This window comes from Kitasatospora sp. NPDC058046 (genome assembly GCF_042885595.1).
Taxonomy (GTDB): domain Bacteria; phylum Actinomycetota; class Actinomycetes; order Streptomycetales; family Streptomycetaceae; genus Kitasatospora.
In genome coordinates this window covers 56,950-268,899 of sequence record NZ_JBHVRS010000012.1, presented here as the reverse complement: position 1 = coordinate 268,899, position 211,950 = coordinate 56,950, and the positions used below count along the sequence as shown (strand labels likewise).

The 211,950-nt window shown below is 73.7% G+C and carries 167 protein-coding genes, 2 pseudogenes and 2 CRISPR repeat arrays (1 of these 171 only partly in view); of the genes and pseudogenes, 77 read left to right on the top strand and 92 right to left on the bottom strand.

What is annotated here, in order from left to right:
* The 4 genes and pseudogenes from ACFVU7_RS24670 to ACFVU7_RS24655 form a co-directional block, all read left to right on the top strand.
* Nucleotides 1-3,177 (top strand): annotated as a pseudogene (locus tag ACFVU7_RS24670) (hypothetical protein); the annotation flags it as partial.
* A 163-nt stretch (nucleotides 3,178-3,340) separates the two neighbouring features.
* A complete protein-coding gene (locus ACFVU7_RS24665) occupies nucleotides 3,341-3,892 on the top strand; it encodes a YciI family protein (protein ID WP_388047218.1) in 552 nt (183 codons plus the stop codon).
* A 120-nt stretch (nucleotides 3,893-4,012) separates the two neighbouring features.
* Entirely contained in the window at nucleotides 4,013-4,993 is a 981-nt protein-coding gene (locus ACFVU7_RS24660) for a GlxA family transcriptional regulator (protein WP_388047215.1), read from the top strand.
* A gap of 145 nt (nucleotides 4,994-5,138) precedes the next feature.
* Nucleotides 5,139-6,542, top strand: a complete 1,404-nt coding sequence (locus tag ACFVU7_RS24655; RefSeq protein ID WP_388047212.1) for a DJ-1/PfpI family protein — start codon at nucleotides 5,139-5,141, stop codon at nucleotides 6,540-6,542.
* Nucleotides 6,543-6,594: 52 nt separating this feature from the next.
* Here ACFVU7_RS24655 and ACFVU7_RS24650 read toward each other — a convergent pair whose 3' ends face one another.
* Entirely contained in the window at nucleotides 6,595-7,026 is a 432-nt protein-coding gene (locus tag ACFVU7_RS24650) for a hypothetical protein (protein WP_049656746.1), read from the bottom strand.
* A 297-nt stretch (nucleotides 7,027-7,323) separates the two neighbouring features.
* Here ACFVU7_RS24650 and ACFVU7_RS24645 point away from each other — a divergent pair, with 297 nt between their 5' ends.
* The 3 genes from ACFVU7_RS24645 to ACFVU7_RS24635 are packed head-to-tail and all read left to right on the top strand — an operon-like array spanning nucleotide 7,324 to nucleotide 10,334.
* Entirely contained in the window at nucleotides 7,324-7,998 is a 675-nt protein-coding gene (locus ACFVU7_RS24645; RefSeq protein WP_388047209.1) for a HEAT repeat domain-containing protein, read from the top strand.
* Between the two features lie 3 nt (nucleotides 7,999-8,001).
* Nucleotides 8,002-9,042, top strand: a complete 1,041-nt coding sequence (locus ACFVU7_RS24640) for a HEAT repeat domain-containing protein (protein WP_388047206.1) — start codon at nucleotides 8,002-8,004, stop codon at nucleotides 9,040-9,042.
* A 50-nt stretch (nucleotides 9,043-9,092) separates the two neighbouring features.
* Nucleotides 9,093-10,334 (top strand): MFS transporter, encoded by a 1,242-nt coding sequence (locus ACFVU7_RS24635; RefSeq protein ID WP_388047204.1) that lies wholly within the window; start codon nucleotides 9,093-9,095, stop codon nucleotides 10,332-10,334.
* 64 nt (nucleotides 10,335-10,398) lie between these two features.
* Here the strand turns inward: ACFVU7_RS24635 and ACFVU7_RS24630 are convergent, their stop codons facing one another.
* Together ACFVU7_RS24630 and ACFVU7_RS24625 are read right to left on the bottom strand one after the other, a co-directional pair.
* Nucleotides 10,399-11,241, bottom strand: coding sequence for a hypothetical protein (locus tag ACFVU7_RS24630; RefSeq protein ID WP_388047201.1), 843 nt, complete (start codon nucleotides 11,239-11,241; stop codon nucleotides 10,399-10,401).
* Between the two features lie 146 nt (nucleotides 11,242-11,387).
* On the bottom strand, nucleotides 11,388-11,930 hold the full coding sequence (locus ACFVU7_RS24625; protein WP_387972449.1) for a hypothetical protein: 543 nt from the start codon (nucleotides 11,928-11,930) through the stop codon (nucleotides 11,388-11,390).
* A gap of 178 nt (nucleotides 11,931-12,108) precedes the next feature.
* Here ACFVU7_RS24625 and ACFVU7_RS24620 point away from each other — a divergent pair, with 178 nt between their 5' ends.
* Nucleotides 12,109-14,157 (top strand): BTAD domain-containing putative transcriptional regulator, encoded by a 2,049-nt coding sequence (locus ACFVU7_RS24620; RefSeq protein ID WP_388047198.1) that lies wholly within the window; start codon nucleotides 12,109-12,111, stop codon nucleotides 14,155-14,157.
* Nucleotides 14,158-14,176: 19 nt separating this feature from the next.
* Here the strand turns inward: ACFVU7_RS24620 and ACFVU7_RS24615 are convergent.
* Together ACFVU7_RS24615 and ACFVU7_RS24610 are read right to left on the bottom strand one after the other, a co-directional pair.
* A pseudogene (locus ACFVU7_RS24615) lies at nucleotides 14,177-15,156 on the bottom strand (IS5 family transposase).
* Between the two features lie 74 nt (nucleotides 15,157-15,230).
* Entirely contained in the window at nucleotides 15,231-16,217 is a 987-nt protein-coding gene (locus tag ACFVU7_RS24610) for a LuxR C-terminal-related transcriptional regulator (RefSeq protein WP_375875451.1), read from the bottom strand.
* Nucleotides 16,218-16,505: 288 nt separating this feature from the next.
* On the opposite strand from ACFVU7_RS24610, the gene ACFVU7_RS24605 reads away from it, so the two are divergent.
* The 5 genes from ACFVU7_RS24605 to ACFVU7_RS24585 all read left to right on the top strand — a co-directional run bounded on the left by ACFVU7_RS24605 (nucleotide 16,506) and on the right by ACFVU7_RS24585 (nucleotide 27,731).
* The gene (locus tag ACFVU7_RS24605) at nucleotides 16,506-16,709 is read left to right on the top strand and encodes a hypothetical protein (RefSeq protein ID WP_388047195.1); all 204 of its coding nucleotides are present in this window, start codon (nucleotides 16,506-16,508) and stop codon (nucleotides 16,707-16,709) included.
* 6 nt (nucleotides 16,710-16,715) lie between these two features.
* Nucleotides 16,716-16,985 (top strand): hypothetical protein, encoded by a 270-nt coding sequence (locus ACFVU7_RS24600; RefSeq protein WP_388047193.1) that lies wholly within the window; start codon nucleotides 16,716-16,718, stop codon nucleotides 16,983-16,985.
* Nucleotides 16,986-17,244: 259 nt separating this feature from the next.
* On the top strand, nucleotides 17,245-23,448 hold the full coding sequence (locus tag ACFVU7_RS24595) for a DNRLRE domain-containing protein (RefSeq protein WP_388047190.1): 6,204 nt from the start codon (nucleotides 17,245-17,247) through the stop codon (nucleotides 23,446-23,448).
* 181 nt (nucleotides 23,449-23,629) lie between these two features.
* Complete coding sequence (locus tag ACFVU7_RS24590) at nucleotides 23,630-24,232, top strand: hypothetical protein (RefSeq protein ID WP_388047187.1); 603 nt, start codon at nucleotides 23,630-23,632, stop codon at nucleotides 24,230-24,232.
* 235 nt (nucleotides 24,233-24,467) lie between these two features.
* Nucleotides 24,468-27,731: an SdrD B-like domain-containing protein gene (locus tag ACFVU7_RS24585; RefSeq protein WP_388047185.1), complete on the top strand. Its 3,264-nt coding sequence runs from the start codon at nucleotides 24,468-24,470 to the stop codon at nucleotides 27,729-27,731.
* Between the two features lie 92 nt (nucleotides 27,732-27,823).
* On the opposite strand, the gene ACFVU7_RS24580 is transcribed toward ACFVU7_RS24585, so the two are convergent.
* The gene (locus ACFVU7_RS24580) at nucleotides 27,824-28,300 is read right to left on the bottom strand and encodes a hypothetical protein (RefSeq protein WP_117491456.1); all 477 of its coding nucleotides are present in this window, start codon (nucleotides 28,298-28,300) and stop codon (nucleotides 27,824-27,826) included.
* Nucleotides 28,301-28,628: 328 nt separating this feature from the next.
* Nucleotides 28,629-29,285, bottom strand: coding sequence for a choice-of-anchor P family protein (locus tag ACFVU7_RS24575; RefSeq protein ID WP_388047182.1), 657 nt, complete (start codon nucleotides 29,283-29,285; stop codon nucleotides 28,629-28,631).
* Between ACFVU7_RS24575 and ACFVU7_RS24570 the strand changes: the two genes are divergently transcribed.
* The 4 genes from ACFVU7_RS24570 (at nucleotide 29,235) to ACFVU7_RS24555 (ending at nucleotide 32,986) form a co-directional block, all read left to right on the top strand.
* Nucleotides 29,235-29,792 carry a UDP-N-acetylglucosamine 2-epimerase gene (locus tag ACFVU7_RS24570; RefSeq protein ID WP_388047179.1) on the top strand — a complete coding sequence of 186 codons (558 nt, stop codon included), beginning with the start codon at nucleotides 29,235-29,237 and terminating at the stop codon, nucleotides 29,790-29,792. The two genes, ACFVU7_RS24575 and ACFVU7_RS24570, sit on opposite strands and share 51 nt — an antisense overlap.
* 235 nt (nucleotides 29,793-30,027) lie before the next feature.
* The gene (gene lanKC / locus ACFVU7_RS24565; RefSeq protein WP_388047176.1) at nucleotides 30,028-32,655 is read left to right on the top strand and encodes a class III lanthionine synthetase LanKC; all 2,628 of its coding nucleotides are present in this window, start codon (nucleotides 30,028-30,030) and stop codon (nucleotides 32,653-32,655) included.
* 77 nt (nucleotides 32,656-32,732) lie between these two features.
* Nucleotides 32,733-32,864: a hypothetical protein gene (locus tag ACFVU7_RS24560; RefSeq protein ID WP_259316466.1), complete on the top strand. Its 132-nt coding sequence runs from the start codon at nucleotides 32,733-32,735 to the stop codon at nucleotides 32,862-32,864.
* Nucleotides 32,864-32,986, top strand: coding sequence for a hypothetical protein (locus ACFVU7_RS24555; RefSeq protein WP_255357467.1), 123 nt, complete (start codon nucleotides 32,864-32,866; stop codon nucleotides 32,984-32,986). The genes ACFVU7_RS24560 and ACFVU7_RS24555 overlap by 1 nt, the downstream gene beginning before the upstream one ends.
* 123 nt (nucleotides 32,987-33,109) lie before the next feature.
* Here the strand turns inward: ACFVU7_RS24555 and ACFVU7_RS24550 are convergent, their stop codons facing one another.
* Nucleotides 33,110-34,177, bottom strand: a complete 1,068-nt coding sequence (locus tag ACFVU7_RS24550) for a LuxR C-terminal-related transcriptional regulator (RefSeq protein ID WP_388047173.1) — start codon at nucleotides 34,175-34,177, stop codon at nucleotides 33,110-33,112.
* Nucleotides 34,178-34,333: 156 nt separating this feature from the next.
* Between ACFVU7_RS24550 and ACFVU7_RS24545 the strand changes: the two genes are divergently transcribed.
* Both ACFVU7_RS24545 and ACFVU7_RS24540 read left to right on the top strand, forming a co-directional pair.
* Nucleotides 34,334-35,263, top strand: a complete 930-nt coding sequence (locus ACFVU7_RS24545; RefSeq protein WP_388047170.1) for a response regulator transcription factor — start codon at nucleotides 34,334-34,336, stop codon at nucleotides 35,261-35,263.
* 111 nt (nucleotides 35,264-35,374) lie between these two features.
* Nucleotides 35,375-36,088: an alpha/beta fold hydrolase gene (locus tag ACFVU7_RS24540; protein WP_388047167.1), complete on the top strand. Its 714-nt coding sequence runs from the start codon at nucleotides 35,375-35,377 to the stop codon at nucleotides 36,086-36,088.
* A gap of 93 nt (nucleotides 36,089-36,181) precedes the next feature.
* Here ACFVU7_RS24540 and ACFVU7_RS24535 read toward each other — a convergent pair whose 3' ends face one another.
* Both ACFVU7_RS24535 and ACFVU7_RS24530 read right to left on the bottom strand, forming a co-directional pair.
* On the bottom strand, nucleotides 36,182-36,595 hold the full coding sequence (locus tag ACFVU7_RS24535) for a cupin (RefSeq protein WP_380775654.1): 414 nt from the start codon (nucleotides 36,593-36,595) through the stop codon (nucleotides 36,182-36,184).
* Nucleotides 36,592-38,088, bottom strand: a complete 1,497-nt coding sequence (locus ACFVU7_RS24530) for an MFS transporter (RefSeq protein WP_388047164.1) — start codon at nucleotides 38,086-38,088, stop codon at nucleotides 36,592-36,594. The genes ACFVU7_RS24535 and ACFVU7_RS24530 overlap by 4 nt, the downstream gene beginning before the upstream one ends.
* Before the next feature lie 57 nt (nucleotides 38,089-38,145).
* Here ACFVU7_RS24530 and ACFVU7_RS24525 point away from each other — a divergent pair, with 57 nt between their 5' ends.
* Complete coding sequence (locus ACFVU7_RS24525) at nucleotides 38,146-38,874, top strand: TetR/AcrR family transcriptional regulator (RefSeq protein ID WP_388047161.1); 729 nt, start codon at nucleotides 38,146-38,148, stop codon at nucleotides 38,872-38,874.
* Nucleotides 38,875-38,924: 50 nt separating this feature from the next.
* Here the strand turns inward: ACFVU7_RS24525 and ACFVU7_RS24520 are convergent, their stop codons facing one another.
* The 4 genes from ACFVU7_RS24520 to ACFVU7_RS24505 form a co-directional block, all read right to left on the bottom strand.
* Nucleotides 38,925-39,698 (bottom strand): SDR family NAD(P)-dependent oxidoreductase, encoded by a 774-nt coding sequence (locus tag ACFVU7_RS24520; RefSeq protein WP_388047158.1) that lies wholly within the window; start codon nucleotides 39,696-39,698, stop codon nucleotides 38,925-38,927.
* 137 nt (nucleotides 39,699-39,835) lie between these two features.
* Nucleotides 39,836-40,636 carry a metal-dependent hydrolase gene (locus ACFVU7_RS24515; RefSeq protein ID WP_049650939.1) on the bottom strand — a complete coding sequence of 267 codons (801 nt, stop codon included), beginning with the start codon at nucleotides 40,634-40,636 and terminating at the stop codon, nucleotides 39,836-39,838.
* A 140-nt stretch (nucleotides 40,637-40,776) separates the two neighbouring features.
* Nucleotides 40,777-41,598, bottom strand: a complete 822-nt coding sequence (locus ACFVU7_RS24510; protein ID WP_380741030.1) for a lipase family protein — start codon at nucleotides 41,596-41,598, stop codon at nucleotides 40,777-40,779.
* 206 nt (nucleotides 41,599-41,804) lie between these two features.
* Nucleotides 41,805-43,022 carry an alpha/beta hydrolase family protein gene (locus tag ACFVU7_RS24505; RefSeq protein ID WP_388047155.1) on the bottom strand — a complete coding sequence of 406 codons (1,218 nt, stop codon included), beginning with the start codon at nucleotides 43,020-43,022 and terminating at the stop codon, nucleotides 41,805-41,807.
* A 106-nt stretch (nucleotides 43,023-43,128) separates the two neighbouring features.
* On the opposite strand from ACFVU7_RS24505, the gene ACFVU7_RS24500 reads away from it, so the two are divergent.
* Complete coding sequence (locus ACFVU7_RS24500) at nucleotides 43,129-43,779, top strand: TetR-like C-terminal domain-containing protein (RefSeq protein ID WP_388047152.1); 651 nt, start codon at nucleotides 43,129-43,131, stop codon at nucleotides 43,777-43,779.
* 112 nt (nucleotides 43,780-43,891) lie between these two features.
* Here ACFVU7_RS24500 and ACFVU7_RS24495 read toward each other — a convergent pair whose 3' ends face one another.
* The 8 genes from ACFVU7_RS24495 to ACFVU7_RS24460 all read right to left on the bottom strand — a co-directional run bounded on the left by ACFVU7_RS24495 (nucleotide 43,892) and on the right by ACFVU7_RS24460 (nucleotide 51,923).
* Nucleotides 43,892-46,303 carry an ATP-binding protein gene (locus tag ACFVU7_RS24495; protein WP_388047149.1) on the bottom strand — a complete coding sequence of 804 codons (2,412 nt, stop codon included), beginning with the start codon at nucleotides 46,301-46,303 and terminating at the stop codon, nucleotides 43,892-43,894.
* Between the two features lie 13 nt (nucleotides 46,304-46,316).
* Nucleotides 46,317-46,934, bottom strand: a complete 618-nt coding sequence (locus ACFVU7_RS24490) for a DUF6879 family protein (protein WP_388047146.1) — start codon at nucleotides 46,932-46,934, stop codon at nucleotides 46,317-46,319.
* Nucleotides 46,927-47,196 carry a hypothetical protein gene (locus ACFVU7_RS24485; RefSeq protein ID WP_388047143.1) on the bottom strand — a complete coding sequence of 90 codons (270 nt, stop codon included), beginning with the start codon at nucleotides 47,194-47,196 and terminating at the stop codon, nucleotides 46,927-46,929. Before ACFVU7_RS24485 ends, ACFVU7_RS24490 begins: the two co-directional genes overlap by 8 nt.
* A 177-nt stretch (nucleotides 47,197-47,373) precedes the next feature.
* Nucleotides 47,374-48,030 carry a LuxR C-terminal-related transcriptional regulator gene (locus ACFVU7_RS24480; RefSeq protein ID WP_387972519.1) on the bottom strand — a complete coding sequence of 219 codons (657 nt, stop codon included), beginning with the start codon at nucleotides 48,028-48,030 and terminating at the stop codon, nucleotides 47,374-47,376.
* Nucleotides 47,994-49,340: a sensor histidine kinase gene (locus tag ACFVU7_RS24475; protein WP_388047140.1), complete on the bottom strand. Its 1,347-nt coding sequence runs from the start codon at nucleotides 49,338-49,340 to the stop codon at nucleotides 47,994-47,996. Before ACFVU7_RS24475 ends, ACFVU7_RS24480 begins: the two co-directional genes overlap by 37 nt.
* Nucleotides 49,341-49,902: 562 nt before the next feature.
* Entirely contained in the window at nucleotides 49,903-50,568 is a 666-nt protein-coding gene (locus ACFVU7_RS24470; protein ID WP_388047137.1) for a hypothetical protein, read from the bottom strand.
* Between the two features lie 92 nt (nucleotides 50,569-50,660).
* Nucleotides 50,661-51,200, bottom strand: coding sequence for a hypothetical protein (locus ACFVU7_RS24465; protein WP_117486830.1), 540 nt, complete (start codon nucleotides 51,198-51,200; stop codon nucleotides 50,661-50,663).
* A gap of 135 nt (nucleotides 51,201-51,335) precedes the next feature.
* Entirely contained in the window at nucleotides 51,336-51,923 is a 588-nt protein-coding gene (locus tag ACFVU7_RS24460; RefSeq protein ID WP_380741023.1) for a restriction endonuclease, read from the bottom strand.
* Between the two features lie 412 nt (nucleotides 51,924-52,335).
* On the opposite strand from ACFVU7_RS24460, the gene ACFVU7_RS24455 reads away from it, so the two are divergent.
* Nucleotides 52,336-52,776, top strand: coding sequence for a hypothetical protein (locus ACFVU7_RS24455; RefSeq protein WP_388047133.1), 441 nt, complete (start codon nucleotides 52,336-52,338; stop codon nucleotides 52,774-52,776).
* A 48-nt stretch (nucleotides 52,777-52,824) separates the two neighbouring features.
* Here ACFVU7_RS24455 and ACFVU7_RS24450 read toward each other — a convergent pair whose 3' ends face one another.
* The 8 genes from ACFVU7_RS24450 to ACFVU7_RS24415 form a co-directional block, all read right to left on the bottom strand.
* Nucleotides 52,825-53,265: an SRPBCC family protein gene (locus ACFVU7_RS24450; RefSeq protein ID WP_049650946.1), complete on the bottom strand. Its 441-nt coding sequence runs from the start codon at nucleotides 53,263-53,265 to the stop codon at nucleotides 52,825-52,827.
* Nucleotides 53,266-53,451: 186 nt separating this feature from the next.
* Nucleotides 53,452-54,381, bottom strand: coding sequence for a DUF5133 domain-containing protein (locus ACFVU7_RS24445; protein ID WP_241853195.1), 930 nt, complete (start codon nucleotides 54,379-54,381; stop codon nucleotides 53,452-53,454).
* 100 nt (nucleotides 54,382-54,481) lie between these two features.
* Nucleotides 54,482-55,453: a SigB/SigF/SigG family RNA polymerase sigma factor gene (locus ACFVU7_RS24440; RefSeq protein ID WP_387830237.1), complete on the bottom strand. Its 972-nt coding sequence runs from the start codon at nucleotides 55,451-55,453 to the stop codon at nucleotides 54,482-54,484.
* A gap of 264 nt (nucleotides 55,454-55,717) precedes the next feature.
* Nucleotides 55,718-57,460 carry a multicopper oxidase family protein gene (locus ACFVU7_RS24435; protein ID WP_388047131.1) on the bottom strand — a complete coding sequence of 581 codons (1,743 nt, stop codon included), beginning with the start codon at nucleotides 57,458-57,460 and terminating at the stop codon, nucleotides 55,718-55,720.
* 83 nt (nucleotides 57,461-57,543) lie between these two features.
* Nucleotides 57,544-58,770: an ABC transporter ATP-binding protein gene (locus ACFVU7_RS24430; protein ID WP_074005944.1), complete on the bottom strand. Its 1,227-nt coding sequence runs from the start codon at nucleotides 58,768-58,770 to the stop codon at nucleotides 57,544-57,546.
* Between the two features lie 75 nt (nucleotides 58,771-58,845).
* Nucleotides 58,846-59,679 (bottom strand): carbohydrate ABC transporter permease, encoded by an 834-nt coding sequence (locus tag ACFVU7_RS24425; protein ID WP_117486835.1) that lies wholly within the window; start codon nucleotides 59,677-59,679, stop codon nucleotides 58,846-58,848.
* A complete protein-coding gene (locus ACFVU7_RS24420) occupies nucleotides 59,676-60,527 on the bottom strand; it encodes a carbohydrate ABC transporter permease (RefSeq protein WP_380741040.1) in 852 nt (283 codons plus the stop codon). The genes ACFVU7_RS24425 and ACFVU7_RS24420 overlap by 4 nt, the downstream gene beginning before the upstream one ends.
* A gap of 137 nt (nucleotides 60,528-60,664) precedes the next feature.
* Nucleotides 60,665-61,942: an ABC transporter substrate-binding protein gene (locus tag ACFVU7_RS24415; RefSeq protein ID WP_074005947.1), complete on the bottom strand. Its 1,278-nt coding sequence runs from the start codon at nucleotides 61,940-61,942 to the stop codon at nucleotides 60,665-60,667.
* A gap of 274 nt (nucleotides 61,943-62,216) precedes the next feature.
* On the opposite strand from ACFVU7_RS24415, the gene ACFVU7_RS24410 reads away from it, so the two are divergent.
* Both ACFVU7_RS24410 and ACFVU7_RS24405 read left to right on the top strand, forming a co-directional pair.
* Nucleotides 62,217-63,065 (top strand): universal stress protein, encoded by an 849-nt coding sequence (locus ACFVU7_RS24410; protein ID WP_388047126.1) that lies wholly within the window; start codon nucleotides 62,217-62,219, stop codon nucleotides 63,063-63,065.
* Nucleotides 63,066-63,139: 74 nt separating this feature from the next.
* Nucleotides 63,140-63,703, top strand: coding sequence for a YbaK/EbsC family protein (locus ACFVU7_RS24405; RefSeq protein WP_388047123.1), 564 nt, complete (start codon nucleotides 63,140-63,142; stop codon nucleotides 63,701-63,703).
* Between the two features lie 22 nt (nucleotides 63,704-63,725).
* Here the strand turns inward: ACFVU7_RS24405 and ACFVU7_RS24400 are convergent, their stop codons facing one another.
* Genes ACFVU7_RS24400 through ACFVU7_RS24390 form a run of 3 tightly spaced genes read right to left on the bottom strand, consistent with a single transcriptional unit; the run spans nucleotide 63,726 to nucleotide 66,711 of the window.
* The gene (locus ACFVU7_RS24400) at nucleotides 63,726-64,577 is read right to left on the bottom strand and encodes an ABC transporter ATP-binding protein (RefSeq protein ID WP_388047120.1); all 852 of its coding nucleotides are present in this window, start codon (nucleotides 64,575-64,577) and stop codon (nucleotides 63,726-63,728) included.
* Nucleotides 64,574-65,692 (bottom strand): FecCD family ABC transporter permease, encoded by a 1,119-nt coding sequence (locus ACFVU7_RS24395; RefSeq protein ID WP_388047117.1) that lies wholly within the window; start codon nucleotides 65,690-65,692, stop codon nucleotides 64,574-64,576. Before ACFVU7_RS24395 ends, ACFVU7_RS24400 begins: the two co-directional genes overlap by 4 nt.
* A gap of 20 nt (nucleotides 65,693-65,712) precedes the next feature.
* Nucleotides 65,713-66,711 (bottom strand): iron ABC transporter permease, encoded by a 999-nt coding sequence (locus ACFVU7_RS24390; protein WP_079272857.1) that lies wholly within the window; start codon nucleotides 66,709-66,711, stop codon nucleotides 65,713-65,715.
* A 90-nt stretch (nucleotides 66,712-66,801) separates the two neighbouring features.
* Here ACFVU7_RS24390 and ACFVU7_RS24385 point away from each other — a divergent pair, with 90 nt between their 5' ends.
* Complete coding sequence (locus tag ACFVU7_RS24385) at nucleotides 66,802-67,764, top strand: ABC transporter substrate-binding protein (protein ID WP_053112312.1); 963 nt, start codon at nucleotides 66,802-66,804, stop codon at nucleotides 67,762-67,764.
* A 117-nt stretch (nucleotides 67,765-67,881) separates the two neighbouring features.
* Here ACFVU7_RS24385 and ACFVU7_RS24380 read toward each other — a convergent pair whose 3' ends face one another.
* The 4 genes from ACFVU7_RS24380 to ACFVU7_RS24365 form a co-directional block, all read right to left on the bottom strand.
* A complete protein-coding gene (locus ACFVU7_RS24380; protein ID WP_117486839.1) occupies nucleotides 67,882-68,334 on the bottom strand; it encodes a MarR family winged helix-turn-helix transcriptional regulator in 453 nt (150 codons plus the stop codon).
* The gene (locus tag ACFVU7_RS24375; RefSeq protein WP_158077791.1) at nucleotides 68,334-68,486 is read right to left on the bottom strand and encodes a hypothetical protein; all 153 of its coding nucleotides are present in this window, start codon (nucleotides 68,484-68,486) and stop codon (nucleotides 68,334-68,336) included. The genes ACFVU7_RS24380 and ACFVU7_RS24375 overlap by 1 nt, the downstream gene beginning before the upstream one ends.
* A gap of 153 nt (nucleotides 68,487-68,639) precedes the next feature.
* Nucleotides 68,640-68,996, bottom strand: a complete 357-nt coding sequence (locus ACFVU7_RS24370) for a zinc ribbon domain-containing protein YjdM (protein ID WP_117486841.1) — start codon at nucleotides 68,994-68,996, stop codon at nucleotides 68,640-68,642.
* A gap of 121 nt (nucleotides 68,997-69,117) precedes the next feature.
* On the bottom strand, nucleotides 69,118-69,780 hold the full coding sequence (locus ACFVU7_RS24365; RefSeq protein WP_074005950.1) for a TetR/AcrR family transcriptional regulator: 663 nt from the start codon (nucleotides 69,778-69,780) through the stop codon (nucleotides 69,118-69,120).
* Between the two features lie 99 nt (nucleotides 69,781-69,879).
* Between ACFVU7_RS24365 and ACFVU7_RS24360 the strand changes: the two genes are divergently transcribed.
* Nucleotides 69,880-70,893, top strand: coding sequence for a zinc-binding dehydrogenase (locus ACFVU7_RS24360; RefSeq protein WP_074005951.1), 1,014 nt, complete (start codon nucleotides 69,880-69,882; stop codon nucleotides 70,891-70,893).
* Between the two features lie 193 nt (nucleotides 70,894-71,086).
* Nucleotides 71,087-73,903 (top strand): penicillin acylase family protein, encoded by a 2,817-nt coding sequence (locus ACFVU7_RS24355; protein WP_388047113.1) that lies wholly within the window; start codon nucleotides 71,087-71,089, stop codon nucleotides 73,901-73,903.
* A 42-nt stretch (nucleotides 73,904-73,945) separates the two neighbouring features.
* Here ACFVU7_RS24355 and ACFVU7_RS24350 read toward each other — a convergent pair whose 3' ends face one another.
* On the bottom strand, nucleotides 73,946-74,248 hold the full coding sequence (locus tag ACFVU7_RS24350) for a hypothetical protein (protein ID WP_375875488.1): 303 nt from the start codon (nucleotides 74,246-74,248) through the stop codon (nucleotides 73,946-73,948).
* Nucleotides 74,249-74,423: 175 nt separating this feature from the next.
* Between ACFVU7_RS24350 and ACFVU7_RS24345 the strand changes: the two genes are divergently transcribed.
* The 3 genes from ACFVU7_RS24345 (at nucleotide 74,424) to ACFVU7_RS24335 (ending at nucleotide 77,855) form a co-directional block, all read left to right on the top strand.
* Nucleotides 74,424-74,978, top strand: a complete 555-nt coding sequence (locus tag ACFVU7_RS24345; RefSeq protein WP_074005987.1) for a YceI family protein — start codon at nucleotides 74,424-74,426, stop codon at nucleotides 74,976-74,978.
* A gap of 131 nt (nucleotides 74,979-75,109) precedes the next feature.
* Nucleotides 75,110-76,327 carry a pyridoxal-phosphate dependent enzyme gene (locus ACFVU7_RS24340; RefSeq protein ID WP_074005953.1) on the top strand — a complete coding sequence of 406 codons (1,218 nt, stop codon included), beginning with the start codon at nucleotides 75,110-75,112 and terminating at the stop codon, nucleotides 76,325-76,327.
* A gap of 142 nt (nucleotides 76,328-76,469) precedes the next feature.
* Nucleotides 76,470-77,855, top strand: a complete 1,386-nt coding sequence (locus tag ACFVU7_RS24335; RefSeq protein WP_388047110.1) for a hypothetical protein — start codon at nucleotides 76,470-76,472, stop codon at nucleotides 77,853-77,855.
* 58 nt (nucleotides 77,856-77,913) lie between these two features.
* On the opposite strand, the gene ACFVU7_RS24330 is transcribed toward ACFVU7_RS24335, so the two are convergent.
* The 6 genes from ACFVU7_RS24330 to ACFVU7_RS24305 all read right to left on the bottom strand — a co-directional run bounded on the left by ACFVU7_RS24330 (nucleotide 77,914) and on the right by ACFVU7_RS24305 (nucleotide 94,288).
* Nucleotides 77,914-78,969 carry an MDR family NADP-dependent oxidoreductase gene (locus ACFVU7_RS24330; protein WP_380742453.1) on the bottom strand — a complete coding sequence of 352 codons (1,056 nt, stop codon included), beginning with the start codon at nucleotides 78,967-78,969 and terminating at the stop codon, nucleotides 77,914-77,916.
* A complete protein-coding gene (locus ACFVU7_RS24325) occupies nucleotides 78,966-80,630 on the bottom strand; it encodes an NAD(P)/FAD-dependent oxidoreductase (RefSeq protein ID WP_074005989.1) in 1,665 nt (554 codons plus the stop codon). The genes ACFVU7_RS24330 and ACFVU7_RS24325 overlap by 4 nt, the downstream gene beginning before the upstream one ends.
* A gap of 29 nt (nucleotides 80,631-80,659) precedes the next feature.
* Nucleotides 80,660-82,384: a phytoene desaturase family protein gene (locus tag ACFVU7_RS24320; RefSeq protein WP_388047108.1), complete on the bottom strand. Its 1,725-nt coding sequence runs from the start codon at nucleotides 82,382-82,384 to the stop codon at nucleotides 80,660-80,662.
* Complete coding sequence (locus ACFVU7_RS24315) at nucleotides 82,371-91,616, bottom strand: amino acid adenylation domain-containing protein (protein ID WP_388047106.1); 9,246 nt, start codon at nucleotides 91,614-91,616, stop codon at nucleotides 82,371-82,373. The genes ACFVU7_RS24320 and ACFVU7_RS24315 overlap by 14 nt, the downstream gene beginning before the upstream one ends.
* Nucleotides 91,617-91,688: 72 nt before the next feature.
* Nucleotides 91,689-92,546 carry a sterol desaturase family protein gene (locus tag ACFVU7_RS24310; protein ID WP_234348325.1) on the bottom strand — a complete coding sequence of 286 codons (858 nt, stop codon included), beginning with the start codon at nucleotides 92,544-92,546 and terminating at the stop codon, nucleotides 91,689-91,691.
* 308 nt (nucleotides 92,547-92,854) lie between these two features.
* Nucleotides 92,855-94,288 carry a helix-turn-helix domain-containing protein gene (locus tag ACFVU7_RS24305; RefSeq protein WP_375875494.1) on the bottom strand — a complete coding sequence of 478 codons (1,434 nt, stop codon included), beginning with the start codon at nucleotides 94,286-94,288 and terminating at the stop codon, nucleotides 92,855-92,857.
* Between the two features lie 357 nt (nucleotides 94,289-94,645).
* On the opposite strand from ACFVU7_RS24305, the gene ACFVU7_RS24300 reads away from it, so the two are divergent.
* On the top strand, nucleotides 94,646-97,858 hold the full coding sequence (locus tag ACFVU7_RS24300) for a M28 family peptidase (RefSeq protein WP_388047104.1): 3,213 nt from the start codon (nucleotides 94,646-94,648) through the stop codon (nucleotides 97,856-97,858).
* A gap of 110 nt (nucleotides 97,859-97,968) precedes the next feature.
* Here the strand turns inward: ACFVU7_RS24300 and ACFVU7_RS24295 are convergent, their stop codons facing one another.
* The gene (locus ACFVU7_RS24295; RefSeq protein ID WP_388047102.1) at nucleotides 97,969-98,745 is read right to left on the bottom strand and encodes a hypothetical protein; all 777 of its coding nucleotides are present in this window, start codon (nucleotides 98,743-98,745) and stop codon (nucleotides 97,969-97,971) included.
* A gap of 113 nt (nucleotides 98,746-98,858) precedes the next feature.
* Entirely contained in the window at nucleotides 98,859-99,464 is a 606-nt protein-coding gene (locus ACFVU7_RS24290) for a hypothetical protein (protein ID WP_388047101.1), read from the bottom strand.
* A gap of 196 nt (nucleotides 99,465-99,660) precedes the next feature.
* Here ACFVU7_RS24290 and ACFVU7_RS24285 point away from each other — a divergent pair, with 196 nt between their 5' ends.
* On the top strand, nucleotides 99,661-100,917 hold the full coding sequence (locus tag ACFVU7_RS24285) for a cytochrome P450 (protein WP_388047099.1): 1,257 nt from the start codon (nucleotides 99,661-99,663) through the stop codon (nucleotides 100,915-100,917).
* On the opposite strand, the gene ACFVU7_RS24280 is transcribed toward ACFVU7_RS24285, so the two are convergent.
* Nucleotides 100,856-101,395, bottom strand: coding sequence for a MerR family transcriptional regulator (locus tag ACFVU7_RS24280; RefSeq protein ID WP_388047098.1), 540 nt, complete (start codon nucleotides 101,393-101,395; stop codon nucleotides 100,856-100,858). The two genes, ACFVU7_RS24285 and ACFVU7_RS24280, sit on opposite strands and share 62 nt — an antisense overlap.
* Before the next feature lie 141 nt (nucleotides 101,396-101,536).
* Between ACFVU7_RS24280 and ACFVU7_RS24275 the strand changes: the two genes are divergently transcribed.
* The 3 genes from ACFVU7_RS24275 (at nucleotide 101,537) to ACFVU7_RS24265 (ending at nucleotide 105,349) form a co-directional block, all read left to right on the top strand.
* Nucleotides 101,537-102,778: an MFS transporter gene (locus ACFVU7_RS24275; protein WP_380743467.1), complete on the top strand. Its 1,242-nt coding sequence runs from the start codon at nucleotides 101,537-101,539 to the stop codon at nucleotides 102,776-102,778.
* An 83-nt stretch (nucleotides 102,779-102,861) separates the two neighbouring features.
* Nucleotides 102,862-103,368: a carboxymuconolactone decarboxylase family protein gene (locus ACFVU7_RS24270; protein ID WP_117486856.1), complete on the top strand. Its 507-nt coding sequence runs from the start codon at nucleotides 102,862-102,864 to the stop codon at nucleotides 103,366-103,368.
* 181 nt (nucleotides 103,369-103,549) lie between these two features.
* Nucleotides 103,550-105,349, top strand: coding sequence for a penicillin-binding transpeptidase domain-containing protein (locus tag ACFVU7_RS24265; protein ID WP_388047096.1), 1,800 nt, complete (start codon nucleotides 103,550-103,552; stop codon nucleotides 105,347-105,349).
* 158 nt (nucleotides 105,350-105,507) lie between these two features.
* Here the strand turns inward: ACFVU7_RS24265 and ACFVU7_RS24260 are convergent, their stop codons facing one another.
* Together ACFVU7_RS24260 and ACFVU7_RS24255 are read right to left on the bottom strand one after the other, a co-directional pair.
* The gene (locus ACFVU7_RS24260) at nucleotides 105,508-105,855 is read right to left on the bottom strand and encodes a hypothetical protein (protein WP_074005964.1); all 348 of its coding nucleotides are present in this window, start codon (nucleotides 105,853-105,855) and stop codon (nucleotides 105,508-105,510) included.
* A 127-nt stretch (nucleotides 105,856-105,982) separates the two neighbouring features.
* The gene (locus tag ACFVU7_RS24255) at nucleotides 105,983-106,468 is read right to left on the bottom strand and encodes a nitroreductase family deazaflavin-dependent oxidoreductase (protein WP_380779624.1); all 486 of its coding nucleotides are present in this window, start codon (nucleotides 106,466-106,468) and stop codon (nucleotides 105,983-105,985) included.
* A gap of 146 nt (nucleotides 106,469-106,614) precedes the next feature.
* Here ACFVU7_RS24255 and ACFVU7_RS24250 point away from each other — a divergent pair, with 146 nt between their 5' ends.
* Nucleotides 106,615-107,298 carry a TetR/AcrR family transcriptional regulator gene (locus ACFVU7_RS24250; protein WP_074005965.1) on the top strand — a complete coding sequence of 228 codons (684 nt, stop codon included), beginning with the start codon at nucleotides 106,615-106,617 and terminating at the stop codon, nucleotides 107,296-107,298.
* Nucleotides 107,299-107,405: 107 nt separating this feature from the next.
* On the opposite strand, the gene ACFVU7_RS24245 is transcribed toward ACFVU7_RS24250, so the two are convergent.
* Together ACFVU7_RS24245 and ACFVU7_RS24240 are read right to left on the bottom strand one after the other, a co-directional pair.
* Nucleotides 107,406-108,638 carry an RNA polymerase sigma factor gene (locus tag ACFVU7_RS24245; protein WP_049651408.1) on the bottom strand — a complete coding sequence of 411 codons (1,233 nt, stop codon included), beginning with the start codon at nucleotides 108,636-108,638 and terminating at the stop codon, nucleotides 107,406-107,408.
* Nucleotides 108,635-109,006 carry a YciI family protein gene (locus ACFVU7_RS24240; RefSeq protein WP_049651409.1) on the bottom strand — a complete coding sequence of 124 codons (372 nt, stop codon included), beginning with the start codon at nucleotides 109,004-109,006 and terminating at the stop codon, nucleotides 108,635-108,637. The genes ACFVU7_RS24245 and ACFVU7_RS24240 overlap by 4 nt, the downstream gene beginning before the upstream one ends.
* A gap of 295 nt (nucleotides 109,007-109,301) precedes the next feature.
* On the opposite strand from ACFVU7_RS24240, the gene ACFVU7_RS24235 reads away from it, so the two are divergent.
* Nucleotides 109,302-110,204: a UTP--glucose-1-phosphate uridylyltransferase gene (locus tag ACFVU7_RS24235; protein ID WP_049651410.1), complete on the top strand. Its 903-nt coding sequence runs from the start codon at nucleotides 109,302-109,304 to the stop codon at nucleotides 110,202-110,204.
* 92 nt (nucleotides 110,205-110,296) lie between these two features.
* On the opposite strand, the gene ACFVU7_RS24230 is transcribed toward ACFVU7_RS24235, so the two are convergent.
* Nucleotides 110,297-111,526 (bottom strand): FAD-dependent monooxygenase, encoded by a 1,230-nt coding sequence (locus ACFVU7_RS24230; RefSeq protein ID WP_388047094.1) that lies wholly within the window; start codon nucleotides 111,524-111,526, stop codon nucleotides 110,297-110,299.
* 168 nt (nucleotides 111,527-111,694) lie between these two features.
* Between ACFVU7_RS24230 and ACFVU7_RS24225 the strand changes: the two genes are divergently transcribed.
* From ACFVU7_RS24225 to ACFVU7_RS24195, 7 genes are all read left to right on the top strand, one after another.
* Nucleotides 111,695-112,720 (top strand): hypothetical protein, encoded by a 1,026-nt coding sequence (locus ACFVU7_RS24225; protein WP_388047092.1) that lies wholly within the window; start codon nucleotides 111,695-111,697, stop codon nucleotides 112,718-112,720.
* Nucleotides 112,721-112,946: 226 nt separating this feature from the next.
* Nucleotides 112,947-113,282, top strand: coding sequence for a hypothetical protein (locus tag ACFVU7_RS24220; RefSeq protein ID WP_049651413.1), 336 nt, complete (start codon nucleotides 112,947-112,949; stop codon nucleotides 113,280-113,282).
* A 168-nt stretch (nucleotides 113,283-113,450) separates the two neighbouring features.
* Complete coding sequence (locus ACFVU7_RS24215; protein ID WP_049651414.1) at nucleotides 113,451-115,028, top strand: peptidoglycan-binding protein; 1,578 nt, start codon at nucleotides 113,451-113,453, stop codon at nucleotides 115,026-115,028.
* A gap of 5 nt (nucleotides 115,029-115,033) precedes the next feature.
* Nucleotides 115,034-115,513 (top strand): protease inhibitor I42 family protein, encoded by a 480-nt coding sequence (locus ACFVU7_RS24210; protein WP_387830312.1) that lies wholly within the window; start codon nucleotides 115,034-115,036, stop codon nucleotides 115,511-115,513.
* On the top strand, nucleotides 115,510-115,905 hold the full coding sequence (locus ACFVU7_RS24205; protein WP_074005972.1) for a hypothetical protein: 396 nt from the start codon (nucleotides 115,510-115,512) through the stop codon (nucleotides 115,903-115,905). The genes ACFVU7_RS24210 and ACFVU7_RS24205 overlap by 4 nt, the downstream gene beginning before the upstream one ends.
* A 176-nt stretch (nucleotides 115,906-116,081) precedes the next feature.
* Entirely contained in the window at nucleotides 116,082-116,924 is an 843-nt protein-coding gene (locus ACFVU7_RS24200) for a glycerophosphodiester phosphodiesterase (RefSeq protein WP_074005973.1), read from the top strand.
* A 98-nt stretch (nucleotides 116,925-117,022) separates the two neighbouring features.
* Nucleotides 117,023-118,366, top strand: coding sequence for an MFS transporter (locus ACFVU7_RS24195; RefSeq protein WP_387830330.1), 1,344 nt, complete (start codon nucleotides 117,023-117,025; stop codon nucleotides 118,364-118,366).
* A gap of 101 nt (nucleotides 118,367-118,467) precedes the next feature.
* Here ACFVU7_RS24195 and ACFVU7_RS24190 read toward each other — a convergent pair whose 3' ends face one another.
* From ACFVU7_RS24190 to ACFVU7_RS24165, 6 genes are all read right to left on the bottom strand, one after another.
* Entirely contained in the window at nucleotides 118,468-120,309 is a 1,842-nt protein-coding gene (locus ACFVU7_RS24190; protein ID WP_388047090.1) for a trypsin-like serine protease, read from the bottom strand.
* Nucleotides 120,310-120,427: 118 nt separating this feature from the next.
* Complete coding sequence (locus ACFVU7_RS24185; RefSeq protein ID WP_388047088.1) at nucleotides 120,428-122,170, bottom strand: trypsin-like serine protease; 1,743 nt, start codon at nucleotides 122,168-122,170, stop codon at nucleotides 120,428-120,430.
* Nucleotides 122,171-122,262: 92 nt separating this feature from the next.
* A complete protein-coding gene (locus ACFVU7_RS24180; RefSeq protein WP_074005976.1) occupies nucleotides 122,263-123,834 on the bottom strand; it encodes a trypsin-like serine protease in 1,572 nt (523 codons plus the stop codon).
* A gap of 101 nt (nucleotides 123,835-123,935) precedes the next feature.
* Nucleotides 123,936-125,546 carry a trypsin-like serine protease gene (locus ACFVU7_RS24175; protein WP_074005977.1) on the bottom strand — a complete coding sequence of 537 codons (1,611 nt, stop codon included), beginning with the start codon at nucleotides 125,544-125,546 and terminating at the stop codon, nucleotides 123,936-123,938.
* Between the two features lie 43 nt (nucleotides 125,547-125,589).
* Nucleotides 125,590-126,108, bottom strand: a complete 519-nt coding sequence (locus tag ACFVU7_RS24170) for a hypothetical protein (RefSeq protein WP_380717241.1) — start codon at nucleotides 126,106-126,108, stop codon at nucleotides 125,590-125,592.
* Between the two features lie 61 nt (nucleotides 126,109-126,169).
* Nucleotides 126,170-126,661: a hypothetical protein gene (locus ACFVU7_RS24165; RefSeq protein WP_147409055.1), complete on the bottom strand. Its 492-nt coding sequence runs from the start codon at nucleotides 126,659-126,661 to the stop codon at nucleotides 126,170-126,172.
* Nucleotides 126,662-127,096: 435 nt separating this feature from the next.
* On the opposite strand from ACFVU7_RS24165, the gene ACFVU7_RS24160 reads away from it, so the two are divergent.
* Both ACFVU7_RS24160 and ACFVU7_RS24155 read left to right on the top strand, forming a co-directional pair.
* Nucleotides 127,097-131,245: a polymorphic toxin-type HINT domain-containing protein gene (locus ACFVU7_RS24160; RefSeq protein WP_387829207.1), complete on the top strand. Its 4,149-nt coding sequence runs from the start codon at nucleotides 127,097-127,099 to the stop codon at nucleotides 131,243-131,245.
* Nucleotides 131,246-131,446: 201 nt separating this feature from the next.
* Nucleotides 131,447-131,800 carry a hypothetical protein gene (locus ACFVU7_RS24155; protein ID WP_143204687.1) on the top strand — a complete coding sequence of 118 codons (354 nt, stop codon included), beginning with the start codon at nucleotides 131,447-131,449 and terminating at the stop codon, nucleotides 131,798-131,800.
* 391 nt (nucleotides 131,801-132,191) lie between these two features.
* Here the strand turns inward: ACFVU7_RS24155 and ACFVU7_RS24150 are convergent, their stop codons facing one another.
* The 3 genes from ACFVU7_RS24150 to ACFVU7_RS24140 form a co-directional block, all read right to left on the bottom strand.
* Nucleotides 132,192-132,557: a hypothetical protein gene (locus tag ACFVU7_RS24150; protein ID WP_074005273.1), complete on the bottom strand. Its 366-nt coding sequence runs from the start codon at nucleotides 132,555-132,557 to the stop codon at nucleotides 132,192-132,194.
* A 377-nt stretch (nucleotides 132,558-132,934) separates the two neighbouring features.
* On the bottom strand, nucleotides 132,935-133,144 hold the full coding sequence (locus ACFVU7_RS24145) for a hypothetical protein (protein ID WP_388047084.1): 210 nt from the start codon (nucleotides 133,142-133,144) through the stop codon (nucleotides 132,935-132,937).
* A gap of 85 nt (nucleotides 133,145-133,229) precedes the next feature.
* Entirely contained in the window at nucleotides 133,230-133,814 is a 585-nt protein-coding gene (locus tag ACFVU7_RS24140; protein ID WP_388047082.1) for a CGNR zinc finger domain-containing protein, read from the bottom strand.
* Nucleotides 133,815-133,903: 89 nt separating this feature from the next.
* Between ACFVU7_RS24140 and ACFVU7_RS24135 the strand changes: the two genes are divergently transcribed.
* Entirely contained in the window at nucleotides 133,904-135,523 is a 1,620-nt protein-coding gene (locus tag ACFVU7_RS24135) for an FAD-dependent monooxygenase (protein ID WP_388047080.1), read from the top strand.
* Here the strand turns inward: ACFVU7_RS24135 and ACFVU7_RS24130 are convergent.
* Nucleotides 135,471-136,007 (bottom strand): DUF1707 domain-containing protein, encoded by a 537-nt coding sequence (locus ACFVU7_RS24130; protein ID WP_074005269.1) that lies wholly within the window; start codon nucleotides 136,005-136,007, stop codon nucleotides 135,471-135,473. The genes ACFVU7_RS24135 and ACFVU7_RS24130 overlap by 53 nt on opposite strands.
* Nucleotides 136,008-136,203: 196 nt before the next feature.
* Here ACFVU7_RS24130 and ACFVU7_RS24125 point away from each other — a divergent pair, with 196 nt between their 5' ends.
* The gene (locus ACFVU7_RS24125; RefSeq protein ID WP_388047078.1) at nucleotides 136,204-137,442 is read left to right on the top strand and encodes a serine hydrolase domain-containing protein; all 1,239 of its coding nucleotides are present in this window, start codon (nucleotides 136,204-136,206) and stop codon (nucleotides 137,440-137,442) included.
* A gap of 51 nt (nucleotides 137,443-137,493) precedes the next feature.
* Here the strand turns inward: ACFVU7_RS24125 and ACFVU7_RS24120 are convergent, their stop codons facing one another.
* Nucleotides 137,494-138,495, bottom strand: coding sequence for a S41 family peptidase (locus tag ACFVU7_RS24120; protein WP_388047076.1), 1,002 nt, complete (start codon nucleotides 138,493-138,495; stop codon nucleotides 137,494-137,496).
* Between the two features lie 90 nt (nucleotides 138,496-138,585).
* On the opposite strand from ACFVU7_RS24120, the gene ACFVU7_RS24115 reads away from it, so the two are divergent.
* Nucleotides 138,586-139,173 carry an ArsR/SmtB family transcription factor gene (locus ACFVU7_RS24115; protein ID WP_388047074.1) on the top strand — a complete coding sequence of 196 codons (588 nt, stop codon included), beginning with the start codon at nucleotides 138,586-138,588 and terminating at the stop codon, nucleotides 139,171-139,173.
* 36 nt (nucleotides 139,174-139,209) lie between these two features.
* Here the strand turns inward: ACFVU7_RS24115 and ACFVU7_RS24110 are convergent, their stop codons facing one another.
* Nucleotides 139,210-142,713 (bottom strand): hypothetical protein, encoded by a 3,504-nt coding sequence (locus tag ACFVU7_RS24110; RefSeq protein ID WP_388047072.1) that lies wholly within the window; start codon nucleotides 142,711-142,713, stop codon nucleotides 139,210-139,212.
* Between the two features lie 239 nt (nucleotides 142,714-142,952).
* Between ACFVU7_RS24110 and ACFVU7_RS24105 the strand changes: the two genes are divergently transcribed.
* Nucleotides 142,953-144,425 carry a purine-cytosine permease family protein gene (locus ACFVU7_RS24105; protein WP_375877774.1) on the top strand — a complete coding sequence of 491 codons (1,473 nt, stop codon included), beginning with the start codon at nucleotides 142,953-142,955 and terminating at the stop codon, nucleotides 144,423-144,425.
* Nucleotides 144,426-144,461: 36 nt separating this feature from the next.
* Here the strand turns inward: ACFVU7_RS24105 and ACFVU7_RS24100 are convergent, their stop codons facing one another.
* Nucleotides 144,462-144,635, bottom strand: coding sequence for a winged helix-turn-helix transcriptional regulator (locus ACFVU7_RS24100; protein ID WP_388047070.1), 174 nt, complete (start codon nucleotides 144,633-144,635; stop codon nucleotides 144,462-144,464).
* Nucleotides 144,636-144,745: 110 nt separating this feature from the next.
* Nucleotides 144,746-145,240, bottom strand: a complete 495-nt coding sequence (locus ACFVU7_RS24095) for an ATP-binding protein (protein WP_388047069.1) — start codon at nucleotides 145,238-145,240, stop codon at nucleotides 144,746-144,748.
* Nucleotides 145,241-145,467: 227 nt separating this feature from the next.
* Between ACFVU7_RS24095 and ACFVU7_RS24090 the strand changes: the two genes are divergently transcribed.
* The 3 genes from ACFVU7_RS24090 (at nucleotide 145,468) to ACFVU7_RS24080 (ending at nucleotide 147,644) form a co-directional block, all read left to right on the top strand.
* Entirely contained in the window at nucleotides 145,468-145,794 is a 327-nt protein-coding gene (locus ACFVU7_RS24090; protein WP_388047067.1) for a putative quinol monooxygenase, read from the top strand.
* The gene (locus ACFVU7_RS24085) at nucleotides 145,791-147,032 is read left to right on the top strand and encodes a helix-turn-helix domain-containing protein (protein ID WP_388047065.1); all 1,242 of its coding nucleotides are present in this window, start codon (nucleotides 145,791-145,793) and stop codon (nucleotides 147,030-147,032) included. Before ACFVU7_RS24090 ends, ACFVU7_RS24085 begins: the two co-directional genes overlap by 4 nt.
* Before the next feature lie 99 nt (nucleotides 147,033-147,131).
* On the top strand, nucleotides 147,132-147,644 hold the full coding sequence (locus ACFVU7_RS24080; RefSeq protein ID WP_388047064.1) for a GNAT family N-acetyltransferase: 513 nt from the start codon (nucleotides 147,132-147,134) through the stop codon (nucleotides 147,642-147,644).
* Nucleotides 147,645-147,709: 65 nt separating this feature from the next.
* Here the strand turns inward: ACFVU7_RS24080 and ACFVU7_RS24075 are convergent, their stop codons facing one another.
* The 4 genes from ACFVU7_RS24075 to ACFVU7_RS24060 all read right to left on the bottom strand — a co-directional run bounded on the left by ACFVU7_RS24075 (nucleotide 147,710) and on the right by ACFVU7_RS24060 (nucleotide 156,478).
* A complete protein-coding gene (locus ACFVU7_RS24075; protein WP_388047062.1) occupies nucleotides 147,710-148,405 on the bottom strand; it encodes a hypothetical protein in 696 nt (231 codons plus the stop codon).
* Nucleotides 148,402-152,607 carry an NEW3 domain-containing protein gene (locus ACFVU7_RS24070; RefSeq protein WP_388047060.1) on the bottom strand — a complete coding sequence of 1,402 codons (4,206 nt, stop codon included), beginning with the start codon at nucleotides 152,605-152,607 and terminating at the stop codon, nucleotides 148,402-148,404. Before ACFVU7_RS24070 ends, ACFVU7_RS24075 begins: the two co-directional genes overlap by 4 nt.
* 67 nt (nucleotides 152,608-152,674) lie before the next feature.
* A complete protein-coding gene (locus ACFVU7_RS24065; protein WP_388047058.1) occupies nucleotides 152,675-155,143 on the bottom strand; it encodes a discoidin domain-containing protein in 2,469 nt (822 codons plus the stop codon).
* A gap of 252 nt (nucleotides 155,144-155,395) precedes the next feature.
* Entirely contained in the window at nucleotides 155,396-156,478 is a 1,083-nt protein-coding gene (locus tag ACFVU7_RS24060; protein WP_388047056.1) for a LacI family DNA-binding transcriptional regulator, read from the bottom strand.
* A 150-nt stretch (nucleotides 156,479-156,628) separates the two neighbouring features.
* Between ACFVU7_RS24060 and ACFVU7_RS24055 the strand changes: the two genes are divergently transcribed.
* The 7 genes from ACFVU7_RS24055 to manA all read left to right on the top strand — a co-directional run bounded on the left by ACFVU7_RS24055 (nucleotide 156,629) and on the right by manA (nucleotide 166,607).
* The gene (locus tag ACFVU7_RS24055) at nucleotides 156,629-157,918 is read left to right on the top strand and encodes an ABC transporter substrate-binding protein (RefSeq protein ID WP_375877255.1); all 1,290 of its coding nucleotides are present in this window, start codon (nucleotides 156,629-156,631) and stop codon (nucleotides 157,916-157,918) included.
* Nucleotides 157,919-158,121: 203 nt separating this feature from the next.
* The gene (locus tag ACFVU7_RS24050) at nucleotides 158,122-158,994 is read left to right on the top strand and encodes a carbohydrate ABC transporter permease (protein ID WP_074005259.1); all 873 of its coding nucleotides are present in this window, start codon (nucleotides 158,122-158,124) and stop codon (nucleotides 158,992-158,994) included.
* Nucleotides 158,995-159,000: 6 nt separating this feature from the next.
* Nucleotides 159,001-159,942 (top strand): carbohydrate ABC transporter permease, encoded by a 942-nt coding sequence (locus ACFVU7_RS24045; protein WP_388047054.1) that lies wholly within the window; start codon nucleotides 159,001-159,003, stop codon nucleotides 159,940-159,942.
* Between the two features lie 83 nt (nucleotides 159,943-160,025).
* On the top strand, nucleotides 160,026-161,282 hold the full coding sequence (locus tag ACFVU7_RS24040) for a glycosyl hydrolase (RefSeq protein WP_388047052.1): 1,257 nt from the start codon (nucleotides 160,026-160,028) through the stop codon (nucleotides 161,280-161,282).
* Nucleotides 161,283-161,323: 41 nt separating this feature from the next.
* Nucleotides 161,324-164,371 carry an alpha-mannosidase gene (locus ACFVU7_RS24035; RefSeq protein WP_388047050.1) on the top strand — a complete coding sequence of 1,016 codons (3,048 nt, stop codon included), beginning with the start codon at nucleotides 161,324-161,326 and terminating at the stop codon, nucleotides 164,369-164,371.
* 65 nt (nucleotides 164,372-164,436) lie between these two features.
* Nucleotides 164,437-165,369, top strand: a complete 933-nt coding sequence (locus ACFVU7_RS24030) for an ROK family protein (RefSeq protein WP_388047048.1) — start codon at nucleotides 164,437-164,439, stop codon at nucleotides 165,367-165,369.
* 20 nt (nucleotides 165,370-165,389) lie between these two features.
* Nucleotides 165,390-166,607, top strand: coding sequence for a mannose-6-phosphate isomerase, class I (gene manA / locus ACFVU7_RS24025; RefSeq protein WP_388047047.1), 1,218 nt, complete (start codon nucleotides 165,390-165,392; stop codon nucleotides 166,605-166,607).
* Between the two features lie 86 nt (nucleotides 166,608-166,693).
* On the opposite strand, the gene ACFVU7_RS24020 is transcribed toward manA, so the two are convergent.
* From ACFVU7_RS24020 to ACFVU7_RS23995, 6 genes are all read right to left on the bottom strand, one after another.
* Nucleotides 166,694-167,089 (bottom strand): DUF2267 domain-containing protein, encoded by a 396-nt coding sequence (locus ACFVU7_RS24020; RefSeq protein WP_049660531.1) that lies wholly within the window; start codon nucleotides 167,087-167,089, stop codon nucleotides 166,694-166,696.
* A 241-nt stretch (nucleotides 167,090-167,330) separates the two neighbouring features.
* Nucleotides 167,331-167,909, bottom strand: a complete 579-nt coding sequence (locus tag ACFVU7_RS24015) for a thioesterase family protein (protein WP_181970498.1) — start codon at nucleotides 167,907-167,909, stop codon at nucleotides 167,331-167,333.
* Entirely contained in the window at nucleotides 167,906-168,103 is a 198-nt protein-coding gene (locus ACFVU7_RS24010; protein ID WP_049657510.1) for a hypothetical protein, read from the bottom strand. The genes ACFVU7_RS24015 and ACFVU7_RS24010 overlap by 4 nt, the downstream gene beginning before the upstream one ends.
* Nucleotides 168,104-168,474: 371 nt before the next feature.
* Complete coding sequence (locus tag ACFVU7_RS24005; protein WP_388047045.1) at nucleotides 168,475-168,996, bottom strand: hypothetical protein; 522 nt, start codon at nucleotides 168,994-168,996, stop codon at nucleotides 168,475-168,477.
* Between the two features lie 266 nt (nucleotides 168,997-169,262).
* Nucleotides 169,263-170,651, bottom strand: a complete 1,389-nt coding sequence (locus ACFVU7_RS24000) for an NAD(P)/FAD-dependent oxidoreductase (RefSeq protein WP_388047043.1) — start codon at nucleotides 170,649-170,651, stop codon at nucleotides 169,263-169,265.
* Nucleotides 170,652-170,758: 107 nt separating this feature from the next.
* Entirely contained in the window at nucleotides 170,759-171,256 is a 498-nt protein-coding gene (locus ACFVU7_RS23995) for a flavoprotein (protein ID WP_181970499.1), read from the bottom strand.
* Between the two features lie 501 nt (nucleotides 171,257-171,757).
* Between ACFVU7_RS23995 and ACFVU7_RS23990 the strand changes: the two genes are divergently transcribed.
* A complete protein-coding gene (locus tag ACFVU7_RS23990) occupies nucleotides 171,758-174,445 on the top strand; it encodes a LuxR C-terminal-related transcriptional regulator (protein WP_388047041.1) in 2,688 nt (895 codons plus the stop codon).
* A gap of 115 nt (nucleotides 174,446-174,560) precedes the next feature.
* Here the strand turns inward: ACFVU7_RS23990 and ACFVU7_RS23985 are convergent, their stop codons facing one another.
* From ACFVU7_RS23985 to ACFVU7_RS23975, 3 genes are all read right to left on the bottom strand, one after another.
* Entirely contained in the window at nucleotides 174,561-175,490 is a 930-nt protein-coding gene (locus ACFVU7_RS23985) for an aegerolysin family protein (protein ID WP_388047039.1), read from the bottom strand.
* A gap of 121 nt (nucleotides 175,491-175,611) precedes the next feature.
* The gene (locus ACFVU7_RS23980) at nucleotides 175,612-175,932 is read right to left on the bottom strand and encodes a hypothetical protein (RefSeq protein WP_117486900.1); all 321 of its coding nucleotides are present in this window, start codon (nucleotides 175,930-175,932) and stop codon (nucleotides 175,612-175,614) included.
* Nucleotides 175,933-176,159: 227 nt separating this feature from the next.
* Entirely contained in the window at nucleotides 176,160-177,158 is a 999-nt protein-coding gene (locus ACFVU7_RS23975) for an FAD-dependent oxidoreductase (protein WP_380743274.1), read from the bottom strand.
* A gap of 126 nt (nucleotides 177,159-177,284) precedes the next feature.
* On the opposite strand from ACFVU7_RS23975, the gene ACFVU7_RS23970 reads away from it, so the two are divergent.
* Nucleotides 177,285-178,193, top strand: coding sequence for a LysR family transcriptional regulator (locus ACFVU7_RS23970; RefSeq protein WP_380743272.1), 909 nt, complete (start codon nucleotides 177,285-177,287; stop codon nucleotides 178,191-178,193).
* 116 nt (nucleotides 178,194-178,309) lie between these two features.
* On the opposite strand, the gene ACFVU7_RS23965 is transcribed toward ACFVU7_RS23970, so the two are convergent.
* Nucleotides 178,310-178,795: a cysteine/serine endopeptidase inhibitor gene (locus tag ACFVU7_RS23965; protein WP_049656984.1), complete on the bottom strand. Its 486-nt coding sequence runs from the start codon at nucleotides 178,793-178,795 to the stop codon at nucleotides 178,310-178,312.
* A gap of 260 nt (nucleotides 178,796-179,055) precedes the next feature.
* Here ACFVU7_RS23965 and ACFVU7_RS23960 point away from each other — a divergent pair, with 260 nt between their 5' ends.
* From ACFVU7_RS23960 to ACFVU7_RS23915, 10 genes are all read left to right on the top strand, one after another.
* Nucleotides 179,056-179,247, top strand: coding sequence for a hypothetical protein (locus ACFVU7_RS23960; protein ID WP_049656983.1), 192 nt, complete (start codon nucleotides 179,056-179,058; stop codon nucleotides 179,245-179,247).
* Nucleotides 179,248-179,801: 554 nt separating this feature from the next.
* The gene (locus ACFVU7_RS23955) at nucleotides 179,802-180,794 is read left to right on the top strand and encodes a TauD/TfdA dioxygenase family protein (protein WP_388047037.1); all 993 of its coding nucleotides are present in this window, start codon (nucleotides 179,802-179,804) and stop codon (nucleotides 180,792-180,794) included.
* A 38-nt stretch (nucleotides 180,795-180,832) separates the two neighbouring features.
* Nucleotides 180,833-182,071, top strand: a complete 1,239-nt coding sequence (locus ACFVU7_RS23950; protein WP_388047035.1) for an ROK family protein — start codon at nucleotides 180,833-180,835, stop codon at nucleotides 182,069-182,071.
* Nucleotides 182,072-182,149: 78 nt separating this feature from the next.
* The gene (locus tag ACFVU7_RS23945) at nucleotides 182,150-183,736 is read left to right on the top strand and encodes an ABC transporter substrate-binding protein (RefSeq protein WP_388047033.1); all 1,587 of its coding nucleotides are present in this window, start codon (nucleotides 182,150-182,152) and stop codon (nucleotides 183,734-183,736) included.
* Between the two features lie 20 nt (nucleotides 183,737-183,756).
* Nucleotides 183,757-184,701, top strand: coding sequence for an ABC transporter permease (locus ACFVU7_RS23940; protein ID WP_049655646.1), 945 nt, complete (start codon nucleotides 183,757-183,759; stop codon nucleotides 184,699-184,701).
* Between the two features lie 4 nt (nucleotides 184,702-184,705).
* Nucleotides 184,706-185,554, top strand: coding sequence for an ABC transporter permease (locus ACFVU7_RS23935; RefSeq protein ID WP_388047031.1), 849 nt, complete (start codon nucleotides 184,706-184,708; stop codon nucleotides 185,552-185,554).
* Nucleotides 185,551-187,161, top strand: coding sequence for a dipeptide ABC transporter ATP-binding protein (locus ACFVU7_RS23930; RefSeq protein WP_388047030.1), 1,611 nt, complete (start codon nucleotides 185,551-185,553; stop codon nucleotides 187,159-187,161). The genes ACFVU7_RS23935 and ACFVU7_RS23930 overlap by 4 nt, the downstream gene beginning before the upstream one ends.
* Before the next feature lie 50 nt (nucleotides 187,162-187,211).
* The gene (locus tag ACFVU7_RS23925; protein WP_388047029.1) at nucleotides 187,212-189,614 is read left to right on the top strand and encodes an arylsulfatase; all 2,403 of its coding nucleotides are present in this window, start codon (nucleotides 187,212-187,214) and stop codon (nucleotides 189,612-189,614) included.
* A 184-nt stretch (nucleotides 189,615-189,798) separates the two neighbouring features.
* The gene (locus ACFVU7_RS23920) at nucleotides 189,799-190,452 is read left to right on the top strand and encodes a 4'-phosphopantetheinyl transferase (RefSeq protein ID WP_388047027.1); all 654 of its coding nucleotides are present in this window, start codon (nucleotides 189,799-189,801) and stop codon (nucleotides 190,450-190,452) included.
* Between the two features lie 86 nt (nucleotides 190,453-190,538).
* Nucleotides 190,539-190,922: a barstar family protein gene (locus tag ACFVU7_RS23915; RefSeq protein ID WP_380777709.1), complete on the top strand. Its 384-nt coding sequence runs from the start codon at nucleotides 190,539-190,541 to the stop codon at nucleotides 190,920-190,922.
* A gap of 54 nt (nucleotides 190,923-190,976) precedes the next feature.
* Here ACFVU7_RS23915 and ACFVU7_RS23910 read toward each other — a convergent pair whose 3' ends face one another.
* A complete protein-coding gene (locus ACFVU7_RS23910) occupies nucleotides 190,977-191,921 on the bottom strand; it encodes a polysaccharide deacetylase family protein (protein ID WP_388047025.1) in 945 nt (314 codons plus the stop codon).
* Between the two features lie 235 nt (nucleotides 191,922-192,156).
* Between ACFVU7_RS23910 and ACFVU7_RS23905 the strand changes: the two genes are divergently transcribed.
* Both ACFVU7_RS23905 and ACFVU7_RS23900 read left to right on the top strand, forming a co-directional pair.
* On the top strand, nucleotides 192,157-193,806 hold the full coding sequence (locus ACFVU7_RS23905; protein ID WP_388047022.1) for a CehA/McbA family metallohydrolase: 1,650 nt from the start codon (nucleotides 192,157-192,159) through the stop codon (nucleotides 193,804-193,806).
* Between the two features lie 220 nt (nucleotides 193,807-194,026).
* Nucleotides 194,027-194,530: a hypothetical protein gene (locus ACFVU7_RS23900; RefSeq protein WP_049652015.1), complete on the top strand. Its 504-nt coding sequence runs from the start codon at nucleotides 194,027-194,029 to the stop codon at nucleotides 194,528-194,530.
* 21 nt (nucleotides 194,531-194,551) lie between these two features.
* Here ACFVU7_RS23900 and ACFVU7_RS23895 read toward each other — a convergent pair whose 3' ends face one another.
* Nucleotides 194,552-195,010, bottom strand: coding sequence for a DinB family protein (locus ACFVU7_RS23895; RefSeq protein WP_375877064.1), 459 nt, complete (start codon nucleotides 195,008-195,010; stop codon nucleotides 194,552-194,554).
* Between the two features lie 257 nt (nucleotides 195,011-195,267).
* On the opposite strand from ACFVU7_RS23895, the gene ACFVU7_RS23890 reads away from it, so the two are divergent.
* The 3 genes from ACFVU7_RS23890 (at nucleotide 195,268) to ACFVU7_RS23880 (ending at nucleotide 197,717) form a co-directional block, all read left to right on the top strand.
* Nucleotides 195,268-195,867, top strand: a complete 600-nt coding sequence (locus ACFVU7_RS23890; protein WP_388047020.1) for a carboxymuconolactone decarboxylase family protein — start codon at nucleotides 195,268-195,270, stop codon at nucleotides 195,865-195,867.
* A complete protein-coding gene (locus tag ACFVU7_RS23885; protein ID WP_388047019.1) occupies nucleotides 195,864-196,730 on the top strand; it encodes an RNA polymerase sigma-70 factor in 867 nt (288 codons plus the stop codon). Before ACFVU7_RS23890 ends, ACFVU7_RS23885 begins: the two co-directional genes overlap by 4 nt.
* Nucleotides 196,731-196,841: 111 nt before the next feature.
* Nucleotides 196,842-197,717 (top strand): class I SAM-dependent methyltransferase, encoded by an 876-nt coding sequence (locus tag ACFVU7_RS23880; RefSeq protein ID WP_388047017.1) that lies wholly within the window; start codon nucleotides 196,842-196,844, stop codon nucleotides 197,715-197,717.
* A 150-nt stretch (nucleotides 197,718-197,867) separates the two neighbouring features.
* Nucleotides 197,868-198,350: direct repeats of the CRISPR family, unit length 29 nt; unit sequence GTTGCAAGCCCTCCAGGGCTAATCACGAC.
* A gap of 89 nt (nucleotides 198,351-198,439) precedes the next feature.
* On the opposite strand, the gene cas2 is transcribed toward ACFVU7_RS23880, so the two are convergent.
* The 10 genes from cas2 to ACFVU7_RS23830 all read right to left on the bottom strand — a co-directional run.
* Complete coding sequence (gene cas2 / locus ACFVU7_RS23875) at nucleotides 198,440-198,703, bottom strand: CRISPR-associated endonuclease Cas2 (protein WP_049652019.1); 264 nt, start codon at nucleotides 198,701-198,703, stop codon at nucleotides 198,440-198,442.
* Between the two features lie 6 nt (nucleotides 198,704-198,709).
* The gene (gene cas1b, locus ACFVU7_RS23870) at nucleotides 198,710-199,690 is read right to left on the bottom strand and encodes a type I-B CRISPR-associated endonuclease Cas1b (protein WP_388047015.1); all 981 of its coding nucleotides are present in this window, start codon (nucleotides 199,688-199,690) and stop codon (nucleotides 198,710-198,712) included.
* Nucleotides 199,690-200,211, bottom strand: a complete 522-nt coding sequence (locus ACFVU7_RS23865) for a CRISPR-associated protein Cas4 (protein ID WP_388047013.1) — start codon at nucleotides 200,209-200,211, stop codon at nucleotides 199,690-199,692. The genes cas1b and ACFVU7_RS23865 overlap by 1 nt, the downstream gene beginning before the upstream one ends.
* The gene (cas3, locus tag ACFVU7_RS23860; RefSeq protein ID WP_388047012.1) at nucleotides 200,208-202,628 is read right to left on the bottom strand and encodes a CRISPR-associated helicase Cas3'; all 2,421 of its coding nucleotides are present in this window, start codon (nucleotides 202,626-202,628) and stop codon (nucleotides 200,208-200,210) included. Before cas3 ends, ACFVU7_RS23865 begins: the two co-directional genes overlap by 4 nt.
* On the bottom strand, nucleotides 202,610-203,317 hold the full coding sequence (gene cas5, locus ACFVU7_RS23855; protein ID WP_388047009.1) for a CRISPR-associated protein Cas5: 708 nt from the start codon (nucleotides 203,315-203,317) through the stop codon (nucleotides 202,610-202,612). The genes cas3 and cas5 overlap by 19 nt, the downstream gene beginning before the upstream one ends.
* Nucleotides 203,314-204,375: a type I-B CRISPR-associated protein Cas7/Cst2/DevR gene (cas7i, locus tag ACFVU7_RS23850; protein ID WP_388047007.1), complete on the bottom strand. Its 1,062-nt coding sequence runs from the start codon at nucleotides 204,373-204,375 to the stop codon at nucleotides 203,314-203,316. Before cas7i ends, cas5 begins: the two co-directional genes overlap by 4 nt.
* Nucleotides 204,376-205,734: a hypothetical protein gene (locus tag ACFVU7_RS23845; RefSeq protein ID WP_388047006.1), complete on the bottom strand. Its 1,359-nt coding sequence runs from the start codon at nucleotides 205,732-205,734 to the stop codon at nucleotides 204,376-204,378.
* Nucleotides 205,735-205,784: 50 nt separating this feature from the next.
* Nucleotides 205,785-206,549: a CRISPR-associated endoribonuclease Cas6 gene (gene cas6 / locus ACFVU7_RS23840; protein WP_388047005.1), complete on the bottom strand. Its 765-nt coding sequence runs from the start codon at nucleotides 206,547-206,549 to the stop codon at nucleotides 205,785-205,787.
* A 208-nt stretch (nucleotides 206,550-206,757) separates the two neighbouring features.
* Nucleotides 206,758-207,043: direct repeats of the CRISPR family, unit length 23 nt; unit sequence GTCGTAATCAGCCCTGGAGGGCT.
* A gap of 2,775 nt (nucleotides 207,044-209,818) precedes the next feature.
* Nucleotides 209,819-211,282: a protein kinase gene (locus ACFVU7_RS23835; protein ID WP_388047003.1), complete on the bottom strand. Its 1,464-nt coding sequence runs from the start codon at nucleotides 211,280-211,282 to the stop codon at nucleotides 209,819-209,821.
* A gap of 12 nt (nucleotides 211,283-211,294) precedes the next feature.
* A protein-coding gene (locus ACFVU7_RS23830) for a serine/threonine protein kinase (RefSeq protein ID WP_375877050.1) crosses the window boundary here: on the bottom strand, nucleotides 211,295-211,950 show its 3' portion. 106 nt of this gene lie beyond the right edge of the window; only the last 656 of its 762 coding nucleotides appear in the window; the start codon falls outside the window, past its right edge — the gene reads right to left on this strand; its stop codon occupies nucleotides 211,295-211,297.

Below are 211,950 nucleotides of genomic sequence, written 5' to 3'. Positions count from 1 at the left end.
ACCGTCGCCCCGAACGGCACCGCCTACTGGCGCATCACCGTCACCAACAACGGCACGGTCAACCTGACCGGCATCACCCTCACCGACACGGTCACACCCTCGTGCGTCACAGCCGCCGGCATGTTCGACCTGGCGGCGGGCGCGTCCCATCAGGTGTTCTGCAACCTGCCGGACGTCACGCAGTCAACGACGAACACGGTGACGGCGTCCTTCCCAGGGCCCGGTGGCACCCCGATCACCACACCGCCCTCCGAGGCGAGCGTCGACGTCCCCTCGTTGACGATCAACAAGGAGGTCTGCACCAGCACCAACCCGGCCGACTGCGGTGACGGCGGCGCCGGCCCCTGGGCGAAGACCACCACCGTCGCGCCAAACGGCACCGCCTACTGGCGCATCACCGTCACCAACAACGGCACGGTCAACCTGACCGGCATCACCCTCACCGACACGGTCACGCCCTCGTGCGTGACGGCCGCCGGGTCGTTCGACTTGGCGGCAGGCGCCTCACAGCAGATCTTCTGCAACCTGACAGACATCACCAAGCTGACGACCAACACCGTCACCGCCTCCTTCCCCGGCCCCGGCGGAACACCCATCACCACACCGCCCTCCGAAGCCAGTGCCGACGTCCCGTCGCTGACGATCAACAAGGAGGTCTGCACCAGCACCAACCCGGCCGACTGCGGTGACGGCGGACCCGGCCCCTGGGCGAAGACCACCACCCTGGCGCCGAATGGGACGGCGTACTGGCGGATCACCGTCACCAACAACGGCACGGTCAACCTGACCGGCATCACCCTCACCGACGCCGTCACACCCTCGTGCGTCACGGCCGCCGGCACCTTCGACCTCGCCGCAGGCGCGTCGAAGCAGGTCTTTTGCAACCTGACAGACATCACCAAGCTGACGACCAACACCGTCACCGCCTCCTTCCCCGGCCCCGGCGGAACACCCATCACCACACCACCCTCCGAAGCCAGTGCCGACGTTCCGTCCCTGGTCATCAACAAGGAGGTCTGCACCTCGACCAACCCGGCCGACTGCGGTGACGGCGGTGCAGGCCCGTGGGCGAAGACCACCACCCTGGCGCCGAATGGGACGGCGTACTGGCGGATCACGGTGACCAACAACGGCACGGTCAACCTGACCGGCATCACCCTCACCGACGCCGTCACACCGTCGTGCGTGACGGCCGCCGGCTCCTTTGACCTCGCCGCAGGCGCGTCCCATCAGGTGTTCTGCAACCTGCCAGACATCACCAAGCTGACGACGAACACGGTGACGGCCTCCTTCCCAGGGCCCGGTGGCACCCCGATCACCACACCGCCCTCCGAGGCGAGCGTTGACGTTCCGTCGCTGACGATCAACAAGGAGGTCTGCACCTCCGCGAACGCCGCTGACTGCGGTGAGGGCGGCGCGGGACCGTGGGCCAAGACCACCACCGTCGCGCCGAACGGCACCGCCTACTGGCGCATCACCGTCACCAACAACGGCACGGTCAACCTGACCGGCATCACCCTCACCGACACGGTCACGCCGTCGTGTGTCACAGCTGCTGGCACCTTCGACCTGGCGGCAGGCGCCTCCCATCAGGTGTTCTGCAACCTGACGAGCGTCACCCAGTCGACGACGAACACGGTGACGGCGTCCTTCCCCGGCCCCGGCGGCACACCAATCACTACACCGCCCTCCGAGGCGAGCGTCGACGTCCCGTCGCTGACGATCAACAAGGAGGTCTGCACCAGCACCAACCCGGCCGACTGCGGTGACGGCGGCGCCGGCCCCTGGGCCAAGACCACCACCCTCACCCCGAACGGCACCGCCTACTGGCGCATCACGGTGACCAACAACGGCCCCGTCAACATCACCGGCATCACCCTCGCCGACTCCGTGACGCCGGCTTGTGTCACGGCTGCCGGATCGTTCGACCTCGCGGCAGGTGCCTCCAAGCAGGTCTTCTGCAACCTGACAGACGTCACCAAGCTGACGACAAACACGGTGACGGCCTCCTTCCCGGGCCCCGGCGGCACCCCGATCACCACGCCCCCGTCCGAGGCCAGTGCCGACGTCCCGTCCCTGGCCATCAACAAGGAGGTCTGCACCTCCGCCAACGCCGCCGACTGCGGTGACGGCGGACCCGGCCCCTGGGCCAAAAGCACCACCATCGCCCCGAACAGCACCGCCTACTGGCGGATCACCGTCACCAACAACGGCACGGTGAACCTGACCGGCATCACGCTGAACGACTCCGTCACACCGGCCTGCGTGACAACTGCGGGGACATTCGACCTCGCGGCAGGTGCCTCCAAGCAGGTCTTCTGCAACCTGCCGGGCGTCATCCAGCCGACGACGAACACGGTGACGGCGTCCTTCCCCGGCCCCGGTGGCACCCCGATCACCACACCGCCGTCCGAGGCGCGCGTGGATGTGAGCGGCACCAACGTTCCGTCGCTGAGCGTCGACAAGGAGGTCTGCCAGTCGGACAAGTCCGGCGACTGCGGTGAGGGCGGCGCCGGGCCGTGGGGCAAGGAGGTGACGCTGCACAAGGGTGGGGCGTCCGAGGAGCCGTGTGCGCCGGACAAGTGCCAGGCGTTCTGGCAGATCACGGTGACCAACACCGGCACGGTGGACCTGACCGGGATCACGCTGAACGACCGCCAGGAGGTGTCCTGCACGGTGGCGGCCGGGACGTTCGATCTGGCCGCGGGGCAGATGAAGAAGTTCTACTGCTCCAGCCTGATCAGTGAGGACACCGTCAACACGGTCACCGCCTCCTACGTGCCGCCGAACTCGCCGCCCGGGACCGAGCCGGTGACCACTCCGCCGTCCTCCGCGCTCGCCCGGTGCACGCCGCCGTGCGAGAAGGAGGAGTGCCACGAGCACAAGCCCGGCCATGAGAACGGCAACGGGAACGGCAGTGGCCACGGCAACGGGAACGGGAACGGCAACGGCCAGGGGCCGGAGCACGGCAGCACCGGCCCCGGCCCCGGCGAGCACCCGCAGGGTGGACACCAGCAGGGCGGGCACCAGCAGCACCACGAGGGCGGGCCGCTGCCGGACACCGGCTCGTCGGTCCGGCCCTACGCCGCGACCGGTGCGGCGCTGGCCGGTCTCGGTTCGGTGCTGGCCCTCCTGGTCCGGGCGCGCAGGCGCCGGGCGGGCGGGGTGAGCGAGTGAGCCCGACAAGGCCGGACCGGTCCTGACGGGCCGAGGGCGGTGGCCCGGGAGGAAGTCCTCCCGGGCCACCGCCCTTGTGCGGCCGTCACGGAGGCATGCGGTCGGAATCCGCCGTCGACGCGGGCCCTGGACCTGGCCGCCTCCTTCAGGGGACCCTACGGGCATGGAGTTCTTCTGCTACCACCGCGACCGGCCCGGCTCCGGGACGTTGCGCCGCGAACTGCTGGAACAGCACTGGTCCTACATGGACGGGTACGCGGAGGAGTTGATCGCCCGGGGCCCGACCCTCACCGAGGACCGCGACGCCCCCACCGGCAGCGTGCACATCATCGACCTGCCCGATGCCGCCGCTGCCCGGACGTTCGCCTTCGCCGAGCCGGGTTACCAGGCGGGCGTCTACCGGGACGTGCTGCTGCGGCGGTGGAGCAACACGCTGGGGCGCACCATGTGGGACTTCCCCGGCGGCCGGACCGGCGGCAACCGGTACCTGGTGCTCGGCCTCGGCTCGGGGCCGGCCGTCGACCTCGCCGTGCCGGCCGACCGGGACGGGCTGATCGCCTACGGTCCGCTGCTGTCCGACGACGGCACCGCCTGGCTGGGCACGGCCGCGTTGCTCCGGGCGCCGGACCGGGATGCGGCGGGCGCCGTCCTGACCCGGGAGCGGTACGCCGACATCGAGGTGCACGACTGGCAGTTCGGCGGGCGGCCGTCCTGACCGGCCGGTGCTGAGGCCGGTGCGCCGGGCCGGCGTCCGCTGCGCCCAGTGCCAGATCCGTCCGCCGTCCGCCCCTGGGAGACCTCGTGCGGGCGGTTCCTCGCGGCCTACCGTGGCGGGGTGAGCGAGGAGACGGACGGGTGTACCGGGCGGGTGCTGGTCCTGGTGCTGCCCGAGGTGAATCTGCTGGACCTCGGCGGTCCTGTGCAGGTGTTCGACGCCGCGGCGCAGCTCGGCGGCGGTTACCGGCTGGAGTACGTCGCCGAGGCGGACACTCTGCGGTCCGCCCAGGGCCTGCGGCTGGCGGGGCTGGCGCCGCTGGCCACGAGCCGGGCGGCAGCCGGTGACCTGGTGCTCGTGCCGGGCCCCCGGCTGACCGGATCCGACCGGCTGGTGGCGCCCGCCGTCGTGCGCTGGGTGCGTGAGGCGTACGACGCGGGTGCCCGGGTGGCGTCCGTGTGCAGCGGTGCGGTCGTCCTGGGGGAGGCGGGGCTGCTGGACGGCAGGGCGTGCACGACCCACTGGTCGCTCACCTCGGCGATGCGCGACCGGTACCCGCGGGCCCGGGTGCGTGAGGCCGCGCTCTACGTGCACGACGGGCGGATCAGCACCAGTGCGGGCATCTCGTCGGGGATCGATCTCGCGTTGTCCCTGGTCGAGCGGGAGCGCGGCCCGGAGCTGGCCGGGCGGGTCGCGCGTGAGCTGGTGCTGTACCTGCGACGGGACGGGGACGCGGCACAGATCAGTCCGTTCCTGCGGCACCGCGACCACGTCCAGCCCGCGGTGCACCGGGTGCAGGACCATCTGGCGCAGCATCTGGACGCCGCCTTCACCCTGCGTGAACTCGCCGGCTTCGCCGGGCTGTCCCCTCGCGGTCTGACGCGGGCCTTCACCGCGGCCGCCGGCCTCACCCCGTTCGCCTACCAGCGGCAACTGCGGCTGGAGCGGGCCCGCGCCCTGCTGTCCGGTACCGACCTGACGGTGGAGGCGGTCGCGCTCCGGTGCGGGTTCCGTGACGCCCGGCAGCTGCGCCGGGTGGTCGCCGACGCCTTCGGGGCCCCGCCCTCGCTGCTGCGGGCGCCACTGCGGCCGACCGCCTGACGGGCCCGGCCTCCTCGGCGCAGAGTCGCTTCTTCGACCGGTTCACCCCGATCTCCTCCGATTTCCCCCTTTCCCGTTTCCACGAGGGCCGACGGCACCGTGCTGCCGGAACGTGCCCGGATTGTCGAGGTATGTCTTGTTCGCGATGAGTTCCGGGCCCCGCAGGGGGCACCGGGCGCTGCGCCGTACCGGCCGGGTGCTGCTGGGCACGGGTCTGGCGGCCGCGTCCTTCGCGGGGATCGCCTTCGCGGGGGTGAGCGCGTCGATGGCGGACAGCTTCGCCGCCGCGCCGCACGGATCCGATGCCCGGGGGTGGCCGACCGCCCGGCCGGTGCCGGAGGGCAGGATCACCGTGGCGGTCGCGGTCAGCAACGAGGGGTCCGTGGCCACCGACGTCCTCGCGCCCTACCAGGTGTTCGCCGAGTCACCGACGATGTTCGTCTACACGGTGGCCGCCGAACGCCGTGTCTCCCCGCTGTCCGGCGGCGCCCATCTACTGCCCGACCACACGCTGGCCGAGGTGGCGGACGGCACTCTGCCGGAACCCGACGTGGTGGTCGTGCCCGCCGTGACCGACCCCGCCGGCGCCGGCGAGGAGCGCCTGCGCCAGTGGATCGTCGAACGCCACCGCAAGGGCGCCCGGATCCTCGGGGTGTGCGCGGGCTCCGAGCTGCTGGCCGCCTCCGGTCTGCTCGACGGCCGCGAGGCCACGTCGTTCTGGTCCAACATCGGCTCCCTGGAGCGCGGTTACCCGAAGGTCGACTGGCAGCGCGGGCGGCGCTACGTCGAGGACGGGCGGGTGACCACCACCGCGGGCGTCACCTCCGGCACCGTGGGCGCGCTGCGGCTGGTCGGGGAGCTGGCCGGCGAGGCGGAGTCGGCCCGTATCGGCACCGGCCTGGCCTACCCCGGCTGGACTCCGGACGGGCCGACCGCGATACCGGCCAACCACCTCGCCCTCGGCGACCTCCCGTACGCCCTCAACGCCGCGTTCCCGTGGCTGCGCCCCACCACGGCCATCGGCCTGGTCGACGGCGTCGAGGAGATCGACGCGGCCGCCGCCTTCGAGGGGTACGGCGGAGTCTCCTTCGCCACCCGGACGCTGGTGATCGGCGCCGGCGACACCGTCACCACCCGCCACGGCCTGGTCCTCGTCACCCGGCCCGCGACGGGAGGCGCCCACGGGGCGGACCGCTTCGTGGTGCCCGGCGTCAGGGACGCCTCCGGCCTCGACGGTGCGCTGGGCGACTGGGCCCTGCGCAACGGGCTCGCCGCCGAACTGCCCGGCGGAGGACGGCGGTCCGGGGAGTTCGGCTTCGATCCGGTCCTGCGGGACCTCGCCGAGCACGGCGACCGCCGGACGGCACTGACCACCGCGAAGTTCTCCGAGTACCCCTCGGCCCATCTGGAGCTGACCGGCGCGTCCTGGCCCTGGCGGTCCACTCTGCTGGCCGCGGCGGCGGTCGCCGTGAGCGTGGGGGTGGGGCTGGCACCGACGGCGGTCCGGCACACGGTTCGACGGCGGCGCCGCGCCGCACCGGGCCACTGAGGGGGACCCGCAGGGGCCGGGGCAGCCCGTGGAGCGGCGGCCGTGCCGTCCGTCAGATCGGGTCCGTCTTGATCGTTCCGACGCACAGGGCCCAGATGACGAGGGCGTCGATCGCGATAAGGACGATGGCCCACAGGGGGTAGTAGGGCAGCCAGAGGAAGTTGGCGATCATCCCCAGCCCTGCCACGACCAGACCGACGATGCGGGCCCAGGCGGCGCCGCTGAAGACCGCGACACCCGCCACGACGACGAAGACGCCGAGGATGAGGTGGATCCATCCCCAGCCCTCGGTGTTCATCGCGTACACGTAGCTGCGGGTGACCACGAGCAGGCTGTCGTGGGTGATGGCGGCGCTGCCCTGGAAGATCGCCATGAGGCCGGCGGTGATCAGCATGACCCCGGCGAAGATGGTCCACCCTGACGCGTAGGGGTACTGCTCGCGGCCCCGGGCGGTGGGGCCGACTCCGGACGTACTGCTGGCCATGACACGGTCTCCTTCGATCGCGGTCGCCTCGCGGACGGGGGACGGGGACGGGGACGGAGGGACGAGCAGCCGGGTGGAGGGGCTCCGGACGACCCGGAGCGGGGCACCCGCACCGGCAGAGCCCCACATTCACCGTAAGACCGGACCCTCCATCCCGCCGTCGGACGACCGGCCCGCCCGGCCGCTGCCCCGGCCGCCGCCCCGCCCTCGCCCGGGCCGTCGCGGGCACCGCGCACGGAATCCGCTTGACCTTGACACCGTGACAAGCCCTTCACTGAGGCCCAGGAGGTGGTCCTGATGACCAGGCCGGAAGAGGACAGGGACACGATGCGGGCGGCGCTCCGCGGGCTGGAGCACGACGACCCGTCGGTGCGCCTGCGGGCGGCGCTGGCCGTCGGCACGAACCCGGACCGGGGGTTCGTCCGCCCGCTCGTCGGGCGGTGCGCGGTCGAGCCCGAGTTCTCCGTCCGCGAGATGCTCACCTGGGCGCTCACCCGCCACGAGGCGGCGGTGACCGTGCCGCTGCTGCTCGGCGAGGTCCGCGCGGAGCGGGCGCAGGCCCGGAGCCAGGCCCTGCACACGCTGTCCAAGATCGGGGACCGGCGGGCGTGGCCGGCGATCACGCCGGCGCTGCTGGCCGACGCCGACGAGGAGGTGGCCCGCAGCGCCTGGCGGGCCGCGGTCGTGCTCGTACCCGAGGACGGGGCGCCCGCGCTGGCCGTAGTGTTGGCGGCTCAGCTCGGGCGCGGCGGACGTGAGACGCGGCTGAGCCTCAGCCGGGCGCTGGTCGCGCTCGGGGAGGCGGTGCTGCCGACGCTGGGCGCCGCGACGACGGACCCCGACCCCGGGGTGCGCGCGCACGCGCTCGCCACCGAACGGCTGTGGCACGACCCGGACGCCGGGTTCGAGCTCGCCGTCGAGGAGGCGAAGCGCACGGCGGTCTTCGGCAAGGGCCGCCAGGAGGGACGGTAGGCAGTGTTGATCGGCGACGTGGCCCGGCGGTCGGGGGTCAGCGCCCGCATGCTCAGGCACTACGAGTCGCTCGGGCTGGTGCGTCCGACAGGGCGCACCAGCTCCGGTTACCGCCGGTACGCGGACGAGGACATCCGGCGGATCTTCCACATCGAGAGCCTGCGGTCGCTGGGCCTGTCGCTGCGCGACGTCGGTCGGGCCCTGGACGATCCCGGCTTCGCGCCCGCGGAGCTCGTCGAGGACCTCATCCTCCGGACCCGTGAGCGCATCGCGGCGGAGACGGAGCTGCTCACCCGGCTGCGGCGGATCGACGCCGCGGAGCCCGCCGGGTGGGAGGAGGTCCTCCGGGTCGTCGCGCTGCTCCAGGCCCTGGAGTCGAAGAGCCCGGGGGCGCGGCAGCGCGCCGCCCTGTCCGCGGGCGAGGACGCGGCGGTGCCGGTGGAGGCGCTGGTCGAGGCCGTGCTGGGCGAGTCGGACCCGATCGTCGCCGGGGCGCTCCGGTGGGCGCTGGCACAGTCGGGCGGGGACGGGACGGCCCTGCTCGCGGAGGGGCTGGACTCGCCCGCGGCCGAGGTGCGCGAACGGGCCGTCCGGTGCCTCGCCGAGTTGCCGGACGGGTCGGCGACCGCGCTGCTGCGGGACGCCCTCGGGCACCCGGACGCCGTGGTCCGCAGGTGCGCGGCCCTGGCGCTCGGGGCCCGCGGCGTGGCCGACGCGGTCCCGACGCTCATCGACATGATCGTCGGGGCGACGAACGACGCCGACGCGGCGGACGCGCTGGGCGCGCTGGCGAACGGCTCCGCCCCGGTGGGCAGTCCGGCACCGGTGAACGGGCCCGCGCTGGCGGACCGGATCGCCGCCGGGCTGGTCGACCGCCTCGCCCGGGAGGACATCGGCCCGGACGCGCGCCGGCGGCTGACCCAGGCGCTCGCGGACGTCCCGGGCGGTACGGCGTCCCGCGCCCTCGCAGCGCTCGCGCGGGACGAGGACCGTGCGGTCGCGCTGACCGCGACGTACATTCTCAAGCTGCGCGACACGCGGTAGCCGCGCGGCGGTCGGGGGACGGTCGGGGGCGGGTTCGAGGTGGGGGTGGCATGACAGGGGCCGGGCGGTTCCGTCGGCAGCGGCGGCTGTTCCTCTCGGTGGCGATCGACACGTTCGGCTCCGGCGTCTTCCTGCCGCTGTCGCTGCTGTTCTTCGTCACCGTCCGGCACTTCCCGGCGGCCGCCGCGGGCACCGCCGTGACGGTCGGGTCGCTCGCGTCCTTCGCCGTCGTGCCGCTCTGCGGACGGGCCGTCCAGGCGGTGGGGCCCAAGTCCTGCCTGGTCGTCAGCAACGTCCTGACCGCGCTCGGGTACGGGCTGTTCTTCGCGGCCGGGAACCTATTCACGGTCGCGGCCGCCACCTTCGTGGTGACGGCCTCCGACCGCCTCTACGGCGCCGCCTGGCCCACCCTGGTCGCGCGGTTCGCGAAGCCGGAGGAGCTCACCGAGTGGTTCTCCGCGGTCACCGTGCTCAAGACGACCTCCCTGGGCGTCGGCACCCTGGGGGCGACCGCCCTGATGGCGCTCGCCGGCGGGCACGGCCTGGAGGTCGCGCTCGCCCTGAACAGCGCGAGCTCCCTCCTCGCGGCCGCCCTCCTGCTGGGGGTGACCGTGCCGGCCGCCGATCGGCCCGGGCTCCGGGCGGCGAGGTCGAACACCCGGGCGGCGCTCGGCGACCGGCCGTTCCTGTCCCTGGTCGCGTCCCAGACGCTGCTCTCGGCGGCCTGGCTGATCCCGACCGTCGCCTTCCCCCTCTACCTGGTGGAGGGCCTCCACCAGGCCGCCTACTGGCCGACCGTCGTGGTCGCCGTGCGCTACGCCACCGCCACCACCCTGCAGATGCGGATCAGCCGGCTGCTGTCCGGCTGGAGCCGCTCGCGGGTCCTGGGCCTGTCGATCGGCGCGGCGGCCGGCGCCATCGCCCTCACCGCGACGGTCTCCACCGCCCCGCACGCCCTCCAGGGCCCGCTCGCCGTCCTCGTGGCGGTGGTGCTGGCGCTGGCCGAACTGGCGTCGAAGCCCACCGCGGCCGCGACGGCGGTCGCCATGGCGCCCAAGGGCGACGAGGGACCGTACATGTCCCTGTTCCAGCTGACCTGGACGGTGTCCTACGCGGTCGGACCGGCGGTCATCGGCCTGGGCCTGCAGAACCCCCCGCTGCTCTGGAGCGCGCTGGCCCTCTGCGTGGCGGCCAGCGCCCTGGCCCACCGCCTCCGCACGCCCTGGCGACCGCGGCCGCAACCGCATGGGCCCTCAGTCCGTGGGCTGCGGGAGGAGGCCGAGGCCCCGTAGCCGACGCCCCGGACGCCCCGGACGCCCCGGACGCCCCGGACGCCCCGGACGCGCGGGCCGGGCGTCAGTGGCGCACGGGCGGCTGCTCGGCGGCGCCGTAGGCGCGCAGCTGGTACGGGAGCGCGGACGGGCGGCACCACTGGAGGTCGAGGCCGCAGGCGCCGAGGACGGCGCCGAAGGCGTGCCGCATCGCGTCCTGGACGGCGGTGCGGGCCCGTGCGGCCCGCTCGGCGGCGGGGGTGTCGCCGTCGGCGGCCGCGGACAGGCGGCGGGAGGGGTTCCAGCGGAGGTCGGCGACGCCGGTGGTGTCGTCGCCGTCGTCGACGGGCCGGCACGGGGCGAGGGTGATGCCGGGCGCGTGCAGGTGGTCGGCGACCGGCAGTCCGGCCAGTGCGGCGGTGCGGCGCACCGCGTCGACGACGTGCGCGCCGATGCCGAGGTCCTGCGGGCGGGACCCGGCCGGAGCGGCGGCGTCCCGGCCGGCGTCCTGTCCGGTGGCCGGGGCGGGGCCGCTGGTACGGCCGACCCTGGTCTCCCCGTCGAGCCGACCGGCCTCGACCTCGATGCCGAAGGCCGGCAGGAACTCCGCCAGGGCGTTCTGCATGCTGCTGGTGACGACGCGACCGGCGGCGGAGGCCGGCTGCTGGAACTCCTCCATGGCCGCCGCGGCGGCCAGCCGGGGGCCGGGCTCCCAGTGCAGGGCGATCAGGCCGGCGCAGTCGTCGGAGTCGTCGAACGGCCGGGCCTGGCGCAGCTGGACGCCGGGGCCGTGTCCGCCGTACCCGACGGGCAGGCCGGCCAGGAGGAGCGCCTCGGTGACGCGGTCGGCGAGCAGCGGGTCGATCCGGGGCCCGCCCGGGAAGGTGCGTTCCGCAGCCGTGTCCTGCCGTGCGGCAGCCGTGTTCACGCCGTCCTCCTCCGGGTCCCTGGCGGCGGCCGACCGCCTGCGCCCCGAGCGTACGGCGTACCCGGACGGACCGTCGGCGAATCCCGGAACCCGGCCACCGCGGCGCGCCCGCCGGGAGGGCGGGCGCACCGGCGGTGTGCGTCCGGTCAGTTCCAGGGGTTGGCCGGCTGGTCGTTGATGGCCGTCCAGAAGCGGGTGTTGTTGGGGATGTTGCCGTAGGCCCAGAAGGTCCAGCCGCCGGTCTGCGACAGGTCGGTGCCGTAGTGGCCGTCGTGGAACTCGGCCTCGCGCCAGCCGGCGCCGAAACCGGCCTGGCAGACGCTGTCGGCCGCGGCCCGGCTGTTCAGGCGGGAGCCCTTGACCGGCTGGCTGAGGGCGACGGTGCCCTGCGCCCAGCCGTTGTGGAAGGCGATGGTGAGCCCGTCCGGGGCCGGGCTGCCGTCGACGTTGAGGCAGAGCACGGGCAGCGAGACGGACGGCGCGGTGTCGCCGTTGTAGGCGTTGCTCGGGCTGCCGCCGGGGCCGCCGACCTGGACGGTGCCGTCGGGGCCGTAGGAGACGACGGACCAGGTCATCCCGAGGTGGGTGGCCGGCCCGGTGGCGGCGGAGGCCGGGGCGGCGGTGAGCGGGATCAGGGCGGCGGCGGCGACGGCGGTCGCGGTGGCGACGGCCTTCTTCAGACGGTTCATCGACTGCTCCTGAGTTCGGGGTTCTCACTGGGCGACCGGCTCGTTTCGGCCGGTGCACAAGAAACTTCTCAACCGAACGCACACAACTGGCATGATCTGATCATCAGTTCGTCACGACTCGCGCCCGTCCTCCACGGCGGCCGGTCCGGTCCGGCCCCGCGGGCCCCAGGGAGGGACGTTGGAGTTCAGGATCCTCGGCTCGCTGGAGGTGTGGACCGGCGACGGCCGGCGCATCCCCTCCGAAGGCTCCCGGCAGGAGCGGCTGCTCGCCGCCCTGCTGCTCAACGCGGACTCCTCCGTACCGGTCGCCCGCCTGGTGGACACCGTCTGGGACGAACGGCCGCCGGCCACCGCCACCCGCCAGGTCCGCAACCTCGCCGGGGTGCTGCGGCGCCGCTTCGCCGAGGCCGACCCGGACGCGCCGCCCGCCCTGCTCACCGACGGCCGCGGCTACCGCATCACGCTCACCGGCCACCGCCTGGACGCCCGCGACTTCACCGACCGGCTCGCCCTCGCCCGCGCCGAGGCCGCCGCCGGACGGACCCCGGAGGCCGTCGACGGGCTCCGCTCCGCACTCGCCCTGTGGCGCGGACCGGCCCTCGACGGACTCGCCGTGGACGCGGACGCCCCGGGCGCCGTCGCCCTGGACGAACTGCGGCTGACCGCCTGGGAGGAGTGCCTCGACCTGGAACTCGCACTCGGCCGGCACCGAACGGCCGTCCCCGAACTCACCGCGCTGGTCGCCGACCACCCGCTGCGGGAACGGTTCACCGGACAGCTGATGCGCGCCCTGCACGGCTCCGGACGCACCCCCGAGGGGCTCGCCGCCTACCGCCGGTTCGCGGAACGGCTGGCCGACGAGCTCGGGCTCGACCCCGGGCCCGAGCTGCGGGCGCTGCACCTGGAGCTGCTGGCCACCGAACCGGTGCCCGCCGCCACGGCCCGGGCCGAGGAACCACCCGCGCCGGCGCCACCCGCGCAGGCGCAGGTGCAGGCGTCGCCCGCCCAACTCCCGCCCGCCCTGGCCACCTTCGTCGGACGCGACACCGAACTGCGGGCCCTGGACGCGCTGCTCACCGACCCGGCGGACCAGCAGGCCGGGCCGGCCGCCGCCGCGTGCGCGGTCTGCGCCGTCTCCGGACCGGCCGGGGTCGGCAAGACCACCCTCGCCGTCGACTGGGCCCACCGGGTCCGCGACCGCTTCCCGGACGGCCAGCTCTACGCCGACCTGCACGGCTACTCCGTCGACGCGCCGCTCGCCCCGCGCTCCGTCCTGGCCCGCTTCCTGCGCGCCCTCGGCGTGCCCGGCGACCGGATCCCCGCGGCGGCGGACGAGGCGGCCGCGCTCTACCGCTCCCGACTGGCCGACCGGCGGCTGCTCGTGATCCTCGACAACGCCCGCGACGCCGAGCAGGTCCGCCCGCTGCTGCCCGGCGCCCCGGGCTGCCGCACGGTGGTCACCAGCCGCACCCGGCTCGACGGACTGACCGTCCGCAACGGCGCCCGGCCGCTGGTGCTCGACGTCCTGCCCGCCCACCAGGCCCTCGAACTGCTGGCCCGCATGGTCGGCGAGCACCGCACCCGCGCCGAGCCGCGCGCCGCCGCCGAACTCGCCGACGCCTGCGGCCGACTGCCCCTCGCCCTGGCCGTCACCGCCAGCCGCCTGGCCGCCAGCCCGGACCGCAGCCTCACCGACCACGCCGCCGAACTCCTCGACACGGAGCACCGGTTGAGCGCCCTCCAGATCGAGGGCGACGACACCTCGGCGGTCCGCGCCGCCTTCGACCTCTCCTACCGCTCACTGCCCGGCGAGGCCCGCGACCTGCTCCGGCTGCTCGCCCTCGTCCCGGCCGTCGGCATCGGCGCCGACGCGGCCGCCGCCCTGGCCGGCGCCCCGCCCGCCGCCGTCCGACCCGTCCTCGACCGGCTGGCCGCCGCCCACCTGCTCACCCCCGAGGACCGCGACCACTACCGGCTCAACGACCTCCTGCGCCTCTACGCCGCCGAACGCTGCTCCGTGGAGACCAGCGCCGCCGAACGCCGCGCCGCCCTGGTCCGCCTCGGCTCCTGGTACCTCCACCGCGGCCACTCCCCCGCCTTCCTCCCCACCCACCCCGCCACGGACCACCCGGCCCGCCTGTACGGCCTCCACCTCGACGAGTGGGTCGAGGTGGACCGCCTGGCCGCCGCTGCCGCCGCAGTAGCCGACCCCCCGCCGGGCGGCTAGGGCCTGTGTGAGGTTGCGATCAGTCGGCGTCTCGCAGGAGGTCGTCGACCCAGATCATCGAGGCGCGGAGGTGGAGGCCGGCGAGGTAGCTTTCGGGCTTCTTGTCGCAGCGGGTGGCGATGCCTCGCCAGGCCTTCAGCCTGTTGATCAGGCGCTCGACGGTGTTGCGCTCCTTGTAGAGATCCGCGTCGTGGCCGACCGGCCGGCCACCCCTGCTGCCCTTCCTCTTCCTGCTGGCGGCCTGGTCTCTCTTCTCCGGGATGACCGCCTTGATCCGGCGTTTACGCAGGTAGGCGCGGTTGCCGCGGGACGAGTACGCCCTGTCCGCGGCGACCGCGCCGGGCCGGGTGCGGGGGCGGCCGACGGGCCCACGGACGCGGACCTTCTCCAGCACGGGGACGAACTGCGGGCTGTCACCGGCCTGCCCCGCGGTCAGCACGAGTGCCAGGGGACGGCACCTGCGGTCGGCGGCCAGATGGACCTTGCTGGTCAGCCCGCCCCGGGACCGTCCGAGGTGGGCTTCCTTCAGGCGGAGCCCACGACGGAGCCGGGCGCGTCGCCGCTCGTCCTGTCCGTTCTGTTCCTGCGGCTCGCCCCTTTTTGTCGGGTCTCCTCCTGCTCCCGCGCGGCCTCCTCCAGGGCCTCCATGATCTCCTCGTCGACGAGCATCCCGGCGGCGTCGTGGTGAGCCCGGACGGACGTGGAATCCACGCTGACCAGCGACAGGTCCGCTGTCCCCTCGCGAGCGGCCTGGGCGATCAGGCCTTCCAGCAGGGCGGTGAAGACGCCCGCGTCCCGCCAGACACGGAATCGGCCGTAGACCGTCGGCCAGGGACCGAACTCGGAAGGCATCTCCCGCCACTGGGCGCTGCAGCGGAACCGCCAGATCACGCCCTCGAACTGCTCCCGAAGCCGCTCGGGGTACGGTCCGAACCTCCCGATCGGCAGATAGGGCTCGATCAACTTCCACTGCTCGTCCGTCAGTTGCCTGCGCGTCACGACCAACCGTTCTACCGGGTTCTGCCCTCAGGTGAGGGCAGAACCCGAAGACTGATCGCAACCTCACACAGGCCCTAGAGCCAGCCGCGGCGGGCGGTCTTGAGGCCGGCTTCGAAGCGGCTGGCCGCGTCGAGGCGTTCCATCAGGACGGCCATCTGGCGGCGGACGGTGCGTACCGAGACGCCGAGGCGTTTGGCCGCCGCGTCGTCCGTGAGGCCGGTGGACAGCAGGCGCAGGAGTTCGCGCTCGCCGGTGGTCAGGGTCAGCGGCGGCGCGCCGTCGGGGTCGTCGGTGATCGGGACGGCGGTCTCCCAGGTCTGTTCGAACAGGGCGACCAGGGAGGCGACGATGCCCGGCTCCCGGGTGCACAGGGCGCCGGCCCGGGTGTTCTCCGGGTCGATCGGCAGCACGGCGGTGCTGCGGTCGAAGACCAGCATCCGCGGCGGCAGCACCGGTGCGGTGCGCACCTCGCCGCCGAGGCCGGACATCCAACGGGCGTAGTCGAGGGTCTCCGGGGCGTCGTGGATGCTCTCCTGGTAGACGGTGCGCAAGCTGACGCCGCGTCGCAGGGCGTCCTCGTCGAGCGGCCGGGAGGCGGCCAGGCTGGCCGCGGACTGGGCGCCGCCGGGCATCACCGCCAGGACCTCGGTGGTCAGCCGGGCGGTCAGCACCTCCAGCTTGTCCTGGATGGCGTCGAGGCCGAGCAGCCGTTCGTGGTCGCCCACCGGGGTGTCGGTCCGCACCTTGGCGTACTCCCCCAGGGCGCGCGCGACGGCGGCCTTGGAGGCGGCCAACTCCTGCTGTCGACGGGCGAGTTCCTCCTCCTGGCGGCGCAGCAGGATCTCCAGTCCGCGCTCCGGGCTGACCGGCCGCAGGGTGCCGGGCCGCTCGCGGGAGGTCCGCAGCAGGGTGAGGTCGGCGAGCCGGTCGAGGGCCGCGCGCACGGCGGCCTCGGGGAGGCCGAGCCGGTCGCAGAGTTCCGCGACCCCGCCTTCCGGGTCGGCGAGCATTCCTCGGTAGACGGCTTCCGCGGTGGCGTCCAACCCCAGCAGTTCCAGCACTTCTCGACCCCTGATCCCCGTGGACGATTCCGTATGCCCGGTCGGCCCGGGCCGATCTTTCCCCCGGCCGGAACCCCTCGCAAGGGCATGATCCGGTCAACGGCCCCCGCCGCCGCCGCCCTTCGCGGTTTTGCAGCATGCTGCCTGTCCTGTTCCTGCCCGACGAATTCCCTTCCCGTGGCGGCCCGCGGACCGGGAGGATTCGCCGTGCGCGCATTCCCCGAATTCCCGGACACCCAGAACTGCGTTATCCCCCAACGAAGTTCCCGCACAGAACAGGAATCCGCCGTGGCCGTCCGTCCACTCGCCGCCGTCCTCCTGACCCTCGCCCTCGCCGGCTCCGCCGCGCCGGCCTTCGCCGCCGGTACGACCGCCACCGACGCCCCGTCCGCCGCCCAGGGCCCGGGTGGCGGGATCGGCTGGGACAACCCCTCCGCCCGGTCGATCGGCTGGGACGCCCCGCCCGCCGACGACGCCGTCACGCAGGCCTGACCTGCGGTGTTCGCAGTCCAGCTGACCCTGCCGGCCGGCGCCGGCGCCGCCGCCCCCTCGGGAGAGGCGGCGGCCGCGGAGGCCCAGGCCGCGCTGTGGGCGTGCGCCGCCCCGGACGACGGCCTGGAGCACGTGCGCGCCCGCGCCGTGCCCGAGGGTGTCGGCCTGGTGCTCTACGTCCGCGCCGCCGACGAGGCGGCGGCCCGGTCGAGGGCGCGGAACCTGCTGGCCAGGGCCCTGCCGGCGGCCGTCCGGCTCCCGTCGGGACGCCGCTGAAGAACGCGCCGGGACGCGCTGGAACGCACCGGGCCCCGCTGCGGCCCGCGCCACACCCGAGGGCGTCGGCCACCCGCCGTCGCGCCCCGGGGGCTTTCCGGCCTTCCAGACGGCTTTCGACCGGTTCCTCCCGCCCGGGAGATTGGCCGGTTCTTTGCTGTCGCTTTACCCCGCCATGGCTGACGCACCATCAGCACGTCGGCCGTCCCCCCGTTTTCCGACCACCTTTCCTTCCCGTACGGACCAGTCGAGGAGTTCCATGTCACGCCCCACGGGCGGATCACCGCGGCAGCGGGCCGAAGCCGGCTCGCCGCCCCCCTCCGCACCGCGCCGCGGCAACGGCGTACTGCGCCACACCGCCGTCGCCCTGGCGGTGGTGCTCTCGGTCGAGGCCGCCGCCGTCATCATGACGACCGGTCAGGCCGTCGCCGTCACCACGGAGCAGTCCCCGAAGCCCGCCAAGGCCCTGGGCCCGGCGGAGGCCAAGGACATCGCGACCGCCCACCTCAAGGCCCGGTTGGAGAACCGCCGGATCGAGGTGGTGGACGAGCGCACCGAGTCGACCACCAGCTGGATCAACCCGGACGGCACCACCACGCTGGACCTCGCCTCCGGCCCGGTCCGCTACAAGGACAAGGCCGGCAGGCTCCAGCCGATCGACGTCGACCTGGCGCGGCAGTCGGACGGCAGCGTCAAGGCCAAGGGGCACCCGCTCAACCTCTCGCTGGCCGGCGCCACCCCGCCCGCCGCCGCGTCGGCGTTCAAGGCCGCCGGTGCCCCGGCCGGCGCCCAGCAGGCCCCGGCCACGCCGCTGGTCTCGCTGGACAACGGCAACGGCACCGCGATGTCGCTCTCCTGGCGCGGCGCCCTGCCCGCTCCCACCGTGGACGGCGCCAGGGCCCGGTACGCGGACGCGCTCACCGCCACCGACCTGGTCATCGAGTCCACCCGGACCGGCTTCGAGCAGTTCCTGGAGCTCAAGGACCGCTCGGCGGTGGCCGCCAACGGCAGCGTGACGCTCACCCTGGACGCGGCCGGCCTCCAGGCCCGGCAGAACCCGGACGACTCGGTCTCCTTCCTCGACCCGAAGACCGGCGAGGAGAAGGGCCAGCTGCCCGCCCCGGTGATGTGGGACGCGCAGGTCGACGAGCGCAGCGGCGACCACACCCGCACCGCTCCGGTCGCGCTGAAGGTCGTCCAGAACGGGAACGCGATCGACCTGACGCTGACCCCGGACGCCGCGTTCCTGAACGACCCGAAGACGAAGTACCCGGTGACCGTCGACCCGGCGGTCAACATCGGCGTCGGCTTCGACACCTTCGTCCAGCAGGGCTACGCCACCGACGTCTCCTCGCAGACCGAGCTGAAGCTGGGCAACAACGGCTCCGGCCAGGTGGCGCGTTCGTTCCTGCAGTTCCCGATGGCGAAGATCAGCGGGAAGCAGATCACCGGCGGCAAGCTCAACCTGTGGAACTTCCACAGCTGGTCCTGCACCGCGAAGAGCTGGGAGGTCTGGGACACCGGCACGGCCACCACGGCCACCCGCTGGACGGCCCAGCCCGGCTGGAACAAGAAGTGGGCGACGTCCACCGCGACCAAGGGCTACTCCAGCTCCTGCAACGACGGCTGGGTGAACCAGGACATCACCGCGCTGGTCAAGGCCTGGGCCGCCAACGGCAACACCAACAACACCCTGGGCATCCGGGCCACCGACGAGTCCGACCCGTACGGCTGGAAGAAGTTCAACTCCGGCAACGCGACGTCCAACACGCCGTACCTGTCGGTCACGTACAACACCCCGCCGGGCGTCTCCACGCTGGTCTCCCCGGCCGACGCCGCGCTGACCAACGACGCCACGCCGACGCTGTCCGCCAAGGCGACCGACCCCGACGGCGGCAACATCGCCCTGGACTTCGAGGTCTGGGCGTCCAACGGCACGGCCGCGCTGCAGTCCGGGCGCACCGCCATGGCGGCCTCCGGCTCGACGTTCACCTGGGCCCCGGGCACCAAGCTGGCGCCGGGCGCCTACAAGTGGCGCTCGCGCTCCTGGGACGGCACCGCCAACAGCGCCTGGTCGGGCTTCCGCACGTTCACCGTGGACACCACCGCGCCGGGCGCGACCACCGTCTCCTCCGGGGACTTCCCGGCCGGCCAGTGGGCGGGCACCCCGGACGCCAACGGCAGCTACAGCGGCACCTTCACCTTCACCCCGCCGACCAGCGACGTGAAGGACATCCAGTACCGGCTGGACGGCGGGGCCTGGGTCACCGCGGCCACCACCGGCACCCCGGTCAGCGCCAAGCTCACCTTCAAGGCGGGCTCCCACACCGTCACCGCGCACACCCGGGACGCCGCGGGCAACGTCTCCGCCGACAGGACGTACGCCTTCTACGCCGGCAAGGGCTCCGCCCTGGTCGCGCCGGGCGCGGGCGAGCGCCCGGCCCGCCGCACCTCGCTGCAGGCCGAGGGCAACAGCACCTACACCGGGGTGCGCTACCAGTACCGGCGCGGTGAGACGGACGCCTGGAAGGACGTCCCGGTCGCCAACGTCGCCACCACCGACGGCAAGCCGGTGACGGCCTGGCCGTTCACCGCCCCCGGCGGCAAGCCGGCCGCGCTGACCTGGAACATCACCGACACCCTGGCCGAGAACGGCCCGGTCGACGTCCGCGCGGTGTTCACCGACGGCACCGCCACCGACGCCACCGAGCCGAACACCCTCACGGTGGACCGCAACGCGGGCACCGCGCCGGAGACCAAGGTCGGCCCGGGCGAGGTGAACACCCTCACCGGTGACCTCACCCTCTCCGAGAGCGACGCCGAGGCCTTCGGCCTGCACGCCGAGCGCTCCTTCTCCTCCCGCCGGCCCGCCAACGGCTCGGCCCAGGAGGGCCAGGCGGCGATCTTCGGCCCGCAGTGGAGCTCCGGCACCACCGCCGAACTCACCGACGCCGCCTACTCCTACGTCCGCCAGACCTCGGCGACCTCCCTCTCGGTGGTCTCCGCGGACGGCTCCGAGACCGGCTTCACCGCCACCGGCGCCGGCGGCTGGAAGCCCGAGCCCGGCGCCGAGAACCTCACCCTGACCGGTGCGCTCACCGGCTCCTTCACCCTGAAGGACACCGACGGCACCACCGTCACCTTCGCCAAGGTCGACCCGGCCGCCACCACCTGGCAGGCCTCCGGCTCCTCGCTGCCCAGCGACAACTCCACCACCTCGGTGGTCTCGGAGAAGGTCGTCTCCGGCGGCAAGACCCTGGCCCGCCCGAAGTACGTGGTCGCGCCGTCCTCGGCGACCGCCTCCGCCGACTGCGCCGCCGTGCCGTCCACGGCCGGCTGCCGGGTGCTGGAGTACGTCTACGCCGACACCACCACCGCCACCGCGTCCGCCCTGGGCGACACGGCCGGCCAGGTGAAGCAGATCCGCCTGTGGTCCACCGACCCCGGCGCCGCCACCGCCACCCCCGTCGCCGTCTCGCAGTACGCGTACGACGCCCAGGGCCGGCTGCGCGAGGTATGGGACCCGCGGATCAGCCCCGCGCTGAAGACCGCGTACGGCTACGACGCGGCCGGCCGGGTCACCACCGTGACCGAGCCCGGCGAGCTGCCGTGGACCCTGGAGTACGGCAAGGCCGGCAACGCCGCCACCGCCGGCGACGGCATGCTGCTCGCCGCCTCCCGGCCCACCCTCAAGCAGGGCAGCAAGGACGTCACCGACGGCACCGCGACCACCTCGGTCGTCTACGACGTCCCGCTGAGCGGCGCCAACGCGCCGTACCCGCTGGCACCGTCCGACGTCGCGGCCTGGGGCCAGAGCGACGCCCCGACCGACGCCACCGCCGTCCTGCCGCCCGACGCCGTCCCGGCCACCCACGACGGCAAGGCGCTCGGCACCGCCGGCTACAACCGCGCCTCGGTGACGTACACCAACGCCTCCGGCCGCGAGGTCAACACCGCCACCCCCGGCGGCGGCATCACCACCACCGAGTACAACGCCTACGGCAGCCCGGTGCGGACCCTCTCCGCGGAGAACCGCGTCCTCGCCCTGGCCACCACCGGCAACGACCTGAACAAGCTGCGCGCCCTCGGCATCGCCGGCCGCTCGACGGCCGACCGCGCCCAGGTGCTCTCCTCGACCTCGGTCCACTCGGCCGACGGCAAGCGCCTGCTGGAACAGTACGACCCGCTGCAGCTGGTCACCCTGGAGCACGGCGTGGCCGCCTCCGGCAGCTCCCCGGCGCTCGCCGCCGGCGACGAGGTCCCGGCCCGCGCCCACACCGTCAACGGCTACGACGAGGGCCGCCCGGCGAACGCCGCGGTCAGCGACATGACCACCTCGGTGACGGTCGGCGCCCGGATCGACGGCTACGCCGCCGACGCCGACACGCGGACCACCGCCACCGGCTACGACTGGGCCCAGGGCCTGCCCACCTCGGCCGTCCAGGACCCGGCCGGCCTGAAGATCACCACCAGCACCGGCTACGACGCCAGCGGCCGGGTGACCTCGCAGAGCCGCCCGAACTCCACCGGCTCCGACGCGGCCACCACCGTCACCACCTACTACACCGGCACCGGGACCGGCGCCTGCGCCGGCCACCCCGAGTGGGCCGACCTGGTCTGCTCGATCGCCCCGGCCGCGCAGATCGCCGGCGGCGGCGCCAACCCGCCGCAGCTGCCGACGAAGACCTTCCAGTACGACCGCTGGGGCAACGTCACGGTCCAGACCGAGACCGCCAACGGCGTCACCCGCACCACCACCCGCGGCTACGACACGGCCGGGCGCGCCGTGAAGACCTCGATCAGCGGCGGCACCGGCACCGCGGTCGCCGACACGGTGTTCGGCTACGACCCCGCCAACGGCGAGCTGGCCACCACCACCAACGGCAAGGCCACCGTCACCCAGGGCTACGACCGGCTCGGCCGCCAGGTCTCCTACGACGACGGCGCCGGCAACGTCACCACCACCGAGTACGACAAGCTCGACCGCCCGGTGAAGAAGTCCGACTCGGTGCCGTCCACCGTGACCTACGGCTACGACACCGCCAAGGACCCGCGCGGCCTGCCCACCTCCCTGACCGACTCGGTGGCCGGCACCTTCACCGCCTCCTACGACGTCGAGGGCCGGCTGGTCTCCCAGACCATGCCCGGCGGCAACACCCTGACCAGCAGCTACGACAGCCAGGGCGTCCAGACCGGCAAGACCTACACCAACCAGGCGGGCACCGTCCTGCTGGCCGACACCGCCGACTTCACCGTCCACGGACAGCAGGCCGGCCGCACCCAGAGCGACGGCAACAGCACCACCAGCGGCTACACCTACGACGCCACCGGCCGCCTCACCAAGGCCGCCGACAGCACCGGCCTGGCCTGCTCCACCCGGACCTACACGTTCGACAGGAGCAGCAACCGGACCAACCGCACCAGCGTCACCGACGACTGCGACCCGGCCACGGCGGACACCGTCACCCAGGCCGAGACCCACGGCTACGACACCGCCGACCGCCTCACCGACGCCGGCTACGTGTACGACGCCTTCGGCCGCACCACCGCCCTGCCCAAGGGCACCCAGGTCGGCTACCACACCAACGACCTGGTCCGCACCGAGACCCTCGGCGACACCCGCAAGACCTGGGACCTGGACGCCGCCGGCCGCCTGGCGCTCTCCACCACGGAGACCAAGGGCACCGACGGCACCTGGACCGTCACCGCGCAGGACACCAGGCACTTCGACGGCGGCACCGACAGCCCGACCTGGTCCAAGGACGCGGCCGGCAAGCTGACCCGCAACGTCCTGGACCTGACCGGCCGGCTCACGGCCGCCACCGGCACCGACGGCGGCGCGGTCCTGCTGCTGACCAACCTGCACGGCGACGTGTCCGTCCAGATGTCCCCCGACGGCACCGAGGACCTCGCGGTCTACCACTACGACGAGTACGGCAACGTCGTCGACGCCACCGGCTCGGCCGCGTACGGCTGGCTCGGCGGGGCGCAGCGCGAGGCCGACAGCGTCTCCGGCCTCACCCTGATGGGCGTGCGCCTGTACGACCCGACCACCGGCCGCTTCCTGCAGACCGACCCGGTCCTGGAGGGCTCGCCGAACGCCTACGGCTACCCGGTCGACCCGATCACCATGGACGACCTGACGGGCATGTCCTGGAAGAAGAAGTGGGTCGCCAACTTCAGCCGGGCCGAGGGCAACACCATCGGCGGTCTGCTGGTCGTCTCCAGCAAGATCTCCAAGGGCATCTCCGGGATCCTGAAGAAGCTCCCGCACATCGCCGCCCGGGCCGCCGGCTGGGTCCTGTGGGCGCTGTCCTACCTGATGAAGAGCATCGGCAAGAAGTTCCTCAAGGCCGCCAACAAGCGGGGCAGCCACGGGGTCCGGTTCACCTTCGGCATCTGGCACTCCAGCCACTGGTACGTGCCGGACTACCCGACCTACCGGGTGGACCCGCGCTACTGAGAGGGGGACGGCACCCGAGAGGGGGGACGGCACCACGCTGACGCTCCACTGACGCACGGCAGGATGCACGACAGGTGAGGCCGGGCCCGGGGGTGCTCCCCCGGGCCCGGCCGCTTGCGCGCGCCGATGATCATCCCGGCGTAGGCTCTCGGCTGATCACAGGGGCACAGGAGAGGGAGACATGGGCCAGAAGATCATCCGGTTCTCGGACCTGACCGGCAAGCACGCGGAGAGCGACGCGGACCTGGTGCGGGTGGTGGTGCTCCGGCACCCCGACCTGACGGACGGTCCGGTCGAGATCGACGCGCTGGCCGGGGAGTTGGGCGGCGTGCGGGAGCTGGCGCTCGACCTGGTCACCGTCGAGCTGCACCACCCGGACCGGGCGGAGCCGCAGACGGTGGTGATGGAGGCGGCGACCTTCGACCGGCTGGCCTCGGCCGCGCCGATGGCCGAGGTGCTGCGCGGCGCCCGCCCGGCCGCCCGGACGGCCGCGCGCGAGACGGCGCCCACCACCGTGCGGGAGGCCGCGCCCACCACCGTGCGCGGGGCGGCGCCCGCCGCCGGCCGGGAGCGGGTCGACCACGCCGGCCTGGAGCACGCCGGACGGCCGCACCAGGGCCGCACCACCGAGGCGGAGAAGCAGGTCGTCCGGGAGCACCTGGAGGAGATCAACGAGCGGCTCGCCGCCGAGGGCGTGCGCACGATCGACCCGGCGAACGTCGAGCACGTCACCCAGTACCGGCTGGACACCCTGGCCCGGGAGACCGGTGTGATGTTCGGCTGAGCCACCCGGGTCGCGCCGCCCGGCGCTCCGGTTGCGCCGCCCGCCGGGGGGAGCTCGGCTGGGGCGGCCCGGCCCGTAGGCCACAAAGCCCTCCGGAACGCCGGACCGTCCCGGAACGCCGTACCTCCCCGGGCCGCGCTGCCGCCGGGCGGGTGACCGCCGAGCAGGTGAACCGCCGCGACCGGCCCTCGTGTCGCCGACCGGTGCGCCGGGGCGATCGGCTGGACTGCCCGCTATGCGACTTCCATTCCGGACCGGGCGGATCGCCTCGGTCCTGGCGCTGGTGGCCGGCTCGCTGCTGAGCAGCAGCGTGCTGGCCCCACCGGCCCAGGCCGCGATCTCCTTCACCAAGAGCGTCGACAAGGCGACCGTCTCCCCGGGGGAGAACGTCACCTACACGCTGCGCTACACCTGCTCCATCACCGAGTGCACGGGCGGGAACATCCTCGACACCCTGCCGTCGAACATGCAGTTCCTCGGCTGGACGCCGGACCCGTCCTCGGTCGACGTGGCCGCCTCCACGGTGCCCGCCGCGGGCGCGACGGGCGGCACGATGGACATCAGGCTGAAGGACCTCAGTCCGGGCACCACCGCCACCATCACGGTGACGATGAAGTACCCGAACTTCACCACCCCGAACGGCGCCGCCTCGACCAACTCGGCCACCATGTCGGCCACCGGCGAGACCTCGCAGACCGCCACCGCGAACACCACGGCCCAGGTGCAGCCGCAGTACACGGTGACCAAGGGCATCCAGACCTCCAGCAGCGACAACCGCACCGTCACCTACCAGTTCACCCCCTGCGCCACCGACAACGTGCCCAACGTCGACCTGGACAGCAGCCGGCTGCTGGACACCCTGCCGCCCGGCGCGGTGGTGGACACCGGCCGCTCGCCGGGCTGGACGCAGGTGCCGCCCGGCCCGAACACCTGGGGCTACGACATCGGCCCGTTCGTCTCCGGCAACGGGCGCGGCGGCTGCCGCAACCCGGGCGTCCTGGTGGTCAACTACCCGGCGGCCTCCTTCCCGGACGGGACCACCTCCGAGAACACCGTCGACCTGCTCGGCGCGCCGCTCACCGAGGCCGAACGGCAACTGGACACCTCGTCCGTCACCACCAACACGTTCCAACCCCCGGTGACCGGCGTGGTGGTGACCGCCAGCAAGACCTGGCGCGACACCACCACCAACGGCGACCTCAACTCCTTCAGCCTGTCCGCCACCAACACCGCGGGCCCGGCCACCAGCCTCACCATCACCGACCCCGGGGCCGGCAGCACCGACGGCGTCTACAACTGGATCTTCCCGCAGTCCCTCCAGCTGGAGCCGTGGAACCCCACCAGCATCCAACTGACCCTGCAGTACCGCCTCAACGGCGACCCCACCTGGCACACCTTCACCCCGGGCACGCCGTTCAACGGCTCCACCGCACGGCGGCTCACCTTCGCCCAGGGCGCGGGCGACCCGGCCAACGACGTGCTCGGCATCCCCGCCGGGCAGTGGCTGGACGGGCTCAAGCTCACCTGGAACGGCCCGATCCCCACCGGCTGGAGCCCCGGCAACGCGGTGCAGCTGGTCACCCAGGTCGCCACCCCCGGCCACGACGGGCGCCCCGCCCCCGAGCCGCTGACCAACTGCGTGGACACCAGCGCCACCGACGGCACCACCACCGCCAACGCCAACGCCTGCGCCCGGACCACCATCACCCAGGCCACCAACCTCGGCGCCGCCAAGACCACCGTGGCCGGCGAGCTGTCCGCCCCCGGCGGCAAGGCCACCTTCCAGGTCATCCCGTACAACCGCAGCGCCCACGACCTGGACCGCCCGCTCGTCCTGTACGACCTGCTGCCCGCCGGCGTGGTCTACATCGACGGCTCGGCCCGACCCGACCCCGACTACCCCGACGCCAAGGCCCCCTCGTCGATCACCGTGACCCCGGGCCCGGACGGGCGCCAGCTCGTCAAGATGGAATGGCCGGCCGGCGCCCCCGACTCGACGTACCTGCACGACGCCATGGCCTACCGGATGCTCTTCGACGTCCAGGTCGCCGACAGCATCCGCTCCGGCACGCTGACCAACGACGTCTACGTCACCGTCGACCAGCCCACCCACCCGGTCGCCTGCATGTACTCCGGCTCCGACAGCGGCAGCACCCCCGACGTGCTCGACCTCAACGGCAACGGCGACACCACCGAGCTGATGTGCCACGCCTCCTCGCAGATCCAGGTCGACGTGCCGGCGGTGCTGCGCTCCTACAAGGAGGTCAAGGGGGACCTCGACGCCGACTACATGACCATCGGCACCGCCACCCCCGGCGGCCAGACGTCCTGGCGGATGACCGTCCGCAACGACTCCCCGGACCCGGTCACCGACTTCCTCGCCTACGACAAGCTCCCCACCCCCGGCGACAACTACGTGCTCACCCAGGACGCCCCGCGCGGCAGCGCCTGGACCCCGTCGCTCAGCCAGCCGATCACCAGCAACGACCCGACCGTGGTGATCGAGTACGCCACCGACCCCAACCCCTGCGTGAACCCGCTGCTGGTCGACCGCACCGGCTGCAACAGCGCCGCGGTCTGGAGCACCACCTTCCCCGGGCCGGGGACGGCCACCTGGTTCCGCCTCAGCCGCCCCGGCGCCCTGGCCTCCGGCGAGTCCTTCACCCTGACCTGGCCGATGGTCGCCTCCTACGACGCGCCGGAGGGCGAGTACGCCTGGAACAGCTTCGCGTACACCGCCACCGACGCCTCCGGCCGCCAGCTGCTGCCGGCCGAGCCCGCCAAGGTCGGCGTCGCGGTCAAGCGCGTCGCCCCCTCCAACAACGCGCTGGGCGACTTCGTCTGGCACGACCGGGACGGCTCCGGGATCCAGAAGCCCGGTGACGAGGGCATCCCCGGGGTCACCGTGCACCTGCTGGACGGCAACGGGCAGCCCGTACGGGACAAGGACGGCAAGCCGGTCACCACGGTGACCGACGCCACCGGGCACTACCTGTTCGACAACCTGCCGGACGGCAGCTACGCGGTGCAGTTCGACCTGACCACCCTGCCCAAGGGCGCCACCGTCACCAAGCAGCACGCCGGCACCGACCCGAGCAAGGACTCGGACGGCGACCCGACCACCGGCATCACCCAGACCGTCACCCTCAGCGGCGGGCAGCGCGACCTCGACCTCGACCTGGGCGTGATCCTCCAGACCAGCTCCCCGTCGCCCTCGCCCTCGCCGAGCCCGTCGCCGTCCCCCTCCCCGTCGCCGAGCCCGTCGCCGTCCCCGTCCAACTCCCCGTCCCCGTCGCCGTCACCGACGTCCTCGCCGAGCACGACGGCCACCGCGACCCCCACCCACCCCCACACCCCGAGCGCGTCGGAGAGCGGCGAGCTGCCGCACACCGGCGGCTCCTCCTCCGACACCCTGGTCGCGGCGCTCGGAGCCATCGCCCTCCTCGGCGGCGGCGTCCTCTGCTTCGTCGCCTACCGCCGCCCGGGCCGCCACAGCTGACGCCCGCTCGGACCCCCGCCTGACACCAGCAGGACGCCAGTGGCGCCGCCCCACCCGGGGCGGCGCCACTGGCGCGTTCGGAGCCGGTACTCCTAGTCCAACTGGGACAGCACGTCGGTGATCAGCCTGGTGGCGAAGTCCTCGCCGTTGCCCGAGATCCGGTTGATGTACTCCGCGAGCAGGACCACCATGGCCTCCAACGGGTTCATCTCCTCCTTCGTCCACGGTCCGTACTGGGCGCGCCAGAGGTTGGGGCTCAGGCCCGTACCTGCGGCGATGAGCAGGCCGGCCATGATGGGGATGACCTCGGGGCTGAAGGTCCTCGGCATCATCCGCATGGTGGCCACCAGGCTGGGGACCGCGTGCTCGATCACGTCCTCCTCCTGCTTCTCGAAGGCCGTGCGCAGCCAGTTCATGTACATGTAGACGAGCGTGCAGGCGCCTTCCACCAGCGCCTCGGCCTCGCCGGGGCCGAAGGACGCGGTGAGCTGGTCGACCAGCCGCTGGTGCTCGGGGTCCGTCCCGGACTTGCCGTCGTAGATGGACTTGAGCCGGGAGTCGATCACCATGAGCGCCGCGCTCACATCGCCGACGGGAGCGTACTTGGGGTCGCAGGACGACACGGGACTCCTCCTAGAGCGGCCACGGCCGGTACGGCCGGTCGGTTCGTAGGGTAGGCGAGCGATCGGACCGGGTCCGACGGCTCCGGCCGCGGGCACCCCGCGGTGCCGGGTACGGAAGGGCCGGGGCGGACCGGCCGGGGCGGTCCGGTGGTGGTGGGACGGGCCTCCCCGTCACCCGGCGGCGGCGCCTCACACGTCAGGGCGAGGTACCGGAAGCCGGGTTGACCGCGGCGGGCGGCCGGCCCCTGCTCCGGGCCGGCCGCCCTGCCTCCCGTCAGACGGCCGACGCGGCGGACCGGGCGTTGCGGCGGCGGACGTAGACGGTGGCCAGGACGCCGGCGAGCACCGCCCCGCCGCTCATCGCCGCGACGGACGGGTTGATCATCGGCACGGCGGCGGCGGGCTCGGCGCCGCCGCACCGGGCGTGCCCGATGACCAGGTTGGCGCCGTTCAGCGACGGCAGCAGGGTGAGGTGGACGGCGTTGACGGTGAGGACGCCGTTGGCATCGGTGGTCTGCTCGTTGAGGACGATCGAACCGACCAGCGGGATGCTGACCCTGGTGTTGGCGGGGGCGTTGGCCTGGAGGTTGGTCGGGATGCCGGCGACGCTGATCGCCCCGCCCGCGATCAGGCCGCTGCCGGTGGCCCCGGTGGGGGTGGCGGTGCAGTTCGAGTCGACGCCGGTCAGGGAGACCGAGGCGACACCGAGGTCGAGCCCGAGCTTGTCGACCGTCGCGGAGGCCGAGGCGGTGCCGTCGACCGGGTTCCCGGCGGTGTTCGCGGTGAGCACGGAGGTGGTGGCGACCGGCCCGACGGTGAGGCCGACCAGGGTCCGGGTGCCGCCGGACGGGTACGTCGACTCCGGCGACGGCGCGACGGCGTGGCCCGCCTCCTCGGCCCGCGGGCCCGCATCGTCTGGAGCGGCCAGCACTGGGACCCGGCCCTCACCACCACGTTCTTCGCCCAGTACGGCCTCCCCCGCCCGCACCACCTGCTGAAGGGCGTCGGCGGCGAGCCGCGCGGACGCCAAATAGGCCGGATGGTCAGCGCGTTGAGCGACCACCTCGCGGCCCGCCCACCGGCCGCCGTCCTCGTCCAGGGCGACACCAACACCGCCGCCGCCGGCGCCCTCGCGGCGCACTGCGCGGGCATACCCGTCGTCCACGTCGAGGCCGGCCTGCGCTCCTTCGACCCCGGCATGCCCGAGGAGGCCAACCGCCGCCTGATCGCCCCGCTCGCCGACGAGGCCGTCGGCGAACGGCTGGCACAGCTCCCCTCGCCCTACGGCGACGGACGGGCGAGCGCCGAGATCGTCGCCGCCGTCCGCAGCCGCTACCTCGCCCCCGAGCCGCGCACCGAACAGCACACCGAACAGCGCCCGGAGCCCGACCGCACACCGGTCGCGGCCGCCGCCACCGGCGTCGGCGGACACCGCTGAGCGAGGGCGGACAGCCGCCGCCTCCAGGACCCGCCCGCAAACTGCCAGGCACGAAGGTGGCGGGTCGGACCCGTCGACCCCGCCCACCCCGGCTGGCAGGGTCGGAAGCAGCCCGCAACCGGCGGGATCGACCGCACCCGGGGGGCTCCCATGACGACGACATCCGACGGCCGGCCGGCCACCGGAGCGGGCGCGTCCGGGTGCCGGCCGCGGACCGCGGGCTGAGGCGGGCACCATGGACGACCGCTACGAGCGCCACTGCTTCGCCGACCCGCTGTTCTACGACGACCCCGCCCGCGCCGAGCACGCCGACGACCGCTTCGCCGCCGCCACCGCCCCGCTGCCGCCGGGCTGGGAGCGCCACGAGCACGGCCCCTGGATCAGCCTGCGGCCGCCGCACGCCCGACTCCCCGAGCAGGGCTGGAAGGTGCACGTCTCGGCCACCCCGGACGAGGCGGAACAGGTCGTCGAGCAGGTCCTGGCGTACTGCCTGGAGCAGGGGCTGACCTGGAAGTTCCTGCGCGGCCGGGCCACCGTGCTCGCCCTGAACAGCAAGTACGCCGACCGCCGCGCCAGCGGCAAGCTGATCACGCTCTACCCGGAGGACGACACCCGGCTGGCCCGGGTGCTGGACGACCTGTCCACCCTGCTGAAGGGCGTCCCCGGCCCCTACGTCCTGAGCGACCTGCGCTACCGGGAGGGCCCGCTCTACCTGCGCTACGGCTCCTTCGTCGAACGCCACTGCACCGACGAGCGGGGCCGGCGCGTCCCGGCGATGCGCGGCCCGGACGGCGCACTGGTGCCCGACACCCGGGGCACCGTCTTCACCGTGCCGGACTGGGCACCGGTGCCGGAGCTCGTCTCCGCCCAGCTCGCCGCCGACGCCGCGCGTGAGGCCGAGGCCCCGGCCGACTTCCCGTTCGAGGTCGTCAAGGCGCTGCACTTCTCCAACGGCGGCGGGATCTACCAGGCCACCGACCGGCGCGACGGCCGACAGGTGGTGCTGCGCGAGGCCCGCCCGCACGCCGGGCTCGACTACGCCGGCCGGGACGCGGTGCAGCGGCTGCTGAGCGAGCGCCGGGTGCTGGAGGCGCTGGCCGGGGTGGACTTCGTGCCCGCCCTGTACGAGTACCGGCAGGTCTGGGAGCACCACTACCTGGTCGAGGAGTACATCGAGGGCGAGCGGCTGGAGGACGTCTTCACCCGCACCTGCCCGCTCACCCACCCCGACCCGGACGAGGCCGAGCTGGCCGCGTACACCGACTGGGCGCTCGACGTGCTCGACCAGGTCGGCGGCATGCTGGCGGCGCTGCACGAGCGCGGGCTGGTCTTCGGCGACCTGCACCCCAACAACGTGATGGTCCGGCCGGACGGGCGCTGCGCGCTGGTCGACTTCGAGATCGCCTTCCCCGCCGACGACCCCGCCGCTCCCCCGCTGGGCGCGCCCGGCTTCGTCTCGCCGAAGGCCCGGCGCGGAACCGCCGTGGACGCGTACGCGCTGGCCGCGCTGCGGCTCTACCTCTTCCTCCCGCTGAACATCCAGCTCGGGCTGGACTCGGGCAAGGCCGAGCTGGCCGGCCGGGAGATCTCCCGCCGCTACCCCGTGCCCACCGGGTTCGGGGCCGAGGTGGCCGAGGCGCTGCACCGGGCGGCCGGCGGGAAGCTGCCGGCGGGCGCCACCGAACGCGCTCCGGTGTCCGCCGACGGCGCCGCGGGGCCGGCTCGTCCGGCCTGGCCCCAGGAGCCCTCGGCGGACACCGCGGCCTGGCGCCCGGTGCTGGACTCGCTGGCCGCGGGCATCCTGGCGATGGCCACCCCGGACCGGACGGACCGCCTCTTCCCCGGCGACGTCGAACAGTTCGGCCCGGGCCACGGCGGCCTGGGACTGTCCTACGGCGCGGCCGGCGTCCTGTACGCGCTCCGGGCCTGCGGCCGCCCCGCCCCGCCCGAGCACACCGACTGGCTGGTGGCCCGCGCGAACGCCGCGGCCGACCTGCCGCCCGGCCTGTACGACGGGCTGACCGGCATCGCCTGGACGCTGGCCCGGCTCGGGGCGACCCGGGAGGCCGACGCGCTGGTCGAGCGGCTGCTCGCCACCGAGGCCCCGGCCGATCCGGGGCTCGGCTCCGGACGGGCCGGCATCGCGCTCGGCCTGCTCGACCTGGCCGACGTGCTCGGCCGCGAGCGGCTCGCCGACCGGGCCCTCGCCCTCGGCCACGAGCTGGCCCGGGACGAACCCGCACCCCGGCTGCGCGGCCTGCTGGACGGCTGGAGCGGGCAGGCCGCACTGTTCCTGCGGCTGTACGGGCACACCGGCGAGCGGAGCTGGCTGACGGCGGCCGAGGCGGCGCTCGGCCGCGAACTGGACGAGGCGGACGTCACCGACGGGATGCTCTTCCTGGTCGAGGACCGCCACCGCCGCAAGCTCCCGTACCTGGCCGCGGGCGGCGTCGGCACCGCCCGGCTGATCTCCGAGCTGGCGCGGCACAGCGGGGCGGACCGACCCGACGGCGCGGGCCGGCTGCCCGGCCGGTTCGCCCAGGCGACCGCCGCCGCCGACCGCGCCTGCCTCCCCGACCTGATCGCGGCGGCCGGCCTGTTCGAGGGCCGGGCCGGCCTGGTACTGCACCTGCTGCGCGGCGGACGCGGGGCCGAGGCCGACCGCCACCTGCGGCTGCTGGAGTGGCACGTGATGAACCATCGCGGCCACCTCGCCTTCCCGGGGCGGCGCTCAATGCGCCTGTCGGCGGACCTGGCCACCGGCGCCGCCGGAGTCCTGGTCGCGCTGCACGAGGCCGTCCTCGGCCCGGTGCCGCTGCCCGGCATCACCGACTTCCCCGGCCCTGAGGCTTCGCGGCCCTGAGGCTTCGAGGCCCCGCGACCGGGGGGACCACCACGGCCACCATCCGGTGGCCGGCACCACCACGGAAAGGAACGACCATGACCCAGATCCTGGCCCTCCAGGGCCTCCAGAGCGAGACCGGCACCGGTGCCGTCGAGCCCAACAGCCACTGGAGCAGCTTCGCCCACTACCGCGCCGAGGCGCCCGTCGCCGAGGAGGCCGGTCTCTGATGTCGACGATCCTCTCCCTCCAGGCGCTCGAGGCCGCCCAGGACGACGCGGCCGTCCCGTTCAGCCACTGGAGCACCGACCTGCACCTGCCGTTCGGCGCCCCGGTCGAGGCTGCGGAGTAATCCTCCGACCGACGACGCGCAGGCCCGCCGGGACCACCCGGCGGGCCTCCGTCCGTCGTACCGGGGCCCTTGTCCGCCGAGCCCGGGCCGCCGTCCGCCGAGCCCGCCGGGTTGGGGCCGGCCTCAGCAGGGCCCGGTGGCGTCCGCCGGGACGGTGAGCCCGGCCCGCTCGGCCAACGCCCCGGCCTGGAACCGGCTCTGCGCGCCCAGACGCGCCAGCAGCTCGGCGATGTGGCGCCGACAGGTGCGGGTCGACATGCCCAGCCGCCGGGCGATCGTGTCGTCCTTCTCCCCGGCGGCGAGCAGCACCGCGATCACGTCCTCGACCTCGCGGGACACCGTACGGGCGGCCCTCGGCGCGGTGTCGTACGGGACCGCCTGGCTCCACTCGTGCTCGAAGAGCCCGACGAAGTACGCCACCAGGGACGGCTCCCGGACCAGCAGCGCCGCTCCGGTGGCGAGCCGGGCCGGCACGAAGGCCGTGGTCCGGTCCACCACGACCAGCCGGGCCGGCACCTCGGCGCGGGTCCGGACCTCCGCCCCCGCGGCGATGACCAGCTCCGCGTAGGAACGGGTGGGCGGGTCGAACCGGGCCGGGTGCTGGTACAGGCTCCGCAGCCGGACGCCCCGCCCCAGCGCGGCCAGGTCCCGGGGCAGCGCCTCCGTCAGGTCCGCCTGCGGGTGCCCGCCGCCCGGCTGGACGGTCAGCACCTCCTCCTTGGCGGCGCCCACCACGGAGCCGAGCGCCGAACCGGCCGCGTGGGCGTCCTCCAGCAGGCGGACCGAGCCGTCCACGCCGCCGCCCTGCGCCCGGTACACCGGCTCCAGCGAGGCCACCTCGGCGCGCAGCCCGGCCAGCGCGGCCTGACGGCGGCCCAGCTCGGCCTCCGCGATGCGCAGCCGCGCCTCCTCCCGTCCGGTCAGCCGCGCGGCGGCCGCCTCCGGGCCGACCGCCGCGAAGCAGCCCGGCCCGGCTCCCGGCCGCCGCACCAGCAGGCACAGCGCCGCCAGCCGGTCGACGGCCGCCCGGCAGCGCGCCTCGCCGAGCCCGAGGTCGGCGGAGATCCGCGCCAGGTCGGCGGGCTCGACCCGCCGGTGCCGCACCGCCCACTCGTAGACCAGCCGCGTCTCGCGATCGAGCAGGGCCTCCCGCCCCGACGACCGGACCGCGTCCGTTTTCACCGGATTCATCCACCCCTCCTCAGTCGGCCAACAACTTCCTGGCCCCCTCGCCCCCTGGCGGCCGCCGCGAACGTTGACGACGATCGAACAACCGCTTCCGGGGCCGACCGACCGCCGGACGCGACCGTCGACCGTCGGCCGCCACCAGCTGTCAAGAGGGCTGTCATGAGAGAACGTGGAACCGTCCACATCGCGTTCACCCCACACGCACCAGGAGCCCCACCGGGCTCCGTCCCGGCCCCCACCACCCCCGCCGCCGGGCCGGGCGACGGCACCGTCGCCTTCTACGCCTGGGCCGTCCGCCGGGACCGGCCCGCACCGGTCCGGCCCGTGACCGGGCAGTCGTGGCGGGCCGAGCAGTCGTGGACGGCCGCGCAGGCGGTCCACGGGCGGCCGGAGACCGGCGCACCCGCCGTACGGCCGGAGGAGGTGCCGCCGGACCACGGCGCCGTGCACGCGATCGTCGGCGACCGGCTGCTGCGGGCCCGCCGGGAGGTCGTCCTCTGCTGCCCCGGCGGCGACCCGACCGCGGCGGCGCTGGCCGACCTGGTCGTGGCCGAACTGCCGCGCACCGACCCCGCGCTGCGGGTCCGGATCGTCCACCAGCACCCCGCGCGCTTCCACCTGCCCACCCAGCGCCAGGCCCGGGCCGCGGAACGGGCCGGCGCCGAGGTGCGGACCACCGGGGAGAGCTGCGGCCCGCTGCTGGTCGTCGACCGGGAGAGCGCCTTCCTGCCGGAGCGGGGACGGACCGACGGGCTCGTCCTGGTGGACCAGCCGTCGGTGGTGGCCCACCTGGCCGACTCCTTCGAGACGCTCTGGCACCAGGGCGAGGCCTTCCGCAGCGGCCCGGCCGCCGCCCGCGCCGTCTCGGACGAGCTCCGGACGACGATCCTGCGGCTGCTCGCCGACGGCCTGAAGGACGAGGTCATCGCCCGCCGGCTCGGGCTCTCGCTGCGCAACTGCCGGCGGCACATCGCCGGCCTCTACAGCTCCCTGGGCGCGGACAGCCGCTTCCAGGCGGGTGTGCTGGCGGAGCGTCACGGTCTCACCGGGACGGCGGCGGCCGCCGCCGTCGCCACCGGAGGCCGCTGACGGCCGGCCCGGGTGCGCCAGCGACACGCCCGGCGTCACACCGCCGTCACGTTCACCACGGATACTCGGACGGGCCCACCGCCCGCGCCCCGTACGACGGAGGACCCGCCTGTGACCGCCGCCCCCGACCGCCCCACGTTCCTGCTGGTCCACGGCGCCTGGCACGGCGCCTGGTGCTGGGACCCCCTGCGCGCCGCCCTCGCCGCCGACGGCTGGCGCTCCCACGCCGTGGACCTGCCCAGCTCCGCCGCCCACCCCGACGGCACCCGGTCGGCGGGCCTGCTGGAGGACGCCGCCGTGATCCGCGACCACCTGCGGCGGATCGACGGCCCGGTGGTGACGGTCGCCCACTCCTACGGCGGCGCCCCCGCCACCGAGGCCGTCGCGGGCGCCGCCAACGTGGTGCGGGCGGTGTACGTCTCCGCCTTCCAACTGGACGTGGGCGAGAGCACGTTCTCCTTCCTGGGGATTCCCTCACCGGAGGACGACACGGGCCACACCCCGCCGGACGTCGCCCACGCCCGCCAGGAGTACTACGCCGATGTGCCCGCCGACGTCGCCGACCGCGCGGTGGCCCGGCTGAGCCCGCAGAGCGTCCGGTCCTTCACCGAGCCGGTGACCACGGCGGGCTGGCGCACGGTGCCCTCCAGCTACGTCGTCTGCGACCAGGACCAGGCCCTCGACCTGTCCCAGCAGCACCGGCTCGCGGCCCGCGCCGACACCGTCCACCGGCTGCCCAGCAGCCACTCCCCGTTCCTGTCCATGCCCGGGGAGCTCGCCGCCCTGCTGGCGCGGATCGCCGGCTCCGCCGCACCCTCGGCCTGACGTCAACTTCCTTGGCTGCAAGGGGTGTTGGCGGACATGCCAGGGTGGTCCGGCGCGTGCCGGACCACCCTGCCACGGCCCTCGCCGCGCCGGTCAGCCCGCCTCGGTGCGCGGCTCCAGCCGGGTACCCGTCCGAAGGGTGATCGACATCAGGTCGCTGGGGGCGTCGAGTTCCAACCGGTGCCAGCGGCCCCGGGGCACGATCGCGGCGGTGCCCGCCGTCAGCCGTACCACCGACTCGGCCTCGCCGGGCTCACCGGGCTCGACCGGGCGGAGGAAGAGCCGGACGCCGCCGGCCAGGCAGCAGACCGCCTCCTCGGCCTCGGGGTGCATCTCCCAGTGGTCGGCGTGGACCTCGGCGTCGCTCTCCACGTGGAAGGTCGCGATCTGCCAGGCCCCGGCGTCGCCGCCGGTCATCCGCCGCCCGGTGGCCCGGACGTCGCCGTCGGGGTGGATGTGCAGGGCCGAGGAGAACAGGTCCACGGCCTCGATCGGCGTGGTCGTCATGAGCGGGTTCCTTCCAGTCGGTTCTCCGCGCGGTTCCGCGCGGAGCTTTCTGCCGGGCCCTCCGCTACGGGGGTGAGCGGGTCGGGGAGGCCCGGCGCCCCCGGCCGCCGCCGGGGCAGCACGGCGACCGCCACCAGCGCGGCGAGGACGAAGAGCCCGGCGGTGACGGCCAGTCCGGTGGCGTAGCCGTCGTTGAGGGCGACGGGGTCGGTGGCGCCGCCGGTGCGGTGCGCGGCGACGGTGGCCAGGGCGGCCAGGCCGACGCAGCCGCCGAGCTGGCGCGAGCTGTTGAGCAGGCCGGAGGCCGTCCCGGCCTCGCGGGCGGCCACACCGGTGGTCCCGGCGGCGGCGACCGGGGCCAGGACCAGTCCGGTGCCGACGCTGGTGACCAGCGACGGGCCGAGGACGTCGGTGAGGAAGCCGCCGTCCGGGCTGATCAGCGCGAACCAGGCCAGGCCCGCGGCGGCCAGCACGGCCCCGGGCACCAGGGCGGCCCGCGGAGTGCGGCGCGCGACGACGCGGGTGGCGAGCACGGTGCCCGCGACCAGTCCGGCCGAGAAGGGCAGGAAGGCGAGGCCGGTGGCGGCGGCGCCCAGGCCCAGGACCTGCTGGAGGTAGAGCGAGACGAAGTAGAAGGCGGTGAACTGCCCGGCGGCGGCCAGGAACACCAGCACGTTGGCACCGGCCACCCAGCGGCTGCGCAGCAGGCCGAGGCGGAGCAGCGGCGCGGCGGTCCTGGCCTCGGTGACGGCGAAGGCGGCCAGCAGGGCGCCGGCGGCGGCGAGCGTCCCCAGGGTGGCCGGGGAGCCCCACCCCCGGACGTCGGTGCGGACCACGCCGAACACCAGCAGCCCGATCCCGGCGGTCGCGAGGACGGCGCCGGGCACGTCCGGCCGCTCCCGCCGTACGGACTTCACGGGCTGTCCGGGCCGCGCCTCGGCGGGCAGCAGGGCGAGCGCCGTCGCCACGACGGGCAGGTTGACCAGCATGACCCAGCGCCAGCTCGCGTACTCGGTCAGCAGCCCGCCCGCCAGCACCCCCAGGGCGCCGCCGGCGGCGTTCGTCGCGCTCCACACGCCGAGCGCGCGCACCCGCCCGGGCCCTTCGGTGAACGTGGTGGTGAGCATCGCGAGCGCGGCCGGGGCGGCCGCCGCGGCGCCCACGCCCTGCCCGGCGCGGGCGGCGACCAGCTGCCAGGGCTCCTGGGCCAGCCCGCCACCGAGCGAGCAGAGGCCGAAGACGGCCAGGCCGAACAGGAGCAGCCGGCGCCGTCCGTACAGGTCGCTCGCGCGGCCGCCGAGCAGCAGGAGCCCGCCGAAGGTGAGTGCGTAGACGTGCACGACCCAGGAGAGGTCGAGCGGGGCGAATCCCAGGTCGGTCCGGATCGCGGGCAGGGCGACGTTGACCACCGACATGTCCAGGGCGAAGACGAACTGGGCGACGGCCACCGCCGCCAGCACCCGGCCGGGGCGCCCCCGTGAATTTTTGTACATGTATAGAAAGTAACCCCGGGCGATCCCCACTGTCGAGTCCCGGGTGATGATGGGGTCATGCAGCAGCCCTCCACCCCGCCGTCCGCCACCCCCCAGCCGGCCGGAGCGCGGCCCGCCGCGGCGCAGCCCGCCGCGCGGCGCAAGGCCACCGGTCGGCCTCCCCGCATCTCCCGGGAGGAGGTCGTCACGGCGGCCCGCCGGATCGTGGACGAGGAGGGCGTCGAGCGGCTGACCATGCGCCGCCTGGCCGCCGAGGTCGGCAGCACGCCGATGGCGCTCTACCACCACGTCCGCGACAAGGAGGAGCTGCTCGTCCTGCTGCTGGACGACTACGCCGCGCGAACGCTGCGACCGACGGCGCTCCCGGCCGAGCCGCGCGCACGGGTCGTCGCCGCGGCGGCCGCCATCCACGAGGCGCTCGCCGCCTGTCCGTGGATCGTGGAGGTGCTGACCGGGGACAGCCTGATGTCCGCCCACTCGCTCTGGTTCGTCGAGCAGATCGTCGACGGCCTGGTGGCCTGCGGCCTGTCCCCGGAACGGGCCGTCCAGGGCTACCGCGCCATCTGGTACTACACGGCCGGCGAGATCATGGTCCGCACGTCGACGGCCCGCCGACGGCCAGCCGACGACCGCCCGACCCACCGCCAGCAGGTCTTCGCCGACCTCGACCCGGAGCAACTCCCCCGCCTGGCCGGGCTCGCGGACCGCTGGGCGCCGCTCACCGCCCAGGACACCTACCGGGACGGCCTCGACGCCCTGGTGGACGGCCTGCTCGCGGCCCGCTGAGCGGCCGCGCCGGCGGCCGCACCCCGGTTACCCCCCGACCAGCGCCCCGGCTACTTCCCGACCACCAGGCGGCCGATCGTCCGGCCGAGGAGGCGGGGCGCCAGGCGCCGGGCGGTCCACATCGCGCGGGTGCCGCGCCCGGGGAAGGCCCACAGCCGACCGCGCGCCAGGGCGCGGTCCATCGAGTCCAGGACCGCTTCGGTGCTCAACCCGCGGACCCGGCCCATCAGTTCGGGGGAGTCGTCGCGCATCCGGTCCAGCATCGGGGTCTCCACCGCGGGCGGGCAGACGCACACGACCTGGATCCGGTCCTTCCGGTGCTCGGCCGCGACGGTCTCGGCCAGGAAGTGGACCGCCGCCTTCGCCGCCCCGTACGCCCCGCCCATCGGCACCGGAACCCAGCCCGCGATCGAACCGAGGATGACCACCTGGCCCCCGCCCCGGGCGGCCATGGCGGGGACGACGGCGTGCACCAGGCGGAGCGTGCCGCCGTACACGGTGTCCATCACCCGCAGGGTGTCGGCCGCGTCCCGGTCGAGCAGCCGGCCCATCACGCCGACGCCCGCGCAGTGCACCAGCCGCCGGGGCGGGCCCAGTTCGCGGCCGACGTCCCGGACCACGGCGGCGACCGCCGTACGGTCCGTGACGTCGCAGACGAACGGGCGCGCCCCGGGAGCCTCCCGCGCCAGCCCCGCCAGGCCGGCCGCGTCGACGTCGACCGCCGCGACCGCCCAGCCCGCCCGGGCCAGCCGCAGCGCCGCCGCCCGGCCGATCCCGCTGGCGGCACCGGTGACGATCGCCACCTCTCCCGGTACGGACGCCATCTGTCACGCTCCCAAGGCCGCGAGGAGTACCGGACACGCTCCCGGCGCCGGAGGCCGGCCTCCCCCATCTCCCGCGCCGACCGGTGCCTACCCGGTCGACGCCCCGCCAACTCCCCTCCCCCGAAGGAACATTGACCTCAGCCGTTGCCGAAGAAGCCGAGCGCCCCCGCCCCGCACACCCCGCCGACCCCCATGAACACCGGGGTCAGCACCTTGATCTCCACCCAGCTTCCGGCCCGGAACCGCATGCCCTTCGGCGGCCCGATCGGGTACCAGCGCCGGCGTCCGATCGGGATCGGCCACAGCACCGGGCAGCCCGAGACGGTCAGCGCGTCGCCCAGGCAGTGCACCAGCGCGCCGAGCGCGATCGGCAGGCCGATCCAGAGGTACTGCTGCCCGGGCTCCTCGAACAGCCACTGCGAGCCGTTGCCGGGCTTGTCGAGGACCTCCGCGAGCATCCACGCGCTGGTCGCCCCCAGCAGCCACACCAGGACGTCGCTGGAGACCCGGGCGTGCCGCCACAGCAGTCCCTCGATCGCCAGCACCATGTGCACGAACAGCACCACCAGCACGCCCCAGCGGCCGCCGTACACGGCCACCGCCGCCGCGCCCGCCCCGCACAGCACCGCCCAGAGCCAGGTGTGCGTCAGCGTCCGGTGGCCGCCCGAGCGCCGCGGGTCGCCCTTGCCGCGGGTGGCCTTGTACACCGCGTACGAGAGGTTGTCGATCACCTCGCAGAGCGCCCGGGACACCGGCCCGAACGCCCTGGATATCGTCGCCGCCTTGTGGTCCAGGTCGGGCGCCAGGGCCGCGCCCGCACAGATCAGCGCCCCCGCGAGCAGGACCGGCCAGGGCATCGGCTCCCCCATCCCGGCCGCCGCCGCGCCCACCCCCAGCCAAGCGGCCGCACCCGACAGCGAATGCGCCGGTCCCATCATGTCCGTACACCACCGATCCTCATCAGTTCCGTCCTCACCGCGAGGACCTGAGTTCACGGCAGCCTATCCGTCCAAGATCACCGGGCCCGCGCCCGTCCCGTTCGCCCCCGCCCCGGCGCGAGCCCTCCAGTCCGCGCCGGTCAGGCCAGGGCCTTCTCCAGCGCGGCGAGGTAACTGCGCATCAGGTGGTCGCGGATGCCCTCGCCGTCCGGGGAGAACGCCGCGGCGCCCAGGCCCTTGGCCCGGTCGGTCAGCGCGGAGACCAGCGGGACCTTCTCCTGGACGCGGCCCGCGGAGTCGATGTGGCGCAGCGCCTCGACGTGGGTGAAGGCGGGCTCCGGGGGCAGCTCGGGGACGATGTCGTTGCCGTGCACGAAGCGGTAGGTGCGCCCGCGCAGGCCCTTGTCGTACGCGGCGGCGAGCAGCCGGTCGCAGGTCCGGGGCTGGCCGTAGGTGTAGACGCCGTCGGCCGCCAGGCTCGGCTCCTCCAGGTCGAGCCGGGCGGCGGCGAGCATGGCGAGGGCGCCGCCGAGGCTGTGGCCGGTGAACCACACGGTCTGGTCGCCGGTCCGCAGGTCGGAGAGGGCCTTGGCGACGTCCGGGTAGACGGATTCGAGGGCCTCGGCGAAGCCGTAGTGGACGTAGCCCGTCCGGGCGGGGCCCGGCCAGGGCGGGGTGGTGGAGTCGGTGAGCCAGTCGCGGATCTGCGCGGGCTCGGTGCCGCGGAACGCGGTGACGATCATGTTGTCGCCGGCCATGGTGTAGGCCTGGGTGTCCTGCAGCGGGAACGGCGGGGTGAAGCGCGTCTGGTGGTGGCGCACGGTGTCGAAGCCCCAGGCGCGGGCCTGCTCCTCGATCGCGGCCTCGTCCTGGTAGGCGAGTTCGGCGGCCTTGGCCAGCCAGTACGCGTGCGGGAGGCTGTAGCCGGTGGCGTGCTGGTCGAAGTCGGTGGGGACGGCCATGGGGGCGACTCCTGTCGGGTCGACGGAAGGGACGGCGGGCCTGCCCCAGGGCCCGGCCTGCGCCCTCCACCGGGCGCGCACCGTAACGCCCTGGCGACCAAGGGTGACGCTACCGCCCGCGCGGTTCGTGGGCGACCGGGCACACCGCCGGCCGCCTTCCCTCCCCGGGCGCCCACCAGCGGTGACGCCCTCCCGTCCGACCCCCGTCAGCTCGCGGGCCGGGCGGCCCCGGCCAGGGTGGTGTCCAGCCAGTCGAAGGCCACCTGGTGGAAGCGGAACATGGCGCCCATGTGGCAGTGCTCGCCCGCGCCCTCGGCCTCGGGCAGGGTGACGAGCGTGTGCGGGCAGGTCAGCGCGGCCCGGACCTGCTGGGGCTGGCCGCGGAAGAACTGGTCGTTCTCGGCGTCCAGGACGAGGGTGGGGCAGTCGATGAGCCGGGCGACGCCGTCGAGGGTGTAGTCGGCGGTACGGCGGATGTAGTCCGCCACCGACGCGGCGCCGAACGTCCACACCCCGTTGCGCAGCGCCCAGCGCACCTGGGTGCTCACCTGCATGAACAGGCCCATGACGGGCTCCACGAGGTCGTCCCGGCCGGCCTCGATCCACTCGCGGAGGAACGGCGGCAGGAACCGGTCGTGGGTCTCCCGGTAGTTGTAGAGGCCGTCGTCCAACACCAGGGCGGCCAGGCGGTGTTCGTGGGCGGCGGCGCGGGCGGCCAGGTAGCCGCCGAGGCTGTACCCGAACAGGACCAGCCCGTCGGCGGCGATCTCGGGGCGGGTCAGCGCGTAGTCGACCACCGGGGTCACCACGGCCTCCCAGTCCGGCCGGAAGACCAGCTGCTGCTCGCGCAGCACCGCGCCCTGGCCCGGCCCGTCGTAGGCGAGGACGTTGTAGCCGCGGCGCAGCGCGGCCGCGGCTACGGCGAAGTACGCCTCCTCCAGCGTCGAGTCGAAGCCGCTGGTGAACAGGACGGTGGGGCGCCGGGCGCCGGAGTCGTCGACGAGGAACAGGTAGCCGGGCAGGTGCGTGCCCTCGTAGGGAATGGCCACGGCCTCGACGGGGGTGTCCATCAGGGCCGCCGCCGCGGCGAAGGTCTCCCGGGAGAGGGCGGACAGGCCCTTGGCCTCGGGGTCGTTCGCGGGGTCGTCGCGGCGGTAGAACTCGGCGGTGCGGTAGTAGTTCGACGCGCGCAGCAGGGCCTCGCGGGCGCTGACCCGGTGCCCGGCCGCCAGGGCGCGGCTGCCGATGCCGTGGACGCGCTCCGCGGTGGCCTTCCACTCGCGCAGCCAGGCCTCCTCGTCGCCCTCGCCGATGTTCCGGGCGGTGGCCACGACCTCGCCCAGGTCGGCGCCGCCGTAGTCGGCGAATCCGGCCGCCCGAAGCGTCTCGAAGGAGAAGGACTCGTCCTCGAAGAGGAATCGCATGGTGCACTCCCGGGGTCTTGGCGAGACGGAACCGTTCCGTCTCGCCTATGACGCTAGCCCTCACCCAGTCGAGACGCAAGCGTTCCGCCTGATGTAGGTTCGGGGCATGCCCAGCACCCCCGCGCCCCGGCCGGCCTCCGACACCTCCGCCGCCCCCGACGCCGCCACGCCCCCCGCACGCCGGACGCCCGGCGGGCCGGTGCTCCAGGACTCCGTGACCGAGGCGATCGCGGCCGCCTTCTTCGAGGAACTGGCGGCCGTCGGCTACGCCCGGCTCTCCCTGGAGACGGTCGCCAAGCGGGCCGGGGCGGGCAAGGCCGCCATCTACCGCCGCTGGCCGTCCAAGCTCGACATGACCGTCGCCCTGATCCGCGCCGTGGCCGTGGACGCCTCCGAGACCAAGGACACCGGCACCCTGCGCGGCGACGTCCTCGCCTTCCTCACCGCGACCGCGGACGCGCTGCGCCACCCGCTCCCGGCGAAGATCATCCCCGACCTGCTCGCCGAAGCCGTCCGCACCCCCGAACTCGCACAGGTGCTGCTGACCGCCGTCCGCGACCCCCGCCGCAGCAAGGCCACCGACCTGCTGGAACGAGCGGTCGACCGCGGCGAACTCCCCACCGACCTCGACCGCGAACTCGCCCTCGACCTCCTCGCCGGCCCGCTGTACTGGCGCCTCGCCGTCGTCCACACGGCGACCGCCCCCGACTACCTCGACCGCCTCACCGACAAGCTCCTCGCCGCCTTCGCCGCCTGACCGCCGAGCCACCACCGAGGCGCTCGCACACCAGGCCCGCACCGGCCTCCACCGACCCCCGAACCACCAGCGGCCGTGGCCTCGCCGCACCCGCGACGCGCCACGGCCGCCGTCAGCCCGCCTCCACCCGCCGCGCGATCCGTTCCCGCGCCGCGACCGCCCGCGCGTCCTCGTACCCGTCCAGCAGTGCGAGCGCCTCCGTCCGGTGCCGCCGGGCGGCCTCCGGCTCCTCCGCGGACACCGTCGCCGCCAGGGCGTCGAGGGCGAGTGCCTCGTGCCAGCGGTCGCCGAGTTCGTGGTGGGCGGTGGCGGCCCGGCGGAGGAAGGCGGCGGCCTCGGCGTGACGGTCGAGGTCGCGGTAGGTCTCGCCCGCGCCGTACCAGGCGAGGGCCTCGCGACTGCGGTCGCCGAGGCGGCGGTGGAGGACGGCGGCGCGCTGGTAGGAGTCGAGGGCGTCGGCGGGTTGGCCGTCGGCCCGCTGGGCGTCGCCGAGGGTGAGGAGCCAGAAGCCTTCCAGCCGGTGGTCGCGGAGGTTCAGGGCGATGTCGAGTGCCGCGTGCGCCGAGGCGAGTGCGCCGGCCTGGTCGCCGTCCTCGCGTCGGATGTCGCTCAGCAGGCGCAGGGCGTTTCCCTCCCCCCGCTGGTTCTTCAGTGCGCGGTGAGCGGCCAGCGCCTGACCGACGGCGGTCGCGGCCTCGGGGAGGCGTCCGGCGCGGTAGTGGGTGCTGGCGAGGTTGGCGAGCGTGGTGGCCTCCCACTGGGCCTCGCCCAACGGCCGGAAGGCGGCGAGAGCCTGCTCGAAGTACTGTGCGGCGTCGTCCAGTTGTCGGCGGTGCAGGTGGACGAGTCCCAGCAGGTTGAGCGAGTGCGCCTCGTCGAGCACGTCGCCGCGCTCGCGCCAGAGCGCCAGGGCTCTGCGGTGGCACTCCAGGCTGTCGCCGAGGGAGTTGACCCGGGTGTGCCCCATGCCGAGGTCGGTGAGCAGCAGGGCGCGGGCCGCGGTGTCGTCCAGGCGTTCGGCGGCCGCCAGTCCGAGCCGACCTGCCGGGAGCCAGTCCGCGCCGGGGGCGGAGGGTGCCTGGGCGTTCCAGAGGACGGCGGCCAGCTGCCAGGTCCGCCGGTCCTCGCCCGCGGCGGAGGCGGCGTGGACGGCCTGAAGGAGGTTGACGCGTTCGCGTTCGGCCCAGTCCACGGCGGCGTTGTAGTCGGCGAAGGCCGCCGGCCGGACTCCGTCGGACACCGGGTCGAGCGGTAGCCGGGCCTCGGCCGGCCGCAACCACTGCTGGGCGGCGTCGGCGGTGTGCAGGTACCAGTCGAGCACCCGGCGCAGGGCCGACTGACGCTGTGCGGGGGCCTCCTCGTGCTGGGCCTGGTCGGTGGCGTAGGCGCGCAGGAGGTCGTGGAACTGGTAGCGGTCGGGCGCGCTCTGCTCGACGAGGTGGGCGCCGACGAGGGAGTCGAGGAGTTGCCGGGTCCGGCTGGGGGTGAGGTGGGCGAGGGCGGCCGCGGCGTGGAGCCCGAAGTCGGGGCCGGGGTGGAGGCCGAGGAGCCGGAACAGGCGGGCGACCGGGTCGGGCAGGGCCCGGTAGGACCAGGCGAAGACCGTACGGACGGCGTCGGCGTCCTCGTCGTCGCCCACGCTGAGGGCGTCCCAGAGCGCGGACTCGTCACGGAGGTCGTTGATCAGGTCGTCCAGTCCCATGTGGGGCAGGCTGGCGGCGCGTTCGGCCGCGATGCGCAGGGCCAGCGGCAGTTGGGCGCAGAGGCGGGCCAGTTCGGTGAGCTTCGCCGGGTCGTCCTCGGACCGGTGCCCGGCCGTGACGGCCCGCAGCAGGGCGACGGCCTCGGCCTCGGGCAGGGTCCGCAGAGTGAGCCGGCGGGCGCCGTCGCGTACGGCGAGGCCGGACAGCCGGCTGCGGCTGGTGACCAGGACGAGGCTTCCGGCGCTGCCGGGCAGGAGCGGCCGGACCTGCTGCGCGCTGGCGGCGTTGTCGAGGACCACCAGGACGCGGCGCTCGGCGAGGACCGAGCGGTAGAGGGCGGCCGCCGCGTCGGGATCGGGCGGGACGGCCTGAACGGCGACGCCGAGGGAGGTCAGGAAGCGGTGGAGGGCCTCCTGGGCGGTGACGGGCCGGCCCGGATCGTAGCCGCGGAGGTTGACGTACAACTGGCCGTCGGGGAAGCGGTGCCGGGCCTGGTGGGCCCAGTGCAGGGCGAGCGAGGTCTTCCCCGCGCCGGCGGTTCCGGCGATGACGACGACGGCAGCGGCGGCGTCGGGGTTCGGGTGATCGCCCGCCAAGGCGTCGTTCAGCTGCTGGAGTTCGACCGTACGGTTGACGAAGCCGCGTACGTCGGCGGGCAGTTGGCGCGGAGTCGGGGTGCTGTTCGGCCGGTCGGGTCCGCCGTGGAAGTGGATGCCTCCGCTGACGTCCCTGGCCTGGACCACGTCCTGGGCGGAGGACCCGGACACGGTGGAGCGCGTGCTTCCGGGGTCGCCGGTGGACCCGACGTGCTCGTCTGCCACTGCGCTCCTTTTCCTACGCGGGTGGGAGGAGGTGTGCGGCTTCACGTTCGAAGTACGCCAGAACGTCCTCGCCCACCCGGTGGAGATCCGCGAGATATCCCTCCCACCGGAGGACGAGACCGGGATCGGTGTACCTGATCCCACCGGCCGGAACTCCCGCCTCCGAATACCGCACCTGATAGAGCGTACGGCCGCCGAGAACGACGATTTCCGGCAGCTGTCCGAATTCCTCGGAATCGGCCAGTTCCACGGCGTCGACCATACGGACGCGCTCCCCGCATTCGGCTCGGATCCGCAGCGAGTGCAGCTGCCAGCGCAGGTAGTCCGTCCACGGCCGCTCGACCACTCGCACCCGGTGGAAGAAGGACCGCCGCGCCGCGTCCTCCCGCCCGATCGCGAGCAGCGCCGGGCGCCGGTCCTCCAGAAGTCGCAGCGCCTCGCCCCAGTCGCCCCGCCGGGCGGCCTCCCAGCTCGGGCTGCCCTGCTCCTCGAAGTACTGGCGACGCTCCAACTTCCACGAGTCCCGGCCGCGGATCAGCGCGTCCCGCTCGCGGAAGTCACGCTTGTAGTCGTCCCGGGCGAGGAGCTCGCCCCACTCGGGCCGCAGCTCGGGGGCGTTCCGATCAGGCATCCGGGATGTCCGCCTTCGCCGTGCTCACCATGAGGCCGGGGATGACGACGAGCCGCCCACCCGGGCCCAGGACGACGCCTTCGGGAAGCCGCCCGCGGTAGTCCTCCGTGAGATCGCGACCGATGACGGCGACATCGCCGTTCGAGAGCTGCCAGATGTCCGGGCATTCGTCCTTTCCGTCGGACGATCCCAGTTCCTTGGCGGATTTCCCGAGGCGTTTCTGCAACGAAGCGGAAGGATCGGCTTCCCATCGGCGAGCCATGCCTGCCCCCATTGGTATTGCTCTCGGCGCGGAACCATGGTTGCCGCATCTTACACCTGATGGGGAGTCAGGAGAATGTTCAGTACATTCGCCATGTACTCCTAAATGATCACCATCGCGGGCACATCGGTCCCCTGTGCGACAGAAACTCCGGACACGTGGGCGTCGCACGCCGCCTCAGGGCGTGCGCGTCCCGTCGAGGTAGGCGAGGACGGCGAGGACGCGGCGGTTGTCGTCGTCGGAGGCGCCGAGGTTGAGCTTGGCGAAGATGTTGGAGGTGTGCTTGCTGACGGCGCCCTCGCTGAAGTGCAGCCGTTGGGCGATGGCGGCGTTGGAGCGGCCTTCGGCCATCATGGCGAGGACGTCGCGTTCGCGCGGGGTGAGGAGGGCGAGGGGCTGGTCGTCGGCGTTGCGGGCGAGGAGGCGGGAGATGACCTGGGGGTCCATCACGGTGCCGCCGGCGGCGACGGTGTGGACGGCGTCGACGAACTGGTCGGCCTTGGAGACGCGGTCCTTGAGGAGGTAGCCGACGCCGCCGGTGCCGTCGGCGATCAGCTCCCGGGCGTAGAGCTGTTCGACGTGCTGGGAGAGGACGAGGACCGGCAGGCCGGGCCGTACGCGGCGGGCGGCGAGCGCGACCTGGAGTCCCTCATCGGTGTACGTGGGGGGCAGGCGGACGTCGACCACCGCGATGTCGGGGCGGTGTTCGGCGATGGCGGCGGCCAGTTCGGGGCCGCTCTCCACCGCTGCGACGATCTCGTGCCCGTGGGCACTGAGCAGCAGGGAGAGGCCGTCCCTCAGCAGGACGAGGTCCTCAGCGAGGACAACACGCACGGTAGCTCCATGATCAGCCTGGTCGGACCCCCCGGGGGGCTGGTCAGCGTGAGCGTACCGTCGAACGCGGCGAGTCTGCGCCGGATGCCCCGCAGGCCGCTGCCCCCGTCGGGGTCGGCGCCGCCGCGGCCGTCGTCGGTGACTTCGGCGCGGAGCAGTCCGGCGGCATGGGTGAGGTGCACGGTGGCGTGCCGGGCCTCGCCGTGCTTGACGGCGTTGGTGAGCGCCTCGCTGACGGCGAAGTAGACCGCCGACTCCACCGGCGCCTCGGCCCGTCCGGGCAGTTCGGCCCGGACCTCGACCTTCAGCGGGACGTCCAGCGCCAGCGCCCGTACGCCTTCGACGAGGCCGCGTTCGGCGAGCACCGGCGGGTGGATGCCGCGGACCAGGTCGCGCAGTTCCTGGAGCGCCTGGGTGACGTTCTCCTGGGCGTCCGTCGCCACCTGCTTCGCCTGGCCCGGGTCGCGGTCGACCAGTGCCGCGACCGCGCCGAGGCGCAGGCTCACCGCGACCAGTCGGGCCTGCGCGCCGTCGTGCAGGTCCCGTTCGATCCGGCGCAGTTCGGCGGCCTGGGCCTCGGTGGCGTCCAGCCGGATCTCGGTGAGCTGCTCGACCCGCCGGGCGAGCCGGGAGCGTTCGGTGGGGCCGAGCAGGGCGCGGGTCCACCGGCCGTGCAGGCGCAGCGCGGGCCGGGCGAGGGCGAGTCCGGCAGCGATCGGCACCGGGCCGAGGAGGCCGAGGAGCAGCGCGACCGGGCCGCCGAACGGCAGGTCGTACGGCAACGGCGCCTGGACCACCCCGTACAGGCCGGCGCCGACCAGCAGCACGGGCGCGGCCGCGATGCCGCCGCCGACCAGCGGGTCGGCGAGCACCCAGAGGACGTCGCGCCAGGTCGCCGGGTCGGTCCAGAGCCAGCGGACGTCGAGGGACATGCCGGCGAACCAGCGGTTCCGGTGGTAGTCGTGGCCGGTCCAGTACCAGCCGTGGAGGGTGCGTTCCAGGGTCGGGCGCGGCCGGTACGGCGGCGGTACGGGCACCTGCGACCAGTGGCCGGCCGCCCACCGGGCGGCTCCGGCGGCGGAGCGGACCATCCGGGTGGCGGTCGGGAAGAACGGGAAGATCCCGAGGCAGCCCCAGATCACGAACGACAGCAGGAAAGCCGTCGTCAGCCCCACCCCGACCGGTATCAGCAGCGTGAAGGCGGCGAGCCGCCCGAGCGCCCGTACGGCGGCGCGCAGCTCACGGGCGGCGCCGCGGCCCGGTTCGGCGGTGTCCGGCTCACGGGCGGCTGGGGTCTGCGGGCTGCTCACGGGGCCTCCGGTCGGATTCGGTCGTACGGGCCGTTCATGATCGCAGCCGTCCGCTCGCACGTCCCCCCGGGCACCACCCCCCGCTGACCGCGAGTCAGCCGACGCGCCCCCAGCACGAACCCGACCGCCGACGGCAGGTACCGGGCCAGGAACCAGCCCCGATTGGCCGGCGCGAAGACCGACCTCCCAACGCCACCGCGCCCCGAACCGCTTGCGCAACCCCGACAGCCGCAACACCGGACCCCCCGCCCCGCGCGCACCGTTCCGTACACCTCGCCCTCCCCGCATCACCACGCCCGCCCGCAACCTCGGACGGCACGCGATCAACGCTAGGGACGGCGGCGCGACGGCAGAATCCACCTGCACCCCGGCCAGGGGTGGGGCTGGCCCCACCCCGCCCCAGCCCGCCGCCGACGCTGAGGACCACTCAACGGGGGAACTCGCTTGGCGTGATCGAGGACAGCGATGCCTTAGCCTCCGGCCACCCCAGATCGTCAAGGCTTCTCCCCACACGCGCGGGGCAGTCGGCAGCCGCAGCTCTGACGAGAGCCATGCACCACCCTCAGCCGTCCGCCACGGCCCAGCCCACCGCATGGGCCCGCGCCGCGACGGCGTCGAAGCTCGCGGTAGCCGACAGCGCGGCGACCATACGGCGGTCGAGCGGAGCACCCTTCAGCACGGCCTCCACCGCCCCCCGGTCGACGGGCCGTTCGTAATACTCCTCCGCGAAGTCGATGAACGCCTGCGCGGGATCGGAACCGGTGAGGATGTCGAACAGCCAATCAGCGCCGTCCGTCTCCCCCTCGGCGAGTTCGACCGGACCGCACCGCCATCCGCCGGACCCGGCCTCGTACCAGGCACACACGGTCGCGTCGAAGAACCCGTCGAACTGGAACTCGGGCGCCTGCGCGAACTCCGCGAGCGATTCCGGCAGGCCGTCCAGCAGACCGGGCCAGTGCGCGCGTTCGTCCTCCCGCCACGGGGAGGCGTCGCTTTCATGGTCGAAGCCGTAGAGGAACACCCCGTCCGGACCGAAGACGATGTCGTACTGGTCACCGGACCCGTTGTCCATCCCGGCCAGGTCGACGCCCGGACGCCAGTCGGCCACGAACGTGTGGCTGGGGCCGCCGGGCGCAGAAACGATCGTGTTCAGCAACGCCACCGCGCGGCAGCGGGCTCGCAGTTCCTGGGGTTCGGGAAGGACGGCCATGAGTTCGTGAACGGACATGGCGCACACTCAACAGCATCCCTCTGACATTCCGCCGGATCAGCCGGACCCGCCGGCAGCTCTGAGCCCGGAACACCGCGTGATCCTCCTCGTCACGCGGCCTCGACCTTGACCATCGCGTCGCCGGCAGCGGCCGCCTGGGCGAAGTAGTCCTTCAGCGCGCGCAGGTCGGCGCTCAAATCACCGGCCCACGCCTCGGACCACGGGGTCGCGAACCCGAGCGACGCGACCTCGTCCGCCAGCACGGCGTCCACGGTCCCCACCAACTCGTCGACGCCCACCGCGTCCAGGAAAGCCGACGCCGTCCGCACCTCATCGGGTCGAAGCACCCAGACCGCCATCTCACCGAACTCTGCGTCGCAGTCGGGATCTCCCTCGACGGCCGTCCGTTCCTCACCACCGAACACCGGCAGTTGGGCCGCTCTCAAGTCCGGGCCCGCACCGCCGACCGCCTTCATCAAGGCGACGTGCATCAGGTATCCGTTGCGCTCCACGGCCAGCACCGCACCGGCCGCGTACAGAGGGCCGAAGTCGTCATCGGACCAGCCGGGCACCAGGGCGCGGAGCTCCGTCGGCGACAGTTCGTCCAGCACCGTTCCGTCCACCCGCCGCCAGAAGAAGTCCACACTCATGCCCCGCACCCGTCCTGCTCTTCGCCACCTGGACGGCCTCCGATATCCGTCTCGCCGTCAGGTTAGGCGGACCCTCCGACAGCCACCGCCTTGGGAGAGCGGGCGGCATGGACGGACTACCCGAGTCCCGGTGACTCAGACCCAGGGTGCCCCGCCCCGCCCGTCCGCCCACAGGGCGAGCGCCCGCTGGTCGACGGCGCGGATGCCGACCTGGGCGCAGAACGCGGCGGCGGCCTTGGTGAAGGAGCTGGTCGTCACCACGGCGGCCAGGTCGCAGTGGTGCACGTCGCGGTAGGTGCCGTTGACCTTCTGGACGTCCTGGGAGCCGACGAACGTCCTCGGCCCGTACCGCTTGGCCTGGATGAGGATCCGCTGCCCTGCGGGGGTGGTGGCCAGGACGTCCGCCGCGAGGTCGCCGGCCCCGCCGACCACCTTCACCTTCGTGCAGCCGTCCCGGCGGCACAGGTCGGCCAGCGCGTGCTCGAAGGCCTTCGGGGTCATCGCCAGGAACGGCCCGATGTGCCGCAGTCGGGCGGTCCGCGCGTCCAGTTCCCGCTGCCGGGCCCGCACCCGCGAGCGCAGCACGGCGGCGCCCGCTCCCGCGCCGACGATGAGGAACGCGGCGACCAGCAGCAGGTGTTGGGCCAGCCACTGGACCACCAGCGTGCCCAGCACGACCGCGACCAGCGCGGCCGCCCCCAGCAGCGGTGTGTTCTGCTTCAACCGGCGGGCGACGGTCGACCGACGTCGCCGAACAGGCCTACGGGCCACGGCACTCCCCCTCACGCCACGGTGTCCGGACGAGCCTAGGAGCAGCCGTCCCCGTACGCCCGCGATCCGGACGAACTCCTGCGCCTGGGCGGCCGAGTTGACCGGATTTCGGCATCGGCGGCCGAACCGTCCCCTTCAGTGGCCGCCCCCGTGCCTGCGGGGAGGACGCCCTCCGACCTGCACCGCACTACAGCCTTTGCCATTTCTTGACTATGCTGCGGTGCCGAGGCAGCCGGGTCGGGCGGCGTCATGGGACGTGCCCGTCGCGCGGTCGTGCCATGCCTCCAGTGGCGATGGACCGCTGCGGTTCGGGCTCCCCGGGCGTCGCAGTACAGAACACCGAACTCCCGGAAGGCTCCCCACCATGACCGCTCTCTCCTGGCTGTCGCGGGCTGCGACGACCGTGCTGCTGATCCTGGAGACGGTGGCGGTGGTGATGTTCTTCTGCATCGCGGTCCCGTTGTTCTACAACGGGATCGGGTTCGAGGACGAGGTGGCGCCGAAGCCGCAGTGGGTGCCGTACGTGATGGGGGCCGCCGGGTTCGCGATGGCCGGGGTCAACGCGTTGGCGGTGCGCGGGGTCTGGCGCCCGCGGCCCGGCTGGAAGCTCCTGGCGGCGACGGCCGGGGTGCAGGTGCTGCTGCTGGCGTTCACCGCGCTGTCGGGCGAGTACCTGTTCGGGATCTTCGCGGCGGCGGCGCTGCCCGCGCTGGGCTCGGTGGCCGCGTTCGCGCACTGGAGCGGCCTCCGCCGAGCCGACGCGCGGGCCGACGCGAGGGCCGACGCGATGGCCGATGCCGGCTGACGGGGCCGCCGCGGGCCGACGGAAGCCGCACGGGCCGCCGGAGCCGGCTCACCCCGCCCCTCCCCTCCCCCGCGCGCGTTCCTCGACGTACTCCTTGAACCGCCTCAGGTCCCCCTTCACCCGCCGGTCGACCTCGCCCCGGACGTCGGCGGCCTTCTCCCCCGGGCCCGCGGGCCGGAGGTCGACGGCGAGGGTGACCCGGGTGTGGCCCGGGTCGAGCCGCCGGAAGGTCACCACCTCCTTCCGCTCGGCCTCGCCGTCCATGCCCCGCCAGGCGATCAGCTCCTCCGGTTCCTGGTCGACGATCTCGGTGTCGAACTCGCGGGTGACGCCGTCGATGCTGGTCTGCCAGTGGTTGTGGCGGCTGTCGAGCCGGCTCACCGAGTCGACGCCCTCCATGAAGCGCGGGAACTCCTCGGCGAGCGTCCACTGGTTGTAGGCGGCGTGCAGGGGGACGGCCACGTCCACGGATTCCTTCACCATGCTCATGACGACCTCCTCGTACGGCGCGGCCGGGGCCTTCCCGCCCGTCTGCGCGCGCCCGTCTGCGCGCGCCCGTCTGCGCGCGCCCGTCTGCGCGCGCCCGTCTGCACGCCTTCCGCCCCCTTCCTGTACGCCTGCCCGTCCGGCACCGGCGCAACCGTCCGGCACCGGCGCAACCGTCCCGCGCCCGCGCTACGAGCCGCCCCGCTCGCCGGGCGCGGTACGCGGCCGGTCGCCGTCGGCGAGGTGCCGGGCCACCGTGGCGAGGTCGGTGCCCAGTCGCTGGGCGGCTCCGACCAGCAGGCTCAGCGCGGCGTGCGGGGTGACGTCGAACCGCTCGGCGGTGAGGCCGATGGCCAGGCCGGTGGCATGCCGGCGGTCGAGCAGGTCGGCCACGGCCCGGGACAGCGCGAAGCGGTCGAGGGCGGCCGACGCCTGGAGCGCGAGCACCTCCACCAGCCCGAGGGCCGGTGTGCCGGGGTCGACCGGGGTGCGCAGGTAGGCGCTGAACACGGTGCAGCCGTGCGGGTGGGTGCGCAGGTGCGCGCCGGCCACGGCCCGTACGCCGCAGCGCCGGGCGCGGTCGGCGAACCGGTCGGGCCGGCCGGGGTCGAGCCGGACGACGATCTGGCCCTCGCCCTGGCGGCGGAGCCGGGGCAGCGGGCCGGCGTCCGCCCCGCTCTGGGCGCGTTCGAGGGCGAGCAGGTAGGACGGGGTCGCCGCGAAGGTCTCGACCGAGCCGTCGTCGTGCCAGGTGCTCACGGCGGCGCCCACGCAGTCCGGGACGGTGACCCTGGTCAGCTGCACCACGTCGTGCAGGCTGGGCAGGGGCGCGGCCCGTACCCGCTCGCGGGCCGCGAGGTCGCCGAGTTCGGCGAGGAGCGCCGCCCGGGCCCGGTCGGTCGCCGGGGCTCCGGCCGCCGCGCCGCCGCCGTCGGCCGGGCCCTGACGGGCCAGCAGCATGCGGGCCCGGGCGACCGCGCGGACGGCGTCGGCCTCGCCCGTGTAGATGCCGATCGTGTAGCAGACGTCGCGCAACCGCTGCCGGGCCTCCGGCGAGCTCGACGGGGACAGGGCCTCGTACTCCGCGACCAGTCGGCCGAGGGCAGCGACATCCACCATGGGCATGAGCACCTCCGTGTGTTTACGGAAAGTATGCGCCGATCACGCAGCGAAACCGCACCCCGGGTCCCCGCCCCGCACGTCGGCCCGCCCCACCGCCTCAGCCGGTGCCCTCGCGCCCGCCGCCGGAACCGCTCCCGGGCCCGCCGTCAAGCCCGCCCCCGGAAGCGACGGCCTCGGGCTCCCCGCCGCCCCACCCGGGCGCGTCCCGGTCCTCCAGTTCCTCGCGCAGCCAGGCCAGGGTGGCGCTGAGCAACCGGGAGACGTGCATCTGGGAGACGCCGATCCGGTCCGCTATCCGGGACTGGGTGCACCCGTCCCAGAACCGCAGCTTGAGGACGGTCTGCTCACGCTCGGGCAACCGGGCCAGCAGCGGGCGGACGGCGGTGCGGAAGTCGGCGAGTTCGATGCCGGGGTCGCAGCCGCCGAGCCGGTCGAGCAGAGCGCTGCCGGTCTCGTCGGTGTCCTGGTCGCGCAGCGCGTCCAGGGAGTTGGGGCGGTAGACCCGGCCCGCCAGCAGCCCCTCGGTGGCCTGTTCGACGGTGAGGTGCAGGTCCTCGGCGATCTCCTCGGGCCGTGGCAGCCGGCCGAGCTCCTGCTCCAGGCGGTCGGAGTCGCGGGCGACGGACAGGTACAGCTCCTGCATGCCGCGCGGGACGCGCACCGGCCAGGAGGTGTCGCGGAAGAACCGCTTGATCTCGCCGGTGATGGTGGGGATCGCGTAGGTGACGAACTCGACGCCGCGCCGCGGGTCGTAGCCGTCGACGGCCTTGATCAGGCCGATCGTGCCGACCTGGAGGATGTCCTCCATGTCCTCGGCCCGGTGGCGGAAGCGGGCGGCGATGAAGCGCACCAGCGGCATGTTGAGCTCGATGATCGTGCCGCGGACGTAGCTGTAGGCGCGGGTCTCCCGGACCAGCCCGGCCAGCCGCTCGAACAGCGCGTCGCTCAGCTCCCGCGCCTCGGACTTCCCCATGCGGCGGAGTTCGGCCGCCGTGGGCCGTCGCGGGAGGTCGGGCGGCAGGCCCGAGGGGGCCGCTTCCCAGCCGGCTGTTTCCAGGTGGACGGACACGTGATCGCTCCTGGGCGCCGGGGTGAGCGCCCGGCGCCACGTACGGCCCGCACCTCGTGCGGCGTGTCACGGACTTCTCCCCCGGGACCCGTGCCCGGCCACTGCGGGCGCGGCCCCGGTGGCACCGGCCCCGGCGGCACCGCCCGAAGTGCTGGAGCAGCCGGAATCGCGCGGCCGCTGTACGACTGGTCTACCCCGGGATCCGGTTCCGAACGCACGTTCCAGGAGCTTTCCTGCACCGCCGCCGCCGGCGCCCGGCAGCGCTCAGTGATCGAGCGGACGAGGCCGGCCAGGCCATCCCGGCCACCCGGGCTGCTGGGGCCACCCCGGCCATCCGGCCGGCTCCGGCCGTCGCGGCCGGACGTACTCGACCAGCTGCATCATCCCGAGGTCCTCGTGCTGCAGCTGGTGGCAGTGCAGGACGGTGCGGCCGGTGAAGTCCTCGTACTTGACCAGGAGGGTGACGGTGTCGCCCGGCTTGCCGCCGGTCAGGTCGACGGTGTCCTGCCACACCGGCGGGTCGAGCCGTTCGCCGTTGCGGTGGGTGACGAGGACGTGGTTGGTGTGCAGGTGGAAGGGGTGGTGGAAGATCGGCATGGTCTCGTCGGTGTGGATGGTCCACCGTTCGACGGTGCCGAGTTCCAGGGTGTGGTTGACGTACTCGGGGTCGAACAGGCCGTAGGCGGGGTCGCGGGTGAGGTCGCCACCGGGGTCGGCCGCGGGGGTCGGGTGGCTGCCGAGGACGCGGTAGGCGTTGGGGAACGGCTGGGCGAAGACCTTCGGGTCGACGTGGAAGACCACCCTGCGGTCGCCGCCGGGGTTGGCGATGTCCTTCTCGTCGAGGAACGGCATGCCCTGCGGCAGCGAGGTCGGCAGCTCCATGGGCGGCTGGACGGCCTCTCCCGCCACCTCGATCGTCATCAGCGGGACGGGCACGCCCTTGGCCCGCAGTTCGTACGTCCCGGCCTCGCCGCCCCGGACCAGCACGTCGACGCGGTTGCCCACGCCCAGCGGGACCGTCTCGGCGGCGACCGGCGCGGGGAAGGTCACGCCGTCCATGGCGATCTGGTGCAGCGTCAATTTCCGCTCCCCGTCGGCGACCTGGAGCGAGAGGGCGGTGAAAGCGGTCGCCGCGACCAGGCGCCAGCGCTGGACCTCACCAGGGCGCAGCACGAGGACGGGGTTGACCTCGCCGTTGACGGTGAAGGTGGGCGGGACGGCGGCCAGGGCGTCGCCGGAGGTGAAGTCGGGGACCCTGCCGCCCTTGAGCCGGAGTTCGTTGATGCAGACGACCAGGTCGGCGGCGGCCTTGATCTGCGGCACCTCGTCGACGTCGCCCTCGATGACGATGACCCCGGCCATCCCTCCGGCGATCTGTTCGGCGGTGGCCCCGTGCGCGTGCGGGTGGTACCAGTACGTCCCGGCCGGATGGCCGGCCGGGATCTGGACGGTGGTCAGGTACCGCGGCTCCGGGGCGCCGGCCGCGGCCTCGTCGGCGGTGCGCGGCGGGAACTCCCGCAGGATGTTGTCGGCACGCCCGGACGGCGAGACGTGCAGGCCGTGGGTGTGCAGGTTGAAGGTGTTCACGCGGTGCGGCCGGTTGTGGCCGCCGTGGTGCGCCGGGCCTGACATCCCGGGCATCCCAGACATCCCAGCCGGGCCGGCCGGCTCGACCGGGTTCGGCGGCAGGCCGTTGACCTGGGTCAGCCACAGCACGTCCCCGGCGCGCGCCCGCAGGGTCGGCCCGGGGATGGTCCCGTTGTAGGTGCGCGTGGTGACCGTCCCGTAGCCCGGGACGGAGAGCGTCGTGAACCGTACGTCGAGCGTCTGCTCGAGCACCGCCGCCGGCCCGCCGTGGGCCGACCGGGCGCGCCGGACGACGGGCTGCGGGAAGGCGGCGGCCGCCGCCGCGGGCCGGGCGAGGATCCCGCCGGAGCCGGCCGCGAGGACGGCTACGGGGACGGCCTTGAGCACCGATCGGCGACTGATTCCGACATTTTCTCCCATAACCGGGCAATGTAAGTCGGGTCCGCTACGGCAACGGTCAGGCACACCGCGGGCCGGCCGGGGGTTGGGCCTTCCGTACCACGCTACGAACGTTCCGGGTGGGTCAGATTGGCCCCGGTGCGGGGGTCGAAGACGTGGATGCGCGCCGTGTCCACCCGCAGGTCCAGCGGGCCGCCCTCGGCGGCCCGGGTGGCGGGGTTCAGCCGGGCGACCACCCGGTGCTCCCGCATGCCGGTGTCGGCCCGGCCCGAGTCGGCGGCGAGTTCGGCCAGCTCGGCCAGTTCGGCGAGTTCCGCCAGTCCGGCGAGGCCGCCGGGGCCCCGGGCCGCCGCCGGGCCGCCCTCCTCCGCGAAGTGGACATAGACGTCCGAGCCGACCGACTCCCGGACCTCGACGGTCACGGTGACGGTGACCCCGCCGGCGTGCCCCTCGACCAGGGCGGCGTCCTCGAAGTCCTCGGGGCGGATGCCGACCACCAGTTCGCGCGGCGCGTCCGCGCGCTCCAGGGCGCGCCGGGTGCGGTCGTCCAGCGGCAGGTCGCCCAGCGAGGTGCGCAGGGCGCCGTGCTCCAGCGCGGCGCCGAGGAAGTTCATGCCGGGCGAGCCGATGAACCCGGCGACGAAGAGGTTCACCGGCTCGTCGTACAGCTGCTGCGGCGAGCCGACCTGCTGGACGACGCCGGAGCGCATCACCACCACCCGGTCGCCGAGCGTCATCGCCTCGACCTGGTCGTGGGTGACGTAGACGGTGGTGGTGCCCAGGCGGCGCTGGAGGGCGGCGATCTGGGTGCGCATCTGCACCCGGAGCTTGGCGTCCAGGTTGGACAGCGGCTCGTCCATCAGGAAGACCTTGGGGTCGCGGACGATCGCCCGGCCCATCGCGACCCGCTGGCGCTGCCCGCCGGAGAGGTGGGCGGGCTTGCGGTCGAGGTGCCGGGTGAGGTCCAGGACGCGGGCGGCCTCCTCAACCTTGGCGGCGATGGTCGCCTTGTCGACCTTGGCCAGGCGCAGCGCGAAGCCCATGTTGTCGCGCACGCTCATGTGCGGGTAGAGGGCGTAGCTCTGGAAGACCATCGCGATGTCGCGGTCCTTGGGGGCGCGGTCGTTGACCACCTCCCCGGCGATCCGCAGGGTGCCCTCGGTGATGTCCTCCAGCCCGGCGATCATGTTGAGCGTGGTGGACTTGCCGCAGCCGGAGGGGCCGACCAGGATCACGAACTCGCCGTCGGCGATGGTGAGGTCGACGTGGCGCACGGCGAGGGCGCCGTCGGGGTAGCGCTTGGTGATGCCGTCGAGGACGATCTCGGCCACGGTCCGCCTTCCTGGCCCGCCGGGTGGGGCGGGCTCTTCCTGGGAAACCCATCCTGGGAAAACTCGATGTCGGGCTCAGCCCTTGACGGCGCCGGCGGTGAGCCCGGCGACGATGCGGCGCTGGAACAGCAGCACGAAGACCACGATCGGGATCGTGATGATCACCGCGGCCGCCGCGATCGAGCCGGTCGGCTGCTCGAACTGGGAGCTCCCGGTGAAGAAGGCGATCGCGGCCGGTACCGTCCGGGCCGAGGTGGTGGAGGTCAGCGAGATGGCGAACAGGAAGTCGTTCCAGCAGAAGATGAAGACCAGGATGCCGGTGGTGAACACCCCCGGCGCCGCCAGCGGCGCGATGACCAGCCGGAACGCCTGCCACGGCGTGGCGCCGTCCACCTTGGCCGCCTTCTCCAGGTCCCAGGGGATCTCCCGGAAGAACGCCGAGAGCGTGTAGATCGCCAGCGGCAGCGAGAAGGTCATGTACGGGATGATCAGCCCGGGCCAGGTGTCGAACAGGCCGAGCGCCCGCTCGATGCCGAACAGCGGCGAGACGAGCGAGATCGGCGGGAACATCGCGATCAGCAGGGACACCCCGATCAGCAGCCGCTTGCCGGGGAAGCGCAGCCGGGCCACCGCGTACGCGGCCATGGTGCCGAGCGCGACGGCGACGGTGGTGGCGATCAGCGCGATGCCGATCGAGTTGACCAGGGCGCGGGTGAACTCCGAGGTCTGGAAGATGCCGCGGTAGTTGGCCAGGGTCCACCGGCGGGGCACGAAGGCGCCGTCGGAGAGGGTGCCCGGGTCCTTGAAGGACAGCGCCACGATCCACCACACCGGGAAGAGCGCGTAGAGCACGACCACCAGGTTGGCGATGCCCCAGCCGGTCAGGGCCCGGGCGGGCCGGCCGCTCATCGCCGCTCCGGTTCCGCGCCGGGCGTGGCCGCGCCGAACAGCTTGACGAAGACCAGCGCGATGAGCGCCACGCAGACGAAGATCAGCACCGAGATCGCCGAGCCGATGCCCAGGTTGAGCGCGGTGAAGAGGTTGTCGTAGCCGAGGATCGACACCGAGCCGGTGCCGTTGGAGCCGCTGGTCAGCACGTAGATGTTGTCGAAGATCCGGAAGGCGTCCAGGGTCCGGAAGAGCAGCGCGACCAGGATCGCGGGCTTCATCAGCGGCAGGATCACCAGCCGCAGCCGCTGCCCGGAGCTCGCGCCGTCCACCATCGCCGCCCGGACCGTCTCGTCCGGGACGAGGGCCAGGCCGGCGAGCAGCAGCAGCGCCATGAACGGGGTGGTCTTCCACACCTCCGCGAGGATGATCAGACCGACGGCCGGCCACTGCTCCGTCAGCGGGGCGCTGCCCTCCGGCAGCAGGGCGGCCAGGTAGCCGGTGCCCGGGGTCCACGCGTACTGCCAGGAGTAGGCCGCGACGACGGTGACGATCCCGTACGGCACCAGCACCGCGGTGCGCACCGTCCCGCGCCCGAAGACCGTACGGTGCATCACCAGGGCGAGCGCCAGGCCGAGCACCAGCTCGACGGCCACCGACACCGCGGTGATCAGCACCGTGACACCGAGCGCTTGCCACCAGAACGGCGAGGTCAGCACCGCGCCGTAGTTGGCGAGCCCGACCCAGTGCGCCTGGGCCGGGAAGCGCAGGTCGTAGCGCTGCAGGGACAGGTAGACGGCGTAGCCGATCGGGTAGGCGGTGACGGCGAGCATCACGATCACGGCGGGGGCGCACAGCAGCAGGCCCAGCCGGCTCTCCTGGCGGGCGCCGCGCGAGGGCCCGGCCGGTCCCGGCCCGGCGGCGGCCCCGGCCGCGGCCTCGGCGGGCGGTGGCCCGGGAACGGACGGTGACCCGGGAGCGGGCGGTGGCCCGGGAACGGGCGGTGTCACGGAATCAGCCCCTTCGAACCGAGGGCGTCCCGGATCTGCCCGCGGAGGTCGGCCACGTCCTTCTCCGGGTGGATGCCGGCGGGCGGGGAGAGGGTGTGCGAGATCGCGATGGAGACGTTCTGGTAGGCCGGGGTCTGCGGCCGCACGCTGGCGGAGTCGAGGGCGGCCAGCACGTCGGCGGCGAACGGGTAGCTGGCGGTCAGCTCGGCCGTCTCGTACAGGCTCCGCAGCGAGGGCGGGAGGCCGCCCTTCAGCGCGTTGGTGAGCTGGTTGTCCCGGTCGCGCAGGCAGAGGGTGGCCTCGGCGGCGAGGTCGGGGTGCCGGCTGTAGGCGCCCACCGCGAGGTCGATCCCGCCGATGGTGACGCTGGCGGGGCGGTCGGCGCTCACCGCGGGGTACGGCGCCCAGCGGAAGTGCGGGAACAGCTCCGGCCGGTTGGCCTTCATCGAGGGGTAGACGAAGGGGTAGTTGAGTTCGAAGGCGGCCGTGCCGGACTCCATCGCGAGCCGGTTCTGGTCCTCCATCTGGTTCGACAGCGAGGGGTCGGCGGCCACCGAGGCCGCCAGGTCGCGCATCACCCCGGCGGCCGTGACGGCGGGCGCCCCGAGCGCGGGCCCCTGGGCGTCGGGGGTGAGGATCGACCCGCCCGCACTGGTGACCAGCGTGTTGAACCAGACCGTCAGCCCCTCGTACTGGGCGCCCTGGATCTCCACGAGGTGCGGCTTGCCCTCGCGGTCCAGCTCCCGGGCCTGGGAGAGCATCTCCGCCCAGGTGGCGGGCGGGGTCGGCACCAGGTCGTCGCGGTACCAGAGCAGCTGGGTGTTGGAGTTGTACGGCACGGCGTACAGCCGGTCCCGCCAGGTCGCGGTCCGCACCGCCGCGTCGAGGGTGTCGGCGGTGGCCCGCTCGCGCATCGCCCCGGTCCACTCGCGGATCCAGCCGGCCTCGGCGAACTCGGCGGGCCAGGTGACGTCCAGGCCGAGGACGTCCACGCCGGTGTCGTGCGCCGCCATCCGGCGCACCAGCTGCTGGCGCTGGCCGTCGGCGCCGCGCGGCAGCTTGTTGTAGCGGATCGTGTAGCGGCCGCCGGACTGCTGCCCGCAGCGGTCGGCGGCCTGCTGGAGGGCGCCCGAGTCGTCCGGGAAGTTGTACCAGTTCAGGGTGACCGGGCCGCCGCTCCCACCGTCCCCGCAGCCCACCAGGGCGGCGGCGAGCACGGCCAGTCCGGCGGCGGCGCCCGCCCACCGCGAGCGGAACGTGGGGACCCTCGGCATCGTTCTCCCGGGCTGAAAGGACCGGCTGGGGCGGAGCGCTCGGAACGGCGCGACCGGCACGCGGCGGTTCGGCCGACCCTAGCCCGGCGCCCCCGCCCGGCCCGGGCGTGCCGCGCCGCCGCCCGGCCGACCAGCCGGACGGCGGAACCGGGCCCGTCCCGTCACCCACCGCGACCGGCGACGGCTCCGGGAGGCGCCGGTCCGGGCCGGCGCGGATACTGGCCGCACCGAGACCTCCGGGGGCTGGGGCCGCACCGGAACCGAGGAGCACGCCGTGACCGGACCCGTCGTCGTCGGATTCGACGGCTCACCCGAGAGCCTGGCCGCCGCCGCCTGGGCCGCCCACGAGGCGCAGCGCCGCGGCCTGCGCCTGGACGTCCTCCAGGCCTGGCCCCGGCCGAAGCAGATCGCCCCCGGGAGCAGGCCCGGCGACCACTCCGCACTGGCGCGACTCGCCGAGCGCGAGCGCGAGTTGCGCACCCTCGCGCCGGAGGTCGAGGTCACCGCCGGCTCCGTGGCCGGCGATCCCGTCGAGGCGCTGGAGGCCGCCGCGCACGGGGCCGCCCTGCTGGTGCTCGGCTCGCGCGGGCTGGGCACCCTGCGCGGCTTCCTGGTCGGCTCGGTGAGCCAGGAGGTGCTGCGCCGGGCGGACTGCCCGGTGGTGCTGATCCGGGCCGGCGGGGACGAACCGGACGGCGCGGTGACGGTCGGCCTCGACCTGGCGCACCCGGCGGACGAGGTGCTGGCCTTCGCCTTCGAGGCCGCCGCGCTCCGTTCGGCGCCGCTGCGCGTGGTGCACGTCTGGTCCCCGCCGGCCGGCAGCGAGTACATGTCCTATGGGGCGATCGGCGGGCTGGAGGGCGAGGTCTCGGCCGTCGAGCACGACGGCCTCGCCCGGGCCCTGGAGCCCTGGCAGGCCCGGCACCCCGAGGTGACGGTGAGCACCGACCTGATCCGCGGCAAGGCCGCCGTCGAGCTGGTGGACGTCGCCGCGACGGCCCGGCTGCTGGTCGTCGGCCGCCGCATCCGGCGGATGCCGCTGCGCCACCACCACCTCGGCCCGGTGGCGCACGCCGCGATCCACCACGTGCACTGCCCGGTCGCCGTCGTCCCGTACGGCTGACCGCGCTCCTCCCGTACGGCCGACGGCAGCCGGGTACGGCCGACCGGGTGGCCGGGCGCGCTACAGTCCGGTCCATGAGTGAGTCCACCGCCCCGCCGTTCGGGAACTTCGCCACCGCCGTACCGGCCCTGGAGCTCGGCGCGGAGCTCGCCGCGCCCGTCGCCGACGCGCTGAAGAACTGGGACGCGCCCGGAGCGGCCGCCTCGGTGCTCTACGTGGACAGCAACCCGGAGCAGGCGGACACCGCCGTGTTCTGCGCGGCCTACGACGTGCCGCCGGAGCTCTCCGCGAACTGCGTGGTGGTCGCCGCCAAGCGCGCCGGGGAGGTGACCCTGGCCGGGTGCCTGGCCCTGGCCACCACCCGGGTGGACGTCAACAAGGCGGTGCGCACCCAGCTGGGGGCGCGCAAGGCGTCCTTCGCGCCGATGGACACCGCGGTCGAGCTGACCGGCATGGAGTACGGCGGCATCACCCCCGTCGGCCTGCCCGGCGGCTGGCCGCTGCTGATCGACGAGGCGGTGGCCGCGGCCCCGTACGTCCTGGTCGGCAGCGGTCGGCGCCGGGGCAAGCTCATCCTGCCCGGCTGGGCCCTGGCGGAGCTGCCGGGCGCCCTGGTGCTGCCGGGCCTGGCCGGCTGACCGGCTGACCGGCCCGCCGACGTCAGCGCACCCGGGGGGCGAGGCCGACCGGGCAGACCACCGGGGTGCCGTGCACCGGGTCGGTGAGGATCACGCTCTCCACCCCGTACAGCTCGCGCACCAGCTCCGGGGTGACGATGTCGCGCGGCGCGCCCTGGGCGGCCACCCGGCCGTCGCGCATGGCCACCATGTGGTCGGCGTAGCGGCAGGCGGTGGTCAGGTCGTGCAGGACGAGGACGACGGTGCGGCCGCGCTCGGCCGTCAGGCCGCGCACCATCTCCAGCACCTCCAGCGCGTGGCCCATGTCCAGCGCCGAGGTCGGCTCGTCCAGCATCAGGATGTCGGTGTCCTGGGCCACGGCCATGGCGATCCAGGCGCGCTGGCGCTGGCCGCCGGAGAGGGTGTCCAGCGGGCGGTCGGCCAGCTCGTGCAGGTCGGCGGCGGCGAGCGCGTGCTCGACCGCCTCGGCGTCGGCGGCGGACCACTGCCGCAGCAGGCCCTGGTGCGGCTGGCGGCCGTAGCGGACCAGATCGCGGACGGTCAGCCCGTCCGGGGCGGTGGCGGACTGCGGCAGCAGGCCGATGATCCGGGCGATGGCGCGGGTGGACAGCGAGGTCAGCGGCTTGCCGTCGAGCAGCACGGCGCCGGAGCGCGGGGCGATGGTCCGGGCGAGGCCGCCGAGCAGGGTGGACTTGCCGCAGCCGTTCGGGCCGACGATGACGGTGACCTGGCGCTGCGGCAGTTCGAGGTCGAGCTCGCGCACCACGATGGTGCGGTCGTGGCCGAGGCTGAGCGCACTGGTCGCCAGCCGGGGCGCTCCGACGGCGACCGTCACGGTCCCGGAGGATTCAGCGGTCGCGGGGCGGGCGGTCATGCGGTCCTCCGGGGACGGGTGGTGAGCAGCAGCCAGAGCAGGTACGGGCCGCCCACGACGGCGGTGACCAGGCCGGCCGGCACCTCCAGCGGCGACAGGAGGGTGCGGCCGATCAGGTCGGCGAGCAGGGTGAAGGCGGCTCCGGCGACGGCCGAGGTGAGCACCGGCACGCAGCGCGGTCCGGCGATCCGGCGGGCGGCCTCGGGCGCGGCGAGCGCGATCATGCCGAGCGGTCCGGCGACGGCCACCGCCAGGCCCGCGCAGACCACCGAGACCAGCAGGACGCCGACCCGCAGGCCGCGCACCCGGACGCCCAGCCCGGTGGCGACGGCGTCGGAGAAGCGCAGCAGCGACAGCCGGCGGCCGAGCAGCACGGCGGCGGGCAGGCAGGCCAGCAGGCCGAGTTCGAGGTAGTCGACGGCGTCGGCGTCCCGGCTGTTGAGGGTGCCGACCGTCCAGGCGTAGGCGGCGTTGGCGGAGTCGATGGCGGCGCGGGAGAGCATCAGGTTGGTCACCGCGCCGAAGACCGCGCCGATGCCGAGGCCGACGACCAGGAAGCGGTAGCCGTTGCGGCCGGCCCCGCCGCCGAGGGCGAAGGCGAGCGAGGCGGCGGTGGCGGCGCCCGCCAGGGCGGCGGCGGAGGGCAGCAGCTGGGTGGCGACGCCGGTGACGGAGGCGACCGCGAAGGCGGTGGCGCCCTCGTTGAAGCCGACGGTGTCCGGGGTGGCCAGCCGGTTCTGGGCGAGGGTCTGCATCAGGCAGCCGGCGACGCCGAGGGCGGCGCCGACGGCCAGTGCGGCCTCGACGCGGGGCAGCCGCAGCTTCTCCACCAGCAGCACGTCGCGCGCGGTGCCGTCGCCGAAGGCCGCGCGCAGGGCGGTCACCGGGTCGAGGTTCGTCTCGCCGACGGCCAGGCAGACGGCGGTCACCGCGACCACGGCGAGCAGCAGGACGGTGCAGCCGAGCAGCGGCCGGACCGGGACGAGCACCGAGCGGCCGCCCAGGGCGAGCAGCCGGGTGCCGGGCGGCACGGGCGGCGCCGGCCGCCGGGTCGCGGCCGAGGGGCCGTCGGGTTCCACGGCGTTCTCTGCGTCGTTCTCTGCGGTGGTCTTCACAGGGGCCTTCACGGGGGCCTTCACAGCGCGGGCATTCGGTGCGAGCGGACGACGGCGACCAGCACGGGGGCGCCGCACAGGGCGGTCATCACGCCGAGCGGCATCTCGTACGGGCGGGCGACCAGCCGGGAGGCCACGTCGGCGAGCAGCACGACGGCCGGCCCGAGCAGGGCGGAGACGACGAGCAGCCGGCGCAGGTCCGGGCCGACCAGGGCCCGGGCGGCGAAGGGCACCACCAGGCCGACGAAGGAGACCGGTCCGGCGATCGCGGTGGCGGCGCCGACCAGCAGGGCGACGGCGGTCACCGCGAGGGCGCGGGCCCGGCGGGGCTTGTGGCCGAGGCCGGTGGCGACGTCGTCGCCGAGGCTGAGCGCGGTCAGCGCCGGGCCGGAGAGCAGCGCCAGCACCAGGCCGAGCAGCAGGACCGGCAGTACCGCGAGCAGTTGGTCGGTGCCGCGGCCGGCGACCGAGCCGATGGTCCAGAACCGGATCTCGTCGGCGGCCCGGGCGTCGGAGAGCAGCAGCACGGAGGAGCCGGCGTTCATCAGCCCGCTCAGCGCCGCGCCGGCGAGCACCAGCCGGACGGGGTCGTCGCCGGTGCCGCGCAGCCGGGCCGCGCCGAGTGCCAGCAGGCAGCCGGCGCCGGCGCCCAGTACGGCGACGTACGGGCCGACGCTGGCGGCGCTGGCGCCGAGCACGATCGCGATCACGACGGCGAAGGAGGCGCCGGTGCTGACCCCGAGCAGGCCGGGCTCGGCCAGCGGGTTGCGGGCGGCTGCCTGGAGCACGGTGCCGGCCACGCCGAGCGCGAGTCCCACCGCGAGGGCCACCGCGGTGCGCGGGGCGCGCAGGTGGAACACGGTGAACCGGGAGTCGGAGTCGCCGTCACCGAGCAGGGTGGAGAGCGCCCGTGACGGTCCCACGTCGCCCGCGCCGAGCAGCAGGCTCGCCAGTACGGCGAGCAGCAGTATCGCGCCGGCGGGCAGCAGTCCGCGCAGCAGGAGTGATCGGAATGTCACACCGGGCCTCCCCGTCAGGGCCTTACATATGGTTAGGCTAACCTCAGAAAAACGGTTCGCCCGTAAACTACCATTTCTCGGAGAACACCCATGCTTGGCACCCGCTTTACCAAGACCCTGCTCGGCGCGGCCGTGGTCGGCGCCCTCTCCCTGGGCCTGACCGCGTGCGGCTCCTCAGGGTCCGGCGGGTCCGCGGGTGACTCCGGCTCCTCGTCCACCGCCGCCGCGAAGGGCGGCAAGCGCAGCATCGACACCGCTTTCGGCGCCGTGGAGGTCCCGGCCGAGGCCAAGCGGGTCATCGCCCTCGGCGACACCTCGCTGGACACCGCCCTCGCGCTCGGCGTCACCCCGGTGGGCACCAGCTCCAGCCGCGGCGGCACCACCGCCCCCGCCTACCTGAAGGCCGACGGCATCCCGCTGGTCGCCACGGTCAAGGAGCCCAACCTCGAGGCGATCCTGAAGGCCACCCCGGACCTCATCCTGGCCTCCTCCGGCATCGAGAAGTCCCAGTACGACAAGCTCTCGGCGGTCGCCCCGACCATCGTCCCCAAGGCCGGCGACTGGCGCGAGGTGCTCGCCGTGTACGGCGACGCGCTCGGCCACAAGGCCGACCTGGCCGCCAAGCTGGACGCCCTGGACAAGCGCGCCGCCAAGGCCGGCGAGGGCAAGAGCGGCAGCGCCGTGGTGATGCGCTGGATGCCCAACGGGCCGATCGTGATGAACACCACCAACATGCCCGGCGACCTGCTGAAGAAGGCCGGCGCCGGCACCATGCCGATCGCCGACGGCCTGGGCGCCCAGCCCCACTCGGACCCGCTGTCCCTGGAGAACCTCAACAAGGCCGACGCCGACCGGGTGTTCGTCGCCACCCTGAACGCCGAGGGCGAGAAGGCCCTGGAGACCGCCCGCAAGCAGGAGGCGTTCACCCGCCTCAAGGCCGTCGGCACCAACCAGCTCATGGGCGTCGACGGCCAGGTGTGGAGCAGCAGCTCCGGCCCGATCGCGGCGGAGAAGGTCGTCGAGGACATCGAGAAGGCCTTCGGCGCGAAGTAACCGCGCCCGCCGGGGAATTCCCCCCCCCGGTAGTTCTGAAGGGCCGTCACCGGAGCGGATCCGGTGACGGCCCTTCCGCCGCGGGCGCGGACCCCCGAACGGGTCGGCAGGGGCGGCTCAGCCCAGGAGCTTCGCCACCACCCGGTCGAGCACGCGGATGTCCTCCGGCGGCAGCGCGAGCAGCGCGTCCGGCGGGGTGCTGAGGATCCCGGTGGCGATCGCGGCCTTCGCCTCGCCCTCCTCGGTGAGGTGGACCAGCTTGGAGCGCCGGTCGACCGGGTTGGTGATGCGCTCGGCGAGGCCGCGCCGCACCAGGTCGTCCACGATGACGCTGGTGTACGGCGGGTCGGCGCCCAGCCGCTCGGCCAGCTCCCGCAGGGTGATCGGGCCGGCGACGAGCCTGCGCAGCGCCCTGACCCGGCTGAAGCTCATGCCGAGGGCTTCGGCGACGCTCTTGCGGCGGTCGTAGCGTTCCAGCACGAGGGCGTTCATCCCCTGCCAGACCCGGGCCGCCGCTCCGGCCTCGCTCCCGCTCCCCTCCGGGTGCCCGCCGCTGTCCAGGCGCTCCATCAGGCGTCCACCATCCCCTTCGTCCGCTCGGCTTCCTCGGCCGCCTCCTCGGCGGCGAGCCGCTGCGCCGCGCGTTCGGCCGTCGCCCGGGCCCAGCGGCCGGAAGTGAGCGTACCGGCGCTGCGATCAATCTCGCTCGCATCGACGCCCACCTCACCGAAACACCACGAGCCCGCACCCGCACCAGCCACTTCGCAGTACTCGGCCCCGCCGAGCTGATGCTCAGCGGGGCCGAGTAACGCCACCCCGAATTAACCAACAGCGTCAGTCCCTCCCGGCGGGGCGCGGCCGTTCGGGCCCGTGGGTCAGGCCTTCTTCACCACGCTGGACTTGAGCTGCATCGCACCGAAACCCTCGACGCGGCAGTCGATGTCGTGCCCGTCGACGCCGTCCACCAGGCGGATGTTGCGCACCTTGGTGCCGGCCTTGATGCCGGAGACGCTGCCCTTGACCTTGAGCGCCTTGACCACCGTCACGGTGTCGCCGTCGCTCAGCACGTTGCCGACGGCGTCCTTGATCACGCGCTCGCCGGCCGGCGCTCCGGCCTCGTCGGCCCCGCCGGGCACCCACTCGTGGCCGCACTCGGGGCAGACCATGAGGGCGTTCATCTCATAGGTGTACTCGCTGGAGCACTGCGGACACGGGGGAAGGTTGTCGCTCATGGGATCAGGATATCCAGGCCGTACGGATCCGGTCCGCGCGGCGAACCGCGAGGTCAGCGGGGGTTGCGCGCGGAGCGGCCGACAGCGGCGCGGACCACCCGGCCGCCTGCGTTCCGCAGCCTCAGCCCGCGGTGAGCGCGAGCCGGATCCAGCGCTCGGACTCCGCGACCGCCGCCCCCACGTCGAAGGCCTCCGGCGCGGCCGCGGCCTGCACCACCAGCCCCTTGAGCAGCCCGACGAAGGCCGGCGCGAAGGCCACCGGGTCCACACCGGGACGCACCTCCCCGTCCCGCTGCCCCTGCCCGACCACCTCGGCCGTCCACGCCCGGGTCCGGGCGTCCAGCTCCGCCACCGCGCCGGTCAGCTCCGAGGCCCCGGCGAGCGCCTCGGCCCCCAGCACCACGAAGGCCCGGCCCAGGTCGGTCGGGTTGCGGACGCCCTCCAGGCAGCCGCGCGCGAACCCGCACAGCTCGTCGGCGGCCCCCGCCCCGCTGCGCGCCGGTGCGGCCGACGCCATCGCCTCGGCCAGCGCAGCCTCCTGGAGCCGCGCCAGCAGCGCGGCCTTGGAGCCGAAGTAGTGGGTGGCCAGGCCCCGGCTGAAGCCCGCCTCCTCGCCCACCCTGGCCAGCGTGACCCCGGTGCTGCCGTGCTCGGCGATCAGCCGGGCGGCGGCGGCGATCAGCGCGGACTCGGCCCGGGCGCGCCGCTCGGCCTGGGTGCGGCGCGCCGGCGCCTCCCGGAGCGCCCCGGCCCCACCGGTTCGGTCCTCATCGTGCGTAGACATGCCACCATGCTAGTGTGAACTTGCTTGTTGAATAACAAGTAACTTCCGGAGCGGCGGGCACTCCCCCGACCCGCCGCCCCCGTGAGAAGGGAAGTCCCGATGACCGCCACGATGCTCGCCGGCCGGCTCGACGTCGCGAAGGGCGCCTTCGCCGTGGAGGAGGTCCCCGTCCCGGCCCCCGGCCCGGGCGAGGTGCTGATCAAGGTGGAGGCCGCCGGCGTCTGCCTCTCCGACGTCCACCTGATCGAGGGCATGCTCAAGCCGCTCTACCTCAAGGGCGACAAGGTCACCCTCGGCCACGAGGTCGCGGGCACCGTGCACACCCTCGGCGAGGGCGTGACCGGTACGGCCGTCGGCGACCGGGTGCTGCTGCAGGCCGGCGAGACCCGCGACGGCGTCGTGCACACCCGCGGCGTGGACTACGACGGCGGCTGGGCCGAGTACGCCCTCGCCACCGCCACCACCCTGGTGCCGATACCGGACGAACTCCCCTTCGAGCAGGCCTGCTTCATCCCCGACGCGGTCTCCACCCCCTGGGCCGCGATCACCGCCACCGGCGCCGTACGCCCGGCCGAGGCGGTCGGCGTCTGGGGCGTCGGCGGCCTCGGCGCCCACGGCGTGCAGCTGCTGCGGGCGATCGGCGCCTTCCCGATCGTCGCCGTCGACCCACTGCCGGCCGCCCGCGAGCGCGCCCTGGCCTTCGGCGCCGACGCCGCCCTCGACCCGGCCGACCCGGGCTTCGCCGGGCTGCTGCGCGAGGCCACCGGCGGCCGCCCGCTGTCCGTCGCCTTCGACTTCGCCGGGGTCGCCCCGGTGCGCGAGCAGGCCATGGCCACCCTCGGCGAGCACGGCCGCCTGGTGCTGGTCGGCCTCACCAACAAGCCGCTGACCGTCACCAACGGCACCCTGGTCAGCTACCTGCGCCAGCAGATCCGCGGCCACTACGGCTCCGAGGGCCAGGACGTCGTCGACCTGGTCAACCTGGTCCGCGGCGGCCGGCTGGAGTTCTCCCGCTCGGTGAGCGGCACCTTCCCGCTGGCCGAGGCGGCCCGTGCGGTCGAGGCGCTGGAGCACAAGGAGGGCGACCCGATCCGCCTGGTGCTCAAGCCCTGACCCGACGCGCCACCGACCCGGCGCCGCACCTCCGGACTGAGCCCGGCAGGTGCGGCGCCGCTCCTTCCCGAGCGGCCCCCGGACGGCCAACTCCGCTCCCCCGTACGGGAAATGGCATGCACGCCACTAGCCAACCGGCCAGTAGCACCCCTACCGTCGACTCTTCCGTGAGACTTCGACGGAGGAGTCCGCCTTGCGGTCACGCCAACACCAACGCCCCCGCCCCCGCTCCCTCCGACTCCCGGCCGCCGCCCTCGCCTCGGCCCTGCTCGTCACCGCCGCCCTCACCACCACCCCCACCGCCGCCGCGCCGGCCCCCGCGACCGCCGCCGCCAACGACTACTGCGGCGGCCACTGCGCCGACATCCTGCCGCCCGGCGAGAACGGCAACGCCACCCTCGCCGACATCCTGCTCAACCGGGCCTTCGGCACCCGCCCCGCGCACACCGACGACCAGCTCGGCCCCTACGCCGCCCTCGCCTCCGGCTACCCCGGCCTGACCGAGGCCAAGCTGCGCGACTTCTTCAACGACGCCTCCTTCGGCGTCCCCGCCGACCAGGTGGCCAGCACCACCAGCCCGCGCCCGGACGTCGCCATCGTGCGCGACAAGGCCACCGGCGTCCCGCACATCACCGGCACCACCCGCTACGGCACCGAGTTCGGCGCGGGCTACGCCGCCGCCCAGGACCGGCTCTGGGTGATGGACCTCTTCCGGCACGTCGGCCGCGGCCAGCTGTCCGGCTTCGCGGGCGGCGCCGCCGCCAACCGCCAGCTGGAGCAGACCTTCTGGCAGGCCGCCCCGTACACCGAGGCCGAGCTCCAGCAGCAGATCGACACCATCGCCGCCCGCGGCGGCCGGGCCACCCAGGCCCTCGCCGACGCCAACGCCTACCTCGACGGCGTCAACCAGTACGCCAAGGAGTCCTACAACGCCCGCACCTTCCCGGGCGAGTACGACCTCACCGGGCACATCGACCCGATCACCAACGCCGGCTCGATCGAACCGTTCAAGCTGACCGACCTGGTCGCCCTCGCCTCCGTGGTCGGCGCCCTGTTCGGCTCCGGCGGCGGCGGTGAACTGGCCTCCGCCCAGGTCAAGTCGGCCACCGAGGCCCGGTACGGCAAGGACGCCGGGGACGCGGTCTGGGCGTCGCTGCGCGAGGCGGACGACCCGGAGGCCGTCCAGACCCTGCACGACGGGCAGAGCTTCCCGTACGCCACCGTCCCCGACCACCCGCAGGGCGAGGCACTGCCCGACCCCGGCTCGGTGGTGCCCGAGCGGGTCGTCTACGACGCCACCGGCTCCGCCGACTCCGCCACCACCGCGGCGAACGGCGTCCTGCCCGGCAACCTGCTCACCGCCCGGCACGGCATGTCCAACGCCCTGCTGGTCTCCGGCGCCCGCACCGACGACGGCCACCCGGTGGCCGTGTTCGGCCCGCAGACCGGCTACTTCGCCCCGCAACTGCTGATGCTGGAGGAGATCCAGGGCCCCGGGATCAGCGCACGCGGCGCCGCCTTCGCCGGCCTGAGCTTCTACGTGCAGCTCGGCCGCGGCCAGGACTACGCCTGGAGCGCCACCTCGGCCGGGCAGGACATCACCGACACCTACGCCGTCCCGCTCTGCACCACCGACGGCTCCCCGGTCACCACCGCCGCCAACTCCTATATCTGGCACGGCCAGTGCCTGCCCTTCGACCGGCTGGAACGCAAGAACACCTGGAACCCGACCACCGCCGACTCCACCCCGGCCGGGTCCTACACCCTGGTGATGAACCGCTCCCGGTACGGCCTGGTCACCGCCCGCGGCACGGTCGGCGGCGCACCCGTCGCCTTCACCTCGCTGCGCTCCACCTACCGGCACGAGGCCGAATCCATCATCGGCTTCCAGGAGTTGAACGACCCCGGCGCGGTGCACGACGCGGCGGGGTTCCAGCAGGCGGCGCAGGACATCAACTACACCTTCAACTGGTTCTACGCCGACTCGCGCGACATCGCGTACTACAACTCCGGCAGCAACCCGGTCCGCGCCCCCGGCGTCGACCCCGGGCTCCCCGTGAATGCCCAACCCGCCTACGAGTGGGCAGACTTCGACCCCGTCGCCAACACCGCCCGGTACACCCCGGCGGCCGAGCACCCGCAGTCCGTCAACCAGGACTACTACATCTCCTGGAACAACAAGCAGGCGAACGGCTACACCTCGGCCGGCTTCGGCAACGGCTCGGTGCACCGCGGCAACCTGCTGGACGACCGGGTCAAGTCCCTGCTCGGGAACGGCGGCAAGGTGAGCCGGGTCTCGCTCACCCAGGCCATGGAGGGCGCCGCCTTGGCCGACCTGCGAGCCGAGGACGTGCTGCCCGACCTGATCCGCGTACTGCGCAGCGCGCCCGTCACCGATCAGGCCACCCTCACCGCCCTGCAACAACTGGAGGCCTGGCTCGCCAACGGAGGCCAGCGGAAGGAGACTTCACCGGGCAGCCACGGCTACGCGGACGCCACCGCGATCCGGGTGATGGACGCCTGGTGGCCACTGGTCGCCGAGGGCGTCATGCGGCCGGGCCTCGGCGACCCGCTGTTCGGCGCGCTGACCGGCGCCCTCCAGATCAACGAGTCCCCCTCGGGCGGGCAGACCGGCCCCGGCGGCGGCCCGGTGAGCGCCAACGAGGCCATCCCGCACAAGGGTTCGGCCTTCCAGTACGGCTGGTGGAGCTACCTGGACAAGGACCTGCGCGCCGTCCTCGGCGACCGGGTGGCCGGCCCGCTGGCCCGGCCGTTCTGCGGCGGCGGCGACCTCTCGGCCTGCCGGACCGTCCTGCTGACCACCCTGAAGCAGGCCGCCGCCCGGACGCCCGCCCAGGTCTACCCGGGCGACGCGGACTGCGCGGCCGGCGACCAGTGGTGCGCCGACACGATCATCCAGCGCCCGCTGGGCGGCGTGACGGACGCCAAGACCACCTGGCAGAACCGCCCGACCTACCAGCAGGTGGTGCAGTTCCCGAGCCACCGCTGAGCGACACCGCCGGTGCCCCCGGCCGGGGGCACCGGTGACCGGTCACCTGGACCGCGCCGCGGTCTCGTCCTCGTCGCCCCGCAGGTTGCCGGCCTCGCTCCGCAGCCGCCTGCCCGCGACCGTGTACGTCCTGGCCGTACCCCGGTTCGTCACCCGGTCGCCGACCGCGCCCGCCAGCTCCCCGATGCTCTCCACCAGCCCGGCGAGCGCACCCAGCAGCGCCGCCTCCTCCTTCTCCGGGACCCTCTCGCGGGCGCTGTCCCGCGCCTTCGGCAGCGCGTTCTCCCGCACCTGCCGCTCCGCCTCGCCGACCGCGTCGACCATCGCCCGTATCCCGCTGTCCAATCCGGCCCCCTCGTCTCCCCGTTTCTCCGACGTACCCCGCGAGCCTTCCCACCCCGTGCCCCACTTAGGCCCAGCCCGACGCGCGACCCGCGGGAACTGCCCCTAGCGTGGTCCGGGGACCGCCCGACCAGCCCCGGGCCGAGACCCGGGACCCGCACCAGGAGGCATGCCGACCATGACCGCCAACCTCTCCGAACTCACCGGCGACTACGTCCTCGACCCCACCCACACCCGGATCGGCTTCGTCGCCCGCCACGCCATGGTGACCAAGGTCCGGGGCGCGTTCCACCAGTTCGAGGGCACCGCCCACCTGGACGGCGCCGACCCGTCCCGTTCCTCCGGCCAGGTGGTGATCAAGGCCGAGAGCATCGACACCGGCGTGGAGCAGCGCGACCAGCACCTGCGCACCAACGACTTCCTGGACGCCCCCACGTTCCCCGACATCACCTTCCGCTCCACCGCGGTCGAGGCGCGCTCCGACAGCGACTTCCGGGTCACCGGCGACCTCACCATCAAGGACACCACCCGCCCGGTCACCATCGACTTCGAGTACACCGGCAACGCCGTCGACCCGTACGGCAACCTCCGGGTGGGCCTGGAGGGCTCCGTCACCATCAGCCGCAAGGAGTACGGCGTCACCTGGAACGCGGCCCTGGAGGGCGGCGGCGTCCTGGTCGGCGACAAGGTCGTCCTGGAGTTCGACATCTCCGCAGTCCGCCAGAGCGCCTGATCCGGACCCGCCCCGCCCGGAACGGGCCCCGAACGCCCGGAACAGCCGGAACCGGTCCCCCACGAACGGGTTCGCGCCGCGGCCCGCCGAACCGCCGGACCGCGGGGCGGCCGCCCGGCTAGTCTCCTGGCATGCCAACAGAAGACTCCCTCGCGACCGGCCAGCGCTCCCTCGGCGACCCCGCCCTCGACTACCCGCTCTGGCCCCCGCTCACCGCCGGCTGCCCGCGCACCAGCACCGAGGACGTCTCCTACCCCGTCGAGGTCGACTACGCCTACGACAAGGCCGACCCGGCGGGCCTGTTCGCCCCCGCCCCGGTGCGCGGCGGCCTGGAGCGCTGGGCCCCGCTGCTGCCGCCGCTGCTCGCGCCGGGCCTGGGCGAGGGCGCCACCCCGCTGGTGGAGGTCTCGCCCGGGGTGTACGTCAAGGACGAGTCCCGCAACCCCACCTGGAGCCACAAGGACCGGCTGAACCGCTGCACCACCAGCGCCGCCGTGGGCGCCGGCGCGCCGGGCCTCGCGGTCGCCTCCTCCGGCAACCACGGCGCCTCGGCCGCCGCCTACGCCGCCCGCGCCGGGCTGCCCTGCGTGGTGTTCACCGGCCCGGACACGCCGCCGAACGTCGACGCCTTCCTCAACGCCTACGGCGCGGTGGTCCTCCCGGTGCCGTGGGAGGCCCGCTGGCCGCTGCTGCGCCAGGTGGTGGACCGGCTGGGCCTGCACCCGGTCAGCAACCTGACCACCACCCACACCGGGCACGCGTACGGCCCCGAGGGCTACAAGACCGTCGCGTACGAGATCTTCCAGGACGTCGGCCTGCCGAGCGCGGTGTTCGTCCCGACCGGCTACGGCGAGCTGCTGTTCGGCGTCTGGAAGGGGTTCGTCGAGCTGCACCGGCTGGGCCTGACCGCCGGGGTGCCGCGCATCCACTCCTGCGAGACGGCCGCCTCCGGTCCGCTCGCCCGGGCGATCGCCGACGGCCTGCCCGCCACCCATGTGACGGTCGGCCCGAGCGACGCCTACTCGATCACCTCCCCGGTCAGCGGCTACCGGGGCGTGCTCGCGGTCCGCTCGAGCGGCGGCCGGGCGCTGACCCTGGACGACGGCCAACTCGCCGACGCCCAGCGGGAGCTGGCCCGGGCGGGGCTGTGGACGGAGCTGTCCGCGGCGGCCGGTCTGGCCGGGCTGCGCAGCCTCGGCGAGCCGGACCTCTCCGACGGCCCGGTGGTCTGCGTGTCGACCTCCAGCGGCTTCAAGGACAAGGGCGTCGGCACCCGCAGGACCGAGCCGGTCGCCCCCGACTGGGACGCGGTCGAGCGCCGCCTGCGGGCGGCCGGCATCACCGGCTGAACGCACGGTACTTCACCGCCGCGAGGCGTGCTGTTCGCCTGCCCGCCCCTGCTCGTAAGGTCGCCGTAGGGTCGGTGTTCGCCGAGCGCCAGCAGGCTTGCACCCTCCGTCAACTCCCGCCTCCTGCCGAAGGGTAGCCACCGTGTCGCGTTCCCTCCGCCGTCTGCTGCCGCTCGCCGTCGCCGTCGCGGCGGTGCCCGTGCTCGCCCTGCCCGCCCTCCCGGCGGGCGCCGCCTCGTACGGCACCCCGACGATCACCTTCTCGGCCGGGTACCTGTCCGGCGCCGTCGGCGCCACCGGCGACCCGACCGTGACGGTGACGGTCGCCCAGTCCGGCGCCGCGGCCTCGGCGCTGACCGTCGCCGCCTCGGCGACCACCCGCAGCGCCGTCGCCCGCACCGGCGACGTGACGGTGAGCGGCACCGGCGGCGCCCGCACCCTGGCGGTCGCCGCCCAGGGCGTCGGCTACGCCGACCTCACCATCAAGGTCACCGGCCTCGGCGGCAAGAGCGCCACCCGCACCCTGCACTACGCCGCCTCCCCCGCCGTCCAGTCCTCGGCGACCAGCCGCTACCTGACCGGCTCCAGCGACGCCTCGGCGGCCGTGGACGCGGGCGGCGGCTTCATCGTGGTCGGCGACGACGAGTCCAACACCCTGCGCCTGTACGACCGCAACAACTCCGGTGCGCCGGTCCGCACCTGGGACTTCAGCTCGGCCCTCGGCGTCTCCAAGGAGATCGACATCGAGGCCGCCACCCGGGTCGGCAACACCATCTACTGGACCGGCTCGCTCGGCAACAACAAGGACGGCGTGGTCAAGCCCGATCGGCACACCGTCTTCGCCACCACCGTCACCGGTTCCGGCGCCGACACCCAGCTGTCCCTGGCCGGTTCGTACCACGGCCTGCGCGACGACCTGATCTCCTGGGACGACGCCCACGGCAAGCGTTACGGCTTCGCGGCCGGCGCCGCCGACGGCCAGGCGCCCAAGCAGATCGACGGCTTCAACGTCGAGGGCCTGGAGTTCGCCCCCGGCAGCACCAGCACCGCCTACATCGGCTTCCGCGCACCGCTCACCCCGGCCGTCACCGGCGGCCGGGCGCTGCTCGTCCCGGTCACCAACCTCCCGTCCCTGGTGAACGGTTCGGCCGCGCACGCGACCTTCGGCGACCCGGTCGAGCTGGACCTCGGCGGGCTGTCCGTCCGCGACATCCGCCGCAACGACCTCGGCCAGTACCTGATCGTGGCCGGCTCCTGGTCCGCCGAGGACAACTCCGCCCCGTACGCGCTCTACCGCTGGAACGGCCAGCCCGGTTCCAAGCCGACCAAGCTGATCGACCTGCCGACCAGCGACTACGGCGCCTGGGAGGCCGTCACGGACGTCCCGGACCTGGACGCCCCCGGCGCCCGCGCCCAGCTGATCACCGACGACGGCTCCGCCGACCTCTACAACGACGGCACCGCCGCCAAGGACCTCACCCACCCCGAGTGGAAGAAGTCCCGCAGCACCTGGTTCACCCTGGGCTGACCGCGCGCCAGGGCCCTTCGGCACATCCGCCGAAGGGCCCTGCCGCACGTCCGTCCGCTCAGAGCTCGACCAGCACCTTCCCCCGGTTCGCCGAACGGTCCAGGTAGAGGCCGCGGTAGGCCGCCGGGATGCTGTCGAACCCCCGGTGCAGCGTCTCCTGGTACGCCAGCTCCCCGCTACGGACCAGTGCGCCAAGGTCCCGCCGCAGCGCGGCCCAGTTCTCCTCGGTGAACCACTCCAGCGAGAAGATGCCGCGGATCGTGGTGCGCGGGAACATGATCATCGGCAGCAGCCGCGGCCCCGCCCAGTCCCCGCCGACCTGGCTCCCCCACTGCCAGCAGACGGCCACCCGGCTCTCCACCGCGAGCATCCCGAAGACCACGTCGGTGAGCGCCCCGCCGAGACTGTCGAAGTACCGGTCGATGCCCTCCGGCGCCAGCTCGGCCAACTCCTTCCGCAGCCGCTCCGGCGCGTCGCCGTCGCGGTACAGCAGCACCCCCTCGAAGCCCAGCTCCCACAGCCGCTCCGCCTTCTCCGGCGAGGCCGTGGTGCCGATCACCCGGGCGCCCCGGTGCCTGGCCAGCTGCCCGACCAGCGAGCCGACCGCCCCGGAGGCCCCGCTGACCAGCACCGTCGACCCGGGGCGCACGTCGAGGAACTTCTCCACCGTCCCCCAGGCCGTCATCCCGGGCCCGCCCAGGATGCCGAGCGCGGTGGTCAGCGGCAGGTCATCGCCGTAGTCGGCGGGATCCAGCCGGCGGAAGGCCGGGAAGACCATCGGGAAGGTCCCGGTCTGCCAGAAGCTCGGCGCGCCGGTGCTGACCAGATGGGTGCGCCAGCCGCCGAAGCCCTGCACCAGGTCGCCGACACCGAAGCGCGCGGCGGGCCCGGCCTCCACCACCTCCATGATCGAGTCCGCGCCCATGTGGTCGCCGATCGGCGTGTCCAGCGCGATGCCCTGGAGGTACGGGTCGACCGAGACGTACCGGGTGCGCAGCAGCATCTCGTCCGCCGCGAGCCGGACGTCCACCTCCTCCACGACCTTCCGGTACATCCGCTCGACGTCCGGCACGCCGTCCACGTGCTCCCGCACGACCCACTTCTCGATCCTCACGAGGTGACTCCAAACTGGCGGTCGGCGGGGCCGACCGGTTCGATGAGCAGGGTGGGCGGCGGTGCGCTGTCGTCCACCTCGGCCCTGAAGGGCCTGCCGTCGTCCCGGCAGATGAACTGGACGACGTGCCGGCCGGCCGCCGCCGCCCGGATCAGCCCGCCGGTCGTCGCCCAGACCCCGGAGAGGTAGAAGTTCGCGAGGCCGGGCAGCCCCGGGCCGTTGCGCTTGACCTCCTCCTCCAGGGTCTCGCCGCTCTCCACGAAGGGCTGCCAGCCCAGCACCGTCCCGTTGTAGTTGCCGGTGTAGCGGACCTGGGTGAGCGGGGTGGAGACGTCCTTGACCGCCACCGCGTCCCGCAGCCCGGGGTGGTGGCCGTCCAGGTACTCGACGATGGTGTCCCGCACCCGGCGCTTCGCCCGCTGGTACTCCCGCCCCCGGCCGACCGGCAGGGTGTGCAGCTCCTCGCCGCGCCGCACCCGGGGCTCCTGCTCCGGCCCGGTGCTCAGCTCCCGCCAGGGCGCGATGTCGCAGAAGTAGCTGGCGTACACCACGGTGGTGTCGGCGGGCGACAGCTCCGGGTAGTGGCGGCTGCGGAACTGGACGTTGATGCTCGGGTGCCGGATGCCGGTGAGCCGCTCGGCGACCTCGTCCTCCAGCAGGTAGGTGGTGCACGGATCCCCGGCCGGGAAGGGCCGGCGCAGGCCGAGGAAGACGGTCACGTAGCCGGGGAAGACCATGCCCGGCTCGGTGATGGTCTGGGTGTACAGCCGGCGGTAGGTGTCGCTCAGGTAGCGGCCCTTGAGCAGGTCCATCATGGTCGTCCGGCCGTCGCAGGCGGCCACCACGATGTCCGCCCGCACCTCCTGGCCGTCGCTCAGCCGCACCCCCACCGCCCGGTCGTCCTCGATCAGGATCCCGGTCACCTTGGTGTTGTACGTGATCTCGCCGCCCAGCCGCCGGTAGCGCTGCTCGATCGAGGTGGCCAGCCCCAGCGAGCCGCCCTCCGGCACCCCGGCCGACTGCCCGGCGTGGCAGGCGAGTTGGAAGTAGTTGGGCAGCACCGGGAAGTTGGGGTGCTTCTCGTACAGGATGAAGTTGAACGCCTCGCGCAGCAGCGGGCTGCGGAACTTCGCCGAGTAGTCGCTCATCAGCACCGTGATCGAGCGCCGGATCACGTTGAAGTACGGCAGGAAGGAGGCCAGCATCCGCGTCCGCTCCCACCGCCCCATCAGCCCGACCGGCTTGAGGAAGGGGTAACGGGCCAGCGCCAGGCGGAACTTGCGCAGCCCGGCGCAGAACTGCCGGATCTGCCGGGCGTCCTCCGGGGCCAGCTCCAGCAGGTGGGCCTCCAGCCGGTCCGGGTCGGAGTAGAAGTAGACCGCCCGGCCGTCCCGGGTGCGCACCACGTTGAAGACGTCGAAGTTGCGCATCCGCTTGCCCTGCAGCGCGCCGAGTTCGAGCCAGATCTGGTGCATCTCGTTGCCCGGACCGCTGCCCAGCAGCCAGCTGATGCAGCAGTCGAAGGTGAACTCGCCCCGGTCCCAGCCGGTGCAGCAGCCGCCGGGGATCTCGTGCATCTCCAGGATCCGGGTGCGGTAGCCGTTCATCTGGGCGAAGCAGCCGGTGGAGAGCCCGCCGAGCCCGCCGCCGATGATGACCATGCTCTGCCGGCCGCTGGTGGTCGTCCCGCTCACTCCGCCACCCCCACTTCCGCCACTCCTGCCTCCGGCACTCCCACGTCCGGCGCTCCCACGGTGGCGCGGTCGAGTTGCGGCAGGCGGCCCCACTTGCCCGCGTGCCAGGGTTCCCGGTTGTCGCTGGGCCAGGCCCGGAACGGCCGGCCGAGCTCCCGGCAGAGGTACTGCGCGGCGAACCGTCCGCTGGTGGCGGCCCGGATCAGCCCGCCGAGCGCGGTCCACTGGCCCGCCATGGAGAAGCCGCTCAGCCCGGGCAGCCGCATCCGGTCCTTGTTGACCAGCCGGTTGGCGGCGTCCTCGGCCTCGGAGAAGGCCTGCCAGGCGAGGATGCTGCCGTAGGTGTTGCCGGTGAACCGCTCGGTGGTCACCGGCGAGGCGACGTCCACGAGTTCGATCCGGCCGCCGAGCCCGGGGTACGTCCGCTCCAGGAACTCCCGGACGAACGAGGCGACTTCCTGCTTGCGCGCCCGGTAGGCCCGGCGGTCGCCGGTCCGCAGGTCCTTCCAGGAGCGGTAGTCGCTGAAGTAGGTGCAGTGCAGCACCGACTTGCCGGGCGGCGCGAAGCCGTCCGCATAGGAGGACCGCAGCTGCACCACCAGGCTGCGCTGGAGCGAGCCGGGCAGCCGCTCGCCGTCCTCGGGCGACAGCAGGTAGGTGGTGCTGTGCGGCTCGCCCGCGGGCAGCGGTCCGTCGATGCCGACGAAGGCGGAGACCACGGCCGGGTACAGGTTGCCCGGCTTGTCGAGCAGTTCGCCGTACAGCTTCTCGGTGGCGGGGCTGGAGTAGCGGCCCTCCAGCAGCCGTTCGAGCACCGTCGGGCCGTCGCAGGCGGCCACCACGTGGTCGGCGAAGTGCCGGGTGCCATCCTTGAGTTCCACCCCGATCGCGCGCCCGTCCTCGATCAGGACGCGCTCGACCCGGCAGCGGTAGCCGATCACCCCGCCGAGCGAGGTGTAGCGCTCCTCGACCGAGCGCGCCAGCCCGAGTGAACCGCCCTGCGGGAAGCCCGCGTTGCCGTTGTGGGCGGCCGCCAGGGTGTAGAGGTACGGCAGCAGCGGGAAGCCCTCGGGCTCCTGGAGGAACATGTTGGGGAAGGCCCGCCGCAGCAGCGGGTCCTGGAAGCGCTCGGCGAAGCCGCTCATCGGGGTGGTCGCGGTGCGCCAGAACAGCCGGAACGCGGGCAGGACGGCGCGCAGGGTGCGCAGCCGTTCCGCCGTGGTGCGCAGCGGCGGCGGGGTGAGCTCCCAGGGCAGCTCCATCGCGGCGTAGCGGCGCAGGTCGCGGCAGAAGGCCCGGATCGGCTTGGCGTCGCCGGGTGCGAGGGCCAGCAGGTGGGCCTCGAGCCGGTCCGGGTCGCCGTAGAAGGTGACGGCCCGGCCGTGTTCGTCGACCACCCGGTTGAAGGTGTCGAAGCGGGTCACCGACTTGCCGTCCAGGGCGCCGAGTTCGCTCCAGACCTGGTGCGCGCCGGTGCCCTCGGCGGTGCCGATCAGCCAGTCGATGCAGTAGTCGAACAGGTAGCCGTGTCGGGACCACGCGGTGCAGCAGCCGCCGGGCAGCACGTGCTTCTCGAAGATCCGGGTCTCCAGGCCGCTCATCTGCGCGTAGCAGCCGGTGGCGAGGCCGGCCAGGCCGGCCCCGATCACGATCACCCGGGGCGGGCCGCCGGCGGCCCGCTCCCTGCCGGACCAGTCCGGCCCGCGGTCAGCCGCGGCCATCGGCGGTGCCCCCGGCCAGGATGGCGCCCGCCAGTTCGGCGTTGCGGGCGGCGAAGTCCCCGTCGAGCATCTCGGCGTGGGCGCCGTGTCCGACGTACACCGCGGTGCCCGTGGTGGAGGCGCCGTGCCAGGAGCCCGGTTCGCCGCCCACGTGCACGGAGAGCCGGTCGCGCTCGCAGACCACGTCCAGCTGGGCCCTGACCGTTCCGGTGTTGGGCGTCCGGCTGCTGAACTCCAGGTAGTCCCTGGCCTGTTCGAGGGTCTCCTGAGCGACGATCCGCGAGCCGGTGTGGCGGTGCAGGTGCTCGTGGAGTTCGCGTTCGAAGACGGCCAGGTGCTCCTCGCCGAGGTCGAAGGCCTCGGTGACCCGGTAGGCGTCCACCATCAGCACCGAGGCCACCGTGCGTCCGCGCCGCTCCAGCTCCTTGGCCACCTCGAAGGCGAGGTTGCCGCCGAGCGAGTAGCCGAGCAGGACGTACGGCCCGGCGGCGTGCAGCTCCTCGGCCAGGTCCGCGTAGCGGGCGGTCTTGTCGTCGCCGGTCAGGTAGTTGAAGGAGGCGATCCGGTGTTCCGGCAGGTGCGCGGCGAGCTGCCGGTAGACCAGCCCGTGGCCGCCGGCCGGCGGGAAGCAGAAGACCGTGTGCTCCTCGGGCGCCCCGGCGTTGAACCAGAGGTAGGGCTCGCCGCCGGCCACCTCGCCGGTGATGATCTGCTCGACGGTGCGGGCCATGCCGTGCAGGGTGGTGACCTTGAACAGCAGGCCGACCGGGATGCTGATGTTGAACTCGCTCTGGAGGTGGTGGATCAGCTCGATGAGCCGGATCGAGCTGCCGCCGAGTTCGAAGAAGTCGTGCTGGAGGCCGACTTCGTCCAGGCCGAGCAGGTTCCGCCAGTGCTCGGCGACGCTGGTCTCGTAGAGCGTGACGGGCGGTTCGTGCTGGGCCCCGGCGGTGTCGGCCTTGGGCTCGGGCAGGGCCGCGAGGTCGACCTTGCCGTTCGGGGTGAGCGGCAGGGCGGGCAGCTCGGTGAGGTAGGAGGGGATCATCACGGTGGGCAGGTGCTCGGCCAGGTGGCGGCGCAGTTCGCGGCGGTCCAGCACGGTGCCCTCGGCGGGCACCACGTAGGCGGCGAGGACGGCCTCGCCCCGGGCGTCCTGGCGGACGGCCACGCAGGCCTGGGCGAGTTCCGGGCGGGCGGTGAGGTGGGCCTCGATCTCGCCCAGCTCGATCCGGTGGCCGCGGACCTTGACCTGGTTGTCGATCCGGCCGAGCAGGTGCACCGTGCCCGCGGCGTCCCAGTGGCCGAGGTCGCCGGTGCGGTAGAGCCGCGCGGGCGTGCCGTCGAGGTCCAGGGTGACGAAGCGCCGGGCGGTCTGCTCCGGGTCGTTGGGGTAGCCGGCCGCGACGCCCGCGCCGCCGATCCACAGTTCGCCGGGCACGCCGACCGGGACGGGCTCCCCGTACGGGTCCAGGACGTACACGGCGCTGTTCGGGAACGGGCGGCCGATCGGCACCATCCGGCCGGGTTCCAGCCGGTCGGTGGCGCCCTCGTAGTAGGTGCTGTCGACGCTGGCCTCGGTCAGCCCGTAGGAGTTGACCAGCCGGGTCCGCGGGCCGCACAGGGCGCGCACCCGCTGGTGCTCGGCGGCCTTCCAGGAGTCGGAGCCGACGATCAGCAGCCGCAGGAAGTCCAGCGGCAGGCCCTCGCGCTCGCAGTGGGCCAGCAGCGCGCGGGCCACGGCGGGCACGAACTCGCCGCCGTCCACGGCCTCCTCGCGCATCACCCGGTACAGCCGGGCGGTGTCGAAGAGCAGCTCGCGGTCGACCAGGACGAGGGTGCCGCCGGTGCTGAGCGCCCGGGCGAGGTCGCCGGAGAAGACGTCGAAGGCGGTGCCGGCCATCTGGAGGTGCACCCGGACCTCGGTGTCCAGCCGGTACTCGGCACGCCAGCCGGCGGTGACGGCGGCCAGGTTGCGGTGGTCGACCCGGACCCCCTTCGGACGGCCGGTGGAGCCCGAGGTGTGGATCAGGTAGGCGGCCCGGTCCGGGTCGGCGGCGGGCAGCGGTACGGCGCCCCCCAGCACGGGCCGGTCCAGCTCCTCCAGGGTGACCGGTGTGGCGGGCAGGTCGGCCGGGAGCGGGCGCCGCTGGTCGACCACCACCAGCGCCGCTCCGGCGTCCGTGACCTGGCGGGCGAGCCGGTCGGCCGGGTGCCCGGGGTCGAGCGGCAGGTAGGCGGCGCCGGCCCGCCAGATCGCCAGCAGGGTGCTGATCAGCTCGGGCGACTTGTCCAGGCAGACCGCGACCACCGAGCCCTCGCCGACGCCGAGTTCGCGCAGCCGTACGGCGGTGCGCTGGGACTGCCGGTCCAGTTCGCCGTAGGTCAGCCGGCGGACGCCGTCCCGGCCGGGCGCGACCACCGCGACCGCCTCCGGCCGCTCGGCGGCGGCCTTGGCGATCAGCTCCGGCACCGGGGTGTCGTGCTCGATCCGGCGCTCGGCGCCGCTGAAGCCGGTGAGGATCTCCCGCCGTTCGGCCTCGCCCAGCATCCGCAGCCGCCCGACCGGCTCGCCCTCGGCGGCGCGGGTCATGGCGTCCAGCAGGTTGCGGTAGTGCGCGGCCAGCCGCTGGACGGTGGCGGGCTCGAAGAGGTCGGAGTTGTACTTGAAGACGCAGTGGAAGCAGCCGTCCGCGCGGTCCTCGTAAGCGGACAGCGTGAGGTCGAACTGGCCTTCCTCCTCCGGGAGTTCGATGTACTCCAGGCGGTAGCCGAAGCGCTCCACGGCGACCTTGTGGGTGAGCAGGATGAACATCGCCTGGAACACCGCGGAGCGGCTCGGGTCGTGCTGGAGCCCCAACTGCTCGACCAGCAGCGGGAAGGGGTACTCCTGGTTGTCCAGCCCGCCGAGCACGCTCTCCCGCACCCGGGCCAGCAGGTCGGCCACGGTCGGCTCCCCGGCCAGGCTCACGTGCAGCGGCAGCGGGTTGACGAAGTAGCCGTAGACCGAGGCGAACTCCTCCTGGGTGCGGCCGGTGACCGGGCTGCCGACCACGATGTCCGGCTGCCCGGACCAGCGGTGCAGCAGCAGGTAGTAGGCGCTGAGCAGCACCATGAACGGGGTGGCGCCGTTGACACGGGCCAACTCGTGTACCCGGGCGGTGAGTTCGGCGTCCAGCTGGAAGAACTCGGAGGCGCCGTTGTGGGTCTGCACGGCCGGGCGCGGCTTGTCGGTGGGCAGCGCCAGCACCGGCATCTCGGCCGGCAGGTGGCCGCGCCAGTAGTCGAGCATCCGCCGGGCCTCGGGCCCGGCCAGGAAGCGGTTCTGGCGGTTGAGGAAGTCCAGGTAGCGGGCGGGCACCGGGGGCAGCTCCGGGGTGCGGCCCTGGCGCAGCGCCTCGTAGACCTCGAACAGCTCCTCGATGAAGGTGAAGGTGGAGATCGCGTCCGAGACGATGTGGTGGACGGCCTTCATCAGCACCCAGCGGTCCGGCCCGCGCCGGAACAGCCGCAGCCGGACCAGCGGGTCCTCGGCGAGGTCGTACGGCCGCCGGTACTCGCGGACGATCAGGTCGTGGATCTCCTCCCACGGCCGGCCCTCGACGTCGAACAGCCCGGTGTCGGCCTCGACCTCCTCCCGGATGCGCTGGACCGGGCGGCCCTCCTCGGCGGTGAAGGCGGCGCGCAGCTCGGGGTGCCGGGCGACCAGGAACCGGAAGGCCCCGAACATCAGCTCCGGGTCGAGCTCCGCGCGGACCTCCACGGCGCCGCCGATGTTGTACGCGAAGCCGTCCGGGTGCAGCAGGCGCAGGAACCAGAGCGCCTGCTGGTTGTGGGTGAGCGGGAAGCGGGACTCGTCGGCGTACAGCTCCACCTCGGCCTCGGCCGGGCCGCCGGCGGCGGCGAGCCGCTCGGCCAGGCCCTCGGTGAGCAGGTCGACCAGGTCGCCGAGGCTGCCGTTGCTGAGCAGGGCCACCACCGGCAGGGCGACGCCCAGTTCGCCGTGCACCCGGGCGCGCAGCTCCATGGCGAGCAGCGAGTCCAGGCCGTGCGCGCCGAGTCTCGTGTCGGCGTCGATCCGTTCGGCGGCGATCCGCAGCACGGCCGCGGCGGCGGCGGTCAGCCGCTCTGCCACCAGCTCCCGGCGGGCCTGCGGGTCGGCCGCGCGGTAGGCGTCCAGGAAGCCGCCGGTCTCGGCCGGGGCCTGCTCGGCGGCGCTCGCCGCGAGGTCGGCGACCAGCGGCGGCGGCGCCGGGTACCAGGCGAGGAAGGTCGGCCAGTCGACCACGGTGGCGACCAGCAGCTGGGCGCGGTCCTGGCCGAGCACGCGCTCCAGGACGGCCGTTCCGGCGTCCGGCGGCAGCGAGCTCATGCCGCGGGCGTCGCGGTAGTGGGCGACCAGGCCCAGCTCCTCGATCATGCCGGTGGCCCACGGGCCCCAGTCCAGGCTGAGCCCGGGCAGCCCCTCGGCCCTGCGGTGGTGGGCCAGGGCGTCCAGGAAGGCGTTGCCGGCCGCGTAGTTGGTCTGTCCGGCGGTGGTGAGCAGCGAGGCGACGGAGGCGAACAGCACGAAGTGGTCGAGCGGTTCGTCGCCCAGCAGCCGGTGCAGCAGGTGGCCGCCGACCACCTTGGGGCCGTAGCCGGCGTCGAAGGCCGGACGGTCCATCTGGGCCAGCAGGGTGTCCTTGACCTGCCCGGCGAGGTGGAACACGCCACGGATCGGCGGGAGTTGGCGCTGCCGGTAGTCGGCGAGCCAGCCCGCGAGGGCGGCTTCGTCGGTGACGTCGACCGGGGCGAGCAGCGGTTCGGCGCCGAGCGCCTGGAGTTCGCGCAGGAAGGCGATCCGCTCGCCGACGGGGGTGTCCGGGTCGGTGTACGCCCACTCCGAGCGCTCCGGCAGGGCGGTGCGGCCGACCAGGATCAGCCGCCGGGCGCCGCGCCGTACGAGGGTGCGGCAGAGCAGTCGGCCGAGCGCGCCGAAGGCGCCGGTGACCAGGTAGCTGCCGTCGGGGCGGAGGACCGGCGGCAGCGGGCGGGTGAGGCCCTCGGCCTGCCGCAGCCGGCTGGTGAGCCGGACGCCGGCCCGCAGGGCGATCTCCTGCTCGTCCCGGGCCGCGAGTTCGGCGAGCAGCGCCTCGGCCTGCTCGGCGGCGTCGACGGCCGGGTCGAGGTCGATCAGGGTGCCGCGCTGGGCGACCAGCTCCTGCTGCCACAGCACCCGGCCGATGCCCCAGGCGGGGGCGCCGAGCGGTTCGACCCGGTCGCCGGGGGCGGCGGGCTGGGTGCCCCGGGTGACGATGTGCAGCCGGCCGTCCGGGCGGGCGGCGGGCAGGGCCTGGGCGAGGGTGATCAGGGAGTAGGCGCCGAGGGTCGCGAGCGGGCCGAGCCGGTCGGCGGTGGTGGCGGCCAGGGCGGGCTGGTCGAGGTTCCAGAGGTGGACGACGGTGCCGAAGGCTGGGTCGAGGTCGGCGAGCAGTCGCCGGACGTCCTCGGCGGAGTCGGGCCGGACGGTCGAGTGCCCCTCGCCGTGCCGGTACTCGCTGCCGGGCCGGACCAGGTGGCAGCGGGTGCCGCGCCCGGCGGCCAGGGCCGCCAGGCGGTCGCCGAGGCCGCCCTCGTCGGCGAAGAGCAGCAGGTCGCCGGGGGTCTCGTCGAGGGGCGCCTCGGCGGCGGCCACCCAGTCGACCTCGGTGAGCCAGCCGTCGATGGTGGACAGCCCGACGGAGGCCGGGGCCTGGGCGACGTCGGCGACCCGGAAGCCGGTGACCCGGCCGACCGGGGTGCCGTCCTCGGTGTAGAGCGCGAGGTCGCCGACGAGTTCCTCGCCACTGTCCCGGGTGACGGTGGCGTGCACCCAGAGCGGGCGGTCGCCGATCGCGTCGAGCCGGACCTCGGCGATCGAGACGGGCAGCCGGACGCTGCCGCCCTCGGGCACCGCCAGCCGGGTGGTGAGCAGGGTCTGGAAGCAGCCGTCCAGCAGCACCGGGTGGAGGTGGTGGTCGGCCGCGTCCGGGCCGAGCTGGGTGGTCGGCCGGATCCGGGCCAGCGCCTCGCCGGGGCCCGCCCACACCTCGGCGATGGCCTGGAAGGCGGGGCCGTAGTCGTAGCCGCGTTCGGCCAGCTGCCGGTAGCAGTCCGGGCCGTCCAGGTGCCGCCCCCGGGCGCGCAGGGCGTCCAGGTCCGGTGCGGGGCCGTAGGAGCGGCGCTGGCCGGTGCGGACCCGGCCGCCCGCGTGCACGGTCGGCTCGCCGCCGGCCGGGGTGGAGGCGATGGTGAAGCGGGCGTCCTCCGGCGCGTAGCCGAGCTGGACGGGGACGGGCTCGGTCTCGGAGAGGAACAGCGCCCGGTTCAGCTCGATCTCGGCCAGCGTCACCTCGGTGCCGCCGGTCAGGGTGCGGACGGCCTGGGCGGCCATCTCCAGGTACCCGGCGGCCGGGAAGACCACCTGGCCCTCGATCCGGTGGTCGGTCAGGTAGGGCAGCCGCTCGGGGTCGAGGGTGCCGGTCCAGCCGGGCTGGGCGCTCGCGGTGCGGCGGCCGAGCAGCGGGTGGTCCAGCCGCCCGAGCCGGACCTGCTCGACCGGCTTGGGCTCCACCCAGTACCGGTCGCGCCGCCACGGGTAGGCCGGCAGCGGCACCGGGCGGCCGGCCGGGTGCAGCGCGTCCCAGCTCAACTCGACGCCGAGGGTGTGCAGTTCGGCGAGGCTGCGGGCGAGGCGCTCGGGCTCGTCCTGCTGCCGGCGGATCGACGGCAGGGTGTGCGCCTGCTCCGCGCACTCGCGGATCGCGTGGCCGAGCACAGGGTGCGGGCCGAGCTCCAGGAACAGTCCGTGCCCGTCCTCGGCCATCCGCTCGACGGCGGCCCGGAAGCGCACCGGGTTGCGGACGTTCTGCCACCAGTACTCGCCGTCCAGCTCCGGCCCGCGGGCGAGCCCCTCGCGGGCGGTGAGGTAGAGCGGCAGCCGGGCCGCCTGGGGCTTGATGGCGGCGAGCGCGGCCACCAGCTCGCCGCGGATCGGGTCCATCCGCACGCTGTGGTACGGGACTTCGACGTCCAGCAGGCGGGCGAAGACGCCCTGTTGGCGCAGCTCCTCGGCCAGTTCGCCGAGGGCCTCGGCGTCCCCGGCCAGGGTCACCGCGGAGGGGCTGTTGACCGCGCCGAGCGAGATCTGGGAGCGGTACGGGCGGATCCGGCGCTCCGCCTCGGCCTCCGGCAGGCCGACCGCGAGCATGGTGCCGGTGCCGGCCAGGCGCTGCTGGAGCCGGCTGCGGGCGAGCACCACCCGGACGGCGTCGGCCAGGTCGTAGACCCCGGCCTCGTGGAAGGCGGCGACCTCGCCGGTGCTGTGGCCGACCACCGCGTCGGGGCGCAGGCCGTGGCTCCGCCAGAGCGCCGAAAGCCCCACCTGGACGGCGAAGTTGGCGGGCTGGGCCAGCCAGGTCTCGGCCATCCGGGAGTCCGCCTCGTCGCGGTCCAGCTCGGTCAGCAGCGACCAGCCGGCCTGCGCGCGGATCTCCCGGTCGACGGCCCGCACGGCCTCCCGGTAGACCGGCTCGTGCTCGTACAGCCCCCGGCCCATGCCCCACCACTGCGGGCCCATGCCGGTGAACACCCAGGCCAGCCGGCGCTGCCGGCGCTCCCGGGCGTGGCCCTGGACCACCCGCGGGTGCTCCTCGCCGCGCTCGTACGCGGCCAGCGCCTCGTCCAGGTCCTGCCGGGTGGAGTAGACCACGCCGAGCCGCTCGGGCAGGTGCTGGCGGCGGTGCGCCAGGGTGTGGCCGAGGTCGGCGAGGGACGACCCGCCGGCGAGCTCCTGCCGTACGGCGGCGGCCAGTTCGGGCAGTCCGGCGGCGTCCTTGGTGCTCAGCGGCAGCACCGTGCGGGCCGGCTCGGCCACCGGTGCGGCGGGCCCGGGCCGCGGCGGCTCCTCCAGCAGGACGTGGGCGTTGGTGCCGCCGAAGCCGAAGGAGTTGACGCCGGCCCGGGCCGGGCCCCGGTGCTCGGGCCAGTCCACCGGGGCGGTCGGGATCTCGAACGGCAGCGTGTCGAGGTCGATGCCGGGGTTGGGCCGCTCCAGGTTGAGGTGCGGCGGGATGCGGCGGTGCTTGATCGCGAGCGCGGTCTTGATCAGCCCGGCGACGCCGGCCGCCGCCTCGGTGTGCCCGATGTTGGTCTTGACCGAGCCGACGTAGCAGCGGTCCCCGGCGCGGCGGCCGACGCCGAGCACCCGGCCGAGGGCGGCGGCCTCGATCGGGTCGCCGACCGGGGTGGAGGTGCCGTGCGCCTCGACGTACTGGAGGCTGCCGGGCAGCACCCCGGCCTCGGCGCAGACCCGCTCGATCAGGGTGACCTGGGCGTCCGCGCTGGGGACGGTGATGCCGTTGGTGCGGCCGTCCTGGTTGACGCCGGTGCCGAGGATGACGGCGTGCACCGGGTCCCCGTCGCGCAGCGCGTCGGAGAGCCGCTTGAGCACGACCACGCCGACGCCCTCGGCCCGGACGTAGCCGTCCGCGGAGGCGTCGAAGGCGCGCGAGCGGCCGTCCGCGGAGAGGAAGCCGCCCTTGGTCTCGGCGATCGTGTACTGCGGCGCCATGTGCAGCAACGCGCCGCCGGCCAGGGCGAGTTCGGTCTCGCCGCGGAGCAGGCTCTGGCAGGCGAGGTGGACCGCGACCAGCGAGGAGCTGCACGCGGTGTCGATCGAGACGCTCGGCCCGCGGAAGTCGAAGCAGTGCGAGATCCGGTTGGACACCATCGTCATCATGGTGCCGGTGGCGGTGTGCGCCGCGATGGTGGCGAAGTCGAGGTCGGCGAACTGGAGGATCTTCCAGTCGAGGGTGAAGGCGCCCATGTAGACGCCGACCTCCCGGCCGGCCAGCTCGCCGGGGCGCAGGCCGCCGTCCTCCAGGGCCTCCCAGCTGACCTCCAGGAGCTTGCGCTGCTGCGGGTCCATGTGTTCGGCCTCGCGCGGGCTGATCCCGAAGAAGTCCGGGTCGAAGGTGTCGAAGCCGTCGATGTAGCCGCCCCGGCCGCCGATCAGCCGCCCCGGCTTGGCCCGGTCCCTGCTGCCCAGGGTGCCGGTGTCGTAGCGGTCGGCGGGCGTCTCGGTGAGACAGTCCCGGCCCTCGATCAGGTTGCGCCAGTAGGACCGGTGGTCGTTGGCGTGTCCCGGCAGGCGGCAGCCGATACCGGTGATCGCGATGCGTTCGCGGGGCACGGCGAAGGGCGAGGAGGTCATGATCCAATCCGGGGTGGTGATGGCGTGGCGCCGGGGACACGGGCAGGTGGGAGCGGCCGCTCGGGCCGGGTGTCAGACGGACTGCTCGGTGGTCTTCGCCCGGCGCCAGGGGTGCAGCAGGGTGGCGCCGAGTTCGCCGGTGGCGGGGAACGCGGCCGGGTCGGTGAGGCCGACGGCCTTCGGCACTCGGCCGGGCCGCCAGGTGAAGCTCCCGAACACGTGGTCCCAGAGCGAGAGGTCGGAGGCGTAGTGGCCGGCTTCGGCGAGGTCGGTGCTGTGGTGCAGGCGGTGGAGTTCCGGCCCGGCCAGGACGTGGCCGAGCGGACCGATGCGGACTTCGATGTTGGCGTGGACGAAATACCCCTGAGCCAGGACGAATATTCCGACCACGAACACTGAATCCGCCGAGAATCCGATCAGCGCCAGCGACAGTTGCACCACGGACTGCGCGACGAACACGTCCAGGAAATGATTCACGCCGTTGTTCGCGACGTTCACCTTGTCCGGGACGTGGTGCACCCCGTGCAGCCGCCAGAGCCACCTGTTGCGGTGGGACCAGCGGTGCACGAGGTAGTCGCCGAGCGAGCCGACCAGCAGCGCGAGTGGGATCTCCACCGCGAACGGCAGCGCCGGGTGGGCCGGGCCGAGCACCTGCACCAGCGTCGCCACCAGCCCTTGGGCCAGCGCGCCGCCGACCATGCTCAGCGCGAAGTAGACGCTGTACCAGCCGAGTTCACGTCGGCTCGGATGCCAGTCGGTCCGGTACGGGATCACCCGCTCCAGGACCGCCAGGTAGACGAGGACGGCGATCAGGAAGAGCGGGGAGACCCGGTCCGGTCCCCAGCGGAAGTGCAGGGTCGCGACGGCCGTGCACAGCACACCCAGGAGCAGCAGCGGATGGGCGAGCCGGCGGGCAATGGCTGACAGCACGCGCCCCCCGTTCTTCGCGGACTAACGACTGGAAACGTCAGAGACTCTAGCGGGCGACGCGCGCCGTGACAGTCATTCGACGTGTTAACTCCATGAATGACCCGATCGGCGGACTATACGCGCACGAAGTTGACGTCTGTGCGGCGCGAAGGGGGCGCATTGTCGAGAAGAAGCGGGACTTGACGGTGTGTGACAACAGTCGTGCAGATCTTCGAGCGCTGATGTGCGCCCCTTCTGCGCCGCCACGCGCGGCTACCGATCCGGCCATATCCCACGGCCGGCGCCCCGGCTCCCGGAGCGCCCCCGGGTCAGGAGCGGGCCGGCTCCGCCCATCGGTGTGCGGCACGGGGCGCGTGCGCCGCGAGACGGTCGCGCAGACCGCGCAGTTCGTACTCGACCAGCGCGGGCAGCGCGGTCGCGCCGGTCGCCTCCAGGGCGGGGCCGAGCAGGTCGACGGCCGTGGCCGGGTCGTGCGCGCAGACGTGGCAGTCGGCCGCGCGGACGATGAAGAGCAGACGACTGGAGGGCAGTTGGTCCGGACCGAGCAGGCCGAGGGCGGTCTCGGTGGCGTCCAGCGCCCGGCGGGCCAGCCGGGGGTCGTCGGTGGCGGCGGCGAGGTCGCGCAGCGCGGCAGCCGCGGCGGACTCGACCCGCATCCGCATCGAGGCGATGGAGAGCCAGGGCACGTCGACCTCGTCCTCCGCGCCGATGTGGTCCAGGTGCGACCGGGCCAGGTCGATCTGCCGGACGGTCGCCCGCACGTCGCCGGTGAGCGCGTGCGCCCGGGCCCGGCTGATCCGGCCCATCGCACCGGCCCAGTGCCGGTCCGGGGCGGCCCGTTCGATCTCGCGGGCGTAGCCGAGGGCGGCGACCGGGTCGCCGTCCAGCCGGGCCAGGATGCTCATGTCGCTGAGCGTGCCGACCTGGGTGGCCCGGTCCGCGGCCAGCCCGGCCCAGGTGAGGGCGCGGTCGTAGCAGGCCATCGCGGTGGCGTTGCGGCCGTCCTGCATCCGCAGCGCACCGGCCGCGTGGGCGTGCTCGGCGGCCAGCCGGACCAGCGGGCCGCGCTGCCCGGCGGGGGCGGTGGCGAGCCTGGCGAGCACCGCGCGCAGGGTGCGCTCGACGGCGGCGACCAGGACCGGGCGGTCGCCGGTCTCGCCGGAGCGCAGGCGGGCGGCCAGCAGCCCGGTCAGGGCGTGTGCGGTGACGGCGTCCAGCGGGCGGGCGGCGGCCGGGTCGGCGAGCGCCTCGGCGGAGCAGAACTCGGCGTGCAGGGCCGCGAGCTCCCCGGGCTCGGGGACGGCGCAGCCCTCGGCGCCGTGCAGCGGGCAGAGCAGCCCGTAGTCCGGCAGCCGCGGCGGAGCGGGCGCCGGGGGCGGGGCGGGCGGGCCGGACGGTGCGCCGCCCGGCAGCGGGGGCCGGAGCAGGGCGGGCGAGATGGCGTCCGGGTCGCACAGTTCGGCGTTCTCGGCGCGCTGACAGGCGGCGCTCAACTCCCCTGCGGCGCCGAGGAGGTCGTCGATCCGGTCGGCGACCCTGGGGGTGACCCGGCGGGCGCCGTGCTCGATCTTGCTGACCGCGGTGTGGTCGTAGCCGATCCCGGCGCCGAGCTGCGCCTGGGTGAGGCCCGCCCGGCGCCGCCAGTGCCGCAGCCGGGCCCCGAACTCCCGCCAGGCGTCCTGCCCCCGGCCGGTCGGCGGTGCCGGCACCGCCGCCGCAGGGGCCACACGGTTCCGCTGCACGGCTGCCTCCCCGGGCGCGTCGTCCCCGGCCGGCCGCCGGGCCTGTCGACGATTCCAGTGATTCCGACGACTCGGATCAGGAGGACGGTACTCGATGGCCACCCGCCTCGTACATGAGGTGGTCTCAACCACTTGAAGAAAAGCCCAGCTTGACGCAAAGCCGGACCGACGGGCTTGACGGAATTTGCCAACCCCTTGCCCCGCGCGCACCGGGCATTGACCTGGGCATGACGTCGTGTGAGGGTTCGGGCACCCGAGCGCGGACGGCCCGCACGGCCGTCCCCCTGATACGGCCCCGCGGTGTGCCACCAGCCCCTGCCGTCCGCGGTCGAGGACCCCCACATGCGAGGAGCCTCGATGCAACGCAGAGTCACCGCAGGCAGGTTGCTGACCACGGCGACCACCCTGACCGTGCTGGCCGGCATGATCGCCGCCGCCGCGGGCCCGGCCACCGCCGCGCCCACCCCCTCTCCCTCCTCGGCGCCGCCGAGCGCCCTGGCCGCCGCCGTCAACGCCGCCGACGCGGCCGCGAACGCCGGGCTGGACGCGCTGGCCAAGGGCCCGGGCGAGACCTACGAGCGCAAGACCGTCACGCCCTGGCTCGGCGGCCTCTACTCCATCTCGTACGAGCGCAGCTACCACGGCCTGCCGGTGGTCGGCGGCGACGCGGTCGTCCTCGCCGACGCCCAGGGCAAGGTCCGCGCCCTGCAGTCCGCCGCCACCGGACCGGTCGGCGGCTCGACCACCCCGCAGGTCAGCGCGGCGGACGCGGAGAAGACCGCCCGGACGAAACTGGCCACCGTGGACTCGGCGGACTCCCCCCGCCTGGTCGTCCGGGTCAAGGACGGCACCGGTCGGCTCGCCTGGGAGACCGTCCTCAAGGGCCGCACCGCGTCGGCGCCCAGCACCCTGCACGTCTTCGTGGACGCGGCCACCGGCGAGGTGCTCGACAGCTACGACGACGTCCGTGCGGGCACCATCAACAGCAAGTGGAACGGCCCCGCGCCGGTCACCATCAGCACCACGAGCTCGGGCGGCTCGTACTCGCTGCGCGACCCGAACCGGCCCGGCCTGTCGTGTTCCGACTACAGCACCGGGCAGGTCTTCTCCAAGTCCAGCGACTCCTGGGGCAACGGCAGCCCGTCGACCAAGGAGACCGGCTGCGGCGACGCGATGTTCGCGGCCCAGAAGGAATGGGACATGCTCCGCGACTGGCTCGGTCGCAACGGGCACAACGGCAACGGCGGCAGCTGGCCGGTCAAGGTCGGCCTCAACGACGTCAACGCCTACTGGGACGGCAGCACGATATCCATCGGCCACAGCCAGGCCAACGAGTGGATCGCGGCGATCGACGTGGTCGGCCACGAGTTCGGCCACGGCATCGACCAGTACACCCCGGGCGGCGCCAACAACGAGTCCGGCCTGGGCGAGGCCACCGGCGACATCATGGGCGCGCTGACCGAGTCGTACGCCAACGAGCCCGCCCCGTACGACTCCCCGGACTACACCGTCGGCGAGATGATCAACCTGGTCGGCCAGGGCCCGATCCGCAACATGTACAACCCCTCGCTCGTCAACAACGACCCGAACTGCTACTCGGCGTCGATCCCGCAGACCGAGGAGCACGCGGCGGCCGGCCCGCTGAACCACTGGTTCTACCTGCTGGCCGAGGGCTCCAACCCGGGCGGCGGCAAGCCCACCAGCCCCACCTGCAACAACTCCTCCGTCACCGGCATCGGCATCAAGGACGCCGGCCGGGTCTTCTACGGCGGCATGCTGCTCAAGACCAGCGGCATGACCTACAAGCGCTACCGCACCGCCACGCTGACCGCCGCCAAGAGCCTCGACGCCACCTGCGCCTTCTTCAACCGCACCAAGGCCGCCTGGGACGCCGTCAGCGTCCCCGCCCAGAGCGGCGACCCGACCTGCACGCCGTCCGGCAACAACGACTTCTCGCTGTCGCTCGGCCCGGCGTCCGGCTCCGTCCAGCCCGGCGCCTCGACCTCGTCGACGGTGAGCACCGCCGTCACCTCCGGCACCGCGCAGACCGTCGGCCTCACCGCCTCCGGCCTCCCGGCGGGCGTCACCGCGAGCTTCAACCCCTCGTCGGTGCAGGCCGGTTCCTCCTCCACCCTGACCCTGTCCGCCTCCGCGGCGGCCGTGGCCGGGACCTACCAGATCACCGTCACCGGCACCGCCGGCGCCACCACCCACACCGCCCAGTACGGCCTGACGGTCGGCGGCGGGGGCAACCCCGGCGGGCCCGCGCCCGACATCGACGTCGCCAAGGTCCAGGCCCACCTGTCCCAGCTGAACACCATCGCGAACCAGAACGGCGGCCACCGCCGGGCGGGCAGCGCCGGGCACAGCCAGTCGATCGCGTACATCAAGGCCAAGCTGCAGGCGGCCGGCTACAACGTCACCGAGCAGACCTGCACCTCCTGCAGCTACCAGTCCAACAACCTGATCGCCGACTGGCCCGGCGGCCCGTCCGACCAGGTCACCATGTTCGGCGCCCACCTGGACAGCGTCTCGGCCGGCCCCGGCATCAACGACAACGGCTCCGGCTCGGCCGTCCTGCTGGAGAACGCGCTCGTGCTCGCCCAGCAGAACCCCAGCCTGACCCGGCACGTCCGGTTCGGCTGGTGGACCGGTGAGGAGCAGGGCCTCCAGGGCTCGCAGTCCTACGTCGGCCAGCTGAGCTCCGCCCAGCGCTCCGCGATCAAGGCGTACTACAACTTCGACATGGTCGGCTCGCCCAACGCCGGCTACTTCATCAACAACATCAACTCCGCGGCGTCGGCCCCGATGAAGGCCTACTGGGACTCGCTGAACCTCAAGCCGGAGGAGAACGTCGAGGGCCAGGGCCGCTCGGACGACTACTCCTTCCAGCAGGCCGGCATCCCGACCTCGGGCTACGCGGCCGGCGCCGACGCCACCAAGACCTCGGCGCAGGCGGCCAAGTGGGGCGGCACGGCGGGCCGTTCCTACGACTCCTGCTACCACTCGTCCTGCGACACCACCAGCAACGTCGACGCGACGGTGCTGAACCGCAACGCCGACGGCGTGGCGTACACCATCTGGAAGACCTCGGTCGGCGGCACCGCGCCCGCCAACGACTTCTCCCTCTCGGTGAACCCGACCACCGCCACCGTCAAGCCCGGTGACACCACCACGGCGACGGTCGCCACCTCGACCACCTCCGGCTCGGCCCAGACGGTCAACCTGACCGCCTCGGGCGCCCCGGCCGGCGTGACCGTCTCCTTCAACCCGTCCTCGGTGCAGTCCGGCGGCTCGGCGACGCTCACCGTCGCCACCGCCGCCTCGACCGCCACCGGCACCTACACCATCACCCTGACCGGGACCGGCTCGGCCACCCACAGCACCAGCTTCTCCCTGGTGGTGGGCAACGACTCGCCGAACCCGGGTGGCACCTGGACGCCCGGCACCACCTACCAGGCGGGCGACGTGGTGACCTACAACGGGGTCAGCTACCGCTGCCTCCAGGGCCACACCGCCCAGGTCGGCTGGGAGCCGCCGATCGTCCCGGCGCTCTGGCAGGCCGTGTGACCGGGGCGCGCTGACGCCCGGTGAAGCCGCTGCGCCGCGGTCCGTCGAGGGGGACGGACCGCGGCGCAGCCGTGCGCGGAGCGGGGGTGCGCGGTGCCCGCGCGGCGGGCTCAGCCGGGGTGGAAGGCGACCCGGACGGTGGCGTCGAAGGGGAGGATCAGCCCGTTGCCGGTCTCCCAGGTCCAGGTCCGCGGGAGCAGGAACATCCGGCCGCCGGAGAGGGCCAGCAGCCGCAGCCCCTCGTAGCGGTAGCGGAACCGCGCGCCCTGGTCCACGTCCGGCAGCGCCGTCTCCCGTACCCCGGGCCACCCCAGGTGGAGGCGTTCGGGGGTGTCCAGGACGACCGCCGGGCGCCGGTAGAGGTGGTGGGCGAGGTCCTCGGCGTCGGCCGTCCCCTTCTGCTGGGCGTAGTCGCCGACCGCCCAGTACGAGCAGAGCACGATGAGCGCCACGCTGACGCCCAGCGCCGCCCGCTCCCCGGTCAGCGGGTACGGTGCGCCGGTGCCGCGCACGTACATCATCCGGGCCAGGACCGCGAGCAGCAGCGCACCGCCGATCAGCAGCGGGGTGCCCAGCGGGCCGGCGTCGAACACCTCGAAGCCGGCCAGGAGGCCGAGCACCAGCAGCGGGACGACCAGTGCGGCGACCGCCCAACAGGCCCGGCGCACCGTCCGGGCGCCGGGCCCGCCCTTCCCGGCCGCCCTGGTCGCGAGGTGGTAGCCCAGCGCGCCGACCAGCGCCCCGCACAGGGCGACCCCGGCCGGGAGGTAGAGCGCGGGGGAACTGCGGATCAGCAGGTCCTGGGTGGCGAAGCCGATCGTGCCGGCGTCGATGCCGAAGAAGGCGTAGAGCGAACTGGTGTAGGCGTAGCCGAAGAAGAAGAGCAACGCGGTGAGGAGGGTGGTCGGGGCGATCCAGGTGGCAAGCCTGGTGAGCCAGTCGGCCCAGGAGCGCGGCTGCGGCTGCCGCTGCCCGTCCGGGGGTTCCTCCTCGGCAGGTCTCAGGGGGTGCTCCCGGCGCCGCTGGACGGGCTCGACCCGTAACTCGGGGTCGCGCCGTTGCCGGTGGTCGCCCCGTCGTCGGGGCTGACGACGACCACCGAGCCCGCGGCCTCGATCCGCTTGGAGGAGTCGTCGGCCGTCACCGTGAGGCAGACGGTCCGGTCCTTGGTCCCGGGCTTCCACTGCGGGAGCCGGAAGTCGACCAGCTCGGTCTTGCCGTCGGTCACTTGCACCTGCTGCGAGGCGGGGGTGGCGTACGACGTGCTGCCGCACTCGGCGACCTTGCTGATCACGGCCGTGAAACTGGTCTTCGACGGGAAGGACAGGGTGATCCGGGCCCTGTTGTCGATGCCCTGGACGCTCGCCGAGGGCTCGCCCGCGGTCCGGAACCCGCCCTGGTCCCCCTCGTCCTTGGTCCGCTGGTCGTCCGGCAGGCCCGAGCCGCTGCTCTGGCCGTTCTGGGTGGCGCCGGCCGACCCGGATCCGCCACCGCCGCCGCAGGCCGCGAGGACCGGGACGAGCAGGGCGGCCGCCAGCCACCGGCCCGCGCCGACAGGCCTTCCCGTTCGGATCCCGCCGCCTCCGAAGTGCCGGGTCCCAGGCATGCGTTCTCCCATCCGCGCGGCGAGCAGGGGCCGGTCGGCCCCGCCGCACCGTACCCGTGCGGGTACGGCCGGTCGGGCCGCCGCGCCGCCCCCGGCCGGGTCGGCCAGCCGTTCGGCGCAGCCCGGACGGGCCGCGCGCTGGCATAGAGTCGGACCGCAACCGACGAACCGTCAGCAGAGCGGAAGGACACGACCTGTGAGCACCGAGACCCGTCCGGTACCGGAGCTGGCCGCGGAGGTCGTCGAGCGGTGGCGGGCCGAGGAGGCCGAGCTCGTCGACCTGCTGGCCCGGACCCAGCGCGGTGTCGGCGGCGTCGCCGCCTTCCGGCTCGGCCCGGCACCGACCGTCCTGGTCACCGACCCGGCCGCCGTGCAGCACGTCCTGGGCCACCGCCCGGACCGGTACGTCAAGCGCTCGCACCGCGCCCGGATGCTGGTCGGGGACGGCGTGCTGTCCGCCACCGGCGACCCCTGGAAGCGCCAACGGCGCGTGCTGCAGGCGCAGTTCACCGGCACCGGGATGCGCCGCTACGAGCGGCGGATCGCCGCGGCGGCGCACCGCACCGCCGAGCGCTGGGAGGGGTACCGGCGCAGCGGGGAGGCCTTCGACGTCGGCGAGGAGATGCGCGGCTTCGCCCTGGACACCGTCTGGCGGGCGCTCACCGGGCTGCCGCTGGACGACCGGACGGACCGCGAACTCCGCTCGGTGGAACGGGTGGTGGCCGCGATGCCGACCCTGCCCACCAACGCGGCGGACGCCCGGGACGCGGTCGCCGAGGACCTCGCCCGGATCGACGCGGTGGCGCACGCGGCGATCGACGCGGCGCGCTCGGCCGGCCCGACCGAGGAGCCCGGCGTGCTCCGGGTGCTGCTCGACGCGGGCGAGCAGGACCCCGGGTACACCGACCGGTTGATCCGCGACGAGCTGGTCACCCTGCTCGTCGCCGGCCACGAGACCACGGCCACCACGCTCACCTGGCTCTTCCTGCTGCTCGACCGCCACCCCGAGGCCCGGAGGGCCGATCCGCAGGCGCTGGTGAGCGAGACGCTGCGGCTCTACCCCTCCGCCTGGCTGCTCCCCCGGCACGCCGTCGAGGACGACGTCATCGCCGGGCACCGCATCGCCGCCGGGACGGACGTGCTGGTCTGCCCGTACCTCACCCACCGCGACCCGGCGCTCTGGCCGGACCCGGAACGCTTCGACCCCGCCCGCTTCGCCCACGGCGCGGACCGCCCCGGGCAGCTCGGCGCCTACTTCCCGTTCGGCCTCGGCGCCCGCGCCTGCCTGGGCACCCGGTTCGCGCTGCGCGAGACCACGGCGCTGCTGGAACTCCTGCTGCCGATGGGGCCGTTGACGTTCCGCTCGCGGCCGACGGGGGCGGCGTACAGCATCACCGTACGGCCGGACGGGCCGACGCCGGCGGTGCTGGGCCGAGGCCTTCCTGCGGTGTGACGCCGCCCGACCGCGGGTGCTCCGACCGCGGGCCGTCCGGCCGGGCGGGCAGGAAGCCGTCGGCGAGCTCCTCGCCGGCCAGGGCGGCGTCGACCCGGGCACTGATGTGGGCCCGGGTGGTCGGGCAGTCGAGCGGGCGGTCCCGACTGCACAGCAGCATGTGGGTGAGGACGGCCGCGGCGTGCTCCAGCCGGCGGGCGCGCTCGAGCATCCCGTCCCGCTGGGCGTGCAGCAGCGCCGTGCGGTCGGCCGCCCGCTCGCTGGCCAGGACGGCGGCGGTCCCGCTGACCGGGATCATCCCGTCCACGTGCCAGAGCTGGACCAGGGCGAGGCGCTCCAGCGACTCCCGGTCGTAGTAGCGGACCCGGCCGCGGCGGGCGGCGGGCGCGATCAGGCCGCACTCCTCGTAGTAGCGCAGGGCGGGCACCGAGAGGCCGAAGGCCGCCGAGACCTCGGTGATCGAGTGGAGCTCCGCCATCCGCCGCCGCCTCCTTCGGGGTTGCGCCCAGGCCGAGTTGGGCTCGGCCGGGTGCGCCGGGACCGGGTTGCGCTCAAGCACGCTTGAGCGAGAACGCTTAGGTAAGCCTAACCTCTCATCGAAGCGAAGGGCTTGCTCCCCATGCCGCTCACCGACCCGACGGCCACCACCGCGTCGGCCACTGCGACCACCACCGCACCCGCCCCCTCCCGCACCCCACGGGCCGCCGGGGCCCTGCTCGTCCTCGGTTTCGTCCTGCTCAGCCTCAACACCCGGGTCGCGTTCGGACAGATCGGGCCGCTCGCGCCGGTCGCCGGCTGGGGCCCGGGCACCGTGACCCTGCTCGCCCTCCTGCCGCCGCTGTGCATGGGCCTGTTCGCCCCGCTCGGCGCCCTGGCCCGGCGGCGGCTCGGCGAGGAGCGCGGGCTGTTCTGGGCGAGCGTGCTGCTGCTGGCCGGGGCGGTGCTGCGGACGGCGGGCCTGCCCGGGCTGTACGCGGGCACGGTGCTGGTGGGCGTCGCGGTGGCGGTGGTGAACGTGCTGATCCCGGTGTTCGTCCGGGCCCGCTTCGCGCCCCGGCGGATCGGCACCATGACGGGCGTCTACGCGCTGTCCATGGGCGCCGGTTCGGCGGTCGTCGCCGCGCTGGTCGCACCGGTCGCGGGCGCCTGGTCCTGGCAGGCCGCGATCGCGATCGCCGTCGTCCCGGCGGCCCTGGCGGCGGCCGGCCTGGCGCCGCAGCTGCGGGTCGCGCGGACGCCGGCCGGGCCCGTCGCACCCGCCGGGCGCCGCCGGGTCGGGCGGACGGCGCTCGCCTGGAGCCTGACGGCCTTCTTCGGCGTCCAGACCCTGGTCTTCTACGCGACGCTGGCCTGGCTGCCCACCGTCCTGGTCGACGCGGGCCTGAGCCGGACCACCGCCGGCACCGACCAGGCCGTGCTGATCCTCGGCCTCGCCGTCGGCGGCTTCCTGGCCCCGACCCTGGCCGCCGCCCGGAGCGACCAGCGGCCGCACATCCTGGGCGTGGCGGCCGTCTGCGTCCTCGGCCTGCTCGGCCTGGTGCTCGCCCCGGCCGGCGGGGCGCCGCTCTGGGCCGCCGTCCTCGGCATCGGCATGGGCGGCGGACAGGCGCTCGCCGCCGTCCTGTTCGCCCGTCGGGGCACCGACCCGGACCACGTCGCCGCGCTCTCCACCATGGCCCAGACCTGGGGCTACCTGCTCGCCGCCACCGGCCCCGCGCTCGCCTCCGCGCTCCACACCGCGAGCGGGTCCTGGGCGGCGCCGCTGCTCGCGATGGCCGGCCTGGTGGCCGTCGGCTGCGTCCTCGGGCTGCGGGCGGGCCGCGCTGTCACAAAGCCGCGCCGCGATCCGTCGGACCGGTGAGCGGGTGGCCGCACGGTCCACCCGGTCACCCGCTCACCCGCTCACCCGCTCACCCGCTCACCCGCGAGAAGAGGAACACCACGATGAACGCCCGTCCGATCACCGCCGAGGTCCCGCTGCGCCCGCGCATGGCCCAGGACCCGGTGCAGCTCGTCCCCGAGCTCGCCGAGGTCTCGGCCGCACTGTTCAAGGCCACCGGCAACCGGTCCGTCCCCCGCAGCACCATCAGCCTGGTCCAGCTGCGGGCCGGCCAGATCGCCGGCAGCACCTACCTGACCGTCCTGCACACCGGCTTCCTCCGCAGGGCCGGCGAGTCGGAGGAGCGGATCGCCTCGGTGGCCGGCTGGCCGGACTCCCCCTGGTTCACCGCCCCGGAGCGCGCCGCGCTCGCCCTGGTCGAGGCCGTCCTCCAGCCCAACCCGCACGGCGAGCGGGTGTCGGACGCGCTGTACGCCGAGGTCGCCGGGCACTACGACGACACGGCGCTGACCACGCTCATGCTCGCCATCGGCCAGGTCAACTTCTTCACCGCCATCGCCCTGGTCGCCAAGCCCGTCCCCGGCCGCTCCTTCACCGACCCCTGGGCCTGACCGGCCCCTACGGCCCGCCCGGCCGATCCCCGGGCGGGCCGTCCCGCTGTCGACCGATCACCCGTCCCGGCATAGGCTGGTCCGCGCCCGAACGGACCTTCGTCCGGTCATCGGGCCGGCGGGCCGACATGCCGGAGGGGGCGTGCCCGCCACCACGGAGGATCGCAGGGGGGACGGAAGCATGTTCGAGGAGCACAGGGACAACCGGCACGACGAGCACGCCGGGCACGCCGGGCACGAGCAGGACGGCCGACTCGCCGATGTCGAGATCGAGTACGACCAGTACGACGATCTGGACGACCTCGACGGGCACGACGGGCACGACGACGGGGCCCCGCGCAGCTCGACCACGCGCCGGGTCGTGATGGTCGCCGCCGGCGGGGTGTTCGCCGCCCTGCTGGCAGTCGGCGGCTACGGCGCCTACAACGTGCTGAACGCCGTGACGGACAACGGACCGGCCGGCGGCGGCCACCAAGGCGCCGGCGCGGTGGCGAAGGCCCCGCAGGAGCCGCCGACCGCCGAACAGGCCGAGTCGACGGCCAAGGAGTTCCTGGCGGCCTGGAGCCGCGGCGACATCCCGGCCGCCGCCGGCCTGACGGACCGGCCGGAGACCGCCCGCGCCGCACTGGCCACGTTCCACGAGCAGGTGGGCACCCGCTCGCTCGCCCTGACCGGGACGGGCCCCGCGAAGGCCGACGGCCCGAGCGAGCCGGCCCTCGGCTTCCGGGTGAAGGCGGAGTTCGAGGGCACCCCGGACGCCTGGGAGTACGACAGCGTGCTGAGCGTCGTCCGGTCCCAGGACGGGCGGCCCGTGGTGCGCTGGAAGCCGTCCGTGATCCACCCCCAGCTCACCCCGGGCCGGACCATCGGGGTGCAGGAGACGCCCAACCCGGTGTCCAAGCCCACCGACCGCAAGGGCCGGCCGCTCGACACCTTCCCGTCGCTGCGCGCCGTCCTCCCCCAGATCGCCCCGCCGGACGGCGCGGCCGCCACCACCGGACGGGCCGTGGTGCTCTCGGGCGGCGGCGAGTCGGAGCCGCTGTTCGTGCTGACGCCGCCGAGCGCCCCGGTGGTCAAGCTGACCCTGGACGCCGACCTCCAGCAGGTGGCCGAGGACGCCGTCAAGCAGCAGGCGGCGAACGGCAATCCGGCCTCGCTGGTGGCCGTCCAGCCGAGCACCGGCCACATCCTGGCGATCGCCAACGCCCCGCAGGGCGGCTTCAACCGCGCGCTCGCGGGCGGCCAGGCACCCGGCTCGACGATGAAGGTGATCACCTCGGCCGCGCTGCTGGAGGCGGGCGTGCGCCCGGACACCGTGGTGCCGTGCAAGGAGACCACCTACTCCCCGCGCGCCTGGCACAACGACGAGAGCGGCGACTTCCCGTCCTACACGCTCGCGGACGACTTCTCCCGCTCCTGCAACACCGGCTTCATCGACAAGGGCCTGGAGAAGCTCCAGCCCGGCACCCTCGGCACGGTGGCCCGCGACCAGTTCGGCCTCGGCCTGGAGTGGCACATCGGCGTCCCGAGCCGGGACGCCACCATCCCGACGCCCGGGAACAAGGACGAGGCCGCGGCCGCGTACATCGGCCAGGGCCGGATCCAGGTCAACTCGCTGCTGATGGCCTCGGTCGCCGCCACCGTGCAGAACGGGACGTTCCGCCAGCCCGTACTGCGCGAGGACGCCAAGCGCGTGACGGCGCCGAGCAGGCTCCCCGCCGACGTCGCCCGGGACCTGCGCGCCATGATGGCCAAGACCGCCACCCAGGGCACCGCCCGTACCCCGATGGCCGGCCTGTCCGGCCAGATCGGCGCCAAGACCGGCACCGTCGAGGCCGGCGGCCAGGCCACCAACAGCTGGTTCATCGCCTACCGCGGCGACCTCGCCGTCGCCGCCGAGGTCGAGGGCGGCGGGCACGGCTTCAGCGCGGCGGGCGTGGCCGCGGCCCAGGTGCTGAAGGCGGGCGGCGGCAAGGGCTGAGGCCCGGTCCGGCGCGCACCGCCCGCGCGCCGCGACCGCACCGCCCGCGCACTGCTACCGCACCGTCCCGTACCGTCCCGCCCGCGGACGCGCCTCGGCGCGTGCGCGGGCGGGGTGTCACAGAGCGGGCAGCGGGGTGCTCAGGCGGGAGCGGGACCTCAGGCGGGGCCCTCGCCGTGGATCAGGCGGAGGTTCGGCATACCGGGGAACGGCGGGGTGTGCTCCGCCTCCCGCTCGGCGTTCAGGTCGGCCAGCATCCGGACGCCCCTCGCCCGGAACTCGGCCTTGCGCTCCTCGTCGGCCTCCTCTTCGCCCGGGTAGAGGACGATGTGGACGGCCCCCTCCTCGCCGTCCCAGGTGTAGCTGCGGTACGGCGGGATCTCGATCCCGTCGATCGTCTCGATCCCGTCGACGATCTCGTATCCGTCGATCGTCATGACCTCGTCGGTCTTCTCGGGTTCGTCGGCCTTCTCGGGTTCGTCCGTCGCTTCGGGCTCGTCCCTCATGGGGAACCTCCGGTGGTTGTCCTCGGCTGGTCTGCCGCCGTGGACAACGATTCGGGAGCAAGAAGGGCCCGGTGACTCACCGTAGTTCCTCCCTTCCGGTACGAACGCCCCCGTCCGGCAGGGGTGTTCAGCTGCCCGTGATGCGGAAGACCGGGTAGCCGGGGGCGACCCGGAGCAGGTCCTCGGCCGGGGCGTCCGGGCCGATCCCCTCGAAGAACGGGGCGACCTGCCAGTTCCAGCGGCGCAGGTAGGCGCGGAGCACCTCGGGCTTGTCGGCGTCCGGGAGTTCGGTGGCACCGAAGGCCTCGGTGCGGCGGCCGACCCGGAGTTCGCCGGTGCCGGCCGCCCGGAGGTTGCGGACCCACTGGGTGTGGCCGCGCGGTGCGACCAGGTAGCGCTCGCCCTCGTGGGTGAGGATGTTGACGGGGGTGGTGCGCCACTCGCCGCTCGTGCGGCCGCGGACGGCCAGCACCCGGGAGCCCCAGAGGCTGACCCCGGCCTTGGCGAAGGCGGCGACCATGCCGTTGAGCAGCTTGCCGGCGGCGATGCCCAGGCGGGTGGTGGGCGCCTGGAGGCGGGTGGTGGAGCTGGGCAGGTGCTCGGCGCGGGACATCGCGACTCCTCGGTTCCGTGAATACCGCTTCTCTTCGAGAGCACTGCTCTCGCTTCGATGTCTTCAGCATGGCACCGGCGAATGAAAGAAACAAGAGCAGTGCTCTCGCTTGTGTGCGGCGCTCCGAATTGTGGCAGTCTGTCCCCATGCCAGCGATCCGGACCGCCCGCGAACGGGCCCGCGAGGAACTCACCCGCGAGATCAAGCAGGAGGCCCGCCGCCAACTCGCCTCGGTGGGCGCCCAGCAGCTGTCGCTGCGCGCCGTCGCCCGCGAGCTGGGCATGGCCTCCTCCGCGCTGTACCGCTACTTCGCCAGCCGCGACGAGCTGCTGACCGCGCTGATCATCGACGCCTACAACGAACTCGGCGCGGCCGCGGAGGGCGCCCTCGCCACCGCCGGGGCGGCCGCGCCGCGCGAGCGCTGGCGGGCGCTGTGGACGGCCACCCGCGACTGGGCCCGGGCCAACCCGCACGAGTTCTCGCTGCTCTACGGCACCCCGGTGCCGGGCTACGCGGCGCCCCGCACCACCGTCCAACCCGCCACCCGGCTGCCGTTCGCCCTGATCGGCGTGGTCCGCGACGCCAGGCTGCGGCCCACCCAGCCCGTCCCGCCGCCGCGCGGCGCGCTGGCCGGGCAACTGACCCGGATCGTCACGGAGTTCGGCCTCGACCTGCCGCCGCACGTCCTCGCCCGGACCATCGGCGCCTGGGTGCAGCTGGTCGGCCTGATCGGCTTCGAGCTCCACGGCCAGCTGGTCGGCTCGTTGGACCCGGCGGACGACTTCTTCGCCTGGACCACCGAGCAGACCGCCGACGCGATAGGGCTCTGACCCGGGCCCCGGGCCCCGCGAAGCGGCGCGGCCAGGCGGCCCGACCGGACGCGGCTCAGCAGGCCCGATCAGCAGGCCCGATCAGCAGACCCGATCAGCGGGCCGGCTCAACCGGTCGGCCGCACCCGGCCCGCGCGGGTCTCCAGGTACCGGCGCTCCGCGAGGCTCGCGGTGGCCCGGGCGGCGCGCCGGTAGTGCTCGTACGCCCCCTCCGTGTCGCCGGTCCGCTCCAGCAGGTGCGCCCGGACGGAGAGCAGCCGGTGGTGGCCGGCCATCCGGGCGTCCGCGTCCAGCGCAGCGAGGAGTGCCAGGCCGGCCTCCGGGCCCTCGGTCTCGGCGAGGGCGATCGCCCGGTTGAGGGTGACCATCGGGTTGGGTGCGATCCGCTCCAGGATCAGGTACAGGGCGTGCACCTGCCGCCAGTCGGTGTCCTCGGCGCGGGCCGCGTCGGCGTGGGTGGCGGCGATCGCGGCCTGGAGCCGGTACGGGCCGAGCTCCGGCCCGGCCAGCGCCGCCTTGACCAGCGCCGTTCCCTCCCCGATCAGGTCGCGGTCCCACCGGGTGCGGTCCTGTTCGGCCAGCGGGACCAGGTCGCCGGTGGCCGTCGTCCGGGTCGCGCGGCGGGCGTGGGTCAGCAGCATCAGCGCGAGCAGCCCGGCGACCTCGCCGTCCTCGGGCAGCTGCGCGCGCACCGCCCGGGTCAGCCGGATCGCCTCGCGGGCGAGGTCGAGGCGGTGCAACTCGCCGCCGGAGGTGGCGGTGTAGCCCTCGTTGAAGATCAGGTAGAGCACGTGCAGGACCACCCGCAGCCGCTCCTCGCGCTCCTCCGCCGACAGCGCCCGCCCGGGCTGCTCGAACGAGCCGCCGGCGGCCCTGATCCGCTGCTTGGCCCGGCTGATCCGGGCCGCCATCGTCGCCTCCGGCACCAGGAACGCGCGGGCGATCTCGGCCGTGGTCAGTCCGCCGACCGCCCGCAGCGTCAGGGCGGTCCGGGACGCCGCGGTCAGCGCCGGGTGGCAGCACAGGAACAGCAGGAGCAGCGTGTCGTCGGTGTCCGGCACCTCCTCCGGGACCACCTCGGCGGCCGCCGTCGCCCACTCCCGCTCGCGCCGCGCGCGGTCGCCGCGCAGCTGGTCGATCAGCCGCCGCGAGGCGACCGTCACCAGCCAGCCGCGCGGGTTGTCCGGCACCCCCTCGGACGGCCACTGCACGGTGGCGGCGAGGACGGCCTCCTGCACCGCGTCCTCGCACCCCTCGAAGCGGCCGTACCGTCGTACCAACGCGCCGAGGACCTGCGGCGTGAGCCCACGCAGCAGGTCCTCGAAGTCCGGTTCCGTCATGCCTCCAAGTGTCCGTCGGAGAACATCACCTGCCGCACCTCGACGCCCAGCCCCTCGATCGCGGCGTCCGGGATGCGGCCGGCCAGTTCGACCGCGCGCTCCTTGTCCTCGCAGTCGACCAGGTAGAAGCCGCCCAGGAACTCCTTGGCCTCCAGGAACGGTCCGTCGGTCACCACCGGCTGCCCGTTGCGGACGGTCACCACGGCGGCCTGCGACGGATCGACCAGCGCCTGGGTGAGGACCAGCTCGCCGGACTCCCTGAGCTCCTCGATGAACCGGCCGTGCCCGGCGCCGATCGCCCCCTTCTCCTCGTCGGTCAGCGCGTCCAGCACGGCCGGGTTCAGGTGCAGGCTGATCAGGAACTTCATCTCGTCCTCCTCGGGTTCGCGGGCCCCGGCGGGGCCGACCTCGACCGGTGGTCGGAGCGGGCGACGCCGTCTTGACGTCCCCCGGCGGACAAATCTCCCACGAATCCCCTCACACCTCCCACGCCCCACGGCTCACCGGCCGCTCGCGGGCGGCGGGCGCAGCCGGACGGCCGCCGGGGGGCCAACTTCCGTACGGCAGCCGTCCACTCAACGTGCCGCCGGTCCTTGATAGCGTCGGCCGTGACGCCGCGTCACCAAGGCGTCGCACCACCGACGAAACGAGAGAGCGTCTCACATGGCCCCCAGGACGATCCGCCGAGCCGTCATCCCCGCCGCCGGGCTCGGCTCCCGCCTCCTGCCGCTGACCAAGGCCACGCCGAAGGAGATGCTGCCGGTCGGCGACAAGCCGGTGATCGAGCACACCGTGCGCGAGCTGGTCGAGAGCGGCATCACCGACATCACCATCGTCGTGAACGGCGACAAGGGGCTGATCCAGGAGCACTTCCGCCCCAACCCCGTCCTGGTCGAGCAGCTGCGCCGGGACGGCAAGGAGGCCTTCGCGGCGGCGGTCGAGGAGGTCGGCGAGCTGTCCCGCAAGGGCCACATCAGCTACCTCTACCAGCACGGCCCGTACGGCAACGGCACCCCGGTGCTCAACGCCGCCCGCCATTTCGGCGACGAGCCCTGCCTGGTGCTCTGGCCCGACGACGTCTTCGTGGCGGAGGTCCCCCGCGCGCAGCAGCTGATCAGGGCGTACGAGCAGACCAACGCGCCGGTGCTCGCGCTGATGCCGATGGCGCCCGAGGACTCCTACCGGTACGGCGTACCGGTGGTGAAGGAGGACCTCGGCGGCGGCTCGCTGCGGATCAGCGGCCTGGTCGAGAAGCCGAAGCCGGCCGACGCGCCCTCCTCGTACGCGGCGATCGGCGGCTACGTCATCACCCCGGGCATCGTCGACGAGCTGCGCGAACTGACCCTCCGCTGGCACGAGAAGCCCGAGGACGAGGTCTACCTGACCGACGCCATCAACGCCTACGCGGCCCGGCGCGCGGTCTACGGGCAGGTCATCGCCGGCACCTGGTACGACACCGGCAACCCCGCCGCCTACCTGCGCGCCCAGTTCGCGGCCGCGCTCGCCAACCCGGAGTACGGGCCCGAGCTGCGCCGGCTCGCCGCGGAGCTCTCCCCCGCCTTGTAGGACGGGCGCCCGGACGGCCCGTGGCGGGACGGGCCGTCGGGGCGGATCATCGAGGCAGATCGTCGGGGCGGCGAAACCGGCGGTCGGGGCGGTCAGTACGCGGGCAGGTAGAAGTCGAGGGCCGCCCGGAAGGCCGCCTCCAGCTCCGGACCGGGCCCTTCGAGGTTCGCGATGCTGTCGACCCGGGCCCGCCGGTCGCCGGTCAGTTCGAGGATCGCCTGGTTGGCGGCCACGTGGTCGCGCAGCCGCCGCTCGTAGGCGGGGTAGGCCGCGCGGTGGTCGCCGTCGGCCGCGTGCAGCTCGCCCGCCAGGACGTAGGCGGCGGTCAGGGCCACGCTGGTGCCCTGACCGGTGAACGGGGAGCAGCAGTAGCCCGCGTCGCCGAGCAGCACGACCCGGTCCTTGGACCAGCGCTCCATCCGGATCTGGGCGACGACGTCGTAGTGGAAGGCGTCGGTCTCCTCCAGCGCCCGGAGGAAGCGCGGCACCTCCCAGCGCGCGTGGGCGGAGCGCTCGGCCACCAGCCGCCGCTGCCGGGCGGGGTCGCGCGGGAGCATCCGGTCGAGCGGCTCCTCGGTGTCGAGGCCGACGAAGACCCGCAGTTCGCTGTTGTCGCGGACGGTCATCGCCATGCAGAACCAGTTCTGGTCGTCGCCGAGCCGGTGGACGACCTCCCAGCGGTCCAGGCCCAGGTGGTTGGGCACGCTCCAGCCGGCGAGGTAGGTGCCGATCGGGTGCAGGTAGTCCGCTTCGGGGCCGAAGACGAGGCGGCGGGTGTTCGAGTGCAGGCCGTCGGCGCCGACGACCAGGTCGAAGGCCTGCTCGGTGCCGCCGCGGAACCGGACCTCGACGCCCTCCCGGTGCTGCACCAGGGTGTCGATCGAGTCGCCGAAGCGGTACTCGACGCCGGGCCCGGCGGTTCCGGTGCCCCCGACGCCCGCGTCCGCCGCGGCGATCAGCCCGGCGAGTTCGTCGCGCAGGATCTCCACGTCCGGGCCGTCGACCGGCCCTCCGGTGGCCGTCCACTCGGTGGTGCGGCGCAGCTCGCGGCCGTCCGCGTCGACCACGGACATCCCGCGCAGGCCGGTCCGACGGGCCCGGATCTCCTCCAGCAGCCCCATCCGCTCGACCACCGTCAGGGCGGTGCCGCGGACGTCCACGGCCTGCCCGCCGCCGCGCAGCGAGGGGGCCCGCTCCACGACGGTGACCCGGAAGCCGTACCGGTTCAGCCAGTACGCGAGGGCGGTGCCGGCGATCCCGGCGCCGGAGACCAGGACGGAGGTGGTGCGCGGGCCGGAGCCCGGCCAAGTGCTGTTCGACATGGTGTTCCTCCCATGGATTGCTCTGCCTCAACACCACTGTGCGGTCCGCCACTTGCAGGACGCGGACACCGCGCTGTCACCGTCGGCGGGACACCGGCACGGCGCTGACAGCACGGCGCCGGGGACCCTGCTCCCGGGCGCCACCGGCCACTCTCTAGGGTCGACCCCATGCCGAGAACCACACCCCCGCGCCCGCTCGACGTCGAGGCGCTCTTCCCCGAACTGGCGCACCACCGGGGCACCACCACCCGGCTCCATCCGCGCCCCGGACGGCCGGACGCCTCGGCGAGCTCCGTCGGCGGCCCGCTGCTGTGGCCCGCCGACGAGCCCTGGCCGGTCTGCACCGACCCCCACCCGCACGCCCGCGGTCGGCGCCCGGCGGACGTCCACCGTTCCCGGGAGGTCCTGGCCGCGGCCTGGAACCGCGAGCAGGATCCCGGGCCGACGGACGGGGAGCGGCTGCTGCTCAAGGAGCTCGACCGCCGCCACCGGGTCGAAGGCCCGGCCGCGGACGGCCCGTTGCCGCTGGTCGGCCTCGCCCAGTTCTACCGGCGGGACGTCCCCGACCTGCCGCCCGGGCCGGACGGCTGCGACCTGCTCCAGGTCTTCTGGTGCCCCTTCGACGCCCACGGCCCGGGCCGCTGGGAGATGCTGCTCGACCTGCGCTGGCGCCGTTCGTGGGAGGTCGCCGAGGTACTGGCCCAGCCCCCGCGCCCGGAGGTCGTCGGCTTCGACGGGTACCTGCCCGAGCCGTGCGTGCTGCATCCCGAGCAGGTGCCCACCTACCCGTTCGCCGGCCTCCTCCCGGAGGACCTGTGCGCCCGCATCGACGCCTGGGAGGAGGCCCGGGAGGCTGCGGCCGAGGAGCACGGGGAGGACGACCCGCCGCTCTACCAGTACGACCTGTCCATCCCGCCCGGCTGGCGCGTCGGCGGCTTCGCCTCCTGGCACAGCACCGACCCGGCCCCGATGGACTGCCACGACTGCGCGACCCCGATGCGGTTGCTGCTGACCGTCGACAGCTCGGAGTGGGACGGCGGCAGCGGCAGTTGGCGGCCGCTGGAGGACGAGGCCTCGGCGGACGGCCACGGCGTCGTCATGCCGACCGAGGTCACCGTCGGCCGCTGGGGCCTGCTCAACGTCTTCGCCTGCCCCGCCGACCCCGGCCACCCGCACCGCTGGAGCATCCAGTAGCCGGGGCCGCCGCCCCGCCCGCGGCAGGGTGACGTCCGCGGCCCGTCGCCCGGTGACTGCGGACGGAGCGTCCGTCGCCCGCCGTCACCGGGTTCCGGACGGTGTGTCATGAATTCGCAACAGCCCTCCCACCAGGCGCGATACGAATTGCCCGGGCACCGGAGGGCCCGTAGGGTGCTCGAACGCCGTCGCGTGGACGGCTCGGGGGACGCACGAGGGGTGAACCATGGCGCAGGGGTCGGGGTACGCGATCCAGGCCGGCGGGGCCGAGGGGCAGGCGAAGGCGCTGGACAAGGCGTCCGGGGACGAGGGGACGATCGGAACGGCGATCAGCGACCCGGTCTGCTACGGCGCGGACGTGTTCGGGGGCGAGGACGTCGACCCGGCGTACCGCAACTTCAGCAGCGCCTGGCAGGCGGAGACCGCGACGATCAAGAGCGCGCTGAGCGAGCTGGCCGGCAAGGTGCGGGGCTCCTCGAACGGCTACCAGTCGGCCGACGGCAGCGTGGTGAAGGACCTCGCGTCCGCCTCGCGCAGCGGCGACTACCGGCCCTTCGGCTGAGGCGGGGCCGGCGCGCACCGGACACCGGAGCGGACGGCGGCTGACGAGCTGACGTCCGCAAGCCGATGAGCAGCCGTCGAGCGGCCGATGGGCAGCCGACGGAGGACCGCCGGGCAGCGGCGGGGAACGACACCACGGGCAACGGGTACAGGGGGCGAACGGGCCGTCATGGCAGGCGAATCCACCACGCAGCGCTGCAAGGCGCTGACCGACCGGCTGAAGGACGTCCGCGGGGCGGACAACAAGAACGATCTGATCTCCGCGATCAAGGGCGCGCTGGCGGTCCACGCGCCGGTCGGGGACCCGGGCACCATCGAGGCCACCGGCAACCGCTACAAGACCGCGGCCGCCGACTCGACCCAGCTCCACCAGGAGGTCCTGGCGGTCGCCACCTCCGGGCTGCCGGACGTCTGGACCGGTTCGACGGGTGCGAAGGCCGCCGAGGTGGTGGCCGCCGCCGCCCGCGCCGTCGACCAGCAGACCACCGCGCTCTACAACGGCGGGACGGCCCTGCTCGGCCTCGCGGACGCGCTGCGCTCCGCCCAGGGCCAGGACGGCGCCGCACGCTCCGCGCTCCAGCAGGTGCTGAGCGAACTGGGCGGCGAGCAGGGCTGGTTCGACGAGTGGTTCGAGGACGACGAGGACGAGGCGGCGCGCAAGAAGGCGCAGCAGGCCGCCGTGCCCCAGGTCGACGCGATGCTGAGCGCCGCCAAGCACGCCGACGAGGCGGCCCGGGCGGCGGCCCGCGACCTGAACAAGCTGGCCTCCGAGGCCCGGGCGGGGAAGATGAAGACCAACGCGGTCACCGCCGCCGACAAGCTGGTGCTGGCCGAGACCTCCGGTCCGGACGGCCCGACCGAGCTGAACGAGCTGCTGACCGCCAACGACATGAAGCGGTCCGGCGAGTACCTGGACAAGATGAACGACAAGGACCGGGCGGACTTCGAGAAGCTGCTCGCCGACTCCAAGTCCCCCCAGGAGCGCGCCTATCTGATGAAGGCGCTGGCGGCCGGCCACTCCATGGACGAGATCCGCGCCTTCCAGGGCAAGATCCACGGCAAGGACCCGGAGTGGCTCCGGACGCACCTGACGCCCGTCTACACCGAGGACGGGGACACCAGCAGCGGCGGGCAGCAGGACAACGGCTCCAACCGGAACACGGACCAGGTGACCTTCGACGGCGCCAACTGGAAGCAGGCGGACACCGAGGGCACCTGCGTCGCCTCCTCCACCGTGACCGCCCGGGCGATGGTCGACCCGCTCTACGCGCTGGACCTGACCGGCGGCCCGTCCGGCCAGGAGGACGACCCGGCGGCCTTCCAGCAGCGGCTGCTGGCCGAGCAGCACCGGGTGCACCAGGAGGGCGACGGCGGCGCGAACTGGGACGGCATGGGGGCGGACGGCAAGGAGAAGGTGCTGGAGAAGGAGGTCAGCCCGCACACCGGCGCCGACTTCGACTACAAGCCGATGCCGGACAGCAACGCCCGGCGCGAGCTGCTGCCGGACATCGAGAAGGCGGTCGCCGACGGCAAGCCGGTGCCGGTCGGGGTCGAGGGCTACGACAAGGACGGCAAGCGGTCGGGCCACGCGATGATGATCGTCGGCCAGGAGGGCAACATGCTGCAGATCTACAACCCGTGGGGCACCACCACCTGGGTCAGCGAGGACGACTTCGTCAACGGCCGGATGGCCGGGGCCTCGGACGACCGGCTGCCCACCGCCTACGCCGTCCACCTGCCGAAGTGACCGGCGTGGCAAGGGTGTTCACGGCGGCGTCGGCGCGGAGGCCGGCCCGCGGGCCGCTGCGGGCGGTGGCGCTGGCGGCCGTCCTGGCGACCGGGCTGACGGCCTGCGGGCAGGACGCGCCGTCCGGTCCGGACCGCGGCCGGGTGCTCGGCGCGGAGGAGCGCTCGGTCAGCCTCGCCGTCGGCGAGCGCTTCACGATCGCCGTCCGGGACAACTCCTCGGTCGGCGACCGCTGGAGCGTCGCGGCCCCGCAGCCGGACGCCGCGGTCGCGGCCCTGGTCGCGGAGAAGCTCGACCTCCCGGCGGAGTCGAAGACCTCGGACGGCGTCGGCGGCACCCGCTTCTACACCTTCGAGGCCAAGGGCCGCGGGACCACCGCCGTCACCCTCCTCAACTGCTTCCGCAGCTACTGCAACCTCCCCGCACCCAGCGAAGAGAACAGGAACATGGTCGTGCGCAACACCTACCCGGTGACGGTCCGATGAGCCCCGACGACCGCTTCCGTCCCAGGACCGACGAGGAGCTGCGGCAGCTCGACGTGTCCGCCATGCTCCGCTACGGCCTGGCCTTCGCCGGTCCGCACCGGGCCGCGCTGTTCGGCGAGGGCGCCGTCGCGGCGGCGCTGGCCGCCGACGCGCTGGGGGTGCTCCCCCGGTCGCTCGCCTTCCTCGCCGAGGTGGTGCGCAGCGGCGGCGCCCGCTACGCCGCGGACCTCGCCGAGCCGCTGCCGGGGGCGGAGCCGGCCCGGCTCGCCCGCGACTGGCTGGGCTCGGCGGCCACCACCGTCACCAGCGTCGACGGCGACCAGCTGCTCGCCCGGTGGCTGGACGCCGTCGCGGAGATCCTCGGCATGCGCCGGGACGTCCGGGGGGCCTGACGGGGACCTGACGGGGACCAGGCGGGCCCGGAGGGAGGACCTGACGGGGCCTGGCCGGGGGCCCGGCGGCGCGTTACTGCTTGACAGGGTGCGTCATACTGTAACGCGCTGGTACGCCCGCGGATCCCGACCCCGTCGGAGCCGTCGGGCCCTCCCCCCGCAGCTCGGAGCACCGCATGCACCCCTTCCTCGACCACCCCGGGCCGCTCGCCTTCGCCCACCGGGGCGGTGACCTCGGGCGCCCCGAGAACTCGCTCGCCGCCTTCGAGGCCGCCGTCGCGCTCGGGTACCGCTACCTGGAGACGGACGTGCACGCGACCGCCGACGGTGTGCTGGTCGCCTTCCACGACACGCACCTGGACCGGGTCACCGACCGCGCCGGGGCGGTGGCGGAGCTGCCCTGGGAGAGCGTCAGGCGGGCCCGGATCGGCGGGACCGAGCCGGTGCCGCTGCTGGAGGACCTGCTCGGCGCGTTCCCCGGGGCCCGCTTCAACATCGACGTCAAGGCGGCGCCGGCGGTCGGGCCGCTGGTCGAGGCGATCCGCCGGACCGACGCCTGGGACCGGGTCTGCGTCGGCGGCTTCTCCGACAGCCGGCTGGCCGCCGTCCGCGCTGCCGCCGGACCCCGGCTGGCGACCTCGCTCGGCCCGCGCGAGGTGGCCCGGCTGCGGCTGCGCTCGCTGGCCGAATCGTTCCTGCCCGGGCGGGCCTCCACACGGTCCGGAGCGCCGTCCGAAGCCCCGTCCGGGGCGCCGTTCGCCGGGCTGTGCGCGCAGGTGCCGGAGCGTCACCGGGGCGTCCGGGTGGTCGACCGGGCCTTCGTCCGCACCGCCCACCGGCTCGGCCTCCAGGTGCACGTCTGGACTGTGGACGATCCCACACGGATCAGGGCTCTCCTGGACCTGGGTGTGGATGGCATCATGGCCGATCGCATCGACGTCCTGCGGGACGTCCTCGGCGAGCGCGGCTGCTGGACGGACGGCAGTACCGGCTCCAGCACGGTGATGGGAACCCCATGAGCACCACGAACTCGGCGACGCACCTGCCGGACGACCCACCGACCGCCCCCGACGCCGACCCGGCCGCCGCCGACACCGACGCACGCTCCCTGCGCCGGATGCAGTTCGGCTGGTACATCAACGACTGGGCCAACGCCGCCTTCTCGGCCACCGTCCTGACGGTGTTCCTCGGCCCGTACCTGACCACCGTCGCCAAGGACGCCGCCGACGCGGCCGGCAACGTCCACCCGCTCGGCCTGACGATCCGCGCAGGATCGTTCTTCCCGTACACGGTCTCCTTCTCCGTGCTGCTCTCGGTCGCGGTGATGCTGCTGACCGGCACCGTCGCCGACCGCACCGGGCGGCACAAGGAGCTGATGTGCGGCTTCGCGTACGTCGGCTCGCTCGCCACGATGGGGATGTTCTTCCTCGGCGGCGACCGCTACCTGCTCGGCGGCGGGCTGCTGGTGGTCGCCAACATCGCGTACGCGGTCTCGGTCGCGCTGTCCTACGCCTACCTGCCCGGCCTCGCCTCCCCCGACGAGCGCGACAAGGTCTCCTCCAAGGGCTGGGCCTACGGCTACGCGGGCGGCGGACTGCTGCTGATCGCCAACCTGGCGCTGTTCCAGGGCCACGACGCGTTCGGCCTGGACTCCGGCACCGCCGTACGGATCTGCCTCGCCTCGGCCGGCCTGTGGTGGGCGCTGTTCACCATCGTCCCGATGCTGCGGCTGCCCTCCCGGGCCGGCGTGGCCCCCACCGCCCCCGCCGACCCCGCGGAAACCCCGGCCACCGCGCCAGGCAAGCCCGGCAAGCCCGCCGCCGGCAGCCTGCGCGAACTCGGCCGCACCCTGCGCCGGATGCGCGAGCACCCGCTCACCCTGCTCTACCTCGCGGCCTTCCTCTGCTACAACGACGGCATCCAGACCGTCGTCTCCCAGGCCTCGCTCTACGGCAGCGAGGAACTCGGCATGGAGCAGACCTCGCTGGTCACCGCCGTGCTGCTGGTCCAGGTCGTGGCGATCGGCGGCGCCCTGCTGCTCGGCCGGATCGCCCACCGGTACGGCGCCAAGCGGACCATCCTCGGCTCCCTGGTCGGCTGGGTCGTCACCCTGGCCCTCGGCTACTTCATGCCCGCCCACCAGCCCGCCTGGTTCTACGCCCTGGCCTGCATGATCGGCCTGGTGCTCGGCGGCAGCCAGGCGCTCTCCCGCTCCCTCTTCTCCCACCTCATACCGCCGGGCCGGGAGGCCGAGTACTTCAGCTTCTACAAGGTCAGCGACCGCGGCACCAGCTGGATGGGCCCGCTCGTCTTCGGCCTCGCCTACCAGCTCACCGGCAGCTACCGCTCGGCGATCATCTCGCTGCTGGTCTTCTTCGTCATCGGCTTCGCCGTCCTGCTCAAGGTCCCGGTCCGCCGTGCCATCGAGGCCGTCGGCAACCCGGTCCCCGAGCGCCTCTGAGCGCGCGCACGACGGACCGGGCCCGGCCGCTCCCCCTGCCTGAGCGGGGAGCGGCCGGGCCCGGTCCGTGGACAGTGCGTGGACGGTCCGTGGACGCTTCGTCAGCCGGTGACCATGGTCTTGCCGGGGAGCGTGCTCCAGCCGCTCCACCCGCTCTTCCCCGGCTGGTACGAGGCGTGGTTGAAGACGCCGTTCTGGCCGGTGGCGAAGAGGTCCAGGGTGCCGGCCGCCGCGTTGAACGTCGCGGTCGGGAAGCGGCCGGTGGTGAACCGCCAGTCCCCGACGTTGGTCCACTCGCTCCACGGCTTGCCGTCGGGCTGCCACTCGGCGCGGGCGAGGACACCGTTGCCGTCGACCGCGAACAGCGCGAAGCCGCCGGTGGCGGGGTCGAAGACGGCGGTCGGCGAGCCCGCGAACTGACGGCTGCGGACCTCGGACCAGCCGCTCCACTTCGTCATGCCCGGGGTGTAGTAGGAGTGCGCGACGACACCGCTGGTCCGGGTGGCGAAGACCTCCGCGACCTTGGTGACCGGGTTGTAGACGGACGTGGGGCTGCCGGTGAACCTCACGTTGTCGTCCTGGGCGTACCAGGGGTTCCAGTCCTGGCCCGGCAGCCAGTAGCTCTGCTTCAGCACGCCGTCGGTGTTGACCGCGAACAGCTCGATGGCACCGGTGGCGGGGTTGTACAGGGCGCTCGGGCTGCCCGTGAACTCCTTGTTGGCCTTGATGTCGTACCAGCCGCTCCACCCCGTCATGCCGACGGTGTAGTAGGAGTGCGCGACGGCCCCGTTGGTCTGGGTGGCGAAGACCTCCGCGGTCTTCGTCGCCGGGTTGTAGACGGCGGTGGGGCTGCCGGTGAACCTCTTGTCGGTGGGCTGGTAGTACCACTCGATCCAGCCCTTGCCGTCCGGCAGCCAGTAGGTCTGGCTGAGCACGCCGTCGGTGCCGATGGCGAACAGCTCGATGGCACCGGTGGCGGGGTTGAACACGGCCGTGGGGACGCTCGCGAACTGCCAGTCGCCGCCGACCCGCGTCCAGTCGCTCCAGGTCGTGCCGTCCGCGCTGGAGGAGGACACCACGTGGCGGTCGCTGTCGACGGCGAAGACCGTGGTGGTCTTCCGGACCGGGTCGTAGACCGAGCTGCGGGCGGCCGGGTTGGCGGTGACGGTGTCCCACCAGCCGTCGCGGACCTGGTTGATCCACGCGCCGAGGTCGTCGACCCGGGTGCTGTACGCGCCGGTCCGGGTCTCGGTGGCGGGCACGCCCAGGCAGCCGCCCTGCCACGAGCGGGAGGCGACGGCGACCAGCTCGGCCTTGCCGTTGACCTCGCGGACGGCGGGGGCACCGGTGTCGCCCTTGCAGACCGCCGCGCCGCCCGTCCCCGTGATGCCGACGCCCGTCGCGCTCACCGTGCCGAGGCTGAACGCGCCGGAGTGGAGCCGGTTCGGGAGCCACTCGGTCTTGGTGCGCCCGTACCCGGGCACCCGCAGGGTCTGGCCGGCGGTCGGGGCGGTGGTGGCGACCGCGAGCGGGGCGACGCCGGTGACGGGGACGGCCAGGCGGGCCAGGACCAGGTCGCGGTCCTGACGCGGCGCCAGCTCCACCACGTCCGTCACGACACCGGCGCCCGTGGCCAGGTCGGTGCGCCCGACGGTGGCGGTGGTCTTCCACTTCGGCGCACCGGCGGCCAGTGCCTGCGGCTGCGCCGGGTCGTCGGAGAAGCACGAGGCGGCCGTGGCCACCCAGTAGCGGTCCACCAGCGCGCCGGTGCAGACGCGCACGTTGTCGCCGATCGCCAGGCGGACGGTGTAGGCGTAGGAGCCGTCGGCGGGCGTGTCGCCGACCACGGCGCCGGCCGGGACGATGCTGCACAGCGTGCCGGCGGCAGCGGCAGCGGCGAGTACGCCGGCCCGCCGGGAGCGGACCTGGGACTTGCGGGGCATGAGGGATCTCCAGGGAGCGTTCGGGGAGGACGGCACCCCGCGGGTGCGCGGGGTGCCGGTGGCCTTCGACCGGCGGCCGTGGCGGGCCGCAGCGGGCCTGCCGCGGGTCAGGTGCGGGTCAGGGGGCGGAGGGGCCGCCGTGGAAGCGGACCCAGGCCGGGCCGCCCTGGCTCTGCGGGTCGATGGACCAGAGCGTGCTGTTGGTGTCCCTGACGTACGTGACCAGGTGCTTGCTGACCGGGTCGACGACGGTCTGCGGGACGGCGTCGGCGGCCAGCGCGGTGCCCGACGGGGTGAGCCCGAACTCGGTCCACTTCCCGGTGGCGAAGTCGAGCGCGTTCAGCCGGTTGTTCGGCCCGTTGACGTACACCACGGTCCGGTTGCCGGCCTTGTCGGCGATCGCGACCGGGTCGGTGGCAGCCATCACGCCCCAGTCGCGCCAGCCCGGGCCGAACGGGTCGACGGACCACAGGTGGTTGGCGGCGTCGCGGACGAAGGTGGTGAAGTGCCCGGTGGCCGGGTCGACCACGGTCGAGGGGACCGCGTCGGGGGCCAGGGCCGGCGGGATGAACTCGACCCGGCCGGCGCCCCGGCGGTCGATGGAGTTCAGCCGGTTGTTCGGCCCGTTGACGTACACCACGATGTGGCCGTCGTTCGGGTTGACGACCGGCACCGGGTCGGTGGCGGCCAGGCCACCGTAGTCGTACCAGCCCTCGCCCTGCGGGTCGACGGACCACAGGTGGTGGGCGGTGTCGCGGACGAAGGTGACCAGGTGGCCGGTGGCCGGGTCGACGACCGTGCGCGGCACGGCGTCGGGGGCCAGCACCGTCCCGGCGGGGGTGGGGATGAAGTCGGTCCACTTGCCGGTGGTGCGGTCGTAGGACCAGAGCTTGTTGTCCGGCCCGTTGACGTACACGATCACGTGGTTGTCGGCCGGGTTGGCGATCGCGGTCGGGCGGGCGGCCGCGTAGCCGCCCAGGTCGGTCCAGCCCTCGTTCTGCGGGTCGACCGACCACAGGTGGTTCTTGCTGTCCTGGACGAAGGTCAGCGGGTGCCCGGTGGCCGGGTCGACGACGGTGAACGGCGAGCCGGTGACCTTCGTCCCCGACGGGGTCGAGTGGCGGACGTTGGTGATCCACACGCCGAGGTCGTCGACCCGGGTCGCGTACGCGCCGGTGCGGGTCTCGGCGGCCGGGGTGCCCAGGCAGCCGCCCTGCCAGGAGCGGGAGGCCACGGCCACCAGCTCGGCCTTGCCGTTGACCTCACGGATGGCGGGGGCACCGGTGTCGCCCTTGCAGACCGCCGCACCGCCCGTCCCCGTGATGCCGACGCCGGTCGCGCTCACCGTGTCGAGGCTGAAAGCGCCGGTGTGCGGCTTGGACGGCACCCACTCGTCCTTGGTCCGGCCGAAACCGGGAACACGCAGCGACTGCCCGGCCGTCGGCGCCGAGGTGCCCACCTCCAGCGGCGTCACACCGTCGACCGGCACGGCCAGACGGGCCATCACCAGGTCGCGGTCGGCGCGCGGCACCAGCTCGACCACCTGGGCCGACTTGGCGCCGACGGTGGCGGTGGTGTTCCACTTCGGCTTGCCGGCCGCCAGGGCCTGCGGCTGAGCCGGGTCGTCGGCGAAGCAGGAGGCGGCGGTGAGCACCCAGTACTGGTCGATCAGCGCGCCGGTGCAGCCGCGCAGGCTGTCGCCGATGACGATGCGCGCGGTGGTGGCGGAGGTGGTGTCGGCCGCGGCGCCGCCGGAGACGGCGCCGGCCGGGGCGAAGGTCGTCAGCGCGCCGGCGGCAGCGGCCGCGACGGCTGCCAGCACACCCGCCCGCCGCGGGCGGAGCTGGGACTTGCGGGACATGGGGACTCCCCTTCGGGTCGGTGGGTGGGAGCCCGCGGGGGCGGTCGGTCTCACGCCGACGGCCCCCGCGGGGCACGGGTACGGGACCCGGGTCAGCCGGTGGTGGCGGCGAGGCCCTGGATGCCGCTGCTGTCGACCTTGTAGAAGGTGGTCCAGCTGCCGTCGGCCTTCTTGTCGGCGGTCCAGATCTTGTCGTCGCTGCCGATCGCGAACAGGCGGATGGTGTCGCCGATGGTGGTGGCGGCGACCTGCTTGACACCGAGGGCGTCGGGCACCTTCTCGAAGGTGGTCCAGGGGCCGTTGCCGGTGCTGTCGGTGGTCCAGATCTGGCTGTCGGCACCGACCGCGAACACCCGCACGGTGTTGCCGATCGTGGTGGCGGCGATGTGCTGGATGCCGCTGCTGGGGATCGCCTCGAAGGTGCTCCACGTACCGGCGGTGTAGTCGCCGGTGCTGGTCCAGATCCGGCCGTCGCCGCCGATCGCGAACAGCCGCACGGTGTTGCCGACGACGGTGGCGGTCACCTGCTTGATCGCGCTGCTGGGCAGCGGCGAGAACGCGCTCCAGGTGCCCGCGGCGTAGTCGCCGTCCGCACCGTAGATGCGCTCGTCGCCGCCGACGGCGAACAGGCGCACCTTGTCGCCCATGGCGACGGCGGTCACCTGCCGGATGCCGCTGTTGCCCGGCACGACCTCGAACGGCGACCAGACGCCGGCGCTGTTCCTGGTGCTGGTCCGGATCCGCTGGTCGCTGCCGATCCCGAACAGGCGCACCTTGTCGCCCATCGTGACGGCGCTGACCTGCCGGACGCCGCCGCTGTTCGGCACGGCCTCGAAGGTGCCCCACACGTTCGTGGTGTACGCGCCCTCGTTGGCCCAGATCTGGCTGTCGCCGCCGACCGCGAACAGTCGGCTGGCCGGACGGGAGACCCGCACCTGGTTCACCCAGCCGGCGAGGTCGTCGACCCGGGAGCTGAACGCGCCGGTGCGGGTCTCGGTGGCCGGGGTGCCCAGGCAGCCGCCCTGCCACGAGCGGGAGGCCACGGCGACCAGCTCGGCCTTGCCGTTGACCTCGCGGATCGCCGGGGCACCGGTGTCGCCCTTGCAGATCGAGGCGCCGCCGGTGCCGGTGATGCCGATCGCGGTCGCGCTCACGGTGTCGAGGGTGAACGCGCCGGTGTGGAGCTTGTTCGGCACCCACTCGTCCTTGGTCCGGCCGAAGCCGGCGACGCGCAGGCTCTGCCCGGCCGTCGGTGCGGCGGCGGCGACCGCGAGCGGGGCGATGCCGTCGACGGGCGTGGCGAGGCGGGCCATGACGAGGTCGCGGTCGGCGCGCGGCGCCAGCTCGACCACCTCGGCCGACTTGGCGCCGAGCGTGACGGTGGTCTTCCACTTCGGCTTGCCGGCCGCCAGGGCCTGCGGCTGCGCCGGGTCGTCGGAGAAGCAGGAGGCGGCGGTGAGCACCCAGCTGCGGTCGACCAGCGCGCCGGTGCAGGCGCGCAGGTTGTCGCCGATCGTCAGACGGGCGGTGGAGGTGTAGGTGTTGTCGGCAGCCTCGGGGCCGACCACGGCACCGGCCGGAGAGACGGCGCTCAGCGTGCCGGCGGCGGCGGCCGCGACCAGCACACCCGCCCGACGGGAACGGAACTGGGACTTACGGGACATCAGGAATTCCCCCCTGAGGAGTGACGAGAAGGTGGCGCCCCGCCGGACGGGCGACCGGACGGCGGCCGGTCCGGCGGGACGCGGTGCGGTGCTGTGCGGGGTCAGCCGGTGGTGGCGGCGGTGATCGCCTTCACGCCGAAGGCACCCCCGGGGACCTCGGTCCACGGCGTCCACTTGCCGGCGTTGTAGTCGGCGTCGCGGGTGTAGACCTTGGTGTCCTCGTTGACGGCAACGACGTGGACGACGTTGCCCTCGGCGCTGCTGGAGATGGCCTTCAGGCGGTTCTCGCTGACCTTCTGCCACTGCGGGTCCCAGTGGCCGAGGTCGTAGTGGCCGTAGGTGGTGAACAGGTCGCCGGCGCCGCCGATGATCTGGAGGTCGACGGTGTTGCCGCGGGCGGCGGCGGTGATGCCCTGGACGCCGACGGCACCGCCGGGGATCTCGCCCCACGGGGTCCAGCTGCCGTCGGGCCGGTTGTCGCGGGTGTAGACGCGAAGGTCCTCGTTGACGGCGAAGACGTGGACGACGCCGTCAGGGGTGGTGGCGCTGGTGATGGACTTCAGGTTGTTGGTGCCGACCTGCTCCCAGTTTCCGCGCCAGCTGCCGGCGGCGTAGTCGACGCTGGTGCTGTAGAGGGAACCGTCGGATCCGATGATCTGGAGGCTGACGGTGTTGCCGCGGACCGCGGCGGTGACGCCCTGGGCACCGCCGGCGCCGCCGGGGACCTCGCCCCACGGGGTCCACACGCCACCGACCTTGCCGTCGTGGGTGTAGACCTTGCCGTCGGAACCGACGGCGTAGACGTGCACGGTGTCGCCGATGGCGACGCTGTCCACGGCGGTCAACGAGACTGTGCTGACGGGCGACCAGGAGCCGAGCCAGCCGCCGGCCCTGGAGTCGTCGACGGTGTTCCACATCCTGTTGTTGATGTCGATGATCTGGAGCTGCAGGCCGGCCTTGACCTCCGCCGTGCGGGAACGCAGGCCCTTCACCCAGTCGCCGAGGTCGTCGACGCGGGAGCTGAACGCGCCGGTACGGGTCTCGGTAGCCGGGGTGCCCAGGCAGCCGCCCTGCCAGGAACGGGAGGCCACGGCCACCAGCTCGGCCTTGCCGTTCGTCTCACGGATGGCGGGAGCGCCGGTGTCCCCCTTGCAGACCGCCGCGCCGCCGGTGCCGGTGGTGCCGATGCCCGTCGCGCTCACGCTGTCGAGGCTGAACACGCCGGTGTGGAGCTTGTTCGGCACCCACTCGTCCTTCGTCCGGCCGAAACCGGGAACGCGCAGGCTCTGCCCGGCCGTCGGGGCGGCGGTCGCCAGCGGCAGCGGGGCTATGCCGTCGACGGGCGTGGCGAGACGGGCCATGACGAGGTCACGGTCGGCGCGCGGCACCAGCTCGGCCACCTCGGCCGACTTGGCGCCCACCGTCACGGTCGTCTTCCACTTCGGCGCACCGGCCACCAGGGCCTGCGGCTGCGCCGGGTCGTCGGAGAAGCACGAGGCGGCCGTGACCACCCAGTAGCGGTCCACCAGCGCGCCGGTGCAGCCGCGCAGGTTGTCGCCGATCACCAGGCGGGTGGCGGCGGTGTAGGTGTTGTCGGCAGCCGCGTCGCCGACCACGGCGCCGGCCGGAGAGAAGGTGCTCAGCGTGCCGGCGGCCGCAGCCGCGACCAGCACACCCGCCCGCAGGGAGCGGGGCGAGGAGTTGCGAGGCATATGTGTATTCCCAGACGGTGAGGAACGGATGCGCGGGTGGCTGTCAGCCGGTGACGGTCAGTTCGACGAGGCTGGTCGAGGCGCCGTTGTTGCCTTCGCCGACCGGTTGGAAGCCGTCCTTGGGGACGTCGAGGGTCTTCTGGGTGGTGCCGGTGGTGAGGCCGGCCCGGACCGCGCGGCCACCTGCGGTCTGGATACCGAAGACCTCGGGCAGTTGGAGGGAGAGCGACCCGGTGGTGCCGGAGACGGTGAAGCAGATCTGGTTGTCCGGGTTGCCCGGGGCCAGGGTCCAGACCTGGATCTGGGTGGGCTTGGCGCAGTCGCCGAGCAGGATGTGGCCGTCGCCGCGCAGCAGCTTCACCTTGGTGATCGCGGCGGCGCCCGGGTAGGCGAAGTCCTCGACCGCGGGCGGTGCGGCGGAGTTGTCGGCGGGGGTGGTGTCGGCGGCGGCGATCGCGGTGGCGCCGACGAGCGCCGTGGCGGTCACGGCGGCGGCGGCCAGCCACCGGCCCGCGGTGGCGCGGCCGGTCCTCCTGGTGTCGCGGAGGGGGGTGTGGGTCACCTGGGGCTCCATCGAGAGGTGAGCGAAGAGCGGGGAGCGGTGCGGTATCGGCGGGCGGTCGTCAGCCGGTGACGCGCAGTTCGAGCAGGGCGGCCGGCTTGCCGTTGCCGGAGCCGCTGCCGATCCCGACGGGGACGGCGGTGCCCTTGGCGATGTCCACGCTCTGCGCGCCGTCGACGCTGGTGAGCTTGGCGTTGAGCGAGTAGGCGTCCGTGCGGATGCGGAACACGTTGGGCACCTCCAGGGCGAGGTAGCCGGTGGTGCTGGTGGCGCGGAAGCAGATCTGGTTGCCGCCGGCGTTGGGCAGGTCGAAGCTGAGCACGCTGATCTGGCTGTCGACGGCGCAGTCGGACAGCACGATGTGGCCGTCGCCGCGCAGCAGCTTGACGTTGGGGTACGGCGCCGGGCCGGGGTAGTTGAAGTCCTCGACCGCCACCGGCGCGGCCGAGTTGTCCGCCGGGACGCCGTCGGCGGAGGCCAGTGCGGTGGCGCCGAGCGTGGCGGCCACGACGACGGCACCGCCAACGAGCAAGCGGGACATGCGCTTTGCCATGACTATTCCTCTTCGTTCATCTGGTGTTGCCCTGACGGGCAGATCCGCTGATTGGTACGAACCACCCTTGATGGCAGGCGAACCAAGCTGTCGTGATGGCACGTCATGAGTGACGAGGGTGCGCGGAATCAATCACCCGGCACCTTCGTGATCAAGGACGGAATACGGCCCCATCGAACCAGATGAAACTGACGACACGCCAGGTCTTTCTTCCGGAGACCCCTCCCGAACAGGCACTCTGTCACAGTTTCGAATAGCTTGAGCACTTCCTGGCGATGCGCTCGCTTTGCCGAAATATGGACCCACTGAGGGGGGTTTATTGCACGTGTCTGAACTCTCAACTTCTTGACTTCGTAGGCGTCCTGTCGTGACATCATTTGGCGTAGGCTCCGCTGCGGCCGGGATTCGGCCGATGCCGACAGTGGAGGTTTTCTGGTGCGCCAATCGATATCCCGCTCGCGACGGCAAGGAAGGGGAGGGCCGCCGCTGCTGGGCAGGCTCTCCCTGAGCCTGCTGCCGCTCGCCCTGACGGCCGGTCTGGTGGGATCCGGCATCCAGAGCGCCGCCGCTGCCGAGCCGACCGGTGGGCAGGTCCAACCGACCACCCGCGAGCGCGCGCTGACCGCGTGGCTCAACGGCGGTCCTCGCGTCCACGAGCTCGCCGAGGCGGCGCTCGCGGGCTCCGAGCAGGACGTGAAGCGGTTCGTCGACAACGACCTCGCCGGCGCCCAGCGCCTTGACGACCTGCTCGCGGCCACGCAGATCTCCAGTGTGGGCGGGCCGAAGGTCCGCGAAGCCGCGGACAAGGCCATCGAGGGCACCCCCGACGAGCTGCGAACCTTCCTGCAGAGCGGCTGGCAGGCGGCACTCGACGCCGACCGGCGGCTGATGATCACCCGGATCACCGACCCCGCGATGGGCCCGGGCCGCAACCTGCAGGCCGCCGGCGACGCCGCGCTGCGCAGCAACACCAGCGACGACCTGCAGCGGTTCCTGACCGAGGGACAGTACCCGGCGAAGGATGCCGACGACCGGCTCAAGCTGGTCCAGATCCTCAGCTCCGGCGGCACGAACACCCAGGCCGCGGCACGCGCCGCGCTGAACGGGTCGATCCAGGACGTGCGCGACTTCCTCGCGACCGGCCAGTACATCGCGCAGAGCCGTGACCAGGAGCGCGCGAGCATCGCGCTGCTGGTGCAGCAGGCGAAGGACGCGGGCGCGCAGGCGGCGCAGGAGACCGCCGCGGCGGTCGAGGCCAAGGACAAGGCGGTCCACGAGGCGCAGAAGGCCATGGAGGCCGCCGCGCTGGCCGCGTCCGAGACGCAGAAGGCCGGCAACGACGCGGCCAAGGCCACGGAGGCGGCGAACAAGGCCGCGACGGCGGCCGAGCGCGCGGGTGCGGCGGCGCGGACGGCGATGGCCGCCGCCCGTGCGGCCAACGCGGGTGCGCGGGCCGCCGCCTACGCGGCGTCGAACGCGGCTGCCGCGGCGGCCGGGGCCCAGCGGGCCGCGGCCAACGCCGAGACGGCCGCGGCCGCGGCGGCCGGTGACGCGACGAAGGCGCACGACGCGCGGGTCGCCGCCGACGCCGCCACGGCCGCGGCGAAGCTGGCGGCGGCCGCGAACGACACACTCGTCAAGGCGAACGAGTCCGCCAAGAGCAGCAAGGACGCGGCCGGTGCCGCGCTGAGCGCCAAGGGCAACGCCGATTCCGCGGCGGGCTCCGCCGAGCAGGCCGGTGCCTACGCGGACAGCGCCGGCGGCCAGTCGGCGAAGGCCAAGCAGGCCGCGGCGGCCACCCGCCGTTCGGCCGCCGAGGCCGGCCGTGCCGCCGCGGCCTCCCAGCAGTTGGCCGGAGAGGCCGCGACGCAGGCCGAGGCCGCCGCGACGCTCCTGAAGTCCGCGGGCGAACACGCCGCGGCGGCGGCGCAGGCCGCCCGGGACGCCGCCGACCACGCCGGCCAGAGCGGGAACGCCGCGCAGGAGTCGACCAACCACGCGAACGCCGCCTCGGCCGCCGCCGCGGACGCGCAGCGCGCTGTCGACCAGGCCAACGCGCTCCAGGACCTGACCCGCCGCACCGAGGCCGAGGACCTGACCAACCGCACCGCGGCCGCCGTGGAGAAGGCCCGCCAGGCCAAGGCCGACGAGACGGCGAAGCAGACCCAGGCCGACCAGGCCGCCCAGGAGGTCCGGAAAGCCCGGACCGAGGCCGACCGCCTCGCCCAGGCCGTCAACCAGCCCGGCGCCACCCCGGAACAGGTCGCGACCGACGGCCGCAAGCTCGCCATCCTTTCCCGCAAGATCTCCGGCCCCTGGGGAACGGCCGCGGCCCAGGCCGCCCTTGTCGGCAACGACTCCGCCGTCCTCGGCTACGTCAGGACCGAACGCCGCGCGGCCGAAGCGCGGGACGACCACGATCGCGCCTCCCAGATCTACGAGGACGACGACAACGAAGCGGTCCGCAACGCCGCCTACACCGCACTCCAGGGAGGCGCGGACCAGGTCGGTGCGTTCCTGGACAGTGGGCAGTTCGAGGCCGCCGCCCCCGCCAACCGGCTGACGATCACCCGCCTCAGCGACAAGGCCGGCCCCGCCGTCAAGGCCGCCGCCGACACCGCGCTGCGGACCAACACCCCCACTGCCCTGCGCGACTTCCTCGCCAAGGGCCTGGCCGACGCGCAGGCCGCCGACGACCGCCTCACCGCCACCCGGCTCGAGGACGCCCCGGCCACCGAGCCCGAGCTCAAGGCCGCGGCCAGGGTCGCCCTCGAAGGCCCGGTACTCAAGCTTCGCGCGTTCGTGGCCGAGGGCCAGTACACCGCCCAGCAGAAGGACCGGCTCACCGCCGTCCACGTCGCCGACGTCAAGGGCCTGATCGCCGAGGCCACCGCGGCTTCCGCGTCGGCCCAGAAGAACGCGGCCACGGCCCAGGCCGCCGCCGCCTACGCCCGCGGCGTCGCTGACGAGGCCAGGGGCTACGAGGCCACCGCCAAGGCGTCGGCCGACACCGCCGCCCAGCACGTCGCCACGGCCCAGGCCGCCGCCGACGCCGCCCAGGCCGACGCCACCAAGGCCGCCGCGGCCGCGAAGACCGCCAACGCCGCCAAGACCTCAGCCAACCGCGACGCGGCCTCCGCGATGTACTCGGCCAGGCAGGCGGAGCAGTCCGCCGGGCAAGCGCGGTTCGCCGCATCCAACGCCTACACCGCCGCGAACGCCGCCCGGGCCTCCGCGGAGGCGGCCGGCAAGGACGCGACGGCTGCGGACCAGGCCCAGAAAGAGGCCTTCGCCAGCTACCAGACCAAGTACGACGCCGAGGAGAAGGCGCGGCTCGCCAGGCTGGAGGCGGAGCGCAAGGAGGCCGAGAAGCAGGCCAGGGACGCCCGGCAGAAGCAGGAGACGATCTCCGCGCTCGAGGAGGAGATCAAGAAGCAGAAGGAGAACAGCGACAACATCAACGCTGTCTACCGTCTCTTCTCCGAGAGCATCCACCTCACCCTCGACGTCATCGGCGGCGCCGGCGGCGTCATCGCCCCCGGCCTCGCCGACATCGCCGACCTCGTCAACTGCGCCTACTACGCCATCGAGGGCCGGACCCAGGACGCCTACCTCTCCTGCATCTCGGCGATCCCCCTCGTCGGTGACGGAGCCGCCGTCGCCAAGTTCGCCCAGTGGGCCAAGAAGTTCGGCTCCTGGGGCGAGAAGGCCGCCGAGTTCATCAAGAAGCTGGTCGGCCGGCTCCCCAAGACCTGCCCGGTCAACAGCTTCCCGGCCGGCACCCGCGTCCTCATGGGCGACGGTTCCACCCGCCCGATCGAATCCGTCAAGGTCGGCGACGAAGTCCTGGCCGGCGATCCCACGACCGGGCTGACGGCACCCCGTCGTGTCAGCGCGACGATCTACACCCCGGACGACCGTGACTTCACCGACGTCTCCCTGGGCGCCGGACAGTCCCTGACCAGCACCGACCACCACCCCTTCTGGGCCGAGAACCAGAAGCAGTGGGTCGACGCCGCCGACCTCAGGACCGGCGACGAACTGCGCGACCCGGCCGGCCGGCCCCAGCGCATCGAGGACGTCCGACACTGGAACACCCTCCAGGCCGCCTACAACCTCACCGTCGACGACCTCCACACGTACTACGTCCTCGCCGGCGAGACCCCGGTCCTGGTGCACAACACGGAGGTGTGCGGGGTCGCCCTCGGGATCCGGAAGGAAGGCGACCTCCGCAACTTCGCGGACACCAACGGGTACGAGCACTTCCTCGACAAGACGTACGACGATGCTGTGGCAGCCGTCCGGGACGTCGCCCACGAGCAGCCCGGCCGGCGGATCTACGTCGTCCTCGACGGCTTCAGGATGTCCAACGGAAAGCCCGGAACGCCGCAGGAACTCTTCGAGGACTTCTACAAGGAAGGCCGAGCGGGCTTGTCCTCCATCACGACGCAGCAGGAGATGAACATTCTCGGAGAGTCCGTCAGACTGGGAAACCGGAGTTGGGATTCGATCACCTTCCGGTACGGGGGCAAGGACATCAAACTGTCCCTGCCCGACTTCAACGCCCTTCGGGCCGCCGGATGATCCGGCAGCCGACCACGACGTTCCGTAGCGGACGTACCGAAGGGAACTAGTCGGTTCAGCCGTCCAACCGGCTGATCTCGACGGTGAGGTCCCTTCTGCCGCGGCCACCGCCGCCGGTCGAAGGGGCCTCTCGGTCATTGCGGCACGTCCGGAAGAGCCGGACGTGCCGAGTCCTGTGTTGTCCGTCGGATGGGAACGTTCATGCGCCTGATCGAGTGGGATCGCGAGTTCAAGATCTGGGCCTACGGGTTCAGCTATTCCAGGCTCCTCCTCCGGAGCGCACCGAGGTTCGACGCCGACGAGCGCATCGAGGTCCTCTTCACCAATGTCCGGCACATGAGCGTCTCGGCGGACGTGTCGAGCCTGTCGATCGACCGGATCGAGACCCCGGAGGAATCGCGGGAGTTCGGCCTCGCCCTCCCTGCGGCCCCCGACGAACTGTTCGTCCTGAACTCGGGTGCCGGCTATGTGATCGGGACCCACTGCCAATGGCACGTGGACCACGAGTGGCTTGATGCACCGTCGCACTTCTCGCCTTTTCGGGCGGTGAAATAGAGGCGCAGCGATTTCCGTCCGCCCGGCCCCGCCACCACCCGACCGGACGACGGACGCGCGAGCGGGTGGGCCCGGAAGAGCCGCCGGGGTGGAGCCGAGACGGTGTTCGGCGAGAGGTGGGTGTTCCATCTGGTGCCCCGCGACCAGTTACCGGGCAGCGGCGGCCGAAGCGTCCGCCGACCCCGATCGGGGTCGGCGGACGCGGGTCTCAGCGGCAGAGGGCGGCAGCGACGACGCGCTGCTTGACGCCCGGGGCCGGGGTGGTGGTGACCGTTGTCCCGTCCAGGGCGGCACGCGAAGCCGGGGGCGGTCGTCGGTGCGGAGGAGGAGCGGCGGCCGGGGCCGTGCTCCTGACGGTGGACCACCTGCCCTCAGTCGCTCCCGGCCGGGATCAGCAGCCGATGTAGCGCATGCTGAGGCCGGTGATGTGGGTGCCCGAGGGCGCGTAGAGGGTGATGGCGCGGGACTTGCCCTTGCCGCCGGCCCAGTCGCTGTCGACGTGGCCGCCGTTGGAGAGGCTGCCGCGCACGTACGGACAGCGGCCGTCCGCCTTGGTGTCGTGCACCGTGCCGACGACCTTGGAGTTGTAGTTGCACCACTTGCCGTTGGCGTAGCCCTCGCCGGAGCTGATGCTCCAGTTCTGGGTGCACGAGTCGGCGGGCGGCGCGGCGTGGGCGCCGACGGCCGGGAGCAGCACGGCGGCGAGGGTCAGAGCGGCGACGGCGGCTCCGTGGACGGCGAGACGGCGCTTGGACATGGCGGTACCTCCACACGGGGTTCACGGTGGGCATCCGGAGGCCGGGGTGGCGGGGCACCAGGACATCGGCGGCGGCGCACGGAGCGCGGCACGACCGGCACCCGCCCTCGGCGTTCCACCGAGCGTGACGTATTCGAACGACCGTCGTCAACGACGGAGTCGGCCACGAGCGGCGGCGGTCCACCCCTGCGGCACCGGGGTGGTAAGGGCGCCCCAAGGGTACGTCCCGCACCATGGGGGTGAGGTCGGACGGTCGTCCACGTGCGCGAACCTCGACCCGAGGTTCGCCAGTTGGGCGCCGGACAGCCACCGGGGCCGACAGTGAGCAGGTCTCCGGGCGGGCCGTTCCGCTGACGCCTCCCGGCCGGGCCGACTGGTCACAGGGGCCCGGTATCGATCCTGATGAGGGTCTGCCGCACGGTGCCGTCCGGCTCGTACACGGTGCGGTACAGGTACGGGACGCCCGAGCCGTCGAACACGGCGATGCCGTCCTCGACGACCGCCCGCTGCTCGGCGATGGCCCGGAGCCGGCCGTCCGAGTCCGGCGGCAGCTCCGGCTGCGGGGGGCGGCGGTGTCGCCCGGCCATGGCGGCCCTCACTTTCGCTCTGTGCGGGCCACCCTCCAGGGGCCCTCCGGCGGCAGCGTAGACCCCGGCGGTCACCACCAGTCCTCTAGCTCTTCTGGGCGCGGTGGGCGGCGACGCGGACGCGGGTGGCGCAGCGGGGGGTGCAGTAGCGCTGTGGGGTGCGGCGGCCGGTGTCGATGAAGAAGCGTCCGCAGCCCGGGGCGGCGCAGCGGCCCCAGGCGCAGGTCCCGCGTTCGCTGAGCCACAGGCCGAGGGCGAGGGCGGCGGTGGAGAGCAGCCAGTGGGTGAGGCCGGCGTCGGCGGGGGCGCGGGTGTGCAGGGACCAGGGCCGGCCGGGGAGGCGGACCAGGCGGGGGCGGGGCGGGTGGCGGTCGAGCAGGGTGTTGATCAGGTCGGCGGCGTGGTCCGGATCGTCGGTTTCGAGGACGGCGGTCACCTCGGCGGTGGCCTGGCGCAGTTCGCGGGCGTCGGCGTCGGTGAGCCGGAGGGGCGGGCCGCCGTGGCGCTCCAGGAGGGCCTGGAGTTCGGCGGCGCCCGCGTCGGGGTCTTCGCGGACGGTGTTCGCGAGGTCGGTGAGGAAGTGGAGGCCGCGGGGGTTGCCGTCGTCGCCGTCCTGGAGCCGGGACTGGGGTTGGGGTTGGGGTTGAGGCTGGGACTGGGACTGCGCCATGGGGGGTCGCCTCGCGAGGTCTGGGAGGGTGCCGTCCGGACCATGGTAACGTCAAAATGACCCAGTAGGCGTTACTGAGGAGTGGTGGCATGCGATACCCCGGGACCACACCCGTGCTCATCGTCGGCGGCGGACCGGTCGGCCTGACCCTGTCCGTCCTGCTGTCCGGCCACGGCGTACCGCACCTGCTCGTCGAGGCGCACCCGGACACCTCGCGCCACCCCAAGGCCCGTGGGGTGTCGGCGCGTTCGATGGAGGTCTTCCGGCGGTGCGGACTGGAGGAGGAGGTCCGGCGGGCCGGGCTCCCGGCCTCGCAGGTGTTCTTCTACCGGGGCCGCAGCCTGGTCGACCCGGACTTCGTCCGCACCGGCGTGGCGGCCGGCACGCCGGAGGACGCCGAGCGCACCCCTACCCCCGGGCTGATCTGCTCGCAGGACGCCCTGGAGGCCGTCCTGCTCCGACGGGCCCGCCAACTCGCCCCGAATGGCGTCCGGTTCGCCACCCGCCTGCTCTCCCTCACCCCGCGGGACGGACACGTCCAGGCCCTGCTGGAGGACCGCACCACCGGCGAGCGCCACACCGTGCGCGCCGATTGGCTGGTCGGCTGCGACGGCGCGTCGAGCACCGTCCGCACGGCGGCCGGCATCGAGATGGCGGGGCCGACCGGCCTCGGCCACTTCCTCAGCATCCGCTTCGAGGCACCGCTCGGCGAGGTGGTGGCCGACCGCGCCAGCGCCTCGTACTTCCTCACCGAACCGGGCCGCGGCGGCTTCCTGGCCGTCGACAACGACCGCCGGTGGATCTACCAGTACCCGTACGACCCAGAACTCCCGGGCATCGACGCCCTGTTGGGCGACCACCGGGCACTCGCCCGACTGGTCCGGGAGGCCGCCGGACTGCCCGGCCTGGCCGTCACCGTCCAGGACACGATGACCTGGCGGATGGACGCCCGCCTCGCCGGGGCCTACCGCCGCGCACGGGTGCTGCTCGCGGGCGACGCCGCCCACGTGGTGCCGCCGACCGGCGGGCACGGCATGAACACCGGCATCGGCGACGCGGACAACCTCGCCTGGAAACTCGCGGCGGTCACCGCCGGGACGGCCGGCGAGGCCCTGCTGGACACCTACGAGGCCGAGCGGCGCCCGGTGGCCCGGCAGGTCATCGACATCTCGCTCGCCAACTCCCGTGCCCGCGCCGGGTACCGGATCGACGACGAGCTGCTGCTCACCGCCGCCTACCGCTCGACGGCGGTCCTCGCAGACCCGACAGCCCCGGAACGGCCACCCCTGGATCCGGACCGCGAACACCCCGACGGCACGCCCGGCACCCGCCTCCCCCACCTCCGCCTCCCCGGCCCGCCCGGGGCCGCAGCCACATCCACCCTCGACCTGGTCGGGCCGGGCTTCACCCTGTTCACCACGGCCACGGAGGACGCCGGCTGGCAGCACCAGGCGGACACCGCGACAGCGGCGGGACTGCCGGTCACCGTACACACCCTGGCGCCCCCCGACTGGGCCCGCACCACCGGCCTTCCCGCCACCACCGGCGGCGCCGTCCTCGTCCGCCCGGACGGCCACATCGCCTGGCGGGCGCATCAACCACCCGCCGGACAAGGTGAGTTGCTCATCATCCTGCGGCGCTTGCTGTCCGCAACGCTCAGCGCCGGGCGTGCCGGATCTTCAGACGGCCGAAGCCGGTGGTCCCGGTGATCCGTATCGTCGGGTTGCCCACGGATGAGCGGCGGGGAGGCGTGTAACGCACGTCCTTCCAGCCTCCCTGGAGGCCGTCGAGGTCGACGACGGCGTCGCGCGGGACGGTGATCTTCGCACTGCCGGTACCGAGCCCCAACTCGATGTCGATCACCGGATGTTCGATGACCGCCTCCGACAGGTCCAAGTGCACCCGCCCGAAGGCCGACGCCACCTGAAAGCTGCGCGGAACCCGCCAGGGGCCGCGGCGCACCAGGCGCCCGCTGACGGCGGCGATGGTCGGGACCGCTCCCTGGTCCGGCTCGGGGAGCGAGGCCAGGGGCGGCGCGAGGTCGGAACGCGTCTTCGCGGTGAGCACCTGGTGGAGACGGTCGTCCATCTCCTCGCGCGAGATGTGCCCTTCGGTGAACGCCTCTTGCAGGCGCTCCACGGCATGGTCGCGTTCAACGTCGTTGATCGGCAGGTTGTCCGGCAGAGCGGTCACCGTCCTACTCTAGTCCCGCTCCGGGGGCGGGCCGCGGTGTAGGACCGGCTCAGCCCGCAGGGCGACGCCCGACCGGCCCGACCGGTCCCGGGGAGGACACGGCGCGGCACCTCCGGTGGATGCCCGGGCGGGAACCCCTCCGGCACGCTCGGTACGGGGGCGGCGATGCGCGCCTGCCCCGGGAGGGAAGCAGCCCATGTCCGACGTGACGACACCTCCGCGCGCCCTGAGGCGCGGCCTCCGCTCGGCGGCCGCGCTCCTGGCCGCCGCCACCCTGCTCGGCGCCGGTGCCGCCCCGAGCTTCGCCGCACCCCCCGGCCGCCTATCGGTCGATGCCCAACCGTCTGGCGAGCAGGGAATGTTGGCGGCTGGAAGCGCCGAGGCCACCGCACTGCGCACCACGCTCCAGGGCATCGTCGACGCTGGTTCCTCGGCAGCCGTCGGCGAGGTCCGGCAGGACGGGCGGACCGTCTGGCGCGGGCGGGCCGGTGTGGCCGACCTGGCCACCGGCACGCCGGTACCCGAGCACGCCCGGTTCAGGATCGGCAGCGTCACCAAGACCTTCGTCGCCACCGTCGTGCTCCAGCTCTCCGCCGAGCGGCGCATCGGCCTGGACGACCCGATCGACCGTCACCTGCCCGGTGCGGTCCCGAACGGCTCGGCCATCACCGTCCGCCAACTCCTCAACCACACCAGTGGGTTGTACAACTATACCGATGCGCCTGGCCTGGATCCCCAGAACGAGTCGCAGTACCTCGACTGGCTGGCGGGACCGCGCTGGCAGACCTACCAGCCGGCCGACCTGCTCGCACTGGCCACCCGCAACGCTCCGTACTTCCCGCCGGGACAGGGCTGGCACTACTCCAACACCAACTACCTGCTCGCGGGCCTGCTCATCGAGAAGGCCACCGGCCACCCCTGGCAGCAGGAGGTCGACCGGAGGATCATCCAGCCACTGGGACTGCGTGACACCGCCATGCCCGGCCGCTCCGTCCGGCTGCCCGGACCCCACGCGCACGGCTATGTGAAGCTCTCGACCGGGCCGGTGGACGTCACCGAACTCAACCCGTCCGTCATGGGCGCCGCCGGTCAGGGCATCTCCAGCGCCGCCGACCTCGACCGCTTCATCGCCGCCCTGCTGGACGGCCGGCTGCTGCGGCCCGCCGAACTCGCCGAGATGACCAGGACGACGGACGCCGGCCCAGGACGCGGATACGGGCTGGGGCTGGCCCGGTTCGACACTCCCTGCGGCGTGTTCTGGGGTCACAGCGGAGACCTCCCCGGCTACTCGACGATGGTCGCCGGCACCGCCGACGGCCGACGCCGACTGGTGCTCTCCCACAACCCGTACGACCGCTCCGACCCGCGCGCCGCCAAGTCCGCGGTGACGGCCTTCCTCACCACGGCCGCGTGCGGGGCCACCCCCGGACACTGAACCACTCCCGGGACGCAGAACCGGCGCAGCGCCCGATGCCAGGGCCGGAGGTCAGAGCCGGGCGTCCGGCGGCGTGGGGTGGTCGTCCGCCCGGCCGTGGAGGGCCTGTCGGGCCTCCTCGGCCGACGGGGTGTCGCCGCCGAGCCGGGCGATGTCGGCCAGTGCGGCGCGGTGGGCCGTCTGGTGGGCCCGGGCCGGGTCGGTGGCGGTGTCCGGGATGACGCCGGTGCCCTCCCAGTTGCCGCCGGACACCGGGTTGATCGAGCGGGCGGTCGGGATGGTGGCCTCCAGGTGGGGGTGGAGCGTGAAGCCCCGGCGGGGGTTGGCGCCGCCGCCGGAGGCCTCGCCGACCACCACGGCGCGGCCGCGCTGCTGGAGGTCGTACGCGAGCGCCTCGCCGCCCGAGAAGGTGGCCCCGCTGATCAGCACGTAGAGCGGCTTGCTGCCGCCGAAACGCGGGCCGGGTGCCGGCGCGGGGCTCCAGAACTGCCGTTCGGCGTCCTCCTCGCGGTCGTAGATCGTGCTGAGGTGGGTCGGGCCGTCGAAGAGGTGGCCGCAGATGTGGGCGACCGTGTACGGGTCGCCGCCGACGCACTCGCGCAGGTCCAGGACCAGGGCCTCGGCCCGCGCGACCAGGCCGAGCGCGGCGTTCAGCGAGTCGCCGGTCATGTCGAGCGGGAAGAGGATCGGCGCGAGCTTCAGCAGGGCGACGCCGCCCTCCAGCCGCTCGATCCGGGGCACGCCGCCGAGCGAGAGGTCGGCGGCCCGCGCCAGTTCGGCGAGGACGGCGCCGTCCTCCTGCTCCGTCGGGATCGCGTGCGGGTGGAACTTGAGCCGCAGGTGGCCGTCGCCGTTGACGGACTGGAGGTCCTCGGTGACCAGCCAGCCGAGCGTCTCGGGGTCGCCGGCCTGGTGGTAGCGGCCCCGGGACAGCGCGTCGTCGAGGCCCCGGGCGATCCGCTCGCCGATCTCGGGGAAGACGTAGAGCCCGGCCGTGAGCCGGCTCACCTCGGTGACGATCCCGGTGATCTCGGCCGACTGGAGCTGCGCCATCTGCTGTCCCCCGCTGGTGATGCTCGGTCAGGTCGCGACGAGTAGAGCACGCGGCTTGCGAAAGCGTCAATAAAATTGGACGCTTTGCGCATGGACGACCAGCAGCGGGAAGACCGGCCCCAGGAGCACGAGTCCCACGCCCCCCAGCCGGAGGGCCAGCAGCCCGAGGACCATGAGCTGACCATCGAAAGCCCGCAGCAGTACAAGGCGCTCTCCCACCCGCTGCGCCAACGGCTGCTGCTGGCACTCGGCGGGCAGCCCGCCACGGTCGGCCGACTGGCGGCGCTGTTGGACAGCCGCAAGGGCACGGTGGCGCACCACCTCAAGGTGCTGCAGGAGGCCGGCGTCGTCCGCATCGTGGAGACCCGGAAGGTGCGCGGCGGCAGCGAGCACCTCTACCAGCGCACCACCCGCCGGATCGCCGTCACGGAGCGTGGCGCCGGACGCGACGCCGGGCCGACCACCGCCCTGCTCAAGGCGGTGGCCGAGGAGTGCGCCAACGCCCCGCAGGAGCCGGTGCTGGTCCTGCGGCACCTGCGGCTGACCGCCGACCAGGCCGCGCGCCTCGGCGCCACCCTCCAGGCCCTGGTCGCCGAGGCCGCCGAGGCCCCGCCCGGCGAGCCGGTGCACGGCGTCCTGGTGGCGCTCTACGAACAGGCCGCCGGACGCGACGACTGACCGCCGCGCCCCTACCGGCCCCGCTCCCCCGCCCTTCTACTCCGTCGCCGTCCGTACCGCCAGGGCCGCCTCCCGGACGTCCGGCTGCGGGTGGCGGCGCAGGGTACGGAGCAGTGCTCGCCACTGCGAGCGCCAGCCGGTGCGCGGGCCCAGGGCATGGGCGAGACCGACCGCGAACAGGCCTTGGGTGTGGCCGCCGTGGGCTGCGAGCCGTTCGGTCACGGTGTGCAGGACCGCCGGGTCGCCCGGGCGGCGAGGCGTGTTGAGCCGGCTCCGCAGGGCCTCGGCCGTGCGGGCGGCCAACACCGGGCGGTCACTGTGCAGGGCGGCCAACCGGTCCAGTTCGGCGAGGAGATGGTCCTGGGTGGTGTCGAACTCCAGGGTGGCGGTCAGGAATTGGATGGCCTTGGGTATGAAGTCAGGTTCGGTGGAGAGGAGTTCGGCTGCCTCCCCGACCGCCTTCAGGCCCTCCGCCGACGGGCGGTCGGCCACGCCGGCGGCGAGCCGGGCGACCAGGTGGTCGATCCGCTGCCGGGCCGGCCGGTCCCGGTCGGCGGCCGCGTCCAGTCCGCCGCCACCGTCGCCGTCCCCATCCCCGTCCACGTCCCCGTCCTCCCGCTCCGGGGCTCCCGCGGCCGACGCCTCGCTCGCCAGCAGCTGCGCCAGCGCCTCGGTCAGCCGGCGGCCCGTGCCGCCGACGGCGAGCGCGGCCAGGCCGGCTGCCGCGGCCCGCCAGGAGGAGCGGTTGGCGAGGTCGACGGTGCCCGCCAGCAGCAGCTCCTCCGCTTCGGGGTACCAGGGCGACCAGGCGGCCAGCAGGTCGAGCGCGACCTGGGCGGTGTGCGGGTCGTCGCCGCTCGCCACCCGGGCCACCAGCGCGGCGTAGCGGGGGCGGTCGGTGGTCGGCAGGTCCAGCGGCCGGGTGCGCAGGACGGCGGACCGGGCCACGGGGGCACCCGTCGCGGCGTCTTCGAGCAGCCGCCAGGCCGCGGGTGCGGGGAGCAGGTCGACGGTGGCGGCCACGACCGCAGCCCGGACGTCACGGTGTTGGCCGGGCAGGTCGTGGGCCTCGGCGAGGAGTGCGCCTGCGGTGTCCACTGGCAGCAGCCGGGCGGCCAGCCGCACCAGCTCCTTCCGGCTGGTGACCTTCGCCCCACCGCCGCCGGCCGCCCCTCCACCGGCTTCCGCGGCCCCGTCCGCCGTCGGCAGCAGCACCGCCCGCAGCATGCCCGCCAGTCGCGACGGCGCGACGAACCCGGCGGCCCGCCCGGCCGCGTACAGCGCGACCCGCGCCCGGTCGTTCCCGGCCTGGGCGAGCAGCAGGGGCAGTGCCTCGGCGGGCCGGTCGGTCCAGATCAGGGCTCCGAGCGCGGCCTCGGCGAGCACGGTGTCCGGGGAGTCGACGTACGGCCGGACGGTGGCGAAGCCGCGCTCGGGGACCGCCACCACGGTGCGCAGGTGTCCGGCCCGTACCTGCCGGGGCAGCGAGGCGTCGGCCGCGGCTGTCGCCAACAGGCGTGCGGCAGCGGCCTGTTGGGCGGGTGTCCAGCCCTCGATCCCGTCGACCGGCGGCAGCCAGTGCGTCCCCGCCGCCAGGAAGCGCCCGTACGGCGGGGTGTCGGCGAGGACGGTGTCCAGCAGGTCGGTGCGCCCGCGGGCCAGCACCCGGAGCACCGGCGGCAGGACGGCGGCCGACGGTTCCAGTTCCAGCACCCGTGCCACCCGTTCGCCGCGGGTGGCCGGGTCCGCGAGCCAGTACCGGACGGCCTGGATGAAGGTCGCGTTGTCACCGAACTGGATGGCCTCCCAGAGGAGTTCCTGCAGTTCGGGCAGGTGGTGGGCACGCCGGCCCAGGGCTCCGGCCAGGGCGAAGGTCAGCGTGTGGTCGACCCGGTCCGCGCCGGCCGCCAGCCACGGGCGCAGCGCCTCGAAGACCTGTGCCTCCTGTCCGCGCCGGAGCACGGTGTCCAGTCGGCCCAGCGGAACGCTGCCGAGCGTCCCGGAGAGCTGCCGCAGGGCGGCCAGGGCCCAGCCCAGTAGCGGCTGTTCACCGCTCACCGCGTGCTCCCGTAGGACGCCGAGGGCCAGGTCCGAGAGCGCTCGGCGGGTCTGCCAGGAGGTGTCCCGGGCCTCGACGGCGTCAGTGACGATCCGGCCGAGGGCGGCGGCCGCCGCCTCCCCCCGGAAGAGCGCGGGCGGGACCTCGGCCAGCGCGACCAGGGCCGGGGAGCGGACCGGATCCTGCTCGTTGCGCAGCCGCAGCAGGTCGTCGAGGAGTTCGCCGACGGCGGCCGGCTCGCCCGACCGGGCCGCGTTGCGGACCAGCAGCGGGTAGGCCAGCGCCCGGTCCTCCGCGGCCGGCCGCCGGGTGGCGGCGAGCAGCCGCGGCCGGGCCTCGGCCACCGGCAGGTGGGCGACGTGGGCCAGCACGACCGACCACGCGGCGCCGCGCTCGGCGGCCTGCGCGGCCATCCGCCGGGCCTCGGCCTGCGCCCGTCGGCGGGGCAGCGCGTCGAGCACGGCCCCGGACAGCTCGCTGCGGCTGAGGTCCCGGTCCGCGGTGACGAGGTCGTAGAACGCCTCGCGCCGGGACGGCGGCAGGGCGCGCAGCAGCCGGGCGAGCCAGATCGGGGCGGTGCTCCAGGCCCGGCCGAGGTCCGGCAGCTCGGGCGGGTCGAACCGGGCGACCCGGGTCAGCGCGCTGCGGGAGATCGACGCGGTGGCCGCGCGTTCGGGCGGCGCGATCAACCGGATGGTCCGGCCGGGCGCGGCGGTCAGCAACCGGCCCAGGCACCCCTGCACCGGCTGCGGCAACCACGTGGGGCAGTGGCGTTCCAGCAGGTCCAGCACCCGCTCCGGTCGGTGCCCGGCGGCGGCCGCCAGGACGTCCGCGTTGCGCTGCCACCAGGCGGGGCGGGCCGGCTCGGGCAGTTCGGCGAGCTGGCGGGCCACCTCGTCCAGCAGCAGGTCGGGGTGGCGGCGGGCCAGGGTGCTCCAGTGCGTCACGGCGAGGAACAGCCCGGGCAGGTACCGGGCGACGGTGTCGGGCCCGCAGCCCGGCAGCAGCCGGGCCGCCGCCGCGTCCCCCCACGCCTGCCGGACGGGGAGCAGCAGCCGCTCCGCCAGCGCGGTGCGCCCGCGGGCGACGATCAAGGTGGTGAGCCGGTGGCGCAGGACGGCGGGCGCGTCGGCCATCGCCGCGGCCAGCAGCTCGTCCGCGACCGGCAGGTGGAGTGCGGCCTTCAGGGCCTGGCGGCTGACCGCCGGGTCGGGATCGGTGAGCCGCGCGGCGACGAAGGCGCCGTCCCCGGCGATCGTGGCGGCGACTCCGGCCAGCCCTCGGCCGTAGGCGCCGCGCTTGTCGAGTTCCGACAGCAGCGGGCCGAACCGCTCCGGCCCGTCGCCCTCGTTCGGTCCCTCCGCTGCCCGTTCCTTCGTCCAGGCGGCGAGGCGCCGCATCCGGGCGGGGTGGGCGAGCGGGGCGAGCTCGGCGAGGAGGTGGTCGACGGCTTCGGCCGGGCTGTGCGGTGCACTGGACATGCGGGCCATTCAACAGGCCGGCCGCCCCCGCGGTCGCAGGGTTTTCCGGGTGGACCGGCCGAGGGTCCGGGAGGCGGCCCAGGAGACGGGTGCGCCGACGGCCGCCGGCGAGCACCCGCGCCAACCGCTTTGCCCTCAGAACAAAGTAGGATGATTCGACTCCCGCTACGCGCGAAGAGTTCCACAAATATCTTATTTGACCGATTTACCTCCCGCTTCACACGCACGGAGCCACCCTCATGGACAATCCGTCCACCGACGCCAACGACGGCGCGATCGAGACCCGCGGCATTGAGCCTGTCCCCGACCACGAGCGCCGGGGCAGAGTCCGCGAGCTCTTCCCGACCTGGGTCGCGGCGAACATCAGCGTCCTGCTCCTCACCATGGGTGCGGCCCTGGTGGTGTTCAACCACTTGAACTTCTGGCAGGTCCTGGTCGTCGCCGCGTGCGCCGCCCTCATCTCGTTCGGCATGGTCGGCGTGCTGTCGGTCTCCGGAAAGTGGGGCGGAGCCCCGGGCGCGACCCTCTCCCGGGCCACCTTCGGGGTGCGCGGCAACCTCTTCCCCGGCGCGATCCTCTGGATCGCCCGGTTCGGCTGGGAGACGATCAACGCCGTCACCGGCGCCTACGCCGTGCTGACCGTCCTCGACCTGGTCTTCGGCGTCAAGAGCAACACCGCGCTGATCGTGATCACGCTCTTCGCCTTCGTCGCCTGCACCTTCCTGGTCTCCGGCATGGGCCGGAAGGCGCTGAACGTCTGCAACACCTGGTCGACGTACCTCTTCGGGGTCTTCAGCGTGCTCGTGCTGGGCTACCTGGTCGCGACCATGAACTGGAGCGAGGTCTTCTCCAAGCCCGCGGGCACCACCGCGATGATGATCGCCGGCATCGGGACCATCGCGGCCGGCGGCATCAGCTGGGTCCCCACCGGCCCGGACTTCGCCCGCTACCTGCCGCACGCCGCCTCCGGCCGGAAGATCGTCGGCGTGACGGTCTCCGGCGCCGGCCTGGTCATGGTGCCGATGGTGCTGATGGGCGCCGTGATGGCGGTGGCCTCGCCCGGCCTGGCCGAGGCCGCGGACCCGGTCTCCTTCCTCGGCGACCTGCTGCCGACCTGGCTGGCCGTGCCCTACCTGCTGACCGCGATCGTGGGCATGCTGCTGATCAACAGCCTCTCCATGTACTCGGCCGGCTTCACCGCGCAGACCATGGGCGTGAAGCTGCCGCGCGCCATGGCCGTCAGCATCAACGCCGTGATCTCGCTGGTCGGCGGCCTGCTGCTGATGCTGGTCGCCAAGAGCTTCCTGGGCTCGTTCATCACCTTCCTGATCCTGCTCGCCGTCTCCTTCTCGGCCTGGATCGGCGTCTACGCGGTGGACATGTACCGGCGCCGCTCGCGCGCGGTGCGCTACGACGCCGCCGCGCTCATGGACACCAGCAGGAAGAGCCGCTACTGGTACACGGGCGGCTTCTGCTGGCAGGCGATGGTCTCCTGGGTGCTCGCGCTGCTGGCCGGGCTCGCCTTCACCAAGTGCGACTGGTTCGCCGGCCCGTTCTCCGGCACCTTCGTCGGCAAGTACGGGCTCGCCTGGGCGGCGACCATCGTGATCTCCGGCGTGATCATGGCCGTGCTCCCGACCCCCCGGGAGAACACCTCCGGCACCGACGAGCAGCCTGCCGAGCAGGCCGCTGAGCAGGCCGCCACCGTCTGACCGCACGACCACGCCCCGGACCGCCCGGCGGTCGGCTCACCCGAGCCGACCGCCGGGCGGCTCCGTTTCGGCGGCCCACCGGTGGCTCCAGGCGGTGAGCGGGCCGAGGGCGGTGACGAGGTCGGCGCCGAGCGGCGTGAGCCGGTAGGCGTCGTCGTGCGGGGCGAGCAGACCGGCCTCGGTCAGCCCGGCGATGCGGGTGCTGAGCACCCCCGAACAGCTACGGGCGACCGCCGCCGATCCCGGGCCGGGCCCTTGCCGCCATAGAGGAAGTAGTCGTACCACTTCACCTACGACGAGATCACTCTCAGCGGGACGGCTCACGCCACCAAGCTCTGCGCGCAGAGGTTGCGCGCGGTGCCCCACCCGTACGTGGGGCACCGCGCCTCGTGGGATTCCAGGAAGTCGAACCACACGACCTTGCCCACCCCTTCCACCGGATGCCAGCCCCACGCATGAGCCAGCGCCTCGACGAGGATCAGCCCACGTCCACTGGTCGCTTCCGGATCCGCTCCACCGCGTTCGAACGCCGGGTTGGAATCCGCGACCTCAACACGCAGCCGCTCGCCCGCGCGGCGAACGGTCACCGTGCAGCGTGCCTTCGAGTGCTCCATCGCATTCGCGATCACCTCGCTCGCACAGAGCTCCAGCTCTTGCAGTGCTTCCCCGGAGAGCGGCACATCCCAGAAGCGGACGATGTCCATCACCAGCCTCCGCGCCGGCGGCACGGCCGCGCTGTCCGGCGGGACATCCCACCCCAGGGGCACCGGAAACCGAGCGGTCTTGAGCGGGCTGACGATCATCTTCCACCCCATTGCTCCTCCATCACCGGATATGAGCGATCGACATGGCGGGGTTCTGCTCCACCTCGTGGGCGGCATGGCTGTCGGCCTGCGTAAGCGAGGCCGCCAACAGCACCCTCCGTCATGGCTGCAACACTGACCGTAGTCGCAGAAAAACTGCGAGTCAAGGAAAACTACTACTCGCAGAGCTTCGCCTAGTCATGCAAGACTCAGCCAACGTCGGAAGGGGAGTCGTCACCATGGGATTCGGTCTTGTCGTCCGCTTCGTCGCCCACAGCGCGGAAGCCGCTCGTGCCTTCGACCGGTTGGCAGAGAAGGCACTTGAGGGCATCCGCGCCAAGGAGCCCGGCACTCTCGTGTACGTCAACCACGCCGTACCGGAGGAGCCCACCGTCCGCGTCTTCTACGAGCTGTATGCGGACCGCGAGGCCTTCGAGGAGCACGAGCGACAGCCGCACGTCCAGGCCTTTCTCGCCGAACGCGCCCAGTACCTCGCCTCCTTCGACGTCACATTCCTCGAGGAGATCTCAGGTAAGGGCTCCTCTCCGGACCAGGCCTCCCGGTGAGTCCGGACGAGCGGCGGGCGTTCGGAGCCCGGGTCGCCCAACTTCGCAAGAGCCGTGGCTTGCGGCAGGATCAACTCGCCGCCGTCATCAACCGCACCGCCAGCTGGGTGTCCCAGGTCGAACGTGGCGTTCAACCCGTAGTCCGGCTCGATGTACTCCAGCTCCTTGCGGACGGGCTCGGCGTCTCAGTCCAGACCCTGCGGCCTGACGCCCCTCCACCAGCTTCCGCGTCACGGCCCGAACCGGACCAGCCCAACGACCTCGACATGGCTCGCCTGTCGCTCTCCGGTCATCCCGCGCTGGACAGCCTGCTCAGGACCCGCCCGCAGGTCGAACGTGTCGATGCCGAGCAATTGACCGCCGCCGTGGATGAGCTCTGGGACCTGACACACGCTGCACGGTTCGCCGAACTGAGCACGGCCATCGTCGGCACTCTGCCGAAGTTGGAGCGGGCAGCGCGGACCGCACCAAGTGAATCCCGCCCCGCCATCCATCTCCTGCTGAGCCAGGCGTACCAGGCGATGGCTGCGGCCTTCGTGCGCCAGGACGAGCCCGATGCGGCCTGGGTCGCTGCCGATCGGGCCATCCGTGCCGCCGAGCAGTCCGCACATCCGCTCCATGTGTTCGCGGGCATCTTCCGGCTGGCCCACGCCTTCGTCCGACTTCGTCGGCTGGATCAGGCCGAACACGCGGCCACGAGCGCCGTGGCCGTCCTCACCGAGCACATCACGTCAGCCAACCCGCCACACCCCGAAGCACTATCGGTCCTCGGTTCGCTGCACCTGGTCCTCGCGTTGACCGCGGCTCGCGCCGGCCAACGCGAGCGGGCCCGGACGGAACTGGCGAACGCCCGCGCGGTCGCAGCTCAACTCGGCGAGGACCGCAACGACTTCAACCTGGAGTTCGGCCCTACCAATGTGGAGGTACAGGCCGTCTCGACAGCGGTCGATCTCGGCGACGCCGGCGAAGCCCTGGACCTGGGTCGGCAGATCGATGCCGAACAGCTGTCACCCGAACGCAGATCGCGACTCCTGATCGACCTGGGACGGGCACACGCCCAACGACGCCACCTCGGCGAGGCCTTGGACTGTCTCCTCCGGGCCGAGGAAGTGGCCCCGGAGAGCATCCGCAGCCACGCGGCAGCCCGGGAGACGATCCATGAGCTCGTCGTCATCGCGGGTCGAAACGCCCCGTCGGAGCTGGTGAAGCTCGCAAAACGCGCGAACGCGACGGGCTGAGAGCGAAGTTCAGGCCGCAGCCCGACGACGTGCCCTGGCAACGATCTCGGCGGCTACGCGAGAGTGGACCGACCGAGTCCACGCCCAGGGAGAAACCCAGTGACGATAGCCCTCCGCCGCTACGAGGCCGGCGGTCTTCCCGCCGACCACGCGCAGTTGCTCATCGACATCCACGCGGATGCCTACCGGGACCAGGCCGACGACCCCTTCGTCCAGCGCTTCCCGTGGTTTGCCAAGCACTGGACCTCCCGGCCCGGCTACAGCTGCGTCATGGCCTACGACGGTGACGAGCCGATCGGCTATTCCTACGGTGCGCGGCAGGAGTTCGGCCGCGAGTGGTGGCGCCAGCACATGCCGCCGCCCGCCGACACGTCGACGTTCGCCGTCTCCGAGGTCATGGTGCGCCCCGACTGGCGGAAGCTGGGCATCGCCGAGCAGACGCACGAGGCACTGTTGTCCGGACGGGACGAGGCGCTGGCCGTTCTCTATGTCGACGTGACCCACCCTCGTGTCCAGGCCATGTACGAGCGCTGGGCGTACGAGAAGGTCGGCGAGCACCGGCCGTTCGAAGACGCTCCGCTCTTTGCCGTCATGGTCCGCACTCTGCGCTGACCGGCCGGTCCGCACAGCCATGCCCGCCGTGCTCGGGGCGAGCACGGCGGGAATGACCGCGGACCTCAGTGGCGGTGGTGGTTGTCGGGCTGGGCGGGGTCGCCTGGGTGTTCCAATCCCTCGGCCAGGGTGAGGCGTTGGGCGCGCTCGTGGTCGAGCCAGCGGACGAATGCTGCTCGGCGGGCGGCGGCGCGGAGGGTGGGGGTGGGGTCGTCGCCTTCCGGGGTGGTGTGGGTGGCGAGGAGGGCTGCCGTCCAGGGACCGGTGGTGACCCACGCGCCGGGTGGGGCTGTGCGGAGGGCTTCGGCGAGGGCGACGGGGAGGGTGGTGGGGTCGGCTTCCAACTCGCCGTCGGGGAGAGCGAGGTGCCAACTCTCGGTCGCCGGGCGGGCGGTCAGGGTGCGGTAGTGGGCGATGTCCTCGGGTGAGGGGTCGATGTCGGCCGTCACGGCGTCGTAGACGGCGCGGACGGCGGCGTTGCCCTCGTAGGCGGCCGCTGTGATGGAGCCGAGTTCGACGGCGGCCTGTTGGTCGAGGCGGGCGGGGCCGGAGGTGTCGACGGGCAGGTCGCGTTCGGCGGCGACTGCCTCGCAGAGGGCTTCGGTCAACAAGACCTGCGCGACCCAGCGGGTCAGCTGGCGGTCCTCCGAACTGCCTGGTTGTGGCAGGGCGGTGGCGCGCGGGCCGTTCCGGAGGGCGGCGAGGCGGTGGTCGAGGGCCGCACGTGGGAGGGGGCGACCGTCGAGGAGGCCGAGGGTCATGCTTCCACCACCAGGGCGACGGTCGGGGCGTACTGGCAGCGGCCGAACCACATGACCTTCGCCAGGGCCCAGTACGAGCCCGGGTCGGTGGATTCGGCGACGGAGACGGCGAATTCGACCACCGACGAGCTGCCGGCCGGGACGGTGAAGCCGCGGACGGGGTCGGCGATGACGTCCCAGGTGCCCCAGGGAGAGACGAGTTGCAGCTCGCCCCGGATCTCGCCGCGGGTGCGGTTGGTGAGGGTGAGGGAGAGGGCGGTGCGGCTGCCGGGGACGACGTGCAGGGTCTCGGTGGAGACCTCGACGTCCAGGCCGGTGTCGCGGCCGCTGGTCGCCTTGGTGCCCTGGGCGATCGTCCAGTCCTCGGGGGTGTCGCCGGGGACGGGCAGCAGGTCGGGCAGGTCGCCGACGGCGATGGTCACCACGTCCTCGATCTGCTGGCCGTCGTGCTCGATCCGGACGGCGGCGAAGTGCAGCCCGGGCTCGGCGTCGGCCGGCGGGGTGAGGGTCACCGGGAAGCGCAGGTGGCCGTCGGGTGCGAGCCGGTACGGGCGGCTGCCGAGGCTCGTGGTCCAGCCCTCGGGCGGGAGTACGACGGCCGTGCCCTCGACGGCCGCGTCCCGCAGCTGGGAGGAGAGGGCGACCGAGAGCGTCACCGGCTCCCCCGCCGTCCGCAGCAGTCCGGGCGAGGCGCCGACGGACACCGGGAGGTAGCCGAGTGGTGCCGGGCCCCGGTTGTGGAGCCAGTAGCGGGCGTGGACGGGCTGGGCCGTCTCCGCCACCGGACCGAGGTCCGTCTCACCCTCCGGGGCCGTGACGGCCGGGGAGGCGAGCAGGGTGGCGATCTGCGAGCCGGCGAGGTCGAGGGCGGGGCCGTCGGCCGGGCGCGGGCGTTCCAACAGGTCGGCGGCCCGTACGTCGTCCAGGCCGAGTGCGCCGGTGAGCTTCGCCGTCCGACCGAGGCCGGTCGACTCGACCAGCCGGACGGTGAGTTCGCTGCCGAGCGGCGCGGCCGAGCCGTGCGCGATCGGGTTGCCGCTCGGCTTGAGGGTGCCGAGCAGCACCTCGCGCTGGGGTTCGACCCGCAGCCAGGAGAGGGTGGCCGGCAGCGGTCCCTCCTGGGCGGGGGCGATCCGGGCGTACAGCGGGTGGTTGAACTCCTGGCCCTGGGCGGGCAGTGTCTGGTCCCGCCAGTCGCCGTCGCCTCCGACCAGTGCGTAGCTGAACTCGTGTGTCCAGTGCTGGAGTTGGAAGGAGGCGCCGTCGGGCAGGGTGCGCCGGGGCGGGTCGATCCAGACGCCGGACGGCCAGCCGGTGCAGGAGCGCATCAGCGACAGGTGCAGCGCGCCGGTGGTGTCGACGGCGAAGCCGGGCAGGCCGAAGCTCAGCAAGGCCACGGTGTGGTCGGCGAGTTGGTCCTGGACGGCGGACGGGCAGACGGCGGTGATCCGGGCGTCGGCCAGGTCGTCGACCAGGGCGGAGGGGTCGGAGACGATCAGTGCCGGCAGTGCGCGCAGGTCGCGCAGGTCGGCGTCCGGGCGCCAGACCTCGGTGAGCGGGGTCGCCGCCGGTACCCAGACCGCGCCGTGCGTCTTCAGGGCGGCCGCGTACTCCTCGCCCGCCAGGTCGATCAACTCCCGTGCCACCGGGTTGAGGTCCGGCGAGCCGACCACGATGCGGAAGTCCGGCAGGTTGGAGTCCACGTCCAGCCAGCCGTACCGCGCCCAGTCGGCGCCCGAGGTGGTGGCGGTGACCCCGACCCGTGCCAGCGCGACCACCAGGGGGCGGGCGTCGGCGGCGTCGTCCAGGGTGGGGACGACGACCTCGGCCACGCCGAGGGCGCGCGAACCGGTCACCGTCCCCGTGCTGTCGGTCAGTTCGGCCCGCGCGGTGGCGCCGAGGCCGAACCAGGTGTTGGCCGGGTTGTCCAGGGTCCACGGCGCCTCCGCCGAGTCCACGTCCGGCATCGCGAAGCCGCGTCCGACGACCGCGCCCGCGACCTCGCTGACCGGCAGGCCGCCGGGGACGTCCACCGGGAAGCGCAGCCGCAACAGCCGGTCGGCGCCGGAGTAGTCCACCACTCGGGTGCGGCAGTCCACCCGGTCGAGGCCGCGCCAGAGGGTGACGGTCTGCTCGTACCGGACGCCGTCGACGGTGCCGTCGATCAGCAGGCGCTCGCCGAGCGGCCCGGTCTCCCGGCGGACGGCGGCGTCGGCTCCCCCGGAGCCGGTCACCGGTCCGCTGGGCACCAGGTGCCAGGGGCCCTCGCCGAAGTCGGGGTGCTGCGGGTACTCCTCGTACACGCGCAGCTCGTTGCCGATCCGGCCGTCCTGGATCAACTCCCGGTCGTACAGGAGGTCCTGAACCGAGCAGAGGCCGCCGCCGCGAGCCGGGTCGGCGGTCACCCGGTACCGGCCGTTGCCGATCGTCAGGCCCGGAGCCGCCGTCCACGGCTGCTCCGCCTCCCCCTCCACCAGTCGCCAGGTGCGCCAGCCGAGCGCGGGCACGTCGGCGGCGAGGAAGCGCAGGGTGCCCCGGTCGACGGCGCTGGGCACGGGCGAGCCGGCGTCGTCCAGCACCCTCACCGAGTCGGTGCCGGAAGGGAGTTCGACACTCACCAGGTCGGTCCGGTCGAAGGAGAGCGTGTTGGCGACCACGACGGCCTGCCCCGCGCCCGCCGTGGAGATCCGCGCGGTCAGCGCGTCCAGCGCCGCGTCCCGGACGCCGGAGGCCAGGTCGTACGCCTCCCGCCAGCCGCCGAGCAGGTCCAGGTACACCTGGTCGGACTCGGAGCCGGTGATCGCGTCGTGGTGGGCGCCGTAGGCGAGTTGGCGCCAGGCCTTGTCGAGCGCCGCGGCCGGGTAGCGGCCGAGGCCGTGCACGGAGGCGAGCGTGGCGAGCTTCTCGGCGTCCACGGCCGCGACCTCGCCGGCCCGTTGGGCCTGCTTGGTGTCGATGTACGAGACGTCCTTGCCGGTGTACACCGGGTTCATGTCGCGGGTCTGCGGGCTGGGCCGCCGGCCGGTGGCCGCCAGCTCGGCGCGGACGGCGTCGAGGAAGTCGCGGGGGGTGGCGCAGACGAACCGGGGCCAGAGGTACTTGGCGGCCCAGGAGCGGTGGATCTCGGTGACCCACTTGTTCGGCGGGGTGTAGTCCGTGCCCACCGGCAGCAGCAGGTTCTTCGTCGCGCCCACGGGCTTGAGCTTGCGGTACAGCTCGTAGACGGCCTGTTCGGCGGTGGCGAGGTCCGGGGAGGAGTCCATCCACCAGCCGGCCGAGTAGTGGTGCGGCATGTAGTGGGTGAGCACGCCGTCCCCGCCGGGGGCGATCCACTCGAACTCGCTCGGGAACTGCATCACCCGGGCGTCGTCCTTGGCCTCGCGGAAGTTCTTCTGGATCGGGCCCCACTGGTGGAAGGGGCCGCGCGCCCAGGCGCTGCCGGTGAGGCCGGCCGCGGCGAGGTGGCCGGGGAACTGCGGGTCGTGCCCGAACACGTCGAGCTGCCAGGCGGTGCGGGGGTCGCCGCCGAGGATGTCGCGCTGGTAGCCGATGCCGTAGACGATGTTGCGGATGGTGGTCTCGGCGCCGGTGAGGTTGGTGTTCGGCTCGTTGTAGGTGCCGCCGACGAGTTCGACCTGGCCGCGTTCCAGCAGCTGCCGCAGGGTCTCGCGGCGCTCCGGGTGCTGGTCGAAGTACGGCTTCAGGTAGTCGACTTCGGCGAGCACGAACTTGTAGACCGGGTCCCGCAGGGCGAGGTCCAGGTGCGCGTCGACGAGGGCGAAGCCGTTGCGCTCCCACAGCGGCCGGGTGGTGGCGTCGGCGGAGAGCAGTTCCCACGGGGAGGTGTAGGCGGCCTGGGTGTTCCACCAGACCGGGTCGTAGTGGAAGTGCGAGACCAGGAACATCGTCCAGCCGGGCTCGGCGACCTCGACCACGGATTCGGCGGTGGCGTCCGACAGGGATTCGGCGGTGGCGTCGGAGGCCCGGACGGTGACCGGGAGTCGGTCGCCGGGCGAGGCCCCGCCGATCTCCAGCGGGACCTCGACCAGGCCCGTGCCGGTCGCCTCGCCGCGGACGCCCGGGCCGCTGACGGTGATCCGGGCGGCCGGGCCCTCCAGCGTGACCCGCAGCACTTGGCGCGGGGCGTCCTCGGGGCCGACGAACAGATCGGTGCTCTCGACGGCGGTGATGGTGACCGGCACGGGGGTGCTTCCTTTCCTCGAACAGGGCGGCGCGGGACAGCGCGGGACAGCGGGAGGGCAGCGCGGGCTACGCGCCCCAGGCCTCGAACTCGTAGACGCGGGCGGCCGGATCACCGTTCTGGGTCGGCGTGTTGACCACCAGCCGGACGTAGCGGGCGGCGGTGTCCACCGGGTGGGTGGTGGTGCCGGCCGTGTTGCCGGTGACGTCGGCGACGGTCGTCCAGGGGTCGTTGGCGCCCGAGCGGACCTGGATGGTGAAGTCGCGGGTGTTGAACGAGGCGCTCTCGCCGCCCGCCGCCGCGTGCTTGACCACGAACTTCGACAGCTGCTTCGCCGAACCGAGGTCCACCTCCAGCCACTTGGCGGAGGTCAGCGCGCACCACTTGTCGCCGGTCCCGCCGCTGACGCTGCCGTTGACGGCCTTGGCCGGGCCCTCGTTGGCGTTGCACTGGCCGGAGGCGGTGGCCGGGCGGTTGAGCGCCAGGTTGGTGGAGGTCGGCGGGGTGCTGTTCCAACCGACGGTCGTGGACGCGGCGGTGGAGCGCCCGTAGGTGGTGGACACCGCCTCGACGTCCAGCGTGGTGGCGTTCTCGCCGCCCGCCCGGTCGAGCCGCCCGACGAAGTACGCGTCGTTGGGCGTGGCGCCGAGGAAGCTGCGGCTGCCGTCCGCGTTGCGGCGGTACACCTCGTAGTGGTGCACGTTGCCGCCGGGCGCCGCCGTCCAGGACAGCCGCAGCGACTGGCTGGAGCCGGCCGTCACGTCGCTCGCGCCGAGCACGGTGAGTCCGGCCGGTGCCGCCGGGGTCTCCACCGAGCCGTCGTAGACGGCGAGTTGGCCGACCCGGAGGTCGTACGAGGGGTCGCTCCCCTCGACCCGCAGGGCGATCTGGGCGATGGTGCGGCCCGCGTACGGGGAGAGGTCGAGGGTGTGCCGCTCCCAGCCGGTGCCGGCGTTGGCGCCGACGTCGACCGTGGTGAAGCTGCTCGGGGAGTCCGTGAACGACACCGCGGCCTTGAGCTTCGTGGGCCCGGCGGCCGGGGTCTTGACCACCAGGCCCAGCCTGGTGTTCGTGGCGACGGGCAGCTTGGTCTGGTACAGCCGTACGGTGTTGGCGGCGTCGAGCTTTCCGCTCAACCGCAGGGAGGAACCGCCCTGATAGGCGTCGCCGAAGTCGACGGACGGGGTGAGCCTGCTGCCGGTCGAGTCGACCATCCAGCGGTAGGTGGGCGGGACGTCCTGGAGCGAGAGGTTGTTCCAGCCGCCGGTGGCGACCCGGGTGCCGGCCGCGTTGTAGAAGTCGCCCTGCCCGGTGTCGAAGGTGGTGACGAACGGCTTGGCGGTGATCGGCGAGGATTCGGCGACGTAGCCGGCCAGGCCGGGCCAGCTCGCCGAGAGGTCGGTCCGGGACGGGTCGTTGTTGGCGCCGACCCAGTAGCGGGCGTCCTTGGCGTAGAAGTCGGCGCGGTCGGTGGCGGACTTCCAGGTCCACTCGGGGCGGTAGAGGCCGAGCGAGGTGGTGTGCGGCTGCCCGGACGGGAAGAGGGCGGACCAGTTCACGCCGGTGTTGTAGCCGTTGGCCTCGGTGTCGATGCCGGAGTAGAGGTCGTACTCGCTGCGGCCGAGCTGCCGGGCCAGCGCCCGGGAGGAGTTGAGGCCGCTCGCCGACCAGTCGAAGTTCAGGAACATCGAGTCCGAGGTGCGCTTCGAACCGTCCTGCAGGAAGGGCGAGTTGGCGGAGGTGAGGGCGTTCTGCCAGTTCACCCCGCCGGAGGTGGTCATCGCGTCGTACCACATGAACTCGGTGCCGCTCTGCGCCTTGGTGTACTGCATCAGGTTGCGCAGCTCGCCCGCCAGGGCCGAATCGCCGCCGCCGGTCTCCTGGTTGATGAACCAGCCGTCGAAGCCGTAGTACTGCGCGGCCTGGACGAGCTTGTCGGCGACGGGGTAGCGGCTGCCGGACTTCTGGACGAAGTCGCGCACCCACTGGAGCTGTCCGCCGTACGCGCCGGGCGGGAAGAAGACCGTGCCGTACACCTTGACGCCGTTGCGGTGGGCGGCGTCGATCACGGTCGGGTTGGGGGCGAGGATCAGGCCCTCGCCGGCCGAGCCGCCCCAGAACACCAGCTTGTCGACGTACTGCCAGTAGCCGAAGGCGTAGTAGTTGGGGTCGGCGGAGCCCTGCGAGGGGTTGTTGGAGGTGGGGCCGAAGGAGACCAGCGAGGCGATCTTCCCTTCGCCGGTCCGGGCGTTGGGGTTGGCCCGCAGCGCCGGGTCGCTGGTGCGCGGCTGGAGCGGGACGCGGGAGCGGTTGAAGCGGGTGTCCGGGTCGGTGGCCGGGTCCCAGTTCAGGATGCTGTTGGGGTACCAGTACGAGGCGAAGGGCTGGTTGCCCTGGCCGGCGGTGGCGGCGGGTGCCGCGGCCGGCCCGGCGCCCGGTAGCGCGACCGGTGCCGGGTCGGCCCAGGCGGCGGGGGTGGCGGTCAGGGCGGCCGTCGCGAGGACGGCGCTGAGCAGCAGGGGGAGGCGTCGTGACATGCGGTGGCTCCGATCGAGCGGAGGAGGGTGGGGGCGGGCCCGCCGTCGCGGACGGGGGCCCGGCTGCATGCGGGCGTGCCGGTGCTGGAGCGTGTGGTGCCGGTGGTGGATCGGGTGGGGGTCGCGCCGCCGCCGGGCCCCCGGCGCACCGGAGCGGCGGCGCGGGGAGCGGGACGGTCGGCGGGACGGGCAGCGGGGGCCGGACGGAGTGCGGCGGAGCGGACCGAGCGGCTGCCGCTCGGCGCTGCGAGGCTAAACCGGTTCAGAACGGCTGTCAACGATGCGCGCGACAACCACTCCGGAGGGGGAAGTCCCGGGCGCGCCGGGCGGCGAGGTGGACTCCCGTACGGTCAGCCGCGGCGTGGGCATCTGGAGGTCCCGCCCCGCACCGGCCCCCTCCAGCGCCTCCAGCAGGCTGCGCGCGACCTGCTCGCCGAGCGCGAAGGTGTCCCGGCTGAGCGCGGTCAGCGGCGGGTGCACGATCCGGGCGAGCACCGAGTCGTCGAAGGAGACGATGGACAGCTCGCCGGGCACCGCGACCCCCATCTCCCCGGCCACGCCGAGCCCGGCGACGGCCATCACGTCGCTGTCGTAGACGATCGCGGTGGGCCGCCCGGCCCGGGACAGCAGCGTCCGGGTGGCGGCCGCGCCCTCGGCGTCGCTGAAGTCGGTGGGCACCGACACCGCCTCCTCCAGCCCGAGCCGGCGCGAGGCGTCGCGCAGCGCGCGGATCCGCCGCTGGGTGTGCTGGAAGTGCGGCAGCCCGGCGAGGTGGGCGATCCGCCGGTGGCCGATGGCGGCCAGGTAGTCGACGATCGAGAGCATCGCCTCCCGGTCGTCGGCCCAGATCCGCAGCTGGTTGCCGCCCTTGCCGGGCCCGCCCAGCACCACGGCGGGCAGCCCGAGTTCGTCCAGCACCGGCAGCCTCGGGTCCCTGACCTGGAGGTCGACCACGATGAAGCCGTCGACCCGGTGCTCGGAGGCCCAGCCCCGGTAGACCTCGATCTCGGCGGCGGTGTCCTCGACCACCATCAGGTGCAGCGCGATCGAGCTGGCCGAGAGCACCGCCTGGAGCCCGGACAGCAGTTGGCTGAAGAACGGCTCGACGCCGATGGTCCGGGCCGGCCGGGCGATCACCAGGCCGACGGCGTCGGACCTGGCTCCGCCGAGGGCCCGCGCGGCGCTGTGCGGGCGCCAGTTCATCTCCTCGGCGACCCGCAGGATCCGGGCCCTGGTCGCCTCGCTGACGCCCGGCCGGCCGTTGAGCGCGAAGGACACCGCGCCCTTGGAGACACCGGCCTGGCGGGCGATGTCGGCGATCGTCGGTCTGCCCACAGAACCCGACTCCTCTCTTGACATCCAAGTTTAGGCGGGAGCATAGTCCCTGGCATAGCTAGACCGGTTTAGTTAGTCAGGTTGCGGAATCCGACACAACCCCCGAGCTCGGCACGATCCCCCACCCACCCCCAGGACCGGGAGACCCTCATGCGAAGAATCTGGGCGGCACTGACCACGACCGCGCTCGCCACCGCCGCGCTCACCGGCTGCGGACTCGGCTCCGGCGACACCAAGGACAGCGACGCGGTGGCGAGTGCGGCCGCCACCGGCGAGGTCAAGGGCAAGGTCTCGATCCAGACCTGGTCGCTCAAGCCGAAGTTCACCGACTACATGCAGGGCGTGCTCGACGGCTTCAAGAAGAAGTACCCCGGCGTCGACGTCGAGTGGCTCGACCAGCCCGGTGAGGGCTACTCCGACAAGGTGCTCAGCCAGGCCGCCGCCGGCAGCCTGCCCGACGTGGTCAACCTCCCGCCGGACTTCGCCTTCCCGCTGGCGAAGAAGGACGTCCTGCTGGACATCGCCAAGGCCGACCCCAAGCTCGCCGAGGAGTACGTCCCCGGCGGCGTGGACGCCTACCGGTTCAACGGCTACCAGGGCACCTTCGGTTACCCCTGGTACCTCAACACCGATGTGAACTACTGGAGTTCCGAGCTCCTGACGAAGAACGGCCTGGACCCGCAGAAGCCCCCGGCCAGTCTGGACGAGCTGATCGCCCAGGCCCGGACGATGAAGGAGAAGTCCGGCGGCCAGACCTACCTGATGAGCCGCAAGCCGGGCATCGGGGACCTGTACAACATCGGCGTGAAGATCATGTCCGACGACGGCAAGTCCTTCACCTTCAACACCCCCGAGGCCGCCGCGCTGCTCGACAAGTACCGCGACGCCTTCAAGGAGGGCCTGATGCCGAACGGGGTGCTCACCGACACCTACGCCGGCAACTCCAAGCTCTTCAGCTCCGGCACGGTGGCCTGGACCACCGGTGGCGGCAACTACATCACCAGCCTCGCCACCGACAACCCGACCCTCGCCCCGAAGGTCGTCTCCTCCCCCGCGATGGCCACCCCGCCGCTGTACGTCCAGGGCCTGTCCATCCCGAAGAACACCAGGAACCCGGCCGCCGCGGTGGCCCTCGCCCGCTGGGTGACCAGCCCCGAGAACCAGGCCGCCTTCGCCCACCTGACCAGCGTGTTCCCGTCCACCAAGGCCTCCGCGAACGACCCGTTCTTCAGCAAGAGCGACGGCACCAACGCGGGCGACGCCAAGGTGACGGCCTTCGCCTCGCTCGCCAAGGCCAAGCTGATCCAACCGGTCGAGGTCGACGACGCGATGGGCACCATCATCAAGCAGCAGTTCGCGCTGGCCATCAGCGGCGACACCAGCTCCAAGCAGGCGCTGGACACCGCCGTCGAGCAGTGCAACAAGCTGCTCAAGGGCTGATCCGACGCCGCCGCACCACTCTCCGCGGTGCCCCACCCCGCACCGGCGAAGCACCGGACGAAGCACCGGCGAAGCACCGGAGACGTACCAGCGACGTACCGGAGACGTACCGGCGAAGTACCGGTGAAGCGGCGGGCCTCCCCCGCGCCCGCCGCTCCCCGGGAATCACCCGCACCACCCCCAGGCCCCAGGAAGGCAACGGCATGACCCACCGGCGTTGGTTCACCCCCTGGCTGCTCGCCGGGCCCGCGATAGTCTGGCTGGCCGTCTTCAACCTCTGGCCGGCCGTCAACACGGTGATCCTGTCCTTCACCAACGCCAAGCCCCTGGGCGGCGGGCAGTTCACCGGCCTGGAGAACTACGGCCGGCTGCTGGACGACGACCAGCTCGCCGACGCCCTGGTCAACAGCATCGTGTTCATGCTGGTCTGCCTGCCGCTGCTGACCGTCCTGCCGCTGCTGCTCGCCCTGCTGGTGCAGCGCAAGATCCCCGGCATCACCTTCTTCCGCACCGCCTTCTACACCCCGGTGATCGCCTCCGCCGTCGTGGTGGCGCTGATCTGGGGCTGGGTGCTGGACGAGCGGGGCCTGGCCAACGGCCTGCTGCAGCAGACCGGGCTGGCCGACTCCCCGGTCGCCTTCCTGACCGACCGCTGGCTGCTGCTGTTCAGCGCGATCGCCCTGACCGTCTGGAAGGGCCTCGGCTACTACATGGTCATCTACCTGTCCGCGCTCGCCAACGTCCCGCGCGAGCTGCACGAGGCGGCGGCCGTGGACGGCGCCGGACCGCTGCACCGGTTCTGGCACGTCACCCTGCCCGGGGTGCGCCCGACCATGATCCTGATCTCGGCGCTGATCTCGGTGAGCTCGCTGCGCGTCTTCTCCGAGCTGTACGTGCTCTCCAACGGCCTCGGCGGCCCCGGCGGCCGGGACATGTCGGTGGTGATGCTGATCCAGATGTACAGCCGCGGCTTCAACGGGCACCTGGGCTACGCCTCGGCGCTCAGCCTGCTGCTGTTCGTCGTCACCCTCGGCCCGATGCTGTTCCTGATGCGGCTGAACCGGAAGGCGGCCTGACCCCCCATGACCACCGTCCGCACGCCCCAGTCCCCCGACACCCCCGCCGAGCCCGCCAAGGCCGCCGTGGCCGCCAAGCCCACCGGCCCCGCCGGCCCCGCCAGGCGCTCCCGGAGCTTCAACACCCCCTCCACCGCGCAGACCGCCGCCCGCTACCTGCTCCTGGTGCTGGTCCTGCTGCTGGTCATCGGCCCCTTCCTGTGGCAGCTGTCGACCTCCCTCAAGGGCCCCGCCGAGGACGTCTACACCCGCACCCCGAGCTTCCTGCCCGACCAGCCCACCCTGGGCAACTACGGCAAGGTCGCCGAGGTCATCCCGGTGTGGACCTACGCGCTCAACTCGGTGATCGTCGCCGTGGTCTGCATCACCGGCAACGTGGTCGGCTGCACGCTGGCCGGCTACGCGCTCGCCCGGCTGCGCTTCCGCGGCGCCAAGCTCGTCCTCGGCCTCTTCCTCGCCACCCTGATCCTGCCCGGCGAGGTCACCATCGTCTCCCAGTACGTGCTGGTGCGCGGACTCGGCCTGGCCGACACCCTGGCCGGCGTCGCGCTGCCCGGCTCGATCGCGATGCTCAACGTGCTGCTGATGCGCACCGCCTTCGCCGCCGTCCCGGCCGAGCTGGACCAGGCCGCGCTGGTGGACGGCGCCAACGTCTGGCAGCGGCTGTGGCACATCGGCCTGCCGAACGTGCGCGGCATGCTCAGCGTGATCGTGATCTTCACCTTCATCGGCGCCTGGGACGACTTCCTGTGGCCGCTGATCGTGCTCAACGACCCGCAGAAGTACACCCTCACCGTCGGGCTCCAGTACCTCAACGGCACCTTCGCCGCCAACCCCCGGCTGATCGCGGCCGGCACCATGATCGCCTTCCTGCCGATCGTCGTGGTGTTCGGCGTCTGCCAGCGCTTCTTCTTCAAGGGCGTCGAGGAAGGAGCCGTCAAGGGATAGCCCGACCGGGGACCGCCCCCCGCCGGTGACGACCCACCGTCCGTACGCCCCACACCCGTTGAGGAAGCCCTCCGATGACCCCGATGACCACCGCTCCCCGCTTCGGCGTCAACTACACGCCCAGCGCCGGCTGGTTCCACCACTGGCTCGACTTCGACCTCGACGCCGTGCGCGCCGACTTCGACTCCATCGCCGCCCTCGGCCTGGACCACGTGCGGGTCTTCCCGCTCTGGCCGGTCTTCCAGCCCAACCGCACCCTGATCCGCCCGCGCGCCGTCGAGCAGCTGACGGCCCTGGTGGACGCGGCCGGCGAGCGCGGTCTCGACGTCGCGGTGGACGGCCTGCAGGGCCACCTGTCCAGCTTCGACTTCCTCCCGTCCTGGACGCAGACCTGGCACCGCCGCAACATCTTCACCGACCCCGAGGTGCTCGACGGCCAGGCCGCCTACCTGCGCACCCTCGCCGACGCCCTGAGCGAGCGGCCCAACTTCCTCGGGATGACGCTCGGCAACGAGATCAACCAGTTCTCCGGCGCCCCGCACCCCGACCCGGACCGGGCCACCCCCGCCGAGGCGGAGGCCTGGCTGCGCCGGATGCTCGACGCCTGCGAGCAGGGCGCCCCCGGCCGGCTGCACCTGCACGCCTCGTACGACGCGGCCTGGTACCTGGACGAGCACCCGTTCACCCCCTGGCACTCGGCCCGGATCGGCGCCGCGACCGCCGTGCACTCCTGGGTGTTCAACGGCACCGCCCAGCGCTACGGCGCCCACTCCACCGCCACCGCGCAGCACGCCGCCTACCTGGTCGAGCTGTCCAAGGCCTGGGCGGACGACCCGGCCCGCCCGGTCTGGCTGCAGGAGGTCGGCGCGCCCGCCCCGCACATCACCCCGCAGGACGCGGCGCGCTTCACCGGCGCCACCGTGGAGGCCGTGCTGGACTGCCCGGACCTGTGGGGCGTGACCTGGTGGTGCTCGCACGACGTGGACCGCTCGCTCGCCGACTTCCCCGAACTGGAGTACAGCCTCGGCCTGTTGACCACCGACCGGACGGTCAAGCCGGCCGGCGCCCGGCTCGCCGAGGCCGCCGCCGAGGCCCGCCGCTCCTGGCAGCCGCCGAAGCCGCGCAGCACCGCCGTGGTGGTCGCCACCGGCGACGAGGCCCTCTCGCCCCGGCGCTCGGTCTGCGGCCCCGGCGGCCCGGTGTACGAGGCGTTCATGCGCCTCGCCGCGGAGGGCGCCCGCCCGACCACGGTGCTCGCCGAGCGCGCCGAGGACCGCGAGCACCTCGCCGCGCGCGGCATCACCGAGGTGGTCCACCCCTCCGACGTACCGTCCCTCTAGCCAGTCCGTTTCCCCTCAGCCACGCAACGGAGCCCGCTGACATGCACGATGACCGCACCCTGGTCGAGTCCCGCCTCAAGCGCGTCCTGGACGAGCGCATCCGCCCGGCCGTCTACCCCGAGTCCGTCCCGCTGGAGGTCGGCATCTGGACGGCTCCCGGCGAGCCCGTCCCGGTCGCCGAGGGCCTGGCCGCCCCGCGCACCCCGATCGCGGTCGGCGACGCCTGGGGAGCGCCCTGGGGCACCAGCTGGATCACCGTGACCGGCACCGTGCCGCGGGAGTGGGCCGGGCGCAGCGTCGAGGCGCTGATCGACCTCGGCTTCGACGCCAACATGCCCGGCTTCCAGTGCGAGGGCCTGGTCTACCGCCCGGACGGTTCCCCGGTGAAGGGCCTCAACCCGCAGAACCAGTGGGTGCGGATCGCCGCCCCGGCGGCCGGCGGCGAGCAGGTGCTGCTGCACGTCGAGGCCGCCTCCAACCCGGTCATCCTGGACTACCACCCCTTCCTGCCCACCGAGTTGGGCGACAAGGAGACGGCCGGCGACCAGCCGCAGTACAAGCTGACCCGGATGGACCTGGCGGTCTTCGACGAGACGGTCTGGCAGCTGGTGCTGGACCTGGAGGTGCTCGGCGAGCTGATGGCCGAGCTGCCGGTGGAGGGCGCCCGCCGCTGGGACATCCTGCGCGCGGTCGAGCGGGCGCTCGACGCCGTCGACCTCCAGGACGTCAACGGCACGGCGGCGGCGGCCCGTTCGGAGCTGGCCGGTGTGCTGGCCGCGCCCGCCGTGCCGTCCGCGCACCGGATCAGCGCGATCGGCCACGCGCACATCGACTCGGCCTGGCTGTGGCCGCTGCGCGAGACCGTCCGCAAGGTGGCCCGCACCACCGCCAACATGACGGCGCTGCTGGAGGACGAGCCGGACTTCCTCTACACCATGTCCCAGGCCCAGCAGTTCGCCTGGATCAAGGAGCACCGCCCGGAGGTGTACGCCAGGGTCCGCGAGGCCGTCGCCGAGGGCCGGTTCGTCCCGGCGGGCGGCATGTGGGTGGAGTCCGACACCAACATGCCGAGCTCGGAGGCGATGGCCCGGCAGTTCGTGCACGGCAAGCGGTTCTTCCTGGACGAGTTCGGGGTGGAGAACCACGAGGCCTGGCTGCCGGACACCTTCGGCTTCACCGGCGGCCTGCCCCAGATCATCCGCAACGCCGGCTCCAAGTGGCTGCTGACGCAGAAGATCTCGTGGAGCCAGATCAACAAGTTCCCGCACCACACCTTCCTCTGGGAGGGCATCGACGGGACCAGGATCTTCACCCACTTCCCGCCCGTGGACACCTACAACTGCTCGATGAAGGGCAGCGAGATCGCCCACGCGGCGAAGAACTTCAAGGACAAGGGCGTCGCCCGGCACTCGCTCGCCCCGACCGGCTGGGGCGACGGCGGCGGCGGCACCACCCGCGAGATGGTCGCCAAGGCGGCCCGGATGAAGGACCTGGAGGGCTCGGCCACCGTCCGCTGGGAGAAGCCCGCCGAGTTCTTCGCCAAGGCCGAGGCCGAGTACCCGAACCCGCCGGTCTGGGTCGGCGAGCTCTACCTGGAGCTGCACCGCGCCACCCTGACCAGCCAGGCGAAGACCAAGCAGGGCAACCGGCGCAGCGAGAACCTGCTGCGCGAGGCCGAACTCTGGTGCGCCACCGCCGCGTTGCGCACCGGCGCGGAGTACCCGTACGAGCAGCTGGACCGGATCTGGAAGACGGTGCTGCTGCACCAGTTCCACGACATCCTGCCCGGCTCGTCCATCGCCTGGGTGCACCGCGAGGCCGAGGCGACGTACGCGGCGCTGGCCGGGGAGCTGGAGGCGCTGATCGGCGCGGCCCAGCAGGCGCTGGCCGGGGCGGCCGCCGGCGGGCGGGAGCTGGTGTTCAACTCGGCGCCGCACGGCCGCTCGACGGTGCCGGCCGGCGGGGCCGCCGCGGTCGGCCTGCCGGACGGCACCTGCGAGGCGGTCGAGCGCCCCGGGGGCGGCCTCACGCTGCGCAACGGCCTGCTGGAGGTCGTCGTGGACGCGGACGGCCTGATCGCCTCGGTGGTCGAGACCGCGACCGGCCGGGAGACCGTCGCCCCCGGCAGCCGGGCCAACCTGCTCCAGCTGCACCCCGACTTCCCCAACATGTGGGACGCCTGGGACGTCGACCAGTTCTACCGCAACACCGTCACCGACCTGACCGGCGTGGACTCGCTCACCGCCGCGTCGTCCCCCGCCGGGGCCTCGGTGCGGATCGCCCGCTCCTTCGGCTCCTCCACCGTCGTCCAGACCCTCACCCTGCCGGCCGGCGAGCAGCGGGTGGACATCGACACCGAGGTCGACTGGCACGAGACCGAGAAGTTCCTCAAGGCCGCGTTCCCGCTGGACGTCCACACCGAGCGCTACGCCGCCGAGACCCAGTTCGGCCACCTCTACCGGCCCACCCACACCAACACCAGCTGGGACGCGGCCAAGTTCGAGGCCTGCAACCACCGCTTCGTCCACCTCGACGAGCCCGGCTGGGGCGTCGCCCTGGTCACCGCCTCCACCTACGGCCACGACGTCACCCGCACCGTGCGCCCCGACGACGGCGGGACGACCACCACGGTCCGCTTCTCGCTGCTGCGCGCCCCGCGCTTCCCCGACCCGAAGACCGACCAGGGCCTGCACCGCTTCCGGCACGCCCTGGTGCCGGGCGCGGCGATCGGCGACGCGGTCCGCGAGGGCTACCGGATCGGCCTGCCCGAGCGGACGGTCACCGGCAGCGCCGAGCGGGTCGCCCCGCTGGTGGAGCTGGACAACGACGCCCTGGTGGTGAGCGCCGTCAAGCTCGCCGACGACCGCAGCGGGGACCTGATCGTCCGGGTCTACGAGGCCGGCGGCGGCCGCGCCCGGGGCCGGCTGACCACCTCCTACCCGCTGGCCGGCGCCGTCCCCTGCGACCTGCTGGAGCGGCCCTGGGACGGCACCCGCGGCGAGGTGGCGGTCGAGGACGGCGCGGTGCGCCTCGCGCTGCGCCCGTTCGAGCTGGTCACCCTGCGGCTCAGCGCCGCCCGCCGAGGCTGATCTACGCTGTTCGGCGCCCCAGCCCCCGCGGCCGGGGCGCCGCCCCCTACTTCCTGGAGCCCACCGTGCCGTTCACCCCGCTGTTCGCCGCCCTCGACATCGGCGGCACCAAGATTGCCGGGGCGCTGGTCGACGCCGACGGACGGCTGCGGCACCGGCTCCAGCTGCCCACCCCGGCCACCGAGCCCGGCGCGGCCGTGCTCGCCGTGGTGCACCAGGTGCTGGAGCGGCTCGCCGGGACGGCCGACTGGGCCGCCGTGACGGCCGTCGGGATCGGCAGCGCCGGCCCGGTCGACCTCGCGGGCGGCACCGTCAGCCCGGTCAACATCCCCGGCTGGCGCGGCTTCCCGCTGGTCGCCGCGGTCGCCGCGCACCCGGCGGTGGCCGCGCGCACGCTGCCCGTCCACCTCGCCGGGGACGGCGTCGCGATGGCCGCCGCCGAGCACTGGCAGGGCGCGGCCCGGGGCGCCGACAACGCGCTCTGCCTGGTGGTGTCGACCGGCGTCGGCGCCGGACTGGTGCTCGACGGCGCGGTGCGCCCCGGCCCCAGCGGCAACGCCGGCCACCTCGGCCACATCACCGTCGACCTGGACGGCGAGCCCTGCCCGTGCGGCTCCCGCGGCTGCCTGGAGGGCCTCGCCAGCGGCACCGCGATCGCCCGCCGGGCGCTCGCCGAGGGCTGGCGGCCCGAGGACGGCGACCGGACGGCCCGCGCCGTCGCCGCCTCCGCCGCCGCCGGCGACCCGGTCGCGCTCGCCTCCTTCGACCGCGCCGCCCGGGCACTGGCCGCCGGGATCGCCGCCACGGCCGCCCTGGTGGACCTCTCCCGGGTCGTCGTCGGCGGCGGCGTGGCCGAGGCCGGGGACGTGCTGTTCGCCCCGCTCGCCCGTCACCTGGACCGCTACGCCGCCCTCTCGTACATCCGCGGCCTGGACGTGCGCCGCGCCGAGCTCGGCACCGACGCCGGGCTGATCGGCGCGGCCGCGCTCTGCCGCTGAGCCTCCCCGGAGCCGCCCGCATGCCGCCGTTCGCCCTCCTGAAGAACCCCGTCCGCCGCTACGCCTGGGGCTCGCCCACCGCCATCCCCGCGCTCACCGGAACCGCGCCCGACGGCACCCCGCAGGCCGAACTCTGGCTCGGCGCCCACCCGTCGGCGCCGTCCCTGCTGTACGGATCCGGCGACGGCGGCGACGGCGGAGACGGCAGCGGCCCCCGGCCGCTGGACCGGCTGATCGACGCCGACCCGGACGGCCTGCTCGGGGCGGACACCGTCCGGCGGTTCGGCCCGGCGCTGCCGTTCCTGTTCAAGGTGCTGGCCGCCGACCGGGCGCTCTCCCTCCAGGTCCACCCCACCCGCGCCCAGGCCGAGGCCGGGTACGCGGCGGAACAGGCCCGGGGCATCCCGCTGGACACGCCGGAGCGGGTCTACAAGGACCGCGGGCACAAACCCGAACTCCTCTGCGCGCTCGGCGACTTCGAGGCACTGTGCGGCTTCCGCCCGGCCGCCGACACCGCCCGGCTGCTGGACGCGCTCGGCGTGCTCGCCCCCTGGGCCGACGCCCTGCGCACCCGGCCCGCCGAGGCCGTCCTGCCCGAGCTGCTGCGCGCCGGCCTGAACGCCGACGGCTCCGAACTCGCCGCCGTCACGGGCGCCCTGCGCCGCACGGCGGCCGCCGACGGGCCGTACGGCGCGAGCAGCGCCGCGTACGCCCGCCTCGCCGAGGAGTACCCCGGCGACCGGGGGCTGCTCGCCGCCCTGCTGCTCCACCACGTCCGGCTCACCGCCGGGCAGGCGCTGTACCTGGACGCCGGGGTGCCGCACGCCTACCTCCGGGGCGTGGGCGTGGAGTTGATGGCCAACTCGGACAACGTGCTGCGCTGCGGCCTCACCCCCAAGCACGTCGACGTGGACGGCCTGCTGGCGGTCACGGACTTCCGGCCCCGGGAGGTCGAGCCGCTCGCCCCGCGCCCGACCGGCGACGGCTTCGAGGAGGAGTACCCGTCGCCGGCCGAGGAGTTCAGGCTCTCCCGGCTGCGCCCCGGCGCCGCCGCCGTCCGGGTCGACCGCCCCGCCCCGCAGATCCTGCTCTGCGTCTCCGGGCGGGCCCTGCTGCGGGCCCCCGACGGCTCCGAACTCCCGCTTCCGGCGGGCGCGTCGGCCTACCTGCGCCCGGGCGCCGGGCCGGTCGGACTGACCGGCCCGGGCGCGGAGCTGTTCCGGGCCACCACGGGGTAGCCGCGCCGACCGGCCGAGGCCGCGGGCGGCAGACTCAGGCGGCGGGCACCCGCCGCGGGCTCAGGCGGCAGGCCCCGGCCGCGGGCTCAGGCCGGTGCCGGGTGGCCGAACAGCAGGTCGTAGCCGTCCGGGAGTTGCTCGATCACCTGGTCCAGCAGCTCGCCGGGGACGAGGTCGGCGACGGCGCTGAGCACGGCCCCGATGTCCCACTGCGCCGTCGCCGGGGTCGCCCCGTCGATCCACCCCACCACGGCCTGCACGAAGCGCTCGGCGGTCAGCGGTTCGGCCGCGGGCTGGGCGTCGCGCAGCAGCGAGGCGTAGGTCTCGGGCAGCGCGTCGGCGAGTTCGCCCCGCTCGGACCCCACCAGGTGCTCGCCGAGCAGGGCCAGCACGACCCGGGTGGCGTGGTCCGCCTCGGCCGCGCCCCGGTACTCGCCGCGCTCCACGACGCGGGCGAGGAAGTCCTCCCAGGAGATGGTCATCGCGTCCTCCTTCCGGTCGGCGGGCTCGGCCGGACCGACGGCGGCGCGCTCGCCCTGGGCCAGGACGGGGATCGCGGTCCGTGACCGCCGTGGGACGTACCGGTGCCCGTGCTGCTCAGCGTAACTCGCCCCGGCGCCTTCGGAACCGGCCGCCGCCGTCGATCACGCCGCCGCCCCGGGGCAACGGTCCGTCCTGCGGTCCACCGGGCTGTTCACCGCACCGCACCGCCCGCCGCGCCGCTCACCGCGCCGAGGCGTGGCACCGCCTGCGCGGCCGCCGGGACGGCAGCAGCCCGCCGGTGACCGGGCCGGCCGCCACGCGCTGCGCCGGGGGCGCCGCGCTCACCGCTGCCGCCGCGGTCACCGTCGTGGCCGCCAGGACCGCCTGGGCCCGGGCCGGGTCCGACATAAACGCCGAGAGAAAGATCCGTTCCGCCGGGCTCAGCGCCCGCGATCGGCCGGATTCGCGGTCCCGGGCGACCACCACGGTCCGCGCCCGCATAAAGGTGAGCCGGTCCCGGCAGACATTCACCTCGACCTGGGCGGAACTCCGTCCGAGCCGTTCCACGGTGAGCACCACCGAGAGCGGCTCGGGCCGGTGGTGCAACTGCTCCAGGTAGTCGATCTCGTGCCTGGCGATAATGAACCCGGACGGGAACAGCGACTCCCGGACGGCGGTTTCGTGGTGGCAGAACAGGTCGTAAATCCCCTCCTGGATGTAGCCGACCAGACGGGCGTTGTTGATGTGCCCGTTCTCGTCGACGTCGCTCCACCGGGTGGGGCAGGACAGCACGTGCACGCCCGGCAGCACCGCGCTCACTGCCGGGTCAGCCCGGCACCGGCGGGGAGCAGCGCGCGCTGCAACCTGGCGTAGTAGCCGGAGTGTTCGGCCGCCATCCGGGCCGCGGTCCAACCCTCCTCGGCCGCCTCGGCGGCGGCCTGGACGACCAGGCTGTCCAGCACCGCGTCGACCGCGCGGCACAGATCGTGGACGGCCGCGAGCCGCTCGGTCACATCCGCCCCGCTCCCTGCGTTCCGGGACGGGAAGGCGGCCAGTGATTCCATCGCGAGTTGAAGGTCGTCGACTCCGTCTGGCCGGTTTTCCGCAGGGAAATTCCGCATGATTTTCTCCATGACTCATTCGGCCATTACGGCCCAGTAGCTAGCGTTCGAATGCACCGGATCGGTGTCGACCCCCCGACCCCACGACGCTATCCCAGCCGACGGGGGTCGACGGATGGTTTGCCGACCGCGACGGAAAACTGACCTCCATCGGAGTAGTTTGTCGGTGTACACAATATGCCCCATCAGTCGAATGCCGTCCGCAATTCGAGTGGTATCCACGACGCGCGGCCCCGGATCGACTCCTCGGGGAACGAAATCTGCTACCAGACGCTCCACCACCTCGCCTTGTACAGGCGCGAGCCCCGCAGCGACCGCGTCCCCTCCGGCCGGTGCAGGGTGATCACCGACGTGCACCAGTCGCACGGCGCCTCGTGTTCGGGCGCCGCCGTGAGCAGCCGGCCGGTGCCGGGTTCGTCGCCGACGCTCTTGAGGTCCCGCTCGGCGGCCGGATCGGCCAGGTGCACGGCGGTGAAGCGGTCGGTGGCCGGGTCGAAGCGCCACAGGCCGGTCAGCGTGGCCACCCAGAACCGTCCGGGATCCGCCAGGACGGGCGCCAGATCCGTCAACTCCGGTGCGCGGTCGGCACTCCAGCCCCACACGACGGGCAGTCGGCCCGGGCCGCGGTAGGCCATCAGCTCCTCGGCGCTCTGCAACACCAGCACGCTGCGCGAGGCCTGGTCCACGACCGCCACCTGCCGGCCCGGCGACCTGGCCCACGCGCCGCTCGTCGGCGCGCAGAGCAGCAGGGCGACCGCGAGGGCCGGCAGTGTTCTCCTCAGCACGCCTTCACCGTGGGTGCTGCGGGCCGACTCCGCTCGGCGGCACGTCCGAACGGACGATCGAAGCGACGGCCGTGGATCGTGCGGCGCCGACGGCGGGTCCGCCTCGTTCACTGTCATCCGGACATCCTGGCGGGACGACCGCACCGGCGGCCGTCGCACCGGGTCGGCACGCCGCCGGACCGTCAACCCGGTGCCGCCCGCTCCCGTTCAACACCCGGTTTCCCGAAGGCCCGAGTCCCGGCGCCCGGAGGCCCGGCCCCGTGGGCTCAGCGCCCGGCGACCAGGTCCGCGACCCGGGCGATCGGCGAGGTGGTGGCCCGGCCGGCCGCCTCCTGCCGGTCGGCGGCGTGGTACGCGGCGTACATCGCGTGCACCCCGAGCCAGCGCAGCGGCTCCGGCTCCCAGCGCCGCACGGTGTGGCCCACCCAGGGCAGCCGGGTCAGCTCGGTGTCCCGGCCGAGCACCAGGTCCCGCAGGGTGCGGCCGGCCAGGTTGGTGGTGGTCACCCCGCTGCCGACGTACCCGCCGGCCCAGCCGAGCCCGCTCACCCGGTCCAGCTCCACGGTGGCGCACCAGTCCCGGGGGACGCCGAGCACGCCCGCCCAGGCGTGGTCGATCCGGGCCTGCGCGGCGGCCGGGAAGAACCGGTCGAGGACGGCCCGGAGCTGGCGCACCGTCTCCACCTGGGTGCTGCCGTCCGAGTCCGTCCGCGAGCCGAACCGGTAGGGCACGCCCCGCCCGCCGAGCGCGATCCGGTCGTCGGCGGTGCGCTGCGCGTACATGTAGGCGTGCGCGAAGTCGCCCAGCACCTCGCGGCCCTCCCAGCCGGCCTCCGCCCAGAACTCCGCGGGCAGCGGCTCGGTGGCGACCATCGCGGAGTTCATCGGCAGCCAGGTGCGCTTCTCGCCGCGCAGCCCGGCGGTGAACCCCTCGGTGGCGCGCAGCACGTGGTCGGCGGTGACGGTGCCGTACGGGGTGACGGCGCGGGGCTTGCGGTAGCCGCTGCCGGGCAGGATCGCGGTGACCGCCGTCCCCTCGTACACCTCGACGCCCAACTCGCGGACGGTTCGGGCCAGTCCGCGGGCGAGCCGGGCGGGCTGGATGCGGGCGCCGTGCGCCGTCCAGCAGCCACCGAGGGTGCCGGCGACGTTGATCCGCGCGGCCGCCTCCTTGGCGCCCAGCAACTCGACCCGGCCCTCGCCGTAGGCCCGCTCGGCCTCGACGTGGGCCCGCAGGCGCTCCAACTGCGGCTTGCTGCGGGCGACTTCGAGGACGCCGCCGCGCACGATGTCCGCGTCGATCCGCTCGGCCCCGGCAACGCCGACGACCTCCCCGACCGCCTCGTCCATCGCCCGCTGCATCGCGGCCGCGCGCTCCCGCCCGTACCGCCTGGCGAAGGCGCCGCGCCCCGCGAAGCCGTTGTACAGCCAGCCGCCGTTGCGCCCGGAGGCGCCGTAGCCGCAGAACCGCCGTTCGAGGACGGCGATCCGGAGGCCGGGGTCGGCCTTCTTCAGGTAGTAGGCCGTCCAGAGCCCGGTGTACCCGCCGCCGACCACGCACACGTCGACGTCCCGGTCCCCGGGCAGCGCGGGGCCCGGCTCCGGCACCCCGTCCGCCGCGTACCAGAACGACACCTCGCCGTTGACCGCCGCCACCGGAAACCTCCCGTACCCTCGCTGACCTGCCCGGACGCTACCTCCGCGGGTTCGGCCCGGGCCACCCCCCACACTGCAAGGATCACCGGGCCCGATCAGCCACCCTGTCAGTCCCGCAGCAGCTCCAGGGCCCGCGTCCAGTCGTACGAGCCCGGCGTGAAGTCCGCGATCCGCACCCCCATCCGCCGCAGCCTCGCCAGGCTGTCCGCATAGGCCGGATGCGCCGCCTGCGCCGCGCTCAGGCAGGGCTGGACGGCGACCGGGACTCCCCAGCCGTACGACTCGCAGAGGATCCCCAGCGCCAGGGTGTCCGAGATGCCCAGGGCCCACTTGTTGAGCGTGTTGAAGGTGGCGGGGGACACGACGAGGGCGTCCGGGTCCGGCAGCGGCCGGGGCTCCCCCGGCTTCCGCCAGGCGGAGCGGATCGGGTACCCGGTCCGCGCCTCGATCGCCTCGGCGTCGATGAACCCCATGGCCTGGGGCGTCGCCACCACCCCCACGTCCCAGTTCTGCTCCTGCGCGGCCGAGATGAGCTCCCCCACCCCGCCCGCGACCCCCGCCGCGCACACCACGACGTACAGCACCGGCTTCCTCGCCTCGGACACCCTCGGCCTCCCCACTCTCGGACTGCTCGCTCTCGACCCGCCTGCGGACCCCCGAACAGTAAGCCGCCCCCGTGGCCCGCTCCACCCGCCCGGTCGACGCCCGACGGAATCGAGCGGTATTCGAACAACCTGGCCGGGCCCCACCAGTACGCCGACGAACCGAGTGGGCACGGCTGCCCGCCCGCCGCTCCGCTCCGGGGCCCCGCCCGACGGGCCGGGCGGCCGGGTGCGGCCGTCGTCGCAGGCAGGACGCCCTGCGGGAAACCCGGCGGTAGCGTCGGGATCAAGCTTCGCCATGAGCATGATCACGCCGTTTTCCGTTTCGACCGGCCGCCTCGCGCCACCCGTGGGTGAAGATCGAACCGGAAAGAGATCGTTCACGATGTTCCTGCGGAATACGGCTCCGACGACCGCGGAAACCCCTGTCCGGACCGCTGGGGACGGCCCGGACCGGTACCACGCGCCGGACCGGCCGAACAGGACCGACAGGATGGGGAGCACATGCTCTTGGAGCGCGACGAGGTGCTGGGCACGGCCTCGGCGGCCGCGGCGGCGGCGCGGGCGGGCAGCGGACGCTGGGTCCTGCTCTCGGCACCGGTGTCCGGCATGGGACGGACCGCCGCGCTGGAGGCGATCGTCCGGCGGCAGGCCGACGGTGACGCCGTACGCGTCGGACGCGCCCGCGGCGTACCGGAGGAGACGGCGTTCCCGTTCGGGCTCGTCCGCCAGCTCTTCGCGGACGACGAGGCCGTGCCCTTCTCCGTCGCGGCCGGAGCGGACGAACAGCGGCTGTTCCACGGGCTGGTGACCAGGCTGACCCGGTCCGCCGCCGAGCGGCCGGTCCTGCTCGCGGTGGACGACCTCCACCACGCCGACGAGCCGTCCCGGCGCTGGCTCGGCTACCTCGCCCGCCGCATCGCCGAGATCCCCGTCCTGCTGGTGCTCACCGAGCGCGCCGACCCGTCCGGTCCGGCCCCCTTCCCGCCCGCCACCGGCACGGCCGTCGCCCTCCCCGCGCTCAGCGTCCCCGCCGTCATCCGCCTCGCCCGGGACGCCGGCCTCGACCAGCGCTCCACCGTGGCCTGCGTCGAGGCGGGCATCGGCAACCCGGCCCTGGTGCGGGCGCTCGTCGCCGACTTCGCCGACGGGGCGCTCCCCCGCCCGTCGGCCACCCCGTCGCGCAGCCGCTTCCGCGACACGATCGCCCGCTGGCTGGGACGGGCCGACCCCTGCGTACGCCACGCCTGCCTCGCCCTCGCCGTCGCCGCCGAGGGCGGGATGCCCGTCGGCCCCGGCCTGCTCCACCAGCTCTCCGACCTCTGCACCGCCACCCGCTCCCCGGGCGAGCGGTCGGCGCGCCGCATCAGCAGGCTGCTGGACCACCCCCTCGCACGGGAGGCCGTCCTCGCCGTCGCCGCACCGGAGGAGATCGCCGCACTGCACACCCGCGTCGCGGAACTGCTCGACGAGAGCGGCGCGCCCGCGACCGCCGTGGCCTCCCGGCTCCTGCGGGTCGAACGGCCCGGCGAGGCGTGGATGGCCCGCTCGCTGTCCGAGGCCGCCGAGGAGGCGATGCGCGCCGGTCACGTCGCGGAGTCCGCCGCGTACCTGCGCCACGCCCTGAGCGGCCCGCTCGATCCGGACCGCCGGGCCGCCCTCACCATGCGCCTCGGCGCCCTGGAACTCCCGCACAACGCGACCGCCGGCATCCGCCGGCTCCGCACCGGACTGGAACTGCACACCGACCTCCGGGACCGGGCCACCGCGGCCACCGCCCTCTGCGCGGCCCACGTCGCGCGCCGGGATCCCGACACCGCGCTGGAGGTCCTCCGCCGGGCCGGTCGCGGCGCCGACGACGACGAACTCGTCCAGGTGCTGGGGACCCTCGGCGCGCTCGTCTCCTCGCACGACAACGACGCCTGGCGCGGCGCCGTCGCCGGCCTGCGCGCGCTCGCCCCGACCGCGCCCCCCGCCATCGAGCCGCTGGTGTGCGGACTGATCACCGAGTACGAGGCCGGGGCCGGCCTCTGCTCGGCGGCCGAGGTGCTCGACCGGGTCCGGCCGCGGCTGGCCGCACCGGTGGACCCGCGGCTGCGGACCGCCTGGCTCGGCAGCGCGGCCACCCTGCTCCAGTGGGCGGACCGCCTGGACGAGGCACGGGAGTTGACCGGCCAGTGCCTGCCCGCCCCGCCCGTCCCCCCGGACCTGACCGACGTGGGCCTGCAGTGCCTGCTCAGCGTCCGGGCCGAAGCCGCGCTCTGGGCGGGGGAGTTCGACCGCGTCATCGCCGAGAACGCCCCCCTGGTGGAGGCGACCGCCGGACAGGGCGTCCGACTGCCGCACCTCGCCGCCATGGTGGCGACCGCCCGGCGCGAGACCGGCCGGCGCTCCGCGGCCTGGGAGGCCGTGGCCCTGGTCGGCCCGTCCGGCAGCGACAGCTCCTGGGAGTGGAACGAACTCAGCTACACCCGGGCCCTGTTGCACGCCGCGGACGGCGACTGGCAGGCCGCCCTCGACGACTACCTGGTCTGCGGAGCCGGCCAGCTCGCCCACGACTTCGTCAGCCCGGTCGCCACGCCGTGGCGCTCCGGAGCGGCGCTCGCCCTGGTACGGCTCGGACGGCGGGACGAAGCCCGCGAACTCGCCGAGGAGGAACTGCGCCACGCCCGGACCTGGGGCACCCCGCGCACCGTCGGCCGGGCACTGCGGGCCCACGCCGCTGCCGTGGGCGGCCGGCTGGCCCTGTGCTCGCTGACCGAGGGCGCCGAACTGCTCAGGCCGGCCGCCGCGCCCGTGGAACTCGCGGAGGTGCTGATCGACCTCGGCCGGGCCCACATCGAGGCGGGCAGCGGCCGCAAGGGCCGCGACACGCTGCGCGAGGCGCACGCCGTGGCCCTGCGGCTGGCCGGGCCCGCCCCGGAGACCGGCGGACCGGCCCCGGTCGGCCGTCTCCTCGGTGCGGCGGAGGAGGCGCTGCGCGAGGGCGGGGTGCGGAACCGGGACGGCGGGCACGCCCTGAGCCCCGCCGAACGGCGCGTGGCCGAACTGGCGGCGGCGGGGCACACCAACGCCCAGATCTCCTCCGCGCTCTGCCTCACCCGCCGCACCGTGGAGACCCACCTCACCAACGCCTACCGGAAGCTGCGGATCGCCCGGCGCACCCAGCTGGTGGCGGCGCTGGAGCGGTAGCGGCCGCGGACGCGCCCCCGCCCGGGTGCGGATGCACCCGGGCGGGGGCGGCCGGTTCGACCCGGCCCGGCGCGATCAGGGCCTCGGCACCGGATCCCGCGTCAGGACTTCGGCGTCAGGACTTCGACAGGGTGAAGGAGACCGCGGCATTGTCGCCACTGCCGCCCTGCCAGGTGCACTTGTACCCGGCCGGCGCGTCGCAGCTGTAGCCGTTGCTGCCCCAGTACGGGTTGTTCCAGTGCACCTTGACCTGGTTCTGCTCCCCGGCCACGTTGAAGCTGACCTCACCCTCGGTGCCGGTCATCACGCCCTCGGACTCGCTCGCCCACTTCGCGGTGACACCGGGCTGGACCATCGACGGCGGCATCATGTTGTCGGACCAGATCCCCCACTGCAGGCTCGCGCCGGAGCGGGTGAGCAGCTTCCCCGAGTTGTTGGTCAGGTTGATGCTCGTGCTCCGGGAGGCGCTGGTGAGGCTGGGCATCTCCGCGGCGGCGGCCTTGGCCCGGCTGCGCCCGATGCTGAAGGTGACCGCGGTGTTGTCCCCGCTGCCGCCGCTCCGGGAACAGGTGTACCCGTCCGGGACGGAGCAGCTGTAGTCGTTGCTGCCCCAGTACGGGTTGTTCCAGTGCAGCTTGACCTCGCCGCCGTTGTCGAGCGTGTAGGTGATGTTGCCCTCGGTCCCGGTCGCGAACCCGCAGGACTCGCTCTGCCAGCTGGAGGACTTCGTGTTGGGGATGTAGTCGGACGGCAGCATGTCGTTCGTCCAGCAGCCGTGGTCGAGCTTGTCCCACGTCTTGGTCAGGCCGGACCCGCTGCCGTTGGAGAGCGTGACCTTCGTGGAACGGTCCGCGGCGACCAGCGGCACGTTCGCCGCCGCGCTCTCGGCGGCCGGGCGCTGCGCCGCCGAGGCCTGCGGCCCGTCCTGCCCGGCCGCGGCCTGCGCGGACGGGGCGAGGGCGACCGCTCCGGCCGCCATCAGCACGACGGTGAGGGCGCCCGCGGCCGTGCGGCCCAGACCGGTCATGGAGGTCGTACGCTGCATGGGTCTACCAACTCTCTTCTCGGCTGGACGAGCGGACACGCGTCACGCTCGCCTTGGTCCCGTCCGGAGGGGGGCGCCGCGGCTGGGTGCCGGCGCCGGGTGACTCACTGGCTGTGGAGACTCACTGGATGTAGAGCTCCCAGGTCTCCACGCCGTTGTCCCAGATCTTCTCGATCCTCATCGCGATGGCGCTCCCGAGGCCGTACAGCACCCAGTACGCGGCCTCGGCGGCGAACTGGGAGTTGTACCGGCCGACCCAGTGCCAGATGTCGAGCGCCTGCGCCGACGCGCCTTCCTGGACGGCGGGCGCCGCGACGGGCGCCGGCGCGGCGTGCGCCGGGGCGGGGGAGGCCGCGGCGGCGTAGGCCTGGGCGGTACCGCCGACGAGAACCGCGGCCGCGAGAGCCGCGCTGAGCGAGGCCGCTCCGATTCGCCTGTTCATGACAAGTGTCCCTTCTGGGCGTTCCACGTGAACAGCCGGTCACCCGGGGCCGATCGGTCCCGCCCCGACCCGGCTGCGGGGTGCGGTGGCAGTCACAGATTGGCATCCGACCGCCACGCTCGGGCATCGTGGAAAACCGCGAACTTGGCACGGTGGGCGTCCGGCCGAAGGCCCCCGAGCGGCGCCGCGACGGCGCGCTCGGGGGCCGGTACGCACCCGCGACGGGGTCAACTCACCGCCGCGGCCGCCAGTTCGGCCGCGGCGTCGGCGCAGCCCCAGCTGAGCGTGACGCCGGCGCCCCCGTGGCCGTAGTTGTGGACGGTCCGGCCGTCCGGCTCCGCCTCGAGGCGGGGACCGCCGTGGCGGGCGGGCCGCAGACCGACGACGTGGCCGAGGACGCGGGCCTCGCGCAGTGCGGGGATCCGGGCCGTGCAGCGGGCGAGGATGGCCTCGGCGGTGGCCGGATCGGCGACGGTGTTCCAGTCGTCCGGCTCGAAGGTGCCGCCGAGGACGACGTCGGTGCTGCGGGGGTGGATGTACGTGTAGCCGGCCGGGTCGTCCTGGATCCGGGTCGAGGTGGGCAGGCCGGGGTTGCGGACGAGGACGAGCTGGCCCCGGATCGGGTGCACGGCCGGGTCGTCGCAGAGCTGCCGGGCGCCGATCCCGGTGGCGTTGACGACCACGGGCGCCCAGGCGCGGGCCTGGTCGAGGGTGTCGAGGCGGCGGTGGACGATCCCGCCGCCGTTGTCGACGAACCGGCCGAGCAGCCAGGGCAGGTAGAGCGGCATCTCGACGGCGGGCGCGGTGAACGACCAGCCGTCCGCGCAGTCCGCTCCGCGTTCGGCGGCCGTCAGCCGGCGCAGGTCGGGGACGGCGTCGCCCCACCAGGGCTGGCCTGCCGACTGCCGCTCGTGCTCCAGCATGCGGGTGCTGCGCATCGAGACGCCGGGCACGCCCTCCTCGGCCTGGCGGGCGAACTCCGCGAAGGCCGTCGCGGACCAGTCCGCCACCCGGCCGCCGGTGCCGGTGGCGACCGGGAACCAGACGGCGGCGGCCACCGCCGAGGTCGTCGACAGCAGCCCGTCGGCCGTCACCACGACGACCCGAAGTCCCTTCTCCTGCAGGCGTATCGCCGTGGTGAGCCCGATGATCCCGCTCCCGACCACGACGACGTCCATCACGCCGTCCACCGTGCCGCCCGTCGCACCGTCCGTCGTGCCGTCCATCGCGAACCCCTCCCTCGAAGGCCGCCCGCCGGGTGCCGGCGGCCCTCACCAGGAAAGCGGCTCGCGCCGGAAGCCGTCCAAGACCGGTTCTGTCCGGAAGCGATAAGCCGCCCTTATCATCGCCGGATGGATCTGCGGATGGATCTGCGGCGCATGCGCTACTTCTCGGTGCTGGCGGAGGAGTTGAACTTCACCCGGGCCGCCCGCCGACTGCACGTGGCGCAGCCGGCACTGAGCCAGCAGGTCAAGGCGCTGGAGCGGCAGCTGGGCGTGGAGCTGGTCGAGCGCACCACCAAGGGCTGCGCGCTGACCCCGGTCGGGCGCGCGGTCGCCGAGGAGGCCCGGCGGGTGCTGCGGGAGGTGGCGGCGGCCGAGGAGCGGGTCGCGGCGGTGGTCCAGGGGCGGGAGGGGCGGCTGCGGGTGGCGTACACCCGCTCCGCCCGGGGCGGGGTCTGCGACGCCCTGGTGACGGAGTTCCGCAACCGCTACCCGCGGCTGGACGTCGCCCTGCAGACCGGCTGGACCTCGCACAACGTCGCCGAGCTGCTCGCCGGGCGGCTGGACGCGGCGTTCGTCCGGCCGCCGCTGGACGTCCCCGGGCTCGACTGCCGGATCGTCGCCGAGGAGGAGCTGCTGCTCGCCGTGCCGGCCGGCCATCCGCTCGCCCGCACCCGGGCCCGGATCGGCCGGCACCGGATCGCGGACGAGCCGGTGGTGCTCTGGCCGCGCCAGAACGGGCCCGGGATGCACGCGCTGATCACCGGGCAGCTGTGGCCGGGCCGGTCGCCGCGGATCGTGCGGGAGGAGCCGGACGACGAGCAGCTCCTGCTGGCGGTGGCGGCGGGGTACGGCATCGCGCCCATCCCCGAGGGCCGGGCCCGGGTGTTCCGGATACCCGGCGTCTGCCTGCGCCGGCTGACGGCCCCGGTGCCGACCGTCACCCTGGGGCTGGCCCACGATCCGCGGACGGCTCCCCCGGCTGTCCAGCTGCTGCTGGCGATGGCCCCGCGGCTAACGGGGTCCGCGGGCGCCTGACCGGACGCGGGAGGACGACCGGACGCGGGAGGAGGACCGGACGCGGAGAGACCGTGCCCGCCCCCGTCATGCCGCGGGGGCGGGCACGGCCGTCGGGGGCCGGCGTCGGGGCCGGCTCAGCCGATGGTGGAGCCGGTGACCGGGGCGGAGAGCTCGACGGTCTCGCCCTTGAGCCCGGTCTTGACGAACTGCCAGCTCAGGCCGGTGATGACGCCCTTGTCCAACGGGGCCAGCTTGGCGAAGGCGGGCTGGCTGAGGTCGATGTGGGTGGAGTCGCAGGAGGGACACTGGTCCTTCACCGGGACGGTGACGGTCTTGCCCTGGTAGGTCACCTTGACCGAGATGCCCTTGCAGACCGGGTCGTTGTTCGGGTTGGCGGTGGTCCACCAGGTGTGCGAGACGGCGACCAGCATCTGGGTGGAGGCGTTGATCTGGGTGCCGCAGGCGCCGTAGCCGGCGTCGGTGTAGTAGGTGGCCTTGCCGGTCATGGGCTGGTTGATCGGTATCGCCGCGCTGGCGGAGCCGGCCGTGAGGGCGATCAGGGCGGCCGCGGCGAGCGGGGCGCCCGCGAGGATCCTGAGGTTCTTGCCGATGGCGCGCATGGTTCGTTCCCTTCGGTTGCGGTGAAGGTCATGAGCATGACAGGCAGAAGTCGGCACATTCGTACGGAAGTTCACCGACCGAACGCCTTTGTGGAGGAAACGTATGCGCCTGACCGCAAGGTGGTCCAGACCTCCGCGATGTTGGCATGAACACAAGGCAAGAATCTTTACCAATGCGGCCGAAGGGGCGAAGATGCGTGACCGCCCTGCCACGGAGGGTGTTGACAGGCCGTCACCCGAGCCCCCGGAGGCCTCCTCAGATGCGCACCTCGCTCGTCGCCCTGCTCCTCGGCAGCGTCCTGCTCCCGACCACCGCCCCCGTCACCGCCGGCGCCGCGCCGCGCGAGGTGAACCAGGGCTACAGCATCCCGGTCGCCGGCGTGACCGACCTCGGCGCGCTGCCCGTCCTCGCCAGTCTCGGGCTGGACTTCGCCCGCCTGCTCGGGCAGTAGCGACCGCACCGCCGTCACCGAACGTCACAGCCGCACCGGTATCCGGGCAGGCGTCGGCCCCGAGGCGGGAACCACCCGCGCCGGCCCGGATTACTTCCGCTCCGAAAATTAGTAACCCCGCCCCCGGGCCACAAGCCCGAACCCCCGCCCGCAGCGCGCCCGCCATCCCCCCGTCATCCGCCGCAACACCCGGCAAGCGGCCGCAAGCCGCCGCAACGAAGCGGCAACGCCCTTTCCCACCAGCCAAGATGACGATTGACAGAGGCCCGGGCGGTTCAGCACGATGAGGCCCGAGCCCATCCGCAGCGACCAGGAAGGAGGGCCGATGGCCACCGTCGTCCGCCCCGCCCCCCGCCGCTGCCCGCGCCGCTGTTGTCGCGGCGCCCTCGCCCGCTGACGTCCGCCGAAGCGGACCGTCGCGCCCCTGTACGCCCGCTGCCCGCCGTGCGGAGCCGTACGCCCACCGCCGCCTGACGCCGCTCCGCGCACCCGCCGTCCGTCACGCTGCGTAGCTGTATTCGCCGTCACCACACCCGTCCCGAAAGGGCCCCGCCATGACCACCGCCCCCGCCTCCCCCGCCGAACCGACCACCGCCGACGCCACCGCCCCGACCGCGCTCCGCCTCACCCCCGTCGCCGGCCGGATCGGCGCGCTCGTGCACGACATACGCCTCGGCGGCGACCTCCCCGCCGGGACCGTCGCCGCCCTGGAGGCCGCCCTGTACGAGCACAAGGTGCTCTTCTTCCGCGGCCAGCAGCACCTGGACGACGCCGGGCAGGAGGCCTTCGCCCGGCTGCTCGGGCAGCCGGTCGGCCACCCCACCGTGCCCAGCGCGGACGGCCGCTACATCTTCGAGCTGGACGCCACCAAGGGCGTGCGCGCCAACAACTGGCACACCGACGTCACCTTCGTCCCGTCCTACCCCAAGGCCTCGATCCTGCGCTCCCTGGAGGTCCCGCCGGCCGGCGGCAGCACCGTCTGGGCCAACACCGCGGCCGCCTACCGGGACCTGCCCGCCCCGCTGAAGACGCTCGCCGAGAGCCTGCGCGCCGTCCACACCAACGACTACGACTACGCCGCCCGGCTCGCCCTGCGCCCCGAGCTGGCGGACAACGCCGAGGTCGCCAGGCTGTTCCGGGACGTGTTCGTCTCCACCGCCTTCAGGACCGAGCACCCGGTGGTCCGGGTCCACCCGGTGACCGGTGAGAAGACCCTGCTGCTGGGCGCCTTCGCCCAGCGCGTCCAGGGCGTCTCGGGCGACGACAGCAAGGCCCTGATCGACCTCTTCCAGCGCTACGTGGAGCGCCTGGAGAACACCGTCCGCTGGGACTGGCAGGTCGGCGACGTGGCGATCTGGGACAACCGCGCCACCCAGCACTACGCGGTCGCCGACTACGGCGACGAGCCGCGCCTGGTGCGACGGATCACCCTGGACGGCGACCTGCCGGTCGGCGTGGACGGCACCCCGAGCCGGCTGCTGGAGCCCGCCGACCCGCCGCGGGTGCCGGGCCTGGTGCCCGCCGAGGAGCTCGAAGCGGCCAACTGACCGGGGCCGCGAGGGACCACGGCAGAAGATCCGCGCCGATGACCACGTCCACCGCCCCGCGCGCCGGCGACGACCGCCGGGACGCCAACGCCTCCGCCGTCCTGCGCACGGTGCTCGACCACGGGCCGATCGCTCGCAGCCGGGTCGCCGCGCTCACCGGGCTCAGCGCCTCGGCCGTCTCCCGGCAGGCGGTGGACCTGGTCCGGCTCGGACTCCTGCACGAGCGGCCCGAGTTGGCGGCCGCCGGCACCGGCACCCTGGGCCGCCCCCAGCTGCCGCTCGACCTCGACCCGGACCGCCTGGCCGTGGCCGGGCTGCACATCGGCCTGCCGTTCACCACCGTCGCGCTGCTCGACCTGCGCGGCCGGGTGCTGCGGCGCAAGGAGGTCCCGCACCGCGGCCGGACCGGCCCGGACCTGCTGCGGCCGCTGCTGGCCCGGCTGCCCCGGCTGATCGACACCCTGCGCGGCGACCGTACGGTGGTCGGCCTCGGCGCCGTCACCGGCGGCTCCGTCGACCCGGCGGCCGGGGTGGTCGTCCGGCACGATCCGCTGCGGTGGCGGGACCTGCCGCTGCGCGAGCAGCTGACGGCCGCCACCGGACTGCCCGTCCAGGTGGACAACCACGCCCGGGCGCTCACCCTGGCGGAGATCCTCTTCGGCCACCCGGCGGCCCGCCGCAGCATGGTGCAGCTGTTCGTCGGCCACGTGGTGGACGCGGCGCTGGCGGTCGCGGGCACCGTCCACCTGGGCCCGCCCTCGGCCACCGGCGACCTCGGCCACCTCCCGGTCTCCGGGACGGTCACCGACCCGGACGCGGACAGCCGGGAGCGCTGCCACTGCGGGCGGCTCGGCTGTCTCTCGGTGGCCGCCTCGGACACCGCGCTGTTCGCGGCGGCCGCCGCCGAGGGGGTCACCGCCGCACCGGACCGGGCCCAGCTGATCGCCGCCGTCCGGCGCGGCGACCCGACGGCCGGCCGGCTGGTCCGTAACCGGGCCAGGATCGTCGGCCGCGCGCTCGCCCTGCTCGCCGACGTGGTCAACCCCGACCTGGTGGTGCTGACCGAGACCTTCGCCCTCCTCGACCCGGCCCATCTCGACGTCGTCCGGGCCGAGTTCGCGCTCCGCTCGCACCTGCACCGGGACGCCGGCCTGCTGATCGCCCAGCCGCGCGGCCGGGACGTGCTCGCCGTGGCCGCCGGAGCGCCGGTGCTCGGCGAGCTGTACGCCCGGCCGGTCCACGCGCTCACCGCACCCCGCGCCACCCACCGTCCCTAACCGCCCCCGATCACCCGCAGCCGCCCCCGATCCCGCGAAACCGCCCCGATCACCCGCAGCCGCCCCCGAAGGACCGCCATGACCGCGCTCCCCCGTCCCCCAGCCCCGAGCCGCCGCACCCTGCTGCGCGCGGGCCTCGCCGGCGCCGGACTGCTGACGCTCGCGGGCTGCCGCTCGGCCGTCGAGCACGCCCGGAACGCGGCCGGTGCCGTGGACGCCGACTCCCCGCGCCGGGGCGGCGTGCTGACCGTCGCGACCGGCATCGACATCACCCCGAGCCTGCTCTTCGCCGTGAGCGCCAACACCCTCGTCCAGCGCCTCGCCTTCAACACCCTCACCCGGTACGACGACCGGCTCCGGCCGCAGCCCGAGCTCGCCACCGCCTGGGAGGTCTCGCCGGACGGCCTGAACGTGACCCTCGAGCTGCGCGAGGACGTGCTGTTCCACAGCGGCCGCCGGTTCACCGCCGACGACGTCGTCTTCGCCGTCCGGAACCTCCAGAACCCGGCCCGCTCCGCCCAGTTGAGGTCCACCGCCGCCGCCGTCACCGACTTCCGCAAGAACGGCGACTTCGAGCTGACCCTGGTGCTCGCCCACCCGGTGAGCAACCTCTTCGACCTCTTCGAATTCATGATCGTCCCGGATCGGGAGAGCATCGAGGACGCCGTCACCGGCACCCGGCTGATCGGCACCGGCCCGTTCGCCCTCACCGGGCGCAAGCCCGGCTCCTCGCTCTCCTTCGCCCGCAACGAGCAGTACTGGAACCCCGGCCGCCCCCACCTCGACGGCGTGGAGATCCGGATCATCCCGCAGGCGGAGTCGCTGCTGTCCTCGCTCAGGACCGGCCAGACCCACCTCTCCTACAACGTCCGCGGCAAGGACGCCGCGACCCTGGTCGACGACCCGCGGTTCCGGATCAGGCAGTACGACACCGGCTCCGGCGCCCACTACATCGGCGTGGACGTCACCGCCGAGCACGTCCGCGACAAGCGCGTCCGCCAGGCCATCGCCTGGGCCGTCGACCGCGACCGGCTCGTCCAGCAGGCCCTCGGCGGCTACGGCACCGTCTCCTCGGTGCCCTGGCCCAAGTCCTCCCCGGCCTACACCGAGGCCGGCGCCACCCACTACCGGCACGACCCGGAACGGGCCCGGGCGCTGCTCCGGGAGGCGGGCGCCGAGCACATCACCCTGCCCTTCGCCCACTCCAACGAGGCCGGGCCGACGGCCATCGCGCAGATCCTCCAGTACGACCTCCGGCAGGTCGGCATCGAGACGGTGCTCCAGCCCGCCGACTCGCCGACCATGCAGAAGCAGCTGATCTCCCAGTCCATGCCCGCCCTGTGGACGCTCAGCCACGGCTTCGCCCAACTCCAGCCCGCGACCCTCGCGGTGAGCGCCTACCCCTTCAACGAGGCCAGGAACAGCTCCCGCTTCGCCTCCCCCGCCTACACCGACGTGGTGCAGCGCGCCTGGAACCGCAGCGACAGCGACAGCCCCGAGGCCAGGGCCCTCCACCAGCAGATCACCGACGTGCTGCTGGACGAGGAGTTCGTGATCGACCTCGCCATCGCCGGACTGGTCGAGGTCGCGGGCCGCCGGGCCCGGGGCGTCACGCTCAACAAGTTCGGCTACCTCAACCTCGACGACGCCTACCTCACGGCCTGAGCAGGACGGCCCGGAACCCCATGCGCACCTTCCTCCTGAAACGCCTCCCCAGCGGACTGCTCGTCCTCGCCCTCGCCTCCTTCCTGGTCTTCCTCATCCTCCGGCTGATCCCCGGCGACCCGGCCACCACGCTCGCCGGACCGGACGCCTCCCCCGCCACCGTCGCCGCCATCCGCGGTCGACTCGGGCTCGACCAACCGCTGTTCGGCCAGTACGTCAGCTGGCTCGGCCACCTGCTGAGCGGCGACCTCGGGCCGAGCTACGCGATCGGCGGCCAGGTCTCCGACCTGATCGGCAACGGCCTCGGCGCCACCGTCCAACTCACCCTCGGCGCCCTGCTGCTGGTGGTGCTGATCGCCCTGCCGCTGGGCGTGGTCGGCGCCACCACCAGGCGCGGCCCGGTCGCCGCCGCCGTCCAGGCGGTCACCACCGGTGTGCTGGCGGTCCCGCCGTTCGTCACCGGCGTCCTGCTGGTCCTGCTGTTCGCCGTCTCCTTCGAACTGCTCCCGGCCGGCGGGCACGAGTCCCTGCTCGCCGAACCGGACCTGGCCGTGCAGTACCTGGCGATGCCCGCCCTCTGCCTGGCCCTGCCCAGCGCCGCCGTGCTGGCCCGCTACCTCAAGGACGGCATCGAACGCGCCCTCGCCGAGGACTACGTCCGCACCGCGACCGCGCTCGGCGTCTCCCGGCGGCGGATCGTCTGGCGGCACGCACTGCCCAACGCGCTGCCCTCCGCCGTCACCGTCCTCGGCCTCCAGACCGGCCACCTCGTCGCCGGGGCCGTCCTGGTGGAACGGATCTTCGCCTGGCCGGGCCTCGGCCAGCTGATCGAGCAGGGCGTGCTACGCCGGGACTACCCGCTGGTGCAGGACCTGCTGCTGCTCGTGGTCGCGGTCTACGTGGCCGTCCAACTGCTCACCGACCTGGCCTACACCTGGCTCGACCCCCGGATCCGCTGGGAGTGACCCGATGACCACCGCCGCCCTTCCCCTCAAGTCCGCCGCACCGCGCGGCCGTTACCGCGCCGCCCTGCTCAGCCCGCGCGGCCTGACCGGCCTCGCCCTGGTCGGCGCCGTCGCCCTGGCCGGACTGCTCGCACCGCTGCTCACCGGCACCGACCCGAACGCCCAGAGCGCGCTCGCCCTGGCCGGCCCCGGCGCCGCGCACCCCTTCGGCACCGACGACCTCGGCCGCGACCTGTACAGCCGGGTGCTGCACGGCATCGGCACCGACCTCGCGCTGATCGTCACCGCCGTCCCGGTCGGCGCCCTGCTCGGCTGCTCCGCCGCCCTGCTCGCGGCCACCTCCCGGTGGGCCGACCTCGCCGTCCAGCGCGCCTTCGACCTGCTGCTCGCCTTCCCCGGGCTCATCCTCGCCCTGGCCGTCACCGCCGTCCTCGGCCCGGGCCGCTGGCCGGTGGTGATCGTCATCGCGCTGGCCGAGATCCCCGGCTACGGACGGCAGTTGCGAGCCGGCATCCTCGTCCAGCGGGAGCGCGAGTACGCCCTGGCGGCCCGGGTCGGCGGCGCCTCCCGGGCCCGGGTGCTGCTGCGGCACGTACTGCCCAACGCCGTCGACCCGCTGATCGTCCAGACCGCCGTGGCACTCTCGCTCGGCGTGTTCATCGAGGGCGCGATGAGCTTCCTCGGCCTCGGGGTCCGCCCGCCGGAGCCCACCCTGGGCAGCATCCTCAGCCAGTCCGTCGCCTACCTGGCCACCCACCCGACCTTCGCGGCCGCCCCACTGGCCGCCACCACCGCACTGGTGCTCGGCTTCACGCTGATCGCCGAGGCCCTGAACCGGGGGATCCGCCGATGACCACCGTGCTCCGCGTCACCGACCTCACCGTACGCTTCGGCGATTCCGACCCCCAAGGCACCACGGCCGTCGACGGCGTCTCCTTCGACCTCGGAGCGGGCGACACCCTGGGTATCGTCGGCGAGTCCGGCTCCGGCAAGTCCACCACCGCGCTGGCGCTGCTGCGGATGCTGCCGCCCGGCGGCCGGATCACCGCCGGCTCGGTCCACCTCGCCGGGCAGGACCTCGCCGCCCTCCCCGAGACCGCGCTGCGCGCCCTGCGCGGGCGGCGGATCGCCATGGTCTTCCAGGACCCGATGTCCTCGCTCAACCCCGTGCTCACCGTCGGCCGCCAGCTGGACGAGGCGCTGCGCGCCCACGGCGGCACCCGGCGGAAGGCCGAACGGCGGGCCCGGGCCGCCGAGTTGCTCGACCTGGTCGGCATCCCCGACGCCGCCGGCCGACTGCGCGACCACCCGCACCGGTTCTCCGGCGGCCAGCGCCAGCGCATCATGATCGCCCTCGCACTCGCCCACGACGCCGAGGTGCTGGTCGCCGACGAGCCGACCACCGCCCTCGACCCCACCGTCCAGCAGCAGATCCTGCGGCTGCTGACCCGGATCAACCGGGAGACCGGCACCGCCCTGGTGGTGATCAGCCACGACCTCGGGGTGATCGCCCGGACCTGCCGCCGGCTGCTGGTCATGCGGCACGGCCGGGTGGTCGAAAGCGGCGCCACCGCCGAGGTCCTCGCCCGGCCCGAACACCCGTACACCCTGGAGCTGTTGGCCGCCGTACCGCGTCTGGAGGAGCCCTCCCGGGCGGCCGCCAACAGCACCCCGGGCACCCGGCCGCTGCTCACCGTCCGCGGCCTGACCAAGACGTACGGCTCCGGGCGGCGCGCCGTCACCGCGCTGCACGGCGTCGACCTCGACCTGCACCCCGGCGAGACGCTGGGCCTGGTCGGGGAGTCCGGCTCCGGCAAGTCCACCCTGGCCCGGGCGCTGGCCCAGGCGCACCCGCCGTCCGGCGGCAGCATCCGCTTCCGCGGCGAGGAACTCGGCCGCGGGGCACGGCGCGACGGGCCGCACCGCGAGGTCCAACTCGTCTTCCAGGACCCGTACTCCTCGCTCAACCCCCGGATGACCGCCGGGCAGATCATCGCCGAACCGCTGATCGCCCACCGCCTCGGCGACCGGGAGCAGCGCGCCGCCCGGGTCGCCGAACTGCTGGAGCAGGTCGGGCTGGACCCGACCGTGGCCGACCGCCACCCGCGCGCCTTCTCCGGCGGCCAGCGCCAACGCATCGGCATCGCCCGGGCCCTGGCGCCCGAACCGAGCGTGCTGGTCTGCGACGAGCCGGTCTCCGCGCTGGACGTCTCGGTCCAGGCCCAGGTGATCGAGCTGCTCGCCCGGCTCCAGCGCGAACTCGGCCTGGCCGTCCTGTTCATCGCCCACGACCTGGCGGTGGTCCGCCGGGTCAGCCACCGGATCGCGGTGATGCACCGCGGCCGGATCGTCGAGACCGGTCCGGCCGACCGGGTCGTCACCGCGCCCGAACACCCCTACACCGCCGAGCTGTTGGCCGCCGTGCCGGGCCTGGAGCCCGCTCCGGCCGCCAGCCGCTGAGCCGGCGCCCGCCGAGCCGCCACCCGCCCGAGCCACCCCCGGAGCACCGTATGAGCACCCCGCCCGACCCGCACCTCCGGCCGACGCCGCAGCCCGACCCGCACCGCCGCGACCCGTACGCGGGCTTCCCCGGCACCGTCGGCCGCACCTTCGCCGAGTCCGTCCCCGCCTGGCCGCGGCGGGTCCGCCCGCGCGAGGGCGCGCCCAACATCGTCGTCGTGCTGATCGACGACATGGGCTACAGCGACATCGGCCCGTTCGGCGCCGAGATCCCCACCCCCACCCTGGACCGCCTCGCCGCCACCGGCGTCCGGCTCGCCAACTACCACACCATGCCGCTCTGCTCCCCCGCCCGGGCGGCCCTGCTCACCGGCCTCAACCCGCACCGGGTCGGCTACTCCTTCGTCGCCAACGCCGACCCGGGCTTCCCCGGCTACGGCATGGAGGTCGCCGGGGACATCCCCACCCTGGCCGAACTACTGCACGACGCCGGCTACGCCACCTACGCGGTCGGCAAGTGGCACCTCACCCGGGACTCCGCCTCCAACGCCGCCGACGACCGCGCCAACTGGCCGCTCCAGAAGGGCTTCGACCAGTACTACGGCGTCCTGGAGGGCCTGACCAGCCTCTTCCACCCGCACCAACTCGTCCGCGACAACAGCCCGCTGGACATCGACGAGTTCCCCGACGGCTACTACTACACCGACGACATCACCGACCAGGCCGTCAAGATGGTCACCTCACTGCGCGCCCACGACGCCGACAAGCCCTTCTTCCTCTACCTCGCCCACAACGCCGTGCACGGCCCGCTCCAGGCCAAGCCCGAGGACCTCGCCCGCCACCGCGGCCGCTACGACGGCGGCTGGGACGAGCTGCGCCGCACCCGCTTCGCCCGCCAGCTGGCCGCCGGCCACTTCCCGCCCGGCACCGAGCTGCCCGAGCGCAACTCCGAGGCCGGGTACGAGGTCGGCCCCTGGGACGAACTCACCGACGTCCAGCAGACGTTGTACGCCCGCTACATGGAGGTGTACGCGGCGATGGTCGACAACGTCGACCAGAACCTCGGCCGGCTCACCGACACCCTGGCCGCCCTCGGCGAACTCGACAACACCATCATCGTGTTCACCAGCGACAACGGCGGCACCGGCGAGGGCGGCGCCGAGGGCACCCGCAGCTACTTCAGCCGCTTCGTCCACCACCCGAACCTGCCGGCGGACTGGAACCCGGACGTCCGGCGCGAGATCGACCTGATCGGCGGCCCGCGGAGCCTGGTGCACTACCCGCGCGGCTGGGGCATGGCCTCCAACACCCCCTTCCGCCTCTACAAGGGCCAGACCTACGCGGGCGGCGTCCGCGTCCCCTTCGTGCTCTCCTGGCCGGCCGGCCTGCCCCGCGCCGAGGGCGACACCGGCGTCCGCACCCAGTACCAGTACGTCACCGACATCCTGCCCACCCTGCTCGAACTCGCGGGCGTGGAACGGCCGTCGGAGCGCCTGGGCCACCCCGTCCAGGAGCTCGACGGCACCGGCTTCACCTCCGTGCTGCGCGACGGCGCCGCGCCCGGTACCCACCACGAGCAGTACTGCGAGATGACCGGCAACCGCAGCTACTACCGCGACGGCTGGAAGCTGGTCACCCTGCACCGCCCGGGCACCCCGTACGACGACGGCGAGTGGGCGCTGTACGACCTGCGCACCGACCCCACCGAGATCCACGACCTCGCCGCCGAACACCCCGACCTCGTCAAGGAGTTGTCCGCCGCCTGGGAGGCCGCCGCCTGGCGCGACGGGGTCTTCCCGCTCGCCGACGGCAGCGGCGCCCTCGCCCTGCGCGGCCCCGAGGCCGAGCGGCTGCGCCGCCCCGTCACCCTGCTGGCCGGCACCCCCGAACTGGAGCGCTACCGCTCCTCCCGGCTGATCGCCTTCCGCTCCTTCACCGTCGAGGCCGCGCTCGACGGCTACCGGCCGGGCGACCAGGGCGTCCTGGTCTCGCACGGCGACCAGGGCGGCGGCTACAGCCTCTACGTCGAGGAGGGCCGGCTGCGCCTCGCCTACAACCAGTACGGCGACCTGCTGGAGGCCGACGGAGGACCGCTGCCGGCCGGCGCCCGGCTGATCACCCTGGAGGTCACCGCCGTCGCCGACCTCAGATGGGAGTTCCGGCTGCTCGTGGACGGCCTGCCGGTGGGCGACACCGGGGACGGCGCCGCGGCCGGGGTGGAGCCCGCCCTGCTCGGCCCGGTCCACCAGCTGATCGGCATGGCCCCGTTCCAGGGCATCAGCGTCGGCATCGACCGCAAGTCCCCGGTCTCCTGGCCGCTGTACGAGCGGCACCGCTCCTTCCGCTACACCGGCGCCCTGCACTCCGTCACCTACCGGCCCGGCGAGCCCGCGCCGTACGACCCGGAGACGGTGGCCCGGGCGCTGCGCGAGGCGGCGGCCGCCTTCGAGTAGCCGGGCCCAAGCCGGGCCGGACCGGGCCCAGACCGGCCCCGGACCGGACTCGGACCGACCGGTCCGCGCCAGTCGGGCCGGGCCGGTCGGCCATGATCCCCGATCACCCGCCAAGATCCCCCCACCCGGGTTACCCTCGTCCCGCGCGGCAGCCCGGCCGCGCGGCCGACCGAGGGGGGAACGGATGATCGGGGACCTGCTGCCGGACGTCGTGGTGACCGAGGTGGCCTACGAGGACCCGCCGGAGGCCCGGCTGGAGCCCGAGGAGGAGCCCGCCGTCGCCCGGGCCGTCGACAAGCGGCGCCGCGAGTTCACCACCGTCCGGCACTGCGCCCGGGCCGCCCTCGCCCGGCTCGGCGTCCCGTACCGCCCGCTCGTCCCGGGCCTGCGCGGCGCGCCGAGCTGGCCGGACGGCGTGGTCGGCAGCCTCACCCACTGCGACGGCTTCCGCGCGGCGGCCGTGGCCCGGGCCGGCACCCTCGCCTCCGTCGGCATCGACGCCGAGCCCGCGCTGCCGCTGCCGGAGGGCGTCCAGGAGGCCGTCGCGCTGCCGGTCGAGCGGCAGCGGCTCGCCAAACTGGCCGCCGAGCACCCGGACGTCCCGTGGGACCGCATCCTGTTCAGCGCCAAGGAGTCGGTGTACAAGGCCTGGTTCCCGCTGACGCAGGTCTTCCTGGACTTCGAGGAGGCCGAACTGGACCTCTCCCCCGACGGCACCTTCACCGCCCGGCTGCTCGTCCCGGGCCCGGTGGTCAACGGCCGCCGGCTCGACGGCTTCGACGGCCGCTGGGCGGTCCGGGACGGGCTGCTCGCCACCGCGATCGCCGTCGCCCCCTGACCGGCGACCAGGCCCCGGACCGTCACCGACCGGCCCCCGGACCGTCACCGACCGGCCCTCGACCGGGGCGGCATATCCTCGACCCCGTGACGGTGACCTATGTGATCGACGGCGACGAGATCAAGACCCTGGAGGACTTCTGGGACGTGGTCGGGCGGACCATCGGCGTGGACGGCTACTTCGGCCGCAACCTCGACGCCTTCGCCGACTGCCTGCGCGGCGGCTACGGCACCCCCGAGGACGGCGACTGGGTCATCGAGTGGCGCCACCACGAGGTCTCCCGCCGCAACCTCGGCTACCCGGAGACGGTCCGGCAGCTGGAGCTGCGGCTGGCGCGCGCCCACCCGACCAACCGCGCGCGGATCACCGCCCAGCTGGACGCCGCCCGGGCCGGCAGGGGGCCGACGGTCTTCGACTGGCTGGTCCGGATCATCGAGGAGGAGCACCCGGGCGGCCTGCGCCTGGCCTGACCGCCCTTCACCCCGCCTGACCGCCCCTGGGCCCCGTCGCGGGGGCGTGCCCCGCTACAGCACGTCCGAGAGCCGGACGAAGCGCCGCCCCGCCGCCAGCAGCCCCGGCACCGCCGCCGCCACCCCGGGGGCGGTGCCGCCGCCCGGGCGGTTCATGTGCCCGATCACGATCGCGCCGGGCGGGGCGGAGGCGACCTCCCGCCGCACCTCGGCGGACCGGAGCGTCGCCCCGTCGTCCCCGTTGACGGTGAATCCGGCCACCCGCTGGCCCAGGTCGGCGACCACCCGGGTGGCGACGTCGTCGTAGTGCGCGGTGCCGGAGCGGAAGAACCGGGGCGGGTGCCCGAGCAGCCCGGTGAGCTTCTCGGCGTTGCCCGCCACCTCGTCGTACACCTCGCCGACGCCGCGCGTGCCGGCGATGCCGTAGGCGGAGCGGCCGGTCACCGAGAGCGGACGGTGGACGGTGCCGTGGTTGCCGATCTCGAACAGCGGGTCGGCGGCGAGCTGCTCGAACTCGTCCGGGTTGGCGTCGATCCAGCGGGCGTTCAGGAAGAGCGTGGCCGGCACCCCGTGCGCCCGCAGGGCGTCGATCAGGTCGGCGTCGTAGCCGCTGCCGCCGGGGCCGCCGCAGGCGTCGAAGGTGAGCGCCATGGCGCTCTCGCCCTCCGGCAGCTCGGTGATCACCCCGGACACGTCCAGCCCCCACTCGGCCGGGGCCAGCGTGCCGTACCGCTCGACCACCTCGGCCCGGGTCGCCGGGTGCGGGGGCTGCTTCGCGGGGTCCGGCGCGGGCGTCGATTCCGGCGCGGATGTCGGCGCGGATGTCGGCGCGAGGGCCTCGGTGGGCCCGCCGGACGGCGTCGCGAGCGGTTCGGCGGACGGTTCGGTGGACGGTGGCGCCGACGGCGAGGCCGGACCGGTGCCCGCCGCCTTGCTCCGGCACCCCGCCAGCGCTCCTCCGGCCACCCCCATGAGCAGTGCCCGCCGACTCACCGACACGCCCGTCTCCCATCCGCGCCATGTCTCGCACTCGCCATGCCTCATACAACCCGATGGCATGTAACCCGATGACATGACTATGAACCGACCATTCGTCACTCCCCGCAACTCGCCCCCGCCCCCGCCCGGCGCCTCTTCACCGACCCGCCCCGCCGCCGTGGGCCACGACTCACCCCCGGTTCACCCGCCCGGGTAAGCCCGCGAGCGACCCGCCCGCCCCGATCCGGAGACCTCGATGCCGACCGAGCCCAGCACCCCGCGCCCGAACCGACCCGCCGACCAACCGGCCGACCAGCCGACCCACCCGCCGACTCCGCAGCCCGCCCGCCGCGACCTGCTCCGCACCGGCCTCGCCACCGGCGCCGCCACCGCGCTCGGCCTCGCCGCCGCCACCGGCCGGGCGGACGCCGCCCCCGCCGACGGCCCCGCCGCCGCCCCAGGCGCCACACCCCCCGACCGCACCCTCACCCTCACCGGCCACCTGCCCACCGGCTCCCCCGACTTCGTCTACCTCCCGGTCGAGGTCCCCGAGGGCGTCCGCGAGATCGCCGTCTCCTACGGCTACGACAAGCCGCCCGTCCCGGCCGGCACCCCCGGCAACTCCTGCGACATCGGCATCTTCGACGAGCGCGGCACCGACCTCGGCGGCCCCGGCTTCCGCGGCTGGTCCGGCGGCTTCCGCACCGAGTTCAGCCTCTCCCGCGCCGCCGCGACCCCCGGCTACCTCCCCGGCCCGGTCAACCCCGGCACCTGGCACGTCGTCCTCGGCCCCTACCAGGTCGCCCCGCAGGGCCTGGAGTACCACGTCGAGGTCACCCTCCGCTTCGGCGCCCCCGGGCCGCGGTTCACCCCGCAGTACCCGGCGGAGCGGGCCCGCGGCCGCGGCCGGGCCTGGTACCGGGGCGACTGCCACCTGCACACCGTCCACTCCGACGGGCGGCGCAAGCCCGAGGAGGTGGCCGCCGGAGCCCGCGCGGCCGGCCTGGACTTCATCGTCTCCACCGACCACAACACCAGCTCCTCGCACGCCGCCTGGGGCCCGCTGGCCGGCCCCGACCTGCTGATCCTGCCGGGCGAGGAGATCACCACCCGCAACGGCCACTGGCTGGCCCTCGGCCTGGAGCCCGGCCAGTTCGTCGACTGGCGCTACCGCTCCCGCGACGAGGAGTTCCCGCGCTTCGTCCGCCAGGTCCACCGGTCCGGCGGCCTGGTCGTGCCCGCGCACCCGTACTGCCCGTACGTCGCCTGCCAGTGGAAGTTCGGCTACGAGCAGGCCGACGGCGTCGAGGTGTGGAACGGCCCCTGGACGTACGACGACGAGTCGGCGGTGGACACCTGGGACGGCCGGCTCGCCGTCGCCCTGCGCGAGGGCCGCTCCTGGCTGCCCGCCCTGGGCAACAGCGACGCGCACAGCGAGCCGCAGGCCATCGGCTCCCCGCACAACGTCGTCCTGGCCGAGGACCTCACCCGGGACGCGATCCTCGACGGGCTGCGCGCCGGACGCAGCTGGCTGGCCGAGTCCTCCGCCGTCACGCTGGACCTCACCGTCACCGGGCACGGCCGCCGGGCGGGCATCGGCGAGGAGCTGACCGTCCCGGCCGACGCCCCGCTCGACGTCCGGCTCACCGTCTCCGGCGTGCCCGGCGGGACGGTCCGCCTGCTCACCGACGAGGGCCAGATGCACCAGGAGTCGCTGCCCGCCGACGGCTCCGGCACCGTGATCTGGCGCACCACCGCCTCGCTCGCCGCCTACGTCCGGGCCGAGGTGCGCCACCCGAAGGCGGACGGCACCCCCGGCAGGGGCAACTCGATGGGCCCGGACCTGCCCTGGGGCCCGATGGCGGCGCTCACCAACCCGATCGTGCTGCGCACCGAAGCGGGCTGACCACCCCGGCCGGCCCCGCCGACCGACCACTCCGACCCGCCCAGGAAGCGGGCTGGGGACGACTCGGACCACCCGTTTGGACTAGGTTGATCCCCGAAACGCATCAGTCGTAGGGACGAGGCGGTCGGATGTCCGGATATGGGCCGACCAGCCCCTTCGCACTCCGACCGCCCCGCCCCGGCTACCCGACCGTCCCCGGCCCGCGAAGGGATCAGCAGCTGTGAACCGTACGACCGTAGGTGGGCCGGAGCTCGGGGGCGGCGGGGGCGCCGGGGGCGTCCTCGTCCTCGTCGACCCGGCCGGGGCCGGGAACAGCCCGGTCGCGGAGCTGCTCGCCCGGGAACTGAACCCGAGCGTCCACCTGCGGACGGACGACTTCCTGCGGGTCATACGCAGCGGCCAGCTCCCGCCCCACCTGCCCGAGGCCGGGCGCCAGAACGCCACCGCCCTCGCGGCCGCCGCCCAGGCCGCCTTCGCCTACGCCACCCGCGGCTACCAGGTCGTGGTGGAGGCCCCCGCCGCCCCGGCCGCCCTCGACACCTTCCGCCGCGAGAGCCGTGCCACCGGCGCCGCCCTCCACTACGTCGTCCTCCACCCCGGCCCGGCGCCCGAGGACACCGTCCACACCGCCCACACCCTCGACACCGCGGCCCTCACCCCCGAGGCCGCCACCGGCTCCGTCCTCACCGCCCTCACCCGGCGCACCCACCTGCTCGGCTGGTAGCCCGGTAGCTCCCCTCGGCGCTCAGGCGCCCACCGTGCCGTCGATCGCCTCCCGCAGGAAGTCCGCGTGCCCGTTGTGCCGGGCGTACTCGTGGATCAGGTGGAGCATTACCAGCCGCAGCGACACCTCGGCGTCCCACCGGGCCTGGTAGCCGGTGACGTCGAGGGAGTCGGCGGCGAGCTCGATCCGGCGGGAGTGCTCGACCTCGGCCTGCCACGCGGCGAAGGCCTCGGCGCGGGTGGCGCCGGCGGGGTCGTAGGCGGCCTGGTAGTCGCCGTCCTCGGACCAGACCAGCGGCAGCTCCTCACCGTCGATCACCCGGCGGAACCAGACCCGCTCGACCTCCGCCATGTGCCGGACCAGCCCGAGCAGGCTGAGCGTGGACGGCGGGCTGGAGCGCAGCCGCAGCTGCTCGTCGGTCAGGCCCTCGCACTTCAGGGCCAGGGTCGCCCGGTGGAAGTCGAGGAAGCCGCGCAGCATCTCGCGCTCACCGCCGGTCAGCGGCGGGGCGGGGCGGTCGTCGGGGACGGTCACGGTGGTCGGTCTCCTCGCGGTGGTCGGACTCCCGGCGGACTGTAGCGAACCGCCCGGCCGGTCCGAAACGCCTTTTCTCCCGGCCGCCCGCCCGGCTGGCTGGCTTCCCGGCTTCGCCATCCGCTGTCACATCCGGGCGCCCTCCGGTGTCTTCATGTCCGGCAACCCGCCGAACCACCGAACCACCGAACCCGGAGGACACCATGGCACTGCGACTGCCGAAGGCCCAGCTGCCCGCCGAGCTGAGCGAGAACATGATCAGGACGTTCGGGACCGCCCTCGAACCCGTCGAGGCCGTCTGGCACAACCCCGCCGTCGCCACAGCGAACCTGGACTTCTCCCGCGGGATCGCCGAGTGGGACGCGCTCGACGAGGGCCTCAAGTCCTTCGCGCACATGGCGGTGGCCGCCCAGGTCGGCTGCGGCTGGTGCCTGGACGTCGGCTACTTCCAGGCCCGGAACCAGGGCCTGGACCCGGCCAAGGCGAGCCAGGTGCCGAACTGGCGGGCGGCGGAGGTGTTCACGGCGCTGGAGCGCGAGGTGATGGCGTACGCCGAGGCCATGACCGTGACCCCGCCGGCCGTCACCGACGAGCAGTACGAGCACCTGCTGGGCGAGCTCGGCCCGGCGGCCATGGTCGAACTCACCGCCTACGTCGCCTTCGTCAACATGGCCACCAGGAACAACACCGCGAACGGCGTCCGGTCGCAGGGCTTCTCCGACTCCTGCGGGATCCCGCTGGCCCGGCCCACCGTCACCGCCGACGACGCCGCTGACGTGCCGGCCGGAGTGAAGCCGGCATGACCGAGGACCCCTTCGTCGTCCACCGCAGCCTGCTCTTCACCGTCGCCTACGAGCTGCTCGGCTCCGCCGCCGACGCCGAGGACGTGCTACAGGAGTCCTGGCTGCGGTGGGCCGGGGTCGACCGCGCCCAGGTGCACGACCCGCGCTCGTACCTCATCCGGATCGTCACCCGCCAGGGCCTCAACCGGCTGCGGACGCTCACCCGTCGGCGCGAGCAGTACGTCGGCGAGTGGCTGCCGGAGCCGCTGCTCACCAGCCCCGACGTCGCCGAGGACGTCGAACTCGCGGAGAGCGTCTCCTTCGCGATGCTGACCGTACTGGAGACGCTCGGGCCGACCGAGCGGGCCGTGTTCGTGCTGCGCGAGGTCTTCGAGCTGCCCTACGAGGAGATCGCCGAGGCCCTCGGCAAGACCCCGCCCACCGTCCGGCAGATCGCCCGGCGCGCCCGCGCACACGTGGCGGCCCGCCGGCCCCGGGTACGGGTCAGCCGCTCCGAGCAACAACGGGTGGTGGAACGGTTCCTGGAGACCCTGCGCACCGGGCGGCTGCAGGACCTGATGGAGGTACTGGCACCGGACGTCGTCCTGATCGCCGACGGCGGCGGGATCGCGGCCGCCGTCCCGGCCCCCGTGCACGGGGCCGAGGCCGTGGCCGCGCTGCTCGCGCGCACCGGACGGCTCCCGGTCCCGTTCGACACCACCGCGGTGTGGCTCAACGGCGCCCCGGCCGGCCGCATCGACATCGGCGGCGAACCCTCGGTGGTGAGCCTCGCGGTGGAGAACGGCCGGGTCACCCGGGTCTACATCGTGCGCAACCCGCGGAAACTGACCCGCCTCGACACACCGGCCGACCTCACCCGGTAGCCTCTCCCCGTTCGCGTGGTGGTGCTCCGAGCCCGCTCGGAGCACCACCACGCTCCCCCACCGCTCCCTGGACGCTCCGCCATCACGTACCGTGTTCGGACCACCACAGGTTTGGGTACGTACCTCGGCGCGCCCGACGGCCGGGCGCCCACCGAGCAGGAGACCCAGCGGCCCATGGACCACAACCGCATCCCCCCGACCGTACGCCGGACGTACGGCGTCGACGACCTCAGCACCGCCCCGTCGTTCGCCGGAGGCTTCATCAACTTCGGCTACTGGCAAGGGATCGACCTCGCCGACCCGACCTCCGAGGACCGGGTGCGCAGCCAGGAACAGATGTACCGGCGGGTGCTGCGGGAGTTCCCGGAGCCGCGGGAGCGGCTGCGGCTGGCGGAGGTGGGCTGCGGCCGGGGGCTGGGTGCCGCCCTCGCCCTGCGGGAGTTCCGGTTCGCGGGCGTGACGGGCGTGGACATCCACCCCGACCAGATCGAACGGGCCCGCGCCGTCAACGCGAGAGCCCTGGCAACGTACCCCGATCGGCTGGCGTACACCCTCGGCTCGGCGGACGAACTCCCCTTCTCCGACGGCTATCTGGACGGCGTCTTCTCCGTCGAGGCCGCCCAGCACTTCCGCGAACTGACCGGCTTCGCCCGCGAGTCCGCCCGCGTCCTGCGCCCCGGCGGCCGGCTCGTCGTCGCCACCTTCTTCACCGCCCCCGGCCCCGACGTCGCCGAACGCCTCAAGATCCTCCTCGCCAGCTTCGCCGACGGCCTCGACATCGCCCACCCCCTCGACGACTTCACCACCTCCCTCACCCGCACCGGCTTCACCGACATCACCACCGAATCCATCGGCGCCGACGTCTGGCCCGGCCTCGACCGCTACCTCACCGACGCCGTCCCCTCCGCCCACTGGACCCGCCACTTCCTCCCCGCCTGGCGCGACGGCCTCCTCGACTACCACGTCCTCACGGCCATCCGCATCTGACCGGGCGCTGATCGGCCCTGGGCCTGCCATAGGCCCAGGGCCGCTCACGCTACGACGGCAGCTGGCGGGGGCCGCCACCGCCCCTGATTTAAGCCCTCCAGGGCTGACCGTGACGCGGTACGCCGACCACCCGACCTTCGGGCAGCTGCCATTGCAACCCCTCAAGGGCTGATCACAACCCCGGACGGGCCGTTCGGCGCGTGCACCACCAATCTGTTGCAAGCCCTCCAGGGCTAATCACGACGCGCCGCGCGAGATTTTCGCCGGGCCGATCGAGGTGTTGCAAGCCCTCCAGGGCTAATCACGACCCGAGATCATCCAGGCCCCCGCCGTCCCCACCGCGTTGCAAGCCCTCCAGGGCTAATCACGACGACGGGGTCCAAGCCGGCTCGCTGGCGCTCAACAGGTTGCAAGCCCTCCAGGGCTAATCACGACGCGGGACCATCAGCGGCACCAACGTCAACCTCGGGTTGCAAGCCCTCCCGGGCTAATCACGACGGCTGCTCGCCGTCTGCCTGGACGGCTGGGTGATCGCCGGTTGCAAGCCCTCCAGGGCTAATCACGACCGCCTCTGCGGTGCGCTCCGCCTGCCGGTAGGAGACGGGTTGCAAGCCCTCCAGGGCTAATCACGACCCGAGGGTAAAGTCCAAGGTCAGAGCACCTGCGGGCGTCATCGTACGCGCTGGAAGCACAGCGACCGATCGGTCCTGCAGCGGCGCTGGTCACAGGATCTCGCCCGGCCCGCCGAGGGTGGCGCCGAGTGTTGCCCTGTCGATCATGTCCGGGGAGCGGGCGGTGTAGGTGACGATGCTGTCGTAGCTGGGGTCGATCACGCTATTGAGGGTGTGGGTGAGGGCGCGGTACTGGGCGGCGGTGAGTTCGCCGTGGAAGACGCTGCGCTGGGTCCAGTGGAGGTACTTGCGGCAGGTTTTCAATACTTTCGGGTTGCGTTCGGCTGCGGTGTCGTAGACCAGGATGACGAACATCGGCGGCTACCACCAGGGCCGGAAGGGCTTGTACGGCGTGCCTTCCAGACACAGCCGGACGAGCTTGAGTGCTTCGAGGTGGATGAGCTCCTCGTAGCTGACCTTCCGCTTCAGCGTCCGGTGGTACACCGTCGTCGCGAGTTCCTCCCGGACGAGAGCGGCGATCTTCTTTCGGCCGTCCGCGCTGAGTGCGGCGCGGCCGACTTCCGTCTCGAAGTCGCTGGGTTTGAGGTGCTTCTGGCTGGCGGCCCGTCGCAGTAGCCGTTCGGCGAGCAGGGGTTTGAAGGGTTCGGCGAGGTCGAGGGCGAGGGTGTTGCGGCGGCGGTCGGTGTCGCTGTGCAGGAAGCCGATGGCGGGGTGGAGCGGGGTGCTGCGCAGGGCGGTGAGGACGCGGGCGTAGGTGAGGGCGTTGAGGTAGCTGATGAAGGCGTTGCCGGCGTTGGTGGGTGGCCGGCGGGTGCGGCCGTTGAGGCGGAGCCAGGCGGGGAGGCGGGTGTCGAGGACAGCCCAGGCGGTGCGGCGGAAGTTGCCTTCCTGGCCCATGAGTTCGTCGGTGTCGTGGCAGTCGGGCAGGGCGGTGCGCAGGGTTTCGAGTGCCGGGTCGAGGAGGTCGGTGTCGAGGGCCCAGCGGAGGTTCTCGGCGGTGGCGAGGAGGAGTCCGCGCGCGACCGGGAGGCGTTGCGCGGGGTCGCCGGTGATCTCGACCTGTCGGCGGAGGACGGTGGCGGAGGACATGGCCTCGGCGGGCGCGAAGTGTCCGGCGTAGTTGCCGTAGTGGTCGAGGATGTGGACGGTGACGCCGTGGCGGCTGAGGAGGGACATCACGGAGGTGTTGAGGTCGACGTGCTCGAAGGCGACGAGGTCGCGGATGTCCGTGATGGGGATGCGGACGGGGCTGCCGTCGGCACGCTCGATGCGGATGCTGTCGTCCTCGCGGCGGATGCGGCAGGGTCCGGTGAGCCAGTAGGTACGGCCGACGGCGGGCATCAGTCTCCCCAGCAGTAGTCGAGGTAGGAGCAGCCGCGGCAGGCGGCACGGGTCCGGCGGTCGGGGGGTTCGGCCGAGGCGATGACGGCGCGGGCCTCGTCCTCGGCGGTCTCGGCCGCTTCCCGCGCCTCTTCGTTCCAGGGGACATCGGTGGTGCGGCGGATGAGGGGGTAGTGGACGGTGCCGCCGCGCACGTTGACGCCTCGGCGCTCCAACAGCAGGCAGTAGTGCCTGACTTGGGCGTCGTGGGCGGGTGATGGGCTGCGGGAGGACTTGGTCTCGTGGATGACGGCCCCGGCGGTGACCCAGTCGATGCGGGCTTCGCCGAGGTCGACGTCCCGCCGTCGCGTGAACGTGGTCTCGCTCACGACCTCCCCGAAGGCGACGAGGTCGCTGCCGCCTTCGGGCCGGTAACCGCGCGTGTAGAGCCAGAGTTGGCGCGGGCAGTGGCGCAGGTACTTGATGTGGACGCCGCCGAGGCCCTTGTCGTCGCCGAGTGGACTCGCAGGGATGGGTTTCACAGGATCGTCTCCGTTTCGGCGGGCGGGCGGAGGCCCAGGACGGGGTCGTAATCGCCCTTGACGAGATGGACGCCTAGCGACCGGTCGAACGCGTGGCTGTAGGTCTTCAACTGCCCGTAGCCCAGCGGGATGAGCAGTCCGGCGGCGAGGAGCGGGTCCGCCTTCCTGCCGACCGCGAGTCGGCGGTACTCCTCGGTGTCCTCTTCCAGGAGCACCTCCACGGTGTCGAAGCGTTCGCCGAGGGACTTCGCGTACTCGGTGCGGTCGTGGAAGGGGTCGGCGAAGGTGAGGAACTCGGCGGTGAACCCGTCGCGGGCCTCCCGAGCCCTCTCAACCCACTTGTGGCCCCAGTCGGTGTCGTAGGCGAGCGCGAGGAGGCGGTCGATGTCCTGTTCGCTGAGGTCGGTGGCGCCTTCCAGCGCCAGGGTGGTGAGCGCCGACCAGGCGGCCTCCACCGCGCCCTGGTCGTACGGGCGGTGGCCGTCCGTCCGGTGGACCCGGAACTCGACCGCCCCGTCCGGGTGGAGGCCCCGACGGTTGACGCGTCCGGCGCGCTGGGCGACGGCCTCGATGGGGGCGTTCTCCACCGCGCCCCGGTCGAAGTCGAGTTGCAGCGAGACCTCCACCGTCTGCGTGGCGACGACCAGACCGCCTCGACGCGGCGCGTCGTCGGACCGGCGCTCGCGGTGGCGTTTCAGGAGTCGGCGTTCGATCTCGTCGCGGTCCTTGTTCTTGAAGCGCGAGTGGAGGAGCAGCGCGGCGTCCGGGTCGTCGGGGTGCTGCTCGCGGGCGTGGTCGGCGAGGGCGGCGAAGAGGGCCTGCCCCGCGGCAACCCTGTTGACGACCGCCAGCACGCTGTGCCCCTCGTCGATCCACCCTTCCAGCCGCGCGATGCTCTCCGGGTCCGTCAGCGCGAGCTCGTCGACGACCAGTCGGTGCCGCACCGGCGCCGTCCCGGGCTCGGCCCGATGGCAGGTGACGGGCTGGTGCAGGCTCTCGTCGACGATGGTCAGCAGCGGCGGGGCGAGGGTCGCGGACAGCACGGCGATCCTGCTGCCGAGTTGTTCCCACAGCCGCATCGCGGCGCAGAGCCGGCCGAAGGTCTCGGGGTCGTAGGCGTGGAGTTCGTCCAGGACGAACAGGGAGTTGGCCTGTTCGAGGAGGACGGAGGAATGGGTGGGCCCGGCGATGGCGGCGGCGAGGAGTTGGTGGGGCGTGGCGACGCGCAGGCGTTGGGTGAACAGGCGCATGGCGTTGGCACGGGCGCGGGCTTTGCGGGCGTCGTCCTTGGTGGGGCCGCTACAGCAGTCGTCCTCCGACGCCTCCGTGAGGAGGGTACGGGCGAGGGCGCCGTGGAGGAGGCCGATGTCGGGCTGCTTCTCCCCCGCGGCCGGGTGGAGGGTGTCCTGGAAGCGACGTCGGGCGGCGTTGAGGGAGGCACGGTAGGGCAGGGTCCACACGACCCTGGGCATGCCCGCCATCGTCGCCAACTGCCGGGCAGCCCAGGAGAGTCCGGCTTCGGTCTTGCCGCTGCCCGTGGGGGCGATGAGGACGAGGTGGCCCACGGTCGTACCGGCGTCGTGCTGGTGCCGGTGCGGCGGGTACGGGAGCCGCGCGAGGTAGTCGGTGGGCAGCGGCATGTGGGTCTGGAGGTCCACGTGGGCGGAGCCGGCGTGGTCGGCCAGGGTGAGGGCGCCCTGGGCCAGGACGGCGAGCAGGCCCTGGTGGGCCTTCACCGGGAGCCTCCAGGCGGTGAGGACGTCCTGGAGGAGCAGGCGGGCCCGGTCGGCGAGCACCGGGTCGTTCGGCCCCGGTGGCGCGGGTTCGGTGCCGAGGGAGCCGGCCAGCCAGGCCAGGAGTTCCTGGTGCAGGCCGCGCGGGACCTGCGGCCGTGGGCCGTCCGGGCCGGGCACGTGGCCGAAGGCCTCGTCCCAGCGGGTCCGTTCGTTGTAGAGGCGGGACAGGGCGGGCTTGCCGCCGCCGAGGGAGGACGCCGCGTGGAGCGGCCGGTGGTGGCCGGCGACGAGCGTGGCGATCAGCAGGCGCTCCTCGCTGCCCCATCCCGCTGCCGGGGCCAGCAGGTCGACGTAGGCGAGGGAGAGGACCTCGTGGCGCTCGCCCCAGGGTTTGCCGCCGGGTTCGACCTGCCGTTGGAACAGTTCGGCGATCTTGCCCGCGTCGTGCAGCAGCGCCGCGACGCGTACAAGGCTCCAGAACTGCGGTTCAGTGGCGATGACGCCGGCGGCCCCGATGCGCGCCTCCAGCTGGGCGACCGCGTCGTGGACGGTGCGCAGGTGGGTGGTGAGGCGTTCGGGGTCTTCCCGGGGCAGCGACTTGGCCCGCAGGTCGGTGAGGGCGCGCCTTCGTGGTGGGGCCAGGGGTGGGGTCAGGGGTGGGGTCAGGGGGTCAGCAGCCATACGGCTTGGGTGTCCTCGTTACTGGTGGGTGCTTCTCGGTAGGCGCCGCGGACCGGTGCCGCCCCGGCGGGTTCGTCGCACCACAGGTACGGCGACCAGCGGGTGGTGAGGCGGTCGGCGGAGACGGTGTCGGCGAGGCGGTGCTCGTGGGCGGAGGGCACGTCGTGGCCGTCGGCGGGGGCGAGGGCGTGGCCGACGACCGCCCGCTCGGCGGGTTCGAGGACGACGTGGGCCAGTCCGGTGAGGTGGACGAGGTCCTGGGAGCGGCCCAGGCGCAGGGCGTGACGAGGCCGGCGCAGCGCCCGGGCGAACCGGTCGCCGTCCGCTCCCGGTTCGGGCAGCCACAGGGTCAGGTGGACGTCGGCGAGGAAGGGCCGGTCCTTGGCCGTCGTACCGCCCTTTCCGGCCCGGATGCGGCCGCCGGCGGACGGGTTGCTGCCGTCGGCGGCGATCGGATGGTAGGTCTCGGTGTCGGTACCGTGGCCGTCCGACCAGGCCGCCATGCCGAGGACGAAGGGTTCGGCGTACGCGCCGGTGGCGGCCGCCAGCAGCCCGCGGACGGTGGACGGCGGCGGCACCGGGAGAACGCGGGTGACACCGGGGAACAGCGGGTCCCGGAAGGAGGCCACGGGCGCGTGGAACGTCGCGCGCAGGGCCCGTACCGGCCCGCCCGGTGGCGCCGGGGTCATCGCGGCTCCGGGTCGTCGAACCAGCCGTCCAGCTCGCCCGCGCGCAGTTCCTCCGCCAGCTTGAGCAGAACAGTCCGGGGGTGGTCGACGACGATGGTGCCCTCGGCCAGCTGCCGCTCGCACTGCTTCTCGAAGTCCTCGCGCGCCTGGTCGCGGAAGCCGGGCCGCCAACCGATCCGTACCGGCCCCTCCCACTCCCCCGCCCACGCTTCGAGCTCCTGGACCAGGACGTCCCCGCGCACCCGCACCCCCGTGTCGGGGTCGCTGTCGATCACGTGGCCCAGCGGGTTGATGCCGCCCTTGAAGGCGACCAGGACGATCAGCGCGGGCACCCGGTCGCCGTAGTGCAGGGCCTGCTTCGCCCCGCCGCTCAGGTGCGCGATCGCCTCGGGCAGCAGCGCGGCCCGGCGGCGCCGCTCCTCCAGCGGCAGCCGGACAGCCGGCTGGTCGCGGAACGATCCGGTGGTGGCGCCGAGCGCGGCGGCCTCCGCCACCTGGAGCGCCTGCTCCTGGGTGAGGTAGTTGGGCCGGCCCACCCCGTCCGCGCCGGGCAGGGTGAACGTGCCGATCCTCGGGAGGTCGAGCAGGAAGGGCGCGGCGAGGTCGGCGGTGTAGAACTCGTGCCCGTGCAGGACGGGTTCGGTCACCCCCCGGGACATGACCCCGAAGTCCTCGGTCGGGTAGGCGGGTTCGACGGACATCAGGGTGCCGAGCATGAACGGGCTGTCGCGCAGGGTGGTCGCCGCGTCGTCCTTCCTCGCACCCGCCCGCATGTAGCCGAACAGGTCGTCGTCCGCGTAACGGACCGGATCCGCCTGGGTGTTGGCCTTCTGCGCCTTGCCCTGGGCCTTGCCCACCCGGGTGACGGGCGACGGCACCGAACCGCGCTCGACCATCGTCTCCCGGATCCAGCGACGCGCCGCCTGCGCGGACACGTACGGGTACTTGCGGCCCCTGACCCGCGCGAACTTGACGCGGGACACCGTCTCCTCACTCCGCCCGTTGTTGGGTGCCCCGGCCTGCACGGAGAGCACCATCATCCCTGCCAGGTAAGCCATTTACGCCTGCTCCATCTCGTATGCGTCGTACTCGTCCTCGGTGTCCACGCCGAACGCCGGTTGCTCCGCCAGCTCCTCGATCTCGCGTTCCTGCTGCGGGTCGGGCTCCTTGCCGCTGATCGCGACCCCTCGGCGCTGGAGCATCACCGACACCAGCGCGAACAGGAGCATCCGCTGCTCCCAGGCGCGCGGCCGGCGCCCGATCAGCGGCTTCCACAGCTCGGGGCCCGCCAACGGCGTCTTGTTCCCGTCCAGTTGCAGACGCGTGTAGGCCTTCACCATGAGCGCGCCGAGCTGGTAGTCGTTGAGCGCGGCCCTGCGGTACTCGGCCAGGCGCCCGCGCGAGCCGTCCTGGGCGATCCAGTCGGCGATCAGCGTCGCTACCGGTTCAAGATCGGTTTCCATTCCGAAGACCTCCTCGGCGTAGGTGAAGGCGAGCCGGACCAGGGCCTCGCGGTCGTCGACGCCCCACGCGCCGTCGGGATCCGCGAGGAGGCGGTGCAGCTGCCCGAGCAGCGGGCGGCTCCGGCCGTCCTCAGCCTCGAACAGCAGCCGTGCCGCCTCGCTCGCGCCGCTCTTCCCGGCGTCCGGCCGGGCCAGGGCACGACGCAGCAGGTGCCAGCCACGGCGCAGCGGCGCGTTGCCGTCGACGGTGGCGAGGAAGGCCGGGACAGCACGCCGGGTGCGGGTGACACGCAGCCAGGGCTCCTGGTTGTCGTTCTTGAAGCTCCACAGGGTGGTCGTGCACAGGCCGTCGGTGGCGTCCCGCAGCGCGGCGAGGACGACGAGCTCGGGCCTGGCCCCGGCGGGCATCCCGGTGAAGCCTGCCTGCATGACGCGACGGGCACGCCGTACGTTACGGCGGGCGAACTCCCGTTCAGCGCCTTCTTCTTGGCAGGACAGGACGGTGGCCGAGCCGGCCGTCACCCAGGCGCCGTAGGGCAGCGCCCACATCGCGATCCGGCACCCCCGGCAGACCGGCCAGCCGGGGACTCCGGGCGGCAGGGTGTTCAGGGCCTTGCTGGTGTCGTACAGGGGGAGGTTCGACTTCGCCCAGACCACCACCGTACCGGCGCCGCAGAACGTGCACGGCCGCACCGGCCCGGACTGCGGGGCGTCCGGGGCGAAGAGCCTTTCGATGTCCGGCCTCAGCACGTTCGGGTCGGAGGGCCGCTTGCTGTGCGTGGCCTTCGAGTTCGGGTACAGCGCGAACAGGACCTTCCACCAGTCGTAGCGGCCGCCGCTGTCCTTGGGTGCCGTCGCCGCCGCCAGCACGTCCGCCACCAGGATGGACGCCATGGCGTCGAGGTCTGCGGCGCTCACCCGGCCCGGGACGTCGCGCTCGGCGATGACGGCCACGGCCCAGGCACCCGCCCGCTGCAAGGGATGACCGGACGCGACGAGGGCCGTCACCGTACCCACCCGAAGCCCTGGATCGTGTCCAGGCCCAGCCCCCAGGAACGGATCGCGTTCACGAACCGGCCGTCAGCCTCCATCGCCACCCGCACCCGCGCCCCGATCCGCGGCGCCCCACGCACCGTGAACCGCCGCCGGGGGCCCGCCTCCAGCACCCGCAGACCGTGCGGGGCCGGCAGGCCCAACACGTCCGCCTTGTGCGCCAGGTTGTGCTGGAGGCGGTCCAGGTAGTGCTCGTCGCCCGGGAGCAGGTTCCAGCTCTCGTGCTTGAGCACGACCGGCGTCATCGTCTCCAGCTCCACCGACCCCTCCCCCGGCGGCAGCAGCGCATCCATGTCCACCGCGACCCCGCGCACCCGCAACCGCGTTGCGCCCCACACCAATTCCTCGGCCCCGGCCAGCGCGCGCACCAACACCGAAGCGATCTCCGGCACCGGCGACCCGAACCACACCGAACCGTCCCGCGACGTCGAGTACACGCCCCTCTTCCGCGGCGCCCCCAGAAACAGCGGCCCGGCCACCCCCACCGGCTTCAGCGGCTTCCCCCGCCACCCGCCGTCGTGCAGGGCCTGTGCCAGGGCCTCGTCCTGCCCACCGAGCAACCCGTACACCACACCCCGCGCCGCCCCGTGCACGTCCTCCCACCGCACACTCGACGCATCCGGCGTCACATCGACCCTCACCCGCACCAGACTCTCCCGACCCGCGTGCCGCAACCCGAACACGCCGCAACGTAGTTGGGCGTAAACGATCGACACTGCATTCCTCACGATTTGGAGCAATAGCCAGCCATATGTGCTAGAGGCCCCGGCCGCGCCGCCAGCCCCGCGACGGGAATAGCGTCCACCTGCAGAGGCACCAGCCCCAAAACGCCCTGACCTGCCACGATGCACTACCGCCGAGTCGCCGCAACAACATCGCCGCACGCAATCCGCACGCGCCGCTGGACCTGGTGCTTTACCCTCGGGTCGTAATCAGCCCTGGAGGGCTTGCAACAGGCCTTGTTGCCGGGCCGTGGCGATGACGGCCGCAGTCGTAATCAGCCCTGGAGGGCTTGCAACACGGCCTGCTCCTGGACGTCACCGGTTGGGACACTGGTCGTAATCAGCCCTGGAGGGCTTGCAACAGGTTGAGGATCTGTCCGCACAGCACGACGGGCATGCGTCGTAGTCAGCCCTGGAGGACTCGCAACGCCAGGCCGCTGCCGATCCACCGCAGGTCCCGCTCGGGTCGCAACCAGCCCTGGAGGGCTCGCAACGAGGTGAACAGGCTCACGGGGCTCTCCCGATGGGGGGCGGTGATCGTTGGTGAGATCCGACAAAGGCCGCTAGCCTTGGCGGGCCGACACTCGTACGGTGCCGTCGTGGCGCCGGTCAGGTTCGTTCTCATCAGCCCTAGAGGGCTTGCAATGAGCGCGCCATAGAGTTGGCCGAGAGGCTGGCGGCGGTGAAGTCCTCGGGCGGACACCGCCGCTGGCCAACACGCTCATCCGAACCAGTCTCGACAGCTCCGCGACCAACGCTCAGGGTCGACGTAATCACCCATGCGCGGTGCCAGTCCGCTCCCGGTGCCACTGCTCCCGAACTTGCTCGCAGGTTGATTCATCGGAGCGAGTCATCTAGTTCGCTGATGAGCTCACCGGCATCGCGAGGGCCCACCAATCAAGACGGGCGTCCCACGATCGGGTGACATCAGCCCCGGGCCGGACTGCTCCCAAACCACACTCATCATCCGACACTTAGCCTCTCACCTGCGGCTTTATCAACTGTCGGATGCAGCAGCCAAGCCCAGCGGCCAGCAAGCCTTGGGCTGATCCATGAAGGACCAACCAATACTGGTGCTGCCCTGAGCGCGAAGACCCCAGCACTATGCGCGGCTTGTCGCCAAGGCCTCTGTCCCGTGGGGGGATGACCAGGTGAACGTCTCAGAATCCGTTCTCGTGCTCGTCGACGCGCTGCTGGCCGCCGTCGTGCCGGGCGCTGCGGTTGCCCGCGTAGCGCCATCCGCAGCGATGCGTCCGGATTGGCATCGCGAGCGGCGCGTTCAGGGACCGCATCCCCTCACCCCGCTGTGCGCCCGCCGGCGGCGGCTGGAAGCCCGAATAGATCCTCCGCCAGCCGCGTGCGTCCTGAGGTCGGGTACCGAAGGTGCGCCGGAGCCGCTGGCCATCGCCTGCGGAGTCGCCCGGCTCCGGGTACCTCTGGTTCCCCGGGCTCCCGGGAGGGCCGACGCGGCCGGTCGTTCCGGGGTGGGCACCCACAAGCTGGGTGTCGGCCCGGCCGCGTGATCTACACCCCTCCAGCTTGTCGAATCACTGGAGGATAGAAGTGCAGTTCATCGAGTTGCTGTGGCAGGACGAAGCTACGGTCAAGGCCGCGGGAGTAGTCCTGAGCATCGTGTTGGAGTGGTCCCTTCAATTCATCAAGGGCCGCGCCAGGCGGCGGGCGGATCTGCCGCCCGGTACAACGGTGGAGCCGTCCGTACGGCGTCCGCGCCGTACCCGGCGATCGTCGCGTCGGGTGGCCGAGTTGAAGCGTTCGAGGGCTCGGTTCGACCGTGCCCCGAAGCCGCGTCCGAAGGGGGGTGGCCGGAACAGTGCCCGGCTGCGCCGGCCCGGGCAGCGCCGCCGTCCCGGCAGGCGTGCCTCTTGACGGCGGGCACGATCGGCCGGTGCGCCCGGAACTGGATGCCGGGCGTTCCGTAGAGCCGGTTGCAACGCCGTAGCGGGCTGCCAGGGTACAGAGTGGCCTCGAGCCCGCCCACCGACGGGTTACACGGGAGTGTGCGCCGGCGGCTCCTGGGGATGCAACTCCCCTGCCGGGGCGACATACTAGACGTCTCCCTGGGAAACCCCGGGCGTGCGGCCTCGTTCGCACGCCCGCGCTCTGCCTCCTCTGATGCACCGCCAGGGGCGATCGGCGGGTACCGGCCCCGGAGGTCCGGGCGCAAGGGGAGCATGAGACTCCGTGGATCGTGCGGGCCCGTCCGTGGGTCCGCTTCGTCGTCGTCCGTCGTGCCTCCGGTACGGCGCTCCCGTGCGCACCGTGCGCACCGGGTGCTTCCGCTCGGGCAGCCGGGCGTGCTGCTCGGGGTGCCCATGGCGTTGTGCTGCCAGCTCGCGGCGGCGGCTCCCGCCCACCCCGCGTCCCGAGGACGGCGGGCTCCCCGCCCTGGCCGACCAGCCCCACGGCCAGCAGGCGTACGGCAAGGCCGACATCTACCTCTTCAAGGTGGCTGAGGGCGTCACCTCGCTGAACCTGTACGCGCTCGGTCCCGGTGGCGGCGGCGCGCCCGGTGGCGGAGGTGGGGTGGGGCGGAGGAGGAGGCGGTAACTGAACCTTCCTCGGTAGCGCCACGGGCGGCGGCGGCGCCGGAGGGGCCGGTGGGGGCGGCGGCGGGGGCGGCGGCGGCGGGGGCGGCGGAGCGGCCCTGGCCTGCACCGCCGTGCCGGTGACCCCGGGCATCCGCCTCGTGGTCATCGTCGGCCAGGGCGGCGTCTCCGGAGGCCGGAGTGGCGGTGGCGGTGCAGGCGGTGGAGGCGGTGCGGCGGGCGCCACTCTGCGCCCAGCCGAACCCGGTGGCGCGGGGACGGCGGGGTCCGTCGGCGCGAGGCCCCGCAATGGCGGGGACACCTTCGTCCGCGTTCACAACGGTTCTGCGATCACCGGATCCTCCGGGGCGGGGACGGAGGCGTGAGCGGCGGCGCGGGCCGGGGCGGTGGCGGCGGCACCAGCGGCAGCAGCGGCGGGGCAGGGGCGGGAACGGCGGCGCACCACCGCCCGGCCCGGACGACCAGTCGGGTACCGGTAGCGGCAGCGCCGGGAACACCGCTGTGAGCACCGGCGGTGACGGGTACGTCCTGATCACCTGGTAGATCGCGGCCAGGCATTTCCCGCCCGTTCCGTCCGCACCACCATTGCGCTGACGGGTCGGGCCTGGTCGGCGGCGGTGCGGCCGTAGGACGGTGGCGACCTCGCGGCCGGGGTCGGGAAGACCGATGGCGCGTAGGGCCGTTCTGGCTGTCCGGTCAGGGGCAGGGGTGCAGGGCAGGGCGGTCGCGGGTGCGGACGGCGGGGAGCCAGGCGGGGGTGTGGCCTGGGAGGCGAATGCGGTACCAGAGGGTGGAGGTGAGGTCTTCCTCGTTGATGACGGGGAGGCCGGTGGGGAGTTGGCAGTCGGCGTCGAGGGTGTCGTTGTGCCAGACGCGGACGGGGCCGACGTTGTCGGCGGTGTAGGGGCGCAGGGGGTCGACGGCGAGGCCGAGGCTGCACTGGGGGTCGTGGTCGGTGCGGTCCTGGCAGCCGCGTTCGGCGTTGAAGACGCGGACGTGGGCGGGCTGTCCGGGCGGCGGTTCCGGGTGCGGCCAGAGGGCGGTGGCGGTGACGGCGGCCGTGGCGCAGGAGGCCAGGGCCAGCAAAGCGGTGCTCGGACGGCGCGGGCGGCGCGGGCCCCGGTCGGCGCGGATGCGCGCGAGCAGGCTCTCCGCCGTGTGCGGGGCGCGGGCGGCGTGGGTGGGGGCGAGGCAGTCGGCGGCGAGGGCGCGCCAGAACGGGGGGACGGCGGCGGCCAGTCGCAGGGCGGCGCGGCCTTCCGCGTACTGTTGGGCCGCGGCGCTGCGGGCGGTGGGGGTGACGCCGGGGAAGGGGCGGCCGCCGGCGGCGAAGACCTCGTGGATGACGATGCCGAGCGCCCAGATGTCCGCTGTGGTACGGACTTTGACGCCGTGTTCGCCGAGTGGTTCCGTCCAGCGTTCCGGCGGGAGGTAGTCGGGGGTGCCCATCGGGGAGCAGTGGCCGTGGGTGCCGGTGAGTTCGATGGCGAGGCCGAAGTCGGAGAGGCGGACCTCGCCGTCGGCGCCGATGAGGACGTTCTCCGGTTTGAGGTCGGTGTGGACCCAGCCGGAGCGGTGCAGGTGGGCCAGGCCTTCGCAGATGCCGGTGACGATCCGGGCGCCCTCGGCCTCGTCGACGCCGAGGGCGAGCAGGTCGCGCAGGGTGCAGCGGGCGCGCTCCATGACGAGGACGATCGCGCCGTCGAGGGTGGGCTGGTCGGGGGCGGCCAGGACGAGGGTGTCGAGCAGCCGGACCAGTCGGGGGTGCGGGGCGGTGCGGCCCAACTCGGTTTCGCGGCGGGCGGCTTCGGCGACCTGGCGGGCCTGGCGGGGGGCGAGTCCGGCGGTCGGCAGCACCTTGAGGGCGACCGTGCCGTCCGCGTCGTCCGCGCGGCCGGCCCCGCCGTCGGCCCGGCGGGCGGCGTAGACCGTCGCCCAGCCGCCCTCGCCGAGCAGCCCGGTGACGGTCCACTCGCCGACCCGGTGGCCGGCCGGCAGCAGTTCCTCGCCGTCCCCGGGGAAGTCCTGCTCGGGGACGCCCTCCCTGGGGACGGCCTCGCTGGGGACGCCCTCCCTGGGGACGCCCTCCCTGGGGACGGCCTCGCTGGGGACGCCCTCCCTGGGGACGGCCTCCCCGGGAAAGGCCGGGTCTTGCGGCATCTCCGCCCCTCCCTACCGTCCGGTGCGGGCGGGTTCGGGTGCCGGCAGGAGCGCGAGGTGCTCCTCGCGGACGATGCCGAACTTCAGGGCGATCCCCACCACGGCCTCGCGTTTGCCGCTGCGGCGGTCCGCGCGGTCGCCGTCGGGCAGGTCGATGCGGAGCTTCTCGTCGGCGAGGTAGTCGAGGTGCGAGCTGACGGCGCGGGCGGTGAGCCGGGCGCAGGCGGGGTGGCCGTGCAGCCGGGCGACCACCTGCGGGGTGGTGGGGACGGCGGCCGGGGAGCGGTCGCGCAGCCACGGTTCGCAGAGTGCGACCAGGACCAGGAAGTAGGTGGCGGTCTCGTCCAGCGAGTACGCCGTCATGGTGCGGCTCTCCCGGGAGCCGCCGTGGGCGTCCGGGTCCAGGTAGACGTGGTCGGGCGCGAACACCTGGAAGGAGAGCGGGGTTTCCCGCCGGGAGGGCAGCACCACCCGGGAGAACTCGAAGGGGATCGGCGCGCCGATCCGCCGTGGCGGCACCCGCAGGTACTCGCCGGCGCCCTCCGGGTTCTCCACCAGGTAGGCGTGGGTGTTGCTGAGGTTGCTCAACTGCCAGTGGTCGTCGGTCGCGTGGATCTCGCCGGCCAGTCGGGAGACCGTCTCGTCGCCGAGGCGCAGCTCCACGGGGA

Excerpts from the sequence above, each read along its gene's own strand:
- ACFVU7_RS24520 (WP_388047158.1), bottom strand. The coding sequence starts at position 39,698 with ATGGCGTCCGTACCGGGAGAGGTGGCGATCGTCACCGGTGCCGCCAGC.
- ACFVU7_RS24535 (WP_380775654.1), bottom strand. The coding sequence starts at position 36,595 with ATGACGACCACGCCGATCGAGGCCGTGGACCTGTTCTCCTCGGCCCTG.
- ACFVU7_RS24050 (WP_074005259.1), top strand. The coding sequence starts at position 158,122 with ATGACCCACCGGCGTTGGTTCACCCCCTGGCTGCTCGCCGGGCCCGCG.
- ACFVU7_RS23990 (WP_388047041.1), top strand. The coding sequence starts at position 171,758 with ATGCTCTTGGAGCGCGACGAGGTGCTGGGCACGGCCTCGGCGGCCGCG.
- ACFVU7_RS24360 (WP_074005951.1), top strand. The coding sequence starts at position 69,880 with ATGACCGCCACGATGCTCGCCGGCCGGCTCGACGTCGCGAAGGGCGCC.
- ACFVU7_RS24275 (WP_380743467.1), top strand. The coding sequence starts at position 101,537 with ATGCCGCTCACCGACCCGACGGCCACCACCGCGTCGGCCACTGCGACC.
- ACFVU7_RS24195 (WP_387830330.1), top strand. The coding sequence starts at position 117,023 with ATGCAGTTCGGCTGGTACATCAACGACTGGGCCAACGCCGCCTTCTCG.
- ACFVU7_RS24435 (WP_388047131.1), bottom strand. The coding sequence starts at position 57,460 with ATGGGAGAAAATGTCGGAATCAGTCGCCGATCGGTGCTCAAGGCCGTC.
- ACFVU7_RS23890 (WP_388047020.1), top strand. The coding sequence starts at position 195,268 with ATGGCACTGCGACTGCCGAAGGCCCAGCTGCCCGCCGAGCTGAGCGAG.
- ACFVU7_RS24235 (WP_049651410.1), top strand. The coding sequence starts at position 109,302 with ATGGCCCCCAGGACGATCCGCCGAGCCGTCATCCCCGCCGCCGGGCTC.
- ACFVU7_RS24205 (WP_074005972.1), top strand. The coding sequence starts at position 115,510 with ATGAGCCCCGACGACCGCTTCCGTCCCAGGACCGACGAGGAGCTGCGG.
- ACFVU7_RS23980 (WP_117486900.1), bottom strand. The coding sequence starts at position 175,932 with ATGAACAGGCGAATCGGAGCGGCCTCGCTCAGCGCGGCTCTCGCGGCC.
- ACFVU7_RS24180 (WP_074005976.1), bottom strand. The coding sequence starts at position 123,834 with ATGTCCCGTAAGTCCCAGTTCCGTTCCCGTCGGGCGGGTGTGCTGGTC.
- ACFVU7_RS24365 (WP_074005950.1), bottom strand. The coding sequence starts at position 69,780 with ATGTCTACGCACGATGAGGACCGAACCGGTGGGGCCGGGGCGCTCCGG.
- cas5 (WP_388047009.1), bottom strand. The coding sequence starts at position 203,317 with ATGACCCCGGCGCCACCGGGCGGGCCGGTACGGGCCCTGCGCGCGACG.
- ACFVU7_RS24415 (WP_074005947.1), bottom strand. The coding sequence starts at position 61,942 with ATGCCGAGGGTCCCCACGTTCCGCTCGCGGTGGGCGGGCGCCGCCGCC.
- ACFVU7_RS24385 (WP_053112312.1), top strand. The coding sequence starts at position 66,802 with ATGCTTGGCACCCGCTTTACCAAGACCCTGCTCGGCGCGGCCGTGGTC.
- ACFVU7_RS24240 (WP_049651409.1), bottom strand. The coding sequence starts at position 109,006 with ATGAAGTTCCTGATCAGCCTGCACCTGAACCCGGCCGTGCTGGACGCG.
- ACFVU7_RS23985 (WP_388047039.1), bottom strand. The coding sequence starts at position 175,490 with ATGCAGCGTACGACCTCCATGACCGGTCTGGGCCGCACGGCCGCGGGC.
- ACFVU7_RS24125 (WP_388047078.1), top strand. The coding sequence starts at position 136,204 with ATGTCCGACGTGACGACACCTCCGCGCGCCCTGAGGCGCGGCCTCCGC.
- ACFVU7_RS23955 (WP_388047037.1), top strand. The coding sequence starts at position 179,802 with ATGACCACCGCCCCCGCCTCCCCCGCCGAACCGACCACCGCCGACGCC.
- ACFVU7_RS24115 (WP_388047074.1), top strand. The coding sequence starts at position 138,586 with ATGGACGACCAGCAGCGGGAAGACCGGCCCCAGGAGCACGAGTCCCAC.
- ACFVU7_RS24090 (WP_388047067.1), top strand. The coding sequence starts at position 145,468 with ATGGGATTCGGTCTTGTCGTCCGCTTCGTCGCCCACAGCGCGGAAGCC.
- ACFVU7_RS24635 (WP_388047204.1), top strand. The coding sequence starts at position 9,093 with ATGACAGGGGCCGGGCGGTTCCGTCGGCAGCGGCGGCTGTTCCTCTCG.
- ACFVU7_RS24290 (WP_388047101.1), bottom strand. The coding sequence starts at position 99,464 with ATGCCTGGGACCCGGCACTTCGGAGGCGGCGGGATCCGAACGGGAAGG.
- ACFVU7_RS24045 (WP_388047054.1), top strand. The coding sequence starts at position 159,001 with ATGACCACCGTCCGCACGCCCCAGTCCCCCGACACCCCCGCCGAGCCC.
- cas2 (WP_049652019.1), bottom strand. The coding sequence starts at position 198,703 with ATGTTCGTCATCCTGGTCTACGACACCGCAGCCGAACGCAACCCGAAA.
- ACFVU7_RS24530 (WP_388047164.1), bottom strand. The coding sequence starts at position 38,088 with ATGTACAAAAATTCACGGGGGCGCCCCGGCCGGGTGCTGGCGGCGGTG.
- ACFVU7_RS24165 (WP_147409055.1), bottom strand. The coding sequence starts at position 126,661 with ATGGCAAAGCGCATGTCCCGCTTGCTCGTTGGCGGTGCCGTCGTCGTG.
- ACFVU7_RS23960 (WP_049656983.1), top strand. The coding sequence starts at position 179,056 with ATGCGCACCTCGCTCGTCGCCCTGCTCCTCGGCAGCGTCCTGCTCCCG.
- ACFVU7_RS24450 (WP_049650946.1), bottom strand. The coding sequence starts at position 53,265 with ATGAGCATGGTGAAGGAATCCGTGGACGTGGCCGTCCCCCTGCACGCC.
- ACFVU7_RS23925 (WP_388047029.1), top strand. The coding sequence starts at position 187,212 with ATGAGCACCCCGCCCGACCCGCACCTCCGGCCGACGCCGCAGCCCGAC.
- ACFVU7_RS24270 (WP_117486856.1), top strand. The coding sequence starts at position 102,862 with ATGAACGCCCGTCCGATCACCGCCGAGGTCCCGCTGCGCCCGCGCATG.
- ACFVU7_RS24135 (WP_388047080.1), top strand. The coding sequence starts at position 133,904 with ATGCGATACCCCGGGACCACACCCGTGCTCATCGTCGGCGGCGGACCG.
- manA (WP_388047047.1), top strand. The coding sequence starts at position 165,390 with ATGCCGCCGTTCGCCCTCCTGAAGAACCCCGTCCGCCGCTACGCCTGG.
- ACFVU7_RS24145 (WP_388047084.1), bottom strand. The coding sequence starts at position 133,144 with ATGGCCGGGCGACACCGCCGCCCCCCGCAGCCGGAGCTGCCGCCGGAC.
- ACFVU7_RS23965 (WP_049656984.1), bottom strand. The coding sequence starts at position 178,795 with ATGCGCGCCATCGGCAAGAACCTCAGGATCCTCGCGGGCGCCCCGCTC.
- ACFVU7_RS24155 (WP_143204687.1), top strand. The coding sequence starts at position 131,447 with ATGCGCCTGATCGAGTGGGATCGCGAGTTCAAGATCTGGGCCTACGGG.
- ACFVU7_RS24340 (WP_074005953.1), top strand. The coding sequence starts at position 75,110 with ATGCCAACAGAAGACTCCCTCGCGACCGGCCAGCGCTCCCTCGGCGAC.
- ACFVU7_RS24190 (WP_388047090.1), bottom strand. The coding sequence starts at position 120,309 with ATGCCCCGCAAGTCCCAGGTCCGCTCCCGGCGGGCCGGCGTACTCGCC.
- ACFVU7_RS24470 (WP_388047137.1), bottom strand. The coding sequence starts at position 50,568 with ATGTCCGTTCACGAACTCATGGCCGTCCTTCCCGAACCCCAGGAACTG.
- ACFVU7_RS24055 (WP_375877255.1), top strand. The coding sequence starts at position 156,629 with ATGCGAAGAATCTGGGCGGCACTGACCACGACCGCGCTCGCCACCGCC.
- ACFVU7_RS24545 (WP_388047170.1), top strand. The coding sequence starts at position 34,334 with ATGAGAGAACGTGGAACCGTCCACATCGCGTTCACCCCACACGCACCA.
- ACFVU7_RS23905 (WP_388047022.1), top strand. The coding sequence starts at position 192,157 with ATGCCGACCGAGCCCAGCACCCCGCGCCCGAACCGACCCGCCGACCAA.
- ACFVU7_RS24095 (WP_388047069.1), bottom strand. The coding sequence starts at position 145,240 with ATGGGGTGGAAGATGATCGTCAGCCCGCTCAAGACCGCTCGGTTTCCG.
- ACFVU7_RS24175 (WP_074005977.1), bottom strand. The coding sequence starts at position 125,546 with ATGCCTCGCAACTCCTCGCCCCGCTCCCTGCGGGCGGGTGTGCTGGTC.
- ACFVU7_RS24525 (WP_388047161.1), top strand. The coding sequence starts at position 38,146 with ATGCAGCAGCCCTCCACCCCGCCGTCCGCCACCCCCCAGCCGGCCGGA.
- ACFVU7_RS24380 (WP_117486839.1), bottom strand. The coding sequence starts at position 68,334 with ATGGAGCGCCTGGACAGCGGCGGGCACCCGGAGGGGAGCGGGAGCGAG.
- ACFVU7_RS24455 (WP_388047133.1), top strand. The coding sequence starts at position 52,336 with ATGACCGCTCTCTCCTGGCTGTCGCGGGCTGCGACGACCGTGCTGCTG.
- ACFVU7_RS24150 (WP_074005273.1), bottom strand. The coding sequence starts at position 132,557 with ATGTCCAAGCGCCGTCTCGCCGTCCACGGAGCCGCCGTCGCCGCTCTG.
- ACFVU7_RS23950 (WP_388047035.1), top strand. The coding sequence starts at position 180,833 with ATGACCACGTCCACCGCCCCGCGCGCCGGCGACGACCGCCGGGACGCC.
- ACFVU7_RS24185 (WP_388047088.1), bottom strand. The coding sequence starts at position 122,170 with ATGTCCCGCAAGTCCCAGCTCCGCCCGCGGCGGGCGGGTGTGCTGGCA.
- ACFVU7_RS23920 (WP_388047027.1), top strand. The coding sequence starts at position 189,799 with ATGATCGGGGACCTGCTGCCGGACGTCGTGGTGACCGAGGTGGCCTAC.
- ACFVU7_RS23945 (WP_388047033.1), top strand. The coding sequence starts at position 182,150 with ATGACCGCGCTCCCCCGTCCCCCAGCCCCGAGCCGCCGCACCCTGCTG.
- ACFVU7_RS24120 (WP_388047076.1), bottom strand. The coding sequence starts at position 138,495 with ATGGCGCAGCTCCAGTCGGCCGAGATCACCGGGATCGTCACCGAGGTG.
- ACFVU7_RS24200 (WP_074005973.1), top strand. The coding sequence starts at position 116,082 with ATGCACCCCTTCCTCGACCACCCCGGGCCGCTCGCCTTCGCCCACCGG.
- ACFVU7_RS23885 (WP_388047019.1), top strand. The coding sequence starts at position 195,864 with ATGACCGAGGACCCCTTCGTCGTCCACCGCAGCCTGCTCTTCACCGTC.
- ACFVU7_RS23895 (WP_375877064.1), bottom strand. The coding sequence starts at position 195,010 with ATGCTGCGCGGCTTCCTCGACTTCCACCGGGCGACCCTGGCCCTGAAG.
- ACFVU7_RS23935 (WP_388047031.1), top strand. The coding sequence starts at position 184,706 with ATGACCACCGCCGCCCTTCCCCTCAAGTCCGCCGCACCGCGCGGCCGT.
- ACFVU7_RS24035 (WP_388047050.1), top strand. The coding sequence starts at position 161,324 with ATGCACGATGACCGCACCCTGGTCGAGTCCCGCCTCAAGCGCGTCCTG.
- ACFVU7_RS24650 (WP_049656746.1), bottom strand. The coding sequence starts at position 7,026 with ATGGCCAGCAGTACGTCCGGAGTCGGCCCCACCGCCCGGGGCCGCGAG.
- ACFVU7_RS24230 (WP_388047094.1), bottom strand. The coding sequence starts at position 111,526 with ATGTCGAACAGCACTTGGCCGGGCTCCGGCCCGCGCACCACCTCCGTC.
- ACFVU7_RS24220 (WP_049651413.1), top strand. The coding sequence starts at position 112,947 with ATGGCGCAGGGGTCGGGGTACGCGATCCAGGCCGGCGGGGCCGAGGGG.
- ACFVU7_RS24400 (WP_388047120.1), bottom strand. The coding sequence starts at position 64,577 with ATGACCGCCCGCCCCGCGACCGCTGAATCCTCCGGGACCGTGACGGTC.
- ACFVU7_RS24345 (WP_074005987.1), top strand. The coding sequence starts at position 74,424 with ATGACCGCCAACCTCTCCGAACTCACCGGCGACTACGTCCTCGACCCC.
- ACFVU7_RS24065 (WP_388047058.1), bottom strand. The coding sequence starts at position 155,143 with ATGTCACGACGCCTCCCCCTGCTGCTCAGCGCCGTCCTCGCGACGGCC.
- ACFVU7_RS24555 (WP_255357467.1), top strand. The coding sequence starts at position 32,864 with ATGTCGACGATCCTCTCCCTCCAGGCGCTCGAGGCCGCCCAGGACGAC.
- ACFVU7_RS24225 (WP_388047092.1), top strand. The coding sequence starts at position 111,695 with ATGCCGAGAACCACACCCCCGCGCCCGCTCGACGTCGAGGCGCTCTTC.
- ACFVU7_RS24020 (WP_049660531.1), bottom strand. The coding sequence starts at position 167,089 with ATGACCATCTCCTGGGAGGACTTCCTCGCCCGCGTCGTGGAGCGCGGC.
- ACFVU7_RS23970 (WP_380743272.1), top strand. The coding sequence starts at position 177,285 with ATGGATCTGCGGATGGATCTGCGGCGCATGCGCTACTTCTCGGTGCTG.
- ACFVU7_RS24505 (WP_388047155.1), bottom strand. The coding sequence starts at position 43,022 with ATGCGATTCCTCTTCGAGGACGAGTCCTTCTCCTTCGAGACGCTTCGG.
- ACFVU7_RS24040 (WP_388047052.1), top strand. The coding sequence starts at position 160,026 with ATGACCACCGCTCCCCGCTTCGGCGTCAACTACACGCCCAGCGCCGGC.
- ACFVU7_RS24580 (WP_117491456.1), bottom strand. The coding sequence starts at position 28,300 with ATGGTGATCGACTCCCGGCTCAAGTCCATCTACGACGGCAAGTCCGGG.
- ACFVU7_RS23940 (WP_049655646.1), top strand. The coding sequence starts at position 183,757 with ATGCGCACCTTCCTCCTGAAACGCCTCCCCAGCGGACTGCTCGTCCTC.
- ACFVU7_RS24510 (WP_380741030.1), bottom strand. The coding sequence starts at position 41,598 with ATGGCCGTCCCCACCGACTTCGACCAGCACGCCACCGGCTACAGCCTC.
- ACFVU7_RS24645 (WP_388047209.1), top strand. The coding sequence starts at position 7,324 with ATGACCAGGCCGGAAGAGGACAGGGACACGATGCGGGCGGCGCTCCGC.
- ACFVU7_RS24405 (WP_388047123.1), top strand. The coding sequence starts at position 63,140 with ATGAGTGAGTCCACCGCCCCGCCGTTCGGGAACTTCGCCACCGCCGTA.
- ACFVU7_RS24515 (WP_049650939.1), bottom strand. The coding sequence starts at position 40,636 with ATGATGGGACCGGCGCATTCGCTGTCGGGTGCGGCCGCTTGGCTGGGG.
- ACFVU7_RS24595 (WP_388047190.1), top strand. The coding sequence starts at position 17,245 with ATGTCACGCCCCACGGGCGGATCACCGCGGCAGCGGGCCGAAGCCGGC.
- ACFVU7_RS24665 (WP_388047218.1), top strand. The coding sequence starts at position 3,341 with ATGGAGTTCTTCTGCTACCACCGCGACCGGCCCGGCTCCGGGACGTTG.
- ACFVU7_RS24265 (WP_388047096.1), top strand. The coding sequence starts at position 103,550 with ATGTTCGAGGAGCACAGGGACAACCGGCACGACGAGCACGCCGGGCAC.
- ACFVU7_RS24245 (WP_049651408.1), bottom strand. The coding sequence starts at position 108,638 with ATGACGGAACCGGACTTCGAGGACCTGCTGCGTGGGCTCACGCCGCAG.
- cas7i (WP_388047007.1), bottom strand. The coding sequence starts at position 204,375 with ATGGCTTACCTGGCAGGGATGATGGTGCTCTCCGTGCAGGCCGGGGCA.
- ACFVU7_RS24110 (WP_388047072.1), bottom strand. The coding sequence starts at position 142,713 with ATGTCCAGTGCACCGCACAGCCCGGCCGAAGCCGTCGACCACCTCCTC.
- ACFVU7_RS24550 (WP_388047173.1), bottom strand. The coding sequence starts at position 34,177 with ATGAATCCGGTGAAAACGGACGCGGTCCGGTCGTCGGGGCGGGAGGCC.
- ACFVU7_RS24140 (WP_388047082.1), bottom strand. The coding sequence starts at position 133,814 with ATGGCGCAGTCCCAGTCCCAGCCTCAACCCCAACCCCAACCCCAGTCC.
- ACFVU7_RS24560 (WP_259316466.1), top strand. The coding sequence starts at position 32,733 with ATGACCCAGATCCTGGCCCTCCAGGGCCTCCAGAGCGAGACCGGCACC.
- ACFVU7_RS24315 (WP_388047106.1), bottom strand. The coding sequence starts at position 91,616 with ATGACCTCCTCGCCCTTCGCCGTGCCCCGCGAACGCATCGCGATCACC.
- ACFVU7_RS24425 (WP_117486835.1), bottom strand. The coding sequence starts at position 59,679 with ATGAGCGGCCGGCCCGCCCGGGCCCTGACCGGCTGGGGCATCGCCAAC.
- ACFVU7_RS24590 (WP_388047187.1), top strand. The coding sequence starts at position 23,630 with ATGGGCCAGAAGATCATCCGGTTCTCGGACCTGACCGGCAAGCACGCG.
- ACFVU7_RS23930 (WP_388047030.1), top strand. The coding sequence starts at position 185,551 with ATGACCACCGTGCTCCGCGTCACCGACCTCACCGTACGCTTCGGCGAT.
- ACFVU7_RS24260 (WP_074005964.1), bottom strand. The coding sequence starts at position 105,855 with ATGAGGGACGAGCCCGAAGCGACGGACGAACCCGAGAAGGCCGACGAA.
- ACFVU7_RS24655 (WP_388047212.1), top strand. The coding sequence starts at position 5,139 with ATGAGTTCCGGGCCCCGCAGGGGGCACCGGGCGCTGCGCCGTACCGGC.
- ACFVU7_RS24485 (WP_388047143.1), bottom strand. The coding sequence starts at position 47,196 with ATGGCTCGCCGATGGGAAGCCGATCCTTCCGCTTCGTTGCAGAAACGC.
- ACFVU7_RS24215 (WP_049651414.1), top strand. The coding sequence starts at position 113,451 with ATGGCAGGCGAATCCACCACGCAGCGCTGCAAGGCGCTGACCGACCGG.
- ACFVU7_RS24445 (WP_241853195.1), bottom strand. The coding sequence starts at position 54,381 with ATGGTGGATGTCGCTGCCCTCGGCCGACTGGTCGCGGAGTACGAGGCC.
- ACFVU7_RS24325 (WP_074005989.1), bottom strand. The coding sequence starts at position 80,630 with ATGGTCATCATCGGCGGCGGGCTCGGCGGGCTCTCCACCGGCTGCTTC.
- ACFVU7_RS24255 (WP_380779624.1), bottom strand. The coding sequence starts at position 106,468 with ATGTCCCGCGCCGAGCACCTGCCCAGCTCCACCACCCGCCTCCAGGCG.
- cas3 (WP_388047012.1), bottom strand. The coding sequence starts at position 202,628 with ATGGCTGCTGACCCCCTGACCCCACCCCTGACCCCACCCCTGGCCCCA.
- ACFVU7_RS24280 (WP_388047098.1), bottom strand. The coding sequence starts at position 101,395 with ATGGCGGAGCTCCACTCGATCACCGAGGTCTCGGCGGCCTTCGGCCTC.
- ACFVU7_RS24585 (WP_388047185.1), top strand. The coding sequence starts at position 24,468 with ATGCGACTTCCATTCCGGACCGGGCGGATCGCCTCGGTCCTGGCGCTG.
- ACFVU7_RS24300 (WP_388047104.1), top strand. The coding sequence starts at position 94,646 with ATGCAACGCAGAGTCACCGCAGGCAGGTTGCTGACCACGGCGACCACC.
- ACFVU7_RS24370 (WP_117486841.1), bottom strand. The coding sequence starts at position 68,996 with ATGAGCGACAACCTTCCCCCGTGTCCGCAGTGCTCCAGCGAGTACACC.
- ACFVU7_RS24465 (WP_117486830.1), bottom strand. The coding sequence starts at position 51,200 with ATGAGTGTGGACTTCTTCTGGCGGCGGGTGGACGGAACGGTGCTGGAC.
- ACFVU7_RS24250 (WP_074005965.1), top strand. The coding sequence starts at position 106,615 with ATGCCAGCGATCCGGACCGCCCGCGAACGGGCCCGCGAGGAACTCACC.
- ACFVU7_RS24625 (WP_387972449.1), bottom strand. The coding sequence starts at position 11,930 with ATGAACCGTCTGAAGAAGGCCGTCGCCACCGCGACCGCCGTCGCCGCC.
- ACFVU7_RS23975 (WP_380743274.1), bottom strand. The coding sequence starts at position 177,158 with ATGGACGGCACGACGGACGGTGCGACGGGCGGCACGGTGGACGGCGTG.
- ACFVU7_RS24500 (WP_388047152.1), top strand. The coding sequence starts at position 43,129 with ATGCCCAGCACCCCCGCGCCCCGGCCGGCCTCCGACACCTCCGCCGCC.
- ACFVU7_RS23835 (WP_388047003.1), bottom strand. The coding sequence starts at position 211,282 with ATGCCGCAAGACCCGGCCTTTCCCGGGGAGGCCGTCCCCAGGGAGGGC.
- lanKC (WP_388047176.1), top strand. The coding sequence starts at position 30,028 with ATGGACGACCGCTACGAGCGCCACTGCTTCGCCGACCCGCTGTTCTAC.
- ACFVU7_RS24105 (WP_375877774.1), top strand. The coding sequence starts at position 142,953 with ATGGACAATCCGTCCACCGACGCCAACGACGGCGCGATCGAGACCCGC.
- ACFVU7_RS24320 (WP_388047108.1), bottom strand. The coding sequence starts at position 82,384 with ATGGCCGCGGCTGACCGCGGGCCGGACTGGTCCGGCAGGGAGCGGGCC.
- cas1b (WP_388047015.1), bottom strand. The coding sequence starts at position 199,690 with ATGCCCGCCGTCGGCCGTACCTACTGGCTCACCGGACCCTGCCGCATC.
- ACFVU7_RS24075 (WP_388047062.1), bottom strand. The coding sequence starts at position 148,405 with ATGACCCTCGGCCTCCTCGACGGTCGCCCCCTCCCACGTGCGGCCCTC.
- ACFVU7_RS24490 (WP_388047146.1), bottom strand. The coding sequence starts at position 46,934 with ATGCCTGATCGGAACGCCCCCGAGCTGCGGCCCGAGTGGGGCGAGCTC.